This window comes from Paenarthrobacter sp. E2MeOHC11 (assembly GCF_058744955.1).
This window is the reverse complement of record NZ_CP196673.1, coordinates 57672-288357: the sequence shown is the minus strand read 5'-3', so window position 1 is coordinate 288357 and position 230686 is coordinate 57672. Positions and strand designations below refer to the sequence as shown.

General features: G+C 62.3%; 202 protein-coding genes, 9 tRNA genes, 1 pseudogene and 1 riboswitch (1 of these 213 running past the window's edge). Of the genes and pseudogenes, 132 read left to right on the top strand and 80 right to left on the bottom strand.

Features of this window, described 5'->3' with window-relative positions; translation table 11 throughout:
* Nucleotides 1-6 precede the first annotated feature (6 nt).
* Entirely contained in the window at nt 7-777 is a 771-nt protein-coding gene (locus ACSSVG_RS01325; protein WP_231343188.1) for a hypothetical protein, read from the bottom strand.
* A gap of 56 nt (nt 778-833) precedes the next feature.
* Here ACSSVG_RS01325 and ACSSVG_RS01320 point away from each other — a divergent pair, with 56 nt between their 5' ends.
* Nucleotides 834-1331, top strand: coding sequence for an 8-oxo-dGTP diphosphatase (locus ACSSVG_RS01320; RefSeq protein WP_492416893.1), 498 nt, complete (start codon nt 834-836; stop codon nt 1329-1331).
* A 94-nt stretch (nt 1332-1425) separates the two neighbouring features.
* Here the strand turns inward: ACSSVG_RS01320 and ACSSVG_RS01315 are convergent, their stop codons facing one another.
* The 6 genes from ACSSVG_RS01315 to ACSSVG_RS01290 form a co-directional block, all read right to left on the bottom strand.
* Nucleotides 1426-2565, bottom strand: coding sequence for a bifunctional 2-methylcitrate synthase/citrate synthase (locus ACSSVG_RS01315; protein WP_231339119.1), 1140 nt, complete (start codon nt 2563-2565; stop codon nt 1426-1428).
* 77 nt (nt 2566-2642) lie between these two features.
* Complete coding sequence (gene prpB, locus ACSSVG_RS01310; RefSeq protein WP_492416891.1) at nt 2643-3548, bottom strand: methylisocitrate lyase; 906 nt, start codon at nt 3546-3548, stop codon at nt 2643-2645.
* A complete protein-coding gene (locus ACSSVG_RS01305; protein ID WP_492416889.1) occupies nt 3549-5069 on the bottom strand; it encodes an MmgE/PrpD family protein in 1521 nt (506 codons plus the stop codon).
* Nucleotides 5070-5092: 23 nt separating this feature from the next.
* The gene (locus ACSSVG_RS01300; protein ID WP_231339113.1) at nt 5093-5734 is read right to left on the bottom strand and encodes a GntR family transcriptional regulator; all 642 of its coding nucleotides are present in this window, start codon (nt 5732-5734) and stop codon (nt 5093-5095) included.
* A 75-nt stretch (nt 5735-5809) separates the two neighbouring features.
* A complete protein-coding gene (locus ACSSVG_RS01295; protein ID WP_492416887.1) occupies nt 5810-6523 on the bottom strand; it encodes a response regulator in 714 nt (237 codons plus the stop codon).
* Entirely contained in the window at nt 6520-8166 is a 1647-nt protein-coding gene (locus ACSSVG_RS01290; protein WP_492419106.1) for a sensor histidine kinase, read from the bottom strand. Before ACSSVG_RS01290 ends, ACSSVG_RS01295 begins: the two co-directional genes overlap by 4 nt.
* A 138-nt stretch (nt 8167-8304) precedes the next feature.
* On the opposite strand from ACSSVG_RS01290, the gene ACSSVG_RS01285 reads away from it, so the two are divergent.
* From ACSSVG_RS01285 to ACSSVG_RS01240, 10 genes are all read left to right on the top strand, one after another.
* A complete protein-coding gene (locus ACSSVG_RS01285) occupies nt 8305-9651 on the top strand; it encodes a cation:dicarboxylate symporter family transporter (protein ID WP_231339109.1) in 1347 nt (448 codons plus the stop codon).
* A gap of 252 nt (nt 9652-9903) precedes the next feature.
* Entirely contained in the window at nt 9904-10803 is a 900-nt protein-coding gene (locus tag ACSSVG_RS01280; protein ID WP_231339107.1) for a ParA family protein, read from the top strand.
* Nucleotides 10804-10809: 6 nt separating this feature from the next.
* On the top strand, nt 10810-11724 hold the full coding sequence (locus ACSSVG_RS01275) for a segregation and condensation protein A (protein WP_492416885.1): 915 nt from the start codon (nt 10810-10812) through the stop codon (nt 11722-11724).
* A 37-nt stretch (nt 11725-11761) separates the two neighbouring features.
* Nucleotides 11762-12373 (top strand): SMC-Scp complex subunit ScpB, encoded by a 612-nt coding sequence (gene scpB / locus ACSSVG_RS01270; protein WP_492419104.1) that lies wholly within the window; start codon nt 11762-11764, stop codon nt 12371-12373.
* A gap of 153 nt (nt 12374-12526) precedes the next feature.
* On the top strand, nt 12527-13738 hold the full coding sequence (locus tag ACSSVG_RS01265; RefSeq protein ID WP_231339102.1) for a pseudouridine synthase: 1212 nt from the start codon (nt 12527-12529) through the stop codon (nt 13736-13738).
* A gap of 3 nt (nt 13739-13741) precedes the next feature.
* Complete coding sequence (locus tag ACSSVG_RS01260) at nt 13742-14848, top strand: prephenate dehydrogenase (protein ID WP_492416883.1); 1107 nt, start codon at nt 13742-13744, stop codon at nt 14846-14848.
* Nucleotides 14848-15561, top strand: a complete 714-nt coding sequence (gene cmk / locus ACSSVG_RS01255) for a (d)CMP kinase (RefSeq protein ID WP_492416881.1) — start codon at nt 14848-14850, stop codon at nt 15559-15561. The genes ACSSVG_RS01260 and cmk overlap by 1 nt, the downstream gene beginning before the upstream one ends.
* The gene (locus ACSSVG_RS01250) at nt 15551-16285 is read left to right on the top strand and encodes a lysophospholipid acyltransferase family protein (RefSeq protein WP_231339096.1); all 735 of its coding nucleotides are present in this window, start codon (nt 15551-15553) and stop codon (nt 16283-16285) included. Before cmk ends, ACSSVG_RS01250 begins: the two co-directional genes overlap by 11 nt.
* Before the next feature lie 10 nt (nt 16286-16295).
* Nucleotides 16296-17846 carry a ribosome biogenesis GTPase Der gene (gene der / locus ACSSVG_RS01245; RefSeq protein WP_026542475.1) on the top strand — a complete coding sequence of 517 codons (1551 nt, stop codon included), beginning with the start codon at nt 16296-16298 and terminating at the stop codon, nt 17844-17846.
* Nucleotides 17847-17987: 141 nt separating this feature from the next.
* Nucleotides 17988-18064, top strand: a tRNA-Pro gene (locus ACSSVG_RS01240).
* A gap of 126 nt (nt 18065-18190) precedes the next feature.
* On the opposite strand, the gene ACSSVG_RS01235 is transcribed toward ACSSVG_RS01240, so the two are convergent.
* A complete protein-coding gene (locus ACSSVG_RS01235; protein ID WP_231339094.1) occupies nt 18191-18637 on the bottom strand; it encodes a MarR family winged helix-turn-helix transcriptional regulator in 447 nt (148 codons plus the stop codon).
* A 173-nt stretch (nt 18638-18810) separates the two neighbouring features.
* Between ACSSVG_RS01235 and ACSSVG_RS01230 the strand changes: the two genes are divergently transcribed.
* On the top strand, nt 18811-20019 hold the full coding sequence (locus ACSSVG_RS01230) for an MFS transporter (RefSeq protein ID WP_231339093.1): 1209 nt from the start codon (nt 18811-18813) through the stop codon (nt 20017-20019).
* Nucleotides 20020-20082: 63 nt separating this feature from the next.
* Here ACSSVG_RS01230 and ACSSVG_RS01225 read toward each other — a convergent pair whose 3' ends face one another.
* A complete protein-coding gene (locus ACSSVG_RS01225) occupies nt 20083-20685 on the bottom strand; it encodes a hypothetical protein (protein ID WP_492416878.1) in 603 nt (200 codons plus the stop codon).
* 117 nt (nt 20686-20802) lie between these two features.
* On the opposite strand from ACSSVG_RS01225, the gene gcvH reads away from it, so the two are divergent.
* From gcvH to ACSSVG_RS01200, 5 genes are all read left to right on the top strand, one after another.
* On the top strand, nt 20803-21189 hold the full coding sequence (gcvH, locus tag ACSSVG_RS01220) for a glycine cleavage system protein GcvH (protein WP_172322041.1): 387 nt from the start codon (nt 20803-20805) through the stop codon (nt 21187-21189).
* Between the two features lie 137 nt (nt 21190-21326).
* Nucleotides 21327-21803 carry an FHA domain-containing protein gene (locus tag ACSSVG_RS01215; protein WP_144652821.1) on the top strand — a complete coding sequence of 159 codons (477 nt, stop codon included), beginning with the start codon at nt 21327-21329 and terminating at the stop codon, nt 21801-21803.
* 20 nt (nt 21804-21823) lie between these two features.
* Nucleotides 21824-22540 carry a transcriptional regulator FtsR gene (gene ftsR / locus ACSSVG_RS01210; RefSeq protein WP_231339125.1) on the top strand — a complete coding sequence of 239 codons (717 nt, stop codon included), beginning with the start codon at nt 21824-21826 and terminating at the stop codon, nt 22538-22540.
* The gene (locus ACSSVG_RS01205; RefSeq protein WP_231339091.1) at nt 22540-23043 is read left to right on the top strand and encodes a bifunctional nuclease family protein; all 504 of its coding nucleotides are present in this window, start codon (nt 22540-22542) and stop codon (nt 23041-23043) included. Before ftsR ends, ACSSVG_RS01205 begins: the two co-directional genes overlap by 1 nt.
* A 235-nt stretch (nt 23044-23278) precedes the next feature.
* Complete coding sequence (locus ACSSVG_RS01200) at nt 23279-23872, top strand: MerR family transcriptional regulator (RefSeq protein WP_308102698.1); 594 nt, start codon at nt 23279-23281, stop codon at nt 23870-23872.
* A gap of 110 nt (nt 23873-23982) precedes the next feature.
* Here the strand turns inward: ACSSVG_RS01200 and ACSSVG_RS01195 are convergent, their stop codons facing one another.
* Complete coding sequence (locus ACSSVG_RS01195) at nt 23983-24792, bottom strand: ParA family protein (RefSeq protein ID WP_492416874.1); 810 nt, start codon at nt 24790-24792, stop codon at nt 23983-23985.
* A gap of 302 nt (nt 24793-25094) precedes the next feature.
* On the opposite strand from ACSSVG_RS01195, the gene ACSSVG_RS01190 reads away from it, so the two are divergent.
* A complete protein-coding gene (locus ACSSVG_RS01190) occupies nt 25095-28490 on the top strand; it encodes a pyruvate carboxylase (RefSeq protein WP_231339085.1) in 3396 nt (1131 codons plus the stop codon).
* A gap of 70 nt (nt 28491-28560) precedes the next feature.
* Here the strand turns inward: ACSSVG_RS01190 and ACSSVG_RS01185 are convergent, their stop codons facing one another.
* Nucleotides 28561-30372 (bottom strand): AMP-dependent synthetase/ligase, encoded by a 1812-nt coding sequence (locus ACSSVG_RS01185; protein ID WP_231339083.1) that lies wholly within the window; start codon nt 30370-30372, stop codon nt 28561-28563.
* 187 nt (nt 30373-30559) lie between these two features.
* Here ACSSVG_RS01185 and ACSSVG_RS01180 point away from each other — a divergent pair, with 187 nt between their 5' ends.
* Complete coding sequence (locus ACSSVG_RS01180; protein WP_492416871.1) at nt 30560-31618, top strand: ROK family protein; 1059 nt, start codon at nt 30560-30562, stop codon at nt 31616-31618.
* A gap of 29 nt (nt 31619-31647) precedes the next feature.
* On the opposite strand, the gene ACSSVG_RS01175 is transcribed toward ACSSVG_RS01180, so the two are convergent.
* From ACSSVG_RS01175 to ACSSVG_RS01165, 3 genes are read right to left on the bottom strand one after another with little or no spacing between them, the layout of a single operon-like run.
* Nucleotides 31648-32202, bottom strand: coding sequence for a hypothetical protein (locus tag ACSSVG_RS01175; protein ID WP_231339080.1), 555 nt, complete (start codon nt 32200-32202; stop codon nt 31648-31650).
* The gene (locus tag ACSSVG_RS01170; RefSeq protein ID WP_231339078.1) at nt 32189-32992 is read right to left on the bottom strand and encodes an alpha/beta hydrolase; all 804 of its coding nucleotides are present in this window, start codon (nt 32990-32992) and stop codon (nt 32189-32191) included. The genes ACSSVG_RS01175 and ACSSVG_RS01170 overlap by 14 nt, the downstream gene beginning before the upstream one ends.
* Nucleotides 32989-33777 (bottom strand): alpha/beta hydrolase, encoded by a 789-nt coding sequence (locus ACSSVG_RS01165; protein WP_231339076.1) that lies wholly within the window; start codon nt 33775-33777, stop codon nt 32989-32991. Before ACSSVG_RS01165 ends, ACSSVG_RS01170 begins: the two co-directional genes overlap by 4 nt.
* Before the next feature lie 109 nt (nt 33778-33886).
* Between ACSSVG_RS01165 and ACSSVG_RS01160 the strand changes: the two genes are divergently transcribed.
* Both ACSSVG_RS01160 and ACSSVG_RS01155 read left to right on the top strand, forming a co-directional pair.
* Nucleotides 33887-34678, top strand: a complete 792-nt coding sequence (locus tag ACSSVG_RS01160; protein WP_231339123.1) for a lysophospholipid acyltransferase family protein — start codon at nt 33887-33889, stop codon at nt 34676-34678.
* A gap of 66 nt (nt 34679-34744) precedes the next feature.
* Nucleotides 34745-36148, top strand: a complete 1404-nt coding sequence (locus ACSSVG_RS01155; protein WP_231339074.1) for a class II 3-deoxy-7-phosphoheptulonate synthase — start codon at nt 34745-34747, stop codon at nt 36146-36148.
* Nucleotides 36149-36208: 60 nt separating this feature from the next.
* On the opposite strand, the gene pknB is transcribed toward ACSSVG_RS01155, so the two are convergent.
* On the bottom strand, nt 36209-38275 hold the full coding sequence (gene pknB / locus ACSSVG_RS01150; protein ID WP_492416868.1) for a Stk1 family PASTA domain-containing Ser/Thr kinase: 2067 nt from the start codon (nt 38273-38275) through the stop codon (nt 36209-36211).
* Between the two features lie 74 nt (nt 38276-38349).
* On the bottom strand, nt 38350-39690 hold the full coding sequence (locus ACSSVG_RS01145; RefSeq protein ID WP_231339070.1) for a LysM peptidoglycan-binding domain-containing protein: 1341 nt from the start codon (nt 39688-39690) through the stop codon (nt 38350-38352).
* A 259-nt stretch (nt 39691-39949) separates the two neighbouring features.
* Here ACSSVG_RS01145 and ACSSVG_RS01140 point away from each other — a divergent pair, with 259 nt between their 5' ends.
* Nucleotides 39950-40303 (top strand): Rv2175c family DNA-binding protein, encoded by a 354-nt coding sequence (locus ACSSVG_RS01140; RefSeq protein ID WP_231339069.1) that lies wholly within the window; start codon nt 39950-39952, stop codon nt 40301-40303.
* 123 nt (nt 40304-40426) lie between these two features.
* On the opposite strand, the gene ACSSVG_RS01135 is transcribed toward ACSSVG_RS01140, so the two are convergent.
* Complete coding sequence (locus tag ACSSVG_RS01135) at nt 40427-41521, bottom strand: polyprenyl synthetase family protein (RefSeq protein WP_231339067.1); 1095 nt, start codon at nt 41519-41521, stop codon at nt 40427-40429.
* Nucleotides 41518-42084, bottom strand: a complete 567-nt coding sequence (locus tag ACSSVG_RS01130; RefSeq protein WP_492416866.1) for a hypothetical protein — start codon at nt 42082-42084, stop codon at nt 41518-41520. Before ACSSVG_RS01130 ends, ACSSVG_RS01135 begins: the two co-directional genes overlap by 4 nt.
* Before the next feature lie 72 nt (nt 42085-42156).
* Between ACSSVG_RS01130 and dinB the strand changes: the two genes are divergently transcribed.
* The 23 genes from dinB (at nt 42157) to dnaE (ending at nt 69254) form a co-directional block, all read left to right on the top strand.
* Nucleotides 42157-43419 carry a DNA polymerase IV gene (dinB, locus tag ACSSVG_RS01125; RefSeq protein ID WP_492416864.1) on the top strand — a complete coding sequence of 421 codons (1263 nt, stop codon included), beginning with the start codon at nt 42157-42159 and terminating at the stop codon, nt 43417-43419.
* A 238-nt stretch (nt 43420-43657) separates the two neighbouring features.
* Nucleotides 43658-44026, top strand: a complete 369-nt coding sequence (locus ACSSVG_RS01120) for an SCO2097 family morphological protein (RefSeq protein ID WP_492416862.1) — start codon at nt 43658-43660, stop codon at nt 44024-44026.
* A 452-nt stretch (nt 44027-44478) separates the two neighbouring features.
* Entirely contained in the window at nt 44479-44910 is a 432-nt protein-coding gene (gene mraZ / locus ACSSVG_RS01115) for a division/cell wall cluster transcriptional repressor MraZ (RefSeq protein WP_231339059.1), read from the top strand.
* 167 nt (nt 44911-45077) lie between these two features.
* The gene (gene rsmH, locus ACSSVG_RS01110) at nt 45078-46076 is read left to right on the top strand and encodes a 16S rRNA (cytosine(1402)-N(4))-methyltransferase RsmH (RefSeq protein ID WP_231339057.1); all 999 of its coding nucleotides are present in this window, start codon (nt 45078-45080) and stop codon (nt 46074-46076) included.
* On the top strand, nt 46073-46738 hold the full coding sequence (ftsL, locus tag ACSSVG_RS01105; protein ID WP_492416860.1) for a cell division protein FtsL: 666 nt from the start codon (nt 46073-46075) through the stop codon (nt 46736-46738). The genes rsmH and ftsL overlap by 4 nt, the downstream gene beginning before the upstream one ends.
* A 42-nt stretch (nt 46739-46780) precedes the next feature.
* The gene (locus ACSSVG_RS01100) at nt 46781-48577 is read left to right on the top strand and encodes a peptidoglycan D,D-transpeptidase FtsI family protein (protein WP_231339054.1); all 1797 of its coding nucleotides are present in this window, start codon (nt 46781-46783) and stop codon (nt 48575-48577) included.
* Between the two features lie 103 nt (nt 48578-48680).
* Complete coding sequence (locus ACSSVG_RS01095; protein WP_492416858.1) at nt 48681-50318, top strand: UDP-N-acetylmuramoyl-L-alanyl-D-glutamate--2,6-diaminopimelate ligase; 1638 nt, start codon at nt 48681-48683, stop codon at nt 50316-50318.
* A gap of 6 nt (nt 50319-50324) precedes the next feature.
* Entirely contained in the window at nt 50325-51815 is a 1491-nt protein-coding gene (locus tag ACSSVG_RS01090; RefSeq protein ID WP_492416856.1) for a UDP-N-acetylmuramoyl-tripeptide--D-alanyl-D-alanine ligase, read from the top strand.
* The gene (gene mraY, locus ACSSVG_RS01085) at nt 51812-52921 is read left to right on the top strand and encodes a phospho-N-acetylmuramoyl-pentapeptide-transferase (RefSeq protein ID WP_159707681.1); all 1110 of its coding nucleotides are present in this window, start codon (nt 51812-51814) and stop codon (nt 52919-52921) included. Before ACSSVG_RS01090 ends, mraY begins: the two co-directional genes overlap by 4 nt.
* The gene (gene murD, locus ACSSVG_RS01080) at nt 52903-54492 is read left to right on the top strand and encodes a UDP-N-acetylmuramoyl-L-alanine--D-glutamate ligase (RefSeq protein ID WP_231339050.1); all 1590 of its coding nucleotides are present in this window, start codon (nt 52903-52905) and stop codon (nt 54490-54492) included. Before mraY ends, murD begins: the two co-directional genes overlap by 19 nt.
* A gap of 2 nt (nt 54493-54494) precedes the next feature.
* Nucleotides 54495-55796: a putative lipid II flippase FtsW gene (gene ftsW, locus ACSSVG_RS01075; protein WP_492416854.1), complete on the top strand. Its 1302-nt coding sequence runs from the start codon at nt 54495-54497 to the stop codon at nt 55794-55796.
* A 6-nt stretch (nt 55797-55802) separates the two neighbouring features.
* Nucleotides 55803-56921, top strand: a complete 1119-nt coding sequence (murG, locus tag ACSSVG_RS01070; protein ID WP_492416852.1) for an undecaprenyldiphospho-muramoylpentapeptide beta-N-acetylglucosaminyltransferase — start codon at nt 55803-55805, stop codon at nt 56919-56921.
* Complete coding sequence (gene murC, locus ACSSVG_RS01065) at nt 56918-58288, top strand: UDP-N-acetylmuramate--L-alanine ligase (protein WP_231339045.1); 1371 nt, start codon at nt 56918-56920, stop codon at nt 58286-58288. The genes murG and murC overlap by 4 nt, the downstream gene beginning before the upstream one ends.
* Nucleotides 58281-59219 carry a cell division protein FtsQ/DivIB gene (locus tag ACSSVG_RS01060; protein WP_492416850.1) on the top strand — a complete coding sequence of 313 codons (939 nt, stop codon included), beginning with the start codon at nt 58281-58283 and terminating at the stop codon, nt 59217-59219. Before murC ends, ACSSVG_RS01060 begins: the two co-directional genes overlap by 8 nt.
* Before the next feature lie 216 nt (nt 59220-59435).
* The gene (gene ftsZ, locus ACSSVG_RS01055) at nt 59436-60656 is read left to right on the top strand and encodes a cell division protein FtsZ (RefSeq protein WP_026542512.1); all 1221 of its coding nucleotides are present in this window, start codon (nt 59436-59438) and stop codon (nt 60654-60656) included.
* A gap of 25 nt (nt 60657-60681) precedes the next feature.
* Complete coding sequence (locus ACSSVG_RS01050) at nt 60682-61392, top strand: purine nucleoside phosphorylase YfiH/LACC1 family protein (protein WP_492416848.1); 711 nt, start codon at nt 60682-60684, stop codon at nt 61390-61392.
* A complete protein-coding gene (locus ACSSVG_RS01045; protein WP_492416846.1) occupies nt 61385-62143 on the top strand; it encodes a YggS family pyridoxal phosphate-dependent enzyme in 759 nt (252 codons plus the stop codon). Before ACSSVG_RS01050 ends, ACSSVG_RS01045 begins: the two co-directional genes overlap by 8 nt.
* A gap of 85 nt (nt 62144-62228) precedes the next feature.
* Nucleotides 62229-62765 carry a cell division protein SepF gene (locus ACSSVG_RS01040; RefSeq protein ID WP_026542515.1) on the top strand — a complete coding sequence of 179 codons (537 nt, stop codon included), beginning with the start codon at nt 62229-62231 and terminating at the stop codon, nt 62763-62765.
* Between the two features lie 105 nt (nt 62766-62870).
* A complete protein-coding gene (locus tag ACSSVG_RS01035) occupies nt 62871-63158 on the top strand; it encodes a YggT family protein (RefSeq protein WP_017200850.1) in 288 nt (95 codons plus the stop codon).
* 156 nt (nt 63159-63314) lie between these two features.
* Nucleotides 63315-64013 (top strand): DivIVA domain-containing protein, encoded by a 699-nt coding sequence (locus tag ACSSVG_RS01030; RefSeq protein WP_159707661.1) that lies wholly within the window; start codon nt 63315-63317, stop codon nt 64011-64013.
* 99 nt (nt 64014-64112) lie between these two features.
* On the top strand, nt 64113-64721 hold the full coding sequence (gene lspA, locus ACSSVG_RS01025; protein ID WP_231339038.1) for a signal peptidase II: 609 nt from the start codon (nt 64113-64115) through the stop codon (nt 64719-64721).
* Entirely contained in the window at nt 64714-65640 is a 927-nt protein-coding gene (locus ACSSVG_RS01020) for an RluA family pseudouridine synthase (RefSeq protein ID WP_231339037.1), read from the top strand. Before lspA ends, ACSSVG_RS01020 begins: the two co-directional genes overlap by 8 nt.
* Nucleotides 65641-65696: 56 nt before the next feature.
* Complete coding sequence (dnaE, locus tag ACSSVG_RS01015; RefSeq protein ID WP_492416842.1) at nt 65697-69254, top strand: DNA polymerase III subunit alpha; 3558 nt, start codon at nt 65697-65699, stop codon at nt 69252-69254.
* Nucleotides 69255-69273: 19 nt separating this feature from the next.
* Here dnaE and ACSSVG_RS01010 read toward each other — a convergent pair whose 3' ends face one another.
* Nucleotides 69274-69774 carry a flavin reductase family protein gene (locus ACSSVG_RS01010; protein ID WP_308292026.1) on the bottom strand — a complete coding sequence of 167 codons (501 nt, stop codon included), beginning with the start codon at nt 69772-69774 and terminating at the stop codon, nt 69274-69276.
* A 111-nt stretch (nt 69775-69885) separates the two neighbouring features.
* On the opposite strand from ACSSVG_RS01010, the gene ACSSVG_RS01005 reads away from it, so the two are divergent.
* The 3 genes from ACSSVG_RS01005 to nrdR all read left to right on the top strand — a co-directional run bounded on the left by ACSSVG_RS01005 (nt 69886) and on the right by nrdR (nt 72467).
* The gene (locus tag ACSSVG_RS01005) at nt 69886-70419 is read left to right on the top strand and encodes a hypothetical protein (RefSeq protein WP_492416840.1); all 534 of its coding nucleotides are present in this window, start codon (nt 69886-69888) and stop codon (nt 70417-70419) included.
* Between the two features lie 4 nt (nt 70420-70423).
* Nucleotides 70424-71788 carry a histidinol dehydrogenase gene (hisD, locus tag ACSSVG_RS01000; RefSeq protein ID WP_231339034.1) on the top strand — a complete coding sequence of 455 codons (1365 nt, stop codon included), beginning with the start codon at nt 70424-70426 and terminating at the stop codon, nt 71786-71788.
* Nucleotides 71789-71963: 175 nt separating this feature from the next.
* Nucleotides 71964-72467, top strand: coding sequence for a transcriptional regulator NrdR (gene nrdR, locus ACSSVG_RS00995; protein ID WP_231339026.1), 504 nt, complete (start codon nt 71964-71966; stop codon nt 72465-72467).
* A gap of 64 nt (nt 72468-72531) precedes the next feature.
* On the opposite strand, the gene ACSSVG_RS00990 is transcribed toward nrdR, so the two are convergent.
* The 3 genes from ACSSVG_RS00990 to map form a co-directional block, all read right to left on the bottom strand.
* Nucleotides 72532-73299, bottom strand: a complete 768-nt coding sequence (locus ACSSVG_RS00990) for an SDR family oxidoreductase (protein WP_492416838.1) — start codon at nt 73297-73299, stop codon at nt 72532-72534.
* A gap of 6 nt (nt 73300-73305) precedes the next feature.
* Entirely contained in the window at nt 73306-74109 is an 804-nt protein-coding gene (ppgK, locus tag ACSSVG_RS00985) for a polyphosphate--glucose phosphotransferase (protein WP_269215586.1), read from the bottom strand.
* Between the two features lie 72 nt (nt 74110-74181).
* Nucleotides 74182-75060 (bottom strand): type I methionyl aminopeptidase, encoded by an 879-nt coding sequence (gene map / locus ACSSVG_RS00980; protein WP_492416836.1) that lies wholly within the window; start codon nt 75058-75060, stop codon nt 74182-74184.
* 108 nt (nt 75061-75168) lie between these two features.
* On the opposite strand from map, the gene ACSSVG_RS00975 reads away from it, so the two are divergent.
* Nucleotides 75169-75333, top strand: coding sequence for an SPOR domain-containing protein (locus ACSSVG_RS00975; protein WP_011774435.1), 165 nt, complete (start codon nt 75169-75171; stop codon nt 75331-75333).
* On the opposite strand, the gene panB is transcribed toward ACSSVG_RS00975, so the two are convergent.
* Entirely contained in the window at nt 75330-76235 is a 906-nt protein-coding gene (gene panB, locus ACSSVG_RS00970; RefSeq protein WP_231339021.1) for a 3-methyl-2-oxobutanoate hydroxymethyltransferase, read from the bottom strand. The genes ACSSVG_RS00975 and panB overlap by 4 nt on opposite strands.
* Before the next feature lie 190 nt (nt 76236-76425).
* On the opposite strand from panB, the gene glnA (ACSSVG_RS00965) reads away from it, so the two are divergent.
* Complete coding sequence (gene glnA / locus ACSSVG_RS00965) at nt 76426-77766, top strand: type I glutamate--ammonia ligase (RefSeq protein WP_231339020.1); 1341 nt, start codon at nt 76426-76428, stop codon at nt 77764-77766.
* A 9-nt stretch (nt 77767-77775) separates the two neighbouring features.
* A complete protein-coding gene (locus ACSSVG_RS00960; protein WP_492416833.1) occupies nt 77776-80787 on the top strand; it encodes a bifunctional [glutamine synthetase] adenylyltransferase/[glutamine synthetase]-adenylyl-L-tyrosine phosphorylase in 3012 nt (1003 codons plus the stop codon).
* On the opposite strand, the gene ACSSVG_RS00955 is transcribed toward ACSSVG_RS00960, so the two are convergent.
* Nucleotides 80784-82271 carry an arylsulfatase gene (locus ACSSVG_RS00955; RefSeq protein ID WP_492416831.1) on the bottom strand — a complete coding sequence of 496 codons (1488 nt, stop codon included), beginning with the start codon at nt 82269-82271 and terminating at the stop codon, nt 80784-80786. The genes ACSSVG_RS00960 and ACSSVG_RS00955 overlap by 4 nt on opposite strands.
* Nucleotides 82272-82333: 62 nt before the next feature.
* Between ACSSVG_RS00955 and ACSSVG_RS00950 the strand changes: the two genes are divergently transcribed.
* Nucleotides 82334-82903: a GNAT family N-acetyltransferase gene (locus ACSSVG_RS00950; protein ID WP_492416829.1), complete on the top strand. Its 570-nt coding sequence runs from the start codon at nt 82334-82336 to the stop codon at nt 82901-82903.
* A 791-nt stretch (nt 82904-83694) separates the two neighbouring features.
* On the opposite strand, the gene glnA (ACSSVG_RS00945) is transcribed toward ACSSVG_RS00950, so the two are convergent.
* Nucleotides 83695-85119, bottom strand: coding sequence for a type I glutamate--ammonia ligase (glnA, locus tag ACSSVG_RS00945; protein WP_024820496.1), 1425 nt, complete (start codon nt 85117-85119; stop codon nt 83695-83697).
* Between the two features lie 322 nt (nt 85120-85441).
* On the opposite strand from glnA (ACSSVG_RS00945), the gene ACSSVG_RS00940 reads away from it, so the two are divergent.
* The gene (locus ACSSVG_RS00940) at nt 85442-85879 is read left to right on the top strand and encodes an RDD family protein (RefSeq protein WP_159707631.1); all 438 of its coding nucleotides are present in this window, start codon (nt 85442-85444) and stop codon (nt 85877-85879) included.
* Between the two features lie 83 nt (nt 85880-85962).
* Here the strand turns inward: ACSSVG_RS00940 and ACSSVG_RS00935 are convergent, their stop codons facing one another.
* Nucleotides 85963-86724: a DUF4191 domain-containing protein gene (locus ACSSVG_RS00935; protein ID WP_231339000.1), complete on the bottom strand. Its 762-nt coding sequence runs from the start codon at nt 86722-86724 to the stop codon at nt 85963-85965.
* Between the two features lie 301 nt (nt 86725-87025).
* Here ACSSVG_RS00935 and ACSSVG_RS00930 point away from each other — a divergent pair, with 301 nt between their 5' ends.
* The 3 genes from ACSSVG_RS00930 to ACSSVG_RS00920 are packed head-to-tail and all read left to right on the top strand — an operon-like array spanning nt 87026 to nt 91771.
* Nucleotides 87026-89050 (top strand): CDP-glycerol glycerophosphotransferase family protein, encoded by a 2025-nt coding sequence (locus ACSSVG_RS00930; protein WP_492416826.1) that lies wholly within the window; start codon nt 87026-87028, stop codon nt 89048-89050.
* On the top strand, nt 89050-90930 hold the full coding sequence (locus tag ACSSVG_RS00925) for a hypothetical protein (protein WP_231338997.1): 1881 nt from the start codon (nt 89050-89052) through the stop codon (nt 90928-90930). The genes ACSSVG_RS00930 and ACSSVG_RS00925 overlap by 1 nt, the downstream gene beginning before the upstream one ends.
* Before the next feature lie 16 nt (nt 90931-90946).
* Complete coding sequence (locus tag ACSSVG_RS00920) at nt 90947-91771, top strand: acyltransferase (RefSeq protein ID WP_231338996.1); 825 nt, start codon at nt 90947-90949, stop codon at nt 91769-91771.
* A gap of 64 nt (nt 91772-91835) precedes the next feature.
* On the opposite strand, the gene lipA is transcribed toward ACSSVG_RS00920, so the two are convergent.
* Together lipA and lipB are read right to left on the bottom strand one after the other, a co-directional pair.
* Nucleotides 91836-92843 (bottom strand): lipoyl synthase, encoded by a 1008-nt coding sequence (lipA, locus tag ACSSVG_RS00915; RefSeq protein ID WP_492416823.1) that lies wholly within the window; start codon nt 92841-92843, stop codon nt 91836-91838.
* The gene (gene lipB, locus ACSSVG_RS00910) at nt 92840-93508 is read right to left on the bottom strand and encodes a lipoyl(octanoyl) transferase LipB (protein ID WP_231343438.1); all 669 of its coding nucleotides are present in this window, start codon (nt 93506-93508) and stop codon (nt 92840-92842) included. The genes lipA and lipB overlap by 4 nt, the downstream gene beginning before the upstream one ends.
* Before the next feature lie 248 nt (nt 93509-93756).
* Between lipB and ACSSVG_RS00905 the strand changes: the two genes are divergently transcribed.
* A complete protein-coding gene (locus tag ACSSVG_RS00905) occupies nt 93757-95298 on the top strand; it encodes a serine/threonine-protein kinase (RefSeq protein WP_492416821.1) in 1542 nt (513 codons plus the stop codon).
* Nucleotides 95299-95314: 16 nt separating this feature from the next.
* On the opposite strand, the gene ACSSVG_RS00900 is transcribed toward ACSSVG_RS00905, so the two are convergent.
* Nucleotides 95315-96214 carry a TIGR01777 family oxidoreductase gene (locus tag ACSSVG_RS00900; protein ID WP_231343440.1) on the bottom strand — a complete coding sequence of 300 codons (900 nt, stop codon included), beginning with the start codon at nt 96212-96214 and terminating at the stop codon, nt 95315-95317.
* An 85-nt stretch (nt 96215-96299) separates the two neighbouring features.
* Between ACSSVG_RS00900 and ACSSVG_RS00895 the strand changes: the two genes are divergently transcribed.
* Nucleotides 96300-99830 carry a S41 family peptidase gene (locus ACSSVG_RS00895; protein WP_492416819.1) on the top strand — a complete coding sequence of 1177 codons (3531 nt, stop codon included), beginning with the start codon at nt 96300-96302 and terminating at the stop codon, nt 99828-99830.
* An 85-nt stretch (nt 99831-99915) separates the two neighbouring features.
* Here ACSSVG_RS00895 and ACSSVG_RS00890 read toward each other — a convergent pair whose 3' ends face one another.
* Nucleotides 99916-100344, bottom strand: coding sequence for an OsmC family protein (locus ACSSVG_RS00890; RefSeq protein WP_159709070.1), 429 nt, complete (start codon nt 100342-100344; stop codon nt 99916-99918).
* A gap of 133 nt (nt 100345-100477) precedes the next feature.
* Between ACSSVG_RS00890 and ACSSVG_RS00885 the strand changes: the two genes are divergently transcribed.
* Nucleotides 100478-100861, top strand: coding sequence for a VOC family protein (locus tag ACSSVG_RS00885; protein ID WP_492416817.1), 384 nt, complete (start codon nt 100478-100480; stop codon nt 100859-100861).
* Nucleotides 100862-100954: 93 nt separating this feature from the next.
* Here the strand turns inward: ACSSVG_RS00885 and ACSSVG_RS00880 are convergent, their stop codons facing one another.
* From ACSSVG_RS00880 to ACSSVG_RS00865, 4 genes are all read right to left on the bottom strand, one after another.
* Nucleotides 100955-101308, bottom strand: coding sequence for a hypothetical protein (locus ACSSVG_RS00880; protein WP_090825484.1), 354 nt, complete (start codon nt 101306-101308; stop codon nt 100955-100957).
* 136 nt (nt 101309-101444) lie between these two features.
* The gene (gene sucB, locus ACSSVG_RS00875; RefSeq protein WP_492416815.1) at nt 101445-103187 is read right to left on the bottom strand and encodes a 2-oxoglutarate dehydrogenase, E2 component, dihydrolipoamide succinyltransferase; all 1743 of its coding nucleotides are present in this window, start codon (nt 103185-103187) and stop codon (nt 101445-101447) included.
* A 113-nt stretch (nt 103188-103300) separates the two neighbouring features.
* Nucleotides 103301-104683: a dihydrolipoyl dehydrogenase gene (lpdA, locus tag ACSSVG_RS00870; RefSeq protein ID WP_253467719.1), complete on the bottom strand. Its 1383-nt coding sequence runs from the start codon at nt 104681-104683 to the stop codon at nt 103301-103303.
* A 297-nt stretch (nt 104684-104980) separates the two neighbouring features.
* Nucleotides 104981-106504 (bottom strand): leucyl aminopeptidase, encoded by a 1524-nt coding sequence (locus ACSSVG_RS00865; RefSeq protein ID WP_231338990.1) that lies wholly within the window; start codon nt 106502-106504, stop codon nt 104981-104983.
* A 336-nt stretch (nt 106505-106840) separates the two neighbouring features.
* Here ACSSVG_RS00865 and ACSSVG_RS00860 point away from each other — a divergent pair, with 336 nt between their 5' ends.
* The 4 genes from ACSSVG_RS00860 (at nt 106841) to ACSSVG_RS00845 (ending at nt 112097) form a co-directional block, all read left to right on the top strand.
* Entirely contained in the window at nt 106841-107779 is a 939-nt protein-coding gene (locus ACSSVG_RS00860) for a proteasome assembly chaperone family protein (protein WP_231338989.1), read from the top strand.
* 35 nt (nt 107780-107814) lie between these two features.
* A complete protein-coding gene (locus tag ACSSVG_RS00855) occupies nt 107815-109182 on the top strand; it encodes an MFS transporter (protein ID WP_492416812.1) in 1368 nt (455 codons plus the stop codon).
* A gap of 98 nt (nt 109183-109280) precedes the next feature.
* Nucleotides 109281-110540 (top strand): DUF4192 domain-containing protein, encoded by a 1260-nt coding sequence (locus tag ACSSVG_RS00850; protein WP_492416810.1) that lies wholly within the window; start codon nt 109281-109283, stop codon nt 110538-110540.
* 243 nt (nt 110541-110783) lie between these two features.
* A complete protein-coding gene (locus ACSSVG_RS00845) occupies nt 110784-112097 on the top strand; it encodes an RNA polymerase sigma factor (protein ID WP_231338986.1) in 1314 nt (437 codons plus the stop codon).
* 168 nt (nt 112098-112265) lie between these two features.
* Here ACSSVG_RS00845 and ACSSVG_RS00840 read toward each other — a convergent pair whose 3' ends face one another.
* Complete coding sequence (locus ACSSVG_RS00840; protein ID WP_231338985.1) at nt 112266-112487, bottom strand: DUF7455 domain-containing protein; 222 nt, start codon at nt 112485-112487, stop codon at nt 112266-112268.
* A 256-nt stretch (nt 112488-112743) separates the two neighbouring features.
* Here ACSSVG_RS00840 and ACSSVG_RS00835 point away from each other — a divergent pair, with 256 nt between their 5' ends.
* Nucleotides 112744-114852: a DNA gyrase/topoisomerase IV subunit B gene (locus ACSSVG_RS00835; protein ID WP_231338984.1), complete on the top strand. Its 2109-nt coding sequence runs from the start codon at nt 112744-112746 to the stop codon at nt 114850-114852.
* A 400-nt stretch (nt 114853-115252) separates the two neighbouring features.
* Here the strand turns inward: ACSSVG_RS00835 and ACSSVG_RS00830 are convergent, their stop codons facing one another.
* Both ACSSVG_RS00830 and ACSSVG_RS00825 read right to left on the bottom strand, forming a co-directional pair.
* Complete coding sequence (locus tag ACSSVG_RS00830) at nt 115253-116239, bottom strand: M56 family metallopeptidase (protein WP_492416807.1); 987 nt, start codon at nt 116237-116239, stop codon at nt 115253-115255.
* Nucleotides 116240-116244: 5 nt separating this feature from the next.
* Entirely contained in the window at nt 116245-116631 is a 387-nt protein-coding gene (locus ACSSVG_RS00825) for a BlaI/MecI/CopY family transcriptional regulator (protein WP_011774471.1), read from the bottom strand.
* Between the two features lie 279 nt (nt 116632-116910).
* Between ACSSVG_RS00825 and ACSSVG_RS00820 the strand changes: the two genes are divergently transcribed.
* Genes ACSSVG_RS00820 through ACSSVG_RS00805 form a run of 4 tightly spaced genes read left to right on the top strand, consistent with a single transcriptional unit; the run spans nt 116911 to nt 124027 of the window.
* Nucleotides 116911-118509, top strand: coding sequence for a cytochrome ubiquinol oxidase subunit I (locus tag ACSSVG_RS00820; protein ID WP_231338982.1), 1599 nt, complete (start codon nt 116911-116913; stop codon nt 118507-118509).
* Nucleotides 118510-118527: 18 nt separating this feature from the next.
* Nucleotides 118528-119607, top strand: coding sequence for a cytochrome d ubiquinol oxidase subunit II (gene cydB, locus ACSSVG_RS00815; protein ID WP_492416804.1), 1080 nt, complete (start codon nt 118528-118530; stop codon nt 119605-119607).
* 7 nt (nt 119608-119614) lie between these two features.
* Nucleotides 119615-123007 carry a thiol reductant ABC exporter subunit CydD gene (cydD, locus tag ACSSVG_RS00810; RefSeq protein WP_492416802.1) on the top strand — a complete coding sequence of 1131 codons (3393 nt, stop codon included), beginning with the start codon at nt 119615-119617 and terminating at the stop codon, nt 123005-123007.
* Between the two features lie 9 nt (nt 123008-123016).
* A complete protein-coding gene (locus ACSSVG_RS00805; protein WP_492416800.1) occupies nt 123017-124027 on the top strand; it encodes a GNAT family N-acetyltransferase in 1011 nt (336 codons plus the stop codon).
* A 9-nt stretch (nt 124028-124036) separates the two neighbouring features.
* Here ACSSVG_RS00805 and ACSSVG_RS00800 read toward each other — a convergent pair whose 3' ends face one another.
* On the bottom strand, nt 124037-124555 hold the full coding sequence (locus ACSSVG_RS00800; RefSeq protein WP_231338978.1) for a DinB family protein: 519 nt from the start codon (nt 124553-124555) through the stop codon (nt 124037-124039).
* Nucleotides 124556-124685: 130 nt separating this feature from the next.
* Between ACSSVG_RS00800 and ACSSVG_RS00795 the strand changes: the two genes are divergently transcribed.
* Nucleotides 124686-125069, top strand: a complete 384-nt coding sequence (locus tag ACSSVG_RS00795; RefSeq protein WP_231338977.1) for a VOC family protein — start codon at nt 124686-124688, stop codon at nt 125067-125069.
* A 77-nt stretch (nt 125070-125146) separates the two neighbouring features.
* On the opposite strand, the gene ACSSVG_RS00790 is transcribed toward ACSSVG_RS00795, so the two are convergent.
* The gene (locus tag ACSSVG_RS00790; RefSeq protein ID WP_492416797.1) at nt 125147-127663 is read right to left on the bottom strand and encodes a DNA gyrase/topoisomerase IV subunit A; all 2517 of its coding nucleotides are present in this window, start codon (nt 127661-127663) and stop codon (nt 125147-125149) included.
* A gap of 55 nt (nt 127664-127718) precedes the next feature.
* Here ACSSVG_RS00790 and ACSSVG_RS00785 point away from each other — a divergent pair, with 55 nt between their 5' ends.
* The 4 genes from ACSSVG_RS00785 to ACSSVG_RS00770 are packed head-to-tail and all read left to right on the top strand — an operon-like array spanning nt 127719 to nt 133159.
* Nucleotides 127719-130406, top strand: coding sequence for a bifunctional acetate--CoA ligase family protein/GNAT family N-acetyltransferase (locus ACSSVG_RS00785; protein ID WP_492416795.1), 2688 nt, complete (start codon nt 127719-127721; stop codon nt 130404-130406).
* A gap of 56 nt (nt 130407-130462) precedes the next feature.
* A complete protein-coding gene (locus ACSSVG_RS00780; RefSeq protein ID WP_492416793.1) occupies nt 130463-131188 on the top strand; it encodes a DUF5998 family protein in 726 nt (241 codons plus the stop codon).
* Complete coding sequence (locus tag ACSSVG_RS00775; RefSeq protein ID WP_492416791.1) at nt 131185-132414, top strand: alkaline phosphatase family protein; 1230 nt, start codon at nt 131185-131187, stop codon at nt 132412-132414. Before ACSSVG_RS00780 ends, ACSSVG_RS00775 begins: the two co-directional genes overlap by 4 nt.
* Nucleotides 132407-133159, top strand: coding sequence for a thymidine kinase (locus ACSSVG_RS00770; RefSeq protein WP_231338972.1), 753 nt, complete (start codon nt 132407-132409; stop codon nt 133157-133159). Before ACSSVG_RS00775 ends, ACSSVG_RS00770 begins: the two co-directional genes overlap by 8 nt.
* Here the strand turns inward: ACSSVG_RS00770 and sepH are convergent.
* On the bottom strand, nt 133156-134508 hold the full coding sequence (gene sepH, locus ACSSVG_RS00765) for a septation protein SepH (RefSeq protein ID WP_231338971.1): 1353 nt from the start codon (nt 134506-134508) through the stop codon (nt 133156-133158). The two genes, ACSSVG_RS00770 and sepH, sit on opposite strands and share 4 nt — an antisense overlap.
* A 299-nt stretch (nt 134509-134807) precedes the next feature.
* Between sepH and ACSSVG_RS00760 the strand changes: the two genes are divergently transcribed.
* Nucleotides 134808-135107, top strand: coding sequence for a DUF4193 domain-containing protein (locus ACSSVG_RS00760; protein WP_159706744.1), 300 nt, complete (start codon nt 134808-134810; stop codon nt 135105-135107).
* Between the two features lie 20 nt (nt 135108-135127).
* Here ACSSVG_RS00760 and ACSSVG_RS00755 read toward each other — a convergent pair whose 3' ends face one another.
* Nucleotides 135128-135625: a DUF3093 domain-containing protein gene (locus ACSSVG_RS00755; RefSeq protein WP_231338970.1), complete on the bottom strand. Its 498-nt coding sequence runs from the start codon at nt 135623-135625 to the stop codon at nt 135128-135130.
* A 103-nt stretch (nt 135626-135728) separates the two neighbouring features.
* On the opposite strand from ACSSVG_RS00755, the gene dut reads away from it, so the two are divergent.
* The 4 genes from dut to ACSSVG_RS00735 all read left to right on the top strand — a co-directional run bounded on the left by dut (nt 135729) and on the right by ACSSVG_RS00735 (nt 138274).
* A complete protein-coding gene (dut, locus tag ACSSVG_RS00750; protein WP_492416788.1) occupies nt 135729-136268 on the top strand; it encodes a dUTP diphosphatase in 540 nt (179 codons plus the stop codon).
* Between the two features lie 119 nt (nt 136269-136387).
* Nucleotides 136388-137131, top strand: coding sequence for a DUF3710 domain-containing protein (locus ACSSVG_RS00745; RefSeq protein ID WP_231338968.1), 744 nt, complete (start codon nt 136388-136390; stop codon nt 137129-137131).
* A 49-nt stretch (nt 137132-137180) separates the two neighbouring features.
* Complete coding sequence (locus ACSSVG_RS00740) at nt 137181-137495, top strand: hypothetical protein (RefSeq protein WP_492416786.1); 315 nt, start codon at nt 137181-137183, stop codon at nt 137493-137495.
* Nucleotides 137492-138274, top strand: coding sequence for a DUF3159 domain-containing protein (locus ACSSVG_RS00735; RefSeq protein WP_231338966.1), 783 nt, complete (start codon nt 137492-137494; stop codon nt 138272-138274). The genes ACSSVG_RS00740 and ACSSVG_RS00735 overlap by 4 nt, the downstream gene beginning before the upstream one ends.
* Here the strand turns inward: ACSSVG_RS00735 and ACSSVG_RS00730 are convergent.
* Both ACSSVG_RS00730 and ACSSVG_RS00725 read right to left on the bottom strand, forming a co-directional pair.
* Nucleotides 138241-138978: a potassium channel family protein gene (locus ACSSVG_RS00730; RefSeq protein WP_231338965.1), complete on the bottom strand. Its 738-nt coding sequence runs from the start codon at nt 138976-138978 to the stop codon at nt 138241-138243. The genes ACSSVG_RS00735 and ACSSVG_RS00730 overlap by 34 nt on opposite strands.
* The gene (locus tag ACSSVG_RS00725) at nt 138978-139649 is read right to left on the bottom strand and encodes a potassium channel family protein (protein WP_492419101.1); all 672 of its coding nucleotides are present in this window, start codon (nt 139647-139649) and stop codon (nt 138978-138980) included. Before ACSSVG_RS00725 ends, ACSSVG_RS00730 begins: the two co-directional genes overlap by 1 nt.
* A gap of 114 nt (nt 139650-139763) precedes the next feature.
* Between ACSSVG_RS00725 and ACSSVG_RS00720 the strand changes: the two genes are divergently transcribed.
* The 8 genes from ACSSVG_RS00720 to ACSSVG_RS00685 all read left to right on the top strand — a co-directional run bounded on the left by ACSSVG_RS00720 (nt 139764) and on the right by ACSSVG_RS00685 (nt 150658).
* Nucleotides 139764-141737 (top strand): APC family permease, encoded by a 1974-nt coding sequence (locus tag ACSSVG_RS00720; protein ID WP_231338964.1) that lies wholly within the window; start codon nt 139764-139766, stop codon nt 141735-141737.
* Nucleotides 141738-143111 carry a class I SAM-dependent RNA methyltransferase gene (locus tag ACSSVG_RS00715; RefSeq protein WP_492416783.1) on the top strand — a complete coding sequence of 458 codons (1374 nt, stop codon included), beginning with the start codon at nt 141738-141740 and terminating at the stop codon, nt 143109-143111.
* Between the two features lie 230 nt (nt 143112-143341).
* Entirely contained in the window at nt 143342-146149 is a 2808-nt protein-coding gene (gene acnA / locus ACSSVG_RS00710; protein WP_231338962.1) for an aconitate hydratase AcnA, read from the top strand.
* A gap of 175 nt (nt 146150-146324) precedes the next feature.
* Nucleotides 146325-148298, top strand: a complete 1974-nt coding sequence (gene dxs / locus ACSSVG_RS00705) for a 1-deoxy-D-xylulose-5-phosphate synthase (protein WP_231338961.1) — start codon at nt 146325-146327, stop codon at nt 148296-148298.
* The gene (locus ACSSVG_RS00700) at nt 148295-148864 is read left to right on the top strand and encodes a DUF402 domain-containing protein (protein WP_492416780.1); all 570 of its coding nucleotides are present in this window, start codon (nt 148295-148297) and stop codon (nt 148862-148864) included. Before dxs ends, ACSSVG_RS00700 begins: the two co-directional genes overlap by 4 nt.
* Nucleotides 148861-149421: a hypothetical protein gene (locus tag ACSSVG_RS00695; protein ID WP_231338959.1), complete on the top strand. Its 561-nt coding sequence runs from the start codon at nt 148861-148863 to the stop codon at nt 149419-149421. The genes ACSSVG_RS00700 and ACSSVG_RS00695 overlap by 4 nt, the downstream gene beginning before the upstream one ends.
* Nucleotides 149422-149452: 31 nt before the next feature.
* On the top strand, nt 149453-149671 hold the full coding sequence (locus ACSSVG_RS00690) for a helix-hairpin-helix domain-containing protein (RefSeq protein WP_231338958.1): 219 nt from the start codon (nt 149453-149455) through the stop codon (nt 149669-149671).
* 9 nt (nt 149672-149680) lie between these two features.
* Complete coding sequence (locus ACSSVG_RS00685; RefSeq protein WP_492416778.1) at nt 149681-150658, top strand: aldo/keto reductase; 978 nt, start codon at nt 149681-149683, stop codon at nt 150656-150658.
* Nucleotides 150659-150730: 72 nt separating this feature from the next.
* On the opposite strand, the gene ACSSVG_RS00680 is transcribed toward ACSSVG_RS00685, so the two are convergent.
* From ACSSVG_RS00680 to ACSSVG_RS00640, 9 genes are all read right to left on the bottom strand, one after another.
* A complete protein-coding gene (locus ACSSVG_RS00680; protein ID WP_492416776.1) occupies nt 150731-152872 on the bottom strand; it encodes a 3-hydroxyacyl-CoA dehydrogenase NAD-binding domain-containing protein in 2142 nt (713 codons plus the stop codon).
* The gene (locus ACSSVG_RS00675) at nt 152869-154137 is read right to left on the bottom strand and encodes a thiolase family protein (RefSeq protein ID WP_492416774.1); all 1269 of its coding nucleotides are present in this window, start codon (nt 154135-154137) and stop codon (nt 152869-152871) included. The genes ACSSVG_RS00680 and ACSSVG_RS00675 overlap by 4 nt, the downstream gene beginning before the upstream one ends.
* A gap of 191 nt (nt 154138-154328) precedes the next feature.
* Entirely contained in the window at nt 154329-155690 is a 1362-nt protein-coding gene (locus tag ACSSVG_RS00670; RefSeq protein ID WP_492416772.1) for an HRDC domain-containing protein, read from the bottom strand.
* A gap of 80 nt (nt 155691-155770) precedes the next feature.
* Nucleotides 155771-156427, bottom strand: coding sequence for a DUF3000 domain-containing protein (locus ACSSVG_RS00665; protein WP_231338953.1), 657 nt, complete (start codon nt 156425-156427; stop codon nt 155771-155773).
* Nucleotides 156428-156491: 64 nt separating this feature from the next.
* Nucleotides 156492-157592 carry a threonine aldolase family protein gene (locus ACSSVG_RS00660; protein ID WP_492416770.1) on the bottom strand — a complete coding sequence of 367 codons (1101 nt, stop codon included), beginning with the start codon at nt 157590-157592 and terminating at the stop codon, nt 156492-156494.
* Nucleotides 157593-157602: 10 nt separating this feature from the next.
* The gene (locus ACSSVG_RS00655; protein ID WP_492416768.1) at nt 157603-158331 is read right to left on the bottom strand and encodes an SDR family NAD(P)-dependent oxidoreductase; all 729 of its coding nucleotides are present in this window, start codon (nt 158329-158331) and stop codon (nt 157603-157605) included.
* Complete coding sequence (locus ACSSVG_RS00650; protein WP_492416767.1) at nt 158331-159698, bottom strand: DUF6421 family protein; 1368 nt, start codon at nt 159696-159698, stop codon at nt 158331-158333. The genes ACSSVG_RS00655 and ACSSVG_RS00650 overlap by 1 nt, the downstream gene beginning before the upstream one ends.
* Nucleotides 159699-159900: 202 nt before the next feature.
* On the bottom strand, nt 159901-160341 hold the full coding sequence (msrB, locus tag ACSSVG_RS00645) for a peptide-methionine (R)-S-oxide reductase MsrB (protein WP_231338994.1): 441 nt from the start codon (nt 160339-160341) through the stop codon (nt 159901-159903).
* 14 nt (nt 160342-160355) lie between these two features.
* The gene (locus ACSSVG_RS00640; RefSeq protein ID WP_492416765.1) at nt 160356-160847 is read right to left on the bottom strand and encodes a hypothetical protein; all 492 of its coding nucleotides are present in this window, start codon (nt 160845-160847) and stop codon (nt 160356-160358) included.
* 120 nt (nt 160848-160967) lie between these two features.
* Between ACSSVG_RS00640 and ACSSVG_RS00635 the strand changes: the two genes are divergently transcribed.
* Complete coding sequence (locus ACSSVG_RS00635; protein ID WP_231338948.1) at nt 160968-162254, top strand: alpha/beta hydrolase family protein; 1287 nt, start codon at nt 160968-160970, stop codon at nt 162252-162254.
* Nucleotides 162255-162268: 14 nt separating this feature from the next.
* Here ACSSVG_RS00635 and ybaK read toward each other — a convergent pair whose 3' ends face one another.
* The 3 genes from ybaK to ACSSVG_RS00620 form a co-directional block, all read right to left on the bottom strand.
* Nucleotides 162269-162775: a Cys-tRNA(Pro) deacylase gene (ybaK, locus tag ACSSVG_RS00630; RefSeq protein ID WP_492416763.1), complete on the bottom strand. Its 507-nt coding sequence runs from the start codon at nt 162773-162775 to the stop codon at nt 162269-162271.
* A 35-nt stretch (nt 162776-162810) separates the two neighbouring features.
* Nucleotides 162811-163269 carry a SufE family protein gene (locus ACSSVG_RS00625; protein ID WP_231338946.1) on the bottom strand — a complete coding sequence of 153 codons (459 nt, stop codon included), beginning with the start codon at nt 163267-163269 and terminating at the stop codon, nt 162811-162813.
* A 72-nt stretch (nt 163270-163341) separates the two neighbouring features.
* The gene (locus tag ACSSVG_RS00620) at nt 163342-164268 is read right to left on the bottom strand and encodes a sulfurtransferase (RefSeq protein WP_231338945.1); all 927 of its coding nucleotides are present in this window, start codon (nt 164266-164268) and stop codon (nt 163342-163344) included.
* Nucleotides 164269-164477: 209 nt separating this feature from the next.
* Here ACSSVG_RS00620 and zapE point away from each other — a divergent pair, with 209 nt between their 5' ends.
* Nucleotides 164478-165518 (top strand): cell division protein ZapE, encoded by a 1041-nt coding sequence (zapE, locus tag ACSSVG_RS00615; RefSeq protein WP_492416760.1) that lies wholly within the window; start codon nt 164478-164480, stop codon nt 165516-165518.
* A 1-nt stretch (nt 165519) separates the two neighbouring features.
* Here zapE and ACSSVG_RS00610 read toward each other — a convergent pair whose 3' ends face one another.
* The 9 genes from ACSSVG_RS00610 to ACSSVG_RS00570 form a co-directional block, all read right to left on the bottom strand.
* The gene (locus tag ACSSVG_RS00610; protein WP_492416758.1) at nt 165520-166737 is read right to left on the bottom strand and encodes a benzoate/H(+) symporter BenE family transporter; all 1218 of its coding nucleotides are present in this window, start codon (nt 166735-166737) and stop codon (nt 165520-165522) included.
* Between the two features lie 127 nt (nt 166738-166864).
* Complete coding sequence (locus tag ACSSVG_RS00605) at nt 166865-167098, bottom strand: antitoxin (protein WP_231338942.1); 234 nt, start codon at nt 167096-167098, stop codon at nt 166865-166867.
* Nucleotides 167099-167193: 95 nt separating this feature from the next.
* Nucleotides 167194-168648 carry an amino acid permease gene (locus ACSSVG_RS00600; protein ID WP_231338941.1) on the bottom strand — a complete coding sequence of 485 codons (1455 nt, stop codon included), beginning with the start codon at nt 168646-168648 and terminating at the stop codon, nt 167194-167196.
* Nucleotides 168649-168826: 178 nt separating this feature from the next.
* Nucleotides 168827-168902 (bottom strand) — tRNA-Gly (locus ACSSVG_RS00595).
* Nucleotides 168903-168959: 57 nt separating this feature from the next.
* Nucleotides 168960-169034: transfer RNA gene (locus ACSSVG_RS00590), tRNA-Val, on the bottom strand.
* A 34-nt stretch (nt 169035-169068) separates the two neighbouring features.
* Nucleotides 169069-169141: transfer RNA gene (locus ACSSVG_RS00585), tRNA-Gly, on the bottom strand.
* 57 nt (nt 169142-169198) lie between these two features.
* A tRNA-Val gene (locus ACSSVG_RS00580) sits at nt 169199-169273 on the bottom strand.
* A gap of 39 nt (nt 169274-169312) precedes the next feature.
* A tRNA-Cys gene (locus ACSSVG_RS00575) sits at nt 169313-169383 on the bottom strand.
* 46 nt (nt 169384-169429) lie between these two features.
* Nucleotides 169430-169502, bottom strand: a tRNA-Gly gene (locus tag ACSSVG_RS00570).
* A gap of 249 nt (nt 169503-169751) precedes the next feature.
* Here ACSSVG_RS00570 and ACSSVG_RS00565 point away from each other — a divergent pair.
* From ACSSVG_RS00565 to hisF, 16 genes are all read left to right on the top strand, one after another.
* A tRNA-Val gene (locus ACSSVG_RS00565) sits at nt 169752-169826 on the top strand.
* A gap of 123 nt (nt 169827-169949) precedes the next feature.
* The gene (locus tag ACSSVG_RS00560; RefSeq protein WP_492416755.1) at nt 169950-170117 is read left to right on the top strand and encodes a hypothetical protein; all 168 of its coding nucleotides are present in this window, start codon (nt 169950-169952) and stop codon (nt 170115-170117) included.
* A 12-nt stretch (nt 170118-170129) separates the two neighbouring features.
* Nucleotides 170130-171014: a cytochrome gene (locus ACSSVG_RS00555; protein WP_492416754.1), complete on the top strand. Its 885-nt coding sequence runs from the start codon at nt 170130-170132 to the stop codon at nt 171012-171014.
* A 70-nt stretch (nt 171015-171084) separates the two neighbouring features.
* Nucleotides 171085-171657, top strand: coding sequence for a peptide deformylase (gene def, locus ACSSVG_RS00550; protein WP_231338938.1), 573 nt, complete (start codon nt 171085-171087; stop codon nt 171655-171657).
* Nucleotides 171654-172574: a methionyl-tRNA formyltransferase gene (gene fmt / locus ACSSVG_RS00545; protein WP_492416752.1), complete on the top strand. Its 921-nt coding sequence runs from the start codon at nt 171654-171656 to the stop codon at nt 172572-172574. The genes def and fmt overlap by 4 nt, the downstream gene beginning before the upstream one ends.
* Entirely contained in the window at nt 172571-174118 is a 1548-nt protein-coding gene (locus ACSSVG_RS00540; RefSeq protein ID WP_492416750.1) for an RsmB/NOP family class I SAM-dependent RNA methyltransferase, read from the top strand. Before fmt ends, ACSSVG_RS00540 begins: the two co-directional genes overlap by 4 nt.
* A gap of 46 nt (nt 174119-174164) precedes the next feature.
* Entirely contained in the window at nt 174165-174839 is a 675-nt protein-coding gene (gene rpe, locus ACSSVG_RS00535; RefSeq protein WP_492416748.1) for a ribulose-phosphate 3-epimerase, read from the top strand.
* A gap of 77 nt (nt 174840-174916) precedes the next feature.
* A riboswitch (FMN riboswitch) is annotated at nt 174917-175072 on the top strand.
* Nucleotides 175073-175161: 89 nt separating this feature from the next.
* Nucleotides 175162-175866, top strand: a complete 705-nt coding sequence (gene pnuC, locus ACSSVG_RS00530; RefSeq protein ID WP_492416746.1) for a nicotinamide riboside transporter PnuC — start codon at nt 175162-175164, stop codon at nt 175864-175866.
* Nucleotides 175863-177014 (top strand): bifunctional diaminohydroxyphosphoribosylaminopyrimidine deaminase/5-amino-6-(5-phosphoribosylamino)uracil reductase RibD, encoded by a 1152-nt coding sequence (ribD, locus tag ACSSVG_RS00525; protein ID WP_492416744.1) that lies wholly within the window; start codon nt 175863-175865, stop codon nt 177012-177014. Before pnuC ends, ribD begins: the two co-directional genes overlap by 4 nt.
* Nucleotides 177014-177643: a riboflavin synthase gene (locus tag ACSSVG_RS00520; RefSeq protein WP_492416742.1), complete on the top strand. Its 630-nt coding sequence runs from the start codon at nt 177014-177016 to the stop codon at nt 177641-177643. Before ribD ends, ACSSVG_RS00520 begins: the two co-directional genes overlap by 1 nt.
* Nucleotides 177640-178335: a 3,4-dihydroxy-2-butanone-4-phosphate synthase gene (gene ribB / locus ACSSVG_RS00515; RefSeq protein ID WP_253467731.1), complete on the top strand. Its 696-nt coding sequence runs from the start codon at nt 177640-177642 to the stop codon at nt 178333-178335. Before ACSSVG_RS00520 ends, ribB begins: the two co-directional genes overlap by 4 nt.
* On the top strand, nt 178332-179036 hold the full coding sequence (ribA, locus tag ACSSVG_RS00510; RefSeq protein WP_492416739.1) for a GTP cyclohydrolase II: 705 nt from the start codon (nt 178332-178334) through the stop codon (nt 179034-179036). Before ribB ends, ribA begins: the two co-directional genes overlap by 4 nt.
* A 17-nt stretch (nt 179037-179053) precedes the next feature.
* The gene (ribH, locus tag ACSSVG_RS00505) at nt 179054-179539 is read left to right on the top strand and encodes a 6,7-dimethyl-8-ribityllumazine synthase (protein WP_231338929.1); all 486 of its coding nucleotides are present in this window, start codon (nt 179054-179056) and stop codon (nt 179537-179539) included.
* A 114-nt stretch (nt 179540-179653) separates the two neighbouring features.
* The gene (locus tag ACSSVG_RS00500; RefSeq protein WP_018778638.1) at nt 179654-179917 is read left to right on the top strand and encodes a phosphoribosyl-ATP diphosphatase; all 264 of its coding nucleotides are present in this window, start codon (nt 179654-179656) and stop codon (nt 179915-179917) included.
* Between the two features lie 84 nt (nt 179918-180001).
* The gene (hisG, locus tag ACSSVG_RS00495; protein WP_231338928.1) at nt 180002-180862 is read left to right on the top strand and encodes an ATP phosphoribosyltransferase; all 861 of its coding nucleotides are present in this window, start codon (nt 180002-180004) and stop codon (nt 180860-180862) included.
* Between the two features lie 31 nt (nt 180863-180893).
* Nucleotides 180894-181670: an imidazole glycerol phosphate synthase subunit HisF gene (gene hisF, locus ACSSVG_RS00490; protein ID WP_231338927.1), complete on the top strand. Its 777-nt coding sequence runs from the start codon at nt 180894-180896 to the stop codon at nt 181668-181670.
* Between the two features lie 58 nt (nt 181671-181728).
* Here the strand turns inward: hisF and ACSSVG_RS00485 are convergent, their stop codons facing one another.
* The gene (locus tag ACSSVG_RS00485) at nt 181729-182373 is read right to left on the bottom strand and encodes a TIGR03085 family metal-binding protein (RefSeq protein WP_172323894.1); all 645 of its coding nucleotides are present in this window, start codon (nt 182371-182373) and stop codon (nt 181729-181731) included.
* Nucleotides 182374-182462: 89 nt separating this feature from the next.
* On the opposite strand from ACSSVG_RS00485, the gene hisI reads away from it, so the two are divergent.
* From hisI to pyk, 11 genes are all read left to right on the top strand, one after another.
* Nucleotides 182463-182879, top strand: coding sequence for a phosphoribosyl-AMP cyclohydrolase (hisI, locus tag ACSSVG_RS00480; RefSeq protein ID WP_492416736.1), 417 nt, complete (start codon nt 182463-182465; stop codon nt 182877-182879).
* A 57-nt stretch (nt 182880-182936) separates the two neighbouring features.
* A complete protein-coding gene (locus tag ACSSVG_RS00475) occupies nt 182937-184520 on the top strand; it encodes an anthranilate synthase component I (RefSeq protein WP_492416734.1) in 1584 nt (527 codons plus the stop codon).
* Entirely contained in the window at nt 184517-185122 is a 606-nt protein-coding gene (locus tag ACSSVG_RS00470; protein ID WP_231338924.1) for a Trp biosynthesis-associated membrane protein, read from the top strand. The genes ACSSVG_RS00475 and ACSSVG_RS00470 overlap by 4 nt, the downstream gene beginning before the upstream one ends.
* A 132-nt stretch (nt 185123-185254) precedes the next feature.
* A complete protein-coding gene (locus tag ACSSVG_RS00465; RefSeq protein WP_159706651.1) occupies nt 185255-185527 on the top strand; it encodes an HGxxPAAW family protein in 273 nt (90 codons plus the stop codon).
* A 2-nt stretch (nt 185528-185529) separates the two neighbouring features.
* On the top strand, nt 185530-186348 hold the full coding sequence (gene trpC, locus ACSSVG_RS00460) for an indole-3-glycerol phosphate synthase TrpC (RefSeq protein WP_492416732.1): 819 nt from the start codon (nt 185530-185532) through the stop codon (nt 186346-186348).
* Between the two features lie 114 nt (nt 186349-186462).
* A complete protein-coding gene (gene trpB / locus ACSSVG_RS00455; RefSeq protein WP_492416730.1) occupies nt 186463-187836 on the top strand; it encodes a tryptophan synthase subunit beta in 1374 nt (457 codons plus the stop codon).
* Nucleotides 187836-188648 (top strand): tryptophan synthase subunit alpha, encoded by an 813-nt coding sequence (gene trpA, locus ACSSVG_RS00450; RefSeq protein ID WP_492416728.1) that lies wholly within the window; start codon nt 187836-187838, stop codon nt 188646-188648. The genes trpB and trpA overlap by 1 nt, the downstream gene beginning before the upstream one ends.
* A gap of 21 nt (nt 188649-188669) precedes the next feature.
* The gene (lgt, locus tag ACSSVG_RS00445) at nt 188670-189824 is read left to right on the top strand and encodes a prolipoprotein diacylglyceryl transferase (protein WP_231338920.1); all 1155 of its coding nucleotides are present in this window, start codon (nt 188670-188672) and stop codon (nt 189822-189824) included.
* 259 nt (nt 189825-190083) lie between these two features.
* Nucleotides 190084-194697: a glutamate synthase large subunit gene (gene gltB, locus ACSSVG_RS00440; protein WP_231338919.1), complete on the top strand. Its 4614-nt coding sequence runs from the start codon at nt 190084-190086 to the stop codon at nt 194695-194697.
* A complete protein-coding gene (locus ACSSVG_RS00435; RefSeq protein WP_231338918.1) occupies nt 194690-196147 on the top strand; it encodes a glutamate synthase subunit beta in 1458 nt (485 codons plus the stop codon). Before gltB ends, ACSSVG_RS00435 begins: the two co-directional genes overlap by 8 nt.
* Nucleotides 196148-196201: 54 nt before the next feature.
* The gene (gene pyk, locus ACSSVG_RS00430) at nt 196202-197692 is read left to right on the top strand and encodes a pyruvate kinase (RefSeq protein ID WP_231338917.1); all 1491 of its coding nucleotides are present in this window, start codon (nt 196202-196204) and stop codon (nt 197690-197692) included.
* A gap of 139 nt (nt 197693-197831) precedes the next feature.
* On the opposite strand, the gene ACSSVG_RS00425 is transcribed toward pyk, so the two are convergent.
* The gene (locus ACSSVG_RS00425; protein WP_011774540.1) at nt 197832-198437 is read right to left on the bottom strand and encodes an ANTAR domain-containing response regulator; all 606 of its coding nucleotides are present in this window, start codon (nt 198435-198437) and stop codon (nt 197832-197834) included.
* A gap of 198 nt (nt 198438-198635) precedes the next feature.
* Between ACSSVG_RS00425 and ACSSVG_RS00420 the strand changes: the two genes are divergently transcribed.
* Nucleotides 198636-198717 (top strand) — tRNA-Leu (locus ACSSVG_RS00420).
* Between the two features lie 960 nt (nt 198718-199677).
* Here ACSSVG_RS00420 and ACSSVG_RS00415 read toward each other — a convergent pair.
* The 4 genes from ACSSVG_RS00415 to ACSSVG_RS00400 all read right to left on the bottom strand — a co-directional run bounded on the left by ACSSVG_RS00415 (nt 199678) and on the right by ACSSVG_RS00400 (nt 203255).
* Nucleotides 199678-200514 (bottom strand): carbohydrate ABC transporter permease, encoded by an 837-nt coding sequence (locus tag ACSSVG_RS00415; protein ID WP_231341088.1) that lies wholly within the window; start codon nt 200512-200514, stop codon nt 199678-199680.
* A complete protein-coding gene (locus tag ACSSVG_RS00410) occupies nt 200511-201482 on the bottom strand; it encodes a carbohydrate ABC transporter permease (RefSeq protein ID WP_231341087.1) in 972 nt (323 codons plus the stop codon). The genes ACSSVG_RS00415 and ACSSVG_RS00410 overlap by 4 nt, the downstream gene beginning before the upstream one ends.
* 6 nt (nt 201483-201488) lie before the next feature.
* On the bottom strand, nt 201489-202784 hold the full coding sequence (locus ACSSVG_RS00405) for an ABC transporter substrate-binding protein (protein WP_231341086.1): 1296 nt from the start codon (nt 202782-202784) through the stop codon (nt 201489-201491).
* A 75-nt stretch (nt 202785-202859) separates the two neighbouring features.
* Nucleotides 202860-203255, bottom strand: a complete 396-nt coding sequence (locus tag ACSSVG_RS00400) for a hypothetical protein (protein ID WP_231341085.1) — start codon at nt 203253-203255, stop codon at nt 202860-202862.
* A gap of 249 nt (nt 203256-203504) precedes the next feature.
* Here ACSSVG_RS00400 and ACSSVG_RS00395 point away from each other — a divergent pair, with 249 nt between their 5' ends.
* Nucleotides 203505-204197: a FadR/GntR family transcriptional regulator gene (locus ACSSVG_RS00395; protein ID WP_492416723.1), complete on the top strand. Its 693-nt coding sequence runs from the start codon at nt 203505-203507 to the stop codon at nt 204195-204197.
* Between the two features lie 498 nt (nt 204198-204695).
* On the top strand, nt 204696-206972 hold the full coding sequence (locus tag ACSSVG_RS00390) for an alpha-galactosidase (protein ID WP_492416721.1): 2277 nt from the start codon (nt 204696-204698) through the stop codon (nt 206970-206972).
* 90 nt (nt 206973-207062) lie between these two features.
* Here the strand turns inward: ACSSVG_RS00390 and ACSSVG_RS00385 are convergent, their stop codons facing one another.
* A complete protein-coding gene (locus ACSSVG_RS00385) occupies nt 207063-207455 on the bottom strand; it encodes a hypothetical protein (RefSeq protein ID WP_492416719.1) in 393 nt (130 codons plus the stop codon).
* A 762-nt stretch (nt 207456-208217) separates the two neighbouring features.
* Here ACSSVG_RS00385 and ACSSVG_RS00380 point away from each other — a divergent pair.
* Both ACSSVG_RS00380 and ACSSVG_RS00375 read left to right on the top strand, forming a co-directional pair.
* Complete coding sequence (locus ACSSVG_RS00380; RefSeq protein WP_231341081.1) at nt 208218-208379, top strand: hypothetical protein; 162 nt, start codon at nt 208218-208220, stop codon at nt 208377-208379.
* Nucleotides 208380-208454: 75 nt separating this feature from the next.
* Complete coding sequence (locus tag ACSSVG_RS00375; RefSeq protein ID WP_231341080.1) at nt 208455-209219, top strand: FadR/GntR family transcriptional regulator; 765 nt, start codon at nt 208455-208457, stop codon at nt 209217-209219.
* A gap of 169 nt (nt 209220-209388) precedes the next feature.
* On the opposite strand, the gene ACSSVG_RS00370 is transcribed toward ACSSVG_RS00375, so the two are convergent.
* The 3 genes from ACSSVG_RS00370 to ACSSVG_RS00360 form a co-directional block, all read right to left on the bottom strand.
* Complete coding sequence (locus ACSSVG_RS00370; protein WP_231341079.1) at nt 209389-210864, bottom strand: purine-cytosine permease family protein; 1476 nt, start codon at nt 210862-210864, stop codon at nt 209389-209391.
* A 1052-nt stretch (nt 210865-211916) separates the two neighbouring features.
* On the bottom strand, nt 211917-212651 hold the full coding sequence (locus ACSSVG_RS00365) for a 2-oxo acid dehydrogenase subunit E2 (RefSeq protein ID WP_492416717.1): 735 nt from the start codon (nt 212649-212651) through the stop codon (nt 211917-211919).
* 98 nt (nt 212652-212749) lie between these two features.
* Entirely contained in the window at nt 212750-214201 is a 1452-nt protein-coding gene (locus ACSSVG_RS00360) for an amidohydrolase family protein (protein WP_231341100.1), read from the bottom strand.
* A gap of 158 nt (nt 214202-214359) precedes the next feature.
* Between ACSSVG_RS00360 and ACSSVG_RS00355 the strand changes: the two genes are divergently transcribed.
* Both ACSSVG_RS00355 and ACSSVG_RS00350 read left to right on the top strand, forming a co-directional pair.
* The gene (locus ACSSVG_RS00355; protein ID WP_231341077.1) at nt 214360-215445 is read left to right on the top strand and encodes a M24 family metallopeptidase; all 1086 of its coding nucleotides are present in this window, start codon (nt 214360-214362) and stop codon (nt 215443-215445) included.
* Nucleotides 215442-215927, top strand: coding sequence for a VOC family protein (locus tag ACSSVG_RS00350; RefSeq protein WP_374110801.1), 486 nt, complete (start codon nt 215442-215444; stop codon nt 215925-215927). Before ACSSVG_RS00355 ends, ACSSVG_RS00350 begins: the two co-directional genes overlap by 4 nt.
* A 226-nt stretch (nt 215928-216153) precedes the next feature.
* Here ACSSVG_RS00350 and ACSSVG_RS00345 read toward each other — a convergent pair whose 3' ends face one another.
* From ACSSVG_RS00345 to ACSSVG_RS00325, 5 genes are all read right to left on the bottom strand, one after another.
* Nucleotides 216154-217482 carry an aldehyde dehydrogenase family protein gene (locus ACSSVG_RS00345; protein WP_231341075.1) on the bottom strand — a complete coding sequence of 443 codons (1329 nt, stop codon included), beginning with the start codon at nt 217480-217482 and terminating at the stop codon, nt 216154-216156.
* Between the two features lie 245 nt (nt 217483-217727).
* Complete coding sequence (locus ACSSVG_RS00340) at nt 217728-218705, bottom strand: ABC transporter substrate-binding protein (RefSeq protein WP_231341074.1); 978 nt, start codon at nt 218703-218705, stop codon at nt 217728-217730.
* 46 nt (nt 218706-218751) lie between these two features.
* Complete coding sequence (locus ACSSVG_RS00335) at nt 218752-219618, bottom strand: ABC transporter permease (RefSeq protein ID WP_492416714.1); 867 nt, start codon at nt 219616-219618, stop codon at nt 218752-218754.
* On the bottom strand, nt 219615-220364 hold the full coding sequence (locus ACSSVG_RS00330; RefSeq protein ID WP_492416712.1) for an ABC transporter ATP-binding protein: 750 nt from the start codon (nt 220362-220364) through the stop codon (nt 219615-219617). Before ACSSVG_RS00330 ends, ACSSVG_RS00335 begins: the two co-directional genes overlap by 4 nt.
* A 182-nt stretch (nt 220365-220546) precedes the next feature.
* Nucleotides 220547-221401 carry an ABC transporter substrate-binding protein gene (locus ACSSVG_RS00325; RefSeq protein WP_231341071.1) on the bottom strand — a complete coding sequence of 285 codons (855 nt, stop codon included), beginning with the start codon at nt 221399-221401 and terminating at the stop codon, nt 220547-220549.
* Nucleotides 221402-221850: 449 nt separating this feature from the next.
* Here ACSSVG_RS00325 and thmT point away from each other — a divergent pair, with 449 nt between their 5' ends.
* The 10 genes and pseudogenes from thmT to ACSSVG_RS00275 all read left to right on the top strand — a co-directional run bounded on the left by thmT (nt 221851) and on the right by ACSSVG_RS00275 (nt 229533).
* Nucleotides 221851-222045, top strand: coding sequence for a 2-hydroxymuconate tautomerase (gene thmT / locus ACSSVG_RS00320; protein WP_231341070.1), 195 nt, complete (start codon nt 221851-221853; stop codon nt 222043-222045).
* The gene (locus tag ACSSVG_RS00315) at nt 222045-223064 is read left to right on the top strand and encodes an isochorismatase family protein (protein WP_231341069.1); all 1020 of its coding nucleotides are present in this window, start codon (nt 222045-222047) and stop codon (nt 223062-223064) included. Before thmT ends, ACSSVG_RS00315 begins: the two co-directional genes overlap by 1 nt.
* A gap of 35 nt (nt 223065-223099) precedes the next feature.
* The gene (locus ACSSVG_RS00310) at nt 223100-224254 is read left to right on the top strand and encodes a mandelate racemase/muconate lactonizing enzyme family protein (protein ID WP_231341068.1); all 1155 of its coding nucleotides are present in this window, start codon (nt 223100-223102) and stop codon (nt 224252-224254) included.
* Nucleotides 224251-224466: pseudogene (locus ACSSVG_RS00305) on the top strand (2-dehydropantoate 2-reductase N-terminal domain-containing protein); the annotation flags it as partial. The gene ACSSVG_RS00310 and the pseudogene ACSSVG_RS00305, both read left to right, overlap by 4 nt.
* Nucleotides 224467-224538: 72 nt before the next feature.
* A complete protein-coding gene (locus ACSSVG_RS00300; RefSeq protein ID WP_492419285.1) occupies nt 224539-225327 on the top strand; it encodes an NAD/NADP octopine/nopaline dehydrogenase family protein in 789 nt (262 codons plus the stop codon).
* Nucleotides 225328-225368: 41 nt separating this feature from the next.
* Nucleotides 225369-226271, top strand: a complete 903-nt coding sequence (locus ACSSVG_RS00295) for a dipicolinate synthase subunit DpsA (RefSeq protein WP_231341066.1) — start codon at nt 225369-225371, stop codon at nt 226269-226271.
* Nucleotides 226268-227632 (top strand): dihydroorotase, encoded by a 1365-nt coding sequence (locus ACSSVG_RS00290; RefSeq protein ID WP_231341065.1) that lies wholly within the window; start codon nt 226268-226270, stop codon nt 227630-227632. Before ACSSVG_RS00295 ends, ACSSVG_RS00290 begins: the two co-directional genes overlap by 4 nt.
* A 71-nt stretch (nt 227633-227703) precedes the next feature.
* Nucleotides 227704-228471, top strand: a complete 768-nt coding sequence (locus tag ACSSVG_RS00285) for a TIM barrel protein (protein ID WP_253468017.1) — start codon at nt 227704-227706, stop codon at nt 228469-228471.
* Between the two features lie 26 nt (nt 228472-228497).
* Complete coding sequence (locus tag ACSSVG_RS00280) at nt 228498-229217, top strand: SDR family NAD(P)-dependent oxidoreductase (protein ID WP_231341063.1); 720 nt, start codon at nt 228498-228500, stop codon at nt 229215-229217.
* Between the two features lie 61 nt (nt 229218-229278).
* Nucleotides 229279-229533, top strand: a complete 255-nt coding sequence (locus ACSSVG_RS00275) for a YciI family protein (protein ID WP_231341062.1) — start codon at nt 229279-229281, stop codon at nt 229531-229533.
* A 1140-nt stretch (nt 229534-230673) separates the two neighbouring features.
* On the opposite strand, the gene ACSSVG_RS00270 is transcribed toward ACSSVG_RS00275, so the two are convergent.
* Nucleotides 230674-230686, bottom strand: partial view of a FadR/GntR family transcriptional regulator gene (locus ACSSVG_RS00270; protein WP_231343039.1) — the final stretch only. Its footprint extends 725 nt past the window's final position; 13 of the gene's 738 nt are visible here — the last part of the coding sequence; the start codon falls outside the window, past its right edge; it ends in the stop codon at nt 230674-230676.

Sequence of the window (230686 nt, the reverse complement as noted above, 5' to 3'; positions counted from 1 at the left end):
GCCCAGTTACCCGAGTACGTCCAGCGTCACTTCCAGGGCGTCGACGAACAGTGCCAACAACGAGGTCACCAGGCCTGCCACCAGCAAGAGTCCCGGGTGGGCGAGCCCCACCACCACCCGCTTGAGCTCGGGGCGTCCTTTGAGGAACTTCTTGGGAACCCTCGTCTTCACCGGTACTTGCCGCCAGCCCCGCAACCGCCGCAGGAACCAGGCACAGCGCACGATGAACGCCATCCAAAGGATCGAAAGCACCAGTGGAACCGCGGCCAGCATGATATTGAAGCCGAGGGCCGTGACTTCCTTTTCGGAGTCGCCTATCAAGGACTGGACCGTTGTGGAGATGGAGGCGCTCATCACCACGGAGGCGGCCCACACCATGAACGCAGCAACGAGCGCCAGGAACCGCACGAAGAAATGACCCAGTACCGTTGCGTCCACAGCCCTGAGGTGGCTCCGGGGCGTGGCATGCAGGACCACCAGCGTCGAGACCAAGGTAGGCAAGGCAGCCAGAAGGACCAACAGGTACCAGCTCCATCCGGCGAGGTCCACCACTTCGTCCAACACGATGAGTCCGGACCATACGACCGTCCAGGCCCAGCCTGCGTAGAGCGGGTGCGCCACCAGCCATCGGGGCAGCCACGTGTCCCGCTCCGGCCTCGCTTTGCGAACAGTTTCAGAAGCAGCTTCGTCGCCGGCACCACCCACGGTGGACTGCAGCTCAGCGGCGTCGTCGACGGCGGCCACTGTGGCGCGCACGTCACCCCCACCTTCAGTCATGGGCTCACTGTAGCAATGGCGGCCGCGGCAGGGGAGATCAGGTTAAGGTAGGCAGCATGACTGCAGCCCATGTGACCTTGTGCTTCCTCCTCCGCGACGGCGCGGACGGCGAACATGTTCTGCTGGGGACCAAGAAGACTGGTTTTGGCCGGGGCAAAATTGTGGGTGTCGGCGGACACGTGGAGTTGGGGGAGACCGCCTCGCAGGCGGCGTGCCGGGAGGTCATGGAGGAGATCAACGTAGTGGTCCGTGCCCCGGATCTGATTCCGGCGGGCACTGTCGACTTTGTGTTTCCGGCCAGGCCGGATTGGAACATGGCCACAACGGTGTTCCTCACTCGATCATGGGAGGGAGATCCGTCCGAAAGCGACGAGATCGCCCCTGAGTGGTTCCCCGTTACCCGGCTTCCGGTGGAACGCATGTGGGCCGATGCCGAGCATTGGCTGCCGGCCATGATCTCGGGTCAGCGGATCGCCGTGCGTGTTGCGTTGGCCGAGGACAACGAGAGTGTGGCCGACGTGAGCACCGTTGAGTGGGTGGACCAGGAGCCTTAAGGGTGGACCGGGAGCCTTAGGAACAGCGACGGCGGGCCGGTCACCATGTCGGTGACCGGCCCGCCGTCGTAAGTCTCCTGAAGTACCAGAAGCGTTACGGCACGTGCCGCTCTTCCGGGCCGTTGTATTCGCTCAAAGGACGTATCAGCGAGTTGGCGGCTACCTGCTCCATGATGTGTGCGGTCCATCCCGTGATGCGGCTGGCGACGAACAGGGGCGTGAAAGTCTGGGTGTCGAAGCCCATGAGGTGGTACGTGGGGCCGGCCGGGTAGTCGAGGTTGGGCTTGATGGCCTTTGCCTCGTCCATGGCCTGCTCCAAGCCGTTGTAGAGCCCCAGGAGCTCAGGCCGGCCGTAGTGGGCGATCATCTTGTCCAGTGCGGCCTTCATAGTGGGAACGCGGGAATCACCGTGCTTGTAGACGCGGTGTCCGAAGCCCATGACCTTCTTCTTCTGCGCCAGGGCGTCCTCCATCCAGGCGCGGGCCCGTGTGGCCGCTTCCTCGAGGGATTCTTCGCTGCGGATACCGATCTCATCGAACGTGTGCATCACGGCCTCGTTGGCACCGCCATGCAGCGGACCCTTGAGGGCGCCGATTGCTGCGGTGACCGCTGAGTGCAGGTCTGACAATGTGGACGTGACCACGCGGGCAGTGAAGGTGGAGGCGTTGAAGGAGTGCTCGGCGTACAGGATCATCGAGACGTTGAACGCCTCAACCACTTCGGGAACCTGCTCTTCGCCGAACGTCATCCACAGGAAGTTCGCCGAATAGTCCAGGTCCTGACGCGGTTCGATCGCGTCCTGGCCGCGGCGGCGGCGCTGGTCATAGGCCACGACAGCAGGCATGGCCGCCCAGAGGTCGATGGCCTTCTTCATGTTTGCCTCGGGGGAGGAATCCTCGGCCAGTTCGTGCCGGGCACCGAGCACCGATGCGGCAGTGCGGCAGACGTCCATGGGGTGCGCCGTAGTGGGCAAAGTATCCACCACCGACTTGACCACGGGGTCCAGGGCGCGGCCTGCACGCTCCCGGGCAGTGAATTCTGCCAGCTGGGCTTCGTCAGGCAGTTCGCCGTTCCACAGCAGGTAGGCAACCTCTTCGAAGCTGCATTTGGCGGCCAATTCCTGGACCGGGTACCCGCGATACAGCAGCGAGTTGGTGTCCGGGTTGACCTTCGAGACGGCGGTGTAATCCACCACGACGCCGGCAAGGCCTTTTTTGATGTCAACAGCTGCCATGCTGCTCTCCTTCGTTCATAATGCAAGCGGCCCGGAAGCCCCGGACTGCCTGCTTTCCCCTGTATGAATCCCGGGTCCTAGCGAGTGCCAGGAACCTGGAAGTTGAAAACGCCGGTATCGAATTGGTTGTATGCCTCGTAGTCGACGAGTTCGTAGAGGCGCGCACGCGTGAGCATGTTTTCCACTTGCGCTTCCTGGGTCCCCGCAGCCTTAATCGATTCCAGAGTACGCTCTGCAGCGCCCATGGCAATGCGGAGCAGGGTGACCGGGTAGATGACCATGTTCACGCCGACGCCCTGAAGCTGCTCCACGGTGAAGAGGTCGCTTTTGCCGAACTCGGTCATGTTGGCCAGGATGGGCACGTCAACTGCGTCGCGGATGGCCTGGAACTCGCTCAAATCACGCATGGCTTCGGGGAAGATGGCGTCGGCGCCGGCATCCACCAGTGCTTTGGCGCGGCCCTGTGCGGCCTGGATTCCTTCGACGGCGCGGATGTCTGTGCGGGCCATGATGAGGAAGTTCGGGTCGCGGCGTGCGTCTGCTGCGGCGCGGATGCGTTTGGTGGCGGTGTCGATGTCGACGACGTTCTTGCCGTCCAGGTGCCCGCAGCGCTTGGGGTTGAACTGGTCCTCAATGTGGCAGCCGGCCAGGCCCGCGTTTTCGAGTTCCTGGATGGTGCGGGCTACGTTCATGGGTTCGCCGAAGCCTGTGTCGGCGTCCACCAAGGAGGGCAGGTCCGTCATGCGGGCGATCTGTCCGGCCCGGGTGGCTACCTCGGTCAGGGTGGTCAGGCCGATGTCCGGCAGCCCGAGGTCGTTGGCCAGGACGGCGCCGGAGATGTACACGCCGGCGAAGCCCTTTTCCTCGATCAGCCGTGCTGAGAGCGGGTTGAACGCACCAGGGAACTGCTGCAGGGTCCCGGAGGCCAGCAGTTCCCGCAGCTTGAGCCGTTTCTGTTCGGGCGTGACTTTGGAGTACAGCATTTAGAACAGTCCCTTGGGTGCGTTGCTGAGGTCGATCACGCCGGGTGCTGCTGTGATGTTCAGTTGGTCCAGTTCGCCTTCGCCCAGTTCGGTGACGCGCTCGACGGCGGCCAGGAACCTTTCGATTTCGGCTTCCTCCACCAACCCGGCGGCGAGGGTGCGGAACTTGTTCACGTACTGCTCGCGGGCGAACGGCCGGGCACCGAGCGGGTGCGCGTCGGCGACGGCGATCTCGTCCGTGACAACCGACCCATCCGTGAGCGTGATGACAACAGTGCCGCCGAAGGCTTTCTCTGCGATGTCCAACGAGTGGTAGCGGCGGGTCCATTCCGGGTCTTCCACGGTGGTGACTTTGTGCCAGAGTTCCACGGTGTCCGGGCGTGCGGCGCGTTCGGGAGCGTAGGAGTCCACGTGGTGCCAGGCGCCGTCCTGCAGGGCGACGGTGAAGATGTACGGGATGGAGTGGTCCAGGGTTTCGCGGGATGCGGTGGGGGAGTACTTCTGGGGGTCGTTCGCGCCGGAACCGATCACGTAGTGCGTGTGGTGGCTGGTCTTGATCAGCACGGATTTCACCTTGGCCGGGTCGGTGGTTTCGGGGTGCTCGCGGTGGAGTTTGCGGGCGAGGTCGATCCACGCCTGGGCCTGGTATTCGGCAGAGTGTTCCTTGGTGTACGTGTCCAGGATGGCGCGCTTGGCTTCACCGGGCAGCGGCAGGGGAACCTCGTAGGAGGCGTCCGGGCCGTCCAGCATCCAGGCGATCACGCCGTCTTCGCCTTCGTAGATCGGCACCGGTGAGGTCTGGCCGCGCATGGAGCGGTCTACGGCTTCGACGGCCATTTTGCCTGCGAAGGCCGGGGCGTGGGCTTTCCAGGTGGAGATTTCGCCCTTGCGGGATTGCCGGGTGGCGGTGGTGGTGTGCAGGGCCTGGCCCACGGACTGGAAGATCGTCTCAACATCGAGGCCCAACAACGTGCCGATACCGGCTGCGGCGGACGGGCCGAGATGGGCCACATGGTCGATCTTGTGCTTGTGCAGGCAGATGGCCTTGACCAGGTTCACCTGGATCTCGTAGCCGGTAGCGATGGCACGGACCAGGTCCGCGCCGTTGGAACCGACGTGCTGGGCGACGGCGAGGATCGGCGGGATGTTATCGCCCGGGTGGGAGTAATCCGCGGCCAGGAACGTGTCGTGGTAATCGAGTTCGCGCACGGCAACACCGTTGGCCCAGGCAGCCCACTCCGGGGAGACCTGCTCGCTGATGCCGAAAACGTGGGCGCCCTTGCCGTTGGTACTGGGCGCGTGCGTGAGGGCCTGCGCGCGGGCGGCGACGATGGGTGCCCGGTTCAGCGAGGCGATGGCCACCGAAGCGTTGTCGATGATCCGGTTGATCACCATGTCGGTGACCTCCGGGGTGACCTCGACGGGGTCGGCGGCGACCACGGCGATCTTGTGCGCCAACTGCTCCTCGCGGGGGAGGTTCTCTTCGCTCTTGTAGACGCGGACGTGGTTGATCTTGACCATGGTGCTCCTTCTAGTGAGTCGTTCTAGCGGGCCGGATGAGCGGCCTTGACGTGGGTGAGACTGCGGTGGAGGTGAAGTGTGGTTGCGGCCTCTGCCAGCCGCGGGTTGCCGGCGGCGATGGCCTCGGCGATGGCGGCGTGCTCGGCGGCGGCCGCGTGGAGCCTGGCTGCGTCGTCGGCTGCCAGCCGGCGGACCCTGACCAAGTGGACTCGGAGGCTGCGCATGGCCTGGGCCAAATAGCTGTTTGAAATTGCAGAGTCGATGGCGTCGTCCAAGCGGCTAACCAACGCGTAGTACTCGTGCCGCGCGGGGTCCTCGTCGCTGAGCAATTCAGGCGCCAGCAGCAGTTGGGCATGCAGCTCGGCGAACACCCCCGGCTCGCCACGTTGGGCGGCCAGGGCCGCGGCCCTCACCTCAAGGGTTTCGCGCAGTTCGAACAGTTCGTCAATGCTGTCCAGCGAGATATCGGTAACGACGACGCCGCGGCCTCCTGCCGCCGTCGTGAGTCCTTCTGCGGTGAGCCGGCTCAGCGCTTCCCGGACCGGGGTGCGGGACACGCCAAGACGTTCGGACTGCTCGACTTCCGCGAGGACCGTGCCTGGCCGAAGGCGCCATTCAATGATGTCTTCACGGAGGGCGTTGTAAGCCCTATCACTGGCGCGCATGCCATCAGTGTATACACAGGGCCCTCAAATAGTCATTAAGGCGACCATAAATCGCATCTCTGTATACATACGAGTTTATGCGCGGTTCCATCCGTACTCGTTTTCCGGCCGGCCAGGGGTGCCGTACCGCGGCGCCCTGGTGACGGTGCCGGCGTCTGCCAAGTACTCCAGGTAGCGGCGGGCGGTGACGCGGGACATGCCAAGCGCGTCCATCACCTCACTTGCTGACACCGGCTGATGTCCGGCCCGCACCAGGTCTTTCACTGCCTCCAACGTGGACCCGGATAGGCCCTTGGGTAGTGGAAGCTCTGTTGGTGCCCGAAGACTGGCAAACGCTTGGTCGACGTCACTCTGCGATGCTCCGGCTTTGGAGATCCCGGACATCGAACCAGCCAACTGTTCGCGGAAGGTCCGGTAGCTGCCGAGTTTGTCCGCAAACGTAGCGTAAGTGAAGGGCTTGATGAGGTACTGCACGACGCCGATGGAGACGGCGCTGCGCACGATGTTCAGTTCCCGGACGGCAGTGATGGCAATGATGTCGGCAAACACTCCTGCAGACCTCATGCGCCGGGCGACATCCAGGCCGTGCAGGTCCGGCAAATTCATGTCCAGGAGCACCAGGTCCACCGGCGTGGCGGATGCGGCGAATTCGCCAAGGATGCGAAGGGCTGACTGGCCGTCGGGCGCCGTCCCCACCAAGGTGAAACCGTCCAAGCGGCCTATGTAGACGGAGTGGGCGTCCGAGGCTATCGGCTCGTCCTCCACCACAAGGACGCGGATCTCTGTCATGCCTTCTCTTCCTCGGGAACCGGAGCGGGCAGCACAACGTGGAACTGTGCCCCGCCGGGATTGCTGATGGTCATCGTACCTTTGAGCCGATCCACTGCTTGACGAACAAGGGCGAGGCCGACGCCGCGGCCATGGGAACCCCGCGGATTTTCAGTCGAGGACTTGGTGCTGAATCCGTACTGCAGGATGTCATCAATGGAGTCCGGGTTGATTCCGCTGCCCGAGTCCCGCACCGTGAATTCGACGACGGCGGGCCACGCTTCGACTTCCAGCTCCACCTTCCTGGGCAACCCGCCGGCGGCTGCAGCATCAATAGCGTTGTCCAGCAGGTTTCCCAGGATGGTCACCAGGTCCTGGACCTCCAGGCCCCGGACACCGGAATCCCCGGACGTCCTGACAACCAGGTCCACCCCACGTTCATGGGCTTCGGCTGCCTTGCCCATTACCAGGGCGCTCATGACGGGCTCGTCCACAGAGGCCACCATGTCATCGGTCAGCTGCTGGCTGAGTTGAAGATCCTTGGTGGCAAAGTCCAGGGCCTGCGGAGTGCGGCCCAGTTCCAGCAGGGACACGATCATGTGCAGCCGGTTGGCGTGCTCATGGGTTTGGGCCCGCAAGGCATCAGAGAGAGTCTTCATCGTTTGGAGTTCCGTGCCCAGGGACTCGATTTCCGTGCGGTCCCGGATAGTCGCCACTGTGCCGTAGACGGCAGGTTTTTGCCTGCTGCGCTCAGGCACCGGCCCCACCGCAGGAGCCTGGTTGACCACTAGTATCCGTGAACCCGTCAGATGGATTTCGTCGTGTGCTGGCCGGCCGGATTCGAACAGCGCCCGCAGGCTGCCATCGAAGGGGAGCTCGGACAGTTTCGGGGCAGCGTCAGGTGACCGGTCGGCGTCGGAGGGTTGGAGTCCCAACAGCTCCGCTGCCTGGTCGTTGTACATCACGGCTTTCCCCTGTGTGTCGATCAGGATCACGCCCTCGCGGACCGAATGGAGGACGGACTCGTAGTAGGCGAAGAGCTGCGCCAGCTGTTCGGGTCCCCATCCGCGCGTGACGGAGCGGAGGTAGCGTCCCAGCAGCCAAGAAGCGAAAGACCCAAAGGTCAACACCACCAGCGCAATCCCACCAATCACCCCCAACCGCTCGGCGACATCGGTGTCCACCGTGCGGACCGTGACGCCGGCAGCTACCAGGGCCTTGATGTTTCCATCGCTGTCCTTGACGGGCGCAATGGTGCGGACCGATGGGCCCAAGGTGCCCGCGGTGACTTCGGTGAATGTTTCGCCGCGCAGCGCGGGTTCAATGGTGCCGATGTACGGCTTGCCCAGCTCCTCTGTCCGGGGATGGGTCCAGCGTGTCCGGTCCGGAGCCATGATCGTGATGAAGTCGGCCTCGGCGTCGTCCATGACGTCCCGGGCGTAAGGCTGCAGGACCGCAGAGGGATCTGCCGTTCCGGCCGCCTCCAGGACAAGGGGGTTGTTCGCGATCGAGGCTGCGAGGGCAAGCATCCGTCCACCGGCATTGTCATAGGCCCTGTCCCTGGCCTCCACAACGGAGAACGCCCCGAAGACCGCAGTCAGCACAAGGACGAACAGCAGGTTCGCCACGAACAAGCGGCGGGCGATGCTCCAGCTGTGAAACACATGGACCTCCATGACCAATATGACCGCAACGGTGATGTGTGTCACCAACGGCTCAATGATGGATATCACACAAGGGCAGCGGAGTGGACATCAGTGCAGGACCGCAGCGCCTTTACACAGTATCCAAAGGAGAATCCCATGACCTCTCAACGAGGAGAGTCGGCAGTAGCTGCCAAAGCTGGACGCAAGGGGCTCGACAAGTCGCATTACTTGTACATCGCTGTCATCCTGGCCGTAGTGCTGGGTGCAGTGGTCGGCCTGGTGTTCCCGGAGGTCGGCAAGTCACTCAAGCCGCTCGGCGATGGCTTCATCAAGCTCATCAAAATGATGATCGCTCCGGTCATTTTCTGCACCATCGTCCTGGGCATCGGCTCCATCGCCAAGGCGGCCACCGTTGGCAAGGTCGGCGGCCTGGCCCTCGGCTACTTCGTGGCCATGTCAACCTTCGCCCTGGCTATCGGCCTTGTGGTCGGCAACCTGATCCACCCGGGTGAGGGGCTCAAGCTGACCCCGTACGATCCCACCAAGAAGGCCGACACGAACAGCACCGTCGACTTCCTCCTGGGAATCATCCCCGGTGACATCCCCGTGCTGCCTACCCTGCTTGCTGCCATCCTGGTCGGTTTCGCCCTGCAGAAGATGGGCAAGCAAGGCGCCCCCATCCTCGGCGCCATCGGACACGGACAACGGCTTGTCTTCCGCATCCTCATCATGATCATGTGGCTGGCTCCGGTTGGCGCTTTTGGCGCCATCGCCGCCGTCGTCGGTGCCACCGGTGCCCAGGCGATCCTCAGCATGTTCACCCTGATGCTGGCCTTCTACGTCACCTGCGCCCTGTTCATCGTGGTCATCCTGGGCACCCTGCTTCGTGCAGTTGCCGGCGTGAACATCTTCCGGCTCATGAAGTACCTGGCCCGCGAGTACCTCCTGATCTTCTCCACCTCTTCCTCCGAGGCCGCACTGCCCCGCCTCATCGCCAAGATGGAGCACCTGGGTGTCTCCAAGCCGGTGGTCGGCGTCACGGTTCCCACGGGCTACTCCTTCAACCTTGACGGCACTGCGATCTACCTGACCATGGCTTCGCTGTTCGTCGCCAACGCCATGGGCACGCCGCTGGACCTCGGTGCGCAGATCTCCCTGCTGGTCTTCATGATCATCGCCTCCAAGGGCGCGGCAGGCGTTACCGGTGCCGGACTTGCGACCCTGGCGGCCGGCCTCCAGGCACACAAGCCGGAACTCCTGGGCGGCGTGGGCATGATCGTGGGAATCGACCGCTTCATGTCCGAGGCCCGCGCGCTGACCAACTTCACAGGCAATGCCGTGGCAACCGTCCTGATCGGTACCTGGGTCAAGGAAATCGACAACGGACAGGTGGAACGCGTCCTCTCCGGGAGCGAGCCCTTCGATGAGCAGACCATGATCGCCCACGGTGTCGAAGAAGAGGCTGCCCCTGAAGCCGACAACCGCGAGAAGGCAACCGTCTAGCAAGGACGAGTTCCTGCAGGACGGATGAGTCGAAGGCCGGCATCCCACGGGGTGCCGGCCTTCGGCATTTAACGCCCCACCGCCGGACCAATTGCCGAACCTTCGACCTCAACTAGAGGGTCAAGGCTCAACGGTGGGACAAAGTCAAGTTCCCCAAATAACCGTGTCGGGCGCTGTAGCCTAGGTGGGTAGTAGCGCTGTAGCTGGGGGCCAGCGGCAGGGAAGATCGTCGTCGAAAGAGTGGTTAGATACGTGAGCATCGAACGGGGTTCAGCAACGCTGGAAGGCACCGAGCTCGATCTGGAAGACGCCATCATGGGGCCCACGGGCCGCCCTCACCGCGAATTTCCGGAACCGGCTCCACTTGCCTCCCACGGCCCGGCGAGAGTCATCGCCATGGTCAACCAAAAAGGTGGCGTGGGCAAGACCACGTCCACCATCAACCTCGCTGCTGCGCTCGCCGAATACGGCCGGCGCGTGCTGTTGGTGGACTTCGATCCCCAGGGCGCACTGTCCGCGGGTCTTGGTGCCAATCCGCACGAACTGGACCTCACCGTCTACAACGTCCTGATGGACCGCAAAGTAGACATCCGTGATGCCATCCAGCAGACCGGCGTCGAGGGCGTTGACCTTCTTCCTGCCAACATCGACCTCTCTGCCGCGGAAGTCCAGCTCGTTAACGAGGTGGCCCGCGAGCAAGTCCTGGATCGCGCGCTCAAGAGCGTCGAGGACGATTACGACGTCGTCCTGATTGACTGCCAGCCGTCCTTGGGACTCCTGACCGTCAATGCGCTGACGGCGGCCCATGGAGTGATCATCCCGCTGATTTGCGAGTTCTTCGCCTTGCGGGCCGTTGCGCTCCTGGTGGAGACCATTGAAAAAGTACAGGACCGGCTTAACCCGCGACTTCAGGTGGACGGTGTCCTGGCCACCATGTACGACGCCCGCACCCTGCACAGCCGCGAAGTGATCTCACGCCTCGTGGAGGCCTTCGGCGACAAGGTCTTCGAGACTGTCATCAAGCGTTCCATCAAGTTTGCGGATGCCACCGTGGCGGCCGAACCGATCACCAGTTACGCGGGCAACCACATCGGTGCCGACGCCTACCGCCGCCTTGCCAAGGAACTGATCTCGCGCGGCGGCGCGCCGTAGCGGACGGTGGGACCCTCACTCGCCCCGACCGCGGACGCGGGTTCCGCCGTCACCGCAGAAGCGCCCGACGCCGGTACGTCCGAAGGCCGTAAGGCGGGCTTCGAGGTACGGCTGGCCAACTTCACCGGCCCGTTCGATCTCTTGCTTGGCCTTATTTCCAAGCACAAGCTGGATATCACCGAGGTGGCCTTGGCCACCGTTACCGATGAATTCATCAAATACATCCGCCGTCTCCAGGAACTGGGGGAGGACTGGGCCCTGGATGAAGCCAGCGAGTTCCTGGTGATCGCGGCGACGCTGCTTGACCTGAAGGCAGCCCGGCTTCTGCCTGCGGGCGAGGTGGAGGACGCTGAGGATATCGCGCTCCTGGAGGCAAGGGACCTTCTCTTCGCCCGGCTCCTGCAGTACAAGGCCTTCAAGCAGATTGCCGGAATCATGGGCGAAACCCTGGAACAGGAAGCCCGCCGATACCCACGGCAAGTGGCACTGGAAGGTCATTTCGCCGCCCTGTTGCCCGAGCTCGTGTGGCGGCACACGCCCGGGCAGTTCGCGGAACTCGCCGCCAAAGCACTGAAGCCCAAGGACGTAGCCCCGGCCGAGGTGGGATTGGACCACCTCCATGCCCCTCCGGTCAGCGTCAAGGAGCAGGCCGAGATCATGGGTTACCGCCTGAAGTTGGGTGCGCCACTGTCCTTTCAAACGCTGATAGCCGATGCCGAAACAACCTTGGTGGTGGTGGCACGTTTCCTGGCTTTGCTGGAGATGTTCCGCGACCGTGTGGTTGCCTTCGAACAGCCCGGCCCCCTGGCCGAGCTGACGGTTCGCTGGACGGGCGATGACGCCGGCTGGGACAGTTCCAGCTTGAATGAGGAATACGAAGCAGGGCCCGATGCGGGAAGCGGAGAGAACACCAGTGAGTGAGCAGGAAACGGCCCTTGACGGTCTGTCTGAACTGGAAATGCTGCCCGGCGGTGCGCGGTCGGCTTTGGAGGCAGTCCTCATGGTCATTGACGAACCGGCCACCTCCGAGGAGTTGGCCGTGGGACTCAACGTAACGGTCGCCGTCGTCGAGGATTTGCTGCATGACCTGCAGCGGGAGTATAGCGGCTATACTGTTAAAGCCCCGGACGTGGATGCTGTCGGCTTTGCCGATGCCAGCACTGCACCCCGGGGTTTTGAATTGCGGAACGTCGCCGGCGGGTGGCGGATCTACTCACGGTCGGATTTTGCCGACATCGTGGGCAGGTTCGTTCTCGAAGGGCAGACCACCAGGCTCACTCAGGCAGCGCTTGAAACCCTGGCGGTCATCGCTTATCGGCAACCGGTCTCCAGGGCCCGGGTGTCTGCCATTCGCGGCGTCAACGTCGATTCTGTAGTCCGGACTCTGACCCAACGGGGTTTGATCGAGGATTCCGGAAACGATCCCGAATCCGGAGCTGTCCTTTACCGGACAACCTCCTACTTCCTGGAACGGATGGGCATCGGCTCGGTGGCGGAATTGCCCCAGCTTTCGCCGCACCTTCCAGGTTTGGAAGGGATCGACGAGCACTACGACGCCAGCCGGATGTAGCCACGGCTGCATCGGCACAGCACGAGAACTTAATACGGACAAAGCGGCACCATACGAACGGTGCCACAGCAACAAGGGGCAGACGATGTCTGCCCGGCTGGCTAGTGTTGATTTCAGCACTGAATGCCGGCCATTACTACACAAGGACGGGTCATGACACAGGCGGGACGCCAGAGTTCACCACGTAACGGTTCGGGACGCAACAGTTCTGGACGCAATGAGGCCAAGGGCGGCGCAGGCCGCTCCAACGCCGGCGGCTTCTCCGGCCGCGGCGGAAGCGCCGGCGCGGGAAAGCGCAACTTCACCCAGGGCGAGGGCCGCCCGTTTAAGGCTTCCAAGCCACGGGAAGCGGCCCCCTTCGATCCCGATAACCCCACATCGGCTGCCGACTTCGATCGGCGCGAGGCCGCCAGGCCCGCCAAGCCCTTCCGCAAGCCAGGCTCCAACAAGCCCGGCTTCGGCAAGGCACCGGGAACTCCGGGCGCAATAAAGCCGAAGGCGAAGCCTGCCAAGCAGTTTGGCTCCAAGGCCTTCGGCAGCGAACGCTTCGGCCAGAACCTCGGTCCCATCCGCAAGCCGGGCCGCAACCGTGGTCCGCGCCAGGAAGTCCCGCAGTCGGACCTCCACGACGTTGACGGCGTACGCCTGCAGAAGGTCATGGCCCAGGCCGGCGTGGCTTCCCGCCGCGTGTGCGAGGAAATGATCCTTGAAGGCCGTGTCGAGGTTGATGGCGTTGTCACCACGGAGCTCGGAATGCGCGTGGACCCCACGTCCGCCGTGATCCACGTTGATGGCATCCGGATCCAGCTCGACGAAACCCTCGTGTACATGGTCTTCAACAAGCCCAAGGGCGTCGTTTCCACCATGGAGGACCCCGAGGGCCGCCCCTGCATCAGCGACTTCCTCAAGAACAACAAGAACAAGGGCGAACGCCTGTTCCACGTAGGCCGCCTCGACGTCGCCACTGAGGGCCTGCTGCTGTTGACCAACGACGGCGAACTCGCCAACCGCTTGACGCACCCTTCCTATGAGGTACCCAAGACGTACCTCGTCCAGGTGCGCGGACCGTTCCCGCAGGGCGTCGGTGCGAAGCTGAAGAACGGCGTCGAGCTTGAAGACGGCGTGGCTGCAGTGGACTCCTTCCGCCTGGTTGACTCCACACCTGGCCACGTCCTGATTGAGGTTGTTCTCCACTCGGGAAAGAACCGTATTGTGCGCCGCATGTTCGACGCCGTCGGCTTCCCCGTTGAGCGGCTTGTCCGCGTCAAGGTCGGTCCCATCGGCTTGGGCGATCAGCGCCAGGGGAGCATCCGCAACCTCGGCAGGCAGGAAGTCGGTCACCTCCTGGCATCCGTAGGGCTCTAGGGCATGTCGGCATTCGGTACGCACGGCCGGGGCCATCTTGATGGTCCGGTCGTCGTTCTTGGTACTGGCTTGTTGGGGGCCAGCATTGGCCTCGGCCTGCGCGGACGTGGAGTTCCGGTCTTCCTTTCCGACCCCTCGCCCACCAACCAGGCTGTGGCGGTGGACATCGGGGCGGGACGGCCGGTGGCAGAACTGGAAGAAGAACCCCAGCTCGTCGTTGTTGCTGCACCGCCGGATGTTACTGCCGACGTTGTCCAACAGGCACTGACGGACTACCCGTCCGCCGTCGTGGTCGATATCGCCAGCGTGAAGGCCACTATCCAAGCGCAGCTGCGCGAACGCGGCGTGGACCTTTCCCGTTATGTGGGTACGCACCCAATGGCGGGCCGGGAAAAGTCCGGTCCCGTGGCTGCGCGGGGTGAGCTTTTCACCTCCATGCCGTGGGTTGTCTGCCCGTCGGATGAAACCGGAGCCAATGCCCTGCAAACGGCGCGTTCGCTCGCTGGTGACCTGGGCGGTATCGTCTCCCAGTTCACGGCCGATGAGCACGATGAAGCCGTGGCCTTGGTGTCGCATCTGCCGCAGGTCATGTCTTCCCTGCTGGCCAGCCGGCTGCAAGGTACGCCCCTGCACGCCCTGTCGCTGGCAGGCAACGGGCTCCGTGACACCACCCGCATCGCAGCCAGCGATCCCACCCTCTGGGTTCAGATCCTGGGCGGCAATGCCGAAAAGGTTGTGTCCATCCTGCACGGTGTCCGCGAGGACCTGAACCGCTTGATCGGAACACTGGAAGAACCGGCGGCGCCGGGTGCCCGGCTCGATCTGGCTCAGCTGATCAGCGAGGGCAACGCAGGACAGGCACGGATTCCGGGCAAGCACGGTGGACCTCCGCAGGCGTACTCGTGGCTCACTATCCTGGTGGACGACAAGCCAGGCCAGATTGCGCACCTCCTTACGGAGATCGGCGAGATCGGCGTGAACCTTGAGGATCTTCGACTCGACCATTCGTCGGGACAAAACGTGGGCATGGTGGAGCTCTCCGTGCTTCCCAGCAAGCACGACCTCCTTGTTGAAGCTTTGACTGACCGTGGATGGCGGGTACTCCAGTAATGACGCGTGAATTCTTCGGCCCGGAAACGGTCGCCCGCCCGGGCAAGCCGTTGGTGATTGCCATCGACGGCCCTTCGGGATCGGGCAAGTCCAGTGTCAGCAAGGAAGTTGCCCGGCGCTTGAAGCTGGCGTACCTCGATACCGGTGCGATGTATCGTGCCTTGACGTGGTACTGCCTCAAGACCGGCGTTGACCTCCAAGACGGCGCGGCAGTGGAGCAGGCTTCCAAGGCCATGCCTTTGGAAATCAGCACCACCACCGTCACGGAGTACGTGGCCGTTGACGGCACGGACATCACGGATGAGATTCGGGATCCCCTGATCTCGTCGTCGGTGAGCGCCGTTGCCACAACCCTGGGTGCCCGCACCGAGCTCATCCGTCGCCAGCGCGAGCTGATCGATCAGCACCATCACCGCATGGTGGTGGAGGGACGCGACATCACCACAGTCGTGGCTCCCAATGCCGAGGTCCGCATGCTCCTGACCGCCAGTGAGGAAGCCCGGCTCCGGCGTCGCGGCATCCAACTGGGTGGTACTCAGAGCAGGGACCAACTCGCCGCCCAGGTCATACAGCGCGACGCCAAGGACTCCACAGTGGTGAACTTCACCCAAGCAGCAGATGGTGTTGTGACGCTGGATTCCTCGGATCTGAACTTTGAGGAAACTGTAGAGACCGCTCTGGCGATCGTCAGCAAGGTGATCTATGGCGACTAGGAACCAGCTTCCCTCCGCGTGGACCAGGGCGTGGAGCCGACCCGTTGGTTGGTTCCTTGACCACGTCATCTACCGGACCATCGTGGCGGGCAAGGGCAACGTTCCCGCTGCCGGACCGGTTATTTTCGCCGCGAACCACATCAGTTTCCTGGACGGGCCGGTGATGTTCGGCGCGTCCCCGCGTCCCATGCACATCCTCGTCAAGAAAGAGATGTTTAAGGGAATCCTGGGGTCAGTCCTGCGGGGATCCGGACAAATTCCGGTTGACCGCGCGGGTGACCGCACGGCCCTGCATATCGGAAAGCAACTGCTCGACGACGGCCGCTGCGTCGGGATTCTTCCGGAAGGGACCCGGGGGAGCGGTGCAGCCGAAAGCATCAGCAACGGGGTTGCGTGGCTCGCCATCAACTCAGGAGCAACTGTCATTCCGGTCGCCATCCTCGGAACCCGCCAGGGCGACGAGCACCGCGACCATATCCCCAAACCACGCCGGAAGCTCCATGTCAGCTTCGGCGAACCCATCACGGTGAAGCGCCGGAAGGGTGAACCGGGGCGTGTTTCAATGGACAGGGCAGCTGCGGAAATCCGTGAAGCCCTGGCCGGACACGTCCAGGACGCCATCCGGGCAACAGGCCAGGGCCTTCCCCAGGATCCTGCGCCCGGAGAACCAACTCCGCAGCACCGCCACACAGCAGTAGCCGGGACGCCGGCAGACCACCACTAAGGAAAGTGCAATGAGCGATACGACTCAAAAATCCGGCCTCCACGGAGCCGGCGACGACGAATACACGCCCACCGGCACCGACCAGGTGGCTGAAAACCTGGCTGCCCTGGACGATGACGAGGCCGAGCTCCGCGCGGCTACCCTCCGGGCCGGCCTGGACGACTACGAACTCGACGAAGAAGACGCCGCGCTGCTCAGCGGTGAGTACGGCGATGAGGGCGACGAAGGTCCCCTCAAGCTGGATCCGGTCCTGGCCATCATCGGACGCCCGAACGTGGGCAAGTCCACGCTGGTCAACCGCATCCTGGGCCGCCGCGAAGCCGTTGTTGAAGACACCCCGGGCGTTACGCGCGACCGCGTCATGTACTCGGCCCGCTGGAATGGCCGCAACTTCACGTTGGTCGATACCGGTGGATGGGAGCACGATGCCAAGGGCATCCATGCCCGCGTAGCCGAGCAGGCTGAGATGGCCGTTGAGCTTGCCGACGCCGTTCTCTTCGTCGTGGACTCCGCCGTCGGCGCGACCGCCACGGATGAGGGCGTCATGAAGATGCTCCGCAAGAGCAAGAAGCCGGTCATCATGGTGGCCAACAAGGTGGATGACTTCGCGCAGGAAGCCGACTCGGCAACATTGTGGGGCCTCGGCTTCGGCGAGCCGTACCCGGTGTCGGCGCTGCACGGCCGTGGCGTGGCCGACCTCCTTGACCACGTCATGGACACCCTGCCCGAGTACTCCTTGGTGGAAGGCGTGGAACGCTCAGGTGGCCCCCGCAGGATCGCCCTGATCGGCCGCCCGAATGTGGGCAAGTCTTCCTTGCTGAACAAGCTCGCAGGCTCTGAACGAGTTGTGGTTGATCCGCTGGCCGGCACCACGCGTGACCCGGTTGATGAGTTCATCGAACTCGGTGACCGCACATGGCGCTTCGTGGATACCGCGGGTATCCGCCGGCGCCAGCACATGGCCCAGGGCGCCGACTTCTACGCGTCCCTGCGTACGCAGGCTGCGCTCGAAAAGGCGGAGGTCGCCGTCGTGCTTCTTGCCGTTGACGAAGTCCTCAGCGAGCAGGACGTCCGTATCCTCCAGCTGGCTATCGAATCCGGCCGTGCACTGGTTCTCGCCTTCAACAAGTGGGACCTGCTGGACGACGAACGCCGCCGGTACCTCGAACGCGAAATCGAACAGGACCTTGCCCACGTTGAATGGGCTCCGCGCGTTAACATCTCAGCCAAGACCGGCTGGCACAAGGACCGCCTGGTCCCGGCGCTGGACATCGCCCTGGAGAGCTGGGACCGCCGTATCCCCACGGGACGCTTGAACGCGTTCCTGGGCGAACTGGTTGCAGCGCACCCGCACCCGGTCCGCGGCGGCAAGCAGCCCCGCATCCTCTTCGGCACCCAGGCCTCCAGCCGCCCGCCGAAGTTCGTTCTCTTCACCACTGGGTTCCTGGATCCCGGATACCGACGTTTCATCACGCGTCGCCTGCGCGAAACGTTCGGCTTCGAGGGTACGCCCATCGAGGTCAACATGCGCGTACGCGAGAAGCGTGGCAAGAAGCGCTAAGTGAGACGGGCATCACAGCCAACATTGGCTGTGATGGCGTCTCCGACCTCCAACTTCGTGTAAGCTTTTGGAGGTGGTTCGGCCGGACTGCTTAGGTGGGACTCTTCGGAGGAAAACTTAGGCGGAGAACGGTGGAACCAGCGGGCTGTAGCGCAGCTTGGTAGCGCACTTGACTGGGGGTCAAGGGGTCGCAGGTTCAAATCCTGTCAGCCCGACCAAAAAGGCCGGAATCACGCGGAAACGCGGGATTCCGGCCTTTGGTCGTTAAGCTGGCACGATCTCCCGGCCCCGCTTGTCGGTCCTCGCGTTCAACGCCAGGGAGAACGAGCAAGGCCGGAAGCCGGCTACACCCTTTCCAGCGCCCCGAGGGCCCTCACCAGTGGCTCAAGCTCGGGAACTGACTCGGCTGCCTCCAAGGCGGAAGCCAACGTTTCATCATGCACCGGTTTTGCCGCCTCATGGAGCTTCTGGCCGGACAGCGTCAGCTCTGTGTAGATGCCGCGGCGATCATCGGCGCACAGGATGCGGGTGAGCAGCCCCCGGTCCTCAAGCCGGTTAACCAGCCGGGTGGTGGCGCTGCTGGAGAGGGCCGTGGCCCGGGCGAGCTGCTGCATCCGCATATGCCAGCCGTCCTGGCGGCTCAGTGCATCCAGGACCGTGTACTCCACCACGGACAGCTCGCTCGAAGCCTGGAGGGACTTCTCCAGTTCCGCCTCGATGCTTCCGTGCAGGGCGGCAAGGGTCCGCCAGCCCTGCGCCCGTACTTCTACGGCGTCATCCTTGATGCCCATGTCTGCTGTGCTCCTGCCTGGTTTTCGTGTCGATCGCGACGCATCCCAAAGTAGTTGCTTGCGCAAGTACCTAGCGTGTGCAACTATATATAAAGCGTCTGCAACTATTATTCTACGGTTCCCGGCGGCGCACTTCCACTTCCCGAGGGAACCAAGCATCTAAGGAGCTCCACATGCCCGCAGGGTTGATTGCCCTTGCCCTCGGCGGATTCGGTATTGGCCTGACCGAGTTCGTGATCATGGGCCTTTTGCCCGAGGTTGCCGCCGATTTCCAGGTCAGCGAGGCTTCGGCCGGCTGGTTCATCTCCGGTTACGCCCTCAGTGTCACAGTTGGCGCCCTCCTGGTGACGGCTGCAGTCACCAGGCTGCCTCGCAAGCCCGTACTCATTGGCTTGCTGGTTCTCTTCATCGCCGGCAACTTCCTGTCCGCGATCGCGGACAGCTACACAGCTATGCTGATCGGCCGGATTGTCGCAGCCCTGTGCCACGGAGCATTCTTCGGTATTGGTTCGGTGGTGGCTGCCAGCCTTGTGCCGGCACACAAGAAGGCTGCTGCAATTGCCATCATGTTTACGGGCCTTACTGCCGCCAATGTCCTCGGTGTTCCGTTCGGAACCCTGCTGGGCCAGAACTTCGGATGGCGCTCAACGTTCTGGGCCATTACGGTCATCGGCGTCGTTGCACTTCTTGGCATCGCACTGATGGTCCCCAAGGCCAGCACAGAACCTACCAACGGTCTCCGCAGCGAACTGGGGGCGTTCAAGTCCGGCCAGGTGTGGCTCTCCATCATCGTGACCATCCTCGGCTTCGGCGGTATGTTTGGCGCCTTTACCTACATCGCGTTCACGCTGACGGAGGTCTCCGGGTTCCAGTCCAGCGCCGTGCCGTGGCTGCTGGTGCTCTTTGGCGGCGGCCTGTTCGTGGGTAACTTCCTGGGCGGCAAGGCGGCCGACAAAGCACTCGACAAGTCACTCGTCGTCATCCTCGCCGGGCTCGTCGTGGTGTTGGTCTTCTTCGCCCTCACGGCGTCCAACAGCATTGCCACGCTGATCTCGCTGGCACTGATGGGCGGGTTCGGCTTCGCTACGGTCCCAGGCCTGCAGATGCGGGTCATGCACTTCGCTTCCGCTGCCCCAACCTTGGCGTCAGGGGCCAACATCGGTGCTTTCAACCTGGGCAACGCGCTGGGAGCCTGGCTTGGCGGCGTGACCATCACCGCCGGCCTCGGCTACACGTCTCCCATCTGGGCAGGCGCGGGCATTACGGTCGCTGCGTTGCTGGTCATGGTCTTTGCCGCTGCAGCAGCCAAGCGCGGGGGAGCAGTGGCACCCGCCGGAACGCCCGACGTCGAACGCGAACCGCGTGAGGCGCCTGTCGCCTGACGCTGGACATCGGTTAAGAAAGGAAGCCCGCCACGGATCGTTCCGTGGCGGGCTTTCCGCGTCCTACGTGTTGGGCGATGCACCGTGTGTATTGGGTGAGGCGTCGCGCGATTCCTGGTCTGCGGTTTTGGCGGCTCTCAGGCGTTCATTTTCTGCCTGCTTCAGCACCTTCATTTGTTTGCCCCGCCGCCGCCAAAGGGCCCACAGGATGGTGACGGCAATGAAGATGAGCAGTGCGGCAATGGCCGAAACTGCCGTCCACGTTGTGAAGAAACCCGCATCCACGCTCAGGGTACGCTGACCGGCGTGGGCCGACTCCGTGCTGCCGAAGACGATGCCGGCGGTGAGCAGGTTGGGGGTGGCAATGGCGACGGCCACCAGCACAATAGCGATTTTCCAGGGCCAGGTAATCGACTTGCGGGTGGCCTGCCATGCGACAAGGAGCGGAATGAAGGTAAAGACGAAGCCGTAGAACATGCCCACCAGGACGCTGGCGCCAAGATCACGCCTGATCTGCCCGGCGATGACGTCGGACCACCAGCGCGGCAGGATGGCCCCGAGGATAAAATAGGCGGCCACAGCGACAAGCAATGCCACCAGGATCAGGATTATTTTTACGCCCCAATTACGCTTTTTCTGAGCCGGTACTTGTGCTTGTTCAGTCATGGGTCAATCATGGCAGAGACCCCATCAGGTGCAGGGGAAATGTGCCTATACTTTCAGCGGTGGCCACCAGCACAGGCCGCCGTCGAGGTTCGTCATTGTCCCGATGAAAGGCCACCCGTGAGCAATATTCCAGAAGAACTTTCCTATACCGCGGAACACGAATGGGTTACCGCTCCTGATGCCGACGGCGTTGTGCGGATTGGCATTACCGACTTTGCGCAGGACGCGTTGGGCGACGTCGTGTATGCCCAGATGCCTGAACCGGGGACCAAGGTCACCGGCAACGAGGTAGTTGGCGAAGTCGAATCCACTAAGAGCGTCAGTGATATCTACGCCCCGGTGAGCGGCGAAGTCATCAATCGCAATGATGCCCTTGACACAGATCCTGCCCTGATTAACTCGGACCCTTACGGCGAAGGCTGGCTCATCGAGGTAAAGCTCGCAGAAGCAGATGCAGTGGATTCCCTGCTCAGTGCATCGGAGTACGAACAACAGGTAGGCTAAAGTTATCTGGCCCGCCAGGCTGATTTTCCCTAGCGGAAAAGCGCGACGGCGGGCCAGCAACCGATTTGCCCGGCGGTACCGGGATGCGGAAGTGCCTGGCAGGTTTTGGAACTGCCGGCGGATGAGGAGGAAATTCCATGGTTGGCGGCGAACAGAATCAAGCCAATGTCGGGAACGGCGCGGAGGAACAGCCGACGTCGGAGACCACCTCGATCAGCATCACGCCAACGTGGGACGAGCCAAGCGTTGCCCCCAAGTTGGCCCCGGAAGAGCGTGCATCAGTGGAAGCACTTCCGCCGAACTCGGCTTTGCTCATCGCGCATAGCGGTCCCAATGCCGGAGCCCGGTTCTTGTTGGACGCGGACACCACCACGGCGGGGCGGCACCCGGATGCGGATATCTTCCTCGACGACGTCACGGTGTCGCGTAAGCACGTCCAGTTCCTCCGCTCGGCATCGGGCTTCGAGCTCGTGGACATGGGCAGCCTCAACGGAACGTATGTCAACCACGACCGCGTTGACCGGGTGCAGCTGAAAAGCGGCAACGAGGTTCAGATCGGCAAGTTCCGGTTGACCTACTACCTGAGCCCTGTCCGCGCAGCAGGCCAAGTCTGACGGGGTATCTGCCTGTGGCTATTGCCCAGTCGGACCGCCGCGGACCGCAGGTCCTGAACATCGGGGAAGTCCTGGCGCAGCTGAGCGACGACTTTCCGGGGATGACTGCGTCCAAGATTCGTTTCCTGGAGGAAAAGGGGCTCATCAACCCGAAGAGGACCCCTGCCGGCTATAGGCAATATGCCGATAGTGACGTTGAGCGCCTTCGTTTTGTCCTCGCACTGCAGCGCGACCAGTATCTGCCGCTGAAGGTCATCAAGGATTACCTTGATGCCATCGACCGCGGAGAGCGGCCGGAGAACCTTCCGCCTGGCGTTACTGTGGCGCCCAAAGCCGTGTCGGATGGGATGGCTGCGGAGTTGCAGGGAAGGGCCCGCGCGCTGACCGAGGAACAGTTGCGCGTCGAGTCAGGTGCCAGTGTTCCTTTGCTGGAGTCCCTCTTGAGCTTTGGGCTGATCAGCCATAGTGGCGGACGGTTCGACGAACATGCACTTCAGGTGGCCCGGGCATGCGTGCAGTTGGAAAGCCACGGCCTTGAGCCCCGGCACCTTCGTCCCTTCCAGGCTGCGGCGGATCGGGAGTTCGGCTTGGTCGAAAGGGCGGTTGCCCCCCTGACATCCCGGCGCGACGCAGCCTCACAGGCTCGCGCCGCAGAGGCTGCCCGGGAAATCAGCGACCTCTGCCTCACCCTCCACAGGGCGCTCGTCCACGATCGCATCTCCCGGATGGATAGCTGATGATCGAAGTCGAAATCGTTGGCGTCAGGATTGAATTGCCGTCAAACCAGCCTTTGGTCCTCCTCCGTGAACTCAACGGCGAGCGGCACGTTCCTATTTGGATCGGGACGCCGGAGGCCAGTGCCATCGCCCTGGCCCAACAGGGTGTGGTGCCGCCCCGGCCCATGACCCACGATCTCTTGGTGGACGTCGTGGAATCCCTGGGGCATTCCATCATCAGCGTCAACATCGTCGCCGTTGAGGACAATATCTTCTACGGACAATTGCAGTTCGACGACGGCACGGTCGTCAGTTCGCGCGCTTCAGATGCGTTGGCTCTGGCGCTTCGGGCCAAGTGCCGCATTTGGTGCGCCGATGCCGTGATGGAAGAAGCCGGCGTCCGCATCACGGAACACGATGAAGGAGAGGACTCCGAACCTGATCCAACAGTGGACGAAGAACGCGAAATGCGGCGCTTCCGTGAGTTCCTGGACGACGTGGAACCCGAGGACTTTGAGGGCTGAGCCAGCCTAAGCCTAAAGTTGAGGGTGAAAGTTTCGACACGACTGGAAATTGGGGCCAAGGTCTTTGACCTCGGCCCTCGACGGGCCTAACGTCGAAGGTATCAAGTTCCCGTTGCATACACTGCCTGCGCAAGTCACACTGGAAGGTGCGGACTTGCGGGAATTACACTGCTGCATTTCAGTGTTGTGCCAGCGTATGCACCGTCCCCAAGGGAACTGAGAACAAGGAGGTCACGTGAGTCCGAAAGGCGAAGCAGGCGAGCTGAAGAAGTCCTCTGCCGGCATTGCTGCGCCCGCATCCGGCGCCCAAGGTTTGCTCTTCACAGAGGACCTTCCCGTGCTGGACGAGGACGCGGGCTACCGCGGTCCCACAGCATGCAAGGCCGCAGGTATTACGTACCGCCAACTCGACTACTGGGCACGTACTGGACTTGTTGAGCCCGCCGTTCGTGGCGCAGCCGGATCCGGCTCGCAGCGCCTCTACGGCTTCCGCGACATCCTGGTTCTCAAGGTTGTCAAGCGCCTCCTGGATACGGGTGTCTCCCTGCAACAGATCCGCACCGCGGTGGAACACCTCCGCGAGCGGGGTGTTGAGGACCTTGCGCAGATAACGCTGATGAGCGACGGCGCCAGTGTCTATGAATGTACCTCTGCCGACGAAGTCATTGACCTTGTTCAAGGCGGCCAGGGTGTCTTCGGCATTGCGGTTGGACGCGTATGGCGGGAAGTTGAGGGAAGCCTCGCCGCCCTTCCGAGCGAGCACGCCGCGGAGCAGTCCTTTCCCGACGACGAACTGAGCAAGCGGCGTGTGGCCCGCCGCATCGGCTAAATGCCAATCCGATAGACCGTGAGCTTTTACAAAGAAAGCCTCTTCCCTGAGGGAGGGGGCTTTCTTGCGTGCGGCCGGGATTCCAAGGCTTGTCGACCCCCCGGGCTTGCCTAGCGTTGGCGGCGGTCCCGCAAAGACGGCTGCCCCGCCAGGAGGCTTTGCAGGAGCGCATCAAAGAGCTTGGCGGAGTTCTTGGCCGAATCCCCGGGCCAATGGTGGACCGAATGGGCGGCACCCTGGATCTGCTGCCAGTTGGCTTGTTCCGGAATATGGGGAGTCAGCAGTAAGTCGCCGAACATGGACTCCATCTCGGCAAGGCGGAACGTGTGCTCGGCCGACCCTGTCCGTACACGGTTGGCAACGATGCCGGCCGGAGCCAGGTTGGGAGCGAATTCCTGCCGGAAGAGCTGGATGGCCCGCATGGTGCGTTCAGTACCGGCGACGGAGAACAGCCCGGGCTCGGCCACGAGGACGACGCGGTCGCTGGCATTCCACGCCATCCGCGTCAAACCGTTGAGGGAGGGCGGGCAGTCCACGAGGACCAGTTCATAGTTAGTGGTGCCTGCCAGCACGGCTGAGAGCCTGCGAAGGTCGCGGCGGCCCAGGTCCGGGCGGTCGTAGATTCCAGTGAAGGCCGAGCCCACTGCGACATCCAAAGTCCCGTCGCTGGAACCATTGGAGACCCAGCTGCTGCCGGCCACATTGTCCTGGAGCCGGGCCTTGCGGGGGCTTTTGAGCATTCGCCCGATGTCGAGCTGTCCGCCGGGCTGAACGCCAAGCGCCGTCGTGGCGTCGGCGTGGGGATCGAGATCCACCACCAAGGTAGGAATGCCGGCTGCGAGGGCCGCGGACGCCAGACCAGTGGTCACGGACGTCTTTCCCACTCCACCTTTGAGGCTGCTGATGCTGACTACTTGCACTTGAAAACCCAAAACCTAACGCCGGTTGCCGTATCGCGCTGATTCGGCTCCGGAAGCGCCGGAGCCGGGGCTTGCCGAAGCCCCTTCAACATCATATGGTGCATCGCGGCCGAATCCCGCTTTCTACGCGCCCGGCCGTGGGGGAGAAGGGTGGCAATAGCATGCTGTCGGATCGCGCGCACGCATATACAGCCCACATGACGATTCCTTTGTGATGGTTGCCACAAAGATTTGTGTTTGATGCTGGCGGCACTACACACTGTGACCACCGACCGATCCACCCGCAATGATGCAGGAGAAGTATGTTTTCGAAAATTCTGGTGGCCAATCGCGGCGAAATCGCGATCAGGGCGTTTCGCGCTGGTTATGAACTTGGCGCCAAGACCGTAGCCGTCTTTCCGCACGAGGACCGTAACTCGATCCACCGGCAGAAGGCCGACGAAGCCTACCTTATCGGCGAGGTGGGCCACCCCGTCCGCGCCTACTTGGACGTAGAGGAGGTTGTCCGCGTCGCCAAGGAAGCCGGCGCAGACGCCATCTACCCCGGCTATGGCTTCCTTTCCGAGAATCCGGACCTCGCCCGCGCAGCACAGGCGGCGGGAATCACGTTTGTGGGTCCGCCTGCGGAGGTACTGGAGCTCGCAGGGAACAAGGTTGCCGCACTCGAAGCCGCCCGCAAGGCCGGTGTTCCGGTCCTGAAGTCGAGCAAGCCGTCCAAGGACCTTGACGAGCTCATTGCGGCCGCGGACGAGATTGGGTTCCCCATCTTCGCCAAGGCCGTCGCCGGCGGTGGTGGCCGTGGCATGCGGCGCGTCGAGACGCGCGAAGCCCTGCCCGAGGCACTGCAGTCCGCCATGCGCGAGGCTGATGCGGCTTTTGGCGACCCCACCATGTTCCTCGAGCAGGCCGTGCTGCGTCCCCGCCACATTGAAGTGCAGATCCTGGCGGATGCTGAAGGTAATGTCATGCACCTCTTCGAGCGTGACTGTTCACTGCAGCGCCGCCACCAGAAAGTTGTGGAGATCGCACCGGCGCCGAACCTGGATGAGAACATCCGCCAGGCTCTTTACCGCGATGCCGTGGCCTTCGCGAAGGCCTTGAACTACGTGAACGCAGGAACTGTTGAGTTCCTGGTGGACACTGAGGGTGAGCGCGCCGGCCAGCACGTCTTCATTGAAATGAACCCCCGCATCCAGGTCGAGCACACCGTGACAGAGGAAATCACGGATGTGGACCTCGTGCAGGCGCAGATGCGTATCGCCTCGGGGGAGACCCTCGCGGATCTCGGCCTCAGCCAGGAGACAGTCTCCATCAAGGGCGCCGCTCTTCAGTGCCGCATCACCACCGAAGATCCCGCCAACGGTTTCCGTCCGGACGTCGGAAAGATCACCGGTTACCGCTCTGCCGGCGGCGCCGGTGTAAGGCTCGACGGCGGCACGGTCTACTCGGGTGCCGAGATCAGCCCGCACTTCGACTCCATGCTGGTGAAGCTGACGTGCCGTGGCCGTGACTACCCGGCAGCGGTGGCCCGTGCCCGCCGCGGCCTTGCTGAGTTCCGCATCCGCGGCGTGTCCACCAACATCCCCTTCCTGCAGGCCGTCCTCGCGGATCCGGACTTCAATGCGGGCAACGTGGCCACGGACTTCATTGACAAGCGCCCCGAGCTGCTGAAGTCCCACATCTCGGCCGACCGCGGCACCAAGCTGCTGACATGGCTGGCTGAGGTCACCGTGAACAAGCCGAACGGCGAGCTGACTGTCCACTCGGACCCGGCCAGGAAACTGCCCGTGATCGAAGGGCCGGTTCCCACGTCGGGCTCGCGCCAGAAGCTGAAGGAACTCGGGCCTGAGGGCTTCGCCAAGGCATTGAGGGAGCAGCAGGCCCTGGCAGTCACGGACACCACGTTCCGTGACGCCCACCAGTCGTTGCTGGCAACCCGCGTCCGCACCCGCGACCTCGTAGCGGCCGGTCCGGCCGTCACCGCACTCATGCCGGAACTTCTGTCCGTCGAAGCCTGGGGCGGTGCGACCTACGATGTCGCCCTGCGCTTCCTTGGTGAGGATCCCTGGGACCGCTTGGCGGCGCTGAGGCAGGCACTTCCCAACACTTGCCTCCAGATGCTCCTCCGTGGACGCAATACCGTTGGCTACACGCCATACCCCGAAGAAGTCACTGAAGCTTTCGTCAACGAGGCTGCGGCCACGGGCATCGACATCTTCCGCATCTTCGACGCCCTTAACGACGTGAACCAGATGGCTCCGGCGATCCGGGCAGTGCGTGCGACCGGGACCGCCGTTGCAGAAGTTGCCCTCTGCTACACGGGCAACCTCCTTGACCCCAACGAGGACCTGTACACCCTCGACTACTACCTTGACCTCGCACAGAAGATCGTCGACGCCGGTGCGCACATCCTGGCCATCAAGGACATGGCAGGCCTGCTCCGTCCTGCCGCGGCCGCGAAGCTTGTGGCTGCCTTGCGTGAGCGCTTCGACCTGCCCGTGCACCTCCACACCCATGACACCGCCGGTGGCCAGCTCGCCACCCTCTTGGCGGCCGTGGATGCTGGAGTGGACGCTGTGGACGTCGCTGCTGCCTCCTTGGCGGGTACTACGAGCCAGCCTGCCGCCTCGGCGCTGGTGGCGGCTTTGGCCAACACTCCCCGTGACACAGGCCTCAGCCTTAAGAATGTCGGCGCCATGGAACCTTATTGGGAAGCTGTTCGCCGTGTCTACGCGCCCTTCGAGTCAGGCCTGCCGGGCCCGACAGGACGTGTCTACCAGCACGAAATTCCTGGCGGCCAGTTGTCGAACCTTCGCCAGCAGGCCATCGCGCTTGGCTTGGGTGAGCAGTTCGAAGCAATCGAGGACATGTACACCGCTGCGGACCGCATCCTGGGCCGGCTGGTCAAGGTGACGCCGTCCTCCAAGGTGGTGGGTGATCTTGCACTGCACCTTGTTGGCCTGAATGCCGATCCTGCGGACTTCAACGAGAACCCGCAGAATTACGACATCCCCGACTCCGTCATTGGTTTCCTTTCCGGCGAGCTGGGAGATCCTCCCGGTGGCTGGCCCGAGCCGTTCCGCACCAAGGCCCTCCAAGGCCGCAGCATCAAGGTGCGCGATGTGGACATCAGTGCCGAAGACAGTGCTGCGCTCAAGGGTGACTCCAAGACCCGCCAGCACACGCTGAACCGGTTGCTCTTCGCAGGTCCCACCAAGGACTACTTGAAGAGTGTGGACACCTACGGCAACATTTCCGTGCTGGACACCCGTGACTACCTGTACGGATTCCAGCAAGGCTCAGAGCATGTGATCGAACTGGAGAAGGGCGTCCGGCTCATTGCCCAGCTCGAGGCCGTATCCGAAGCCGATGAAAAGGGCATGCGCACGGTGATGTGTACGCTCAACGGCCAGTCCCGTCCCGTGGTTGTCCGTGACCGTTCGGTGGTCAGCAACGTCAAGGCAGCCGAGAAGGCCGATCCTGCCCAGCCCGGCCAGGTGGCTGCCCCGTTCGCGGGTGCCGTGACCGTCACGGTCAAGGCAGGCGATGTGGTCAATGCCGGAGACACCGTTGCGACCATCGAGGCAATGAAGATGGAAGCCTCCATCACGACGCCGGTAGCCGGCACGGTGTCGCGCCTTGCGATCTCGTCGGTGGAGCAGGTCCAGGGCGGCGACTTGCTGTTGGTGATCGGCTAGCTATCCGCTAAAAAAGTACCCCGTCCGGCATGGTCCGGACGGGGTACTTTTTTGTTGTGGTTGCGATTCGCTAGGACGCGCGGGGCGCCGAGTACATTTCCTCGATCACGGCGTCGAAGTCCTTCATGACCTGTGCACGCTTGACCTTCAGGGAAGGGGTGAGATGGCCGGACGCTTCAGTGAAGTCCGCGGGGACAATCCGGAAGGACTTGATGGCTTCAGCCTGGGACACAGACTGGTTGGCCTTGCTGATGAGCTCCTGTACCGCAGCCTTCACCACAGCGTGGTCAGCCGCTTCGGCCAGCGTGGTGCCTGACGTCAGTCCGTGGCGCTCCAGCCAGCCAGGGAGGGCTTCTTCGTCCAAGGTAACCAGCGCGCCGATGAAGGGGCGGTTGTCTCCCACCACCAGTACCTGGGAAACCAAGGCGTCGGCCCGGATCTGGTCCTCCAACAACGCTGGAACCACGTTCTTTCCGCCGGCGGTGACGATGATTTCCTTCTTGCGGCCGGTGATCTTCAGGAAGCCGTTGCTGTCCAGCTCGCCAATGTCGCCGGTACGGAACCAGCCGTCAGCGAAGGTCTCTTCCGTGAGGTCTTCGCGCTTGTAGTAGCCGCGCATGACGCAGACGCCCTTGGCGAGGATCTCGCCGTCGTCGGCAATCTTCACGGAGTTGCCCGGCAGGGGAGCGCCTACTGTGCCGATCCTGATCATGGAGGGGGTATTGACGGAAATGGGCGCTGTGGTTTCGGTCAACCCGTAACCCTCCAGGATTTGGAGGCCGATGCCTTGGAAGAAGTGGCCGAGGCGCTCACCCAAAGGGCCGCCGCCTGAGACGGCGTGCGCCACGTGGCCGCCCATGGCAGCGCGGAGCTTGCCGTAGACCAGTTTGTCGAAGACAGCGTGCTTGATCTTCAGGCCCAGGCCGAGTGAACCGGACTCACGGGCCTTGGAATAGGCGATCGCCGTGTCCACTGCGCGGTGGAAGATGGCACCCTTGCCGCCGTCCTCGGCCTTGGTCAGCGCGGAGTTGTACACCTTCTCGAAAACGCGGGGTACGGCGAGGATGAAGGTTGGTTGGAAACTCTGGAGGTCGGGTAGCAGATGCTTGATGTCCGGCGTATGGGCAACCTGCACGCCGCCGGCCACAGCCAGGACCGAGATGAAGCGCGCAAAGACGTGGGCCAGGGGGAGGAACATGATCGTTTTGGCCGACTCATTGACGACTTCGGGAAGTGCCACCCGGGCATTCTCGGAAAGTTCCACGAAGTTGCCATGGGTCAGTTCACACCCCTTCGGCCTGCCCGTGGTACCCGAGGTGTAAATGATGGTGGCGAGGTCGGCAAGGCCGGCCGAGGAACGACGGGACTCCAGTTCGTCGTCGGGGACTCCGGCGCCGGCGGCGCGCAAGGCATCAAGTCCGGCGCCTTCAAGTTGCCAGACGTTGGCCACCGAGGTGATGTCCTCCGCGGCCACGGCCTGGCGAATGACGTCCTCATGGTGCGATGCTTCGCCGAAGGCGGCCACGGCGCCTGAGTCACCCAGGTTCCATGCCACTTGCGAAGGGGAGGACGTTTCGTAGATCGGCACCGAGACGGCGCCGGCAAACCAGATGGCGAAGTCCACCAAAGACCATTCGTACCGGGTACGGGACATAATGCCCACGCGGTCGCCTACGCCGACGCCACTGGCAATAAGGCCTTTTGCCAGAGCCCTCACGTCCTCGAGGAAGTCCGTGGCGCGGATGTCCTGCCATTGTCCGCCGTCGTCCAGTTTGGCAAACAGTGCAGGGTTGGAGGCCTTTTTCGCCTCCCGGATCACGAGGTCCGTGATGTTGGTTTCCGGGGCGATGTTCACGAGGGGAGGAACACTGATTTCACGCACGGTAGCTCCTTTGATATCCACGGGCCACGAGAGGGCTGCTTTCACTCTAGTATGCCCGCTCGCGGAGGTGTGTTCTATTTCACCTACTGGCGAGTAACTTTACGGATGCCCCCTCATTTCAAGCAACTTGGGACCATTCGGGGGGGCTCTTGCCCGTTGGGCAGCATGCGCGCAATAAGATGATGGGATGCCCGCACTACGGTCCACTTTCCGCGCCAGAACCAAGCCAACCGCCACGGCATCGAAGGACGTGCCGTGGGCTGCCCGCCGCAGGCATCTGGGCCGTCGGGGCCTGGCGATCGGCATCGATATCGGCGGCACCAAGGTGGCTGCCGGCGTGGTGGATGCCGGGGGCAGGGTCCTCGCTGAGGCCCGCAGGTCCACTCCCGGTGCTGATCCCCGGGCTGTGGAACAGACCATCGTGGAACTCGTGGATGAGCTCAGCGCCGAACACCGTGTGGCCTCCGTAGGGATCGGCGCCGCAGGGTGGATGGACCTCGACGGCGGCACGGTGCTGTTCAGCCCGCATCTCGCCTGGCGCAACGAACCGCTCCGGGCGAGCCTGCAGAAGCTGCTGAGGCGTCCGGTCCTCCTGACGAACGACGCTGATGCCGCAGCCTGGGCAGAATGGCGCTTCGGTGCCGGCCAGGGCGAGAGCCGCCTGGTGTGCGTCACCTTGGGCACGGGCATTGGCGGTGCCATGGTGATGGATGGCCGGGTGGAACGCGGACGCTACGGGGTGGCGGGCGAATTCGGGCACCAGATCATCTTTCCTGGCGGCCACCGTTGCGAGTGCGGCAACCGAGGGTGCTGGGAGCAGTACGCCTCCGGTAATGCGCTGGGCCGTGAAGCCCGGCAGCTCGTGCGGACCAACTCCCCGGAGGGCCGTGCCCTTCTGAAGAAGGCGGGCGGGACCGCAGACAACCTCACCGGAGCCGCTGTGACGGCCTTGGCCCTTGAAGGTGATGCCACGTCGCGGGAACTTCTGGCAGATCAAGGCGAATGGCTGGGACTGGGATTAGCCAACCTGGCCGCTGCCCTTGACCCCGGGGTGTTCGTGATCGGCGGGGGACTCTGTGATGCCGGGGAATTGCTGGCCGGCCCGGCCCGGGAATCGTTTGCGAAGAACCTCACTGGCAGGGGGTTCCGGCCCATGGCGGGGATTGAGCTCGCGGCGCTCGGTCCACGTGCCGGCATGATCGGCGCTGCGGACCTTTCACGTGTCAGCGGACGCGCCCACAGCTAAACCGTTCGCCGCAGAGGGGGCGTCGGCACTTAGATACGGGCGCCGTCGTCGTCCTCATTCTTTTCCTGCGGAAGCCGCATGATGAGGAAGACCACGGACGCCACGAAGGCGGCCACAATTCCCAGGATCGCAGCGAGCGGCGCTGAGCGCCAGAACATCGCCGTGAAGAGCAACGCAACGGGTCCTCCCACTGCACCGACCCAGGCCAGCATGGTCAGTGGCTCGGTGCCGGCAAGGCTCGGGGGTTCCTCGGGAACGAATGCGTCGTCGTCCTCGACCTCAAAGTCACGTGGGCCTTGCGGCCGACCCGCCGCTTCAGCAGTGGCGGGAACTGCTGCCGGTTCAGGCGCGGTTTCGGAGGGCGGCGTGGACAATCCCAGGGGATCGAAATCCCTGAAGGTTTTGCTGGATTCACGCAGTGCCGGCCCGGCCTCGCCGGGCGATGGCTCCCCATGATCGGACGACGCCGGTTCCTCCACCGTGGAGGACTGCGTCGCTTCCAGCCGGGCCACCAGGTCCAGCCATACAGCGTCGTCGTCCTTATTGGCGCTTTGATCGGCAGAATTCGGATCAGGCCTGTTCATGGGCTGTGTCCTTTTCGGAGGAAGGCCCGTGTCCGGCCAGGGCTGCAACGGTCTTTTGGATGAATTCCACGGTACCCGCGAAGATCTCCGGGGCATCGTTGTCGAGCGTGGCCACGTGGTAGCTGTTGCGCAGGTAGCTGATGTCCACGGGTGCGCTCACCCGGGACCGCAGGAACTCCAGGCTCGCATTCGAGATGACGTTGTCCACGGTTGACTTGTACACCCGGACGGGGGAGCTGATGCGGGGAAGGATCGAGGCAGTGTCCTTATACATCTTTTTCAGTTCGTGTGCTGCCGCTACAGGCGTGCGCGCGTAGGCGCCCTCATCCTGGTCCGGCTTGAGGATGTCGTTGGCAATCGCCGGAGTTGTTTTGACCACATACTTGAGCGCTGCGACGATGACGGCACGCGGATCATCAAGGACCAGCCCAGGGTTGACGACGATAGTGCCTGCCACAGGACGCGTTGCTGCGATCCGCAACGCCAGCGTGCCTCCCATGGACAGTCCCGTGGTGAAGACGTAGTCGCACTCGGCGGCCAACTCAAGGTAGGCCTCATCCACTGCTCTGTGCCATTCCCGCCACGAACGGGTGGCCATGTCCTGCCAGGTGGTACCGTGGCCGGGCAGCAATGGCAGCCTGACGGCATATCCGGCCGCTGCCAAGTGCTCGGCCCAGGGCCTGACGCTGTGCGGGCTTCCTGTAAACCCGTGGGACATGACGACGCCAACGCGCGGCCCTGACCCGTTCCAGCTGCTGAGGAACGGTGAGAAATCCGGAAGCATGTTCATGATGACTCCGAGGCTACTCTGTCGCTGGCGTGCTGACGGAAAAACTCTGCTGATTGTTCGAAAATGGTGGGCGCGTCAACATCAAGCGTGGCAACGTGGCCGCTGTGGGGAAGCGTGACAATTTTCAACCGGGACGATGCGATGTGCCTGCTGATGGTGGCCACGGAGCTTGGCGGTATGACACCGTCCACTGACGACTTGAACACCAACGCCGGAGCGTCCACCCGGGGCAACCCGCGGGTCGCCGCCCGGAAAAGCTTCTTGAGTTCATGCACCGATTTCAGGGGTGTCTTGGAATAATCGCCGGTCTCGGCGGTCGCCGGGGCTGGTGTGTCCTCCACTATGGGTGTGGTGGTGCGCATGACGTACTTGAGGGCGCCAACATACTTCACCCTGCGGTCATAGAAGCTGAGGCCAGGGTTGACCAGAACCAGCCCGGGAACATCGTGCAGTGAGGCTACCCGAAGGGCCAGTGCACCTCCCATAGACAGTCCCGCGACAAAGCAGCTCTCAGTCCGAGCGGCGAGGTCCAGGTAGCTCTGTTCAAAGGTCCGGTACCAGTCCTGCCACCGCGTAGTTGCGAGATCCTGCCAACTGGTGCCGTGGCCGGGAAGGAGAGGCACGGAAACAGCGAATCCCTGGGAAGCCAAGTACTCGGCCCAAGGGATCATGCTCAGCGGGCTGCCTGTGAACCCATGGCAGATTGCCACGCCCGTGGAGGCATTGGGTCCATGCCCGGCGTGGTGGAATGCGAGCGGCGCAGCAGGTGAAGGGCGTTCCGTCATGTGTCCCATCGTGTCACTCTTCCGGACATTTCTCACTGGAGTAGGGTTGCTGTTGAATGCCGGCCGGGTTGCCGGAAGCACGTCAGCCGTCGGCCGTGAGAGGACAAACGTGTTCTATTGGGTCATGAAGAGGATCTTTCTGGGTCCCATCCTTAAACTCCTGTTCCGGCCCTGGGTCAAGGGCTTGGACAATGTTCCTGAAAGTGGCGCTGCGATCCTCGCGTCCAACCATTTGTCCTTTTCGGACTCCATTTTCCTGCCCCTCATGGTGCACCGGCCGGTGATCTTCCTGGCCAAGTCCGAATACTTCACTGGAAAGGGGCTCAAGGGGCGGCTGACAGCACTGTTCTTCAGGCTGAGCAACCAACTCCCCATGGACCGCTCCGGAGGGGCAGCGTCGGAGATGTCACTGCAGGCAGGCAAGGACGTCCTGACCGCGGGGGGCCTGCTGGGCATCTATCCGGAAGGTACCCGCAGTCCCGATGCCAGGCTCTACCGCGGCAAAGTGGGAGTCGCCAGGCTTGCCCTGCAAACACGTGTGCCCGTAGTGCCGGTGGCCATGATCGGGACTGAGAAGGTCCAGCCCATCGGCAAACGGCTGCCGAGCATCCGTCGGGTCGGCATCATTTTCGGACAACCACTGGACTTCAGCCGCTACTACGGCATGGAGGATGACCGACTGATCCAGCGGGCCGTGACGGATGAAATCATGTATGAACTGATGCGCCTCTCCGGCCAGGAATACGTCGATGAATATGCCGCGGTGGTCAAGGCCCAACTGGCCGGCAAGGGCCCGGAACCTGTCCACAAAGTTGAAGTCGCCGAGGACGCCACCGAAGACATTGCCGACGACAGGGATGAGCCCAGGAGCGGCGGGGACGAATCCCCACGGAAACTGTGACGTCAACGGCAGCATCGGTTACGCCACCGGTCCCGAAACCCTGCCGGAGGCTACTACTCTTGAAGGGTGACTGAGCTAACCGCGAACACCGCATCCTCCGCAACAGATCCCCTCGCCAGCACCGCCCAGAGTGGGGCAGCGAACTATCCCGGGCTCGATGCCTGGCGGGACCTGCCGATTTCCCAGCAGCCCACGTGGTCTGACGCCGACGTGTTCAAGGCTTCCGTCAAGGAGCTTTCGGTGGTGCCGCCCCTGGTTTTCGCCGGGGAAGTCGACGTTCTTCGCGAGCGACTTGCTGCTGCGGCCCAAGGTAAAGCCTTCCTCCTGCAGGGTGGCGACTGCGCCGAGACTTTTGAGGCCGCCACCGCGGACAAGATCAGTGCCCGCGTGAAGACAATCCTCCAGATGGCGGTGGTGCTCACCTACGGCGCGGCTATGCCGGTCATCAAGATGGGCCGCATGGCAGGGCAGTTTGCCAAGCCGCGATCGTCCAATGATGAGACCCGCGACGGCGTGACGCTTCCCGCCTACCGCGGCGACATCGTCAATGGTTACGACTTCACTCCCGAGTCCCGCGCGCATGACGCCGGCCGGATGCTGCAGGCTTACCACACGTCCGCTTCCACGCTGAACCTTATCCGCGCCTTCACCCAGGGCGGCTTTGCCGATCTTCGCCTCGTTCACCAGTGGAACAAGGGCTTCACTGAGAACCCGGCGCACGCGCGCTACGAATCGCTGGCACGCGACATTGACCGTGCCATCAGTTTCATGGAGTCATGCGGCGCCGACTTCGAGGCACTCAAGCGGGTGGAGTTCTTCGCCAGCCACGAGGCACTGCTGCTCGACTACGAACGCGCCCTCACACGCATCGATTCACGCACCGGACTGCCTTACGACACTTCCTCGCATTTCCTGTGGATCGGCGAGCGGACCCGTGAACTGGACCACGCTCACGTGGACTTCCTGTCGCGCGTACGCAATCCGATCGGTGTAAAGCTCGGGCCCACAACCAGCGGCGACGACGCCCTGCGCCTGATCGACAAGCTGGATCCCAACCGGGAACCGGGCCGACTGACGTTCATCACCCGTATGGGTGCCAAGAACATCCGCGAGAAGCTGCCGGCCGTCGTCGAGCGCGTCACTGCCTCGGGCGCGCAGGTTCTGTGGGTGACTGATCCCATGCACGGTAACACCGTCACGTCGCCGAACGGCTACAAGACCCGGAACTTCGACGACGTCATTGATGAGGTCCGTGGCTTCTTCGAGGTCCACCACTCGCTGGGTACCGTTCCGGGTGGCCTCCACGTCGAGATGACCGGTGACGACGTCGCTGAGTGCTTGGGCGGTGCCGACCCGATCGACCAGGACGCCTTCCTGGACCGTTATGAGTCAGTGTGCGATCCCCGCCTGAACCACATGCAGTCCCTTGAGATGGCGTTCCTGGTGGCCGGAGCCCTCTCCAAGCGCTAGAGACACAACAAAGGCGCGGTCCGGATTCCCGGGCCGCGCCTTTCGTCTTCCTGTGTAGGACTAAACGACCGTCAGCGTCACTACAGATCCCTCAGGCACGTCCTTGTCCACCGGATTCTGGTCCCGAACGGTACCAAAGAAACCGCCCAGGATCTCATTCACCTTGACCTCGAACCCCAGCGCTTCCAGTTGCTGCCGGGCCTCCTTGGCTTGCTTTCCGATGAAGCTGGGCACCTTGACCATCTTGGGTCCCTTGGAAACGGTCAGGGTCACGGAATCGCCCTTGACGAGCGTGCCGTTCGCCGGGGCCTGGGCGACAATGGCGCCCTTCGGGACTGTCTTGTCGTTGACAGTCTCCGGAGCGATCACGGCTTTCAGTCCAACGCCCTGAAGGGCTTTGGCGGCAGCGTCCTGGGACAAACCCCGGACGTCGGGAACGGGGATTGGCTGCGGACCCTTGGAAACCGCCAGCGCCACAGGTGTGCCGTGCCGCACCTCGGTGCCCTTGGCAGGGTCCTGGGAAATCACGACGCCGGCAGGTACCTTTTCGTCGAAAGCCTCCGTGACGTTGCCCAGCGCCATTTCGGCGGCGTTAAGGGCCGTTTTGGCCTCGTCCAAGGTGCCACCGGTCAGTCCCGGCAGCGCGAAAAGCTGGGCCCCCTTGGAGACCAAGACAGTGATGGGCTGGAACTTCCGTACTTCGGCGCCGGACTCCGGTTCGGTTCCGACGGCCAGCCCGGCCAGGATGTCGTCGTCGAAAACGTCCCGCGGCTCCGACTGGAATCCGGCAGTGCGGAGGAGCTGCTGGGCCTCCGCAACTGTCTTGTTCTTGACGTCGGGTACGGTTCCTGGCGATCCGGGCCCCATGCCGAAGAACCAACCCGCGGAAGCCGCGAGCATTGCCAGGATAACGATCACGATGGTCCAGATCACGCCACGGCGGCGGGGATTGCCCTCCCTGAGCGGGCGAACGGGCGTCGCTGCAGCACGTGCACGGTCTTTGGTCTGTTGCCGTTCGAGGCGCTTCAGTTCCCGTTTGCCGGGTTGGCGAAGGTCCTGATCGGCATCCGGACCGGTCGTAGCTGCCTTCGACTGCTGAAGGGCTGCCGAACCGGCCGCCATGACGGTGGTGGGGTTGCTCTGGTGGGAGATGAACTCGGTGGGCGACGCCGTTGTTGCCAGCGCCTCCGTTGGATTCCCCGCCGTGCCGGCCATGGGAGTGGTTGGGGACATGGCCGCGGGGGAGAACGGTGCTGGGCTTTGACGATGGTCCAACTGCTCGTCGGTGAGGGTGGTGCGGATGTGGCGGAGTTCGGCCAGCAAGGCAGTTCCATCCACGGGCCGGTTCTCGGCATCTGCTGCCGTGCACCACTGGACCAATTCATCCAGGTCTTCGGCCAGTCCGGGGGCTTCGTCCGAGGGTCGCCCGACCGTTGCATTGACGTGTTGGTATGCCACTTGAATGGGGGAGTCGCCTGCGTAGGGCTGCTTGCCCGTCAACATTTCGTAAAGCATGATGCCGGCCGAGTAGATATCGCTGCGGGCATCTGCGGGTTGTCCCAGGACCAGCTCCGGCGCCAGGTACGCCACAGTTCCAATCAGGGCCCCGGTACTGGTGTTGGCCGAGACAGCCCTGGCCAAGCCGAAGTCGCCCACTTTGATCCGTCCGTCATCGGCAATGAGGACGTTTTCCGGCTTGATGTCGCGGTGGATCAACCCGGAGCCGTGGGCAGCGGCCAGGCCTTCGACCACAGGATCTATGAGTGCCAACGCCAGGCGCGGCGGCAGGGCACCTTGCTCGGTGAGGATGTCACGAAGCGTATGCCCCTTGACGTACTCCATGACCAGATACGCGATGTGGCCGTCTTCGCCTTGGTCCAGAACTCCGACAATATGCGGGTGGGACAGGCTTGCGGCGGCTTTGGCTTCGCGGCTCAGCCTTTCCAGGAACGTGGGATCGTTGGCCAGGTGTGGGTGCAGGACTTTGAGGGCCACGTCGCGCTCCAGGCGCTGGTCCGTGGCCAGATAAACAGTGGACATTCCACCCCTCGCGAGGCGGGAGCGGACCAGGTAGCGCCCGTCCACAATGGTCCCGATGAGGTGGTCCTGCGTTGGTTCTTGCACCATACGATCCTAAACGAGGCAGGGAAAGGGCCCGAATCCATAAGGGATCCGAGCCCCTTCCGAGGTGCTGTAGAGACCTAGCCGAAGGTGCGCTGGCGGGCCTTGATCGATTCGACGTACCGCTTGGTGTCGTCGTACATGCCGTACTTGCTCACCGAGTACTGGCCTTGGTAGTAACCGGCAATCGCGGTGTCCAGGTCCTTGCTCGTGGCAATCAGGGCGCGGATGATTGCCACGCCCGCGGTGGCGTTGTCGTAGGGGTCCAGCAGGTTGAGCTTGCGGCCCACCAGGTCCGAAGCCCATTGGCCGGAGGACGGGATGACCTGCATGGTGCCGATCGCGTTTGCGGGAGACACAGCCCGCTGGTCGAAGCCGGATTCCTGCTCGGCGAATGCCATGGCCAGGGAAGGGCTGACGCCCATGCGCCGGGCCGTATCGGCCACGATGCTCTTCATTTCGGCGCGGCTGGGAACCGGGGAAGCGTTGAGCAACGCCTTGTTTTCGTTGGCGGAGCTGACAACCGCAGGCGGGTAGGTGAAACCCAGGAACGTGCTGGGGACCAGCGGCTTGGTGTCCCCGGCAGGCTGCAGGCCTGCACCGGGAATGGTCAGCTTCTGGCCCGGGTAGATGACCGTTGTTGCCGTGACATTGTTGGCCGTCATCAGGGCACTGAGGGAAACGCCGTGCCGCGAAGCAATGGAACTGAGGGTGTCACCGGCCTTAATGGTGTACGAGCCTGTGTTTGCCAGCGGAGCGGGTGCAGGAGCGGGTGCTGGAGCCGGAGTAGCTGGCGTCGAGGGCGCGGATCCGCCGCTGACCTTGATCTTCTGCCCCGGATAGATGATGGAGCTCCCGTTGAGGTTGTTCCAACTGAAGATGCTGGACAGTGGTACGCCGTGCTTGGCTGCAATGGCGCCAAGGGTGTCGCCGGATACAACCGTGTAAACCGTTGCGTTGCTGGGGGCGCTTGGGGCTGCCGGGGCGGACGGCTGCGCAGGTGTGGCCGTTGCAGTGCCCGTAAGTTTTATGCTCTGCCCCGGGTAGATCAGGGTGGTGGCAGAGAGCTTGTTCAGCTGGAGCACCGCATTGGTATCAAGGTTGAAGCGGCGGGCGATGGCGCTGATGGTATCGCCGCGGACAATCGTGTACGTGTCCGGGACCGAGGGTGCCATGGGGCGCAAGGCGGAGGGCAGGGTGGCGGCAACGGCCTGTGCAGGAATGACGGTGCCCGTGGTGACGGCCTGGGCTTTCATGGCGGCAGCCAGTGTGGCGGGCACTTTACGGGGTTGCGGTGCCTGTGAAGCCATGGACGGTTGGGCCAGGGCAAGCGAGGACAAAACCACGGCAGGAAGCGCAGCCGTGGTTGCCGCGATGACCGGCATGCTCATGGTTCGTTTCGGCGAGCGGGGCGTCGTCATGAAAATGTCCTCATCTCAACAGCGGGGTTGTTTGATGGCGCTGTTGTCAGTGTTACCAATGTTACTGATGTTATCAATGGTGCAAGTGTGATCAGTGTGAATCTCTCACACTTAATGAATCGGCACAACAATTCCTGCCGTTCGGGATTCTTGGAAATCAAATTGTTGGCAATGAAAACGGCGACTTAACGACGGACTCCAAGGTCCGCCGTCGGACTCCGGCTAGGCGCCGGGCAGGGCGGCGTGGCAACCTTGATTCGTGAGTAATGTAGAAAGCCTTGTTTCCGAATGGCTCCCGCTGCCGGATGTCGCCGAGCTGCTGGAAGTTTCCATCACCAAAGTCCACGGACTGTTGGATGAGCGTGCGCTGGTAGCCATCAGGCGGGGAGAACGGAATATCCGCTCAATCCCCGCCCTGTTTATCCAGGATGGGCATGTTGTGGACAGCTTGAAGGGAACCATTGCGGTTCTCAGCGACGCTGGTTACAACGACGAAGAGTTGATCATCTGGCTTTTCACGCCCGACGAATCACTGCGGGGACGTCCCATTGATGCCCTGCGCGAGGGGCGGAAGACAGAGATCAGGCGCCGCGCCCAGTCTTTGGCCTGGTAGCAGGGCCTTCCTGCCTCAGGGATGTACCAAGAACTGAATTAACACGATGACGACGGCGGTTCCCACCGCCGTCGTCTGCTTATGTCCTGCCCGCCCCGGTCCAGGGCGGCGTTGCGGCTTTCGTCAGGCTGCGCGGCTAACGGCAGCCTCGGCAAGCTGGCTCAGTGCCTTCAGCGGGACCTCTTCGAGCGGCAAGCGTTCCAAGGCCTCAAAGGCCTGGTTGCTCAGCGCCGCGATCAGGGATTCCGTGGCGTCCAAAGCGCCGCATTGCACGATGATGCGGCGGATTTCGGCGACATCGGATTCGCCGAGATCGGGATTGCCCAGCATTCGGTCGAGGTAATCTGCCTCGGTTGCAGTTGCCTGGTTGATGGCAAAGCCAACAAGAACCGTGCGTTTGCCTTCACGCAGGTCATCACCAGCGGGCTTGCCGGTGGTTTCGGGGTCGCCGAAAACGCCAAGCACGTCGTCCCGCATTTGGAACGCCTCGCCAAGGGGCAACGAGAATTGCGAGTAGCTCTCCAAAAGCCTGTCCGGTGCTCCCGCGAGAGCTCCACCCAAGGCCAGCGGGTGCTCAGTGGAGTATTTCGCCGATTTGTACCGGATGATCGATTTTGCGCGGTCCACCGAACCAGCACGGTCACGTACGGGGCCGGCCACCTCTTCAAGGATGTCGAGGTACTGACCTGCCATGACCTCTGCCCTCATCACGTTGAAGATGCGCCGGGCAGGGCTTCCCGATGCAGCCCGGGGCCCTATCTCGGTGAAGGACTCCTCGCTGAAGGACAAACAAAGGTCACCGGTCAGGATGGCGGCAGCGTCCCCGAACCTGCCGCTGTCCAGAGCCCAACCGTTCATCTCGTGGAGTTGGCCGAAACGCTTGTGCACGCTGGGGCCACCCCGGCGGGTATCGGAGCGGTCGATGATGTCGTCATGGATCAGCGCTGCTGCCTGGAAAAGTTCGAGCGCACACCCGGCCGTGACTATATCGGGGTCCTCTGCACGGCCGCCGGCGCCTCTCCAGCCCCAGTAGCACATCAGTGCCCGGAGGCGTTTGCCGCCGGTGACCAGGCTCGAAATTGATCCGATCAGCGGCGAGACGTCCGGAGACACCGTTGCCATGAGGTCCTCTTGCTCCGACAGGAAGCCCTTCAATTTGCCGGCAACGCCGTCGATGAAGTGCGTCTGCTCGGTGGTCACCTGGGCCAAAGCCGTCACTTGATGGACCCGGACGCCACGTTGGCGCCGATGGTGAAGGTGGACACGCCTTCCTTCTGCCGTATGGACACGTTCACGGTCTCGCCGTCGCCACGAATGAAGTCCAGGGAAGTGACGTTGCCTACAGCTTCCGGCCCGGGGACCAGTTTGAAGCCCTGCGCCTCCAATGAAGCCTTGTAGTAGTCCACAACACCCTCCGGCGGAGCTTTGATGGTTCCCACCAGCGCCACAGTTGCCAGGGATGCGCTCTTGTCGAAGCTGCTGGAACGTACCGATGTCTTGGGCATGACCGGAATCAGCTGCTCAGGGAAGCCCGGAACCAGTGCATTCACCGTGGCCGTGGCCCCTGGTGCTGGCGTGGCCGACTCGGTTGAAGCCGTTGTCTCGGGCGCGGACGTGGAGTTGGAGGCGGCCGGGGTTGACGTTGCCGAGGTCGTGGAAGCATCCGTGGGGGAGGGCGCAGCCGAACTGCCAGGGGACGGCGTGCAGGCCGAGGCCGCCACAGCGACACTTACTGCGAGCAGGGCAAACCCTCGCGATCGAGGAGTTCCAAAGAGCTTCACAGGGTATCCTTCCGGGGGCTGAGCCTGACTGTGCCTCCAGTTTAGTCAGTGGCCGGGCATAGTATTGCCGATGTGAGGCAGGAAGCATTCGGCGGCGCCCAAAGGGCCGGCAACGAGCCCGCCCGCAGTGCTGCTGAGGCCCTGCGGGAACTGAGGCGAACCAGCATACTTCACGTAGACATGGATGCCTTCTTCGTTTCCGTCGAACTCCGCAGTCGTCCGGACCTTCGGGGAAAACCGGTGATAGTCGGCTTCCCGGCGGAACGGTCGGTGGTGCTTTCAGCTTCCTACGAGGCCCGGGCCACCGGCGTGAAGTCCGCCATGCCCATGTCCATTGCCATGAGGCGGTGCCCTGCCGCGGTGGTCATCGAACCCCGGCACACACTGTATTACCAGGTCTCCGCCCAGCTGATGGAGGTCTTCGCCTCCATTACGGACCTGGTGGAGCCGCTCAGCGTGGACGAAGCCTTTTTGGATGTGGGTGGTGCGATTCGACGGCTCGGCTCACCGCTGGACATCGGCCACCTCATCCGCCGGAGGGTCCAGTCCGAACTGGGCATCACGGCATCAGTAGGAATCGCAGGCACCAAGTTCGTGGCGAAGATCGCATCTACCCGGTGCAAACCCGACGGCATCCTGCAGATCGATGCCGAAGACACCGTCCCCTATCTGCACAGCCTGCCTGTCAACGCACTGTGGGGAGTAGGCGGGAAGACCGCGGAAGTTCTGGCGCGCCTTGGCATTCGAACCGTGGCGGACGTGGCGGCTACGCCCTTGGCTTCCTTGAAGAAGGTCCTCGGCGCCAGCGGAGAGCATGTCCACCGGCTGTCCATGGGGGTCGATCCGCGGCCAGTCACACCCACCAGGCTTGAGAAAAGCATCGGGGCGGAGGAAACATTCTCAGTCGACACCGGGGATGAAGCCCTGTTGCACAGGGAGTTGCTGCGCTTATCGCACCGAACGGCCGGCCGCCTGCGCAGCTCCGGCATGTTGGCCAGGACGGTGGCGTTGAAATTGAGGTACTCGGACTTCTCCACTGTTACGCGAAGCCGGACCGTCCATGCTCCGGTGGACAGTGCGCAGATGATCTACCAAGTGGCAGTGCAGCTGCTGGAGTCGTTGGGCCCCCGGTCCATGAGCGTCCGCCTCGTGGGAGTGCGGGCAGAGCAACTGGAGCCCGTCGGCCAGACCTCCCTGCAGCTGAGCCTGGATCGACGGGACGATAATTGGCGGGCCGCGGAGCAGGCATTGGACCGGGTTTCCGAACGCTTCGGGTCCAAAACGTTGCTTCCTGCCCGGCTTTTGGAACCGGGTAAGCCTCCAGCAGGCACTTAAGGCATGTGAGGTTGGTCCCGCAAGGCCCCGGGCGTCTTTCAGAACGGCGTCCGACAAACTATCCTATTTATTACAGAGACTTAGATCGTCTGGACAAACTGTTTCCTGAACAGTCGGCCCTAAGATGCCCGCTGAACCAAGAGGGAATTTTGGGAACGATTTTCTTGGTCCGATCGTTTTGGTAACAGACGCACAGGACGCGTTATGTCCAGACGCTGGCTGACTAAAGGAGGTCGTGATGCCCCTCTCGGAGCATGAACAGAAGCTGCTTGAGCAACTCGAAAAGCAACTTCATGAGGACGATCCGAAGTTCGCCAACACCATGGGTTCGGATCCCATCCGCAGTTGGTCTACCCGGCATGTGATTATCGGCGTCCTGGGCGCCATTGCCGGCATACTCCTCCTGCTCGTAGGGGTTTCGATGCAGGCGATACCAGTGGGTGTCCTCGGCTTCGTCGTCATGGGTGCTGGCGTCTACTTCGCCACGTTGCGTGGTGCGGCCTTTGGCAAAGCCAGCAAGGGCAAGCCGGGAAAGGGTAAGCCCAAGAGCTCGTTCATGCGCAGTCTGGAAGAGCGCTGGGACGAACGGCGCCGCGACGACTCCTGACTGACACCTTTCGCCGTCGGCCGGCGGCATTGCTTCAAACACGCCCCTTGACTCCCGGGTAGGGATAACGGAAGACCCGCATTGCGGGTCTTTTCGCGTTTAAGTGGGATACGAGGCATTCGTGGGAGCCCTCCACTTTCCGCCCGTTCCTCCACCCTCCTCCCTTTGCTCCACTTCGCACCACCCGGATCCGATTCCTGGCCCGGACCGGCCATCGGCAGCCGGACTTGCTGCTGCACGCCTGCCCGCACGCTGCCGGATGGCTTTTGCCCTCCACTTCCAGCCGTGGCCCCTAAAACCGCGCCAATTCGGGGCTCGCAAATCTCAAAGTGGTGGAGAAACACCCTGTGTTGCGTTGACTGTGGGGCATTGTGGAGTAAAGTGGAGCGCATAAGAGGGTAGTGGCAGTGTTGGGAATGAGCGGGCACCTTGACTGAGGGGCGGTGGGGCCAGTGTTTCTGGGCACTCACTCGCCGCGTCTCGATGAAAAGGGCCGGATCATCCTCCCCGCCAAGTTCCGTGAGGAACTTGCCGAAGGGTTGGTCCTCACAAGAGGCCAGGAACGCTGCATCTACGTCTTCAGCCAGAAAGAATTCGAACGCATTCACGAATCCATGCGGGAGGCCCCACTGTCCTCCAAGCAGGCTCGTGACTACATTCGGGTTTTCCTGTCCGGAGCCTCTGACGAGGTACCTGACAAGCAGGGGCGTGTGACGATTCCGCCGGCGCTCCGGGCGTATGCGGGACTCGGTCGGGAACTGGCAGTTATTGGTGCCGGTACCAGGGCTGAGATCTGGGATGCCGAAGCTTGGAACGAGTACCTCAACGAGAAGGAATCAGCCTTCTCGGAAACCGATGACGACAATCTGCCCGGGTTCATCTAACCGGTCGGAGAAAGCAGCACAACCGCTTCTTGAATGGGATCTCCAGCCGCCCATCGAACAGTCTTCCTGGCTCAACTTCCCCTGAGCCAGGCCGGCGGGACGATAGGCGCGGATGGGGATCCGATTCAAGAAACAGCAGGCAAGCGATTGAAGAAAGAGGAGGCAGCGTGGAAGAGCAGGACGCGGCAAAGCCCACATCGGAGCGCCACGTACCCGTCCTCAAAGACCGCTGCATCAATCTGCTGGCTCCCGGGTTTGAGGCTGCCAGGAAGCGCGGCCAGACACCTGTGGCCATCGACGCAACCCTTGGCATGGGAGGGCACTCCGAGGCGATGTTGCAACGCTTTCCGGACCTGCACCTCGTCGGCATCGACCGCGACGAGGAAGCCCTTGCCCTGGCCGGTGCCCGCCTTGAGCCCTTTTCGAACCGGACGGATCTGGTACATGCCGTATACGACGAAATTGACGACGTGCTGGCGGACCTTGGAATCCCTGAGGTGCACGGCATCCTGATGGATCTTGGCGTGTCATCCCTGCAGCTGGACGAGCGTGAACGTGGGTTCGCCTACTCCTACGACGCCCCGCTGGATATGCGGATGGACACCAGCCGCGGCCAGACCGCCGCCGATGTGGTCAACAACTACAGTGAAGACGAACTGGTTCGCATTATCCGCAAGTGGGGCGAAGAAAAGTTCGCTGGACGTATTGCCAATAGGATCGTCAACGCCCGCGCCGACAAACCGTTCGCTACTACCGGCGAACTTGTGGAGCAGATCCGCAGTGTAGTTCCTGCCGCAGCCGCGAAGAGCGGTGGGCATCCCGCCAAGCGCACCTTCCAGGCTTTGCGGATTGAGGTCAATGAGGAACTCGATGTCCTGGAACGCGCAGTCCCGGCAGCCGTTGCCGCGACGGCCATGGGAGGCCGGATCGTGGTGATGTCCTATCACTCGCTGGAGGACAAGATCGTGAAGTCAGTCTTCCAGGCCGGCTCCAAATCCTCGGCCCCGCTCGGTTTCCCCGTGGAACTCGAAGAACATAAACCCGAACTGAAGACCATCACCAAAGGCACCGAAGTGCCTACGGCTGCAGAAATCGCTGAAAACCCCCGTGCGGCGTCCGCCCGTCTGAGGGCCGTGGAGCGCATCAAACCAAGGAGAGACGCATGAGCAACGCCGCAGCGAAGACACTGCCCTCCGTGGTGGGCAATACGGCCCGTGCGCTGCCGGCTCCCGCAGGCAAGCCCGATACCGGCCGCAAGGCCCGCACTCCGCTTTCACTCGTGCGCAGCGCGCCGGGCAAACGACGGACGCCCTTTGTGGTGCTCTGCTTCGTGGCTATGGCGGCGGCGCTGCTGACGGTCCTCGTCTTGAACATCTCGGTTTCCACTGCCCAGTATCAGTTGGTGCAGCTCAAGGCCGAAGCGGCCACCTTGAACAAGGAAAACCAGGACCTGACACAGAGGAAGCAGAATTTCGAGGCTCCCCAGAATCTGGCAGCGAAGGCTGCAGAATTGGGAATGGTCCCGTCCACTGTTAAGGGACAGATCGATCTGAAGACAATGGCCGTCACCGGAAAGGCGACGCCTGCAGTTAAGGGAGACAATCCCGGAGCGCAGCTTGCCCCGCCTGCCGTGGCGGGCATGCTGGATGTGGTTCCGTCGGTGACTACCAAGGATCCGCTGGAAAACTTGAAGCCGGTTACTCCGGCGGCGCCGGCAGCAACACCGGCGACTCCGTCAGCAGCACCGACGACTCCGGCAGCTGCACCGCCGGTCGAACTCAATGGGGGATCGGTCCCGGCCCCCCAGCAAAAGGCACCCGGACAGTAGTCCACCAGTCCACTGACGCAAGGCCAGCAGCAAGGAATCAACGTGGCTCAGAACCCCGGCACATCGAAAAAACCGAAGACGCCGGCGGCAAGAAAGCGGTTGCGGGTTGGTCTTGGCATCATGCTGACGCTGCTGCTGGTGGTGGGCGGCAAGCTCTTCATGGTCCAGGGCCTGGATATGGGCGGGATGGCCGAGGCGGCCTTGGCTAAACGCCTGACGCCCCAGGTTCTGCCTGCAGAACGCGGGCAGATTGTCGATGCCAACGGCACCGTCCTGGCCAGCAGCGTCATCCGCTACAACCTCGTGGTGGACCAAACCGTCAACACGGGAACCGCGACTTTCCATCGCTTCAACGACAAAACGGAAAAGCTCGACGAGATCACCCGTGACCAAGGGATTTCCGACTTGGCTGCGCTTTTGGGTACTGACGAAGCCAAAGTACGTGAGGCGCTGACCGGTGAGAAGCAGTATTTCGTTGTGGCCAAGGACATCAAGCCGGAACTCGAGGATCGAATCTCCAAGCTGTACATCCCTGGCCTACGCGCCGAAGGTGTCAGCAAGCGCGTCTACCCCAATGGCAGCGTTGCCGGCGGCGTGGTGGGCTTCCTCCAGGACGGAACCACAGGCCAAGCGGGCATCGAACAAACCCAGGATGAGGTCCTCCGTGGTGTTGAAGGCAAGCGGGTCTTTGAGATCGGCGCTGACGGCCTGCGCATTCCAGTGGCCACTGACGAGCTGACTCCCGCCGTGGACGGCAGCGACGTCAAGCTGACCATCAACACGGACATCCAGTACTTCGCGCAGCAGGCCATCCAAAGCCAGGTGGACAAGATGAATGCCGAGTGGGGGTCCATCATCGTGATGGACGCCAAGACCGGCAACCTGGTCGCTTTGGCTGACACCAATGCCCCGGATCCCAACGATCCCGGAAAGGTCGATGCCAAAGACCGTGGCGTGCGATCCGTAACGGCCGCGTATGAGCCCGGTTCAGTGCAGAAGATGATCACCGCTGCGGCAGTCATTGAAGAAGGCAAGTCCTTCCCGTTGGATCACTACACGATTCCCCCTTCCTACACGATCGACGGCCAGACCTTTACTGATGCCTTCGAACACGGCACTGAGGAACGCACGCTCGCTGGGATCCTGGGGTGGTCCATGAACACCGGTACCGTGATGGCCGGTAGCCGGCTGACCAAGGAGCAACGGTACGACTGGCTGAAGAAATTCGGTATCGGTGAACAGACCGATATCGGCCTGCCCGCAGAAGCCACCGGCATCCTGGCCAAACCCGAGCAGTGGGACGACCGCCAGCAGTACACGGTTCTCTTTGGGCAGGGCGTTTCCCAGTCGACCTTGCAGACAGTGCGTGCCTTCCAAAGCATCGCCAATAACGGTGTCATGCTTCAGCCCCGGCTCATCGACAGCTACATCACTCCCGAGGGCGAGGAACAGAAGGTTGCCGCCAAGGATTCCCGCCAAGTGGTGTCCAAGGATACTGCCCAGCAGGTCCGGGACATCCTGGAGAGCGCTGTGACCGAGGGGCAGATCAAGGACGCGGCAATCGACGGCTACCGTGTCGGCGCGAAGACAGGAACGTCGCAAGCGCCCCGTGAGGACGGGCTTCCAGGATTCGACGGCTACACGGCCTCCATGGTGGGTATGGCACCCATGGACGACCCCCGCTTCATTGTCGAGGTAGTGCTTCAACGACCCAAGGGAAACATCTACGGACTCACCAACGGGCCCGTGTTCCGTTCGGTCATGGCACAAGTGCTGCGGACCTACAACGTGGCGCCGTCCACGGGAACACCCGCGCGCCTGCCCCAGTTCGTCAAGTAAGCTTCTTGGGCGTCTGTTTCGGCCAAAAACTCGATCAACCACTAACGGCCCGGGCGCCGCTGGCCCCAGGCCGGTCGTTCCACGAGCACCAACGGAGAACCACGTGTCAGAGCACAATGAGGCAGCTAACAGCGCCACGACGCCGGATACCGGCAGGTCCGTCTTCCGCCCCGAATCCGTGGCCGCGGTGCCGTTGGCCACGATTGCGGAGGCACTTGGAATAGCCGCACCGGAGGGCAACCACGACAGGGGAGTGACAGGCATAACCCTCAACTCCAGGGCCGTGGAATCCGGCGACCTCTATATGGCCTTGCCGGGCGCTTCGCGCCATGGTGCCGACTTTGTTCCCCAAGCCGTCGCCGCCGGTGCCGTGGCCGTGGTCACGGACGACGCCGGGGCACGCCAACTGGCGCTGGCCGGCGAGCAGCCGGTTCCGGTGCTTATCGTGCAAGAGGCGCGTACCGCCGTCGGACCTTTGGCTGCGCTGATCTACCGCAGCCAGCCGGCGGAAGGCGGGTTCCCGTCCCTCTACGGTGTCACCGGTACCAACGGAAAGACCACCACGACCTACTTCATCAACTCGCTGCTGCGTGCTTTGGGCAAGACTCCGGGACTCATTGGGACCATAGAGATCGTGGCTGGCGGTCAGCCTATCCCGAGCCTCCTGACCACCCCGGAGTCCACGGATGTCCATGCCCTGCTGGCTCTGATGCGCGAACGGGGCCTGGAAGCCGCGTCCATGGAAGTCTCGTCCCACGCGATCTCCTACCACCGTGTGGACGGTGTGATGTTCGACGTCGCGGGTTTCACCAACCTCACCCAGGACCATCTGGACCTGCACGGCAGCATGGAAGAGTATTTCCGCACCAAGGCGGAACTCTTCACCGCCAGGCGGGCCCGCCACGCTGTTGTCACAGTGGACGATGACTGGGGGCGCAAGCTCGCGGAGCTGGCCGATATCCCCGTCACTACCCTCTCGGCCAACGAGGCCACCGCCGGGTCCGACTGGCACGTCGCGGAAATCACTGCCCGCGGGCTCGGCTCCGCATTCGAACTCAGGCACGCCGACGGACGCGTGCTGCGCGTCCACACGGGCCTGCCTGGAGCCTTCAACGTGGCCAACGCTGCCTTGGCCACCCTCATGGTCCTGGCGTCGGGCGTTGACGAACAGACACTCCAGTCGGCCTTGGACACCCACGATCCTTTCACGGTGGCCGTTCCCGGGCGCATGCAGTTGGTCTCAACTGAGCCAGCCGCAGTTGTTGATTTTGCCCACAATCCTGATGCTTTGGCGCGTGCGCTCGAAGCCGTACGCTCGCCACAGGAGGGGTCCCGCGTCATCGTGGTCTTTGGTGCAACCGGCCAGCGCGACCAGGGCAAGCGGCCCACCATGGGTGCCATCGCTGCGCGCCTTGCCGATGTGGTGATCGTCAGTGATGACGATCCCCACGACGAAGACGCGGCATCAATCCGCGCCGAAGTCCTGCAGGGTGCCAGGGCAGCCCGGGATGCCGAAAAGCTGGGCAGCGACATCATCGAGTCCCACCCGAGGGACGCCGCGATCCGGCTGGCCGTTGAGATGGCCACTGCCAACGACACCATCCTTATCGCCGGACGTGGCCACGAAGTGTGGCAAGAGGTCAAAGGCGTGAACCTGGCACTGGACGACAGGGTCGAGTTGCGCGCCGCCTTGACATCCAAGGGATTCAGCGTTTCATCGGACCAGCGGATAGAGTCCTAAACCGAGATGATTGCACTTACTGCGGCGGAGATCGCCGACATCACCCATGGCCGATTGACCGGAGCTACGGACATCGCGCCCACCTCCGTCGTCACTGATTCACGGGAAGCGACGCCCGGTTCGCTCTACGTTGCCAAGCCCGGCGAGCACGCCGATGGCCACGACTTCGTCGAGGCTGCCTTCGAACGCGGCGCCGTACTGGTCCTCGCCGAACGTGAAGTGACCGACGCTGGCGGAAGCCCCTTTCCCGCCGTCGTAGTCGATGATGCCGTCCTGGCAATGGGTGCCCTCGCAGCGGAATGCGTCCGTCGCATCCGTGCTGAACGCGCACAGCGCGGCGAAGACTTTACGGTCATTGGCATCACCGGATCGGCCGGTAAGACGACCACCAAGGATCTCTTGGCCGGTGTGCTTTCCGTGGCCGGTAAGACGGTGGCGCCGCAGGGTTCCTACAACGGTGAAGTGGGCGTGCCCTTGACGGTTTTCGCCGCCGACGCCGATACCCGCTACTTGGTCATCGAGATGGGTGCCACAGGCCTTGGCCACATCAAATACCTCGCAGACATGGTGAAGCCGGACATTGGCGTTGTCCTGGTGGTTGGTACGGCACATGCCGGAGAATTCGGCGGGGTTGAGAATATCGCCACTACGAAGGGCGAACTCGTTGAAGCCCTTGGCGAGCACGGCACGGCTGTGATCAACCTCGATGATGGCCGCGTAGCGGCCATGCGCTCCCGGACCAAGGCAAAGATCCTGGGGTTCACGGCAGCGCCCGCCACCACCGAAGAGGTCGAAGCGCGCAACGTAGTGGTCAATGCCCAGGGTTTCCCGGACTTTGATCTCGTGTTGCCCGACGGCGGCCCTGCCGTTGAGGTGCGAAGCCGCCTGATCGGTGGGCACCATGTAACCAACCTGCTGGCCGCGGCCGCAGGTGCGTTCGCCGCCGGCATCCCGGCCGCCGACATTGCGTCCTCCCTCAGCTCACAGTCGGCGGCAAGCCGCTGGCGCATGGAGCGGACTGAACGCGAAGACGGCGTCACCATCATCAACGACGCCTACAACGCCAACCCGGAATCAATGCGGGCAGCGCTGCGCACACTGGCAGATCTTGGACAAGGCCGACGGACCTGGGCTGTACTTGGAGCCATGCTCGAGCTCGGGGAGGACTCCATCCGCGAGCACACCGCAGTGGGCACGCAGGTAGTCCGGTTGAACATCTCCAGGCTTGTGGTGGTGGGACGCGAAGCCAGGGCCCTCTACGTCTCGGCCATCCAGGAAGGATCCTGGGGCGATGAATGTTCGTTCACCGAGACTGTCGAAGAAGCCTACGAGCTCCTGCAGAACGAGCTCGAACCCGGTGACCTGGTGTTGTTCAAGTCCTCCAACGGGGTAGGGCTGCGGCATTTGGGTGATCGGATAGCATTACCTCCACGGGCCGAGCCCACCGGAGACAACGCGGCTGAAGCTGCCGCAAGCGAAGGGAACGAGCTGCTGTGATTGCACTTTTGATCGGCGCCGGCGTCGCCCTTCTGGTGGCCCTCATCGGGACGCCCCTGTTCATCAAGTTCCTCGTGGCCAAGAGCTACGGGCAATTCATCCGCGACGACGGTCCTACATCGCACCACACCAAGCGTGGAACGCCGACCATGGGCGGGACCGTTGTAGTTGCGGCCGTGCTCATCAGCTACTTCGTGACGCACCTGATCATGTGGATGATGAACCCGCGGTCCCCTGGACCGTCCGCGTCAGGACTCCTGCTGCTGTTCCTCATGGTGGGCATGGGTTTTGTGGGCTTCCTGGACGACTACATCAAGATTTCCAACAAGCGCAGCCTGGGCCTGAACGCCCGGGCAAAGCTGATCCTCCAGGCTGCCGTCGGAATCATCTTCGCGGTGCTGGTACTGCAGTTTCCCAACGAGGACGGACTTCGGCCGGCATCCACCCAGATCTCGTTGGTGCGGGACATCCCTTGGCTGGACCTGGCTTTTGGCGGGACAGTGCTCGGCGCGATCCTCTTCGTCGTATGGTCCAACCTGATCATCACTGCTGCCACCAACGGCGTGAACCTGACCGATGGCCTGGATGGCCTTGCTGCGGGCGCGTCCATCATGGTCTTTGGCGCCTACACCATCATGGGAATCTGGCAGAACAACCAGGCCTGCGGATCACCCAGGGAAGCAGGAAGCGGTTGTTACCAGGTTCGTGACCCCATGGATCTTGCCCTGTTGGCAGCGATCCTCAGTGCAGCCTTGGTGGGCTTCCTCTGGTGGAATACCTCGCCGGCCAAGATCTTCATGGGGGACACGGGATCCCTGGCGATCGGCGGTGCCGTGGCAGCCTTCGCGATTCTGTCACGCACGGAACTCCTGCTGGCTTTCATCGGCGGCCTTTTCGTCCTGATCACCCTTTCGGTCATCATCCAGGTGGGCTTCTTCAAACTCAGTGGCGGCAAACGGGTCTTCAAGATGGCGCCACTTCAACATCACTTTGAACTGAAGGGCTGGGCGGAAGTGACAGTGGTTGTCCGCTTCTGGATCCTCGCCGGCCTGTTCGTGGCCGCCGGCCTCGGAATTTTCTACGCTGAATGGGTGGTACTGCTGTGAACGGAAGCCCGGAGACAACGCCGTCGGCCGCCGACAGGCTCAGCGAACTCACCAGCTGGGACGCTGACTGGAGCGGCCTGCGCGTGGTGGTGACGGGAATCGGCATGTCCGGCTTCTCGGCAGCTGACACCCTCATCGAACTCGGTGCCAAAGTGGTGGTGGTGGACGCAGCCACCACGCCAAAGGCCAAGGCGCAAGCTGACACCCTGAAAATCGTGGGCGCCGTTGAGGTGCTGTTGGGGGAGGACGCGGTCAATGCCCTTCCCCTGATCGACGACGCTTTGCCCGAGCTGGTTGTCACGTCGCCGGGATGGCGGCCGGACCAGGCCCTGTTGGCCGCCGCCAAGCGGAAGCACATCCCCGTGTGGGGCGACGTTGAGCTTGCTTGGCGCCTCCGCGTCCGCGCAGGACGCAAGACAGCTGACTGGCTCACCATTACGGGGACGAACGGCAAGACCACCACGGTGGGCATGACCGAATCCATGCTGCAGGCAGCCGGACTCAAGGCAATCGCGGTCGGCAACGTTGGAACGCCGATCCTTGACGCACTCCGGGATCCGGTGGACTACGACGCGTTCGCTGTTGAACTCTCCAGCTTCCAGCTGCATTGGAGCCATTCCCTGTCACCAGTGGCAAGTGTGTGCCTCAACGTTGCTGAAGACCACGTGGACTGGCACGGGTCCTATGCCTCGTACCTGGCGGACAAGGCCAAGGTGTATGAGAACACCCAAAAGGCGGCCATCTACAACGCCGAACAGATCGAAACCGAACGCATGGTGGAGAACGCGGACGTCGTTGAGGGTTGCCGCGCCATTGGGTTCACCACGAATACTCCAGCCATCAGCATGCTGGGTGTGGTGGACGGACTGCTGGTTGACCGCGCGTTCATTGCCGAGCGCAAAGACTCCGCCGCGGAGCTCGCCGCTATGGCCGACCTCGGGCCTGTGGCGCCGCGCCACATGGTGGCCAACGCGTTGGCGGCCGCGGCCTTGGTACGTGCATACGGCATAGAGCCAACGGCGGTAAAGCAGGGTTTGGCCAACTACCTGCCGGGCGCCCATCGCATCCAGGTGGTCGCCAAACGGAACGACATCCTGTGGATCAACGACTCCAAAGCCACCAATCCACACGCTGCATCCGCGGCGCTCTCTGCCTTCCAACACGTCGTGTGGATTGCGGGTGGGCTCTCCAAGGGTGTCAACTATGACGACCTCGTCAAAGAACACGCCCGCCGTCTGAAGGCCGTTGTCCTTATTGGGACCGATACCGAAGCGCTGGAAGGCTCCCTCCAGCGACACGCACCGGATGTCCCCGTGATAGCGCAAGCCAAGGGCGACACTGGGATGGTGCAGACCGTAGCCGGCAACGCCGCCTCGCCCATCTACGGCGAGGCCATCATGGGCCAGGCCGTGGTGTCGGCGGCCGAACTGGCCACGCCAGGGGACACCGTCCTGATGGCACCCGCGGCTGCATCCATGGATCAGTTCTCTTCCTACGCTCACCGCGGCGATGCTTTCATCCAGGCAGTTCGCGAGCTTGTGGAAGGGCAGGCAACGACCACCGAGGAGTAACAATGGTCAGCACGCCCACCCGCACCCGCGGCAAAAACCCGCGGGACGGGAAGCCCAAGGCTTCGGTGCGGGCGCCCAAAAAGCCTTCCGGGCTCCGCCGACACCTGCGAGGCTTCTGGGAAAGCCTTGAAGGCAAGAGCAAAGCCCCCAACAGCTCCACTTACTACCTCATCCTGGGCTGTGCCCTGGCCTTGACTGCCATTGGCATCATGATGGTGTTGTCGGCCTCGAGTGTCGAGGCGATCTCCGAAGGGAAGTCGCCCTACGCGGACGCCCTGAAGCAGGCGATGTTCGGGGTGCTCGGAGCAGCAGCCATGTACGTGATCTCGCGAACCAACGTGAACTGGATGAAGAGGTTGTCCTGGTGGGCGCTGGGTGGCGTCGTGGTACTCCTGGTCCTGGTCCAGGTCATGGGCAACACCGTCAACGGCAACAAGAACTGGATCGACGTCGGCGGAATAACGCTCCAGCCCTCGGAGATGGCCAAGCTGGTCCTGTGCGTATGGATTGCTGCCGTACTGGCCCGCAAGCAAAAGCTCCTGCACCGTTGGTGGCATGTCATCATTCCCGTGGTGCCCGGAGCCGGCCTGGTGATTGCGCTGGTGATGCTCGGGAACGACCTCGGGACAGTGATCGTCATTGCGGCCATCACGGCGGCAGGCCTCTACTTCGCCGGGGTTCCGGGCAAGATGCTGGCCATAGCAGGGGCCGTTGGGGCAGTGGGTGCCGTGCTGGGAACCATCAGCAGTGCGAACCGCATCTGCCGCATCACGTCCTGGTTGGGCACAGCGTCGGCCTCCTGCACCGATAACTTCGACTTCGACTTCCAGTCCACCAACGGCATGTACGGCCTGGCGCAGGGAAGTTGGACCGGGCTGGGCCTTGGCCAAAGCCGGCAGAAGTACAACTGGCTTCCCGAAGCCCACAATGACTTCATCTTCGCCATCATCGGAGAAGAGCTTGGACTCGTGGGAACCCTGGTGGTGTTGGTGCTCTTCGCAATCCTGGGCATCGCCATTTTCCGGGTAGTGGTCAGGCAAACAGACCCGTTCCAGCGAACACTGGCCGGTGGCATCATGGTGTGGCTCCTGGGACAGGCCAGCATGAACATGGCTGTGGTCACCCAGCTCCTTCCGGTGGTCGGTGTGCCGCTCCCATTCATCTCCTACGGAGGCTCAGCCCTCGTGATGTCCCTCTGTGGCGTGGGCGTAGTGTTGTCCTTGGCCCGAGGCCAATTGCCGCCCCAGCAACGCCCCCGGTTCCTGCCGCGCCGTTCTCCGAAAACCGCACGAAAGCGTACATAGCACTTCATGACTTCTGACTCCCGCAACGCGTCCAAGCCCTTGTCCGTTGTCCTTGCCGGCGGCGGTACTGCCGGGCACGTGAGCCCGCTGCTCGCAATCGCCGATGCCATCAAGGACAAGCATCCGGAAGCTGCAATCCTGGCTGTTGGCACGCCGTCGGGCATGGAAACGCGGCTCATACCGGCTGCCGGCTACCAGCTCGCCACCATAGACCGTGTCCCTTTCCCGCGGCGTCCTTCCGTTGACCTGGTCAAACTTCCCGGCCGTATGATGGGAGCAGTCCGTCAGGCCCGCCGCATCCTTGAGGATGCGCACGCTGATGTCCTGGTAGGCGTGGGCGGTTACGTCTGTACGCCGATGTACCTCGCCGCACGGAAACTCGGTATCCCCATTGTGATCCACGAGGCCAACATGAAGGCCGGCCTGGCCAACCGCGTCGGTGCCCGTTTCAGCAATCATGTTGCGGTGGCATTCGCCGGTACCCGGCTGCGGGGTGCACGCCATGTTGGCATGCCCATGCGGCGAGCCATCTCGGGACTTCACCGGACAACGGCGGCTCCTGCTGCCAAGGCTTCCTTGGGCCTGGTTCCAGAACGCCCCGTGTTGATCGTCACCGGTGGTTCCTCGGGCGCACTCAGCATCAACCGTTCCATCAGTGCAGCCTTGCCTGCGCTGGCGGCCGCCGGGATACAGACCCTGCACATCACGGGCAATGGGAAGGCCGTTCTCAACGACGACGGCGGCCTGCTCACCGCCGAAGGGTATCGCCAGGTTGAGTATGTGGATGGGATGGAGAACGTCTATGCAGCCGCGGACGTCCTCCTTGCCCGTGCCGGCGCCGGAACTGTCAGCGAAGTGGCAGCCGTGGGAGTCCCGGCCGTGTTTGTGCCCTTGCCCATCGGCAACGGAGAGCAGGCACTGAATGCTGCGCCGTTGGTGGATGCAGGTGGCGCACTCCTGGTTGATGACAAGGACCTCAGCCCTGAATGGCTGGAGCGGGAGCTCATTCCGCTCCTGACTGACCACGACAGGCTCCTCCAAATGGCCAGAAAAACCGAAGCCCTTGGTATCAGAAACGCCGATCAGCGCATGGCTGATCTTGTCCTGGAAGCGGTATCCGCATGACCATCAGCATCGCCCCCCTCGAATCCCTGGGCCGGGTCCACTTCATTGGCATTGGCGGCGTGGGAATGTCCGCAGTCGCCCGGATCATGGTGGCGCGGGGTGTCCCCGTCAGCGGAACCGACGCCAAGGACCTGCCGGTCATGCACGACCTCTCCTTGGCTGGAGCCCGCATCGCGGTGGGATACGACCAAAACAACCTTGCCGACGCCCAGACGATCGTGGCCGGCTCTGCCATCCGGGCCGACAATCCCGAGCTCACTGCGGCACGTGCCGCCGGGCTGCCCGTGCTGCACCGGTCCGAAGCTTTGGCTGCCACCATGGCGGGCCACCGTGTAGTTACAGTGGCGGGTACCCATGGGAAGTCCACCACCACCTCCATGATTGCCGTCCTGCTCAAGGAAGCCGGCGTTGACCCCTCTTTTGCCATTGGCGCCAACGTCCCGGCGTTGGGTGTGAATGCTGCCCATGGGGAGTCGGACATCTTCGTGGCCGAGGCCGATGAATCGGACGGATCCTTCCTCAATTACCGTCCGCTGATTGCCGTGGTGACCAACGTCGAAGCCGACCACCTTGACCACTACGGGACGCCGGAAGCGGTCTTTGCCTCCTTCGACAACTTTGCGGCGCTCCTGCCGGCGGACGGCGTTCTCCTGGCCTGCGCCGACGACGCCGGTGCCCTCGCCCTGGCCGAGCGGACGGCGTCCCTGGGAACCACGCGCGTCCTGACGTACGGGACATCGGACGACGCCGACATCCGCCTGTTCGACGGCGGTCCCGGAGACGTTTCGGTAGCCGTTGGTCCTGACGTCCACAGGGTGGAACTGCAGGTCCCGGGGCGCCACAATGCCCTGAACGCGGCAGCCGCGTTCGCGGTCGCCGTCGAACTTGGTGTGAATCCCGAAGATGCGGCGGCGGCGCTGGGCCAGTTCACTGGCGCGTCACGGCGCTTTGAGCTCAAGGGCCAGGGGAGGGGTGTGCGGGTCTACGACGACTATGCCCACCACCCCACGGAGGTTCGCGCCGCCCTGTCTGCCGCCCGCTCGGTAGCCGGGGGCAACAAGGTCCATGTCCTGTTCCAGCCGCACTTGTTTTCGCGCACACGCGAGTTCGCCGGGGAATTTGCTGCTGCGCTGGACGCGGCGGATACGGCCCTGATCCTGGATATCTATCCTGCTCGCGAGGACCCCATCCCCGGTGTCACCAGCGCTTTGATCGCCGATCAGCTTGCCACTGGCAGGCTGGTGGGGGCAGGGGAGGCAGTGGACGCCCTGATGGCGGTCGCCAGCGACGGAGATGTAGTCCTCACCGTCGGTGCCGGCGACGTTACTGCTTACGGGCCAGTGATCGTGGAGGCGTTGGGTGGCTAGCACCCGCAAGCCGACGTACAGGCCGGGAGCGGAGTCGCGCCCGCCGGATGCGGCCCGTTCGGGAGGATCCAAGGCGGTGCCGGACAAAGGCCGGGCTGAGGGATCAGGCGAAGTCATCAGCGCGCAACGTCCCATCGAGCCGGACAGTAAGCGGGAGACCCGTTCCCAGCCAGCCACGGCGACCACGTCAACAAAGGCCCCGGCGTCGGATAACGTCATTGTCTTTCCGGAGCCCAAGGGCCGGCGGCAACGCAGGATTATTGGGTGGACGCTTTCCATCGTGGCCGCTGTTGTGGCGGCCCTGATCGCCGGTGCGGTCTTCTCGCCGGTATTGGCAGTCAGGACAGTGACAGTGGACGGCACCACACTGCTGACGCCCGACGCCGTTCAGCAGGCTTTGTCCGGCCTGGAGGGCAAACCGCTGCCGCAGGTCACCGAACAGGAGATCAACGAGCTCTTGAAGCCGCTGGTCCAGGTCCGCTCCGCAACCATGGAGGCGAGGCCGCCGTCGGAGTTGCTTGTGCATGTGAACGAACGCGTTCCGGTGGCGCTGCTCAAGCAGGGTGACTCGTTCGTGATGGTGGATGTGGACGGGGTGCAACTCGGGGCTACGAAGGACCAGTCGGCGGTGGCACTGCCCTTGATTGATGCGGGAGCCGGGGCGACGAACACAGAGTTGTTCAAGGCGATTGCCGCCGTCCTGGATACGTTGCCGGCCGATGTCCGCGCCCGGATGTCGACAGCTTCGGCGGCCTCCGCGGATGCCGTCGAACTGAAATTGGTGGACGGAAAGACGGTAGTGTGGGGCAATGCCGAGGACAGGGAACTGAAGGCGAAGGCACTTGAAGCGCTGCTCAAGATGCCGGCTGACCCGAAGGTTCCCGTCAGCGTGTACGACGTCAGCGTCCCGCGGCATCCATTCACAAAATAAGCAGCTTTGAGAACGTAACCTACGGCCGGCGGTGGCCTTATTTCAGGACAATCACACGACACGCGCAAGCGGAGATTGCATGTGCGAACCATAGGAAATACCGTCGCAGTAGAGTTACTTGACATAACTATAACCTTCAACTAGAGGGTTAAGGTCCAAGGATTCAAGTTGGACTCGATCAGTTTCGCTATAGGACACAAGCAAGGGGCACGAAACGTGGCAGCACCGCAGAATTACTTGGCCGTCATCAAGGTCGTCGGCATCGGCGGCGGTGGCGTGAACGCAGTCAACCGTATGATCGAGGTCGGCCTTCGGGGCGTCGAGTTCATCGCCATCAACACTGACGCGCAGGCGCTGCTCATGAGCGACGCCGACGTCAAGCTCGACGTTGGACGTGAACTCACGCGCGGCCTTGGCGCCGGCGCAAACCCCGAGGTCGGAAAGCAGGCCGCGGAAGACCATGCCGACGAGATCGAAGAAGTTCTCCGGGGTGCTGACATGGTCTTCGTTACCGCTGGTGAAGGCGGTGGCACCGGTACTGGTGGGGCCCCTGTGGTCGCGCGCATCGCCCGCTCCCTGGGTGCGCTGACCATCGGTGTTGTGACCCGGCCGTTCACTTTCGAGGGCCGTCGCCGTGCAGGCTCAGCCGAAGCCGGCATCGACGCCCTTCGCGATGAAGTCGATACCCTGATCGTCATCCCCAACGATCGCCTCTTGTCCATCAGTGATCGCAACGTCTCCGTCCTGGACGCTTTCCGTTCTGCGGACCAGGTCCTCCTTTCGGGCGTCCAGGGCATCACCGACCTGATCACCACTCCCGGCCTGATCAACCTTGACTTTGCCGACGTCAAGTCCGTCATGCAGGGTGCTGGCTCGGCCCTGATGGGCATCGGGTCGGCCCGTGGTGAGGACCGTGCGGTCAAGGCAGCCGAACTGGCCATTGCTTCCCCGCTCCTGGAGGCCTCCATCGACGGCGCCCACGGCGTCCTGCTCTCAATCCAGGGTGGGTCGGATCTGGGTCTGTTCGAAATCAATGAGGCTGCACGCCTGGTGCAGGAAGTAGCCCACCCCGAGGCCAACATCATCTTCGGCGCCGTCATTGATGACGCCTTGGGTGATGAAGCCCGCGTGACAGTCATTGCCGCAGGCTTTGACGATGTCAAGGCAACCTCGCCTTCGATGGACCAGTCCCGTCCCGCCCAGAACCCGGTGCCCTCGGAGCGTCCCGCCGCGCCCAGCAGTGCACCGTCCAGCGCTGCTGCCCCGCAGCACGCCACGGCAGGCATCGGTGCCGCGGGCTTGAGCAACTGGGGCCAGCAGCGTCCCTCTGCACTGCCTGCAGACTCAGGCTTCGACGTGGACCTCCCCGCCGTCGTCGAGCCTGATCTCTCGGGCAGCCGCTCCGACGACCTCGACGTCCCCGACTTCCTGAAGTAAGCCACGTTCGGAGAGTCAGTACCAGGTGTTTTGGTGGCGCAATGAAGTTCGTCCCGGCGTTTCCGTAGCCTTCACGGATACGGACGCCGGGAACCTGGCTCTCCATGTGGGGGACAACCCCGCTGAGGTAATGGCCCGCCGCGATGAGTTGAACCGGGCCGCGGGGCTGGGGGCCGATCAATTCCAATATATGGATCAGGTCCATGGCAACACCGTGGAGTTCATCGAAGTCAACGGGCCCGGGCCCACTGCTGACGCAATGGTGTCAGCCGCAGCCCCCCGCGGTGCACCGCAGCCATTGGCGGTCATGGTCGCGGACTGTGTGCCGGTGGTGTTCGTGGGGAGCGGCGCAGGAAACGGGCACGTGCTCGCCGTAGCCCATGCCGGACGCCCTGGCGTCGCATCAGCTGTTGTTGCGGCCACCGTGGAGGAAATGCGGAGCCGGGGAGCCGTAGGGATCAGCGCTTGGCTCGGTCCATCTATCTGCGGGTCCTGCTATGAGGTGCCGGAACAACTGCAGGCCGAGGTAGCTGCGCGTGTCCCGGCCACCCGGTCCACCACATCCTGGGGAACTCCGGCCCTGGACCTTCCGGCCGGTGTGCGGGCACAACTGGCAGCGTTGGATGTTCCCGTGGAGTACTCGGGGGAGTGCACGCTGGAGAACGATTCCCTTTTCTCATACCGCCGGAATTCCCGGACCGGCCGATTTGCAGGTTTGGTGTGGACGCATGACTAGCCTTGGACACGACGACAAACAGCAGGAAAGCCTGTCAGGCGATGCCCGCACGGCCGTTCTCGCCCAACGGCTGGGTACGGTTGGGCGCCGGATCGGGACAGCGGTTGCTGCAGCCGGACGCAGTGACCCGCCACGGCTGATCGTGGTGACTAAATTCCATCCGGCAGAGGATGTGCGCCGCCTCGCCGCACTTGGTGTTACCGACATCGGCGAGAACCGGGACCAGGAAGCAGCCACCAAGAGCGCCGGGCTTACCGACGTTGATATCCGTTGGCATTTCATTGGGCAGCTCCAAAGCAACAAAGCAAAATCCGTCGCAAAGTATGCTGCCTCCGTCCAGTCGATAGACCGGCCTCAAGTCGTTGACGCCTTGGCGAAGGCCATCATGCGGGAACAAGGTGCCACCGGCCGTGCCGACCTCGACTGCTTCATTCAAGTCAGCTTGGAGGACGACGCCGGCGCGCACCGCGGCGGCGCACGCCCGGCCGACGTCGAGGTTCTTGCCGCACAGATCGAATCCGCTGCCGGGCTGAAGCTCTCGGGCCTGATGGCCGTGGCGCCCTTGGGGGCCGATCCGGAAGCGGCGTTCGAGAAGCTTGCCGGTATTTCCGAGGCTCTCCGTGCCATTCATCCGGCCGCGGTGGCAATTTCCGCCGGGATGAGCCAGGACCTGGAAGCCGCCGTGAAGTTCGGGGCGACACACCTGAGAATTGGCTCCGATATTCTCGGATCCCGTCCGGCCGTGGGGTAGCGTCAAAGTATTGGAATGACGGGCCGGGGTTCCAATATGTCAAGTCATGGCGGCCCGCCTACTGCAGAAACGATAGGAGTGCACCATGGCTGGCGCTCTGCGCAAGACAATGATCTATCTTGGGCTCGCCGACGGCGATGAACACTACGAATCTGAGCAGGCCGTCGCCTCGCACCACGACGAAGAACGCCCCCAGGCACAGGAACGGGAAGAGCGCCGGGCGCCCGCTCCCGTCCGGGAAGTTGTCCGCGAAATGCCCACTGTAGACGCCGAAGAGGAATACCGCGCACCCGTGACACCCATCAAGCGTGCGGCCTCCAGCCGCGAAGATGCCTCGGGCCTGAGGCAGATCACCACCGTTCATCCCCGTTCCTACAACGATGCCAAGGTCATCGGTGAGAGTTTCCGGGATGGCATTCCGGTCATCATGAACGTCACCGACATGGGCGAAGCCGACGCCAAGCGCCTCGTGGATTTCTCCGCCGGCCTGGTCTTCGGCCTCCATGGCAGCATCGAGAGGGTGACCAACAAGGTCTTCCTGTTGTCGCCGTCGTACGTAGAGGTCATTGGCGACGACAAAAAGGCCAGCGAAACGCAGGCCAGCTTCTTCAACCAGAGCTGACACCGATCTTTGCAGATGCCAGGCGGGTCAACCCGCCTGGCATCTGTGTTGCAATAGTAGGGACCGATCGGCATTCCGGAACAAGTGGGAGATCTGAGCTAACTCGTGGGCATTGTTTTCGGCCTTATCTATATTGTGTTGTTGCTGTTCTTCATTGCCCTGATCATCAGGCTCATCTTTGAATGGGTTCAGATGTTTGCCCGCCAGTGGCGGCCCCGGGGTGTGGCATTGGTAACAGCGCATGTGGTCTACTCCGTCACGGACCCTCCGCTTGGCAGGCTCCGCAGGCTGATACCGCCACTCCAACTGGGTGGTATCTCCTTGGATTTAGGCTTTCTGATCCTGATAATTGCGGTCAGTATTGCCATGGCAGTAACCAGCAGCTTGGCCTAGCTGCTGAGCGGAACCCGGACCACCGATGGTTCAAAGGCCGCAAATTCTCCAAATCAACACGATGGTGTTGAATTGGAGGAACCAGATGATATTTAGGTACCGTAGTTTTGAACGGCCGGAAGGCCTACTGACTAACTAGACCAACGAGGTGACCAGATGGCTTTGACGCCAGAAGACGTTGTCAACAAGCGCTTTCAGCCGACCAAGTTCCGCGAAGGCTACGACCAGGACGAGGTAGACGACTTCCTCGATGAGATCGTGGTGGAACTTCGCCGCTTGAACCAGGAGAACGACGAACTTCGCAAGAAGCTCGGAGAAGCCGGTTCGGCTGTGCCTGCTGCAACTGCTGCGGCTCCGGTCGTCGAGAAGGTTCCTGCCCCCGTCAAGGTCGACAAGGAAGCCGAAGCCAAGGCGGAAGCCGAAGCCAAGGCCGCCGACGCTGCCAAGAAGAAGGAAGCCGAGCAGGCCGCAGCAGCTGCCGCCGCTGCCAAGGCTCCGGCCGCCAGCAACAGCGTTACCCCTTCCGCTGAGTCCGCTGCAGGCCTGCTGGCCATGGCGCAGCAGATGCACGACAAGCACGTCTCTGACGGTGCGCAGCAGAAGGAAAAGATCATCGCCGAGGCTCAGATCGAGGCTTCCAGCCTCGTCAACGATGCCCAGGAGAAGTCCCGCAAGATCCTTGGTGCACTCGAGCAGCAGCGTTCCGTTCTTGAGCGCAAGGTTGAGCAGCTCCGTGGCTTCGAACGCGATTACCGTTCACGCCTGAAGGCCTACATCGAAGGCCAGCTGCGCGACCTGGATGCCCGTGGTTCCGTCGCTGCCCCTGAGGTCGGCGAAGCAACCGCAGACGTTTAGCAAGTATTCTGAAAGCCGGTGGCTGAGGACTCCTCGGCCACCGGCTTTTGCTGTTAAAACCCTGACAGCGCCCCACCACGCTTCCCGAATGAAAGCACTATGACCGACGACTTCACCGATGACGCCTCGCAGCCGGCGCCCACCGCCCGCCGTAAGTGGCGTCCGGCCATGCTCTGGCTCTTTGCCGGCTTCGCCGTGTTTGCCTACGCCTTTGACCAGCTCACCAAACTTTGGGTCACCAGCACCATGACCGAGGGTGAGCGGATCCCCGTTCTTCCTCCGCTGCTGCACTGGTACTACATCCGGAACTCCGGGGCGGCCTTTTCCATTGGCGAGAATGTGACATGGATCTTCACGATTGTCATGGCGGCCGTTTCCGTGGCAATCCTGTTCCAGTTGCGCCGGCTCGGGTCTGCGTGGTGGGCCCTGTCCCTGGGACTCTTGCTCGGGGGAGCTTTGGGCAACCTGACCGACCGCTTGTTCAGGGAACCGTCGTTCGCCATGGGGCACGTGGTGGATTTTATCCAGTTGCCCAACTTCGCCATCTTCAACATCGCAGACTCCGCGGTGGTATCCGGCGTCGTCATCATCTGCCTGCTGACGCTGCGCGGTATCGGCATGGACGGCCAGCGGCAGCCTGCTGGTCCAAAGGCGTCCGATGAGGCCAAGCCTGCGGGCGGCTCCATGGGGGAGACAGCCGGTGAGTGATCCCGTAGTGGTACCTGAGGAACTGGCAGGCAAGCGGGCGGACGCCGGGCTTGCACAACTGATGGACATTTCCCGGTCAGCAGCGGCGCTGTTGATCGCAGAAGGAAACGTCACGATTGCCGGTGTGCCACTTGGCAAGTCGGCAAAGCTTGCCGCAGGCGCGGTGCTGGACGTTACCGTTCCCGAGCGGCGGGACCCCTTGGAAGTCGTGGAGGAAATTGTGGAAGGCCTGAAGATCCTGCTGGATGACGAGGATTTCGTTGTCATCGACAAACCGGTGGGAGTCGCTGCCCATCCGTCTCCGGGGTGGGTAGGACCCACCGTAGTGGGCGGTCTCGCCGGCGCCGGCTACCGGATCTCGACGTCAGGTGCTCCTGAACGGGCAGGGATCGTCCACCGCCTCGATGTCGGCACGTCCGGGGTCATGGTGGTGGCCAAGACCGAACACGCGTACACGGTGCTGAAGCGCGCTTTCAAGGAACGCACCGTGGAGAAGGTGTACCACGCAGTGGTGCAGGGACTGCCTGATCCTTTGGAGGGCACCATCGATGCCCCGATTGGCCGCCATCCCGGGCACGATTGGCGTTTCGCGGTGATCGAGGACGGCCGTCCGTCCGTGACGCACTACGAGGTCCTGGAAGCGTTCGGCAAGGCAACGCTGGTGGAAGTCCATCTGGAGACCGGCCGTACCCACCAGATCCGAGTTCACTTTTCAGCGCTCCGGCACCCCTGCGCCGGAGACCTCACCTATGGCGCCGACCCGCGGCTCGCGGCCAACCTGGGGCTCACCCGGCAGTGGCTGCATGCCCGCCAGCTGGGCTTCACCCATCCCAGCACCGGCGAATGGGTGGAAGTGAGCAGCGACTACCCGGCGGACCTCCAGTACGCCCTGGATCTGCTCGCCACCGGCACCGCCTAGAGAGCCGCCCCGTCTGCGACCGGGTTCTGTCGGACCCGGGACGGTAGACTGTCGTGGTGACTTCCAGCAATGATTCGTTCGTCCACCTGCACACCCACACCGAGTACTCCATGCTGGATGGAGCGGCCCGCTTGGGCGAGCTGTTCGACGAAACCGAACGGCTGGGCATGCCGGCACTGGCCACCACGGACCACGGCTACCTGTTCGGTGCGTTCGACTTCTGGCGCAAGGCCACGGACAAGGGCATCAAGCCGATCATCGGTGTCGAAGCCTATGTCACCCCGGGAACGGCCCGGGGCGACAAGGAACGCGTACGCTGGGGCGACGAAAGCCAGCGTAAAGATGACGTCTCCGGCGGTGGCTCCTATACCCACATGACGCTGCTGAGCTACAACAACGTAGGAATGCGCAACCTGTTCCGCGCGTCTTCCATCGCCTCCCTCGATTCTGTTTTTGGAAAGTGGCCGCGACTGGACCGTGAGCTGCTGAACACATACTCCGAAGGCTTGATTGCCACCACGGGGTGTCCGTCCGGAGAGGTCCAGACAAAACTGAGGCTCGGGCAGTACCGCGAAGCCGTGGAGGCTGCTGCTGAGTTCCGCGATATTTTCGGCGCAGAGAATTACTTCTGTGAGCTGATGGATCACGGCCTCGACATTGAACGGCGTGTCATTGGCGACCTCCTGCGACTTGCCAAGGAGCTCAACCTCCCGTTGGTGGCCACCAACGACCTCCACTACACGCATGAACACGATGCCAAGGCCCACGAGGCATTGCTGGCGATCCAGTCGGGCTCCACCCTCCTGGAGCCGACGTACGACAACGGTGGTTCCCGTTTCGCGTTCTCGGGCAGCGGTTACTACCTCAAGTCGCCGCAGGAAATGCGGGAACTGTTCCGCGATCACCCGGATGCCTGCGACAACACGCTGCTCATTGCCGAGCGCTGCGAAGTCTCGTTCAATACCGGCGCCAACTACATGCCACGCTTCCCCTGCCCGCCCGGAGAAGACGAGACCTCCTGGCTCGTCAAGGAAGTAGACACCGGCCTCAAGTACCGCTATCCCCAAGGGATCCCGGACAAGGTCCGCAAGCAAGCGGACTATGAATTGGGCGTCATCACGTCCATGGGGTTCCCCGGCTACTTCCTGGTGGTCGCGGACTTCATCAACTGGGCCAAGAACAACGGAATCCGTGTTGGCCCCGGCCGTGGTTCCGGTGCAGGCTCCATGGTGGCCTACGCCATGCGTATTACCGACCTCGACCCCCTGCAGCACGGCCTGATCTTCGAACGCTTCCTCAACCCGGACCGCGTCTCCATGCCCGACTTCGACGTCGACTTCGATGATCGCCGCCGCTCCGAGGTCATCGACTACGTCACGAAGAAGTACGGTGACGAGCGCGTGGCGATGATTGTCACGTACGGCACCATTAAGACCAAACAGGCGCTCAAGGACTCATCGCGTGTGCTGGGCTATCCGTTCAGCATGGGCGAGACTCTGACCAAAGCCCTTCCTCCGGCCGTCATGGCCAAGGACATCCCGCTGGCGGACATCCAGAACCCGGAATCCAAGCGCTACAGCGAAGCGGGGGACTTCCGCCAGCTCATTGCCACCGACCCCGAGGCTGCCAAGGTCTTCGAGACAGCTCTGGGTATCGAAGGACTGAAGCGGCAGTGGGGTGTGCACGCGGCCGGTGTCATCATGTCCTCGGACCCCATCATCGATGTCATTCCCATCATGCGCCGTTTCCAGGACGGCCAGGTCATCACCCAGTTCGATTACCCGACGTCCGAAGGCCTCGGCCTCATCAAGATGGACTTCCTGGGTCTCCGAAACCTGACGATCATTTCGGACGCCCTGGAGAACATCCAGATGAACCGTGGCGTCGACCTGGACCTGGAAAACCTGGAACTCGACGACGCCGCGTCCTACGAGCTCCTGGCCCGCGGCGACACCTTGGGCGTGTTCCAGCTGGACGGCGGACCCATGCGGTCCCTGCTCAAGCTCATGAAGCCCGACAACTTCGAAGACATTTCCGCAGTCCTGGCTCTTTACCGTCCCGGCCCCATGGGCGCCAACGCCCACACCGACTACGCCTTGCGTAAAAACGGGATCCAAGAGGTCATTCCCATCCACCCGGAGCTGGAAGAACCCCTCAAGGAAATCCTTGGCGGCACCTTCGGCCTGATCGTGTACCAAGAGCAGGTCATGGCCGTGGCACAGAAGCTGGCCGGCTACTCGCTCGGACAAGCAGACATCCTTCGCCGGGCCATGGGCAAGAAGAAGAAATCGGAGCTGGATAAACAGTTCGCCGGGTTCTCCCAGGGCATGCAGGACAACGGCTACTCCATGGCTGCCGTCAAAACACTGTGGGACATCCTGCTCCCGTTCTCCGACTACGCCTTCAACAAGGCCCACTCGGCCGCGTACGGCGTCATTTCCTACTGGACCGCATATTTGAAGGCGCACTATGCGCCGGAGTACATGGCTGCCTTGCTCACGTCAGTGGGTGATGACAAGGACAAATCCGCCATCTACCTCAATGAGTGCCGCCGCATGGGCATCACGGTGCTCCCGCCGGATGTCAACGAATCGTCCTTGAACTTCACCCCTGTGGGAACGGACATCCGTTTCGGCATGGGCGCCATCCGCAATGTCGGCGTCAACGTCGTGGATGCCATGGTTTCCACCCGCAGCACTGAGGGAAGCTACACGTCGTTCAAGGACTTCCTCCTGAAGGTACCCGCGGTGGTGTGCAACAAGCGCACCATCGAATCGCTGATCAAGGCCGGGGCGTTCGACTCCCTGGGCCACCACCGGCGTGCATTGGCGATGATCCACGAAGAAGCCATCGATTCGGTGATCACCCTGAAGCGCAACGAGGCGATCGGCCAGTTCGATCTCTTTGCCGGCTTTGAGGACCAGGAGCCGGAAGCCTCGCTGACCACAGAAATCCCTGACCTTCCCGAATGGGAGAAAAAGGACAAGCTGTCCTTTGAACGGGACATGCTGGGCCTCTACGTTTCGGACCATCCGCTGCAAGGGCTGGAAGGCGTTCTCAGCCAACATGCTGAGCAATCCATTACCTCGATCATCGCTGAAGATGGACCGCACGACGGCGCAATTGTCACCATTGCGGGCATGATCACCTCGTTGAGCCGCAGGATCGCGAAGGCCAGCGGAAACGCCTATGCCCGCGCGGAGATCGAAGACCTTGGCGCCTCCATGGAGGTCATGTTCTTCGGCCAGGTCTATGGGCCCATCGCCTCGGTCCTGGCGGAGGACCTGATCGTGGTGGTCAAGGGCAGGCTGCAGCGCAGGGATGACGGGGCAGTGACACTGAACTGCATGGAGCTCTCGGTTCCGGACCTTAGCGAGAGCGTGAACGGACCGGTGGTCATCACGATTCCCACGTTCAAGGCAACGGAGGCGGTGGTGACGGACCTGCGTGATGTCCTCCGGACGCACCGCGGGAACTCGGAGGTCCGGCTGAAGCTGATGGGTGATACCAAAGTGGAGGTCATGGGCCTGCCCGTGCATATGCGGGTGAACCCCAGTCCCTCACTGTTTGGTGATCTGAAGGTCCTGTTGGGTCCGGCCTGCCTGGATAACTAGCCGGATCGATGCCGCTCGGTTAGATTTCGTAGTCGAGCGGCGCCGGCTTGCTGTAACCACCGCTGTGGTAGAGCAGGGGAGTGCCGTCCTCGCCGACTTGGCCGTCGATGACCTCGACCACCACCACGGCGTTGTTTTCGAACGACAGGCGCATCTGGATCTTTCCCACGAGCCAGCCGCTGACATCCTTGAGGATCGGCACCTCGTGGGGGCCCGGCTCCCAGTGGTCGCCCTCAAACCGGTCGCGTGTCCGTGCGAACCGATTGGCGAGTGCTTGGTTCTCGAGCCCCAGCATGTGGACTCCGATGTACTCGGCGTTGGCCACGGCAGGCCATGAGCTGGAACTTCTGGCCATGTTGAACGTAAAGCGGGGCGGTTCGGCGGACAGCGAGGCCACGGAGGTCGCGGTGAAGCCGAAGGGCTGTCCATTGAGGTTTGCCGTAATGATGGCTACTCCGGCGGCATGCCGGCGGAACATTTCCCGGAAAGTCTGTTCAAAGCCGGCTGGTTCGCTTGCCACGTGGGTCTATCTCCTGGACTGGGGGTCTGCGTCTCACCTCAGGGTATTCCTCAAGGACTGTGGGGTCCTCATTTTGTTGAGCGTGCGTGAACCTTTGTTAATGTGAGTTGTATGACCGAGCCAACCGTGCACGTCCCAGCTGTTGCCGAACCGGCTCCGGCTCCCCGCCCCCGCCGTTTCCGGGAGGCTCGCTGGCTTGTCCTTCCGGCGGCTTCCGGTGTCCTTCTCGGCGCGCTCTGGTGGCTGCTCGCGCCTGGCGGGCTGAACCTGGTCTCCGGCAATCCCGAGCTCGCCGATGCGGCCAATCCCGGATCCTGGCTCCCACGGGACCTGGTCCTCGCTGGGCTGATGCTGGTGGCAGGATGCTTCACCGGCGTCATGCTTGACGGAAAACTACAGGGACCCAGCGTGGGGCGGCGGCTGGCGTTCGCACTTGTTGGTGGCGCGGTGGGCGGGGTCATTGCCTGGCTGGTTGGCCTGCTGGCAGCGCAACTTTTTGGCCCGGCGCCGGACCCGGCTCTTGGCCCGGGGTTTGGTTTCACGCTCCGCTCCTACGCTGTCCTGGTTCTGTGGCCCGCTGCCACATCGTTCATCACGTTCGTCCTGGCGCTGTTCGGGGTTCTTTCGAAGAAGCCCGTAAAATAGTCGGGTGACCACTTCTTCGGATACCTCCGCCCGCGCCGCCGCTTCCCTCGACTTCCGCACCATCGATTTCCGGGGCCGCCATCTTTCCTTGGCGGAGCTGCGTGCTGCCGTGCCCAGGGCGCGCCATCAGACGATGGCCGACGCCGAGCAGAAGGTCCAGGACATCATTTCGGCCGTTCGGAGCCAGGGCTTTGCTGCACTGGCGGAGTTGGCAAAGAAGTTCGACGGCGTGGATCAGTCGCACCCGCGCGTTCCGGCCGAGGCACTCACCCAGGCTTTGGCCGGGTTGGATCCGATGGTTCGTGCCGCGTTGGAAGAGTCGATCAGCCGAGCCAGGCAATTTGCCGATCAGCAGCGCCCGGTCAACGTTGACGTCGCCTTGGCCGACGGCGCCGTTGTCAGCCAGAACTGGATTCCGGTGGGCCGCGTCGGTCTCTATGTTCCGGGTGGACTCGCCCCGTTGGCGTCCTCGGTCATCATGAACGTCGTACCCGCAGTCGCGGCCGGCGTCGAGTCCATTGCGCTGGCTTCTCCTCCGCAGAAGGACTTTGGCGGGCTGCCGCACCCCACCATCCTGGCCGCCGCAGAACTGCTGGGCATCGATGAGGTGTACGCCATCGGTGGCGCGCAGGCCATCGTCTCCTTTGCCTATGGCATTCCGGGTTCGGGAGGGGAGTTGCCGATCGAGCCCGTGGATGTGGTCACAGGACCTGGAAACATCTTCGTCGCCACGGCCAAACGGCTCGTCAAGGGCGTGGTGGGCATTGACTCGGAGGCCGGCACGACCGAGATCGCCATCCTTGCCGATGCCACCGCTCAAGCGCCGCTTGTGGCGGCCGACCTCATCAGCCAGGCAGAGCACGATCCCAAAGCAGCATCGGTCCTGGTGACGGACTCGGCCGACCTGGCTGACGCCGTCGTGCTTGAACTGGCATTGCAAGCGGCCGGAACCAAGCACAGCGCCCGCGTCCTGGAGGCGTTGTCCGGGCCGCAGTCGGGCGTGGTTCTGGTGGATGATCTTGAGCAGGGAATCGCAGTCTGTAATGCCTACGCTGCAGAACACCTCGAAATCATGACGGCGGATGCGGCTGTTGTTGCATCACGGATCCGCAACGCCGGCGCGATCTTTGTCGGTGACTACAGTCCTGTCAGCCTGGGTGACTACTGTGCCGGCTCCAACCACGTCCTGCCCACCAGCGGGACGGCGGCTTTCTCTTCCGGCCTGAATGTCACCACGTTTCTCCGTGCCGTGCAGGTCATCAACTACGACCGTGCTGCGCTGGAGCAGGTCAGTGGCCACATCGTGAGCTTGTCCGGTGCCGAGGACCTTCCAGGGCACGGAGATGCGGTACGGATCCGCTTCGCATAAGGGGGTCAACCACTACATATACGGGTGCCCACCACTACATGTAGTAATTACACGCTTGTCATTACGGTGTAGACGAACGTAAACTGGTGCCGGAAGTGAAAACTTCCGGCACCCTTTGCGTCTCCGGCAACCTGCCGGGCACGGATTGTGCCGGAACAGTCAGGGGAGGCCCAGCGTGTATTGTCCGTTCTGCCGGAATCCCGACTCCCGCGTCGTTGACAGCCGCATGGCCGATGACGGTTCTTCCATTCGCCGCCGTCGCCAGTGCCCCGAATGTGGCCGTCGTTTCACCACGATTGAGACCACCAGCTTGTCCGTCATCAAACGGTCCGGTGTCGGTGAACCCTTCAGCCGGATCAAGGTCATCAGTGGCGTCCGCAAAGCGTGCCAGGGGCGCCCGGTCACCGAGGACGACCTCGCAATGCTGGCCCAGGAAGTCGAAGAAAACATCCGTTCGTCCGGCGCGGCGGAAATTGATGCACACGAGGTAGGCCTGGCTATTCTTGGCCCACTGCGAAAACTGGACGAGGTGGCGTACCTCCGCTTCGCCAGCGTTTACCAGGCTTTCGAATCCCTGGAAGACTTCGAATCGGCTATCTCGTTGCTTCGCCACGAGCATGAAGAGCACGCGAAAACAGCCGCCAAAGAAGCCACGGGCTCTCAGAAGAGTCAACTCTAGCTCCGGTGGCGGTGCGGAGGGGAAGCCGCAACCGCCACCGGCACCGTACAGGGCCTTGACCCGGTCAGCGTCCTCCGGACACGGGAAGCACCGCGCCGGTGACGTACCCGGCATCGGTGGACATCAGCCACATGACGGCCGCTGCCACTTCCTCGGGCTCAGCCCCACGCCCCATGGGAATGGTGGGGTTCAGTCGTTCGACCCGGTCCGGCATTCCGGCCGCTGCATGCAGGCCGGTGTTGGTGCTGCCGGGGGCCACTGCGTTGACCCGTATGCCCTGCTTGGCCACTTCGGCCGCTAGGCCCACAGTCAACACATCCACGGCCCCTTTGGTTGCGGCGTAGTGGACCCACGTCCCGGGGGAGCCTGCCTTTGTGGCTGTGGAGGAAATGTTGACGATGGATCCGCCGCTCCCGCCGTTGTCCGCTGAGAGCCTGCGCACTGCTTCCTGGCACATGAAAATCATTCCGGCCACGTTGACGTCAACAACCCGCTGCACTGTCTCTGCAGGCACCTCGACCAGCGTGCCGATCAGGTTGCCGGTGATGGCGGCGTTGTTGACCACCGCTGTCAGCGACCCAAGAGCGAGAGCTTCGTCGAACAAACGCACGACGTCGGCGGGGCGGCTGACGTCCGCCTGGACAGCCAGAGCCATGCCGCCCCTATCGATGATTTCCTCGACAACGGTTTTGGCGCCCGCACTGTCCTCGGAGTAGTTGACCACCACTGCGTACCCAGCGCGTGCCGCAGCGTAGGCCACGGCAGCGCCGATACCGCGGCTGGCCCCGGTGACGATTGCGACTCCGATGTCCGGGGCCCCGCCGTGAGCCATCCGTGCCTACTTTGCGAGTTTGTGGTGCAGGGCGACCTCAAGCGCGGCGCCAACTATGCCGGCGTCGTTCTTCAATTTTGCGGTGACGATCTTGGTCCGCAGCTCAAGGTGCGGGAAGTACTCGTCGGACCGCTTGGAGATGCCGCCGCCCACAATGAAGAGTTCGGGTGAGAACAGGAACTCGACGTGCTGGAGGTATCGGTTGAGCAGGACGCCGTACTCGTCCCAGCTCAGGCCGTCGCGTTCGCGGGCCACGGCGGAGGCCTTGGTTTCGGCGTCGTGTCCGTCCACCTCAAGGTGGCCGAGCTCGGCGTTGGGGACCAACTGGCCGTTGAAGATGAAGGCCGAACCAATGCCGGTACCCAACGTGATCACCAGGACCGTTCCGTCCACGCCTTCGCCGGCGCCATAGCGGGCTTCCGCCAGGCCGGCGGCGTCGGCGTCGTTGATGACCTCCACAGGACGACCAAGGCGTTTGGTGAACGTCGAGTCGATGTCGGTGCCCAGCCAGGTCTTGTCCACGTTGGCTGCTGAGTTGACCACGCCGTGCTGGATGATTCCAGGGAAGGTCACGCCCACCGGAGAATCTGCAGCCGGGGCATCCGGCCTGCTGGAGAGTTCTTCGACGATCTGGGCGACAACCTCGGCCACTGCCTCCGGAGTTGCGGGCTGGGGTGTGGGAACGCGGAAGCGATCCCCGATCAGCTTGCCCTTCTTCAGGTCGACGATGCCGCCCTTGATGCCGGTGCCACCGATGTCGATTCCGATCAACGGTGCGTTCTTGTGGGTCTTCTCATCCTTCTTGGACAATGCAATTCCGATCATGGCAGGAGGGGATGGGCATGGCGCAGCCGCCCGGGCTGCAAAGACCTTCCGGAGAGCTTAGGGAAGGGTCAGGATTTCCGCGCCGGTCTCTGTGACCAGCAGGGTGTGTTCGAATTGGGCCGTGCGTTTGTGGTCCCTGGTGACGACCGTCCAGTCGTCGGCCCACATGTCCCATTCGATGGTGCCGAGGGTCAGCATGGGTTCGATGGTGAAGACCATGCCTGCCTCGATCACGGTGTTGTACGCCGGGGCTGCGTCGTAATGCGGAATGATGAGGCCCGTATGGAAGGCCTCACCCACGCCGTGGCCCGTGAAGTCCCGCACCACGCCATAGCCGAAGCGTTTGGCGTAGGACTGGATGGCACGGCCGATTACGTTGATTTCGCGGCCCGGGGCCACGGCCTTGATGGCCCGGTTGAGCGACTCCTGCGTACGCTCAACCAGCAGACGGGATTCTTCATCCACGTCGCCAACCAGGAAAGTGTAGTTGGTATCCCCATGTACGCCGCCGATGAAAGCGGTGATGTCGATGTTAAGGATGTCGCCGTCCTGGACCACCGTGGAGTCGGGGATGCCGTGGCAAATGACCTCGTTCAGTGACGAGCACAGGGACTTGGGGAAGCCCCGGTAGCCCAGAGTGGACGGATAAGCGTTGTGGTCCAGCAGGAACTCGTGGCCGACCTTGTCCAGCTGGTCGGTGGTGACGCCGGGCTGGATGTGCTTGCCGACCTCGACGATCGCTTGTGCGGCGATTTTGCCTGCGACCCGGATCTTCTCGATGGTCTCGGCTGATTTCACTTCGGAGCCGGTGAACTTGGCGGGTGCCTTCTTGCCGACGTACTCGGGCCGGGCAATGGAGGCCGGGACGGGCCTTTCGGGGCTGATGGTTCCCGGGGTGAGGGCGCCGATGGGTGCAGTCGAAGCTAGAGAAGGCATAGATTGATCATATAAGGCACACAAGAGACGTAAGTAACAAAGTGTGGCCCGGTTCCTGTGACCCCGCCAACGTTACGCGTCCACGGCACGAATGATCGAGGAGGAGACGTGACGGAGTACTGGTACAACGTCAAGACGCACGAGATCGAAGAAGACGCCATGTCCGATTGGACCCAGCTGATTGGCCCTTACAAAACCAGGGAAGAAGCCGAGCACGCGTTGGAAAAGGTCAAAGCGCGCAACGACGCCTGGGATGCCCAGGACGACGACTAGAAGGAATGCTCGGGTCCGGGGAACTGCCCGGACCTGACGTCCTCACCGTAGGCGGCGGCAGCATCGCTCAAGGTGGTGCGAAGGTCGGCATACTGCTTGACGAACTTGGCCATCTTGCCGCCCCGCAATCCTGCCATGTCCTGCCATACAAGGACCTGTCCCGTAGTGCTGTTGCCGGCACCAATCCCTACCGTGGGGACCCGCAAGGCGGCATCGACGGCGGCAGCAGTTTCCGCTGGAACCATCTCCATGAGCACGCTGAAGGCGCCGGCATCCTGCAAGGCAACTGCGTCGTCGACGAGGCGTTGCGCATCGTCTCCGCGACCCTGGACCCGGTAGCCGCCGAGGGAGTGTTCGCTTTGCGGGGTGAAGCCGATGTGGGCCATGACCGGGATGCCGGCCTGGACCATGGCTTTGACAGTGTCCGCGTAGTAAGCGGTGCCCTCAATCTTGACAGCGTGCGCCAGCCCTTCCTTGAGGAACCGGACACCGGTGGCCACCGCCTGTCCGGGCGAAACCTCATAGCTGCCGAACGGAAGGTCGGCTACGACCAGGGCCCGCTTGGCTGCCCGGCTCACGGCCCGCGTCAGGGGCAGGAGCTCGTCCACAGTGACGGGAAGGCTCGTCTCGTTGCCGAAGACGTTGTTGGACGCGGAGTCGCCAACCAGGAGGACTTCGATTCCGGCTTGGTCAAAGATTTCGGCGGTGTACTGCTCATAGGCAGTCAGCATGGCGAAGCGCCCGCCGTTATCCTTGGCCTGCTGGAGGTGATGAATCCTGACCCGGCTGATCGGCTTCCTGCCGTCCGCCGGGGGCGTCGCGGCCGTGGCAGCAGGACCTGTTCCGTAGGGTGCGGGAACTTCGGCGGGCGTGGTGGACTCAGGAAGGTTGCTCGGGGCCATGGGTAGAGCCTAAGCGGTGCCGACGACGCCTGCCACCAGTGTGCCCGGCGTCACGGAATGTAAACGCTGTGTTACGCGCAAGTACTGCTGCGGCATTAGCACCGAACTCTTAGTAGAGTGAAGGCTGAGTTGTCGTGGCTTCATACCATTGGAACCAGCGGCATGGACACTGAATCGGAAAAGAGGCCCTATGGACCGCCAGCAAGAGTTCGTTCTGCGGACGATCGAAGAGCGTGACGTGCGCTTCGTACGCTTGTGGTTCACCGACGTCGTTGGTTCGCTCAAATCGGTGGCACTTGCTCCCGCCGAGGTTGAAGGCGCCTTTGAAGAGGGCCTGGGGTTCGATGGTTCGGCCATCGAGGGCCTTGCCCGCGTATTCGAGTCCGACATGCTCGCCCAGCCGGACCCGTCCACCTTCCAGATCCTGCCGTGGCGCGGCGAGACGGAACAGACGTCGAGGATGTTCTGCGACGTCCTGACTCCCGATGGTGAGCCCTCCGCGGCAGACCCCCGCAACGTTCTTAAGAGGACGCTGGCCAAGGCTGCGGACATGGGCTTCACCTGCTACACCCACCCGGAAATCGAGTTCTACCTGCTCAAGTCCAAGGACCTCGGCCCGGACGGCTCGCCTGTTCCCGTGGATGAAGGCGGCTACTTCGATCACGTTCCGGGCGGCGTGGCCCAGGACTTCCGCCGCACGGCCGTCACCATGCTTGAATCCGTAGGCATCTCCGTGGAGTTCAGCCACCACGAAGCCGGCCCTGGCCAGAACGAGATCGACCTCCGTTACGCGGATGCCCTGCAAACCGCGGACAACATCATGACGTTCCGGACGGTCATCAAGGAGGTCGCCCTTCAGCAGGGCACGTACGCCACCTTCATGCCGAAGCCGTTCACGGACCACCCCGGTTCCGGCATGCATACCCACTTCTCCCTGTTCGAGGGCGACACCAACGCGTTCTTCGAAGCCGGAGCCGAATTCCAGCTGTCCAAGACGGCACGCCAGTTCATCGCGGGAATCCTGAAGCACGCACCGGAATTCACGGCAGTCACCAACCAGTTCGTGAACTCCTACAAGCGGCTGTGGGGTGGCGGCGAAGCACCTAGCTACCTGAGCTGGGGCCACAACAACCGTTCTGCACTTGTCCGCGTCCCGCTCTACAAGCCCGGCAAGGGCCAGTCGGCCCGCATCGAGTACCGCGGCATCGATTCCGCCACCAACCCGTACCTCGCGTACGCCGTCCTGTTGGGCGCCGGGTTGAAGGGCATCGAAGAGGGCTACGAACTTCCCGCTGCCGCCGAGGACGACATCTGGTCGCTGACTACCGCGGAGCGCAAGGCCATGGGACACGCACCCTTGCCGGCCAGCCTTCACGACGCCATCCGTGCCATGGAGGAATCGGAGCTCGTAGCTGAAATCCTTGGTGAGCAGGTGTTCGAGCACTTCCTGCGCAACAAGCGGGCGGAATGGCAGGACTACCGCCTCCAGGTCACTCCGTATGAGTTGCAACGCAACCTCGGCATTCTCTAGGCCGGGCCAGTGAGCCTTGCACGTCGGCTCATCTCAGCCGGATTCAGTGACCTCGAAAAAGGCGAACGCTTCCTTGCTGCCCCCGAACTTGAGGGCATAGACGAGGACGCACTGTTTGCCGGTCTGTCCATGTCGGCCAGTCCGGATACCGCGCTCCAATCCTTGGTTCGGCTCATTGAGAAGAATCCAGGGCTGAAGACGCTGGCAGCGGCCGATCAGGACTCCTGCGAGCCCATGTACCGCCTGCTGGGGGCCTCCGAGGCGCTGGGGGAGTTCCTCATGCGTCGGCCGGAACATCTGGATGTCTTCGATGTCCGCGTCAGTCCGGAGCCTCTTCAGGCCTCCAACGAAGAACTCCGGGCCATGCTTCTCCGCTCCGTCAAAGCCGAGCCGGGCGCCCAGCGACCGGTTGCCGGAATCACCGGAATGCCGGCTTACGCGGCCTTGAGGACTGCCTACCGCCGGGGACTGACTGAGCTTGCCATCAAGGACCTTTGCGCTGCCTCGCCCCAGGATTTCATGCCGGCCGTCGGAGCCGAGCTGGCCGATCTCGCTGGAGCAGCCATCGAGGCCGCCCTTGCGGTATCCCGGGCCGAAGCGGCAGGTCAGTTTCCGGCGGAGGAAATCGCCGACGTCGGGCTCGCCGTCATCGGCATGGGCAAGTGCGGTGCCCGCGAACTGAACTACATTTCCGACGTCGATGTCATCTACGTCATTGAAGCGGGGGAGCTGGAGGACGCACGCGCATCAACCATCGGCACGGCGCTGGCTTCAGGGATTTCGCGGGCAATTTCTTCCTCTGCACCGGAACCCGGTCTATGGGAGGTGGACGCAAATCTGCGTCCTGAAGGTAAGTCGGGGCCGTTGGTCCGCACGCTGCCTTCGCACTTGAGCTATTACGCACGCTGGGCCGAAAGCTGGGAATTCCAGGCGCTGCTGAAGGCCCGGACCATAGCTGGCGACCGGGAGCTGGGGCAGCGTTACGAGAAGGCAGTGGAGCCGCTCGTTTGGGCTTCGGCAGGACGTGAGGGCTTCGTTGAGTCCGTGCAGGCGATGCGCCGCAGGGTGACAGATTACATTCCTGCCGCCGAGGAGCAGCGCCAGATCAAGTTGGGCCGCGGCGGCCTCCGCGACGTCGAATTCACGGTGCAGTTGCTGCAGCTTGTCCATGGCAAATCCGACGAGTCCCTTCGGTGCAGGGACACTACCTCAGCCATTGCAGCGCTTTCCGCGGGAGGGTACATCGGCCGAGCGGACGCTGCCGCCTTCGACAACGCCTACCGCTATCTGCGCCTGCTGGAACATCGGATCCAGCTGTTCCAGCTTCGGCGTACGCACCTCATGCCCTCGACCGAAGACGCGCAGCGATTCCTCGCCAAAGCCGTGCTGGGGCCCTTTTCGCTGGAAAGGCCCCACCCGGACCAGCTCATGGGGACCTGGCAGAAGACCAAGAAAGCCGTGCGGGAACTGCACGAGCGGATCTTCTACAGGCCGCTGCTCAATACAGCGGCCAAGCTCAGCAGCGAGGATGCCAAACTCAGCCCGGAGGCAGCGCAGGGGCGCCTCGCTGCGCTTGGTTACCAGGATCCGCAAGGCGCGATGCGGCATATCGAGGCGCTGACAGCGGGCGTCAGCCGCCGTGCGGCGCTGCAGCGCCAACTGCTCCCCATTCTGCTGGGCTGGCTCGCCGAAGGCGTCGATCCCGACGCCGGATTGCTCGCCTTCCGCAGGGTCAGCGAGGCTCTCGGCACCACTCACTGGTACCTGGGGTTGCTTCGGGATTCCCAGGCCGCCGCGGAACGCCTGTGCCAGGTGCTGTCCAACTCGCGGCTCATTTCGGACCTGCTGGAGGTGTCTCCGGAGTCCGTGGCGTGGTTGGGCAGCGATAAAGAGCTGGTACCCATCCGCTTTGAGGCCCAGTGGCAGGAAATCCAGTCCAAGCTGTCCCGCCATCCGGATCCTGAAAGTGCCATGAGGCTTATCCGGCTGATCCGGCGACGCGAGATCCTGCGGACCGCAATTGCGGACAGTTCAGGTTTGCTCGACCAGGATGCCGTGGGACTTGCCCTGGCCGAGACCGACCGGGCAGCAGTCCTGGGAGCATTACATGTGGCGGAAGCCGTCATTGCCTCCGACGGTCCGCTGAAGACGGACGTCCTGGTGGTTGCCATGGGCCGGCAGGGCGGACGCGAGATAGGGTACGGCTCGGACGCGGACGTCATCTACGTGCACCGCTCGCGGCCCGGATTCACCGACGCCGAGGCCCAGGAACAGGCGACGGCGATCGTTTCGAAAGTCTCCAGCTTCCTGACCCAGCCCCTCAAGCCCGCGATCATGGCCGAACGGGTCCTTACGGTCGACGCTGACCTACGACCCGAGGGCAAGAACGGCGCCATGGTCCGGTCCTTGGAGTCATACGCGGAGTACTACCGCAGGTGGTCCCTGATCTGGGAGGCCCAGGCACTTCTGCGGGCCCGCCCCATGGCCGGTTCGGATGAGTTGGCCGCCGATTTCGTGAAGCTCATTGATCCCATCCGATACCCGAAAGAGTTGGCAGAGCAGGATGTACGGGAGGTCCGTCGCATCAAGGCCCGGGTGGAGTCCGAACGATTGCCGCGCGGGGCCGACCCTGCCCGGCATGTCAAGCTTGGGCGCGGTGGACTGAGCGATGTTGAATGGCTGGTCCAGTTGATTCAACTGCAACACGCAGGGAAGTATCCGGAGCTTCGGACCAGTTCAACTCTTGAGGCGTTGGCCGCCGCGGTGGAGCTGAACTTCATCGACGAAGACGACGCCGCGCTCCTGCGGGAGGCGTGGCGGCTCGCCAGCCGTATCCGTTCCGCGAACGTGATCGTGACGGGGCGGGCATCCGACCTTCTCCCGTCGTCACGTAAGGACCTTGAGGCCGCGGCACGGTGGTGCGGTTACGCTCCGGGACATGCGGGCCAGTTCGAAGAGGACTACTTGCGGCTAAGTCGACGCGCCAGGGGAGTCTTCGAGAAGATCTTCTACGGAAACTAGGCGTCGGACATGGCGATGGCGGCCTTTTCCCGGGCATGCTGCAACATGGCGACCACGGGCACCCCTGGTACCAGCGAGCCGTCAACGACGTAGCCTTCCTCGCGGCCCGTTAGCACTTCCACCATGCGTTGCCGCCACTTCTGGAGTTCGCCCTTGTACCTTGCGTCGTCGGCAAGGTTATTGCACTCCTTCGGATCGGCGTCGAGGTTGAAGAGTTCTTCGGTCCCCTTGCCGGACCCCCAGATGTATTTGTGGTGGCCGTCGGTCAACCAATGCAGGTTCTGTCCCCAGTACACATGTTCGCCGTGCAGGACCTCCCGGACGGCTTCGGTGCTCTGCCCCCGCACCAGCGGTGCAAGGGTCTTTCCATCCACGGAGTCAGGGATGGGCAGCCCGGCGAGGTCCAGCAGCGTGGGCATGATGTCCCGGAGTTCCACTACGTGGTCCACGACGCTTCCATGGGCCGAGTCCTTGGCTGCGGGTGCATTGGCGATGATGAATGGTACGCGGGCAGATCCCTCGTAAGGCACGGCCTTGCGGAACATGTGGTGGTCGCCCATCATTTCGCCGTGGTCGCTGGTAAAGGCGATGACAGTGTTGTCGGCAAGCCCGAAGTCGGCCAACGACTCTTTGATCCGGTTGATCTGCAGGTCGATCTGTGCCATCAGGCCGTAGTATCCGGCCCTGGCCCGGTGGACCACATGATCCGGCATCCTCCCGTAGCTGGCCTGGTAATCACCGTCCTGCCGGTGGTCGTCCCAATGATGTTCCCAGTTGCCTTCCACGGCTTCATAGGCGGGAATGTTGAGGTACTGTTCAAAAGCCCACGACGGCGGATCGTACGGCGGGTGGGGGCGGTGGAAGGAAAGGTAGAGGAAGAATGGCTTCACGGGGTCGCGCCGGTGCATCCATTCGATGGCCTGGGTGCCTATCCAGTGTGTCGGATGAAGGTTTTCTGCCTTGTCCCACGGGCGGGCGACAATCGAATTGCAGTTGACGCCGTGGTCGAAGTATTCCGCGTCCGGACCCATGCCCGGTTGCCTCCGAAGCCACGGGACATAGTCGTCGAACATGGCAAAATGCTGCTGGTGTTCCCGACGGGCGTGGTGCAGGTAGCCATCGTGCAGGATGACATCGTCGAAGCCGAGACGGGAGCGCTCCGGCCACACATGCATCTTTCCGATGGCCTGGGTGTGGTAGCCGCCTTTTCTGAATTGGTCCTGTACTGTCACCGGGTGGACTGCGTGAAACGGCACGCCGTCGTTGTAGCCGACCCGCCCGTGCCGTTCCTGCGATTGGCCGGTGAACAAGGCAGCACGGGCAGGAACACAGGACGGCGTAGCAGAATAGCCCTTGGAAAACCGGACACCGTTCCGGGCCAATTCGTCCAGGTGGGGCGTCTCCAGATGGCGATGGCCGTCCGAGGAAAGGCAGTCACCCCTCCATTCATCGACACAGATCAGGATGACGTTCGGCTGGCTCATCGTCAGGGGTTCCTTCGACGTAGGGAACTATTGTGACAACCCTAGTAGGAAGACGCCCTCTAATGCTTGAATATGACTCGGGTGAAGAGATTGCAATCATCATTGATCAAACTGATGTGGGTGATGTGTGGCTCATCCCGCTCAAACTCCTGGACGACGACTCGCGGGCCATTCACCTTGGGGAGGTGGCCATGCTGTCCGTCGGGGAGGGGCAGCGTGAGTTCGTCGGCGACCCGCTCCGCATGATGCTGATCGGTCTGGAGGAAGAATCCCGGTTGCCGTATGTCATCGAGTCCGGCGGGGAGGCCGTAGGCGTGCTGACCCTCCAGACCGGCGCTGCGCGACTGGCGGGGTGGCCCGACGACGAGTCCGCGTGGCTCCTGAGGGGGCTTCTCATCGACACCGGAAACCAGGGGCGGGGCCTCGGTTCCAGGGCGGCGCGTGCGGCAGTGGAGGAAGCGCGCAAGCTGACTGGCCGGCTGGGTGGCGGCCAGGCCGGCGTCGTGCTCTCCGTCAACGAACATAATCCGGCGGGCCAGGCCGCCTATCGCAACGCCGGATTCCTGGATGCGGGCCGGTATCAGGGTGGGAGTTCCGGTCCGCAGCGAATCATGCACAAGGCTTTCGCCTAACGATGACCTTGTCAATGGCGGCGGGAGGCTTCCTTGGTGCGGGCGGCGCGCCAGTCAGGCCTGTCCTGGGAGGCCATAGCCGTTTGCCTCGGCGTCAGCAAGCAGGCCGTGCACAGAAGTATGGAAAGCAGTAGAGGGGTCTGTTCCGGGGCGGGCAGTGTCGATTACGATTCTCCCGTGACAATCATGGTGGATTCGGAGGGTGCCGCTTTCTCCAACGTGTGCTGTTTCCGTTGTGAGCAGGCAGGTCCCCATTGGTCCTCGCGGCATGGCCGCGCCGGCACTTTTGCTTGCCGCCGGTGCTTTGCCACCTTCTCCGACCACGAACCTGCTGTAGGAGCTGGGGGAGTCGAAGGCCACGGTTCGGCCTTTGTCGAGGGGCTGCGCTTCCTCGAATCCAAGTAGTCGCCGCGTCCGGCAGCCGAAAAAACGAGTACACGCTACTCGTGCCCCCTCCAGTGCTGCGAGGGCAGCATGGTCGGTATGACAACGTATGTGATTGAACCAGCGGCCCTGCTCCATCGCTGCCAGTGCTGCGGTGAAGAAACAGACCGGGTGTTCTGTGCTGACTGCGCAGCGCCGGAAGAAACCGGTCAAGCGCCAAGAACCAAGCACTGACCGCTCGAGGCTCGCCCTTCCGGCGGGGCAGTGAGCACCAACGGTGCAGGGGGCTGGTCCATTGTGCTGCGCAAAAAGGATCTGCACAAATAAAAAGGCTCTGCACAAAAAGGCCATCCCCCCGGTCCATGTGGACCCGGGGGATGGCCTTTTGTTATCGCAGGCGTTGGTGCCTAGACGCCGTAGTAGAGCTCGAACTCGTACGGGTTCGGGCGCAGTGACAGCGGGCGGATCTCATTCTCGTACTTGTAGTCGATCCAAGTGTCGATGAGGTCCTGGGTGAAGACGCCGCCGGCCTGCAGGAATTCGTTGTCCTCGCGGAGAGCTTCGAGTGCTTCTTCCAGGGAGCCCGGAGCCTTGGGGATGTCCTTGGCTTCTTCGGCAGGGAGCTCGTAGAGGTCCTTGTCGATGGGGGCCGGGGGTTCGATGCGGTTGCGGATGCCGTCGATGCCGGCCATCAGCTGGGCTGCGAACGCCAGGTACGGGTTGGAGGAGGGGTCCGGAGCGCGGAATTCAATGCGCTTGGCCTTCGGGTTGGTGCCCGTGATCGGGATGCGGATACCGGCGGAGCGGTTGCCCTGCGAGTAGACCATGTTCACGGGAGCTTCGAAGCCCTTGACCAGGCGGCGGTAGGAGTTGACCGTCGGGTTGGTGAAAGCAAGGACGGCGGAGGAGTGCTTCAGCAGGCCGCCGATGTACCAGCGAGCCATGTCGGAGAGGCCCGCGTAGCCCTTCTCGTCATAGAACAGCGGGTCGCCGTTGCTCCAGAGCGACTGGTGGCAGTGCATGCCCGAGCCGTTGTCACCGAAGACAGGCTTCGGCATGAACGTGACGGACTTGCCCCAAGCATCCGCAGTGTTCTTGATGATGTACTTGAACTTCTGCAGGTCATCAGCAGCCGCGGTCAGCGTGGTGAACTTGTAGTTGATCTCGGCCTGGCCAGCGGATCCAACTTCGTGGTGGGAGCGCTCGACCTCAAGGCCGGCCTTGTCCAGTTCGATGCACATGGCGTCGCGAAGGTCGGCCTGCTTGTCGGTGGGGGAGACCGGGAAGTAACCGCCCTTGACGGGGGTCTTGTAACCGAGGTTTCCGCCCTCTTCCTTGCGGCCGGTGTTCCAGTGTGCTTCTTCAGAGTCGATCTTGTAGAAGCTGCCCTGCGGGGAGGACTCGTACTGGATGTTGTCGAAGACGAAGAACTCGGCTTCGGGAGCGAAGAAGGCGGTGTCGGCGATGCCTGTGGATGCCAGGTACGCTTCAGCCTTTTCGGCTACACCACGCGGGTCGCGGTGGTAGGGGTCGCCCGTGCGGGGGTTCACGATGGAGAAGTTCAGCGCGAGCGTCTTCTCGATGCGGAAGGTGTCGATGAAGGCCGAGGTCACATCCGGGATGAGCTGCATGTCGGACTCAGCGATGCCCTGGAAGCCGCGGATGGAAGATCCGTCAAAGAGCTGGCCGTGGACGAAGAAATCGAGGTCCACGCTCTTGGCCGGCACGTTGAAGTGCTGCTGGACACCAGGAAGGTCGGTGAAGCGGATATCGACGAATTTGACGTCTTCGTCTTTGATGAACTTGAGGACTTCGTCCGCAGTCTTGAACATCTATGCTCCTTATGCATATCAAGTAACAGGCCCGGAAGGCCGCGTGGTGCAGCCCATACCAAAGCTCCGGAGACACAAAAGATCCCCTTGCCATGGTGGCTGGCAACTCCTACCACCTTAGGGAGATGGGATTTCCCGGGGGTGTCGGTATTGTTTCCGGCAGGTTACAGAATCATCTGTCGTGTAAACGGTAGTCGGCTTTCCTGTGTCTGGTCCAAGCCGGTCCGATGGGCGAACACCGCACGCGTCCCAAGGACCTTGGATCCCGGCGTCTGTTAGCGGTGAGTCGGACAGCAGGCAGGCCAGCCGTTAGGCTTGAGGTGTGGTAGATCGAAAAGACATTGGCTCCTGGTTGAGCGGCCCGGACACGTCCGGAATCTCCAAGTATCCCGGCGAACGACTTGGTCTGCCCGAGTCCGGCCCGGGCTCCATTGCGCGTGCTGGTCGCCGCATCCTGGGCATCATGGTGGATTGGACGATCGCACTGGTGATCAGCAACTTTGCCTTCGGCGGAAACCAGTGGGCTACGCTCGCCATCTTCGCTGCGGAACAGATTCTCTTGATTGGCACGCTGGGCTACAGCATCGGCCACAGGATCGCCGGTATCCATGTGGTCCGCTTGGGCGGCGGTCCCGCAGGTCCGGTGGCTGCCGTAGTGCGGACACTGCTCTTGTGCTTGGTCATTCCGGCTGTCGTGTTCGATCCCGATCAACGAGGCCTGCACGACAAAGCCATGAACACGATTCTCATCCGGATGTAGCATCCGTTCCCCATAACGAAGCGCGGCAAACAGAAACCGCCCCTCCTCTGTATGAGAGGAGGGGCGGTTTTTCGTTATGGTCGTCAGCGTCCGCGCGCGGCCTTGCGGTCCGGGCGTGCCTTGTAGGGGTCAATGCCCTTGGGGATCGGGAGACGGTTACCCAGGGAGTTAATGCGCTTGCTGACAGCGTTGACTTCGATCTTGGTGAGCTCCTTCTTGAGCTTGCCCATGGTCTTGGCCAGTTTGTTCAGCGGCACCTGTCCCTCTCCGCGTCCGGATTCGAGGACGTGGATGGTGACGTTCGGGAGAATCCGGGCCAACCGCTTGCGCTCGGCATCCACGAGGGGCTTGACGCGGTGCGAGGGTCCTTCGCTCACCAGGACTACACCGGCCCGGCCAATGGCCATGAACACCGCATCCTGGGTACGTGGATTGACTGCCACGGGCTGGTCCTGTGTGACCCATCCGCGACGAAGCGTTCCCAACGCTGCACCTGATGCGCCCGGCTGGTTCTCGATTTGCGCGAAAGCTGCCTTTTCCGCACGGCGGGAAAGAATGAACACCGCAGCCAACAGGCCAAGGGGAATGCCGATGATCAGGCCGGTGACCCAGTTTTCCAGGAGGAAGCCGATGAGGAAGGCCACAGCCACGACGGCAAGGAAGGCGAGCACCATGATCCACACGACCTGGGGATCGTTCCGCCGCGTCATCTTGAAGACTTCAGCGATCTGCTTCAGCTGGCTAGGCTTCTTTGCCTTGGCTTCCTTGGGCTTGCGCTGGAACAGCCCACGCTTGGGTGCGTCGGCCGAGGGGGTCGATTTGTTGGAATCAGGGGAGTTCGCCATAGTGCGTTAATTCTACGTGATGTACGCCCAGACGCTGGACGCGTTGCCGAAGGCGACACCGGGTGCGGGGTACGGCGCGACGGCACCAGCTGGTGGCCGGCCTCCCACACATGGGGATTCCTTTTTGATTTTTCCGTCATGATTCAACGCGAAGCGGCACTTGTCCATAGTGAGTCCCAGCTGCGGAGTGCCTCGACGTTAATGCCACGGAGTGCTCTTGCGATGCGTACTGATCAACGAGGAACCCCTGGGGTCCTCGACATCAGTGCGCCCTCTACACGTTCGACCCCATAGGAACCAAATGCCCGATCTGCCGCCACTACTAACCATCGTCCTTGAGGAAACGGGACAGCTTGACCGCGAGTCAGCCATGTACCGACGACTGCTGGCCGCGCGCCTGCGCCTGGAGTCGCAATTCGCCATCCTCCACGTGGAGAAGCCATTGACGACGGCCGGCATCTCACAGCTCTGCGAGGAGATCGAGAGCAAGTACGTCATCTTCATGCGTACCTCCCATCTCCTGTCCGCGAACTATGTGAGTACCATTTTCGAGTATTTGCGGACACGCACTGTCTATCTCGCCGAGCCGGTTGTCTACACCGGAGCCATTGCCAAGAACGTGGCCGGCACCAAGATTGACGAGGCATACCACTACTCCCGCGACACTGACGTCTTTGGCGTTGCGTTCAATACCAGGCGGCTGGCCGACGCGCTGGAGGCGCTGGGCGATGTGGATCGATCCGCCATCTACATCAGCTACCGGATGTACTGGTCCATTGCGAAGGTTAAGCCGCTGAACACGGGCTTCTCGATGGCCTCGGACACGAAGGCAGCCATAGGGCTTCACATAACGGGAGAAGCAAGCCGCTTGGCTCCGATAATCCCGACTTCAGCCAAGGAAGTCAGGCTGCACCTCTTGCGCTATGTTGCGCTGTTCCTGCGGGGAATGCGGGGACAAAAGGCAACATCGATCAGCTTGAGCCATCTACGTGAGCTGATTCGCGGCTTCGATCTGATCGACCTGCTGGCGTTGGTTGAACCGCTGCAGCCTTTCGAGGCGGCCTGGATCCGATGGCTGGACGATCCGGCCGCCAACAAGCAGTTCTATAAGCAACTGAGCGATAAGGACGCGTATTTGGTCTTCCGCGATAAGGCGGACAGTGAAGAAAACGCGTTGCCGCTGTATGAGTTGCTCTTCAACGAAGAGATTCTGACCATCGAGAGGTGTTATCTGGCGCGAAACCTCAGGTCCGGCCACGCCAGGCCCGGGAGCTACAACTTCTACAACCGGCCTATCGGTCCGTCCTCCACAATTTTGTTTTTCGACCGGCCGCTGCAGGCAGACGACAACGCAGAGCACCTCTACGAGTACTTCACAAAGAATCATCCGGAGTTCAACCAGGCATACTTCGCGCTCAACCCTAAGTCTCCTGACTGGGAGCGTCTGGAGAGTAAGGGCTTCAAGCTGATCCCCATCTTTACGAAGGAGTTCTACGAGAAATTCCTGGTGTCCGATCTCGTGGTCTCATCGCAGATTTACAGCATCAGGTACAGAGGCAAGTCGTTCGCGAACTCCCGTTTTGTTTATCTCCAGCACGGTATCCAGCTCAATGACATGTCCGATTGGGTGCTCTCGAAGTACTTTGACGTTTTCGTTGCCACAGGCCGGGTTGAAGCGGACTACATGAGCAGGCTCGCCCCGGTCGAGACCCTCAACTCCGGACTGCCCCGATACCAGTCCTTGGCGCGCAACGCCCACGGGCAGCAGCATCTCCTCTTTATGCCTACGTGGCGTTTCAACCTGCATCAGTCGTCATCGGAGCACTTCGCCCAGTCGACGTACTTCCGCGCCATCGACAAGCTGCTGTCTGACCCCGCGCTGCTGGAGTTCCTTGAGGACACGGACCGCGTGATGCACGTAAAACTGCACCCCAATGTGGAAAAACGCGCCGGGCAGTTCAGGTTCTCTGAACGCGTCGTGCAGTCGGATTTGAGCTACCGCGAGGCTATCCGTTCGGCCGAAATGGTGCTGACTGACTACAGCTCCGCCGCCCTTGACGCCGCCTTCATTGGCACTCCCATTGTGTATTACCACTGGGACGCTGCGGATTTCTTCCGGGATCAGCCGTATGAAAGTCGCTTGGACTACGTCGACGACGGGCTGGGACCGGTGTTCAGTGAGCACGCCGAGGTTGTGGAGCACATCATCCAGGAAGGCTTCGCGGACACGGATCCCAAGTTCATCCAGCGTCGCGAACGTTTCTTCGAAGGCGTGGATCCGGCACGCATCAACGAGAAAATAGTGGAAAGGATGTTGAGTCTCTGATGACGTTGATTCATGGCTTCAAACGGAGCATCACCAAGGTCGGCAGGGCGGCTGCATACTCGCCGGCAGGCTTGGAGTTAGCCCGGGCACTCCTGGCATCCCGCGCTGATTCACCGGTGCGGCGGATCATCAAGGCCAAAGGCCTGGAGGGCAGAATCCGCCGCATTGCCTCTGAAAGCCTTCCCCAAGGCATCTACTTCGCCAAGCTGACGATCGGCGGCTGGGAGTCCTGGAAGGGCAAACCATTCCGACTCTTTCAGGACGGGAAAGTGGTTTATGGAAACAAGGTTGAGCCACCAGCCCGCGGCTTTCCGCTCGAGTACCGGAACATCATGGTCACCTCGGACGATATCTCGCACTTCACCCTTGATATCGACGCTCCCTATGAGTTGAAGATTGGGCGTGGAGCCTTCACTACGCCGCAGCAACTCAAATACGATGACCAGTACGGTGTGGAACAGCATGGTGATGTTTTCTACTCCCTTCGGGGCAACACAACTAATCCGAAGAAGATGCTGATCACGTTTCCGGGTTTCGGTCCCTCAACTACCCGGATTTCCTACGCCGTGAGTTACCTCAAGGACCTCACGGATGCCGATCTGAAAGACACCCTCATGGTGTGCTTTCAAGACCGCTACCTGGTGGCAGGCTCCTACATGATGGTCGATAACGCCGGCAGGCCGCTTGACCACCGTGTTCGACATGCGATTGACGGGCTGCGTAGCCGGTTTCACATTGATCAAGCGGCAATGCTGTTCTTCGGCGCTTCCAAAGGCGGCACTATCGCCATCCAGTATGCCAAGTACTTTCCCAATGCCAGCCTGCTGCTTGCAGTCCCGCAGATGAACCTTCCGTACTACTTCAGCAAGCCCTTCTTCAAGGACAACCTCTTCCGAAACCCTGCCTTGCGTGACACCGATCAACCGGAAGACCGCCTCCGGCGATACTTCGCAGAGGGCCGCAAAATAGACTACTTCTACACGAATTCGGATGAGTTGAGCAATCACTCGCTGATCGAGCTGATATCCGATGTTCCGAACCTTGCCAAGTACCGCATCGACGGCCAACACTCCGACGTTGCCCGCGCCGCGTTGCCTGCCATGTTGGGCATCATCCGGAGGTTCCTGAAGGGCCCCGTTGACCAACAGTTCGGCTGCGAAGAGTTGCGTACCTTCCGCCATGGACACACCGTCCAGGTTCAAGTACGTGTTGACCCCGCAGCCTCTGAGGTAACTGGGGCAAACTGGTTCATTGAGGGATGGAACGGCAGGACGCGTTTCCTGCAGCTGATGACGGAACATTCCTACAACTTCGTAAAGTACACATCCATGGAGCAAAGCCTCTTCCCGGCTTACGACTCGATCGATCAACTCAGCTCGGTGGTCGCCATGGAAGCCACTGGAACCACATGGACAGGATCGTTGCCTGGCCCAGTGAAGCCTGGAACGAGAATCCCAAAGCTCAAGATGAGTTCCCAACCGCTGACTCTTCACGCCGAATCAGCCAGTGAGTACGTCATCCTCGACGGCGATGCATTTGCCCGCTACCGCTATCGGTGCCATCGCCTCGCGTCTGACGGCGACACGATGGAAATTCATTTCGTTCCCGATGCCGAAGCAGAGGTTGCTGAAGCCCTCTCCGGAGATATCAGCAGGCGGATCGCCTACAAAGCAGTCATCCAACCGCTGGATGGGTGGTCCATGGCAGACCTCGTAGCTTTGAGATTCGTCATTGCCGCCGGAGTTCAGCGCTTGCTCATCGTGGTCCACGGAGACGAGTACGTCCAGGCGTCGGAGGTCCTGTCCGCGGTTGATTGGGATGACGTTTGCCTTCTGAACCGTGAGTCCGAGGCGGTGCTGGCCGGTGCCGGGCAGCAGTGATTCGGGCGGCAATGGCATGGCTCGAAAAAACCAGGTGATCCACTCCTACGCGGACGTTTCCAAGGTCAGGGATAACGTAGTCCATCTCAAGGACACCCCCGGCTCCGAATTCACCGCATCAACAGTTGAATTTGCCGGGACTGGAAATGTCCTGTTCGTCGAGGACGGTGCCCGCCTACGAAATACGAGACTCCGCTTCCTGGGAAACGACTCAGTCATTCATCTGCGAAAGTCCCATGGCTTCCTCAAAGTGATTGCCACCGTATTTGAAGAGTCCGTGTTCTATCTGGGACCCGGGGCAACCTTCACGGCAGAAGCCCGCGTACTTCCCACCGAGCGCAAGCACGTCATCGTTGGCAGGGACGCAATGTTCTCGTCGCGTGTTGCGTTCAGGACGGCTGATCCTCACCTGATCTATTCCGTGGAACACCACCAACGAGTCAACCCCAGCGAATCCATCTGGGTAGGGGATCACGTGTGGTTGGGGGAGGACACCCTGCTCCTCAAAGGTGCCAAAGTTGGTTCGGGCAGCATTCTTGCGGCCAGGGCCCTGATTACCAAGAAGATCCCGTCCAACTCGACAGCGGCCGGGGTGCCTGCCCGGATTGTTGGCAACGGGATTTTCTGGACGAGACCTTCTGTGCATGGTTACACCGCCGCCCAAACCGAGCTGAGCCATGACCATGCGGGAGACGAGTTTATCTTCTCTGCCGACGAAGAGCCCGCGGACATCCAGAGTCTTGAGCGCGAACTGGATGCAGCCACTTCCGGCATAGGAAGGGCAGCTTGGTGCTTCCAGCTGGATCAGATGGACGGCAAAAACCGCTTCTATATCGGGTGAGTCAACTCAGCCGCGCCATCTGAGTGTTCACGGCGCGGCTGAGGACGGGGTGGTGGAGCAGTGCCTAGCTGTGGGCGGCGAGGATGGTGGAGGCTTCCTGGCGGGTGGTGCCGGAGGACTCGATGTGGGCCAGGGCGGCCGGGATTTCCCAGCCCTTCTTCCGCATCGCGGTGGCCCAGAGGCGCCCGGCCCGGTACGAGGACCGCACCAACGGACCCGACATCACACCAAGGAAACCGATCTCCTGGGCTTCTTCCTGGAGGTCCACGAACTCCTGCGGCTTGACCCACCGGTCCACCGGCAAGTGCCGCTCGGACGGGCGCAGGTACTGGGTGATCGTGATCAAATCACACCCGGCCTCGTGCAGGTCCCGCAGCGCCTCGGAGATTTCCTCCCGGGTCTCGCCCATGCCCAGGATCAGGTTGGACTTGGTCACCATGCCCAAATCACGGCCCTGCGTGATGACATCCAGGGACCGCTCGTACCGGAATGCCGGACGGATCCGCTTGAAAATCCTCGGCACCGTCTCGACGTTATGCGCGAACACCTCAGGCTTGGAATCACAGATCGACGCGATGTGCTCAGGCTTGCCGGAAAAATCAGGGATCAACAACTCCACCCCCGTGCCCGGGTTCAGTTCGTGGATCTTCCTCACCGTTTCGGCGTACAACCAGACACCCTCATCGGCCAGGTCATCACGGGCCACTCCGGTCACCGTGGCGTACCGCAACTGCATCGCCTGGACGCTCCGGGCCACCTTGGTGGGTTCGAACATGTCCACCGGGGACGGTTTACCGGTATCGATCTGGCAGAAATCACAGCGCCGGGTGCACTCGGAACCGCCGATCAGGAACGTCGCTTCCTTGTCTTCCCAGCACTCGAAAATGTTCGGGCAACCGGCCTCTTCACAGACCGTGTGCAGGCCTTCCTTCTTCACCAGGTTCTTGAGCTGGACAAATTCAGGACCCATCTGGACCTTGGCCTTGATCCACTCGGGCTTGCGTTCAACCGGGACCGCCGCGTTACGCGCCTCAACGCGCAGCAACTTACGGCCTTCAGGTGCCAAGGTCACTGGAGTGCTCCTTCGGGGGTGGAAACGAGTGCTTCTTCATGCTTGCGGAACTCTTCCACGAAGCGGTCAACGATGTCGGCAGGATTGATGGTCCGGCCTGCTTCCAGCGACATGGTGGTGACGCTGGCGTCAGTGATTCCACAGGCGATGATCTGTGCGTAAGGCGCCAGGTCATTGCTGCAGTTGATGGCGACACCGTGCATGGTGACACCGTCCAGGACGCGTATGCCGATGGCGGCAATTTTGCGGTCCGGACCCTTTTCATCGGCAAGAATCCAAACCCCTGCCCGGCCCTTCACAGTGACTGCGTTAATGCCGTAGTCACTCATGACCGCGATCATGGTGGCCTCAAGCCGTTCCACATAGTCGCGGATACCGGCGCGGTTCTTGAGTTTGAGAATGGGGTAGGCAATCAGCTGGCCGGGGCCGTGCCACGTTAGTTTGCCGCCACGGTCCACGGGAACAACGGGTGTCCCGTCAAAGGGACGCTCGTGATCTTCCGTGAGTTTGCCGGCCGTATAGACGGCAGCGTGCTCCAGGAGCAAGACGGTGCTGTTCTGCTCGCCCGCAACAACTTTGTTGTGGATCTCGCGCTGCAGGTCCCAGCCCTGCATGTAATCAACGAATTCCGGGGCAAGACCCAGTTCTGAAAACTCAAGAGTCATGGGTTCAAGCTTAGACCCAGCAGGACAGTGGCCATGATTTTGTGGTGAACCTCTCAGTCGCATCCTGCGCTGTCGTTGGCAAGCTGCCGGAAGCGGGCGCCCTGTGGATAACTTCTGCGGAAAATCCCCTGGTCCGGTAGACCTTGTCTATGGAAAAACTGGATATTCCCGCCGGTGTCGTGCCCCTTGTTCCGGGTTACCAGATATCCCGCCAATTGGGCCAAGGCAGCAGCTCCACAGTTTGGCTCGTGACAAGGAACAGTGACGGGGTGCGTCTTGCGATCAAGTGCGGCGGAGGAGCAAGCGGAGAAAGCAGCAGCGGCGGCGTCATCACAGAAGGTGTTGCGCGGGAGGTCAGGCTCCTCGCGGGCTTCAAGCATCAGCACCTCGTTCGAATTCATGAAGTCCTGCCTGTGACTGGAGGCGCCGGGGACACTGCCGGGATTGTCATGGACTACGCCGCCGGTGGCTCACTGGCCAACCTGATGGCCGGGCGGGGCATTCTTCGCGTGGGCGAAGCGGTGACCATGCTGACCCCTCTCGCCCAGGCCCTGGACTACCTGCATGTCAACGGTGCGGTACACGGAGACGTGTCGCCGGGGAATGTGTTGTTCACGGCAGAGGGGATGCCACTGCTTGCAGACTTCGGTGTGGCCGCCATGGTGGGGGGCGCCCAGCAGGTCATGGATGCAGGGACTCCGGGCTTCAGGGATCCATCAGCCGTCGCTGCAGGCGGTCATGCCCGGCGCGAACTGCAGCCACAGCGTGATGTCTATTCGCTGGCCGCCGTTGGATGGTATTGCTTGACCGGATCTGCCCCGGCGGACACCCGGCACCGCCCACCTTTGTCCCTGCTGGTTCCCGATGTTCCCAAGTCCCTCATGGCTGCTTTGGAGGCTGCGCTTGACGCCGATCCCCATGTACGTCCGACTGCCCGGGAACTCGGCACAGCGATTTTCAGAAGCGCTGCTCCCGAGCCGCTGGACTTGTCCGGAGCCGTGCATCCCTCCGTCATTCCAGAGCTGCTCACCCGACGCGAGGCGTTGGGGCGCTCACCCCGCCGCGCACCACGGTGGATACGCCGGTTCCATCAATTTCCGTCGGTCGGACCAGAGGCCACAATCCGAGCGGAAGGCCGCCGACGTCGAAGCACGGGCGCCTGGATCAAGAACCTTGCGTTGGTCCTGGCGGCCGGCATGCTTATTGGCGCCGGTGGGTGGACCGTTTCCCAGCAGGGCCCCCTGCCGTGGCAGCAGAACCAGGCGTCTTCCACTCAGCCGGCAGGATCCATCGAAAGCAGCGCACCCAGCCTTGTGCCAGCACCCGGCCCAGCATCCTCAACCGCTGCCGCGCACGCCGCGGACCTGCCCGAAGCCCTTGCCGAAGGCCTTCGGGCTGAGGATCCGGCAGTGGCAGTAAAGGCATTGTCATCCGTTCGTGATGTCGCCTTGGGACAGGGACGCCTTGACCTGTTGGCCTTGGTCAACGTGCCGGGATCACCCGCTGAAGTTGCCGACAACCAGGTGGCGGATCACCTCAAAGAGGCAGGAACTGTTTTCGCCGGGTTTTCGACGACGTTGTCCGGAGTGAAAGTTGAAGGATCCCCGGACTCCAATGACGTAATGGTGGGGGCTACTGTTGCCACGTCGACCTTTGAGGAACGCGATTCGTCGGGGGCAGTGGCACACACCTGGCTCGCCGGTTCGCCGCAAGACCTCCGTTTGCACGTGGTTCGCGCAAACGGCCGGTGGCGGATATCCGGGATCCTGGCCCCAAGTGTGGCCGGGTGATGAGTTGAGGAGCTGGTCAGCGCGGGGTGTCTTGAGTCAGCCAGGTCATGGCATCAGAGAGCGATGGGTGCTGCCAGTGGAAACCAGCCTCCGCCAGGCGGGAGGGCTCCATTCGCTGGTTGGCCAGAACGAGTTCATCTGCCAGTCGTCCGAGAACCAAACGCAAGGCAGGCCGGGGGACACGGCAGACGGCAGGCCGGTGGAACGCCTTCGCGAGGCTTGCGACGATCGCGTTGACATCCGCGCTCTCCGGCGCGCAAACATTCACGGGTCCATCGATGTCGGATGTGAGGAGATATGCCAGCGCCCGTGCTTCGTCGGTCAGTGTTATCCAAGGCCAGTACTGGCGCCCGTTCCCAAACGGTCCACCGAGTCCGAGTTTTAGCAAGGGGAGCAGCGGCCCAAGTGCGCCTCCGGAGGTGCTGAGCACCACGCCGGTCCTCGGAGTCACTACCCGCACGCCCGATGGCGCTGTCCTTGCGGTGCGCTCCCACTCAACACACAAACTGCCCAGCACGCCTGCGCCGGGGCCCGAATCCTCGCGCAGAACGCCTTCGCGCGAGGCGCCGTAGTAACCGGACGCGGATTGGCTGACGAAGGTAGCCGGCGGACTGGCAAGACGTCGCATGGCGGCCGTCAGGGTCCCTGTGGCCTGGAGACGGGAATCCCGGAGGACCCTTATCCGCCGTTTGGTCCACGGACGGTCCCCGATGCCGGCACCGGAGAGGTTGACTACGGCATCGGTGTTGTCCAGGACGGCCTCATCGAGTTCTCCCGCCGCCGGGTCCCACGTCCATTCACCAGTGTCCCTGGCAGGTCGCCGTACCAGGCGGATGACGTCATGGCCCTGACCCCGCAGGTGCCCTGACAGTGCAGTTCCAATCATTCCCGACGCTCCGGACATCACGATTCTCATGACCCATCTCACCATGGGCAGCGTGTGTGGCGGAAACGCCTGTCGGTGCGGCTGAGGGTGGGCACCTCTTGACTATGATCGAACAATGACCTCCTCCAGCTACCTCCGTTTCCCGCATGTGCACGGCGATCTGGTCACTTTCGTGGCAGAAGATGACATCTGGATCGCGCCCCTCTCCGGCGGCCGTGCCTGGCGTGTTTCATCGCAGCAACTGCCAGCCAGGAACCCCCGTTTCACTCCCGACGGGAAGCGGCTTGTATGGACGGTGATTGTTGGGACGTCACCGGAGGTCGTGACGGCAGAGGTCGACGGCGGTGGATACAGGCAGTTGACCTACTTCGGACACAGCACCACAAAAGTCAAAGGCTTCACCCCTGCCGGAAACGTGGTGGTCACCAGCGCTTTCCAGCAGGCCGAAAGCCGGCACACGCATGCCTACAGCCTCCCGCTTGACGGCGGTGCCGCCGTCGAACTTCCTTTCGGTCCCGTTGAGGCAGTTGCTTTCGGTCCCGAAATCGGTGATGAGAAGCCCGTGGTCCTGGCCAGCGTCCTTTCCCGCGAGCCGGCATGGTGGAAGCGATACCGTGGCGGCACCGCCGGCAAGCTGTGGATCGACGCCGACGGTAACGGTGAGTTCGACCGATTGGTACCCGAGGTGGATGGCAACGTTACCGACCCGCTGTGGGTCAATGGGCGCATCGCTTTCCTGTCAGACCATGAGGGGTACGGAAACCTCTACTCCGTGCTGCCCGATGGGTCGGGGCTGCGCCGGCACACCGACCATGAGGACTTCTACGTCCGGCACGCCAGCACTGACGGCAGCCGGGTGATTTTCGAATCCGCCGGAGAACTGTGGATGATCCCATCGCTTGACGGTGACGCCGAGGCTGCCAAACTGAACATCACCCTGGGTTCAGCGTCCCCGGCCCGCCGTCCGGCACCGCTCAAGGCCTCTGCGCACCTTGGCGATGTGGTTCCCAACGCCGCTGGCACTGCCAGTGCCGTCGAAGCGCACGGAACCCTCCATTGGCTTCGCCACAAGGACGGTCCTTCACGGGTGGTGGAAGCGACGCCCGGAGTCCGCGCCCGCTTGCCACGTCCGCTCACTGACGGCCGGATCGCTTACGTCGCTGACCACGGCTCCGTTGAAGCCGTGTACATCAAGCGCATCGCTTCGCGTCTTTCCGCAGCTGTTGAGGTGCCTGCAAAGGTTGATCCAGAGCCCGCTCCGGCCGGCGACTCAGATCCCTTGCCCAAGCCTGTCTCCGCCTCGAATGTGCTCGGGCAGGGGAGCACGTCGGTGCCGACGACCACCCCCATAAAGCCAGCGGACGGGGGCGCAGCTCCGGAAGGGGACCCAGCCCGCGAAAAATCCGGCGAGGCGGTCGAACCGTCGGCGGACACTGTGAGCGGATCGGCGACACCCACAGGCCTTGTACCAGCGGAAGACACGGGTGACGTCCGCATTGATTTCCCGTCGCCTACGCGTACGAGTGCCCTGGAAGCCAGCCCGGACGGCCGCTGGCTGGCCATTGGCACCGCGTTCGGTGACGTCTTCGTGGCCGATACTGCGGCGGGCACCCTGACCCTGCTGGTCAGCGTTGGTGAGGGCAGCATCGATCAACTGGCGTGGTCCGGTGACTCGCAGTGGCTCGCATGGTCCGAGCCCGTCACTTCCTTTGGCTCGCGGAGCAAACTCCGGATCGCCCGCCCAGGCGAGGCTGAGGCCGGCATCATTGATGTCACGGATGGGCGTTTCTGCGATGAATCGCCGCGGTTCACCCCTGATGGTAAGTTCCTTGCTTTCCTGTCCAACCGAAGCTTCGACCCCGTATATGACGGCCACTCCTTCGACTTGTCCTTCCCGAGCCCGATCAAGCCGTACCTGGTTGCCTTGGCCGCGGACACCCCTTCACCGTTCGGCCCGTCCGTTGACATGCTCGAGGATGTCCCGCCCACCTCGACCAAGTCCGACGACGGCGGCGCACCTGCCGTGCGGGTCGATCCGGACGGCCTTGCGCACCGAGTCATCGCAGTCCCTGTGCCCCAAGGAAATTACACGGAGTTGGCTGTCGGAGTCGGCGCACTCTTGTGGCTCGATACTGAGCTCGCGGGCGTCACCGGTGAAGGCAAAGGCACGCTGCAGGATAAGAAGAGCTCACCATCGTTGGTGCGCTATGACCTGGCAAAGCGTAAGCAAACCACCCTGGTTTCTGCTGTGGACAGATACCGTTTGTCGGGCGACCTGACACGGGTTGTCTACATCCTCGACCAACAGGTCACGTCCGTGCCTGCTGACGCCAAGGTGGATGAAGACTCCGGAGACCTTGTGAAGGTGGAACTTAACAGGGTCCGCGTCACCCTTGACCCCGTGGCTGCGTGGGGACAGGCATTTGATGAGGCGTGGCGCCTCCAGCGGGACTTCTTCTGGACTGCCGACATGGCTGGCCAGGATTGGGACTCCGTGTACAAGCGGTACCGCCCTGTGGTGGATCGCCTCGGTTCCCATGACGACCTGGTGGACCTGCTGTGGGAGATCCATGGCGAGCTGGGGACCTCCCACGCCTACGTTAAGCCGGCCGCAGTGACGGAGCCCGGACGTAACGGCCAGGGCCGGCTTGGCGCTGAGTTGCAACTCGGTAAGCAAGGCTGGGAGATTACACGGATTCTGGCGGGGGAGTCGTCCGACCCCTTGGCTACTTCACCCTTGACGCGTCCCGGAGCGGACGCGAAGGTGGGCGACGTCCTTCTGGCGATTGACGGCGTCGAACTTTCCGCGGCCTTGACACCGGCCATGCAACTGGCGGGCGCTGCAGGCAGGACTGTCGAGCTGACGCTTCTGAACGGTGAAGGACATGGCGAAGCCGCCGGTGACCAGCGTCGAGTGGCCGTGGTACCTGTCCGTGACGAGGAGAGGTTGCGGTACCAGGATTGGGTCAGGGCCAACCGTCGTACGGTACGTGAGGCCTCGGACGGCAAGTTTGGCTACCTCCACGTCCCGGACATGATGGCCAACGGCTGGGCGCAGCTCCACCGCGATCTGGACACCGAAACTGCGCTGGATGGCCTGATCGTGGATGTGCGGCGCAACCGTGGCGGGCATACGTCCCAACTGGTAGCCGAACTGATCGGACGGAAGGTCACCGGATGGAGCATGCCGCGCGGAGAGAAGCCGCGTACCTACCCGCACCATGCGCCGCGGGGCCCTGTGATCATCCTGGCCGACGAATTTGCCGGATCGGACGGTGACATCATCACGCAGGTTTCCAAGCTCAGGGGCATCGGCCCGGTCATCGGTACGCGGACCTGGGGCGGCGTGGTGGGCATCGACAACCGCTTCGCCTTGGCCGACGGTACAGGTGTGACGCAGCCCCGCTACGCCACCTGGTTCAGTGGCGGGATCGGATGGGACGTTGAAAACCGCGGGGTGGAGCCGGACATCGAGGTGCTTTTCCCACCCCACGCCTACGCTGCAGGAACAGATCCGCAGCTGGAGTACGGGATCGGCGCGCTCAAGGAAATGATCCAGGAACTGCCGACTGATCGTCCGCCCCTGCGTGAGGGCTACCGGAAGGTGCGGCCGGCACCACTGCCCTCGCGTCCGCAAAAGGGCTAGCAGGCGGGTCGGGCACAGAAGAGCCCCGGCATCTTCCCGTGAGGGAAAGTGCCGGGGCTCTTCTGCTGATCAGGCCTTGGTGGTGCTACGCCGCCAGCGTGGCATCCAACGTGATCTCGATGCTGGCCAGTGCGCCGGAAACGGGGCAGCCGGTCTTGGCGTCCTCGGAGATACGACGGAAATCCTCTTCTGAAAGACCCGGAACCTTGGCAGTCATCGTCAGGTGGCTACCGGTGATGCCGGTGCCGGGAACGAACGTCACATCAGCCTTGGTGTGCACTTCTTCAGCAGTGAAACCTTCACCAGCAAGGGCGTGGCTGAAAGCCATGGAGAAGCATGCGGAGTGGGCAGCTGCAATCAGTTCCTCGGGGCTGGTCTTGCCGCCGGACTGCTCGGTACGGGCCTTCCACGTGACATCGAACGTGCCCAGGCCTGAGCTGTCCAGCGTTGTGTTGCCGGCGCCTTCAATCAGGTTGCCGTTCCAAACCGTGTGTGCGGTGCGTGTTGCTGCCATGTCCACTCCTTGGGGTCGTTGTGAGTCGGCAACCAGCCTTCGGCGGGTGCCACCGGGATCAATCCTATGGACTATGCTGCCGGACCGCACGGCCATTCCGCTGTCAGTGGATTGTGACCCCTAGACTGGCCGAATGGATACCGAAGAACAGGTAATTGGCACGCACGGCCGGGGGCCCAGAATCGCGTCGATCATGATCAACGCGGTCGATGCCGCCCACTTGGCGGCCTTCTGGTCGAAACTGCTGAACATGCCCGTTGCCGCAGAACATGAAGGTTTCATCTGGCTGCGGCCCTCGGAACCCGGCTACCCCCAACTGGCGTTTCAACAGGTCGCCGCGCCCACCGAGGGGCGACGCCGGCTTCACTTGGACCTCCACGACGGCGATGCCACGGCTCTGAGACGAAGGGCTGAGTCGTTGGGAGCTACTTTCGTCGGGGGACATGACATCGCGGATTTCCACTGGGACGTCATGCAGGACCCCGAGGGCAACGAGTTCTGCATCGCCCAGGAGTAGCAATTCCATAAACAGCAGCCGCCCCGCTGTGCATGGATGCACTGTGGGACGGCTGCCGTGGTTCAGGGCAATGTCGAGGGGAAGATACCCGGACTAGTTCCAGAGGGTGGCGATTGCGATGTTCACCAACGCCAGGCCGCCGACACCGTGGGCCAAGCCAGTCGATACTGGTTCGCCGTTCTTTACCTTGCGTGAGCCGATGACGGCAAGGACTGCAACGGCCACGCCGATGGCGAACTTAACGCCAAGCTTGAAGTAGTTGGGGTCGGCGTCCGGCAACAACGGGAACAGCCCCATCATTGCGATGCCCGTCAGGAGCTGAAGGAAAGCGCCGTCGCGCTGGCGCGGGTGGACGGTTGGCTCCCTGAGGGTGGCGATCCAGTAGCCCACAATCATGGCTGCGCCGACGATGTGCAAGAACACCAGAATGTTGAAGAGAATACTCATGCCCCCAGCTTATCCAGTTGGTTCTACGTCACGTAGCAAAGCCACGCGCGAGTGGGTACAGCAAAGGGGCAGGCCACCGGTTTTCCCGGTAGCCTGCCCCTTTTGTCCTGTAGGCGCCGCCTACTGGAGCCGAGTCCTAGAGACCAAGGTCAGCTTCGAAAGCACCTTCCTCAAGGCGGGCCTTGAGGGTCTGCAGGAACCGGCCGGCGTCCGCGCCGTCCACCAGGCGGTGGTCATACGTCAGGGACAGGTACATCATGGAGCGGATGGCGATCGAGTCATCGCCATTTTCGTCGGCAACCACGACAGCGCGCTTGACGATCGCGCCGGTCCCGAGGATACCCACCTGCGGCTGGTTGATGATCGGGGTGTCGAACAGTGCGCCAACAGAACCGATGTTGGTGATGCTGAACGTACCGCCGGACAGCTCGTCCGGACCGATCTTGCCGTCGCGGGTACGGCCTGCGACGTCGGCGATCTTGCCGGCGAGGCCCGCAAGGTTCAGGTTACCGGCGTCGGAGATGACGGGAACCAGGAGGCCCTTGTCGGTGTCGACGGCGATCGCCAGGTGTTCGGCGTTGTGGTAGGTGATTTCCTGCTTGGACTCGTCGTAAGCAGCGTTCAGCTTGGGGTGCTGCTTCAGGGCCTCGGCCACAGCCTTGGCGATGAACGGCAGGAAGGTCAGCTTGACACCGTTCTGGGCCTGGAACGAGTTCTTGGCCTTGAGGCGCAGCTTGGCGATCTTGGTCATGTCGACCTCGTGCACCTGCGTCAGCTGGGTGGAGACCTCAAGGGACTCGCGCATGCGGCGGGCGATGACCTGGCGGATACGCGGGGCCTTCTCCGTGGTCCCGCGCAGCGACGATGCGACGACCGGGGCAGCAGCCTTGGCAGCGGGCGCTGCCGCAGGAGCCGATGCAGCGGGGGCTGCGGCGGCCTGCTTGGCTTCGGCAGCGGCCAGGACATCCTGCTTGCGGATGCGGCCACCGACACCGGTGCCGGAGACTGACGCGATGTCCACGCCATGCTGGTTGGCAAGCTTGCGGACCAGGGGAGTGACGTAACCGGATTCCGAAGAACCTTCAGTCGCGGGAGCAGCCGGAGCAGCGGCAGGGGCCGGAGTGGCTGCCGGTGCGGGTGCAGCAGCGGGTGCGGCCGCGGGAGCCGGAGTGGCCGCCGGAGCAGGTGCTGCTGCCGGTGCGGGTGCTGCTGCCGGTGCGGCCGGAGCTTGGGCAGGAGCTGCGGCGGCAGCCGGAGCAGCTGCGCCGGATCCGATCACGGCCAGGACGGAACCAACCTCGGCAGTCTCGTCCTCGTTGACGCGGATTTCCTGCAGGGTCCCGGCAACGGGCGAGGGAATCTCGGTGTCGACTTTGTCCGTGGAGACCTCAAGGAGCGGTTCGTCGACCTCTACGGTGTCGCCAACGGCCTTGAGCCATCGGGTGACGGTTCCTTCGGTAACGCTCTCGCCCAGCGCGGGGAGGGTTACTTCGTGGCCTTCGCCGCCCGAAGCTGCGGGAGCTTCGGGTGCCTGGTTCTCTTCAGCGGCCGGAGCCTCTTCCGCCGGTGCAGCCTGCTCGGCCGGAGCAGCGGGTGCTTCCTCAGCCGGCGCAGCTTCTGCAGCAGGAGCGCCAGAGCCGGAGCCGTCGCCAATGCGGACCAAGGGGGCGCCAACTTCAGCCGTCTCGTCTTCAGCGACGAGGATTTCTTCGATGACGCCTGAGATCGGAGAAGGGATTTCGGTGTCTACTTTGTCGGTTGAAACCTCGAGCAGCGGCTCGTCGATCTCTACCCGGTCACCAACCTGCTTGAGCCAGCGGGTGACGGTTCCTTCGGTGACACTCTCACCGAGGGCGGGCAAGTTAACGGATTCAGACATGTCGTCCCCGTTCTCCTTATTGATCTTTGTGCGGATGAATTCTGCTGGTCCGGGCCGGGTGCATCCGGCAGATTCCGCTGCATGCACCCGACCCGTTTGTCTTGGGTAAAGACTTAGCCGTGGAGCGGCTTGCCCGCGAGGGCGAGGTGGGCTTCGCCCAAAGCTTCGTTCTGGGTGGGGTGGGCGTGGACCAGCTGGGCCACGTCCTCCGGGTATGCTTCCCAGTTCACGATCAGCTGGGCTTCGCCGATCTGCTCGCCGATGCGGGAGCCGATCATGTGGATGCCAACTACGGGGCCATCCTTCTGGCGAACGAGCTTGACGATGCCACCGGTGCCGAGAATGGAGCTCTTGCCGTTACCGGCAAGGTTGTATTCCTGGGTCTGTACCTGGTCGTCGCCAAACTTTTCCTTGGCGGCCTTTTCGGTATAGCCGACCGTGGCGATTTCAGGCTCGCAGTACGTGACCTTGGGGATGTTGATGTCTTCGACGATGGCCGGGTTGAGGCCGGCGATTTCCTCGGCGACGAAGATACCCTGCTGGTAGCCGCGGTGCGCGAGCTGGACGCCCGGGACGATGTCGCCCACTGCGTAGATGTTGCCTACGCCGGTGTGGAGACGCTCGTTGGTGATGACGAAGCCACGGTCGATGGTGATACCGGCTTCTTCGTAGCCCAGGTTGGCAGTCACGGGGCCGCGGCCAACTGCGACGAGGAGGAGGTCGGCTTCGAACGTCTGGCCGTCAACCAAGGTGACCTTGACGCCGTCGTCGTTCTGCTCGACACCCTGGAAGAAGATGCCGGTGGTGAACTTGATGCCGCGCTTCTTGAACGCACGCTCAAGGTTCTTGACGATCGATGCGTCCTCGTTGGGAACCAAGGAGGGGAGGCCTTCGATGATGGTGACGTCCACGCCGAACGACTTCCAGACGGAAGCAAATTCGACGCCGATGACGCCGCCGCCAAGGACGATCGCGCTCTTGGGGATGTAGTCCATGGTCAGGGCCTGGTCGGAGGTGATGACCTTGCCGCCGATTTCCAGGCCGGGCAGGGAGCGCGAGTAGGAACCCGTAGCAAGGACAATGTTCTTGCCCGTGTAGGGGGTGCCGTTGACGACTACCGTGTTGTTGCCCTGAAGCTTGCCTTCACCCTCGATGACGGTGATGCCCTTGGACTTGATAAGTCCCTGAAGGCCCTTGAACTTACCGGCAATGATGCCGTCCTTGTAAGCGTTCACTGCCGGCATGTCGATGCTGTCGAGCGTGACGTTGACGCCGTACTTGGCGGAATCGCGTGCGTGGTCGGCCAGTTCGGCCGAGTGCAGGAGTGCCTTGGTGGGGATACAACCGTTGTGCAGGCAGGTTCCGCCGAGCTTTGCCTTTTCCACAAGGCCAACGGTGAACCCAAGCTGTACGGCCCGCAGGGCGGTGGCGTAGCCGCCGCTGCCGCCACCGAGTACCAGGATGTCGAATTCTTGCGCAGTTGCCTGATCGGCCACTAAAACGCTCCCTCGCGTGAATGATGACACGGGACTGGTGTCATCTGGTCTTTGGAACTTGTTCTGCCGTGATTATGCCAGCACCTAAGTTCTCTTGCATTTGTGACTATCGAGTTCACCTTAGCGAACCACCTACCCATGCTCCACCCTCTGCGGGCGTTTGTGGAGCGCTTGTGTCGAGACTCACGTTCACTTGTGACATAGCGCTACACGCCGCATAATTCCGGGGTTGTGCGGGCTCCTGCAGGGGTGTCCCGCGGGTGTCCGCACTACCCCGGAAGGGCGTGGGAGTGCCGCTTAGGCAGAAACTGCCAGGAGATCCTCGGCGTAGGCAACCAAGGTACGCACGGTGCATCCGGTTCCCTGCTTGGGGGTGTAGCCGTAGGGGCTCCCGTTATTGAAGGACGGACCCGCAATATCGACATGGGCCCAAGGGATCTGCTGGCCGTCGCCGTTCTTGCCGACGAATTCGCGCAGGAATACGGCGGCGGTCATCATGCCGCCGTTGCGCTCACCGATGTTGGCGAGGTCGGCCACCTGGGAGTCCAGGCTTGGACGCAGTTCCTCAGGCAGCGGCATCGGCCAGACCAGCTCGCCGGCCCTGTCTGCCGCGGATTTCAGGGCTGATGTGACTGAGTCGGAACCCATGACGCCAGCCGTGCGCAGTCCCAGCGCAATCAACTGCGCGCCGGTCAGCGTGGCGACGTCGATGATCACATCGGGCTTCTCGAGGCCTGCAGCGACAATACCGTCAGCCATCACCAGGCGGCCTTCGGCGTCCGTGTTCAGGACCTCCACTGTCTTGCCCCCGTAGACGGTCAGGACGTCCGCGGGCCGCTGTGCGGCTCCTGAAGGCATGTTCTCCGCGATGCAGAGCCATGCGGTTGCCTTGACGGGCAAACCCAGCGAAGCGATGGCCAGGACAGCGTTAAGTACGACGGCGGCACCGGCCATGTCGCTCTTCATGTCGCCCATGCCGAGGGCCGGCTTGATGGAAATACCGCCGGTGTCGAACGTGATGCCTTTGCCCACGAGTGCGATCTTCTTCGTGGCCTTTACCGGGGTGTATTCGACCTTGACCAAGCGGGGCTGGCGGGTGGAACCCTTGCCTACGCCGAGGATTCCGCCAAAGCCTTCCTTTTCCAGCCGTTTCTCATCCCATACGGTCACTTTGACCGGCAGGCCCTTGGCGAGTTCCTTGGCGGACTCTGCGAAGGACTCCGGGTAGAGGTGGCTTGGCGGCTGGTTGACCAGGGTGCGGGTGGAGTTCACGGCACGGGCCAAGACTGTTGCCCGGTCAAGCGCGGGTTGGGCTGCTTTGGGGTCGACATCCGAGAAAATCAGGGCTTTGGCCACAGGGGCCTTCAGCCCATCCTTGCTGGAACGGTGCTCCGTGTAGGAGTAGGCGCCCATGGCGGCACCTTCAGCAACGGCCGCGACGTCGGCGACTGTCGTCGTCGGGAACGCAAGAGTCACTGAGGAGACGCCGGCCAGTTGCCGGACCGCTGATCCAGCGGCGCGACGCAGGGCCTCTTCGGTGAGGCTGCCGGCGTCGGACAATTTACCCACGCCCGCCAGGACCAGAATGCCCGAGCCCGTCTCGGGCAGGCCTGGAAGCCGGTGTGCCTGATCTGGGGCGCCGGTGATCCCCAACAGCTTCAGGGAGCCAGCGACTGACTCGGCCGCTTTAGCGCTCAAGGGGTTCGTGAGCAGCACAGGCCCATCCGCGCCTTGCGCAACTCCAATCACAAGTGCGTCGCTGGGGGACTTTTTCAGGTCCTTGGCGATAATGCCCAGGATGATGTCAGTAGTCTTGACCACGAGGATGTTTCCTCACTTCTCTCTGCTTTTGCATGGCGGGGCCGCATGTTCGGCGGCCTGCCCCGGTACGTGCCCGACGTCCTCTTGCGACGGCGGCCTTGGTCTTCTGGGCCAGCTTCGCACGAGGATGCCGGCCCGTTTCGATCGTAGTCTCTCGAGCGCCGCGGACAGCAATTAAATGAGAGCTGCGGCACATCCGGGGCAGGAATGCCCGTTGGAGGTGCAGCGTTGTACGAATTAGTAGAATCCCGCAGCCAGGACTTTGTGCCCTCATGGTGCTCTTTGCCCGGCTGCCCGGGATCTTCCCTTACTTTGTCATTGCGAAAGGAACACGCCGTGTTTGAACGGATATCCGGCTCCCTCCTGGACCCCGAATCGCTATACGCACGTAATATCGAGACCTTCCACAGCCCGGAGTTGCGCGGGCTGGACATGGTGATGGGCTTCACGGGCTTTGCCGATGCGGGCCATGTTGTCCGGCAGATCAACGCGGAACTGTTGGAAGAACTTGATGCCGAGGTGGTGGCCATGTTCGATGCCGACCAACTCATTGACTACCGTTCTCGCAGGCCCCACATCAGCTTTGTCGAAGACCATCTGCAGGACTACCAGGCTCCCAAGCTCGGCCTGTACAAGTTGAACGATGGGCTGGGCCAACCGTTTCTGCTGTTGGCCGGGTTCGAACCGGACCTTCAGTGGGAACGTTTCTCGCGTGCCGTCGTCGGAATCGTGGAACATCTCGACGTGAACCTGGTGACGTGGATCCATTCCATCCCGATGCCCGTGCCGCACACGCGGCCCGTCGGAGTCACGGTGCATGGCAACCGGCCCGATCTCATCGAGGGCATTTCCAGCTGGAAGCCCACGGTGGATGTTCCCGCGGCTATTGGCCACATCCTCGAACTCCGGCTCACGGAAGCCGAACGCAATGTTGCTGGCTACGTCATCCACGTGCCCCACTACCTGTCAGAAGCTGAGTACCCTCCGGCAGCCGTAGCCGGCCTGGAGTACCTGGGGGCGGCCACATCGCTGATGCTGCCCACGGACCGACTCCGCGAAGCGGGTAGGGAAGTGGGCCGCCAGATAGCCGAGCAAATCGAGGCGTCGGAAGAAGTGCAGGCGGTGGTCACCAATCTGGAGACGCGCTACGACGAGAAATCCGAAGGCGTTGTCCGCCGCTCCCTGCTGGCAGATGAGAACGATGAACTGCCCAATGCAGAAGACCTTGGCGCCGCCGTTGAGGCCTATCTGGCGCGTAAAGACTCGCCTCAATAAATCATCTTTGATCCGGCGCGGGGCATAATTGGGGGGTGAATGCTCCCCGCGCCTGGCTGATCTGGACGATCGGCGTGCTCGCTTACCTGGTGGCCGTGGCGCAACGGACTTCATTTGGCGTGGCCGGTTTGGAAGCCACTGAACGCTTCCATGCGAGTGCGGCCGCCATCTCCTTTTTCACGGTGCTGCAGCTCTTGGTTTACGCGGGCCTGCAAATTCCGGTGGGCGTTTTGGTGGACAGGTTCGGCTCCCGCGCGATGATAGCCGGGGGCGCCGTGTTGATGGGGCTTGGTCAGCTACAGCTTGCTTTCGCGGACAGTGTTCCCGGGGGCGTGTTGGGCCGGGTGCTTGTTGGGGCCGGGGACGCGATGACCTTCATCTCTGTGATCCGGCTGGTTCCTTTATGGTTCGCCCCGGCCAAAGTGCCCTTGGTGACGCAGCTCACCGGAATGTGCGGCCAACTGGGACAACTCTTCAGCGTGGTTCCGTTTGCCCTGCTTCTCCACACCGCCGGCTGGACTCCGGCATTCCTGACGCTGGCGTCCATGTCCGTGGTGGCCGTGGTGTTGGTCCTGGCACTGCTGCGGGATGCGCCTCCAGGGCACCCGCCAAAGGAAACCGGCCAGGGCCTGAGGGCCACGGGTGTCTCGCTGTCACGTGCTTGGAAACAACCGGGAACCCGGCTGGGCTTATGGAGCCATTTCACAGTGCAGTTCAGCGGGAACCTCTTCGCGATGACCTGGGGCTACCCGTTCCTCCTGTCAGCGCAGGGCCTGGATGCCGGGACAGTCTCAGCCCTGATGGCACTGTTCGTGGCCACCGCCATCATTGCCGGCCCTGGCTTTGGCCGCTTTGTATCAAAGCATCCGATGCGACGGTCTGCGATGGTCCTCCTCATCACTTTGGCCACGGCATTGGCGTGGGCGGCTGTGCTCCTCCTCCCGGACCGCGCCCCGCTGTGGATGCTGGTGATCCTGGTGGTGGTGCTGGCTGTAGGCGGGCCCGGGTCCATGATCGGTTTCGATTTCGCCCGGACGTTCAATCCGTCGCACAGAATCGGGACAGCAACCGGCATCGTCAACGTGGGTGGCTTCATTGCGGCCCTTGTTGCGATCTATCTCATCGGCTTGGTTCTGGATCTCTTGAACGCCAGCGGTTTCTCCGGTGGCGATTTGTATGGACTTGCGCCTTTCCGCATAGCCCTCAGCGTGCAGTTCATCCTCCTCGGCCTCGGTACCGTACTTATCCTCGTGACCCGGCGCCAGGTCCGGCGGCAGATGGCTGCGCAGGGAATCCATGTTCCTCCCTTGGCGGCGACCCTCGCCAAGCAACGCCGCGACCGGATAGAGCGGCGCCGCTCTGCGCGTGCAGATGCCATCGAAGACCGGCGCGGCGGCCGTTAGCCTGCACGACACCACGTCCAGGGACTTTCTCCCGGTGCTTTTCCACATAGGCAGGATGGTCCCTGTTTGGCCCGGCCGCACCTACGCAGGCTGGAAGCATGACCACCAACGAAACACTCAGCATCCACCAACCCGAAGACATCCTTGGCTACATCCCGTACACGCTGGGCTATTGGCCGGAAGACAGCTTGGTCGCCATCACCATGCAGGGAAATGTTCTGGGCGCGACGCTTCGCGTTGATCTCCCGTCCCGAACAACGGCTCAGGCCCTGGCCTGCTTTGCCGTACAGATCCGCAGGTACCTGGAGGCGGATGAGGAGGCCGACGGCGTAGTGCTTGCGGTCTACACCGATGCCGGCTGGGAGGACGGCGATGTGGTCCACCGCATGATGCCCATGCTCAAAGCATTGCAAGAGGACTTGGAGCGGGTTGGCATGCCCATGCGGGATGCGTGGCTTGTCGGGACCGAGTACTGGCGCAGCGCTTACTGTTCGGATGAAGGGTGCTGTCCGCTGCCAGGACTTCCGGTGGCCCGCATTAAGGACAGCCGGTTGAGTGCTGAGTTGGTGTACCGGGGAAGCGCTCTTGGGCCGTCGCCAAAGGGCAAGCCCGGAATACCCAAGCTCACCAGGGCCGGAGCGCTTGATCCCCTGGTGCTTGAGGCGGAGTCCCGATACGGAGAGCGAATTCTCGGCATGTGGCGCAGTGAAGGCTGCCTGGAGGCCGTCCTTGCCGTCTGGAAGCATGTTCTGGACGTGGCCGGCCCAAACGGGCCGTTGCATCCTGGACCGGATGCTGAGCTCATGGGGTTCCTCAGGACAACCCTGAAGGTCCCTGCCTGGCGGGACGCAGTGGTGGTCATGGCGGCCGCCGGTATTGAATCGGCAAAATCCGGTGCACACGCCTTCGGACTGTTCACTGCTGATGACACCGATGCGACGGTGTTCGATCCCCGCGAACTGGGCGTGGCGACCCATGGAGTCGCCCCTCCAGTTCCAGGGCCTGAGGATTCCAACGCGCCGGGAAATGTGTTCACCTATGGAGACATCTTATTGGGGATGCAGCCGGACAAGCCGTCCTGGAACCATCTTGATCAACTGCAGCAGGTCCTCGCCGGGCTGTGCGTGGAAGGGGAATCAGGGGAGGTGGCGGCAGCGGCCTTCACCCTTCAGGGCTGGATTTCCTGGTGTAAGGGAAGCGGTTCCATGGCCCATGCCTCCCTTATCCAGGCGGAGGCTGCCCAACCGGGTTACCGCCTGGCCGGACTCCTCATGGAAGTCCTGGGCCGGGGCGCGGTCTGTCCCTGGGCCCGACAGCCCGGCTCTGCATGGCGGGGCTACAAGGACGCCAACGCATAGCCGTTCCGCAGTAATCAGGCGTGGGTTTCGCAAAACCGTGAGACAATGGATGCCGAGACCCGGTTGGGTCCGCGTTCGAATGCCTGCATTGGCCCGGAAACGGGAACAATACAGTGTCGTCGGGAGTTCTACATAGTGGCTCTGCAGACGGCGATCGCATTTGAAATTGATCGCGGACTTGACAGGGTCATAGTGGTGTTGCCCGTATGGTGATTCCACAGACCGCCGCTAGAAAGGTTTTCTGTGACCCCGTCTTCCGTCGAGAAGGAACCCGCCGCCCAGGCCGAATTGTCCGCTGAGGAAAAGAAGGCGGCCACAACGGCAAAGCGCGCAGCGACACGTGCTGCCAACAAGGCCTCAGAGGGCGACTCTGACAAGCCGGCACCCAAGAAGCGTGGACCCAAGCCCGGCGCGAAGGCCGCTGCTGAAGCCGCGAACACGTCCTCTGGCTCCGACGCCGAGGATGCCAATGCCGAGGACGAAGACTTTGATCCCGCAGCAGCGGAGGAAGTCGAAGTCGGTGAAGACGACGCCGAGGAAGGTGCCGCTGCCGCCAAGGATAAGCCGGCTCCTTCCGGATCGGGATTCGTCTACTCCGATGCCGACGACGACGACGCCCCGGTCCAGCAGGTCATGTCTGCGGGCGCCACGGCCGATCCCGTCAAGGACTACTTGAAGCAGATCGGTAAGGTTGCCCTGCTGAATGCCGAGCAGGAAGTCGACCTCGCGCTCCGTATTGAAGCCGGCCTCTTTGCAGAGGAAAAGATCAACGCTGATGACGGATCCATGGATCCCAAGCTCAAGCGTGAACTTGAATTCGTCATCCACGACGGTAAGCGTGCCAAGAACCACCTGCTCGAAGCCAACCTTCGCCTTGTGGTATCTCTGGCCAAGCGCTACACGGGCCGTGGCATGCTCTTCCTGGACCTGATCCAGGAAGGCAATCTGGGCCTTATCCGTGCGGTGGAGAAATTCGACTACACCAAGGGATTCAAGTTCTCCACGTATGCAACGTGGTGGATCCGCCAGGCCATTACCCGTGCCATGGCTGACCAGGCCCGTACCATCCGTATTCCGGTCCACATGGTGGAAGTCATCAACAAGCTGGCGCGTGTCCAGCGGCAGATGCTTCAGGACCTCGGCCGCGAACCAACGCCGGAAGAGCTGGCGTTGGAGCTGGACATGACGCCTGAGAAGGTTGTTGAGGTCCAGAAGTACGGCCGTGAGCCGATTTCCCTCCACACCCCGCTTGGCGAGGATGGGGACTCGGAGTTCGGCGATCTTATCGAGGACTCGGAAGCTGTTGTTCCCGCTGACGCAGTCAGCTTCACGCTGCTCCAGGAGCAGCTGCACTCCGTTCTGGACACGCTGTCCGAGCGCGAAGCTGGAGTTGTTGCGATGCGCTTCGGCCTGACCGATGGACAGCCGAAGACTTTAGACGAAATCGGCAAGGTCTACGGAGTGACGCGTGAGCGCATCCGCCAGATCGAATCCAAGACCATGTCCAAGCTGCGGCACCCGTCCCGCTCGCAGGTCCTCAGGGACTACCTGGACTAGAATTCCAGCATGTACATGCGGCCCAGTCGGACTTCCGGCTGGGCCGTTTTGTTGTGCCAGGTTCGCGCGCCGGGTAGGCCTGTTTAACGCGATGAGGCTCCTCCCGGTTGGGAGGAGCCTCATCACCTGCTCAAAGTGGTTTTCCGGACAGTGCCCGGATTGCCCTGCCTAGTCGGCGGGGACGGTAGCCTTCTCGTTGAGGCGCTCGGTCTCATCGTGCCAGTCGGAAGTCATGGGCCGAAGCGTGGCTTCAACTGCACGTGCGTGGTGGCCGCAGAAGAGCAGCTCACCGCCGGAGGACTCGAGTACAACGCGGACGTACGCCTGGGCTCCGCAACGATCACAGCGGTCAGCTGCGTTCAGCGTGCGGTCTGCAACTGCTGTTGTCATGTCGGCCTCCTTAGTAGTTCTGTACATCCATATAACCAGCATTCGATGCAGATCCATGGCAAGGATGGGTCACTTTCGCTGTCCGCGTATCACATGTGCGTAACGTAACCATGCAGGTTGCGCTCCTGCGGGAGTGGCAACCAGTGCCGGGCGGCCTTCGCGGCTAGCCTAGTATGGGCAGTGTTTGCCTTGAATTACCAGCAAGATCACGGCTGGGAAACACCCCTGAGATATACCCCGAAGGAGCACACCGCGAGTGGCACCGAGTTCTGAATACAACGCCCGGCACCTGTCTGTCCTTGAAGGCCTGGAAGCCGTCCGCAAGCGCCCGGGCATGTACATCGGCTCCACCGACTCCCGCGGCCTCATGCACTGCCTATGGGAAATTATCGATAATGCCGTTGATGAAGCCTTGGCGGGCTTCGGTCACGACATCAAGGTGATCCTGCATGCAGACAATTCCGTGGAAATCCATGACGACGGCCGTGGCATTCCCGTGGACGTTGAACCCAAAACGGGCCTCTCCGGCGTCGAAGTTGTCTTCACCAAGCTTCACGCCGGCGGCAAGTTCGGCGGCGGCTCCTATACGGCGTCGGGCGGCCTGCACGGCGTTGGCGCCTCAGTGGTGAACGCGCTCTCGAGCCGTCTGGATGTCCAGGTGGATCGCGGAAGCAAGACCTACCAAATGTCATTCCGTCGGGGTGAGCCCGGCCGGTTCGTGGATTCAGGGTCCAAGCCGGGACCTGAGGCAAAGTTTGAGCCGTTCGTTGAAAACTCGGTGCTTGACGTTGTGGGCAAGGCCAAGCGTGGTGTGACGGGAACCCGCGTTCGCTATTGGGCTGACCGGCAAATCTTCACGCCTGACGCGAAATTCTCGTACGACGACCTGGCGGCACGTGCCCGCCAGACCTCCTTCCTGGTGCCCGGGCTGAAGATCACGGTCCGTGACGAACGCAAGCTTGCTGGAACGCCGGGGGAGCACGGCGCGCATGAAGAAGTGTTCCACCACGACGGCGGCATCAGCGAGTTCGTTGAATTCCTGGCCGCCGACGCGGGAGTGACGGACGTTTGGCGTCTTCACGGCTCGGGAAAGTTCAAGGAAACCGTTCCGGTCCTGGACGAAAACGGGCACAGCAAGATCGCCGAAGTCGAACGCGACTGCGAGGTGGACATCGCCCTGCGTTGGGGTATTGGCTACGAAACCACCATGCGAAGCTTCGTCAACATCATCGCCACACCCAAGGGCGGCACCCACCAGTCCGGCTTTGAGGCCGCCCTGCTCAAGACGTTCCGTAAGGCCGTGGAGACGAATGCCCGCAAGCTGAAGGCCGGCAACGACAAAATCGAGAAGGACGACATCCTTGCAGGCCTGACGACCGTTCTGACAGTCCGTCTTGCGGAACCCCAGTTCGAGGGGCAGACCAAGGAGATCCTGGGCACGTCGGCGGTTCGTGCCATTGTGGCCAAGGTGGTTGAAAAGGAGATCACTGCACGCCTGAATTCGGCCAACCGCAACGACAAAGCCCAGTCCGCGCTCCTGCTGGAGAAGATGGTCAGCGAGATGAAATCGCGCATCTCGGCCCGTGTGCACAAGGAAACCCAGCGACGCAAGAACGCGTTGGAAACCTCCTCGATGCCCACTAAGCTAGCCGACTGCCGAACCGACGATGTTGCCCGCTCCGAGCTGTTCATCGTTGAGGGTGACTCCGCGCTGGGTACGGCCAAGCTTGCGCGCTCCTCCGACTTCCAGGCACTGCTTCCCATCCGTGGCAAGATCCTCAATGTCCAGAAGGCCTCCGTGGGAGACATGCTCTCCAACGCAGAGTGTGCCGCGCTCATTCAGGTGGTTGGTGCGGGTTCGGGACGCAGCTTCGATATTGACGCGGCAAGGTATGGCAAGGTCATCCTCATGACAGACGCCGACGTCGACGGCGCGCACATCCGTACTTTGCTGCTGACCCTGTTCTTCCGCTACATGCGGCCGATGGTTGAGGCTGGCCGCGTCTTTGCGGCTGTGCCGCCCCTGCATCGGGTGGAAGTGATCAACCCGGGCCAGAAGGCCAACGAGATGATTTACACCTACTCCGAGGCCGAGCTCCACGTCCTTCTTGCCAACCTTGCCAAGGAAGGCAAGCGTTACAAGGAGCCCATCCAGCGCTATAAGGGCCTAGGGGAAATGGATGCCCAGCAATTGGCTGAGACAACCATGGATCCGCGGCATCGGACCCTGCGGAAGGTGGGGATTGAAAGCGCGCAGCGGGCGGAGGAAGTCTTCGACCTTCTGATGGGTTCGGACGTGGCGCCCCGCAAGGAGTTCATCATCGCCGGTGCTGCCACCTTGGACCGGGAGCGTATCGACGCCTAATGCCGGGGCGGCTCGGGAGCGGCCTGACGGGGGTTGGGGCGGGTCCGGGAGGAGGGGCGGCAGACGCCGCCGCTCCGACCACCAACGCCAAAGCGCCGGGTCCCCAGGGCAGTCCCGCGGCAACGGCAACTCCGCCCACCAGAAGCGGGCCGCCGGCGTCGCCGAGTTCACGTCGCAGTTCGGCGGAGCCCATGGTCCTCCCGAGCCGTTCCGTTGGTGTTGAATCCGCCAGGCGGGCAAACGCAAGGGGTGTTGCCACGCCGATGCCCAAGCCGATGAGGACGGCGGCACAGTAGATCCACCCGGCTCCCGGCAGGATGCCGGCCGTCAGTGTTCCGACTGCAATGGCAAGCAGGCCGGGGAAGCAGCTTCCCGTGTGGCTCGCTGCGCGGTCACTTGGCTAGCCCAACAATCCCGGCACGATCAACAATGCCGTTGGTACTGCCAGCAGGAGCGCCGAAGCCGCCAGGACCAGCACGCGGAGGCCCTTGGTGAGTGGAGGCTGCGGCGAGAGTAGTCGGCTGACGCGTGACGCCGTCGTTCGTGGCGAGTCGGCACCGCCGGTGGCGCTGACTGTATTGCCTTCGACGACGGCACCCCCGGCGTTGAGCCCCGGGGCTCCGATGGCCGGCTGCGAGTTTCCGCTGGCGACGATCGCGATGGCCTTGATCAGTGTGCCCTTGCTTTCGGTGCGGAGCGCGACGTCATCGGCCAGCATCTCGATCAGCGAGTTCACGGCCGTCTGGGCCAGCCTCGTGGTGGGGAACCAGGGCAGGGCCTGCCGCCATGCGGCGAAAGCCCAGAGCAGGAGGTCGTGGCGCTGGGAAAGATGGGCGTTCTCATGAATGAGCACAGCCCTGAGTTCTGCGGGTTCGAGGGCGGCCATGAGGCCGTCGGACAATACCGTTACGGATCGGGCGCCTCCGGGCAGGCAGTAGGCCACGGGGGAGTCGTGGTTGATCACCACGGTCCCTGGGCCGTCGTCGGAGGGTGAGGCAAGCAGGGCAAGAAGTTCACGGTGCCGCCGCCGTTGGCGCTCAATTTTGTAGTAGGTCAGCAGCAGGGTGAAGACCAGATGCGCGGTGAGCAGGGCCGCCGCGGACAATGCGAACAGGTGCCAGAATCCCAGCGCCGTAGTGGGTTCGTTGTTGAAAACCATCCCGGCCAGGCTCTTGAGTCCTGCAATGAGGTTCTCGCCGATGGGTTCGAGGCCATAGACGAGCATGGCGCCAATCATGGACAAGCCACCGGCAAGGGCTATCGCCTGCCACAGGACCATGGCCGTGAAGGGGGATCGTGCCGGCCACTGCGCGCGCGAAAGCAAAACAGGTACCGGCCACGCCAGAATCAATGCCAGGACCGCAAGCAGGTATGAGGTCCAGAACATAGTGGCTAATTGTAGCCGAGCAGTTTGCGCAGGGTAGCGGCTTCACTTTCGGTGACGGAACCAATGAAACGGGCCAGTACGGCCTCGCGGTCCGGGGCGGAGCCCAGGACTTCGTGCATCAGCTCGGCGGTGTGGTCTGCGCGGCTGGAAACTGCCTGGTAGCGGTGCGGACGCGTTCCACGTTCGCGCTCCACCAGGCCCTTCTTCTCCAGGCGTGAAAGTACAGTCAGGACCGTGGTCACGGCCAGATCCTTGCCTTGATGACCCGCGGTGCCGTCGCCGGCTTCGGAATCCTGCGCCAGAAGATCACGCAGTGTATTGGCGGTTGCAGCCTCCTGGCCTGCCCAGAGCAGATCCATCACTGCCCGTTCCAGTTCCCCAAGACTTGCCATTTATACGTCCCTACCTTCCGCTTCCCGGTGCAGGGTGGCTGCTGCCGGGAGCGATGATCCAACATTCCACAATAAATCTACCGCTTTTCAGACCTTCATTCTACGTGAGGTAGAACTATCGGCGCGCCGCGCCCGGATGTGAACCCTTGCGCGTGGGTGACGCCACTTGAAGAATGGGATTCGTCGCCCGCCATTTGTTCTACACTGTGTAGAAGAGAAGTTTTCTACGTGACGTAGAAGTAAGTCATCGTACTTCGGTCCACCGCACAAAGGACAGCCATGGACGCCTTGGAAATCGCACGCTGGCAATTCGGTATCACTACCGTCTACCACTTCATGATGGTTCCCCTCACCATCGGCCTCGGTCTGGTGGTGGCCATCATGCAAACCATCTGGTACCGCACGGGCAAGCCCGAATATCTGCGGATGACCAAGTTCTGGGGAAAGTTGTTCCTCATCAACTTCATCATGGGTGTGGCTACGGGCATCGTGCAGGAGTTCCAGTTCGGTATGGCCTGGAGTGAGTACAGCCGGTTCGTCGGCGACGTGTTCGGCGCGCCTCTGGCCCTCGAAGCACTGCTCGCATTCTTCGTTGAATCGACATTCCTTGGACTATGGATCTTCGGCTGGAAGCAACTCAAACGCGGTGTTCACCTGGCCTGCCTGTGGATCGCCGTCATCGGCTCGGTCTTCTCCGCCTACTTCATCATCGTGGCCAACTCATGGATGCAGCACCCCGTTGGCGTGGAGATGGTGGACGGCCGGCCCGTGATGACCGACGCATGGGCGGTGTTCACCAACAACACAGCCCTGGTAGCCGTACCTCACACGCTCTTTGGCGCACTCGCCGTTGCCGGTGCGTTCCTCCTGGGCATCGCCTGGTACCACCTGTGGCGCCGCCGGCACGACGGCATCGACGTCGTGGGCAAGGACGGCAGGCTGGTTCCCGGCGAAGCCGCGATCCCCGGTCGGGACAAGTCCGATTACACGGTGTGGATGAAGAGCCTCAGGATCGGTGCAGTCGTTGCCATGATCTCCTTCGCAGGCACCGCCATCACCGGTGACCTGCAGGGCAAGCTGATGTTCGAACAGCAGCCCATGAAGATGGCCGCAGCCGAAGCTGCCTGCCACGACGGCACCGGATTCTCGGTCCTGAGCGTCGGCAACCTCGGCGCCACCAACTGCGATGACATTGTGGCCGTCATCGAAGTACCCGGCATCCTTTCCTTCCTCGCCAAGGGCGACTTCACGACCGAAGTAAAGGGCGTCAACAGCCTGCTGGGAGAGTACAAGGAAAAGTACGGAACCCACCTCCCGGACAACCCGCTGTACGGCGACCGCGCCGGACAGGAAATCCAGTATGTGCCAGTCATGGAAGTTACCTATTGGGGTTTCCGCATGATGATCGGTTTCGGCGGAATCGCTGCCTTTGCGGCCCTCCTGGCACTCTGGGTGACCCGCAAAGGCGTGGTACCCCGGTCGAAATGGCTCATGCGACTCGCTGTATTCGGCATCCTTGCACCGTTCGGAGCCAACGCAGCGGGCTGGATCTTCACCGAAATGGGCCGGCAGCCATTCGTCGTGGCCCCCAATCCGGACATGAACGGCATCGACCAGGTGTTCATGTTCACTGCGGCCGCCGTTTCCCCGGGAGTCAGTGCCGGTGAAATCATGACCTCGCTGGTGGTCCTCACCGCCATCTACGCCGTGCTGCTGGTGGTCGAGGTGAAGCTGCTGGTCAAATACATCCGTGGTGGCGTGGCATCGGCCATGCCGGAGTTGGCCCACGCCGACGAAGGCAAGGACACCGACCACAGTGACAAGAACGATGCGGGGCCGGATAAGACCGGCGACGACGTCCTGGCATTCGCCTACTAGAAGCAGAGGAAACTGACAATGGAACTGTTGCCAACCATCTGGTTCGTGGCCATCGCGGTGCTGTGGACGGGGTATCTCTTCCTGGAGGGCTTTGACCTCGGCGTCGGCATGCTGATGAAACTGTTCGCCCGTAACAACACCGACCGCCGGGTATTGCTGAACACCATCGGTCCTGTGTGGGACGGCAACGAGGTGTGGCTGCTCACCGCAGCCGGAGCCACCTTCGCGGCCTTCCCCCTCTGGTACGCCTCACTGTTCTCGGCGCTGTACCTGCCGCTCCTCTGCGTCCTGGCAGCACTGATCTTCCGCGCTGTCGCGTTTGAATACCGCGGCAAGGTGGACTCGGAACGGTGGCGTAACCGCTGGGACTGGGCCATCGCCGTCGGGTCCTTCGGTGCAGCCTTCGGCATCGGCGCCGCCCTGGCCCTGACCACCACGGGCCTTCCCCTGAATGCCAATGGTGACCGCATCGGCGGCCCGATGTCCTGGTTCAGCGGTTACGCGCTCCTGGGCGGCTTCGGTGTGGTGGCGTTCGCGCTGGTTCACGCCCTGGCCTTCCTTGCCCTCAAGACCGACGGCGAGGTGCGGCACCGTGCCCGCCGATGGTTCGTGCGACTGGCGCCCGTTGCCGTCCTGCCCATGTTCGGATGGATGGTTTCAGTACAGTTCCTCAGTGGCAAGCCGTGGACCTGGGCCCTGGTGGCGGCCGCAGCAGTGGCCGTCGTCCTGGCATGGACGTTGGCCCGGGCCGGGTCCGAAGGGCGGGCGTTCGGTGCGTTCGGTGCCTTCATTGTCTGCGCTACGGCGTCGATCTTCGGGGCAGCATTCCCGGTCGTCATTCCTTCCACCCTTGATCCAGCCTTCAACCTGACCATCTCCAACGCCTCGTCGTCGGATTACACACTGGGCCTTATGAGCATCGTTGCAGCCATTGGCCTGCCCTTGGTGATTGCGTACCAGTCATGGACGTACTGGGTGTTCCGCCGACGTGTCAGCGCGGCCCATATTCCAGAGGCCCACGGGTTCCTTCCCGCGATTGCTGCCAAGGTCCTGATCGCAAAGGACAGCCCGTCCGCCAGCAACACAACGGGAGACTAGCCGCCCCATGAAGCCCGTGTTCCCGTCCGGCCCCGCCACGCGATCAGCGCTCTACGCCCTAGGCCTGCTCTCTGCCCTCAAGGCCTTGTCCCTTGTCCTTATGGCCCAGGCCGTGGCGGGGATGCTGGCAGGATTCGCTGCCGGAACCGGAGACTGGGACTGTGGACTCATCTGGGGGGCTGTGGGAGCTGTCCTGAGGTCACTCACGGTGTGGGGCCAGGGCATCGCCTCCCGTCATGCAGCCCTGGGCGTCAAGGAGGAGCTGCGGGCGCAGCTGTTGAGGCGCTCGCTGGCCGACGGAGGCCCGTCGCCGGTAGCGGGAATGAACGACGGCGGCCTGGCGATCCTCGCGACGCGGGGCTTGGACGCACTGGACGACTACTACACCCAATACCTGCCCGCCCTGGTGAACTGCGCCACGGTGCCGCTGCTGATCGGGGCCAGGATCCTGTTTGCCGACTGGGTCAGCGCCGTGGTGATCGTCCTGACCGTTCCTTTGGTGCCACTGTTCATGGTCCTGATCGGCCGGCACACCGAGGACAGCGTCCGCGACGCCCAGACCACCCTCCGCAAGCTCTCCGGCCACATCCTTGAGCTGGCCAAGGGCCTGCCGGTGCTGGTGGGCCTGGGGCGCGCCAGTGAACAGCGCGCAGCATTGGAAGATATCTCGGAGCAGTACCGAAGCAAGACCATGGGCACCCTCCGGACCGCTTTCCTCTCTGCGCTTGCCCTCGAACTTATTGCGACGATTTCCGTAGCCGTGGTTGCCGTGTTCATCGGTGTCAGGCTGGTGGCAGGCGACATGGCCCTCGAAGCCGGCCTGCTGGCGCTCATCCTCGCCCCCGACTGCTACCTGCCACTGCGGGAGCTGGGCACAGCCCACCACGCCAGCGACGACGGCCGGGCAGCCTTGGAAACCACCAACGCCGTGTTGGAGGCACCGGCCCACCAACCACTGCATGCAAGTGGCCCCTCGAGCACAGCCTCAGCCGACCTTGTGGTGAGCGGACTGTCGGTGACCTATCGAGGAAGGTCCGCGGCCGCCGTCGGGCCCCTCAGCTTTACTGCCCCACGGGGCAGCATTACAGCCCTCGACGGCGACAGCGGCGCCGGGAAGAGCACCGTCTTGGGCGTCCTCGCCGGACTCATCGGACCAGGGCCGGACGCTGCCGTCACGGGAACCGTGACAGGATCCGGGGCTGTGGCATGGGTGCCGCAACACCCCGTCATCGCAGCAGAAACGGTCCAGGAAGAGATGGAGCTGTACCTCGACGGGTACCAAGGCGACGTCACCGAGGCAGTCACACGTGTCCTTCAGAAGGCAAAAGCTGAACACCTGGCAGCCAGGAATCCCGCCGAATTGAGTCCCGGCGAACTGCGCCGGGTTGCCCTTGCCCGGGGCCTGGCAAGGGTGGAAGCCGGGGCCACGGTCCTGCTGCTGGACGAACCCACGGCACACCTGGACCACTACTCAGCGGGGGCGGTCCGCAACGCCATCGAAACGCTGCGGGGCACCGTCACCGTGATCCTTGTGGCCCATGATGCCGACACCCGTGCGCTCGCCGAGCACCTGGTGCCCATTGGAAGCAAGCGCCATGAGGCCGGGCCTGAGGTTCCACTGGTGCGCGCCAGGAACACCACGGACTCAGCCGCAGCCCGTGATGCAGCTGCTGTGGTCCACCCCGTCATGAACCCCGCCGCAAAGACCAGCAGCCTGAAGGGCCTGCTGGTGATACTGAAGCCCGTGCAGTGGAAGTTCGCAGCAGCTGGCACAGTTGCAGTCCTGGCCGCCCTGTTCGCCGTGGCGTTGTCCGGTTTGTCCGGCTGGCTGATCATCAGGGCAAGCGAACAACCTCCCATCCTTTACCTGCTCGGCGCAATCGTGGGCGTCAGGTTCTTTGGCATCGGCAGGGCCGTGCTGCGCTATTGCGAGCGGCTCCTCACCCATGACGCCGTGTTCGCCGCCATGACCCATCTCCGCGGAGCACTGTGGGCAACCCTGAGCCGCAGGGCACTGTCCCTGAGGCGCCTCCTCCACGGCGGCAACGTGCTGGGCTCGGTCGTCGATGACGTCGACACCCTCCGGGACCTCCTACCGCGGGTAGTGCTTCCCCCAGTGACCGCAGTGGGCGTCGGCGGAGCAGCGATCGCAGCCACCGCCATCATTCTGCCCGCAGCGCTTCCCGCCGTGGTGGTGGCGTCAGTGGCGGGCCTTGCCCTTGCCCCGCTCCTTGCCGTCCTGGCTGACAGGAACGCGGCCAGGGCCGAACAGCAAATGCGCTCCGCGGTACTTCGTGGCGTTGCTGCAGCATTGGATGCCCGGGCCGAACTGACGGCCAACAGTGTGGCCGGGCCGCTCCTCAAGGACCTGCGCACCAAGGATCGGGCAGCCACACTCTCCGCCCAACGCTCGGCATGGGCTGAAGGCCTCGGCCAATCGGTGATCGTCCTGGCTTGCTCATTGGGAGCCCTGTGGGCAGGTGCCCTCAGCGCTCCCTCGGTTGCCAACGGTTCGGTTGCCACCGAACTCGTGGCAGTGGTCGTCCTGATGCAGCTCGCCTTGGTGGACGCCTTCGGCGGTATTGTCTCGGCCGTACGACAAGCCCCGGCGCTCGCAGCTGTCCTCGGGAGGGTGGCAGAATCAGGTGCGCTGGACGCTCCTGCCGCAGTTGACCGTGCCGAAACGCCCGACGGCGGCCCGCAGCCGCTCCCGGATCGCGATGGCAAAGTGGGACTTGAGTTGAACGACGCGGCGGCCGCCTGGCCCGGGGGTCCGAACGCCTTCGCCGGCCTCACGGCCGAAGCCGGGCCGGGCCGCTGGCTTGCAGTGACCGGACCCTCGGGCGCGGGAAAGACCACGCTACTGTCCGTACTGCTGGGCTTCCTGCCCCTTGCGCAAGGAAGTGCCAAGTTGACAGGCGCGGCGGCATGGTGCCCCCAGGAGGCGTACCTTTTCGACTCCACTATCCGGGGAAACCTCTTGCTGAGCCGCCCGGCCGGAGCGAAACCCAGTGAGGACGACATGCGCAAGGCCTTGGCCGACGTCGGACTCGACGGGGTGGTGGCCGCATTGCCAGGTGGGCTGGACGCCCGCATCGGCCCTGGCGGCTCCTTCCTCAGCGGCGGCGAACGGCAGCGGCTGGCGATGGCCAGGACGCTCTTGACCGGAGCCTCAGTCTTGTTGCTCGATGAGCCCACCGCGCACCTGGATGCCGGTTCGGCACGGGAAATGATGGCCATCCTCCGCAAAGGGCTCAAGGACGTCACTGTAGTCCTGGTGACGCATAACCCCGAAGACATCGATCCGGCAGACGCGCGACTTGAGCTGCCTGCAGCGCGGCCCGCTGCTTACCCAGCCGTGGGCGCGCCGGAGCTGGTGGGAAGGCCTACCCCTCAGTAGCCTGTTGGCATGTCTTTCGAAGCCCCAAGCCAAGCCTTGCCTGACGCCGACGCCACCGGACTGCAGTGGCGGCCAGCCACCATGGAAGACCTCGACAACTGGGCCGGACTGATTGCCCGGACTGCCGCCGTCGAACATCCTGCGTGGTACGAAAAGCGCGGCGACCTGATCCACATCCTGGAGTCCAGTAAGAATCCGCCCCGGACGAGCACGCTGCTGGGCCTGGACTCCGGGGGAACTGCTCGTGCTTACGGGCGGATCTCCAAAAACCCCAGGGGCGACAAAGCCACGGGCATGGCGTGTGTCGATCCCGAATGGCAACAACGCGGAATCGGCTCCGCTGTCCTGGTGTGGCAGGAAGAGCAGGTCCGCAGGCGGTTCCAGGCCGACCAGGCAGCCGGGCACACCACCGCCCCACCCCGGCTCCGCGTCCAAACTGAAGAGCAGCACGATCACCAGGCCACGCTCTTGTTGGGTCACGGCTACGGTACGGTGCGCTGGTTCAATGAGATGCACCGACCCTTGTCGGCAGGTCTGCCGGAAGTCCCGCTGGGTGCAGGGCTGGAACTGAGGACCTTGGATCCCACGCTCTTCGAGCCGGTACGCCAAGCGCACAACGATGCTTTCCGGGACCACTGGGGGAGCGAGCCCAGGGACGAAGAATCGTGGCGCTTCACCATCGAGGAGCCCACAGCGCGGCACGATCTCAGCGCGGTGGTTCTCGACTCCGCTACGGGGGAGGTGGCCGGGTACCAGCTGACCAGCTTCGACCCCCATTCGGCATCCGATCGCGGATTCAAGGAGGGCTACACCGAACTCCTGGGTGTGCGGCGCGCCCTCCGCGGCCGTCGCATAGCCCAAGCACTGCTGGCCGACGCCATGCGAAGGTACATCGACGCCGGAATGGACGTAGCGTCACTGGATGTGGACTCCGCCAACCCCACCGGGGCACAGGAACTCTACCTCGGCATGGGCTATACGCCGGTGAACCGCAGCATGACGTGGGAGAAGATGCTCTAGCCGGGATTCCTAGCCATCCACGTCATGAAGATGGTGGACAACATCGTGAAGGAAGTACTGCGAGAACGTCAGCACAGTGAACGAGGACCCGTTGCTCCGCGTTCCGGAGCGCTGCCAATCATCCTCCACCACGCGGGCGAACGACTCGGCGATTTCCTGGCCCTCGGCCTCCAGCTGGTCGGCCACGGTCCGGGGATCTGCCGAACCGTATTCTCCGTCGATGGCGGCCTGGTCCTGGTCCCAATTGGCAAACCGGGCGTCGTCCTCGGTCAGCATCAGGTTCAAACGTTGGTCAAACAAGCTGAAGACATCACGGACGTGGCAGGCGTACTCCAGGTTGGACCACGTGTGGTCATTGGGCCGCACAGCTGCATCCTCGCGGCGGAGGACAGCCCTCCACCGTGGAAGCATGTTCAAGACCGTGCCCGGCACCGTGGAAGGAGTCACCGTGGCAGGGTCGAACCCGCACTCGGGGCAGGGTTCGGACAGTACCCAGGTCCAGTCTTTTTCATCAGGGATGATCGGCATGCGGCCAGTCTAAGCCGATCCGCCCCGGACCCCTTTGCAGACGATGAAATATGGTGTCGTTTTCCAATTACTTACCTGCCCGCCCAAGAGTAAAGTTCGTTCCGGGGGGAGAGCCGGAAAAGAGAAGAACATGCTCAAGGATCAGCAGGTTGGTGCCGTCCTACCGGCACAGGACATCGCCCGGGCCCGCGCGTACTACAGCGAGAAACTCGGACTCGAACCCGAAAATCCGGACGCCGACGACAACCTCCAATACAGGTGCGGCGATGGAACGGGATTCTTCGTGTACCAGACCCCCAACGCCGGGTCGGCGAAGAACACCCAGATGGGTTGGATGGTCAGCGATGTCAAGGCCGCAGTGGAGGAGCTCCGCGGCAAGGGAGTCACGTTTGAAGACTACGACTTCCCTGGATTGAAGACCGAGGACGGGGTCGCCACGATGCCTGACGGCAGCGCTGCAGCATGGTTCCTGGACAGCGAGGGAAACATTCTGAGCCTCAACCACAACGGCTAGCCCATGCGGTGGCCCGCAGGCCACGGCAACAGCAAAGGCCGGAGTGTCCAGCCCCGGCCTTTGCCGTGCACTGCTGATTACCCGGCGGTCTCTGTCCACGCCATGCTCGGGCCAATCGCCTCTACCGGCTGTGACAACGGCACGCCCGAGCCATCCCGACGGCCGTGCTCGTGCGGAAGCGCCCTGGCAACCCCGGCCGCGGATGATGCTTTGGCGGGTCCGTGCCCGGCCCATGCCATCAGCAATGTGTCCTCGCCCTTCAGGAAGCGGTGCACCCTCACTCCACCGGTGGCCCGCCCCTTGGCTGGGTACTCGTCGAAGGCTGTGACCTTTGCGGTTCCTGGTGCCGTGCCGGGCAGGGCGCCATTGGTGCCGGCAATGGTCACCACGACGGCGGCAGGATCGTTGGCGCGCACGGTACCGAAGTGGATCACATCATCGCCGGCGGCCAGCTTGATGCCGGCCATGCCACCCGCCGTGCGGCCCTGCGGCCGGACGTTGGAGGCGCTGAACCGGAGCAATTGCGCCTGCCTTGTCACGAAGACGAGATCGACGTCGTCCTCTTGTGCCGGTTCAACGGCGAGGACTGAATCCTTGTCCTTCAGGGCGATGATTTCCCAGTCCTCGCGGTTCAGCGGGTAGTCCGGCTGCACACGTTTCACGACGCCCTGGACCGTGCCAATGGCCAGGATTGCATCCAGGGGAACGAACGCCACCAGGGTTTCACCCTTGACCAGCGTGATGAAGTCCTTCGCCGGCACGCCCCCGGCGAGGTTCGGCAGGCCGGAGACCGGCGGGAGGGTGGGCATGTCCATCACCTGCAGGCGCAGCATGCGGCCCTGGGAAGTGACGGCACCGATCTCGCCGCGGGCAGTGGTTTTAACGACCGACCGGAAGACATCATGCTTGGCCCGCGGCCCTGCTTCGGCCAAGGGTTCCTGGTTGGACGTCCTGGCGATCTGGCCGGAAACGCTGAGCAGTGCCCAGCAGGGGTCGTCCGGAATTTCAAGGGGCAGCGCGGCGGCCTTGCCCTTGGGACCAGGGGTGGCTGCCGCGAGGGCCGCAGCCACCGTGGGGGAGACCGCTTCGGATTCGAGGAGCACAGTGCGGCGGGGCGTGCCGTACTTCTCGGCGATAACGGCCAGCTCACCGGATACAAGATCGCGAAGCAGCTCATCCGAAGCAAGGATGGCTTCGAGCGCTTCGATTTCACGGCGAAGCTCGTCCTGCTCCTTCTCCAGTTCAAGGCGGGAGTATTTGGTCAGCTGCCGCAGCCGCAGTTCCAGGATGTAGTTGGCCTGGATCTCGGTGAGGTCGTAAATGGACATCAGCCGCTCACGCGCTGCCGAGGCTTCATCGGAGGACCGGATGACCTGGATGACCTCGTCGATGTCCACGATCGCGATCAGCAGGCCCTCCACCAGGTGGAGGCGGTCCTTTTTCTTGCCCAGGCGGAAGGAGGTACGCCGGCGCACAACGTTCAGGCGGTGTTCGACGTACACCTGCAGCAACTGCAGGAGGCCCAGCGTCTGCGGCTGGCCGTCCACCAACGTCACGTTGTTGATCCCGAAGGAGTCTTCCATGGGCGAGTACCGGTACAGCTGCTGGAGGACGGCGTTGGGGTTGAAGCCGTTCTTGAGCTCAATGACCAAGCGAAGGCCGTGGTTGCGGTCCGTCAGGTCAACCACATCGCTGATGCCGGTCAGCTTCTTGGCGTTGACGGCGTCCTTGATCTTCTCGATGACCTTTTCCGGGCCCACCATGTAGGGGAGCTCGGTGACAACCAGGCCCGTGCGTCGTGCGGAAAGCTGTTCCACCTCCACCTTGGCGCGGGTCTTGAAGGAACCGCGGCCGGTGGCATAGGCGTCGCGGATTCCGTCCAGGCCCACTATGCGGCCGCCAGTGGGGAGGTCGGGCCCCGGGACGAACCTCATGATGTCTTCAAGGGTGGCGTCAGGGTTGGCAATCAAATGGCGGGCGGCGGCGATGACCTCAACGAGGTTGTGCGGCGCCATGTTGGTGGCCATGCCCACCGCGATGCCGGTGGTGCCGTTCACCAGCAAGTTGGGGAATGCGGCCGGGAGGACGTCAGGCTGGGTCAGCTGGTTGTCGTAGTTGGGGACGAAGTCCACTACGTCTTCGTCGAGATGATCCGTCATTGTCAGCGCAGCGGCCGCCAGGCGCGCCTCGGTATAACGCGGTGCTGCCGGGCCGTCGTCGAGCGAGCCGAAGTTGCCGTGTCCGTCGATCAGCGGCAGGCGCAGGGAGAAGTCCTGTGCCATACGCACCATGGCGTCATAGATCGCGGCGTCTCCGTGCGGGTGGAGCTTACCCATGACCTCGCCCACGACGCGGGCACTCTTGACGTGTCCACGGTCAGGGCGCAGCCCCATGTCGGCCATCATGTACAGGATGCGCCGTTGGACAGGCTTCAGGCCGTCGCGTGCGTCCGGGAGGGCACGCGAATAGATCACTGAGTAGGCGTACTCCAGGAAGGAGCCTTCCATCTCGGAAGTGACGTCAATATCGACGATGTTCTCGGTGAAATCGCCGAGGGGCTCGGCTTTGCGTGCGGAAGATTGGCTGCGGGCCATGGGGTCGGTGAATCCTTGAAAGTCGTACTGCGGATGTTTTAGCTAGGCTAAGCCTATGGTGGATCAGCCCGGCGTTGGCATTTATCCGGAATATTGGGAGGCCGATGTCGTGCTGCGCGATGGCGGGACAGCCCACCTTCGCCCCATCCGGCCCGAGGACGGCGACGCCTTGCAGGCGTTCCACGCGGGCCAATCGCAGGCTTCGATCTACATGCGGTTCTTTTCTTTCAAACCCCGGCTCTCGGGCAAGGAAGTGCGGCGCTTCACCGAAGTTGACCACATCAACCGCGTGGCTTTCGTGATCACCATCGGCGGCGAAATCATGGGTATTGGCCGCTACGACCGGTTGGATGATCCGGACGAGGCTGAAGTCGCCTTCAACATTTCGGACGCCCACCAGGGCCGCGGGATCGGCTCCATCCTGCTTGAGCACCTTGCCGTTGCTGCCCGCGAGAACGGCATCCGGCGGTTCACCGCCGAGGTCCTTCCCGATAACCGGAAGATGCTGATGGTCTTTGCCGACGCCGGTTATGACCTCACCCGGCAATTCGACGATGGCGTGGTGAGCGTCGAGTTCAACATCGACCCCACGGAGAAATCCAGGGCCGTGATGGAGTCCCGTGAGCACCGCGCGGAGGCGCGCAGCGTGCGCGACTTGTTGTCGCCGTCGTCGGTGGCCGTTATTGGGGCCAGCCGCAAGTGGGGAACTGTCGGGTATCAATTGCTCGAGCACATCATCGAAGGTGGCTTCACGGGTCCGGTCTACGCCGTCAACCCTGAGGCGTTCGAACTTGCCGGCATGGTCTCCTTCGGAAAATTGTCGGAAATTCCAGGTCCGGTCCAGCTGGCCATCATCGCGGTGCCCTACGAGGAAGTACCCAAGGTGGTGGACGACTGCGCTGCCGCAGGCGTCAAGGGCATAGTGGTGGCCACTGCCGGTTTTGCCGACGACGGCGAGCGGGGCCTCGCGCGCCAGCACGAGTTGGTGCGCCGCGCGAGGGCGAACGGCATGAGGGTGATCGGCCCGGAGTCCCTCGGAATACTCAACACCCACCCGTCCGTATCCCTCAATGCATCCATGGCGCCCACCATGCCGCCGAGGGGGAGCCTGGGCCTGTTCAGCCAATCGGCCGCTGTGGGCATTGCCGTGTATGCGGCAGCCAGCCGCCGACGACTCGGATTGTCCTCGTTCCTCTCGGCCGGAAACCGCGCCGACGTTTCCGGCAACGACGCCATGCAGTACTGGGAGGACGACGCCGATACCTCCGCCGTGGGCCTGTACCTGGAGTCCATCGGTAACCCCCGTAAGTTTTCCCGCCTGGCGCGTCGGTTGTCCCGGAGCAAGCCGGTGATCGTTGCCAAGTCGGACGTGACGGGCCTGAGCCTGCCCCCCGGACATGAAGTGCGCACCACCCAGGCGCCTGCCGCCGCAGTGGATGCCATGATGCGCCAGGCCGGCGTCATCCGGGTTGAGACCATTGAACAGCTCATGGACATCGCCCAGATCGTTTCATCCCAGGCGCTGCCGCAGGGCCCCGGCGTCGCCGTCTATTCCAACTCGGTAGCCCTCGGAAAAGTGGTGGCAGACAGCGCAGGACCCCTTGGACTGGACGTCAGCCGCTTGGTGACGGAGGTTGACCTCGACGCCGGCATGTCGCTTGCGCTCCCGGCACTTCGGAACAGCCTCATGGAAAGCCTCGCCGACGACTCCGTCCACGCGGTGATTGCCGCCCTTCTCCCTGCCCGCGGGCTCACGGTGGAAGCGTTGGCAGGTGTCCTGGCGGAATGTGCAGCGGAGGCTGGAAAGCCGGTTGTTGCGGCCTTCACCGGAATTCTTGACCCCTCCATGCATGTGGAAGGGATGCTAGGTGCTGCGGGCAGCCCCGTGCTTCCGTGCTACTCGAACGCCGGCGCCGCAGTGGCAGCGTTGGCCGCGATTGTTGGCTATGCCCAGTGGCGTGACAGGGACCAGGGCTTGTTCGTCGAACCGGACGGCTGCGACGTGGATGGCACCCGGGAAGCGCTGACGGCAATGCTGGCCGGTGTCACCGGCGAAAAGATCAGGAAGCTCGACGCCGGTGCTGCCGCGGCACTGCTTGCGGGTTACGGAATCAAGGTGGTGCCAACGCTTGGATTCGGCACCCCGGATGAAGCGGTGCAAGCGGCGGACTCAGTGGGCTGGCCCGTGGTCCTGAAGACCACCGATCCTGCGCTCCGGCACCGACTGGACCTGGGCGGTGTGCGGCTGGACATCCAGGACGCTGAGTCGCTGCGCCAGAACGTTGCCCAGATGCGGCGCGCGCTGGAACCCTACGGATCACCGTCGCTTGAGGTTCAGGCCATGGCTCCGGTGGGACAGGCCTGCACCTTCCGCGCCATGGAGGATCCGTTGTTGGGACCTGTGCTTTCCTTTGGATTGGCAGGCGATGCAGTAAACCTGCTGGACGACTGGGCCCACCGGGTCCCGCCGCTCTCGGCTGCGGACCTGCATGACGTCATCCGTTCGCCGAGGGCCTCCCGGAAGCTGTTCGGTTACCAAGGGCTGCCTGCCGTGGATGTGGCCGCCTTGGAGGACATCGCCTCCAGGCTCGCCAAGTTGAAGGATGACCACCCGGGAATTGCACTCGTGGAATTCAATCCCGTCCTGGCCGGTCCCTCAGGCGCCACAATCCTCGGCGCCGAGGTCTGGATCGGCAATGCCGCGCAGCGTACCGACAGCGCTCGCCGTGCCATGCGAAGTTAGCCACAGGGCGGAGCAGGCGGTTAGGAAGTCATCAAGCGATCTGTGAAAATGGGGGAATGAGCACCCAGTCTCCGACGCCTCAATCACGCCCGTCCAACACCGGGCACCACACAGCGCACAACCACAGCTCGCAGGGGCAGAGCCTGGACCAGGCGCTGCAGCAGGCAGGGTTTTACCCGCGGTTGGTGGCCGACGTCGTCGACGACGCCCTGGACGGCCGGGAGTGCCTTTCCCACCTGGTCCATCTGGAGACACACTTCGACCGCGCCGAGGTCCGCAGGCATATCACCGTGTTGGTGCTCACCGAAGACATGTTGGTGATCACCCATGTTGACGACCAGCAGCTGGATGAAGCCGGCGAGCAGATCGTCGCGCAGATTTCCACGGAGTCCGTACCGGTGGCACAGATCCGCTCGGTGGTCCTGAGCTACATGTACTCCCAACCCCAGGACTACAAGCCCTCCGATCCTGTCCGGGAGCTCACGGTCTCCATCGCGTGGTCCGGCGGGCAGCGCCTGGACATGGGGCCGGCAAGTTGCGGAGACCCCCAATGCGAGGCCGACCACGGTTACAGCGGAACCATCGCGCAGGAAGACATTGTGCTGCGCATCAGCGCTGAAGCAGATGGACTGCAGGCGGTCCAGGATGCCAAGCTCTTTGCCCGCGCCCTACGCGCCGTCAATACGGGTAATCCCACTCCTGTCCAGCACCCCAGCATCCCCGCTCCACGGCCGCGTTCGGGCGTCTTCAGCAACCGCCTGAGCCGCGGACACCAGCGTTGAGGGAAACCGCACAGGGGCACGGAGACGCCTCGTCCGGGAGTGCGTCGGCGACCGATGTTCCCTCGGCACCGCTGTTCGGGAGCAAATCCATCGCGGAAGTTTTCACAAGTTCCGCAGCAGCGCTTGGCGTGCCCGGCTTCACCAACCACCTCCAGTTGCCGTCATCGAAGCGCGTCTGTGTTGTCCTGGCCGATGGTTTGGGCCGGAACCTTCTCAAGTCGAAGGTCTCCCACACGCCATTCCTCCGCTCAGTTCTCGCTGACGGGCAACGCAACACCCCGCAGTGGATCGACTCGGCATTCCCCAGCACAACGGCCGCGTCCCTCGCGAGCCTGGGCACCGGTTTGCCGGCCGGGCAACATGGCATGGTGGGCTATGACGTCCTTGATCCGGCGCAGGACAAGGTAGTCAACCTCCTGGGAAACTGGGACTCACAGGTGGACCCGGTGAAATGGCAGCCCCATGCGACCATCTTTGAACGCCTCGCGGCAGAACTGGACGTCGTGACAGTCAGCCTGCCGCAGTTCGGCAACTCACCCATGACGCAAGCCGCGCTCCGGGGGAGCCGCTTTGTTGGCGGCACCACGCTGCATGCACGTACGGCCGCGGCCGCGGAAGCAATGTCCGGTGGCGGCCGCTCCTTGATGTATTTCTACGTCAATGAGCTGGACAAAGCCGGCCACCGCTACGGCTGCCAGTCGGATCGGTGGGAACACCAGCTCGAAGAACTCGACTCCACTGTGAAAAGGCTCTCCGCAACGCTGCCGACAGGCACCACCATCCTGCTCACCGGTGACCACGGCATGCTGGATGTTCCCGAATCCCAGCGGATCGACTACTCCGCTGACGAATCGCTGGTGGCCGGAGTCCGGCACACTGCCGGCGAGCCACGCATGGTGCATCTTTACCTTGAGCCTGACGCCACGGAGGCACACCGGGCCGCCCTCATCGCTGCCTGGCGCAGTCGTTTTGGCGAACGGATCTGGGCCTTCACCCGGGACCAGGCCGTGGACGCCGGGTTGTTCGGTGCGGTCCGCCCGGAAGTGGCACCCCGCATCGGCGACGTCATGATCGCCGCCCGCGACACCTTGGCGCTCTATGACACCCGCCGTGCCCGGCCCACATCGCTGGAGGTAGTGGGCCAACACGGCTCGTTGACCAAAGCCGAGCGCGAAGTTCCCTTGCTGTGCTTCCCCGCCGCAGGAAAGAAGGGCAAACGTGGCTGAGCTGGTTTTCTTCTCAGGCACCATGGACTGCGGTAAGTCCACCCTGGCCCTGCAGATGGACCACAACCACCGCGCAAGGGGCCGTGGAGGGGTCCGCTTCAGCTGCAACGACCGTGCCGGGGACTCGACGATCTCCAGCAGGCTTGGCCTGCAAACCGACGCCGTTGAGGTTGAGCGCTGCACTGACTTTTGGGACGAAGTGGTGGTCCGTCGCACCAGCGGACTCCGTGTGGACTACCTCATTTGCGATGAAGCGCAGTTCTATTCGCCCGCCCAAGTGGAGCAGCTGGCCCGCGTGGTGGATGAGATGGAAGTGGACGTCTTCGCATTCGGCATCACGTCCGACTTCCGCACCAGGCTGTTCCCTGGCTCGCAGCGGCTGATTGAGCTGGCCGACAAAGTCCAGGTGCTGCAGGTGGAAGCATTGTGCTGGTGTGGCCGCCGGGCAACGCAGAACGCCCGTACGTTGAACGGCATCATGGTGGTGGAAGGCGAGCAGGTAATGGTGGGCGACGTAGCTCCCACTGCCGACGACGACGAAGCCTCCGGGATCCCGGATACGGGTGCCGTGGGAGATGAAACCGTCGTGGGCTATGAGACATTGTGCCGGCGCCACTACATGCGTCGCGTCACGGCGCATGGCGCCAACCTGATGGCCGGAGCAGACCAGCCGCTGCCGTTCGACATTGATGCCTGTCTATGGCCGGGTGCGGGGGAGCTTCACCGCAGCCAAGCCTCCAGCTAGTCTCCGCGGGCTCCGAAAACGATCTCGTCCCAGCTGGGGATGCTGGACCTCTTTGGCCTTGAAGGCTGACGTTCCGCAGGTGCGTCAATGTCCTTGGAAACGTCGGAGTCCTTGGACTCATCCGCCGGTGTGCCGTCCTTGTGGTCTTCCGGCAAGGATTCCCCGCGTAGGGATTCTCCGCGCACGGGTTCACCCTCGGCGCGGGGCGCGCTGCCGCCACCCAGGAGTTCGTCAAGCCCAGCGGGCTTGCGGCCCGACAGGGACGTAACCGGACGAAGCGGGCTGGCTACTACGGTGATTTCGCGGGTCTCCGTGCTGACGCCGTCGTGGAGCTTCAGCGAATCGTCGTCGTCAGTGTCGTGTGACTCGAAGTGCCGGGGCGCCAGGCTCAGCCGGGACAACATGGACGGCCGCCCGTCCTTGCGAGGAGCTTCTTCTGCAACAGGCGTGGCTGGTTCGGGGTCTGCGGCGGCGGGTTCCTCGTGGATTTCATCCAGTTCCTCACCCGGCCGCGGGTGGGCGGCGGGAACATTGCTCAGCAGGACAGCGAGGGCGTCGTCCGCATCCTCGTCCACGCCCAGGCGCTGGCCGCGACGCGAACGGAGCATTTCCAGGAGGCTGTCCGATTCTTTCGCCGAGGCGCGGGCGGCCGTTTCGGCGTCCGATTCAAAGTCGAAAGGCCGGTCCGAGACGGCCGCAAGCCTGCGGGCTGGGACAGGTCCATCCAACGGTTCGAGTTCACTGAGCTGCTGGGCCCAGCGGTTGGCGTTCTGCAATGACTTGCGCTGCGGGCTGAAGGTCCACATGGCGGGAGGTTCCTCGCCGATGCTCCCGTGGGTGCCAGGAACGGTTTCGAAACGTGCGACGACGGTCCAGGAACCGTCGGGGCGGCGCCACGAGTCCCATTCGACCGTGGAGGAATCGATACCGTGGGCAGCGAGCCTGTGGTCCACCATTTCGCCCAGGGTGGCCGGGTTGTCGCCAAACGCCGAGCGATAGATGTCGTGGCCGGGGGCAGGGGAGGCAACCTCGATGTTCCGTGCTTGGCGGGCCACGTACTCACGCTCCGCGAGGACCGGGCCTTCGTAACGCTGGACGTTGGCAAGGGGGAGACCTGACAGTTCCGCGACTTCCGCAGCCGTAGCTCCGCTGCGGATCCTGGACTGGATATCCCTGGGAGACATGGCGATGGGTGTGTTTGACGCACGGGCCGCCACTTGGGCAGGGGTCCGGCTCGCCGCGGCCCTCAAAGCCTCGTCGATCGGAAGCTGGAACATCGCACCGCCGGGGCCGCTCAATAGCAGATGCCCGCCGTCGTCGTGGACGCCTACCAGTCGTAGATCCTGCATAACACCCTCCACCACATGGCATAACTGACATTCGAAACTCTGCCACCCGTCGGGGTGTTTTCCTACTAGGAACGAGGGCGTGCCGTGATATTCCGGTGAAAGCGGCGTGATCCGGAGTACTTTCGGGCCAAGGCAGGGACTATGGACTTTTCCAAACCGTGGGAGGACAATCTGGCCGATATCGGGCACAAATCCGGGGCGTCCGGCGTTGCGCACTTACACCGGCGGCGGACGTACCGCCGGGATCCACCCGAAACAGGTATCCCACCCACAGCGTGTATGGAGGATGAGGAAGGACCATGGCCACCGATTACGATGCTCCGCGAAAGACCGAGGAAGACGTCAGTGAGGATTCCCTTGAGGAACTTAAGACGCGCCAGTCGGGGAAGCAATCCTCCGCGGTGGACGTCGATGAGACCGAACTGGCTGACGGCTTCGAACTGCCGGGAGCGGATCTCTCCGGAGAAGAGCTCCTTATCCAGGTCATGCCACCGCAGGCGGACGAATTCACCTGCTTCAACTGTTTCCTCGTCAAGCACAGGTCCCAGATCGCTACAGAGCGGGGCGGCCACCTGTATTGCAAGGAGTGTGAGAGCTAGGTGTACTGTCCCGGCCGGTGTTAGTCCCGCGGGGCGCTCAGGGCGGTGACAAGCTCATCGGGCCGGCGGGACGACGCGAGCCAGTACGGAGTGCGGTCAGCTGGATCGGTGATCTCAATCTTGACCACAGGGTCAATCCAGCCACGGAAGCACATGTAGGCCAGTCCATTGAGGCGCGGGCCCCGCTCGGCTGTAGCTTCCGCCTTCTTGAAGGCCTGGACAGAGCCTACGAACTTGCGGTCGATGCTTGCCCTGCCAACCCGGACCGTGTCGGCAGTGACGGTGATGGTGGGCGTGGAGAGCACCAACATGATGGTCATGATGGCCAGCAGGACCAGGGCGGCAATAATGCCCGTGGCTGCGCTGATGGGGCCAAACATCAGGACGCCCGCGCCCGACAGGCCAACCACCACAACCCAGATCCACACTGACGGCCACAGCTTTTCGGTGTACAGGACCTCGGAGGCTGAGGGGGTGTTCCGGGCAGGCACAGGGGAGGACTGGTCAGGCGTAGGCATGCCTCCAGCTTATCGGGCCGTGGACTGCCGCGGCGCCCAGGGTCACGCCTGCCGCTGACATGGGCGGTCCTGCTGGTGGCCGCTCCCCGTAGAATGGACCACTGTGAGCAATGAGACCGCAGTATTCAGTTCAGACGCCGCCCCTTCAGCCGTGGAGGCAGGTGATGCCCGCGCAGCCTACGGCGCACCTACTTTGGACGTGCAGCTGAAAATGCTCGACAGCGGTTTGGAAGCCCCGTCCTACGCGCACCCAGGCGACGCAGGCGCGGACCTCCGGGCCCGTGAGGATGTGCACCTCGCCCCCGGTGAACGCAAACTCGTTCCCACCGGCGTCTCCATCGCACTGCCGGACGGATTCGTGGCGCTCATCCACCCCCGTTCAGGCCTGGCCACCAAGCATGGACTCACCGTGGTGAACGCTCCAGGCACTGTGGACGCAGGCTACCGTGGCGAAATCGCAGTCACGCTGCTGAACACCGACCAAAACCATGCCATTGACCTCAAACGCGGCGATAGAATTGCACAAATGGTGATTCAGCGCGTCGAATACGCGCGTTTCGTGACCGTTGACCAACTGTCCGAATCTGTTCGGGGATCCGGCGGCTTCGGGTCCACTGGCGGCTTTAGCGCCCCGAAAGCCTAAGCAAACTGCTGAACCCGCCGCGTGTCGCAGGCTACCGCTTGCCTCAATGGCGTGGGTTATCGCGGTTTATCGTGGTTGCGGTTTACTTGGGGATAGACCACTACTAAGGAGAAAACCCAATGCTTTTTGGGCGCGGCAAGAAGTCCAAGGACGATCGGTCGGAATCGGCCGGCACCGTCGGGGAACCGGGGGTCGAGGCACAAGGCCCGGAATCAGGCCAGGCAGGCACGCCTGGTGATTTCCGGCTCGCCAAAGGCCCCTTGGACATAGACGAGATCGAGGACCATGACGGCTACGTCGACCTCGGTGCGCTCCTGATCGCACCGGCCGAAGGTCTCCAGCTGAGGCTTGAAGTGGAAGAAGCCACCCAACGCGTGGTGGCAGTGACCATGGACCTCAACGGTTCCAGCCTGCAGCTCCAGGCGTTTGCGGCCCCCCGTTCCGAAGGCCTGTGGGACGAGATCCGGGAACAGATCACTCAGTCCGTGACGAGCCAGGGCGGGGAAACGGAAGAAATCTCCGGGACCTTCGGTACTGAGCTCGTCGCGAAGCTGCCAGCCGAAGCCGCCGATGGCAGCCGCGGCTTCCGGGCAGCCCGCTTTATGGGCGTGGACGGGCCGCGCTGGTTCCTCCGTGGTGTCCTTGGAGGACCGGCTGCCTTGGAACGTGAGGCCGCTACGGGTCTGGAAGAGCTTTTCCGCCGTGTGGTCGTTGTCCGTGGCGACAACCCGATGCCGCCCCGGGAACTTCTCCAGCTCCGCCTGCCCAAGGACGCTGCCGTGCCCGGGCAAGCCGGCGCCCCGCAAGGTGCCCCCGTGATGGAGCAGCCGGAGCGAGGGCCGGAGATCACCCAGATTGGCTGACACGCCAGGTCACAACGGGGCAGCCGACCGGTGGCCCCAAGCCGACGGAGTGCGTGATCTTCCAGCACGGGGCCGGGCGGTATGCACCGGATTCATCGAATCGGTGACGCACCAGCCGCCCAGTGAACAGCCGTTCTTCTCGGCTGTGGTTGTCGATGCCTTGCGGCCCGGAACCCAACCGCCAGCCGGGGGAGCCAGGAGGCCATATGACCGCCTTCGCGTTATCTGGCTGGGCAGGTTGCGGGTTCCAGGCATCGAAGCCGGTGTGCAGCTTCGCCTGAACGGCATGGTGACACAAGTCGACGGACTGCCGGCCATGTTCAATCCACGCTACGAAATACTTTCCCGTCAGGAGCACCTATGACCGTGGCCAACGGATCAGAACCGCAGAACACCGGGGATGCTGTTCCCGAAGACCAAACAGCACCCGGGCGTGACGCCGCAAAACCCGCCGTGGAAGGTCCCAGTGTGTCCGATATCGCCGCCGGGTACGCTGAAAAGGCCGGCCTCCACAGGAACAGCGCGGGCCACGTGGACATGCTGAAGTCAGCTGGCGGATGGCAAGGCATTGCCGAGAGCATCCTTCCGGGCTTGGTTTTCCTGGTAGCTTTCACCGTCACCCGGGACCTGACCCCTGCCTTGGTTGCAGCGTTGGCTGCTGCCGCGGTCTTCACGGTGGTCCGGCTGATCCAGCGGCGCCCCCTGACCCAAGCACTTGCCGGCGTGGTGGGGGTTGGAATTTCTGCCTGGCTGGCCAACACCACGGGCAAGGCCGAAGACTTCTATGTCCTCGGATTCTTCACGAACATTGCCTACATAGCCGCCATGGTGCTGTCCATCGTGCTGAAGTGGCCCATAGCCGGTCTGCTCTTCGGCTTCGTGCGCAACGAAGGACTCGAGTGGCGCAAAGACCAGGAAAGACTACGGGCCTACAAACTGGGCACGTGGATCGTCGTGGCGGTGCTGGCGTTGCGCCTAGTGGTGCAGGTGCCGTTGTACTTCATGGGTGAGGCTGGCCTGACAGCGTTGGCGACCACCAGGCTCCTGATGGGCGCCCCGCTGTACATCCTGGGACTATGGGTTGCCTGGCTGGTAACCAAGCCGGCACCTCAACCGTCGAAGCCGTCGTCCTCAGCGGACTGATCGGCAGCTTCGGGGGCGCCCTCACGAGGTTCCCCGCCGTCGTCGGAAGCCGGTGACAAAAGTGCCCGCAAGCCGTCCTCAGCTGCGATGGTGGTGACGAAGAAGAGCTCGTCACCACCGTCAAGCACATCATCCCGGGTAGGCGTGATCGGCGCCTGGTCGCGCAGAATCGCAACCAACGTGGCGTCCTCGGGCCAGTCGATCCCACCCACCGTGCTGCCGATGACGTGGGAATCATGCGGAACGGTGAATTCCACGATCGATGCCACGCCTGTCTGGAGTGTCAGCAGGCGGACGATGTCGCCGATTTCAACGGCCTCTTCCACGAGCGCCGTCATGAGCTGCGGGGTGTTAACGGCCACGTCGACGCCCCAGGAATCGTTGAACATCCAGTCGTTTTTGGGGTTGTTCACGCGCCCTACAGTGCGTCCCACGCCGAATTCCGTCTTGGCAAGCAGGGAGACCACCAGATTGACTTTGTCGTCGCCAGTGGCGGAAACCACGACGTCGGCGTCCTCGAGTTTTGCGTCCTGCAGGGTGCTGAGTTCGCAAGCGTCGCCCACCAACCAGCGTGCGCCCCGCAGCCCGCTGCGGCCAATCACCTCGGGCTTCAGGTCGATGAGGAGAATCTGGTGCTTGTGGGCGAGCAGCTCACGCGCAATGGACGAGCCGACGCTTCCTGCGCCAACGATGACAACTTTCACTAAGACTCCTTGGCGGGTGCTTTGACGAGGATCCGGCTGATCTCGGACGTTCGGTCCAGGCTCAGCATCGCGTGGACCGTGTCGCCCTCCTGGTATGCCGTCCCGGATTGGGGCAGCAGGCCTTCACCGAACCGGGTGAGGAAGGCGATGCGGATTCCGGAGGCAGCTTCGATGGAACTGAGGCTGTGCCCGATCCAGTCTTCGTGCAGGTCCACTTCGGCCAACACGAGGCGGCCTGATGGCTCGCGGTAGTCGCCGGCCAAATGCTGCTCGGGAAGTATGCGGCGGAGGACCTGGTCGGCGCTCCAACGGACGGCTGCGACTGTGGGGATACCAAGGCGCTGATAGATCTCGGCGCGTCCGGGATCGTAGATTCGTGCCACAACATGGGCAACATGAAATGTCTCGCGGGCCACGCGCGTGGCCAAAATGTTTGAGTTGTCGCCACTGGAGACGGCAGCGAAGGCGTAGGCCTCTTCCACGCCCGCCTGCTTGAGGGTGTCCCGGTCGAAGCCGACGCCGGTGACCTTGCGCCCGGTAAAGGTGTTGCGCAGCCGGCGGAAGGCCCGCTCGTCCTGGTCGATGATGGCGACCGAGTGGCCCGCATCCTCCAAGGTGTGCGCCAGGGTTGCGCCAACACGGCCGCAGCCCATGATCACGAAGTGAGCCACCATGTCTCCTTTATGTGTGTTGTCAGTCCCGCTCGGTATGACTTTACCGTTGCGGCGTGGGTTGCCTGCGACAACCGTCATGACATCGCTGGGGATTCAGAGTAGCTTTGCGGAGTGCTGACAATTCTGAATGCCGCGAAGCGGGTGTTGGTGGGCCGGCCAGTCAGGAATGACCGCCTGTCCCACACCTTGTTGCCCAAACGCATCGCATTGCCGATCTTCGCCTCGGATGCCTTGTCCTCGGTAGCTTATGCTCCTGACGAAATCCTGCTGACACTGGCCCTTGCCGGAGTCAGTGCTGTGGCATTCTCACCGCTTGTTGGCCTCGCCGTCATGGTGGTTTTGCTCACAGTGGTGGCGTCCTACCGCCAGAACGTCCACGCGTATCCGTCCGGCGGCGGCGACTACGAGATCGCGAACGTCAACCTGGGCAAGTACGCCGGGCTCACGGTGGCTTCGGCGCTCCTGGTGGACTACGTGCTGACGGTTGCCGTGTCCATGTCCTCAGCCGCCACGTACCTCACCACTGCCATCCCGGCTCTGCATGGCCAGCAGGCACTGATCGCCACGGTCGGCGTCATCATCCTGGCGCTGGTCAATCTGCGTGGCGTCAAGGAAGCCGGGACAGTCTTCGCCATTCCCACGTATATCTTCATGGCCTCGATCCTCGGCATGACTGGCGTCGGCATCTTCCAGGCCCTCACCGGCACCTTGGGCGAGGCGCCCTCCGCCGACTTCACCATCGTCCCCGAGCCTGGCTTCGATGAAGGCCTGGTGGGGCTCGCAGGGGCCTTCCTGCTTCTGCGTGCCTTTTCTTCGGGCGCTGCTGCCCTGACCGGTGTTGAGGCCATCAGTAATGGCGTCCCCAATTTTCAGAAGCCGAAGAGTAAGAACGCGGCCACCACGTTGTTGTTGCTTGGGGTTATTGCTGCTTCCATGCTGGCGGGAATCCTCTACTTGGCGAACGCCACCAAAGTGCACATCGTCCTGGATCCGGCCCGGGAATTCCTGGTGGACGGCAAGCCTCTTCCAGAGGGGTACATCCAGACTCCAGCCATCAGCCAGATCGCGGACACCATCTTCGGTTCGGGCTCCATACTTTTCTATGTCGTGGTTGCTGCCACGGGCGTCATCCTGGTTTTCGCCTCCAACACCGCCTTCAACGGATTCCCGGTACTTGGCTCGATACTTGCCCAGGACGGCTACCTCCCGCGTCAACTCAGAACCCGTGGCGACAGGCTCGCGTTCAGCAACGGCGTCCTGGCCTTGGCCGCAGGCGCGCTGGTCCTGATCCTCGCGTTCAACGCAGATGTGACCAAGCTGATCCAGCTCTACATCGTGGGCGTCTTTATTTCGTTCACGGCCAGTCAGCTCGGCATGGTCCGGCACTGGGGCCGCGAATTGAAACTGGCCAGGGACAAGGCCGTGCGCCGGAGGATTTTCAAGTCGCGCACCATCAACATGGTCGGCTTTGGCATGACTGCACTGGTCCTGGTGATCGTCCTGATCACCAAATTCGAGCAGGGCGCCTGGATCGCTTTGCTCGCCATGTTTATTCTGTTCCTCATCATGTGGAGCATCCGTGCCCACTATGACAACGTGGCCAGGGAACTGGCGGTGGACGAGGACTCGTCGCCGCGTGCGTTGCCTACGCGTGTCCACGCGGTCTTGCTTGTTTCACACGTCCGCAAGCCGGTCCTCAGGGCGTTGGCTTACGCCAGGGCGTCACGGCCCTCGCGCCTTGACGCGATAACAGTCGACATCAATACCGAGGAGACGGAGCACACCGTCCGGGACTGGGAGAAACTGGAGATTCCGGTTCCCCTGACCGTCCTGGCCAGCCCTTACCGCGAGACCGTGACCCCCATCATGGATTACGTCAAGAACATGCGCCGCGACTCACCGCGGGACTTGATCGTGGTCTACATCCCCGAATATGTCGTGGGCAAGTGGTGGGAACAACTGGTCCACAACCAAACAGCACTCAGAATCAAGACGAGGCTCCACTTTGAACCCGGAGTCATGGTTGCCAGCGTTCCGTGGCAGCTGAAGTCGTCCGAAGAAGCAAAGGCACTGCAGGATACCTAAATGACCTCCCATCGCATTTCCCCCCACGCCGGAACGCCCGCCAACGAAAACCACAGTGGGCCAGGTACTGAACTTGTCGTCGACATTGGTCCCATTGCACACGGCGGGCACTTCGTCGCACGCCACGAAGGGCGCGTCATCTTCGTCCGGCACGCCATCCCGGGGGAGAAGGTCCGCATCCGCTTGACCGACTCCGGCGACTCATCAAGCTTCTGGCGCGCCGACGTCGTCGAGGTCCTTGAGCCTTCACCGGACCGGGTCCCGCATTTCTGGAAGCCCGCGGACTCACTGGCCGCGTGGAACCGGGGCGCGCCGCCGGTTGGCGGTGCCGAGCTTGGGCACATTTCGCTGCAGCGGCAACGGGCGCTGAAGGCGGAAGTTTTGGCCGAACAGCTCAAGCGGCTCGCCGGTTTGGACCTCGCCACCGAGGTGGAAGCCGTGGGGGACAATCACGACGGCGGCCTCGGCTGGCGTACGCGGGCCAGCTTTGCTGTCACTCCCAAGGGCCGGTTGGGCATGCACGCGCACCGCTCGGACGTTGTGCTTCCCATCAAGGAGATGCCCTTGGCACTCCCGGGACTCAACGGACTGAAGCTGTGGGATCTTGACCTGTCAGGCATCGCCCGCATTGAGGTTGCTGTCCCTGCCAATGGTTCGCGGCCCCTGATTCTGCTGGCGCCGGAGGAGGGCACAAGCCCCAAGAGGATTCACAGCATTTTGTCGCAGCTGCCGCATGACGTGTCGGTGGCAAGCTTCGACCCCAGCAAGGGGGAAGTCCTGCAGTTGCGCGGGAGGACCTGGGTGCAGGAGACCGCAGCCGGCCACGAATACCGTGTCACGGGGGAAGGGTTCTGGCAGATCCACAAGGATGCGCCGGATACGCTGGTGGGCGCTGTGACGGACTATCTTTCCAGCGGTGGGTACTTGCAGCCCGGCGCAGCAGTAGCGGACCTCTATGCCGGTGCCGGGCTGTTTACGGCACCGCTGGCGGACGCCGTCGGTGTCACCGGCTCGGTGCTTTCGGTGGAGGGTGCCCCGGGCACCAGCAGGGACGCCCGCAAAAACCTGCACGGTGAACCACAGGTGGAAATCGTTCAAGGACGCGTGGAGCGTGTCCTCCACCAGCGCGCCCGGAGCTTCGACTCCCTGGTGCTTGATCCACCGCGGGCCGGAGCCGGCAAAGCCGTGGTCAAGCAATTGATGGCAACCGGCCCCCGGGCAATCGCCTATGTGTCCTGTGATCCTGCATCCTTTGCGCGTGATCTGGGTTACTTCCACCAGGGCGGTTGGAGGCTGGAGGCCCTGCGCGCGTTCGATCTCTATCCGAACACCCACCACCTTGAAACCGTGGCGCTGATCGTTCCCTCCTCGTAGCCCGGGTGTCGCCCGCCCGCGGAGTGCGGCGGGCGGCACCGGCTTTGGCGGCTGCATGCCACTCTTTGGATGGATGCCACTACGATGGGCGTAGTAGTCCCGCTCCGCAGGAATCAACGCCGCGGGCCGGGGTGACCAAGAGAGATGCCGCCCGGCTAAGTAAGGTGCGCCTAACTGGCTAGCGGCCAACCACGCGACAAAGATGAAACTGTTGCGAGAGGAGTCCTGCCATGAGCACTGTGGACAGCTTCGGTTCCAAAGGCGTACTGAATGTAGCCGGCACCGATTATGAAATTTTCCGGTTGAACTCCGTAGAGGGCGCAGACAGCCTTCCGTTCAGCCTTAAGGTATTGCTTGAAAACCTCCTGCGGACTGAGGATGGCGCCAATATTACGGCGGACCATGTCCGCGCCCTGGCCGGTTGGGATCCCAATGCGGAGCCCGACACGGAAATCCAGTTCACCCCCGCCCGCGTCATCATGCAGGACTTCACCGGCGTTCCCTGCGTTGTTGACCTTGCCACCATGCGTGAAGCAGTCAAGGAGCTCGGCGGCGATCCCAAGCGCGTCAATCCCTTGGCACCTGCAGAAATGGTCATCGACCACTCCGTCCAGATTGACGCCTTCGGTAACTCCGGCGCACTGGAGCGCAACATGGAGATCGAATACCAGCGCAATGGTGAGCGCTACCAGTTCCTTCGTTGGGGCCAGACCGCATTTGACGACTTCAAGGTTGTCCCCCCGGGAACCGGCATCGTCCACCAGGTCAACATCGAGTACCTGGCACGCACTGTCATGACCCGCGAGGTAGACGGTGTAGTCCGCGCCTACCCCGACACCTGCGTTGGTACCGACTCGCACACCACCATGGTCAACGGCCTGGGCATCCTGGGCTGGGGCGTCGGCGGCATCGAAGCCGAGGCAGCAATGCTTGGCCAGCCCGTCTCCATGCTGATTCCCCGCGTTGTTGGCTTCAAGCTCAACGGCAGCATCCCTGCCGGCGCCACCGCTACCGACGTCGTGCTCACCATCACCGAAATGTTGCGCAAGCACGGTGTCGTTGGCAAGTTCGTCGAGTTCTACGGTGAGGGCGTTGCGGCTGTGCCGCTGGCCAACCGCGCCACCATCGGCAACATGAGCCCGGAATTCGGTTCCACGGCAGCCATGTTCCCGATCGACGACGTCACCCTGGACTACCTGCGCCTCACCGGCCGCTCACAGGAGAACGTCGCGCTGGTCGAGGCGTACAGCAAGGAACAGGGCCTCTGGCACGATCCTTCCCGCGAACTGCGCTTCTCCGAGTTCCTCGAGTTGGACCTGTCCACTGTTGTTCCGTCCATCTCCGGCCCGAAGCGTCCCCAGGACCGCATCGAGCTCACCGATGCCAAGGAGCAGTTCCGCAAGGACATCCACAACTACGTCTCCATCGAAGACGGCAGCGTGGACGAGTCCCTGGACGAGTCCTTCCCCGCATCCGATTCGCCGTCCTTCACGCACGCCGACTCGCACACCACGGAGACCGCACGCGTTGCGTCGGCTGCCAACGGTGCGCACGGACGGCCGTCCTCGCCGGTGCACGTCAAGACCGCCGATGGCCGCGAATTTGAGTTGGACCACGGCGCAGTGTCGATCGCCTCGATCACGTCCTGCACCAACACATCCAACCCGTCCGTCATGCTCGCTGCTGCCCTCCTGGCACGTAACGCCGTGGACAAGGGCCTGACGTCCAAGCCGTGGGTCAAGACGTCCGTAGCCCCCGGCTCCAAGGTCGTCACCGACTACTACGAGAAGTCCGGCCTGACCCCGTACCTGGAGAAGCTCGGTTTCTACATCGTGGGTTACGGTTGCGCCACCTGCATCGGCAACTCCGGCCCGCTTGAACCGGAAATCTCCGAGGCAATCCAGGCCAACGACCTCTCCGTGACGGCAGTCCTCTCGGGCAACCGCAACTTCGAAGGCCGTATCAACCCGGACGTGAAGATGAACTACCTGGCGTCGCCGCCGCTGGTCATCGCCTACGCCCTGGCCGGTTCCATGGACTTCGACTTCGACACCGATGCCCTGGGCACCGACTCCGAAGGCAACGAGGTCTTCCTGAAGGACATCTGGCCGAACCCCATCGAGGTGCAGGAAGTCATCGACTCCTCCATCGACGAGGCCATGTTCGCCAAGGGCTACGAGGGCGTCTTCGACGGCGACGACCGCTGGAAGGCACTCGACACGCCCGCCGGTGACACCTTCGCCTGGGCTGAGGACTCCACCTACGTGCGGAAGCCCCCATACTTCGAGGGCATGAAGGCGCAGCCGGATCCCGTCAAGGACATTTCAGGTGCCCGCGTGCTCCTGAAGCTTGGCGACTCCGTCACCACGGACCACATCTCCCCGGCAGGCTCGTTCAAGTCGGACACCCCGGCCGGCCAGTACCTGTTGGCCAACGGCGTGGAGCGCAAAGACTTCAACTCCTACGGTTCACGCCGTGGAAACCACGAAGTCATGATCCGCGGTACCTTTGCCAACATCCGCATCAAGAACCAGCTCCTGGACGGCGTCGAAGGTGGCTTCACCCGCGACTTCAGCCAGGAAGGTGCACCGCAGGCCTACGTTTACGACGCCGCGCAGAACTACCAGGCAGCGGGAACGCCGCTGGTGGTCCTGGCAGGCAAGGAATACGGTTCCGGTTCATCCCGTGACTGGGCAGCAAAGGGAACTGCACTTCTGGGTGTCAAGGCCGTCGTCGCCGAAAGCTACGAGCGCATCCACCGCTCCAACCTGATCGGCATGGGCGTCCTTCCGCTGCAGTACCCCGCCGGCGAGTCGGCAGCAACACTGGGCCTGACCGGTACGGAAACGTTCGCAGTTGAGGGAGTGACCGAGCTGAACAACGGCACTACGCCGAAGACGCTCAAGGTCACGGCTACGGCTGAGGACGGCACCGTCAAGTCCTTCGACGCCGTTCTGCGCATCGATACCCCGGGCGAAGCGGACTACTACCGCAACGGTGGCATCCTGCAGTACGTACTGCGCCAGATCTCCGCATAGTGGACCAGCTGGTTTCCAGCTGATTCCTGTGCCAGACAGCCCCGGCCGGTCATCTGACCAGCCGGGGCTGTTGGCGTCCACTGAACGCCACACCCCGGATCACGTGTGTGCGGAAACGCGGGCGCCGGGCACGCGCTAAAGTTAACAAGCACGTCATTCACCCTAAGGAGGGCCGTTGGGACTTTTGGAAACCGTCAAGGATCCACAGGACCTGGCCAAACTGTCCGGCACGGAGCTGGAACAACTGGCCGGCGAAATCAGGGAATTCCTGATCACCAACGTAGCCGCCACGGGTGGACACCTTGGCCCGAACCTGGGCGTCGTCGAACTCACACTGGCTGTCCACCGGATCTTCGAGTCGCCGCGGGACAGTATCGTCTTCGATACCGGGCACCAGTCCTATGTGCACAAGCTGCTCACTGGCCGCCAGGACTTCAGCACCCTTCGCCAGCAAGGCGGACTTTCCGGCTATCCGGACCGTGCCGAATCCGAGCACGACATAGTGGAGAGCTCGCACGCGTCATCATCTTTGTCCTGGGCAGACGGTATTTCACGCGCCCGCCAGTTGACTGGCGAAGGCGACCGTTTCGTCGTCGCTGTTGTTGGCGATGGCGCCCTGACCGGCGGTATGACGTGGGAAGCGATCAACAACATCGCAGCCGACAAGCGTCGTCGCGTGGTCATCGTTGTCAATGACAACGGACGATCATACGCACCCACCGTCGGCGGATTTGCCGATTACCTCGCTTCGCTGCGCCCCACCATCGACTCCCTGCGCACTACTCCGGCCTATGAGCGCATGCTGGACTGGTGGAAGAAGAAACTGCAGAACGGCGGCCCCGCCGGGCAGTTCACCTACAAGAGCCTGCACGCCATGAAGAAGGGCATCAAGGACTGGTGGGCACCTCAAGGTATGTTCGAGGACCTTGGAATGAAGTACATCGGTCCGGTGGACGGGCACAGCCTCCAGGCCATGGAAAACGCCTTGAATACCGCCAAGGCCTACGGCGGACCTGTGATCGTCCACGCCATGACCGAGAAGGGCCACGGTTACGCCCCGGCCCTGGCGAACGAGGCAGACCAATTCCATGCCGTGGGAATTATCGACCCCGAAACCGGTGAGTCCACGGAAATGCCGGGTGCCAGATCGTGGACCTCGGTGTTTGCCGAGGAGATCGCGGACATCGCCGATGAGCGCCAGGATATCGTTGGCATCACCGGCGCCATGCTCATCCCGGTCGGCCTTCACAAGTTTGCCGAGCGCCACCCTGAGCGCGTTATCGACGTCGGGATTGCCGAGCAGCACGCCCTCACATCCGCTGCCGGTATGGCCTTCGGCGGCCTCCACCCCGTGGTGGCGGTCTACGCAACTTTCCTGAACCGCGCCTTCGACCAGCTCCTCATGGATGTGGCGCTGCACAAGGCCGGCGTCACGATCGTCCTGGACAGGGCAGGCGTGACCGGCCCGGATGGCCCCAGCCACCACGGCATGTGGGACATGGCCATGGTTCAGATCGTGCCGGGACTCCATTTGGCAGCTCCCCGCGATGCCACAAGGCTCCGTGAGGAACTGAGGGAGGCCGTCGCCGTCGATGACGCCCCCACAGTGGTGCGGTTCTCCAAGGGCAGTGTCGGTTCGGAGGTTGAAGCCATCGACAGGCTTCACGACGGCGTGGACATCCTCGCGCGGCGACCTGAGGGTTCCACTGAAAACGATGTCCTCATTGTCAGCGTCGGCGCCATGTCCGAACTCGCCCTCGATGTTGCCAGCCGCCTCGGCGCGCAAGGCATCAGCTCCACGGTGGTGGATCCGCGCTGGGTCCTTCCTGTGCGGAAGTCGATTATCGCCCTTGCTGCCCGCCATCGCCTGGTCATCTGCATTGAAGACGGCGTGCGTGCAGGCGGCGTCGGATCGCGCATCCGGCAGGAAATGCGTGCTGCGGGCGTGGATACAGCCCTCAACGAAGTCGGTTTGCCGGTCGAGTTCCTGGTACATGGTTCCCGAAGCCAGGTGCTGGAGCGCGTGGGACTGACCGCCCAAAAGATAGCCCACGACGTCGTAGCGCAGGTTCTGGGGACAAAAGTCCCCTTTGCAAGGCCCCTCCCGGGCCAGGAGCACCCCACCACCGGAAGCCTGCCCACGTTGTGATGGACCACCGTAGTCCGGGCTCGCTGCAGCCCGGTGACCTCGTTGTGTCGAGGAACAGGAAATGGAATGGCAAGGCCCACTGGGTGGTGCCCGGCCGCTACCTCGGCGAAGACATCCACGGCTGGTGGATTTTTCAGGGTGCGGGGGAGTTCTGTTCACGTCCCGGGGCAGCCTTCTACGCGGCGTCGGACGCAGTACTGTTGGTCCCACGTACCGGAGAGTTCGTGGCCACGTTCTACGACGATACGTACCCAGGCGACTTCCGGATCTACGTTGACGTTGCCACCGCCCACAGTTGGAACCCCATCAAGCCGGGCGTCACGGAGTTCCATATGATCGACATGGACCTGGACGTGATCCGCTCCACCAAGCACGGCGTGTTCGTGGACGACGAGGACGAATTTGAGCAGCACCGGGCAGCCATGGGCTATCCGGACGACACAGTGGACGCTATGCGCGCAGAATGCGCAGCCCTTTTTGAGGCAGTAGTGGCCATGAAAGCACCATTCGACGTCACCGGAGCCAACAGCACCAGTGCCGAGTGGTTCAGGAAAGGACGAGCATGAGCGGCATTATTCGCACGTACAAGCGGGACGACGAGGGAGTCCTTCACTTCCGGGAAGCCTGGTACGACGACGAGGACCAGCAGTTCGTGATCAATCACGGCGTTGTGGGCCACCAGAGCAAGACGGATGAGACAGACGTCGACGACGACTCCTCGGTGGAAGGCCTAATGGCGGCTTTTGCCGCGCAATGCGAAGAAGACGGATACGCTGAAATTCCCGAGTCCGATCAGTTTTGGGTGGTTGCCCAGATTGCGTTGAAGACCAAGGACGGCACCGAACGCGACCGGCACCTTGAACGGAAAGCGAAGGCAGCACTTACCGGTGAACTTGCCTGGCGTGGGCTCGGCATAGTGGACCGATCGGAAATCGGCAACGGCCACCTGAACATTTTCTGCCTCTGCCCTGATGTGAATAAGGCAGTGAACGCGATCAAGATCTGTGTTCGTGGTGAGGATCTGGACTTCACCAAACTCACCATTGCCGCGGCACCCCACAGCGAGCCCGGTGCCTTCCGGGTGAAGCACTCGCCCAAGCAAGGCGTGGGCTTTACTCTCTAAGTAGCACCCAACGCACCAGGAGGGACCACCCATGTCGTCCAAGAGCAACTGGCCCGGACATACACCGCTGCCCAAGGGCCTCGCTGCCCCTGCGAGACGGGCCTTGGCGCACGAGGGAATTGAGACATTGGAGCAGCTGGCGGAGTTTGGCGAGGCGAAAATCGCCAAGCTCCACGGCATGGGACCTGTGGCCATTGCACAACTTGAGGACGCCATGGAGGAATCGGGAATCTCCTACAGCGGCGGCTAGGCTGAATTCATGACTGAATACCGACGCCTTGGCCATTCCGGATTGACCGTCTCAGCTGTTGGGCTGGGCTGCAATAATCTGGGGCGCGCCAATACACCCACCGAGTCCCAGGACGGCACGGACGCCGTTGTCCACGCCGCACTTGATGCCGGAGTAACGTTCTTCGACGTTGCGGATGTCTATGGACGCGAGCCGGGCCTGAGCGAGTCCATGTTGGGCAAGGCCCTGAAAGGTCGCCGTGATGACGTGGTCATCGGTACCAAATTCGGCATGGACATGGGCGGCGTCAACGGCAACGATTTCGGTGCCCGGGGTTCACGCCGCTACGTCGTGAAAGCCGTAGAGGCGTCGCTCCGCCGCTTGGATACTGAGTGGATCGACCTCTACCAGTTCCATACCCCGGATCCTCTGACGCCCATCGAAGAGACCTTGGCGGCCTTGGATGACTTGGTGACCAGTGGCAAGGTCCGCTATGTCGGGCACTCCAACTTTGCCGGTTGGCAGATCGCCGAGGCTGAGTATGTCGGCCGCCAGGCAGGGGGTGTCCGCTTCATCTCGACGCAGAACCACTACAACCTGCTGGACCGCCGTGCCGAGCTCGAAGTCCTGCCCGCGGCGGGGGCCTTCTCCTTGGGAGTGCTCCCGTATTTCCCGCTCGCCAACGGACTGCTGACGGGCAAGTATTCTGCCGGCAAGGCACCGGAAGGGACTCGGCTGAGCCACACGCGCACCAACCTGGTGCACGACGCCGATTGGGAACAGCTGGGCCGCTTCGGCCAGTTCGCCAAAGAACGGGACATCACCGAGCTGCAACTGGCCTTCTCCTGGTTGGCCGCGCAGCCCGGCGTCAGCAGCGTCATCGCCGGTGCCACCCGTCCGGAGCAGATCCGCGAGAACGCTCAAGCAGTGTGCTGGGTCCCGACGCAGGAAGACCGGGACGAAATGGACGAGATCTTCCCGCGCGCGCCCAAGGTGGCGCTTTTCTAGACGAAGGGGAAGAGGGCCGTGGCCGGAGCAGGTGCTCCAGTCACGGCCCTCTTCCGTCATGTGTCCGGTGGCTTAGGCCGGTGCGGATGCGATTCCGGGTGCCAGGAACCTCTTGCCGTTGACGCGCTCCGATGCGCCCACGCGATCAAGGTACGGTGTAATGCCACCGAGGAACATCGGCCAGCCGGCGCCCATGATGACGCAAAGGTCGATGTCCTCAGGTCCGGCTACGACGCCCTCTTCAAGCATGAGCCCGATTTCCTCTGCCAAGGCATCCTGTGTGCGGCGAAGGACTTCCGCGCCCGTGGATGGGGTGTCGCCGAAGGACAGGATGGCCATGGTTTCAGCCGGTATCACAGGTGCTCCATCGGGGCCCGGGACCCATAGGGACTTCACTCCGTTGTCGATGAGTTTTTGCAGGTTCTGCGATACGGGGAACCGGTCCCCGAACGCTGCGTGGAGCGATTCCTGGACATGCTGCGCAACCGGCAAGCCAACCATGGCGCTGAGCGTGAAAGGCGACATGGGCAGGCCCATGGGGCGTAGCGCACTGTCAGCGACGTCCGCCGGTGTTCCTTCGTCGAAGGCTGCGATGACCTCGCCCATGAGGCGGAGCAGGATACGGTTCACCACAAAGGCGGCGGCATCCTTCACCAGCACGGCCGTCTTCTTGAGGCCCTTGGCGAGTTCGAAAGCGGTAGCCAGGACGGCGTCGTCGGTCTTGGGCGCCCTGACGATCTCCAGGAGGGGCATGACGGCCACCGGGTTGAAGAAGTGGAAGCCCACCAGGCGTTCAGGGTGTTTCAAGTCTTCGGCCATGGCCGTGACGGACAGTGAGGACGTGTTGGTGGCCAGGATGCACTCGGGGGAGACGATCGCCTCAACTTCGGCAAAAACCTGCTTCTTGATGTGGAGCTCTTCGAAGACGGCCTCGATGACGAAGTCGGCATCGGCAAATGCTTCCTTGGAGACGGAACCTGTGATGAGCGCCTTTGTCCTGTTGGCGGCGTCGGGCTTGATCCGCCTCTTCCCCAGCATCTTGTCCACCTCGGCATGGACGTAGGCCACGCCCTTGTCCACCCGGGCCTGGTCGATGTCCGTCATGACGACGGGGACCTTGAGTTGCCTTGCAAAAAGCAATGCGAGCTGGCTTGCCATGAGTCCTGCACCCACGACGCCGATTTTGGTCACCGGGCGGGCCAGCTTGCGGTCAGGGGCGCCTGCGGGACGCTTGGAGCGTTTCTGGACGAGGTCCAGGAACGCGTACACAGTCGAACGGAATTCGTCAGTCTGCATCAGGCCGGCGAGGGTCTCGCATTCAAGTTCGGCTGATTCCGCTTGTGTCATGGTGCGGTTGGCTTCCATGACATCCAGGACCTTGGCCGGGGCGGGGGAGGCGTTCGACGTCTTCGCCTCAACCACTCCGCGACCTGCTGACACGGCGGCCGCCCATCGCGTGGCAACAGCGTCGTCCGAGGCATCCACTGCGTTCTTGCGTTCTGGCGTTACGTCGCCGGTGATGACGCGGGCCGCCCATGCCAGCGACTGCTCAACGAAGTCAGCGGGTTCAAAGATGGCGTCGGCAACGCCGAGCTCAAAGGCCTGCGGTCCGGTAAGGGTTCGGTTGTTGCTCAGCGGGTTCTCGATCATGACCTTGACCGCATTCTCGGGACCGATCAGGCGAGGAAGGATGTAGACGCCGCCCCATCCCGGAACGAGGCCGATGAAAGCCTCCGGCAGGGCCAGCGCACCGGCGCCGGTGGAAACGGTCCGGTAGGTGGACTGCAGGGCGATCTCAAGGCCGCCGCCCAGGGCAAGGCCGTTGATGAAGGCGAAGCTTGGAACTCCCAGATCTGCCAGTGTGCTGTAAACGGCATGGCCAAGCTGTGCCATCCAGAGGCCGTGCTCACGTTCCTTGAGCGTTTTCACGGCTGAAAGGTCGGCGCCTGCCACCAGGAAGTACGGCTTGCCGGTGACGCCGACGCCCACGATTTCACCACGTGACGCGCGTCCCTTGAGGTTCTCCAGGACGCCGCCCAGTTCAACCAGGGTGTTGGGGCCCAGGGTCGTGGGTTTGGAGTGGTCCAGCCCGTTGTCCAGGGTGATCAGAGCGAAAGTGCCTGCCCCGGGAAGCTGGATGTCCTGGACGTAGGAATGGGTAACGACTTCGTCGGGGAAGAGGGCGGCGAGCTTGTGGAATTCGGCGGCGCTCATGCTGCGGCTCCTTCGGTGGTGGCGGTGGTGGTATCAGCGGTGGAGGATGCGTAGTCGGCGTGGTGTGGGTTCTCCCAAATCACAGTGGCACCCATGCCCAGGCCAATGCACATGGTCGTGATGCCGTACCGCACTGAAGGATCTTCCTCGAATTGTCGCGCGAGTTGATTCATGAGGCGAACGCCGGAGGAAGCGAGCGGATGCCCGACGGCGATCGCCCCGCCGTAGCGGTTGACCCGGGAGTCGTCGTCGGCGATGCCGAAGTGGTCCAGGAAGCTGAGGACCTGGACCGCAAAGGCCTCGTTGATCTCGAAGAGCCCGATGTCCTCTATTCCCAGGCCGGCGGACTTGAGGGCCTTCTCGGTTGCCGGAACGGGTCCGATGCCCATGACCTCCGGCTCGACACCGGCGAAGGCATAGGAGACGAGGCGCATTTTGACCGACAGGCCCAGTTCTTGGGCGGCTTCAGCCGAAGCCAGGACGGCGGCGGTGGCTCCATCGTTGAGACCTGCTGCGTTGCCTGCGGTGACCCGGCCGTGGGCCCGGAAAGGCGTGCGCAGTTCGGCGAGGTCGGCCACGGTGGTTCCAGGGCGAGGGGGCTCGTCCGTGGTGTGGAGGGCCCAGCCCTGGCCGGGCTTCATGGTGGCTACGGGCACCAGGTCATGTTGGATTTGCTGGTTGCTGTAGGCGGCGGCCAGTTTTGCCTGGGAAGCGGCAGCGTAGGCGTCCGTGCGGTCCTTGGTGATCGCAGGGAAACGGTCGTGCAGGTTCTCGGCCGTGTTGCCCATGTTCAAGGCTGCCGGGTCAACGAGGCGCTCTGACATGAAACGCGGGTTCGGGTCTGCCCCAGCTCCCATGGGATGGTTTCCCATGTGTTCAACGCCGCCTGCAATGACCACATCGTAGGCGCCGAAGCCGATGCCGCTCGCCGTCGTTGTCACTGCCGTCATGGCGCCTGCGCACATGCGGTCGATCGCGAATCCGGGAACCGTACGGGGGAGTCCGGCAAGCAATGCGGCCGTCCGGCCGATGGTGAGGCCTTGGTCGCCGGTCTGGGTGGTAGCGGCGATAGCCACCTCGTCGACGCGGTCCGCAGGCAGTGACGGGTTCCGCCGCATGAGTTCGCGGATGCACTTCACAACGAGGTCATCGGCCCTGGTGCCCGCATAGATACCCTTTTCCCCGGCCTTGCCGAAGGGGGTACGTACACCGTCCACGAAGACGACATCGCGAACGTTCCTCTGAGCACTGCGTGATGGACTCATGTTTAACTCCTCGTTGAGACATGGTGCCGGATCCCGCATCGCGGGTACTCCGGCTGGCATTGATGCAATGTTACTCGTGGGTAACTTAGCTTGCAAGGCGCATGCTGTCCCTGTTGGCCCGGTTACGGGGACGCAAAAGGCCCGCCACCGCGAACCGTGGTTCGGGTGACGGGCCAGGAGTCGACACTTGCTCAGCCGGCTTCCTTGGGTTGCTGTGGTTCCTTTGCCTGGTGGCTGTCCTTCGCCTTGGCCTCTTTGGTCGGAAGTGGCTTCGGGTTCAAGCATGCTTCGGTGAGGATGGGAGCAGCGAAGGAGACCTGCCACTCGCGCGCACCGAGGGTCCGCAATTCAGCGGCCACGGAGTCCAGTGAAATGTCAGCCGGTGGCCGCCACGTAACGCGTCGCAGGTAGTCCGGGGTCAGCAGGTTCTCCACGGGCAGATTGAGTTCGTCGGCCTTTGCCTGCAGGGCAGGCCGTGCAGTCGCCAATCGTGCCGCGGCCTCGGGGTCCCGGTCCACCCAGACCCGTGGCGGCGGCGGGGCGTTGGTGGGCAAATGCAGGGGTGGCAAGTCGGTCAACGTGCGGGCGTTGGTGATGCAACGCAGCCAGCGCGGGGCCTCACGTTGGGCTGAGCGGCCGTGGAATCCCTTCGTCGCCAGGAGTTGGGGGACGGTGGTGGGCATGGCTTTGGCGGCGGCAACGAGGGCGGAGTCGGGAATGAGCCTGCCCGGTGCCACATCCCGTTTGCGTGCCAACTGATCGCGTTCATTCCACAGTTCGCGGACAGCGGCCAATTGGCGCCGATCACGGATTTGGTGCAGCCCTGATGTCTTCCGCCACGGATCGACGCGGGGCGGGGAAATTCCTGCGGCGAGGATCCCGGCAAATTCCTGGTCGGCATACTCCAGCTTGCCGTCCGCCTCGAGCAGTTCGATGAGTTCTTCGCGTAGTTCTGCCAGGACCTCGACGTCGAGGGCCGCGTAACGGAGCCACGGTTCGGGCAGTGGGCGGGTGGACCAGTCTGCCGCGGAGTGTTCTTTGGCGAGTCCGAATCCGAGGAGTTGCTCGATGACGGCAGCCAGGCCGACCCGGGGGAGTCCGGCGAGGCGTGCGGCAAGTTCCGTGTCAAACAGTTTGTCCGGCCACATGCCAAGCTCGGACAGGCAAGGCAGGTCCTGCGTGGCCGCGTGCAGGATCCATTCGACGCCGCGCAGGGCGTCGTTGACGATGTCCAGGTTGTCGAACGGTTCGGGATCGATCAGCCAGGTACCGGCACCCTCACGGCGGATCTGCACCAGGAAGGCGCGCTGGCCGTAGCGGAAACCCGAAGCGCGCTCTGCGTCCACTCCGGCCGGTCCTGTTCCTGCCGCTATGGCAGCAGCACACCGCTCAAGTCCGGCGGGACTATCGATGACAAGTGGCACGCCTTCGCGGGGAGTGTCGAGGTCGATGACTTCAGGGACGTGGCTGTCGAAGCCGTCAACCTTGATGTGGGTGGTGGGATCAGCAACCGGATCGCCGGCTGTGGTTTTATCCAGATTTTCAGGGGTCATGGTGGCTTAAGCTTACCGATTCACGCCGAGGCAGGTTGCTGGCGGCAGTTTGGATGCGGTTGACGGCATGTGGCGGACGGTCAATTCAGCCTCCTGTTGGGAAGTCCCGTGACGCCCGGCGGAAGCGGCGGCAGCCCGGCAAATGTACAGACCATGTCGGACCAGGCCTCCAGGTGGGCCTGGACGTCCGCACTGGCAGGAGTCCAGGAAGCGCGAAGTTCAATGTCTATGGTGTCCGGGCGTTCGGCCAGGGTGCCGAAGCTCTCCGAGAGGATTCTCGTTGCCGTGCCACCAGCAGCGCGGTAGGGGGCTGCGTGGTTCTCGAGGGCGTCCACCAGCCACGTCCAGGCAACAGAGCCCAGCATGCTGTCGTTGCCCATTTCGGCGTCCATCTGGGCGCGGATATAGGTGACAATCCGGAACTCACCCTCCCACACTGCCGATCCGTCGGGATCATAGAGGAGGATGAAGCGGCCGGTGGCGAGTTCGTCGTCTTCTTCGCTTGCCGGTGTGGTGGCCTGGCTCGCTGCGAAGGCCTTGGCGGCCGGTCCATGCACTGGAACCTGGCGGGTGGCTGCGGTGGGACTGAAAACTTCCGCGCCCAAGGCCACTGCGTACGGGGCGAGCCTCGCAGGTGCAGGAATTTCATCAAGGCGCAGTTCACTGCGGCATTGAGCTTTTCGTAGCGTTCCCAGGGCGACGAGAAAGTCCGAGGGAACCTGTGCGAGGGCGTTCACCCTCGCAGATTATGCGGCCGGGGCGGCGAATCCGTGCAGGCTCGCCGCCCCGGATTGCATGGGGTTATGCGGATCCGAGCTCCTGCTTAATCCCTGCGACAAAGGCGTCGATGTCGTCCTCGGTGGTATCGAAGGAGCACATCCAACGGACCTCGCCGCGGGCAGCGTCCCAGTCGTAGAAAGCGAAGCTCTGGCGCAGGCGGTCGGCAACGCCCGTCGGAAGGATGGCAAAGACGCCGTTGGACTGCGTTGCCTGGGTGGGCTCCACGCCGTCGATCGCCTCAACGGCGGCGCGAAGGCGGGCTGCCATGGCGTTGGCGTGGGCGGCCGATCGCAACCACAGGCCGTCCTCCAGTAATGCGATGAATTGGGCCGAAATGAAGCGCATCTTTGAAGCGAGCTGCATGTTCATCTTGCGTAGGAACTTCAGCCCATCGGCGGCTGCCGGGTTCAGTGCGACCACGACTTCGCCGAAGAGCAGCCCATTCTTGGTCCCGCCCAAGGACAGGATGTCCACGCCGGCGTCGCGGGTAAAGGCACGCAGGGGAACGCCTAGGTAGGCGGCGGCATTAGCCAGGCGGGCACCATCCATGTGCAGCTTCATGCCCTTGGCGTGGGCGTGGTCGGCAATGGCGCGTACTTCTTCTGGCGTGTAGCACGTGCCCAGTTCGGTGGTCTGGGTAATGGAGACTGCGAGGGGCTGGGCGCGGTGTTCATCGCCCCATCCCCAGGCTTCCCGGTCGATCAGCCCAGGAGTCAGCTTGCCGTCCTCGGTAGGTACCTGGAGGAGCTTGATCCCGCCGATGCGCTCAGGAGCGCCGTTCTCATCCATGTTGATATGCGCGGTGGATGCGCAGATGACAGCTCCCCAACGCGGCAGGAGTGACTGCAGGGACAGGACGTTGGCGCCCGTTCCGTTGAAGACCGGGAAGCACTCGATGCCAGGGCCGAACTGCTGCTCCATGACGTCCTGGAGGCGTGCCGTGTAAACGTCCTCGCCGTAGGAAACCTGGTGGCCACCGTTGGCTGTGGCCAGTGCTGAAAGAATTTCCGGGTGCACGCCGGAGTAGTTGTCCGAGGCAAAGCCACGAACCGAAGGGTCATGGAGTTGGCCTGGTACGGCGCTGTGGATTGCCTCTGCTGTGCTCGTCACTTGTTCATTCACGCTTTCAAGTCTATTTGGCCAGCAGGATGCGCTGGCCATTCAAATGTTCTGCCGGTTCTTCGAACAGCCCGACGGCGGCAGCCGCGAGTTCTTCGACATCTGTGTAACCGGGGAATCGCCTTTCGGGGTGGGCTTCCCGCAGTGCTGGATCCACGAGGGCTTTGACCACAAAAATAACTGCGGCGCTGTGCTGCACGCTGGGAGCGATCGTGCCGGCCGACTGCGTCCGCCGGAAACCGTCGGCCACCGCCAGCGTCCACGCTTCAGCAGCAGCCTTTGCCGCCGCATAGCTTGCGGCCGCGGCCGTAGGAGCGGATGCAGTGGTTGAGGACACCATGGCCAGCCGGCCGTAGGGAGATGCTTCAAGCTGGCTGTAGAAAACCCGGGAGACGTTCCGCAGGGTAGTGACCGCGCTCCGTTCCATGGAGTCCCAGTCTTCATCAGACTGGTCCTCGATGCCCTTGGCGCCGCGCCACCCACCTACCAGATGGACGATGCCGTCGATGCCTTGAACCCCTCGGCCGCCAAGCTCGTCCGCCAGTTCACGCACGGACCCAAGGTCAGCGAGATCGCACACCAGTGGCGTCACTCCGTTGCCGGCTTCCACAGCCGCCGCCGTGATGCGAAGCTCGTCCGAACCCACGGTAAACACCTTGTGACCGGCTGCCCCCAATGCGCGCGCCGCAGCGATGCCGGACGCGCTGCTACCGCCGGTCACAAGGATGGTCAGTGTGCTCATCAGGCTACTGTCGCGCCGGTGATGCCGGTGGTGGACTCGATGATGGGGCGCATCTTCTTCTCCAGTGCTTCGTAGAACATGGACAGCGGGAATTCGTCGTCGAGGACTTGGTCGGTCAGTCCACGGGGCGGGCCGTCCAAGGGCAGGGCCTCTGGCCCCTTGGCCCAAACCGATGCAGGGTGGGGAGTTACCGTACTTGAAATAAGCTCGTAGGCAGCCAACCAGTGGGCGGCCTTGGGGCGGTCGATGGAGCGCCAGTAGAGCTCTTCGATTTTGGCGCCGAGTTCCACCACAACCGATGCGGCTTCGTCCCAGTCGATGGAGAGCTTGCTGTCCGTCCAGTGAAGCACATGGTGCTGGTGCATCCACGCAAACAGGAGTTGGCCGCCGAGGCCGTCGTAGTTGCGGACCCGGTTGCCTGTGATGGCGAAACGGAAAATCCGGTCGAAGATCACTGCGTACTGGACGAGCTTGGCGTGCTTTCGGGCATCGGGATCCGCTTCTTCGTCCTTTTCAATGCGGACGGATTCACGGAACGCCGTCAGGTCACAGCGCAGTTCCTCCAGTGAGTACAGGAAGAAGGGCATCCGCTGCTTGATCATGAAGGGATCGAAGGGAAGGTCGCCCCGCATGTGCGTGCGGTCGTGGATGAGGTCCCACATGACGAACGTGCGCTGGGTAAGTTCCTGGTCCTCGATCAGCTGGGCTGCGTCCATGGGAAGTTGAAGGGACGTCGTTGCTGCGGCTGCCTTCAGGACTCGCCTGAAACGGGCGGCCTCGCGGTCGGCGAAGATGGCTCCCCACGTGAAAGTGGGGGTCTCACGGACGGCGACGGTCTCCGGGAACAACACCGCAGAGTTGGTGTTGTATCCGGGGGTGAAATCGACAAAACGGATGGGGACGAAGAGCTTGTTGGAGTACTCGCCGGCCTCCAGGCCGCCGATGAACTCCGGCCAGATGACTTCGATCAGCACGGCTTCAACCAGCCTGTTGTTGCTGCCATTCTGTGTGTACATCGGAAAGACCACCAAGTGTTGGAGGCCGTCGATGCGCTGTTCCTGGGGCTGGAATGCCTGCAGTGAATCCAGGAAGTCCGGGACTCCGAACCCCCCCTGTGCCCAGTGGCCAAAGTCTTCCACCAGCAGTTCCAGATACCGGGCGTCGTGGGGGAAGAGCGGGGCCAATGCGGTGATGGCATCTGTGATTGTCGCAACGAGGCTGGCTGCCTCGCCGTGGGCGCCGGAATCGGCGATGGAGCCGTCCTGCTCCTGGTATGCCTGCAGGGCCGTGGCCGCAGCCTTAAGCGAAGCCCACTCGGCGTTGTCGGCGGTGACACGCGGGAGGCTGGAGGTGGCGGTGATTGTCATGGAGCTCGGCCCTTTCCAAGTTGGTGATTTCTTCTGGGCCGAGCGTAGCAAGCAAAAAGCATCGCTAATCCAAGAATGGCTTGAGCATAAGAAACTCTCGTTCAAATGAGGTTTCTACGTGGTTCGAGATCCAGCGCCGCACCTGTTTTACCGCTGGAGATGCTCCCGGACGGACCGCATCTGGGCGATCCGTCCGGAAGTGCTAACTCTCTTCGGGGTTGACCAGTCGGAGTGAAACGGAGTTGATGCAGAATCGCTGGTCCGTAGGGGTGCCGTAGCCCTCGCCCTCGAACACATGCCCTAGATGGGAATCACAGTTGGCGCAGCGGACTTCAACACGATCCATCCCCATAGTGCGGTCATGAAGGTACCGGACGGTGCCTTCAGCCAACGGCGCCCAGAAGGAAGGCCAGCCACAATGGGAATCAAATTTCTCCCTGCTCGTGAACAACTGGCTGCCACACGCACGGCACTGATACACACCTTCAGTGTGGGTGTCCCAGTATTCGCCGGTGTATGGCCTCTCGGTGCCCGCCTGCCGCAGGACCCGGTATTCTTCCGGGGTCAACTCCTCGCGCCACTGGGCATCGCTCTTCTCCACAGGAGCAGAAGGTGTCTTGCTGGTGTTCTCAGGAGTGTTCATGCCTTCTGCAACGCTCACGAGTCGCCGATAAATCCCGAACCCGCGTACAGGTGCAGGACAGGAAGGCCCAGTTGATCCTGCGCCTTGTTGGCCCAGTCGGTGTGGAAAGTATCGGCGATGGCATGGGGACGCGTCACCACGACAGCCTGGGCAGCATCGAGCGCCCGAACCTTCGCAACCAAGCCGGCCACGGCACCGCCGTCGAAAACCTCTCCCGTGACGCCGCCACCCAAGCCGGCCAAGGCCGACAGCGAAGCCGCCAACGTCTCGGAAGCTTCTGCACGCTCGGCCTCGGGGTCCGGCGACTGCGCAGTGAGTTCGCGGAACGCCTTGGCAATTTCAAGCAAAGAAAGATTCTCCAGGAAGTCCACCAAGAGGTGTCGCTCGGTATTGGAAGGCACCAGGACAACAAGGGGTGCGTCGCCACCATCCACAAGTTTGGCGATGTTAACGCGGTCGTCGGGGCCAAGGGGCTCTTCAGTCAGGATGACTATGGGATCACTCATGGCTACAGCGTAGTCCCGGGGAACCGGTGTCCGCAGGCTTTTGGTCCCGAATCCGCGGGCCGCTGCGCCGCGCGGTCCGTAAGTGCACCGGGCGGCGTCAGGAACGGCAACAATGGAACCATGGCATCGACTAACCGGTCAGCGAGCGACGCTGCAGAGAACACACTGTCCCTCCGCACCAAATGGGCCATTGCCGGCTTCATCGCGGGTGGCACCCTCGCCGGACTGGTGGGAGCCGGGTCCTCGGCGCTCGCAGTCTACTTTGCCCGCCGGGTCATCACCCCGGCCGCCCGCCACGAGGACCAGGAAGTCCTGGCAGTCATCCGAAGTGACCAAGGGCTGCAGGTCATCCTCGCCGCCACCCCTGATACGACCATCGACGGCGTGTTCAGCCTCTTTTTCTCTGGCGGCCAGGGCCACGCCAGGATTGGCCGGATCGTGTCGTATTCTCCTGCGGAACAGACGGTCCTTCGAGAGGTCGAGGAAGTCTACAGCGGCAACCTGCAGGAGGCCCGCCGCGGGTGGTGGAGCGGTGCTACCTACCCGGACCCGGCCGCGATCGGCCTTGCGGCTGAAGACGTGGACATCGAGGTCGACGGCGGGAAGGCACCGGCGTGGCTGATCCGCGCCGACGCTTCGGCGCCCGCCCCTGTGTGGGCAATCATGGTCCACGGCCGAGGCGCCACCCGGCTCGAAGGGCTCCGGGCAGTACGTACCGCGCACGACCTGGGCTTGGACAGCCTGCTGATCTCCTACCGCAACGACGGATTGGCTCCGTCGGCACTCGACGGTCGCTATGGACTGGGATCCACTGAATGGCGCGATGTTGAGGCTGCGATCGAATACGCGCTGGAGCATGGGGCACGGGAGATCGTCCTTTTTGGGTGGTCCATGGGCGGGGCCATCAGCCTGCAGACGGCCGATCTCTCCAAATACAGGCACCTGATCCGCGCCCTTGTGCTGGACGCCCCTGTTATCAACTGGGTCAACGTCATGGCGCACCACGCCGAAATGAACAGGATTCCCTACACTGTGGGGCGCTATGGACAGCTGATGCTGGGACACCCGCTGGGGCGCAGGCTCACCGGCCTCGCGGCGCCCGTCGACTTGAAGGCGATGGACTGGGAAGCCCGCGCCATTGAGCTGCGCACTCCTACGCTGTTGATCCACAGCGTAGATGACGATTACGTTCCCTTCGGGCCATCTGCAAGCCTCGCTGAAAAGAACCCGGAAATGGTCACCTTTGAGCCGTTCAACGGCGCCCGGCACACCAAGGAATGGAACGTCGATCCGGAACGGTGGCAGCGCGTGGTTCACGCCTGGCTGCAACGCCAGTTGGCTCCGAGGAGCAATCCGGGACAGGGCGGCAGTGCGGGCCCAGCAGCTGTGTCAGGACCTGTCGGATAGGGCCGTGCCTGGCTTCAGCCCTTCGCCGTCGGAGAGGTACCGATGGGTGCAACGGCGGCCTTGGTCAGCTTGATAAGGTCCCTCGGAGCAAGTTCGATGTCCAGCCCCCGGCGTCCGCCGGATACCAGGATGGTGGCAAAGGTCAGCGCTGATTCGTCCAGAACCGTTGGAGAGGACTGGCGCTGTCCCAGCGGCGATATGCCGCCAAGCACATAGCCGGAGCGACGTTCAGCGGCTTTGGGATCTGCCATGGCAGCTTTCTTTGCCCCCAGGGCGGCGGCCACGGACTTGAGGTCGAGGTTGCCGGACACTGGGACAATGGCCACCGCCAGCCGGCCTTCAACTTCCACCATCAGCGTCTTGAATACCCGCGCGGTCTCGACGCCCAGGACTTCGGCGGCTTCCAGGCCGTAACTGGCAGCCGCCGGATCATGGGCATAGGGGTGCAGCACAAAGGGAACGCCGGCCGCAGCAAGCGCTGCAGTGGCCGGCGTTCCCTGTGAAGCCATCTTCTTGGCCATACCGTGTGGGCGTGCCTTTCAGTGTTCCAGCCGGTTCAGTGTTCCAGCCGGCCCGCGGCTGCAACCTTGCGCTTGATACGGCCGAGCATGGCGGTCATTCCCCGCATGCGCAGGGGGGTGATGGCCCGGGTCAGGCCCAGCAGTTCGGGCATGTCGTCCGGAACAGCCAGGATTTCTTCGGCTGTCAGTCCGTCCAGGCCCTCGTGCAGGACACCTGCGAAGCCACGGGTGGTCGGCGCCTCCTGCGGAGCCTTGAAGAAGAGCCGGTACTTACGGGCACCGTCTGGATTCTTCTCGGATTCGATGGTGAGGAACAAAGGCGACTGGCATTCCACGACCTGCTCCAGCAGCTCGGGGTGGTCCTTCAAACGCTCAGGAAGCTCCGGCAGGCCCCTGGAGAACTCAAGCAGAAGCTGCAGGCGGTCAGGCTCCGTCAGTGCCTGGAAGTCATCGACGATCTCCGCCAATGCGGCGGGCAAAGTGTACGTACTCATCTCTTCCAGCTTACGCACTACAGCGGCGAATGCACTTTGTGTGCCGCAACACTACGGGCCCCCGCTGCTTTGCTAGTTGCTTGCGAAAGCGGCAGGGACAGCACCCCGGTCGGCGCCCTTGACGATGGGAACCCGAACCGCGTTGCCCCACTCCGTCCAGGAGCCGTCGTAGTTGCGTACGGTATCGAAGCCGAGGAGGTATTTCAGGGCGAACCACGTGTGGCTTGAACGTTCGCCGATGCGGCAGTACGCCACCACGTCGTCGCCCGCCTTGAGCCCGGCCTCGCCGAGGTACAGGGCTTCGAGTTCTTCACGGCTGCGGTAGGTGCCGTCTTCCGCAGCGGCGCGGGCCCACGGAATCGATGCGGCCGTGGGGATGTGGCCGCCACGGAGGGCGCCTTCCTCGGGGTAGGCCGGCATGTGGGTGCGCTGGCCGGTGTATTCCTCGGGGGAGCGGACATCGATCAGGGGGTTGCCCAGGTGCGCCAGGACGTCTTCCTTGAACGCGCGGATGGGAGCGTCATTGCGCTCTACCTCCGGGTATTCGCCGACGGCGGGCTGAGAAGCTTCGGTGGTCAGCTCGCGGCCTTCAGCGATCCACTTGTCCCGGCCGCCGTCCAGGAGACGGACATCCTGGTGGCCGAAAAGGGTGAAAACCCAGAGGGCGTAGGCGGCCCACCAGTTGGACTTGTCGCCGTAGATGACCACGGTGCTGTCACGGGAGATGCCCTTGGACGCGGCGAGGGCGGCGAATGCGGCACCATCCACGTAGTCACGGGTGACTTCGTCATTCAGGTCGGTGTGCCAGTCGATCTTGACGGCGCCCGGGATGTGGCCGGTCTCGTACAGGAGGACGTCTTCATCGGACTCCACGACAACCAGCTTGCCGTCGGCAATAGCGCCGTCTGCAAGTGCTGCGGCGAGCCATTCGGTGGAGACAAGGCGTTCAGGGTTCGCGTACGACGCGAACTTTTCGTTCTGTTCAACGGGGTAGGACATGGTGATGGCCTTTCACTGACAACGGACGGAGCCAGGCCGGGGAGGATGGTGCAAGCGCCAGCCCGGCGTGCTCCCAACACTAACCACGGGTCGCCAGGAATGCTTCCCTGTGGTCATACGGTGAAACATGGGCTTGGTCACGTGTCCGTTCCGAGCGCTCCGAAGCCGGTATTCTTGCTGGGGACCTAATACCGAAGGAACGGACCACCGTGGTACAGATCGAACAACTGGCTGCCCGCACGCCGGCAGTCTCCGTGGAGGAACTCCTCAAGGGTTTCTACCCCTCTCCGCGATTCGGAGAGGTGTCGTTCGACAGCTACCGGCCCGACCCGTCGCAACCGAGTCAAGCAAACGCTGTAAAGCTCCTCTCGGCCTTTGCAGATGGTGTGGGCTCCGACGAAGGCAGCGGGCTCTTCAAGAAACTGTTCGCCAAAAAGGCGCCGGCCACCAGGGCGGGAATCTACCTGGACGGTGGCTTCGGTGTCGGTAAGACCCACCTCTTGGCGTCTCTGTGGCACAGGTCTCCGGGTCCGAAGGCCTTCGGTACCTTCGTGGAATACACCAACCTCGTGGGGGCACTCTCCTTCCGAAAGACTGTTGAAGCCCTCAGCAGCTACAAGCTGGTCTGCATCGACGAATTCGAACTCGACGATCCAGGGGACACCGTGCTGATGTCCCGCCTCATGCGTGAACTGGCCGACGCCGGCGTCAAGCTCGCTGCCACGTCCAACACCCTGCCCGGTTCGCTGGGCGAAGGGCGCTTTGCCGCCGTCGACTTCCAGCGTGAGATCCAGGTCCTCGCCGACCAATTCGACGTCGTCAGGATCGACGGCGAGGACTTCCGCCATCGCGGCTTGCCGGCTGCTCCTGCGCCGCTCAAGACAGAAGAACTCAAGCACCGCATGAAAGCCGAATTCGACGGCAAGACTGTGGCCGTGGACGACTTCCGCACCCTCGTCAACCACCTGGCCGCCGTCCACCCCAGCCGTTACCGGCAGCTCATCTCGGGTGTGGAGGCAGTGGTGTGGAGTGACGTCGAAACCATTACCGAACAGGCGGTCGCCCTGCGCTTTGTGGTGCTGGCCGACCGGCTGTACGACAAAGATGTTCCCATCCTTGCCAGCGGCGTCCCCTTCGATAAGCTCTTTACCGAAGAAATGATGACCGGCGGCTACACGAAGAAGTACTTCCGCGCTGTTTCCAGGCTGACCGCACTTGCCCGTGAGGCCCAAAACCACGAGCCTGCCTGATTCAGGCCTTCTGAAGAGGCTCCCTGCTCTTCAGCATCCAGCGGACCAGGATACCTCCAGCCAGAGCCCAGAAAGCAGCGCCCACACCGGCGAAGCTGAGGCCCGATGCTGCCAGCAGGAAAGTGATGCACGCCGGAATGCGTTCCTCGGTGACGGCCAGGGCGGAGGATATTGACGCGGCCAAGGTCCCCAGGAGTGCGAGACCGGCCACGGCCTCAAGAAGTCCTGGCGGGGCAGCAGCCACCAAGGTAACCAGTGCTGCGGATGCGGCTGCGAGGACCAGATAGGCGAAGCCGGAGACGAACGCGGCGATCCAGCGCCTGCCATGGTCTTTGCCCGCCTCCTCACCCGCGGCCAGTGCCGCGCTGAGAGCAGCCAGGTTGATGGCATGGCCTCCGAAGGGTGCACCGACCATGGTTCCAGCTCCAGTGACCAGCATGGATGAACGCCATGGCGTGGCGTACCCAAATGACTTCAGCACCGCGACACCGGGAATGTTCTGCGACGCCATCGTGACGATGAACAAAGGCAACGCCAGCCCCACAGCAGCCTCCAGGGAAAAAGCAGGGGTGGTCCATTCCAGCCTGGGCAGGAGACTGTCCACGGGTACCTGGACACCATTGGAAGCGATGTGGATTCCGATGACGGCAAGGGCAACCAGCAACGACGCCGGGACCGACCACCGCGGTGCGAATTTCATCAGGACAACCCAGCACAGGACCACTGGAGCAATGAAGAGCGGCGCCGAGCCCAACGACTTGAAAGGCGCCAGGCACAGGGGGAGTAAGACTCCGGCGAGCATGGCTTGCGCCAATGCCGTGGGGATTTTAGCCATGAGCCGGCCCAGGACGGGAAGCAAACCTGTGAGGACGATCAGTACCCCGACGATCAAAAAGGCACCAACGGCGGCCGGCCAACCGCCGTCGACCATTCCAGCAGAGGCGAGCAGCGCCGCGCCAGGCGTGGACCATGCGAGCGTCACCGGCATCCGGGATCGCCAGGACAGCCAGAGAATGCCCAGGCCAAAAGTAAGGGTCAGAACCAGCAAGCCGCTGGATGCCTGGGACTGATTGGCCCCGACAGACTGCAAACCCGCAAGGACAACAGCGAATGACGAGGTGAAACCGACAAGCGCCGTGACGATGCCGGCAGTGATCGGTGGGCCCAGTGGCTCCCGGTTGGTCCGGGGTTGCGTGGTTGACGGGGAGACTGAAGGCATAGAGACCAAAGTACCTGACCGGCCAAAGGCGACCGTAAGATTTGGCCGTTAAACGCCAAGGGCACCGGTGGCGCCTCTCGGCGGGACCGGTGCCCCCTTGACGTATCTGGTACGGCGGCTCAGGCAGCTATGGCTGCTTCGGCTCATCCGCGACGGGAGCCTGCTGAGGCTCTCCGTCATTCTTGGCCACGAAGTCGGAAGCGGCATTCTGGACCTTGTCGACGTGACCGGCGTACTTGCCGCCCGTCTTCTCGTCCACAAAATCCCCGGCCTTTTCGATGCCATTCTTGATGGCTTCTTCGTTGCCTTGAATGAGACCCTGAGCCTTACCCTTCAGGTCGTCAATTAAACCCACGGGCACCTCCCTTCCATCGCGGAGCCAGTTCGCTCCTCCGCGTCCGACCCTAACACCAGATGGTATGGGTGCCAAGGGTTCGGGGCGGTGCTGTGGTCAAACTATGCCGACGGCGTACTGGACACCTTATGGCGGGGACTATCCGGGTTCATCAGCGAGTGCCTTCGGCCGTAGGCGAAGTAGATCACCAGCCCGATGACCAGCCACACTCCGAAACGCAACCAGGTTTCCCAGTGCAGTTGGAACATGAGGAATGCCGAAGCAAGGACGCCGAAGGCGGGAACCACCGGCATGAGCGGCAGGCGGAAGGTACGCGGAGCGTTGGGCTTGGTGTAGCGGAAGACAATCACGGAAACACAAACCACCACGAAAGCGGCCAGGATACCGATGTTGGTCAGGTCGGCCACTTCCTTGATGGGGAAGACGCCGGCAAGGAACGCCGAGGCGACGCCGGCGATCCATGTGACGCGCTGTGGCGTGCCGTGCCGGTCCGTTTTGGCGAACCAGCCTGGCAGCAGGCCGTCGCGGCTCATGGAGAACCACACGCGGGTGACGCCCAACAGGAACGTGAGCATGACGGTCAGGATGGACAGGACAGCGAAGACCGAGATGATGGTGGCAATGACCGGGAGTCCGACCCCTTGGAACGCCGATGCGAAGCCTGCGGTGGGATTGATGTCCTTGTAGTTCTGCATCCCCGTGAGGACCAGCGTGGCAGCGACGTACAACAGCATGGCAATGATCAAGGACAGGATGATGGCCTTGGGCATGTGCTTCTTGCCGTCCTTTGCCTCTTCCGCCGCTGTACTCATGGCGTCATAACCGAAGACTGCGAAGAAGACGGTCGCGGCGCCGGCAATGACCGGACCGAAGCCACTGGGCATGAACGGGTTGTAGTTCTCAGCGTTCACGTAGAAAATGCCAAGGCCGATGATGAAGAGGATCAGGATGACCTTGATGGCTACCGCGACAAGTTCGAACCGGCCGAACGCCTTGGTTCCACGGCTCAGGATCCACGTTACCAAGAGGCAGACGAGGATCGCGGGGAGGTTGATGATGCCGCCCTTGCCCTCGTCGGCAGTGGACGTCATCCAGGTTGGCATGTGGATTCCGATGCCGGAGAGGAACGCGTCAAAGTAGCCGGAGATGCCGATGGCCACCACTGCCACGATCGCGATGTATTCCAGCAGGAGGTCCCAACCGATGAACCAGCCAATGATCTCGCCAAGGGCCACATAGCCGTAGGTGTAAGCCGAGCCGGCACGGGGGATCATCCCAGCGAATTCGGCGTAGGAAAGCGCGGCTGCGCCGGACGCCAGGCCGGCGATCAGGAAGGAAAACAGCACGGCAGGGCCAACGCCCGGAGTTCCCTCGCTGCCATGGGCTACAAGTCCGGCAAGGGAGAAAATCCCGACGCCGATAATTCCGCCGACGCCGATGGCCGTCAGTTGCCAGAGGCCAAGACTCTTGAATAGTCCGCTGTGCTTGTTTTCTTCCTCAATGTCGTCGATCGGCTTGCGTCTCAGGACGGACTTGGAAGTCGTCTGTTGATTCATGGGGGTACTCCTGCCAGTTGGCCTGGAACGGTGATGAGCTCGCAGTACATTATGCGAGCCGAATCACATTAGATAAAGCGAATTCTTCTGAGGGGTATCAGTTACTTCACGTAATGAGTCGGCGATAAGCCAAAATTGGGCACAAAAAAAGCAGCTCCGGGGAGCTGCTTTTCTTTTCTGGAGCGGACGACGAGATTCGAACTCGCGACATCCACCTTGGCAAGGTGGTGCTCTACCAGCTGAGCTACGTCCGCACATGTTGTCTTCCGGGCTGATGCCTGGCCGTCAACAACAAACAAGTTGCCTTGTTCTGGTGGGCGATACTGGGATCGAACCAGTGACCTCTTCCGTGTCAGGGAAGCGCGCTACCGCTGCGCCAATCGCCCGTTACCGGGTCCTTCAATGTCCTTCAAAAAGGAGAGCGGACGACGAGATTCGAACTCGCGACATCCACCTTGGCAAGGTGGTGCTCTACCAGCTGAGCTACGTCCGCACATGTTGTCTTCCGGGCTGATGCCTGGACGTCAACAACAAACAAGTTGCCTTGTTCTGGTGGGCGATACTGGGATCGAACCAGTGACCTCTTCCGTGTCAGGGAAGCGCGCTACCGCTGCGCCAATCGCCCATGCATCCAGCCAACTGCTGGAAGACATGGTTTTCACCGAGGTGGGTACGGGATTCGAACCCGTGTATACGGCTTTGCAGGCCGCTGCCTCGCCTCTCGGCCAACCCACCGTGTAAGCCGAATTCCGGGGAATTCCTGCTTTGACAGTGCCTTGCGAGCGGACGACGAGATTCGAACTCGCGACATCCACCTTGGCAAGGTGGTGCTCTACCAGCTGAGCTACGTCCGCAGTGTCGTTTCGGCGGGCAGCCCTGCAGGCTTTCCGTCGCTTTCCGACGAGTAAAAACTCTATAGGAGGTTCCTGCAATCTCCAAATCGGTAGCTTGCATTGGTGCGCGATGGCCCCTGGATCCTTGATTTTCCGGGAAACGCACGGAGTTTCATGGCTGTAATTCCATGGTTGTAGTTCGACTGCAAATGCAGCGCTCAGATGGGTTTTGCATTCCAGCGATGGTCCGTTAGTGTTTTCTATGCACCCGGGCGATTGGCGCAGTGGTAGCGCGCTTCGTTCACACCGAAGAGGTCACTGGTTCGAACCCAGTATCGCCCACCACCGGGAAGCCCCGTTTGGACTGATTGTTTCGGTCCGAACGGGGTTTCTTTTTGCTTGCGCCTTGTTTGTCTGGGGATTGTGCGTTTCTGCGTCACGAACCTGGTGGACGCGATACCCATCAACATGCGCGAACAAAAAGAACCAGAATTGGCCCCGGCTGCCGCGGAACCCGCCCTGCTGTTCGAGGATCTTGCCTTGACTGCCCCTATCCTCGCTGGAAAGCTCGCCCGGCTGCCCCCGGAGCAGCTCGCAATGGTCTTCCCGCCGGAGAATTCTGTCGGCCCTGTATGACACAGTCTTTACATGACTGCTCCACTGCTTGCCCACGCTACTGACTACGGCCGGATGTATGCCCGCTCCACCACGGAGCAATTTTCGGTGCCCTCGATCACCACGGTAATCGGACAACAGGCGCACTCATTGGATGGCTGGTTCAGTTACATGGGTGCGAGCAGTCTCGCTGCGGATCCGGAGCTTCCCGCGATCCTGGGGAGTCCAGCCAAGACCCGCCAGGCCATCAACAAAGCCGCCAAAGCGGCGGAGGTGTACCGGGATGCAGCGGCAGCACGCGGCGACCGCGTGCACACCTACTGCGAGCAGGTTGCCTTGCGTGCTCTGGGGCGCCCGCACCGCATGCAGGAATGCCGGGACGACCTCGCAGCCCATGGTGAGGAGGCGTTTGCCGCCCGTTTTGATGAATGGTGGGAGCTGTACCGGGTGGAGCCGTTGGCCCCCGAGATCACCGTGTGGAACAAGACTGTGGGCTACGCCGGGACACTTGACCTTGTGGCCCGGATCAACGGACGTATCTGCCTGATCGACTACAAGACCAAAGGCACTACCCGGGACGGAACGGTCAAGGCGCTGGATGACAAAGTGGTCATGCAGCTTGCCGCTGGAATGAAGGCTGAGGAGAGCCTGGTTGATCCCGTTGCCGGGGAATGGGAGCCATGGAAATACGGCGACAATCCCATGCTGCTCGCTGTAGCCATCGGAGAGACCGAAGTCAGGCCGATGCGGGCCAACCCGGAAATCCTCAAGCACCACTGGTGGAAATTCTGCGCCCTTCGGCGCGTCTGGGAAATGTCGGCAGACGTCTCTGCAGCGGGACAAGCACTGTTGCCCATTGCTCCACCTGTGTTTGCATCGGTTGGGGCCGGGGCGGCAAACAACGGCAGCGGCGAATGACCTCAACTAAACTGGCTTAGGCTCCGCAACACCCGGAGCCGGGTTTGACGATAGTGAGGACTGACAGCACATGGCAATTTTGAGTATCCGAATCATCGGGGATCCGGTGTTGCGCACCGTAGCGGACCCCGTCACCGATTTCGGTCCGGAGCTCGCCAAGCTGGTAGCTGACATGACCGAAACCATGGAAGACGTAGAGGGTGCAGGACTCGCCGCTCCTCAGATCGGTGTCAGCCAGCGCGTTTTTACCTACCGCATTGGGGGAGTGGAAGGCCACATCATCAACCCGGTCCTGGAGAACAGCGATGACTTCCAGCCGGACGAAGTAGAGGGTTGCCTCTCGATCCCCGGCCTGGGCTTCCCGGTCCGTCGTTTCCGGACAACCAGGGCCACCGGTGTTGATATCAACGGCAACCCGGTCTCGGTGGAAGCCGAGGGCATGCTTGCCCGGTGTTTCCAGCACGAGACGGACCACCTTGACGGCATTTTGTACACGGACAGGTTGGAAGGGGAAGACCGCAAGGCAGCTCTCCGTGCCATCCGGAACGCCAATTACCACGCCATTACCGAGCAGACCACGTCCAAGCGTGCCAACACCGTGGGATCAAGCTTCGGTGGCGGCAGCTTCGGAGCGCCGGAGTGAGGGTCCTCTTCGCCGGAACTCCCGCCGTCGCTGTCCCTTCGTTGGATGCTTTGGTCAAAGCCGGTTTCGACGTCGTTGCTGTCCTGACGCGCCCGGACGCACCTGTTGGGCGGAAACGCATCCTGACTCCATCGCCTGTGGCTGCACGGGCGATGGAACTGGGTATCGAGGTCATTCGTGCTGCAAAGGTCGATGCCGGTACCACGGCCAGAATCGCGGAGTTCACTCCCGACGTCGCCGCCATTGTTGCCTATGGAGGCATCGTTCCCAAAGCTGCCTTGGGTGTCCCAAAGCACGGCTGGGTCAATCTGCACTTCTCCCTCCTCCCTGCGTGGCGCGGCGCAGCGCCGGTCCAGCGATCCATCATCGCTGGAGACGATGTCACCGGCGCCGTGACATTCCAGCTCGAAGAAGGCCTTGACACCGGGCCTGTGTTCGGGACTCTTACTGAGACAGTTGGTCCCGAGGATACTGCCGGTGAGCTGCTGGAGCGGCTCTCCATCAGCGGTGCAGTACTGCTCAGCCAGACCCTCTCCGCGATCGACGCCGGTCAAGCGTCACCTCAGCCTCAAATCGGGGACGTGTCCTTGGCTCCCAAGCTGACGCTCGACGACGGGCGTCTGGACTGGCAACAGCCCGCACTGGCCTTGAACCGCCGGGCACGCGGGGTTACTCCCGAGCCCGGGGCATGGACCACCTTGGACGGCCAGAGAGTCAAGCTGGAATCTGTCGAGTTGAGGCCCGAAGTCAAGGACCTGGCGCCTGGGTCCATCCGTGCGGATGGCAAATCCGTCCTGGTGGGAACCGGTTCCCATGCACTAGCGTTGGGCCGGATCCAGCCGGCAGGCAAGAAAATGATGTCGTCGGCTGATTGGGCCCGCGGCTTGGCAGCACCCGAGAGAGTGGTATTCGAATGAGCGAGTCCGGCCGCCGAGGCCCCAACAACAGCGGGAGCCGGGATGGCGGCGGGCAAGGAAATCGCGGACCACGCGGCGAGAGCAAACGCAATGCCCAGGGCAGGGAGCGGAACAGGGGACCCCAGCGGGGCTTCACCAACAACGCGCCCTCCCAACGGACGCGCCGCGCTGATCCGGCCCGCCTTGTGGCCTTCGAAGTCCTCCGTGCCGTTGCTTCCGAGGATGCCTACGCCAACCTCGTGCTTCCAGCCCGCATCCGCGAACACCGCTTGGATCGCCGGGACGCCGGCTTCGCCACAGAGCTGAGCTATGGCGCCTTGCGCGGTCAAGGCACCTATGACGCCATTCTTGCCCGCTGTGTGGACCGCCCCCTTGATCAGTTGGATCCGGCAATCCTGGATGCCCTCCGGATTGGCGCCCATCAGTTGCTTTCAATGCGAGTTCCTGCGCATGCGGCGTTGGACCAGACTGTTGGCCTGGCACGAGCCGTCATCGGCGCAGGTCCGTCGGCCTTGATCAATGCAGTCCTTCGCAAGGTCACTGCCCACAGCATGGGCGAGTGGCTGGACATCCTGCTGGCCAATGAAAACGATGAGACCCGGATCGCCTCGCTCCGGCATGCCCACCCCGAATGGATCGTGCGCGCACTGCGCCAGTCACTGGTCAACCATGGCCGTCCGAAGTCGGAGATTGATGACCTGCTGGAGGCGGACAACGCTGCGCCGGTGGTCAATCTTGTGGCGCTGCCGGGCTTGGGAAGCCTGGACGAGGCTTTCGAAAATGGGGCCACGGCAGGGGAACTGGTGGAAGATTCGGCATTGTCCGCCGGTGGAGACCTCGGTCGCCTGGAGACGGTCCGTCGCGGAACCACCCGTGTCCAGGATGTCGGATCCCAGCTGGTTGCCCGTGCTTTGGCCGGCGTGGACCTTGGTGCCCCTTCCGGAAGCGAACGCTGGCTGGACTTGTGCGCCGGTCCGGGAGGCAAGGCCGCTCTTCTGGCTGCCCTGGCGCACCGGGACGGCGCTACCTTGTTGGCCAATGAGCCCGCGCCACACAGGGCGAAGCTCGTACAGCAGGCCCTTTCAGCTGTTCCGGAGGACACCTGGTCGGTACGGACCGGTGATGGACGCGACGTGGGTTCGGAACAGGCAGAAGCTTTCGACCGCGTGCTGGTTGATGTTCCCTGCAGTGGGCTGGGAGCGTTGCGCAGGCGACCCGAATCGCGGTGGCGACGCTCACCCAAGGACATTGGTGACCTCGGCCCGTTGCAGCGTGATCTCCTGAAGTCTGCAATTGATGCCGTGAAGCCCGGCGGCGTGGTTGCTTACGTGACATGCTCGCCGCACCCGGCCGAGACCACCGCGGTTGTCAGCGACGTCATGTCCAAACGTGAGGACCTGGAACTGCTCGACGCCGGTCAGGCGCTTGACGATGTCAGCCTCACCGGGAACTTGGGCGCCGGTCACGAACAAACAGCCCAGTTGTGGCCGCACGTCCACCAGACCGATGCCATGTTCATGGCCATCATCCGTAAGAAGCCGTAAGTGCCGGAACCCGGCTTGCCATTCCCACCGACCCGAAGGGGCTGCCTTGTCTCAGTGCTGTATCAACCCGAGCATCCTGTCTGCGGATTTCGTCAACCTTGAGGCGGAACTTCAACGGATCAGCAATGCCGACGCCGTCCACGTTGATGTCATGGACAACCACTTTGTGCCCAACCTGACGCTCGGCCTGCCGGTGGTTCAGAGGATTCAAGCAGTCAGTCCGGTTCCATTGGACGCGCATTTGATGATTTCCGACGCCGACCGCTGGGCACCTGCCTACGCGGATGCAGGCGTGGCGTCAGTGACATTCCACGCGGAAGCCGCCATGGCCCCCGTCAAGCTGGCACGCGAACTGCGTGCGCGGGGATCCAAAGCGGGAATGGCCCTTCGTCCGGCTACACCGGTTGAGCCCTACCTGGACATGCTCAGCGAGTTGGACATGCTGTTGATCATGACGGTGGAGCCCGGATTCGGTGGACAGTCCTTCCTGGACATCACCCTGCCCAAGATCCGACGTGCGCGGGCGGCAATCGAAGGTTCCGGCATTGGCGTGGCCATCCAAGTGGACGGGGGCATCACTGAGGAGACGATCATCAGGGCAGCCGAAGCCGGTGCCAATGTGTTCGTGGCAGGCTCGGCGGTCTACGGGCACCAGGACCCCGCAGCGGCGATCGAGCGGCTCCGTGCGGCGGGTCAGGCTGTGACGGCGACGTTCGCCTGACGATCGTCACCACATGTTACGAAGATGGCCGGGAATAGCCCGGCCATCTTGGTAGTTGTGGCAGAATAACAACACACATACGTGCTCCGGGGTCGGTGTAAGTCCGAACCGGCGGTTATAGTCCGCGACCCGCGAGCCATCGGATTCCAAGTGATTGGATCTTCGATGGCAGACGGTTGAACTGGTGAAATTCCGGTACCGACAGTTAAAGTCTGGATGGGAGAAGCACGTACAGTCATGCCGTGGGCGTTCCTTTAGCGACGTCCGGCATTGCGCTGTCGTACACCCCCGGAGTCATCGCGGCTTACTGGGAAGGAACGGCATGGACTTTCTGCGATGGCTCTTCGAAGCACAGATCCCCGTTGGAGGATCTGCTCTTGTCTTACGCGAAGTGCTTGGAAACATCTTTGGGCTCCTCAGCGCCCTCGGCGGTATGCGCCGCAAAGTCTGGGCTTGGCCGATCGGCATAGTCGGCAACATCCTCCTGCTTACGGTCCTCCTGGGCAACGTCTTTGGTGCAGCAGCGCCGGCTACCCTGTGGGGGCAAGCAGCACGGCAGGTGATGTTCATCGCCGTCGCCGTTTACGGCTGGTATCGGTGGCAGCAAGGCCGGCAATCGAGCACACAAGGGCGCGCCATTGTGCCCGGCTGGGCCAGCAACAAGGTCCGCATCGCTCTGATTGGTGCCATGGTGGCGGGCACAGCGGCACTGACGCCCTTGTTTGACGCCCTGGGCTCCTACCCGCCGGTCTGGGCCGATGCCTGGACCTTCATGGGATCCCTGCTGGCAACGTACGGGATGGCCCGCGGCTGGACAGAGTTTTGGCTGATCTGGGTGGCCGTGGACATCGTGGGTGTACCTCTGCTGTTCAGCGCAGGCTACTACGCCAGCGCGGTGATGTATCTCTTCTACGGTTTCTTCACCCTCACTGGCTTCTTCGTTTGGTGGCGGGCCGAAAAGCGCGAGCGGGAAAGCCGTGATGGCGGCAGCCCGGCCGTTGCAGTTTCCACGGGAGCTGCCCAATGACCACCGACTCGACTCTTTACACTCCGGCTTACACTCCGGCGGAAAGTACGGCCATGGATGCCGCGCTGACCGCAGCCCTTGCAGGACCGCGCGGGGCCAATCCGTTGGTTGGTGCAGTGATCCTCAGCCCCGACGGCGAACAACTGGCAACGGGGTTCCACCGGGGCGCAGGCACGGCCCACGCCGAGGCCGACGCGATTTCCGTAGCCCGCCGGCAGGGAACGGACATCACCGGGACCACCATGGTTGTCACGCTCGAGCCCTGTAACCACGAGGGGCGTACCGGACCCTGCGCACAAGCGATCATTGCCGCTGGAATCGCGAAGGTGATTTACGCCGTCGACGATCCGCACGACCCCGCCGCGGGCGGTGCGCGGACGCTCCGTGCGGCTGGTGTTGAGGTGCGGTCCGGCCTGGCCCTCGGGAGGGCCCTGGACCTCAACCGCGAATGGTTTGACGCCGTTGCCGCCAAGCGTCCGTTTGTCACCTTGCATATCGCCCAGACACTGGACAGCCGTATCGCTGCCGCGGATGGCACCAGCCAGTGGATTTCCAGCCCGGAGTCGCTCGCCGACAACCACGGGCTGAGGGAACTCATCGACGCCATTCTGGTGGGAACCGGGACGGTCCTGATCGACAACCCGCGGCTCACGGCCAGGACGGCGGACGGTGAACTTTCCAGCCGGCAGCCAATCCGCGCTGTGATGGGGTTGCGTGACGTCCCGGATGATGCCGCTGTCCGCGGAACCGACGGGCGTTTCGTGCACTTGCCAACCCGGGATCCGGCAGAGGCTTTGGGGACGCTGTTCGATCAAGGAATCCGGCACGTCATGGTGGAAGGGGGCTCGTCCATATTGAGTACCTTTCTTGCCGCCGACCTGGTGGATGAACTGATTGTCTACCTGGCTCCGACGCTGCTGGGCTCCGGTACCCCGGCACTGAACGACCTTGGGATCACTACGCTGGCCGACGCGCAGCATTGGTCCTGGGACGAAGCCGGGGGCGGAGCGGTCCGGACGCTGGGCAACGACCTTAGGCTGCACCTGCGGTCCCCACGGGGCGCCGCCACCACGATCAAGAATTCGATTCCGCAGAAGAATGTGGTTTCACGCAGTGAAGCTGCGGAATATGTCACAGGAGGACACTGATGTTTACGGGAATAGTCGCTGAGCAGGGCACCGTGCTGGGCATTGAGCATGACGGCGACGTCAGCGCCACACTGAGGTTGAAAGCGCCCACGACGACCGATGGCCTGGCTTTGGGTGGATCCATCGCCGTCAACGGGGTGTGCCTGACAGCTACGCAGATCGAGGGTCAGGACTTCAGCGTCGATGTGATGGGGGAGACCTTGGTCCGAACAACCATCGGCGGACTGGCCCCAGGGGACACCGTGAACCTCGAACGCTGTGTTCCTGCGGGCGGGCGCCTGGACGGCCATGTGGTGCAAGGGCACGTCGACGGCGTGGGTGAGCTGCTGGAGCGCGAGTCCTTGGGCAACTGGGACCGCCTGCGCTTCGGTGTGCCGGCCCCGCTGGCACGATACATCGCCGAGAAGGGTTCGATCGCCGTCGACGGTGTCTCGTTGACGGTCACAGCCGTCAGTGCGGCGGCCGAAACGGCTCCGTGGTTTGAGGTGGGACTGATCCCCACCACGTTGGAAGAAACCGGCCTGGGAGCCAAGCCCGTAGGTGGCCGCGTCAACCTCGAAGTTGATGTTCTGGCCAAGTACACCGAACGCCTTTTGTCCTTCGCGCCGCAGCAAGGGAGCACACGATGAGCGCCCCCGCCAAGACATCGCCTACGGGCTCGGCCCGAACCGGGCTGGATCCCGTCGAAGCAGCCATCGCGGCAATCGCCGCGGGCCAGGCGGTGATCGTGGTGGACAACGAGGACCGCGAGAACGAAGGCGACATCATCTTCGCCGCCGAGCACGCCACGCCGGCCCTCATGGGATGGACCATCCGGTACTCATCCGGCGTCATCTGCGTACCCCTGGATGGCGAACGCGCGGATGCACTGGTTCTTCCTCCCATGGTGGAGATCAACGAAGACGCCAAGGGAACTGCGTACACCGTTTCCTGCGACGCGGCGATTGGGGTCAGCACGGGCATCTCGGCCACGGACCGGGCCCTGACGGCCCGGATCCTGGCAGATCCGAGCAGTTCTCCGGCATCGATTACCCGTCCCGGGCATATTTTCCCGTTGCGCGCGGTTAACGGGGGAGTGCGTGAACGACCAGGTCACACGGAGGCTGCCGTGGACTTGTGCCGACTTGCCGGGCTCGCTCCGGTGGGTGTGATCGCAGAGTTGGTACATGACGATGGTGAAATGATGCGCTTGGACAGTTTGCGCGACTTCGCCGCCGACCACGGATGCCCCCTCATCTCCATTGAGGACCTGGTGTCGTATGTGGAGGCGGTAGAGTCCCAGGCGGCACATGTTTCACGGGGAGACGAGGAGAAGCGATGACCGCATCGACCACACGCAGCAGTGACCACACGGGCCCCGCGCCCCACCCCGTCAGTGGTGGGCCGATCGTGCAGTTGCCCACGGCTTTCGGCGACTTTGTGGCACAGGCGTGGACGGACCATGTTACGGGCGTTGAACACCTCGCCGTGAGCTCGCCCAATCCGCCCAAGGACGGCCGTGCCCCGCTGGTCAGGCTGCACTCCGAGTGCCTCACCGGCGATGTGTTCGGTTCGTACCGCTGCGATTGCGGAGAGCAGCTCGCCTTTGCGTTGGAACTCATCCATGCGGAAGGTGGAACGTTGCTCTACCTGCGTGGACAGGAGGGCCGCGGGATCGGGCTGGCCAACAAGATCAAGGCCTATGCCTTACAGGAAGCCGGCTTCGACACCGTTGAGGCCAACGAACAGTTGGGCCTGCCTGTCGATGCGCGCTCCTACACTGCGGCCGGACAGATCCTGGCTGAAATGGGGCTGCACGAGGTCCGCTTGCTGAGCAACAACCCCGACAAGCAGCACCGCCTGGACAAGGCCGGAGTAACAGTAGTGGAAATGGTGCCCACCGAGGTGCCATCACGCGAACAGAACCTGCGCTACCTGCAGACCAAGAAGGACCGGATGGACCACCGGCTGACGCTCGATGTCGAGCCCGTCAGCAATGGCAAGACGCCTTCAAACCACACCTTTGACAACATTCAAGACTGAACGGACCCACAGCAAATATGAGCGGACACGGCGCGCCCAGCATCGACCTCACTACCCTCAACCCTGAGGAAACCTCGCAGCTCAAGCTCGCCATTGTGGCGGCAAGCTGGCACACGCAGATCATGGACGGCCTGGTGGACGGTGCGCTTCGTGCCGCCAAGGAAGCCGGCATCGCCGAGCCTACGCTCCTGCGAGTTCCGGGCAGCTTTGAGCTTCCCGTTGCCGCAGCCAGGCTCGCACCGCACTTCGACGCCGTCGTGGCACTCGGCGTGGTCATCCGCGGCGGGACGCCGCACTTCGACTACGTTTGCCAGGCTGCGACGTCGGGACTCACCGACGTCAGCGTCAACACCGGCGTGCCGGTGGGCTTCGGCGTCCTCACCTGCGATACCGAACAGCAGGGCCTGGACCGGGCCGGCCTTCCCGGCTCACAGGAAGACAAGGGCCACGAAGCGGTTACTGCCGCCCTGGCCACGGCAGTGACGCTGAAGCAGTTCAGCTAACGCCCTTTGCCCGCAGACGACGAAGGGGATGTGAGTGTGTCTTCACTCACATCCCCTTCGTCATGCAACGCCCCAACAAGCGTTGGCCGCCCCGGAGCAAGTAGTCTGGAGGGCGTGAAGAATTTCGAGACGCTGTTCGCAGAACTGAGTGAGAAAGCAGCGACCCGCCCGGCAGGTTCGCGCACGGTTGCCGAACTGGACTCTGGAATCCACGGTATCGGCAAGAAGGTGGTCGAAGAGGCCGCCGAAGTCTGGATGGCCGCGGAGTACGAATCGGACGAAGCCGCTGCTGAGGAAATCTCCCAGTTGCTGTACCACTTGCAGGTCCTCATGCTCGCCAAGGGCCTCAGCCTGGAAGACGTTTACAAGCATCTCTAGCCACGCCACTCCGCTTGCTTGCTGCGGAGCCCCCTGCGTGGCCAAGGTGCCTGAAAACCTCCATTCCAAAAAGAAAGTCTCCCAATGCTCCGTGTAGCAGTCCCCAATAAGGGATCCCTGTCCGAAGCCGCCTCGGCAATGCTGTCCGAGGCGGGTTACCGCCAGCGCCGCGACACCCGCGAGCTGGTCATGGTTGATCCCGACAATGACATTGAATTCTTCTTCCTCCGTCCCCGCGACATTGCTGTCTACGTAGGCCAGGGAACCCTGGATGTCGGCATCACGGGCAGGGATCTCCTGCTCGATGCGAAGGTCGAAGCCGAGGAAATTCTTCCCCTGGGCTTCGCCCCGTCAACCTTCCGTTTCGCTGGTCCGGTCGGTGACTTCGCCGGCGTCGAACAACTTGAAGGCAAGCGCCTGGCCACCAGCTACGACGGCCTGCTGCGCGACTACCTCGCCGAGCGGGGCGTTAACGCCAAGGTGGTCCGTCTGGATGGCGCCGTGGAATCGTCGGTGCGTCTCGGCGTCGCGGACGCCATTGCCGACGTCGTTGAAACCGGAAACACCCTCAAGGCCGCCGGCATGGAAATCTTTGGCGACCCCATCCTGAAGTCCGAGGCCGTGCTCATCCGCCGTTCCGGCTCTGGTGGGGCCGCAAATGGAACTGCCAAGGAAATCGACATCCTCATCCGGCGCCTCCAGGGCGTCCTCGTGGCCCGCCAGTACGTCCTCATGGACTACGACATCCGCAAGGACCTGGTGGAGGACGCCGCTGCGCTGACCCCGGGCCTTGAGTCGCCCACGGTTTCGCCCCTGCGTGACTCCGAGTGGGTTGCGGTGCGGTCCATGGTTCCGAAGAAGGAAACCAACCGCATCATGGACGAGCTCTACGACCTCGGAGCACGCGCCATCCTGGTCAGCAGCATTCACGCCTGCCGTATCTGACCCGCGCCACAACAGAATCTAGGAGCAGCACATGGCTGTAGCCGTACGCGTCATCCCCTGCCTGGATGTCGACGCTGGCCGCGTCGTCAAAGGCGTCAACTTTGAAGGCCTCCGCGACGCTGGTGATCCCGTGGAACTTGCGCACCGTTACGACAACGGCGGGGCCGATGAACTGACGTTCCTGGACGTCACTGCCTCCTCCGGGAATCGCGAAACCACGTTCGACGTCGTCCGCCGCACGGCTGAGGAAGTGTTCATTCCCCTGACCGTGGGTGGTGGTGTTCGTGGTGTGGCGGAGGTGGACAAGCTCCTGCGCTTCGGTGCGGACAAGGCGTCCATCAACACTGCAGCCGTGGCCAGGCCCGAGGTCATCGACGAGATCACGCGCCACTTCGGCTCACAGGTCCTGGTGCTCTCGGTCGATGCGCGCCGTACCCGCGCAGGCGACATCCCGACGTCGTCCGGTTTTGAAGTGACCACCCACGGCGGCCGTACCGGAACCGGGATCGACGCCATTGCCTGGGCCAAAGAAGCGGCAGACCGGGGTGTGGGGGAAATCCTGCTCAACTCGATCGACGCCGACGGCACCAAGGACGGCTTCGATCTCGAATTGATCCGCCTGGTCCGCGCTGCGGTGAACATTCCGATCATTGCCTCGGGCGGCGCCGGGGAACCGGCACACTTCCCGCCCGCCGTAGAAGCGGGAGCTGATGCCGTACTGGCCGCTTCGGTGTTCCATTTTGGGCCGGACGACATGATCGCCCAGGTCAAGACCGCTATCCGCGAGGCCGGCTTCGAGGTCCGCTAGCTTTCATGGCTTAAAAAGCAATGGAGGGTCACCGTGCAGGTGACCCTCCATTGGTGGCTTAAAGGCCGATGTCTGCGGACTGCAGAAGCGCGACGGCATCCGGCTGGCCTTCGAAGGTGACCAAGGCCTGGCTGGTGCGACCGTGCGCATGCATCAGCAGCTCGCCCGGTTCGCCAACGATCGCAACGGAAACGGGAGCCCGCTTGGCGACATGCCGCGGCCCGGTGGGGCGTACCAGTACGATGCCGAGATCCACGCCGCGGTACAAGAAGGCAGCCCGTTTGATGAGGTCGTCCCAGAGGGCGTCCGAATATGCTTCATCGAGTGCCCGGGGCGCCCAACGGTCGCCGGCACGGCGAATGTCCTCGGTGTGAACAAAGTACTCAATGAGGTTGGACGTCTCATCCAGGGCTTTGATCTTCAAGGGGGAGAGGGCCGGAGGGCCGGCGCGGAACGTCTTGATGAGGTCCGCGTAGGCGTCAGGGCTCTTGAGCTTGGCGGCAAGCTTGGAGGTGGCTTTTTCGGAGGCCTTGCCCAGGCTCGGGATCAGGAGCCCAAGGCCCACTGCGATCTTCCGTTCGCGCAGATACAAATGCGCAGCAAGATCCCGGGTTTGCCACCCTTCGCAGAGCGTGGGGGAGTCAGGTCCGGCCGCCAGCAGGGTTTCGGCCAGGACTTCTCGGGAAGGATCGACGAAATGCATCACTTGTGAAACTAGCACGATCGGAGCGCACTTGCGCAGTGGAACCGCCGCAGAATCCAGCTCCCTGCAAAGGCACTAGACTTGATCTGATGTCAGAGCAGTCCGCCCCCAGCCCCTCTCCCGCCACGGAGCTTTCCAGCGACCCCGCGAGCCCGTTGCCGCAGGAGATCGCCAGCGCCCTCAAACGTGATTCGTCCGGGCTCGTAGCCGCCATTGTGCAGCAGTACGACACCAACGAGGTCCTCATGCTTGGCTGGATGGATGACGAGGCTCTCCACCGCACCATGACCACGGGTCGCGTGACGTTCTACTCGCGCTCCCGCCAAGAGTACTGGCGCAAGGGCGACACCTCCGGACACGTACAGTTCGTGAAGTCTGTCGCCCTTGACTGCGACGGCGACGCCCTCCTGATCCGCGTGGACCAGATCGGCGCAGCCTGCCACACCGGTACCCGGACCTGCTTTGATGGTCGCGACTTCACCGTCGTAACGGGCCACCGCGACTAAGGCACCCACTAACTTTCCACTGACGCACCACCTCAGACAAAAGGCGGAGAAATAGCCATGCAGGACCTTGGAATCATCAGCCCGGGCCTGGAAGAGTTCCGCGAACTCGCCGTCCACAGCCGTGTTATTCCTGTTCGACTCAAGGTCCTGGCTGACGCCGAGACCCCCATCGGCCTGTATCGGAAGCTGGCCAAGGGCCAACCCGGAACGTTCCTCCTGGAATCCGCGGCAGTTGGCGGCGCGTGGTCGCGCTACTCCTTCATTGGGTCAAAATCCAGGGCCACCCTGACCACGAAAGACGGCCAGGCCCATTGGATCGGTGAGCCGCCCGTGGGGGTTCCCGTCTCAGGTAATCCCGTTGACGCGGTGCGGGACACCATTGCTGCCTTGCAGACAGACCGTTTTGAGGGACTGCCGCCCTTCACCTCCGGTTTGGTCGGCTTTCTCGGATGGGAAGCCGTCCGTCACTGGGAGCGGCTGACATCCCCGCCTGAGGACGACTTGCAGCTGCCGGAAATGGCGCTGAACCTGGTCACTGACATGGCTGTGCATGACAACATGGACGGTACCGTCCTCCTGATCGCCAACGCCATCAACTTCGATGACAGCTCCGAGCGTGTCGATGACGCCTGGCATGACGCCGTGGCCCGCGTGAAGGGCCTGCTGGAGCAGATCAGCACTCCTGTTGCCCAGCCGGTCTCTGTCCTGGAAACTGCCGCCCTGGACTTCGCCTCCAGCGTGCAGGAACGATGGGATGAAGCCAAATACCTTGAGGCGATTGACCGCGGCAAGGAAGCCATTGTTGACGGCGAGGTGTTCCAGGTGGTGATCTCCCGCCGCTTCGAGATGGAGTGCGCCGCGGACCCGCTGGATGTCTACCGCGTCCTACGCAATACGAACCCCAGCCCTTATATGTACCTCTTCAGCCTGGAGGATGCGGACGGCCGCGAGTACTCGATTGTGGGCTCATCGCCGGAGGCTTTGGTCACGGTGACCGGTGAAGAAGTCATCACCCACCCCATCGCCGGCTCACGTCCCCGTGGAAAGACAGTGGAGGCCGATAAAGCCCTCGCCACGGAGTTGCTGGCCGATCAGAAGGAGCGGGCCGAGCACCTGATGTTGGTGGACCTCTCGCGCAACGATCTCTCCAAGGTCTGCGTCGCCGGTACCGTGGACGTCACGCAGTTCATGGAAGTGGAGCGGTTCAGCCACATCATGCACCTCGTCTCCACAGTGGTGGGTGAGCTGGCCCCCAACGCCAAGGCCTACGACGTCCTGAAGGCAACCTTCCCGGCAGGCACCCTGTCCGGGGCTCCAAAGCCGCGTGCACTCCGCCTGCTTGACGAGCTCGAACCCCACCGGCGCGGTATCTACGGTGGCGTGGTTGGCTACCTGGATTTTGCGGGCGATATGGATATGGCGATTGCCATCCGGTCTGCACTGCTCCGGGAAGGCCGCGCCTATGTGCAGGCCGGTGGTGGAATTGTTGCCGATTCACACAAGCCGTCTGAAGCGCTGGAGACGGTGAACAAGGCAGCTGCGCCGCTGCGCGCCGTCCACACCGCGGGATCGCTGCAGAACATTTCCGCCGAAACGGTGGGGAACACCGACGCCCTCGATGACGGGACTTCCACACCATGAGCACGGCATCTTCAGCGGCTCCGGTCAGGCAGCCGCCGCGCTGGGCTCGCAAATCAACGCTGGTCCTTGCCACCACAATTCTGGCCTTGGCAGTGTTTGGGGCCACGACGCAGACCTGGATCGAGGTGCGACTCGACCCCACGGGAGCGTCCAACAGTGACCTCCACGTCCAAGGTAGCAAGGCCGCCACTGCGGTCACGGCGCTGGCCGTTGTTGCCTTGGCGGGCGGGCTCGCCGCTTCCATCGCCGGAAAGATTGCCCGCTGGATCATCGCAGTCCTCATCGTCTTGTCGGCGGCCGGAATCATTCTGGCCGCTGTGACCGTACTTCTTGATCCGCTGGGTGCCGCACAAGGGGCCATTGCGGCCGCCACGGGTGTCTCGGGCGGACAGGCCGACGCGGCAGCCACTGCGTTCCCGATCGTGGCCATCGTTGCCGGATCCCTCCTGGCCGTCTGCGCCATTGTCCTGCCGCTGGCCGGGCGCCATTGGACCACTCGGACCAAATACGACGCCGGCACCGGGGGGCGGAAGAGCAACAACGGGCCGGTGGACGAGATTGACAGCTGGGACAGCCTGTCGCGCGGTGAAGATCCCACGTAGGCAGCCAAAACTGGCTTTCGGGCAGGAGTGGCGCAACAAAAGCCCACACGCCTGTCCTGACGTCGGACGATGTCCCGGACGCCGTCAATAAATGGCAGAATGTAAGCAGTATTCATCCTGAGGAGATTTCACATGAGCAAAACCACAGTGTCCGCAAACCAAGCTGAATCCACCATGGCCAGCCACGCTGACGCCATCGGCCACGGAAACAGCCCGGCTGCCTGGACCTGCGTACTTGTGATGCTGGTCGGTGCGCTGATTTCCTCCATCGCTTTCGTTATCGCCAGCACCCCGATCTTCGTGGGGGGCCTGGTTGTCATGGTCATTGGCCTCATTGTGGGCGGCGTCATGCGCAAGGCGGGCTACGGAGTTGGTGGCAGCAAGCTGCAGAACAACGGCCACTAATCGTGACCGTTCTTGATGACATCATTGTTGGCGTCAAGGAGGAGATGGAGGCGCGCAGCCGCCTCGTATCCCTCGCGGAGCTGAAGGACAGGGCCGCAAGTGCCGCCCCGGCCCGCGATGCGTGGGCAGCTTTGGGCGGTCCCTCATCCGTCCGCAACGACCTCAAAGTCATCGCCGAAATCAAGCGTCGCAGCCCTTCCAAAGGCGACCTGGCGCCGATCGCTGATCCTGCGTCCCTCGCGGTACAGTACGCCGACGGTGGAGCTTCCGTTATCAGTGTCCTGACCGAACAGCGCCGCTTCGGCGGTTCGTTGGCGGACCTCGATGCTGTACGCGCCGCCGTCGAGACGCCGTTGCTGCGCAAGGACTTCACGGTTGATGAGTACCAGATCTGGGAAGCCCGGGCCCATGGCGCCGACCTCATCCTGCTCATCGTCGCGGCACTATCCGACGCGGAACTTGCGGAGTTCAGCGCCCTCAGCCACGAACTCGGCATGAACGTGCTGGTGGAAACCCACACGGAAGAAGAGATTGAGCGCGCCGTCGCGGCGCAGGCCAAGATCATTGGCATCAATGTCCGCAACCTCAAGACGCTCGACGTCGACCGCTCGGTTTTCGGGTCCCTGGCAGGATTGATTCCGGCCGAGGCCGTCATCGTTGCCGAATCGGGCGTCCGGGGCGCCGACGACGTATCGCACTACGCCGCGGGTGGCGCCAACGCCATCCTGGTTGGGGAGGCGCTGGTCAGCGACTCCACACCGCGCGAACGCATCACCGAATTCAAGGCAGCTGGAGCTGCCGCCATCGCCGTCAGGAACTGAGGAAGTCACTGAATCACGGCGAACAGCCGCAAGGCAGCCCGGGCTTGAGCCTGCGGCTGCCTTGTGGCACGTGGAACTACCCAATGAACTAACTGGAACAGGACGGTGAGACTGATGGTCGACGCGCCAACAGCCGGCTCAGAAGAGAATGCGGCCGACGCATTCCTGCAAGGTGGCCCTTCGCTGCGCAACGCCTCCGGGCCCTACTTCGGCAACTACGGCGGTCGTTGGATGCCCGAGTCTCTGATCGCCGCCCTCGACGAAGTCCAGGACACGTTTGAGAAGGCCAAAGCCGACCCCGAGTTCCTCGCGCAGCTGAAGGACCTCAACAAGAACTACTCCGGCCGGCCTTCTTTGCTCACCGAAGCGAAGCGCTTCTCCGAGCACGCCGGCGGAGCACGCATCTTCCTCAAGCGCGAAGACTTGAACCACACCGGGTCCCACAAGATCAACAACGTCCTTGGCCAGGCCCTCCTCGCCAAGCGCATGGGCAAGACCCGCGTGATCGCAGAAACCGGAGCCGGACAGCACGGCGTTGCCAGTGCCACGGCCGCAGCCCTGTTGGGACTCGAGTGCGTGGTGTACATGGGCGCAGAGGATTGCCGGCGCCAGGCGTTGAACGTGGCCCGCATGCAGCTGCTCGGTGCCACTGTGGTACCCGTGACCAACGGATCCCAGACACTCAAGGACGCCATCAATGATGCCCTTCGCGACTGGGTGTCGAACGTGGAGCACACCCACTACCTCCTGGGAACCGCAGCAGGAGCACACCCGTTCCCCGCGATGGTGCGCTACTTCCACGAAGTCATCGGCGAAGAAGCCCGCAGCCAGATCCTGGAGCAGACCGGCAAACTCCCCGACGCCATTGCTGCATGCATCGGTGGTGGCTCGAACGCCATCGGTTTGTTCCACGCCTTCCTCGATGATGCCTCCGTGAAGATCTATGGTTTCGAGGCCGGCGGAGACGGTGTCGAAACCGGCCGCCACGCTGCAGCGATCTCCCTGGGCCGTCCGGGCGTGCTGCATGGTGCCCGGTCCTACCTCATGCAGGACGAAGACGGCCAGACCGTCGAGTCCCACTCCATTTCGGCTGGCCTGGACTACCCCAGCGTTGGTCCGGAGCACTCGTATCTGGCCGACATCGGGCGCGTCACGTACGAGGCCGTCACCGATACCGAAGCGATGGACGCCTTCAGCCTGTTGTGCCGGACAGAAGGCATCATCCCCGCCATCGAGTCCTCGCACGCCTTGGCGGGTGCCATCAAGATCGGTAAGCGGCTCACCGAAGGCAAGGAAAACCCTTCCGACGTCACCGTGATCGTCAACCTTTCCGGTCGTGGAGACAAGGACGTGGAGACTGCCGCGGCCTGGTTCAACATGTTGGACGAGGAAGGGCACGTCAAGGGCACAACGCTGTCCACGCGAAAGCCCAAGGGGCCAGAGCGCACTGCCGAAGCCGCCGTGGATGTCAACGAGGACCAGAACTGATGACTGAAGAATTCGCCAGCAAATCCGCTGCCGCCATTGACCGTGCCAAGGCAGAAGGCCGTTCCGCCTTGGTGGGCTACCTTCCTGCGGGCTACCCCACGGTCAAGGAGAGCATCGACGCGGGAATCGCCTTGGCCCGCAACGGGGCGGACCTCATCGAAATTGGAATCCCGTACTCCGATCCCGTGATGGACGGCCCGGTCATCCAGGCCGCTACTACCGAAGCGATCGCCAATGGATTCCGTGTCGCCGATGTTTTCGATGTCGTTGCCGGCATCACCGCAGCCACGGACGCGGCTGTCTTGGTCATGACGTACTGGAACCCGGTAATGCGTATGGGCGTCGACGATTTTTCCCGTCGCCTCGCTGAAGCCGGGGGAGCAGGCCTCATTACTCCGGACCTCATCCCCGACGAGGCATCCGAGTGGTTCGAAGCCTCGGACAAGTACGGATTGGACCGGGTGTTCCTCGTGGCGCCGTCGTCCACGCCCGAACGCCTCGACATGACGGTGAAAGCCAGCCGAGGGTTTGTGTACGCCGTCTCGATTATGGGTGTCACAGGGACCCGCACCTCAGTCAGCAGCAGCGCCGAAGACGTGGTCGCCCGTGCACATGCTGCCGGTGCCGAGCGCGTGTGCGTGGGCCTGGGTGTCTCCAACCCGGATCATGTGCGCGAAATTGCCGCCTACGCTGACGGCGTGATCGTCGGAACCGCCCTGGTGGCGGCCCTCCGCGATGGCGGCGTGGACGCCGTCGGGCAACTCACCAAGAACCTCAGCGCCGGCCTGGGCCGCGCCGCTGCAGAAGCCTAGGAAAAGGAAACAGCGAAGCGAATGCAGACCGTCCTCCACGCAGCGGCAATGGTCCCCATGAGTATCCCGAGCCCTTCGTGGTCCGGTTTCGACATTCCGCTCCCGTGGGGGACGTTGCGTATCCACGCCTACGCCCTCTGCATCCTGGCGGGCATCATCGTTGGCCTGTGGCTGACATCGGCCAGGTGGAAGCGCCGCGGCGCTCCCGAAGGAAGCCTGTGGGATATCGCCATCTGGGCTATTCCCTTCGGCATCATCGGTGGTCGCCTCTACCACGTGTTCTCCTCGCCTGACGCGTACTTTGGTCCTGGCTTTGATGGCACTGGCGACCTCTCGCTGATTCCACAGATCCAACGCGGCGGTCTGGGCATTTGGGGTGCCGTTGTCCTCGGTGCGGTAGGTGCCTGGATTGGTTGCCGGCGTGCCGGCGTCAAGCTGACGGCCTTCCTGGATGCAGCAGCGCCGGGGCTCCTGCTGGCCCAGGCAATCGGACGCCTGGGGAACTGGTTCAACCAGGAACTCTTCGGGGCGCCGACCACCCTGCCGTGGGGACTTGAAATTGATCCCGCCAACGCGAATTTCCCGGCGGACATGGCTGCGGATACGCTCTTCCACCCGACGTTCCTTTACGAGATGTTGTGGAACCTCGCAGGCGTGGCCATTCTGCTGTTGCTGGACAAGAAGTTCCACTTCCGCTGGGGACGGCTCTTCTGGCTGTACGCCGTGTACTACACCCTGGGCCGCGTATGGATTGAGGCCCTGCGCATCGACGATGCCGAACAGATCAACCTGCTTGGCATTACCACCCGGCTCAATGTGTGGACAAGCATCTTTGTCTTCATTGCGGCCCTGGCCATCTTCTTTATCCTGGGTCGGCGAGGCCGGCCTGTCCCCGATACCCCTTATTTGGCGGGGCGGGAGCCGGAAGAGAAGAAGGAAAATGAGCCTGTTCCGGTGACGAGCGTCACCAGTCATGATGTGGACGCATCTGTCTCAGATACTGGTTCGCGTGGTAATCTCCCTGATAACCAAAGCGATTCGGGCCACGTTGACGAGCCGCAGGAAACAGCAGGGAAACCGGAGAAGGACACTGCGTCCACCACGGATTCCACACCTGCTGCAACTGCCGCGAGGAAGGCCCCCGGATCCACACCGGATGAAGGCGACACCAAGTAGCCGCATCCGGTAAAGGGGCAACAGAGTCACCGCTCGTAGGGCCCAGTCCACAGCGTCGTGGCACCCCGGAAACCGGACCGCAGCATACCGATGTTCACTGGTCAAGCCGGGGCCAGAGGTCTGCGTAACTGTTCGTTGCGCTGGATCGGCTGGCCTACAATTCCAATTACTAGCGCTTTGTTGTGCCCGTCACAGGGCAGGCAAGGTGGGGCCAACGTTGTCCCTTCCATACGCACGATCTCGAGGAAGGACGTCTCCCATGACCCATCTTCATAACCCCGGTTGGTCCGAAAATATCGAACCTCAGGGTGCCATGTCTCCGTTCAAGCGCTTTGCTGCGCTCCCGGAGGCCCAGGGTCTTTACAACCCTGATAAGGAGAAGGACGCCTGCGGCCTGGCTATTATTGCCACGCTCCGCGGGGAACCGGGATACGACATCGTGGAAGCGGCACTGACCGCCCTCCGCAATCTCGAACACCGCGGCGCCGTGGGCGCCGATGAAGGTACTGGCGACGGTGCGGGCCTGCTGATGCAGGTTCCGGACGAGTTCTTTAGGGCCGTCACAGAATTCGAACTGCCTGCTCCCGGCCAGTACGTGGTGGGCACCGCCTTCCTTCCTGCCGAGTCCCGCGAAGCAGAAAACGCCAAGGCCGGCATTGAAGCCCTTGCAGCTGACGAGGGACTGACTGTCCTTGGCTGGCGTGAGGTTCCCGTGGTCGCTGACCTCGTGGGTGCCATGGCCCGGGCGTGTATGCCCTACTTCTCCCAGCCGTTCTTTGCCTCCGCCACCGGCGAGCAGCTCGAACACAACGAGCTGGACTCCCGTGCCTGGCGAATCCGCAAGCGTGCCCAGAACAAATTCGGCGTCTACTTCCCGTCGCTGTCCTCCCGCACCATCGTGTACAAGGGCATGCTGACCACCGCTCAGTTGGAGCCGTTCTACCCGGACCTCTCGGACAAGCGCTTCAAGACCAAGCTCGCGATCGTCCACTCGCGCTTTTCCACCAACACGTTCCCGTCGTGGCCTTTGGCGCAGCCTTTCCGCACCATCGCCCACAACGGTGAGATCAACACGGTCAAGGGAAACCGGAACTGGATGCGTGCCCGCCAGTCGCAGCTGGCCAGCCCTCTGCTGGGCTCTGTTCCCGAAGAGCTGTACCCGATCTGCACCCCCGGCGCCTCTGACTCCGCGTCCTTCGACGAGGTAGCGGAACTGCTCTGGCTCTCCGGGCGTCCGATCACGCACTCGATCATGATGATGATCCCCGAAGCGTGGGAGAACCACGCCACCATGGATCCTGCCCGCCGTGCGTTCTACGAATACCACTCGCTGCTCATGGAGCCCTGGGACGGTCCCGCTGCAGTCTCGTTCACTGACGGCAACCTCGTGGGCGCAACGCTGGACCGCAATGGCCTGCGCCCGGGACGCTACTGGATCACCGAAGACGGACTGATCATCTTCGCATCCGAAGTTGGCGTGATCGAAGTTGAGCCTTCCAACGTGGTCAAGAAGGGCCGCGTCGCCCCGGGCAAGATGTTCCTGGTGGACACCGAGGCCGGCCGCATCATCGACGACGCCGAGGTCAAGGCCGAGGTAGCTGCTGCGAACCCGTGGGCCGAATGGCTCAAGGACAACCTGATCGATATCAACGAGCTGCCTGAGCGCGAGCACGTTGTCCACACCGCTGCGTCGGTCAACATCCGCCAGCGCACGTTCGGCTACACCACCGAAGAACTGAAGATCCTGCTCGGACCGATGTCCCGCACAGGTGCCGAGCCCCTGGGCGCCATGGGTTCCGATACGCCGGTTGCGGTTCTCTCCAAGCGTCCGCGCTTGTTGTTCGACTACTTTGTGCAGTCCTTCGCGCAGGTCACCAACCCGCCGTTGGATGCCATCCGCGAAGAGCTGGTCACCTCCCTGAAGTGCGCCATTGGTCCCAATGGCAACCTCTTGGACGGCAAGCAGGTCCGCCAGCCGCAGATCTCGCTGCCGTTCCCCGTGATCAACAACGATCAGCTGGCCAAGATCGCGAACATTGAAACCCCCGACGGCGACCGCATCGCCATGAAGGTCCGTGGCCTGTACCGCCCCGAGGGTGGTGAAGCAGCACTCCGTGCGCGTTTGACGGAGATCTGCGAGCAGGTTTCGGGCGCTATCAACCGTGGCGTGCAGTATGTTGTGCTGTCCGACCGTGACTCGAACGCCCAGTGGGCGCCGATTCCTTCGCTTCTCCTTGTCAGCGCAGTCCACCACCACCTGCTCCGCAGCGCAAACCGCACCAAGACCGCGCTGGTGGTTGAGGCCGGCGACGTCCGCGAGACGCACCACGTGGCGGTACTCATTGGCTACGGCGCTTCCGCCGTGAACCCGTACCTGGCCATGGAATCGGTGGAACAGCTGATCTCCAACGGCGATGTCACGGGCGTTACTGCCGAAGACGGCGTCTACAACCTCATCAAGGGCCTCGGCAAGGGTGTCCTGAAGATCATGTCCAAAATGGGCATCTCCACCGTGGCTTCCTACACCGGCGCCCAGACCTTCGAGGCACTGGGCCTGTCCCAGGAACTCGTGGACGAATTCTTCTCCGGCACGCACTCCCAGCTGGGTGGCGTTGGCCTGGACGTCATTGCTGCCGAAGTCTCGGCGCGCCACCAGATGGCGTATCCGGAGGGCGGCATCGAGCACCCGCACCAGCCGCTTCTCGGCGGCGGTGAGTACCAGTGGCGCCGCGACGGCGAACCCCACCTCTTCAACCCGGAGACGGTGTTCCGCCTGCAGCACGCCACCCGCGAACGCCGCTATGACATCTTCAAGTCCTACACCAAGGGCATTGACGACCAGTCCGAGAACCTGATGACCCTCCGCGGGCTCCTGAAGTTCAAAGACGGAGTACGTCCGGCAGTTCCGCTTGAGGAAGTGGAGCCCGTCTCCAGCATCGTCAAGCGGTTCTCCACCGGCGCCATGAGTTACGGCTCCATCTCCAAGGAAGCCCACGAAACCCTGGCTATCGCCATGAACCGTTTGGGCGCCAAGTCCAACACGGGTGAAGGTGGCGAGGACGTTGACCGCCTGCTGGACCCGGAGCGTCGCTCTGCCATCAAGCAGATCGCATCCGGCCGCTTTGGTGTGACCAGCCTGTACCTGACCAACGCCGATGACATCCAGATCAAAATGGCACAAGGCGCCAAGCCCGGTGAAGGCGGCCAGTTGATGGCCCAGAAGGTCTACCCGTGGGTAGCCCGGACGCGCCACTCGACTCCCGGCGTCGGGCTCATTTCCCCGCCCCCTCACCACGACATCTATTCGATCGAGGACCTCGCGCAGCTCATCTACGATGCCAAGCGCGCCAACCCTTCGGCCCGTGTCCACGTGAAGCTGGTTTCGGAAGTCGGGATCGGCACGGTGGCCTCCGGCGTCACCAAGGCGAAGGCCGACGTCGTACTCGTTTCAGGTCACGACGGCGGTACCGGCGCCTCGCCGCTGAACTCGCTCAAGCACGCGGGTGTGCCGTGGGAACTCGGCCTCGCCGAGACCCAGCAGACCCTGATGCTCAACGGTCTCCGTGACCGCGTGGTGGTTCAGGTTGATGGCCAGCTCAAGACCGGCCGCGACGTCGTCATCGCTGCCCTGCTGGGTGGCGAGGAATACGGTTTCGCAACCGCTCCGTTGGTGGTGTCCGGCTGCATCATGATGCGCGTCTGCCACCTGGATACCTGCCCCGTCGGCGTTGCCACCCAGAACCCTGAGCTTCGTTCGCGGTTCAACGGCAAGCCCGAGTTCGTGGTCAACTTCTTCGAGTTCCTCGCTGAAGAGGTCCGTGAGATCCTCGCCGAGCTTGGCTTCCGCACCTTGGAAGAGGCCATCGGCCACGCTGAGGTTCTGGACACCCGTGAAGCGATCGATCACTGGAAGGCCGAAGGGCTGGACCTGGACCCCATCCTGCACGGTCTGGAGTTCGACGACGACGTGCCGCTGCGTAACATGACCGGCCAGAACCACGAGCTGGACAAGCACTTTGACCAGCGACTGATCACCATGGCGCAGGAAGCACTCAGCGACCGGATGCCGGTCAAGATCACCCTGGACGTCATCAACACCGACCGTTCCGTGGGGACGATGCTCGGCCACGTGGTGACCAAGACCTTCGGTATCGATGTTCTGGCGACGGACACCATCGACGTCACGCTCCACGGCACCGCGGGCCAGTCCCTCGGGGCGTTCCTGCCCGCCGGCATCACGCTGCGCATGTTCGGCGACTCAAACGACTACGTCGGCAAGGGCCTCTCCGGTGGCCGCATCATCGTCCGTCCGGACCGCACCAATGTGTTCCAGGCTGAGCGCAATGTCATTGCCGGCAACGTCATCGGCTACGGTGCCACCAGCGGCGAAATGTTCCTGCGTGGCCAGGTTGGCGAGCGGTTCCTGGTCCGTAACTCCGGTGCGACCGCCGTCGTCGAAGGTATTGGCGATCACGGTTGCGAGTACATGACCGGTGGCCAGACGCTCATCATCGGGCGCACAGGCCGCAACTTCGGTGCCGGCATGTCCGGTGGAACCGCCTATGTGCTGGACCTCCAGCCCGAGCGGGTCAACAAGATGGCCCTCGATACCGGTGAACTCCAACTCCTGGAGCTCGACGCCGAGGACCGCGACATCGTTCACGGCCTGCTCACCAAGCACGTTGAGGAAACCGAATCCGTCCTGGCCGGCCGTCTGCTCGAGAACTTCGACGACACCGCCGCCCGCATCACCAAAGTACTGCCGCGCGACTACGCCGCAGTCCTGCAAACCCGTCTCGACGCCATCGAAGAGGGCCTTGACCCCGATGGCGAAGAAGTATGGTCTCGAATCCTGGAGGTAACCGGTGGCTGATCCACGCGGATTTCTGAAAGTCCGGCAGCGCGAGACGCAGCCACGCCGTCCTGTTCCCGTCCGCATCATGGACTGGAAAGAAGTATACGAAGCCCAGGAAAAGGGCGTCCTGAAGAGCCAAGCCGGCCGGTGCATGGACTGCGGCGTTCCGTTCTGCCACCAGGGCTGCCCGCTGGGCAACCTGATTCCCGAGTGGAACGACCTCGTGTGGCGGGATAAGGGTGAAGAAGCCATTGAGCGGCTCCACGCTACGAACAACTTCCCGGAGTTCACTGGACGCTTGTGCCCTGCCCCCTGTGAAGCGTCCTGCGTGCTGGGTATCAACCAGCCCGCCGTGACCATCAAGCAGGTTGAGGTCTCCATCATCGACCAGGCCTTCGATAACGACTGGGTCCAGCCCCTGCCGCCGACGCGCCTCACGGGCAAGACCGTGGCGGTCGTAGGATCCGGTCCCGCCGGCCTTGCCGTGGCACAGCAGCTGACCCGTGTGGGCCACACCGTTGCTGTCTACGAACGCGACGACAAGATCGGCGGCCTGCTCCGCTACGGCATCCCCGACTTCAAAATGGAGAAGGAACAGGTTGACCGTCGCCTCGAGCAGATGAAGGCCGAGGGTACCCGCTTCCGCACTGGCGTCGCAGTTGGTACGGACGTGACCTGGGAACAGCTGCGCCGCCGTTACGACGCCGTGGTTGTAGCCACCGGTGCTACCGTGCCGCGCGACCTGCCCATCCCGGGCCGTGACCTTGAGGGTGTCCACTTCGCCATGGACTACCTGGTTCCTTCGAACCGCGTAGTGGCGGGGGAGAACCCCGAGAACCACATCGATGCCCGTGGCAAGCACGTTGTGATCCTCGGCGGCGGCGACACTGGTGCGGACTGCATCGGTACCGCCCACCGCCACCAGGCTGCGTCGGTGACCACGCTGGCGATCGGCAAGCAGCCGCCCGCCGAGCGTGCCGCCCACCAGCCGTGGCCGACGTTCCCCACCCTGTTCGAGGTCGCCAGCGCCCACGAAGAAGGCGGCGAACGGACGTACCTTGCTTCAACCGTTGAGTTCGTTGGAGAAAACGGCAAACTCACCGGCGTCAAAGTTGCTGAAACCGAGTTCGTGGATGGCCGACGCCTTCCCAAGGCCGGTACAGAACGGATCATCCCAGCTGACCTTGTCTTCCTGAGCCTTGGCTTTACCGGTGCTGAACCGGCAGGAATCACGGAGCAGGTCAGTGCAGAGTTCGACGGTCGGGGCAACGTTGCCCGCGACGGCTACTACATGACAAACACCGAGGGCGTGTTTGTTGCCGGCGATGCCGGACGTGGCCAGTCACTGATTGTGTGGGCCATTGCGGAAGGCCGTGCGTGCGCGGCCGCAGTGGACAAGTTCCTGATGGGAAGCACCATTCTCCCGGCACCGGTCGCCCCCACCGACCGGGCGATAGCGGTCTTATAGCGCCGGCAGGAACAATCTTTTACTCAATCAGCATGAACTACTTAGGGTAGGTATATGAGACGCGCGAAAATTGTGGCAACTTTCGGCCCGGCTATCTCCAGCTTCGACAACACCCTCGCGGTGCTGGAGGCCGGCGTCGACGTTGCTCGCATGAACATGAGCCACGGCGACTACTCCGTGCATGACATCACGTACGAAAACGTCCGCAAGGCTGCGGCGCAGTTGGGCAAGCCTGTTGCGATCATGGCCGACCTCCAGGGACCCAAGATCCGTCTTGGCCGTTTTGTTGACGGACCGCACGAGCTGGCCGTAGGCGATACCTTCACCATCACCACCGAAGACGTTCCCGGCACCAAGGACATCTGCTCCACGACGCTCAAGAGCCTCACCGAGGACGTCAACGTAGGCGACGCCCTGTTGATCGACGACGGAAAGGTGGCGCTGCGCGCCATCGAGGTTGACGACGTTAAAGTTGTCACCACCGTGACGGTTGGCGGCAAGGTGTCCAACAACAAGGGCATCAACCTGCCCGGTGTTGCCGTCAACGTCCCCGCCCTGAGCGAAAAGGACGAGGACGACCTCCGTTGGGCCCTCAAGCGCGGCGCCGACCTCATTGCACTCTCGTTCGTGCGCGATGCCTCAGACATCACGCGCGTCCACGAGATCATGGATGAAGAAGGCCGCCGCGTGCCGGTGATTGCCAAGATCGAAAAGCCGCAGGCAGTGGAGCAGCTCCACGAGATCATCGACGCCTTCGACGCCATCATGGTTGCCCGTGGTGACCTCGGCGTCGAACTGCCGCTCGAAGAGGTACCGATCGTCCAGAAGCGCGCCATTGAACTGGCACGCCGCTGGGCCAAGCCCGTCATCGTGGCAACCCAGGTCCTGGAATCCATGATCGATAACCCGCGCCCGACGCGCGCCGAGGCTTCCGACTGCGCCAACGCAGTTCTCGACGGCGCCGACGCAGTCATGCTCTCCGGTGAAACCTCCGTGGGCCAGTACCCCATCGAAACCGTCAAGGTCATGGCCCGGATCATCGAGTCCACCGAAGTACACGGCCTTGAGCGCGTCCCCCCGCTGGGAACCAAGCCCAAGACCCGTGGTGGCGCCATCACGCGTGCCGCCGTCGAAATCGCCGACCAGCTGGACGCAAAGTACATCTGTACTTTCACCCAGTCCGGTGACTCCGCACGACGCCTCTCGCGCCTGCGCCCGGTCAAGCCTGTCTTCGCTTTCACCCCGGTGGAGCACGTCTGGAACCAGCTCGCCCTCACCTGGGGCATCCAGCCGGTACTGGTCCCCACCGTGGGCCACACCGACGAGATGACCGCACAGGTTGACCGCAGCCTCCTGGACATGAAGCTCGTGGACGAAGGCGACCTCGTGGTCATCGCCGCCGGTTCCCCTCCAGGACAGGCCGGTTCCACGAACTCGCTGAAGGTCCACAAGGTAGGCGACCTCGCCGATACGTCCACTGTTGACGCATCGCGCAAGGAACCCGTTGGCCCGTGGCCTGAAAAGAAGTCCAAGGCCAAGGCATAGTCCTCCGGTCTTAAGAGAATGCGGGCCCCGCCATGTGGTGGGGCCCGCATTTCTTTTGCTTTCTGGCATGTACGACGGCGGCCACGCACCTCGTGTGAGGTGCGCGGCCGCCGTCGTGCGCTGCTTTTTTGGTCCGGTGCTAGTTGACCTGGTTGATGATGGTTTCGGCAACCTCACGCATGCTGAGGCGACGGTCCATGGAGGTCTTCTGGATCCAACGGAACGCTTCCGGCTCTGTCAGGCCCATCTTGGTGGTCAGGAGGCTCTTGGCGCGCTCTACAAGCTTGCGCGTGGCGAACTGCTCCTGGAGGTCGGACACCTCGTTCTCAAGCGCCTTGATTTCCTCATGGCGGGAAAGGGCGATCTCGATGGCCGGGATGAGGTCCGCGGGGGAGAACGGCTTGACGACGTAAGCCATGGCACCGGCGTCGCGTGCGCGCTCCACCAATTCCTTCTGGCTGAAAGCAGTCAGCAGCACAACAGGTGCAATGCGCGCCTTGACGATCTTCTCAGCCGCCGAGATGCCGTCCATAACGGGCATCTTCACATCCATGAGGACAAGGTCAGGCTTGAGTTCCTCGGCCAGCTGCACAGCTTTCTCGCCGTTGTCTGCCTCGCCGACGACGTCGTACCCCTCGCCCTTCAGAATCTCGATAATGTCCAGGCGGATGAGGGTCTCATCCTCGGCTACGACAACGCGTCGGGCCGGCTGGGCTGTGGACGTGGACTCCGTCTGTTCGGTCACGGGATCTCCTTGAAAAGGTTCGGCGGGTTCATGTCCATCTTAGTGTGGACCGTTGCGGAGCATGATTTTGTTGCACTCGCGCGCCCGGTTCTTTGAATCAGCCTATCTGCATGTAGAGTAGTTTCGCGTGCTGGGAAAGGATCGCGTTGCTCACAGAAATGAGAGCAGTCAGCGAGATTTAACTTCCCGGTAATCCGCGCCCGAGTGGCGGAATTGGCAGACGCGCTGCACTCAAAATGCAGTATCGAAAGGTGTGTGGGTTCGAGTCCCACCTCGGGCACGGCATACCCCCTTGTCAGAGGGGGTTTTTGCTTTAACGTGTGTACATTCTGGGTGGTCAGGTCCCTCTGACACTGGCCGCGGGGTGTGCCTGGCGCCGCGGGTCGCCTGTGAACTTGTGGGGGAGCGGGTTCAGGGCGATGGCTGGCGGGCCCTCCGCTGGCTGTGATCTGGGGTTATGCGTTCCTCTCCTGGTTCGTCAGGTAGGTCGTGGTTGTCCTACACCTCTTCATGGGTAGGTGCTTTGTGCGCAACATGACTTTGGGAACTTGCGTCAAAGATCCTGGTTTCGGCTCGTTCCTGAGGTGAAGAGGCTTAGCTGGGGAAGGCTTTGTCAGGCCAAAGGGGGTGTGGACATTGTCCACACTTAAATCTCCTTTGTTGAGCCTGATTCCGGCCATTGGCTTCTCCCTTATTCCGCCTACACCTATTCATGCATGGGAGTGGCCGTAGCGACATGACGCGGATCCTGAAGCGCTGCGTGTGCAGAGTCATTGCGCGAGGAGAGTTCAGTAATAACGGTCGCCCGAGTGGGTTTCAATGTGGTCTTGGCCGTGTCATCGACGCGCACGGCGTAATCAACTGGGACACGGGCCCGCTGCAGATGACCGTTCCCAGCGGTGCCAGCAGAACATTGCAGAGACGACGTTTCTCGGCTGATTCCGTGGTCTCTCCCATGGATCGATTCGGATCCTCCGTCGGCTGCCCGCCACACCGCTCAGTGCCCGTTCCGTAAGGGTCTTTCTTGCGTCTGAGGTATGCGCTTCGCTGCTTGGCCGGGGAAGCGCCTTCTTCCTGCTGGCCCGACACCCAGTCAGCTTCAGGGGTGGAGAGAGCTAATAGGTTCGCTAGCGACAAGGGCAAAGACCAGGACGAATCCTGGCCTTTGCCCTTGTCTCTCGCTATTGATGGGTTCGCGCCGTCAATTTGGGTGGAAGGTTTTGGAAGGAAGGATGATTAGCTAGCCCTTGACTGAGCCCGCCGTGAGTCCTTGGACGATGAACTTGCTGGCGAAGGCGAAGATGACCAAGGTCGGCACCACCGTCAGCACTGCGGCAGCTGACATGGAACCCCAATCGATGTTGAAGCTGGAGATGAACCCGGCCAGTGCCGTCGGGATTGTCTTGTTGGCGTCGCTGTTCATCAAGGTCACCGACAGGAAGAGCTCGTTCCAGCAATTCACAAAGTTGAACACGAAGCTCGCGGCCACGCCTGGCAGCATCACGGGGACCAGCACCCTGAACAGTGCACCTACGCGGGAACAGCCATCGATCATGGCCGCCTCCTCCAGTGCATCGGGGACGTTCTCGAAGAACCCGCGCAGCATGATGGTGCAGAAAGGGATGCAGATCGCGATGTAAATCAGAATCAGCCCCGTCTTGGAATCCACGAGGCCAAAGTCGCTCATCATCAGGTACAGCGGGCCCAGCGCTATGAAGCCGGGGATCATCTGGGTCACCAGGAACGCGCCCATGACCGCGCCGCGGCCGGAGAACTCGAAGCGGGCCAACACGTAGGCGGACAGCAGCGAGATCAAGGTGGCCGCGGTGGACGCAACGGTGGCCACGATCAGGCTGTTGATCATGTACTGGCCGAAGTCCGACTTGGTGAAGAGGCCGATGTAGTTCTCCAGGGATAGCTGGCGCGGCCAGTAGTCCAGCGGTAGCGAGTAGATCGCCCCCGGTTCCTTCAATGATGTGATGATGATCCAGTACAACGGAAACACGGTGACCAGCAGGCACAGTGAAAGGAAGACGACCTTGCCGATGCGCCCGGCGATGCTTGCTCGGTTGATCATTTCTGCGCCTTTCGGGGTCGGACCGTCATGAGGTAGAAGGCGGCGAAGAGCATGAGGGTGACGACGACGATCAGGCCCAGGGCCGATGCCTTGCCGTAGTCGCCCTCCTGCGTAATTTTGATCATGTAGGTGGTAATGATGTGCGTCTGGTCGGCCGGTCCGCCGCCTGTCATCGCGAAGATGATGTCGGGAAAGTTGAAGATCCAGATGACCCGCAGCAGGATCGTTAGGGCCAGCGTGGTGGCGATGCTGGGAAGAGTGATGTTGAAGAAGGTCCGCACCTTACCTGCACCGTCGATCGCCGCTGCCTCGTACATCTCGTCAGAGACGGACTGCAGGGCGGCGAGGATCATGATGGCGAAGAAGGTCACGCCGTACCAGATGTTGGCGATGACGATGGCCGTCATGGCAAAGCCTGGTTCCGCCAGCCACGGGATGGGGGATTCGATCAGCCCGGCCTTCATGAGCAGATCGTTGACCACGCCGAACTCGGCGTTGAACATCCAACGGAACAGCATGCCGATCAGGAACCCGGACACGGCCCAGGGGAAGAAGAGGAAGGCCTGGTAGGTGCCGCGCATCCGGAAGCGCCGCTTCAGGAAGAGCGCGACGGCGAAGCCTATCACCACCTGCGGCGCAAGAGAACCAACCACCCAGACAACTGTGTTGCGCACGATGCCCCAGAACTCCGGGGCATCGAACAGGCTTTGGAAATTCCCGAACCCCACCCAAGAGGTGTCGGAGAGGTCGTTAAGGTTCCAATGTCGGAACGCCATTTGGCTTCCGGCGATCATCGGATAGTAGGTGAAGATGCCGACGAAGACCGCTGCAGGCCCCAGGAAGGCCAACAGCGTCAGCGCAGTCTTGGAATTGAAAGGCCGCTTGTTTAGATTCTTGTTGCTCGCCCCGGGTGGCGCGTCCCGACGTGGGGAGGGACGCGCCGCCGCGTGCTCAATTTCGAGAGTCATTGTTGGCTAGCCTGCCGTCTTTTCAGTCCAGTAGGTGTCCCAGCTGGCGAGCAGCTCAGCGGTGGACAGCTTCCCTGACAAGACGCCCTGAATGTCGCTGTCGGCCTTCTTGATCCACTCGGCCCACCAGGACACCCCGCGGGGCTGGACGACGGGGATGTATGTCTGCGGGTTTTGGGTCATGGTGAGGTATGCGGCCCAAGGTCCGGTGCTGTAGAAGCTGTCCTGTGCCGCGGACTTCAGAATCGGCACCAGGCTGTTCTCCTTGGTGAAGGTGGTGGCAGCGTCGCCCTCGGTGAGGTATTTGACCAGCTTCACGGCCTCGGGCTTGAGATTGGAAGTGGCGGCGACGCCCCAGCCTGCGGTACCTACGGGCTGGAGGGCTTTGCCGCCGGGGCCGACGGGCATAGGTGCTACGTTCCACTGCCCGGTGGTGATGGCCTTGGACTCTCGGACGGTGGCGATGACTTCGGGATCCTGCAGCAGGAACGACGTCGAGCCGTTGCTGAAACCCTGCACCATTTCGGGGTAGCCCCAGGCCGCGGAGGACGGGGGGGAACCCTTCTTGAACAGTTCGAGGTAGAGGTCCATGGCCTCCTGTGCCTTGGGCGAGGAGAAGATTGTCTTGCCGCTGCTCAGCCTGAACGCGTTTTCCTTGTCGACTTCATCGGCTACGTACGCCCCGATGATGGTGATGGCGGTGGAATTGGCGTTGGGGCCGCCCCGGAAGGCGTAGCCAAACTTGCCGTCGTCGGGCTGGTTAAGCGCGGTGGCCTGGGTTAGCAGGTCGGGCCAACTGGCCGGTGGACCGGAGAATCCGGCATCCTTTGCCAAGTCGGTGCGGTGGAACAGGGACAGGCCGTAGAAGCCGTAGGGAATGTAGTAGGTCTTGCCGTCCTGCTTGGAATAGTGGACTGCGTTGTCTGTCAGGTCCTTCCAACCGTCCCAGTCTTTGAGGTCTGCGGTCATGTCGTACAGCCATTTGTTGGCGCCGAATGATCCGACCGTGGTGTCGCGGGTCTCGACGACGTCGACCCCTTTGCCGGACTGAAGCATTTGCTGGATCTTCTGGTCGGCCTGTTCTGTGGGCGGCGAGATCAGGTCCACATTGATGTTGGGATTTTCTTTTTCGAAGCCGGAGATCATTTTTTTGATGGTCTCTGTGCGGGTTGGGTTGGTGAGGCTTTCGACCATCTTCAGGGTGACCTGGCCATTGCTTGCCGGTTGCTCGCCGCTACAGCCGGCAAGTGCCAGGACGGCCGCTAGGCCCACTGCGGCGGATGTGATGAATCTGGATTTCACGGGGATCCTCCATTGACTGACTTGTTCGTGGAAAGTGGTCGCCGCGCCGGCTTGGCGGAGCGGCGATGGTGGTGCTCAGTTGGTGCGGTCTAGCCGTACCAACTCGGGGACAGCCTGCTCGGCGAAAATTCCGTAGCCCGCGGGTGAGCCGTACGGCAGAACGGAAATTCGCGGGACACCCTGCCCGCCGAGGGTGGGAAGAACAGTTTCTATGTCCCGTTCCTCCCACATGTACGCCGGGACCGCGTGTGAGTCCTCGTGAATGGCGACCATCGCGAACTGCCCTAGGAACCATTCGCGCGGGTTTTCATACAGGCGTGTCGTGAGCCGGTGCTGGGCCGCGTGCTGAACCGAACCGTAGGGGCCGCGGGTGAGATGAACCTTCGACGACATGAGGGTCCAGTTGGATATCGAGGGCGGACCGTCGACTGTCATCATCGGCTGCGGTGCCGTGAGGGGCGAGGGCAACATGAGCGTTTCCTTGCTCGGGAGTAACGGGAACATCAGTAACGTACATCACGGCCCATCCAAAGACAACAGACAACTAAGGCAAGTCATAGGATCACTTTCGCGATAAGTCGTTGAATAGCGCTCTTTGGAGAGCACTTTCTTGGATAGTGATATGATGACTTTGTTATGAAGTATGACAAGAGGCTCATTTGGCGCTCTTGTCGCGGTGGGAGCGTGTAGTCTCCCATTAGAAGCGAAGGAGGCGGCGAATTGAATGCAGTCGAGACGGCCATGGAGGGCCTGCGGAACAAGATTGCCTCGGGCGAGCTTGCAGCCGGGCAGAAGTGCCCGCCGGAGGCGGAACTGTCCGCCCAACTAGGCGTGTCACGCAGTTCTCTGCGGGAGGCGGTGCGTGCGATGTCGGCTCTGGGCGTGATGGAATCCCGGCATGGCTCGGGAACTTACGTCTCCTCCCTGGACCCGACCGTGGTCCTGCAAAACTTTGCGTTATTGGTGGACCTGCTCCCGCTGGACAGGCTGCTGGAACTTTTTGAGATCCGCCGACTGCTTGAATCCCACGCAGCAGCAACAACGGCCGCCAATGCCACACCCGAGGATTTGACCGAGCTCATGGCGCTGGTGGCCAGCATGGAGGCCGCGGTCGATCCCACCGAATATGCCGAGCTCGATTTCCGGTTCCACGAGGCAGTCTGCCGTGCTAAGGGCAATTCCACGCTCTCAACGCTGGTCAGGGTCTTCCGATCCCGCGGCGATCATTTCCACATCTACGATGGTGAAGAAGGCGAAATCGTGCGGGCCAACAGCACTGCCGGGCACCGGGCCATCGCCAGCGCGATAGTAGATCGTGATCCAACATCGGCCGCCACCGCCATGGCTGCGCACATTGCCCAGACGGAATCCCTGCTGAAGAAGCGTCGAGCGAGCCCGCGGAGCCAGAACTAACTGGGTGACAACTGAGCCCCTCCGGCACACCTAGGACGGTACGTGGATCCGGCGTCGAGCAGTTCCAACGGCAGCTCGAGCTCAAGGTACACGGTGGTTCGCCCTTGGGCACACGTCCCGATCCGGCATGCCATGCCCAGCCGGCCCGATGGTGGACGACGAGGACGGCGTTTCACCATCGAACACGGCCATGTGAGCCGCCATCCAGCGAACACTTGAACATCTGCCGACGCCAAAACCAAGGCGCGGCTCCCAGCCTCCCTGCCCATCGCCCGTAAACGGGCACCTTAACTGCAGGTACCGGAACGACAGGAACGATATGTCCCCTCATCGTCAACGACAGAACGTCAACGGCCCCATTCTGATCCCTGGAAGTAGTAAACCCGGACGGTGCAGGGCCCCGCACCAGGCTAGCGACAAGCTCCCCGGTCGAGGTCCGGCGGGCTCGACGAGCCATCCGGGGGCATCCGGGGTCAAGACGTTGGCGGTGGCTGCCAAGTGAGCGCCACGACGGTGACGGGTACCCTTCCCGAAGCGATCCATTTCAGGGCCAAGGGATGCTCCCTCCTGATCGACCTCACCGAACCGGGTATACCTGTGATCCTGCACTGGGGAGCCGATCTTGGCGTCCTCGGCGAGGACGGCGTGGCCGCCGCCCGGATAGCAGGCTCTGCACACATCCCGTACTCGTGTTCGCCCAACGTGCGAGAACCTTCGCTTCTGCCGGATGCCCGCAATGGCTGGCTCGGTCGTCCCGGCCTGTTGGCGTCCCGGCAAGGACGCCAGTGGGCACATCATTTCAGCGTGACGTCAGTAGATATCAACAGTGTGCCCTGCACGACCCCCGGTGCGATCGAAACCGGTCCGGGTCGGCTGAGAGTCCACAGCACCGACCATGAGAGCGCGCTCGAACTCGACCTCGACGTCGAACTTCATTCCTCAGGGCTGCTGCGAACCAGAGCAAAACTCACAAACAGGGGCGATCCCCTGGAGGTCCAACAGCTGCACCTCAGCCTTCCCGTACCAAGGCAGGCCAGCGAACTCCTGGACTTCGCAGGACGCTGGGGAATGGAACGTATCGTGCAGCGTCAGCCCTTCGCCGTCGGTCAGCACCTACGGGAAAACCGGCGGGGCAACACCGGCGTCGATGCCGCCCATGTCCTTCACGCCATCGAACCAGGAACAGATTTTGAGCAGGGTGAGGCATGGGGGGTACACACGGGTTGGAGCGGTAACCACGTCCACGTTGCCGAACAAGCAAATACCGGCGAACGCCTACTGGGCGGCGGGGAACTGCTCATGCCCGGGGAGATACTCCTTCAGGACGGCGAGGAGTACCTCACTCCGTGGATATACGGCTCCTACGGTGTCGGGCTGGACCAAGTAGCCCACCGCTTCCACGACTACCTCCGCGCCAGGCCACAGCATGTGTCCACGCCACGACCTGTCACACTCAATGTTTGGGAAGCAGTCTATTTCGACCATGACGAGCCGCGGCTGCTCGAACTCGTTGATCTCGCCGCAGATATCGGCATCGAGCGATTCGTTCTCGATGACGGATGGTTCGGTGGCCGCCGGCACGCACGCACCGGACTGGGAGACTGGAACGTATCCGAGCAAGCCTGGCCCCAGGGCCTGCATCCGCTTGTCGACGCCGTCAAAGGCCACGGAATGCAATTCGGGCTATGGGTTGAGCCGGAGATGGTTAACCTCGACTCCGACCTGGCCCGAGCCAACCCCGAGTGGATTGCCAGCGCAAGGGCTGATCCGCCCATTGAGCAGCGACACCAACACCTGCTGGACCTGACGAATCCCCGATGCTACAAGAACATCAAATCCCAACTCGAAGCCCTACTGACCGAATACCCCATTGATTACCTCAAATGGGACCACAACCGGGACGCCGTGGAGGCAGGCTCCCAAATCCGGGGCGGAACCCCTATCGGACACGATCAGACCCTGGCCGTCTACCGCATGATCGACGAACTGAAATCCATGTTTCCAGGCCTGGAAATCGAATCCTGCGCCGGCGGCGGCGGCCGCATCGACCTTGGCATCCTCGAGCGGACAGACCGTGTCTGGGTCTCTGATTGCATCGACCCACTCGAACGGCAACGCCTGATGCGTTGGACAGGCCAGCTCATTCCCCCCGAACTCATGGGCGCCCATGTTGGGTCCCCCCGATCTCACACAACGGGCCGAACACATGACCTTTCCTTCCGGGGGGCCGCAGCCTTGCTGGGACACTACGGCGTCGAATGGGACCTCAGTTCAGCCACCATGAATGAACGGAAAAGCCTCGCCGGATGGATCGCAACCTACAAACAGCATCGTGCCCTCATCGCCTCCGGACGGGCACTGCGGGGCCCTGACCCAGCCGAGGACACCTGGCTGAGCGGTGTCACAGCAGCCGACGGAAGCGAAGGACTCTTTGTCATCTCAAGCATGGCATGGTCGGCAACCAGACCCAGTGCCCGGGCGAGACTGCGTGGACTCGATCCCGCCAGAAGCTACAACGTAACACCGGTAGTCCCCGCCGACCTCCCGTCGGGACTTGTCGAAACCGCTTGGTGGTCCCACCAAGGCCTCGCGATTCCAGGCTCGGTCTTGCAGATCTCCGGCCTGCAAATACCCACCACCCATCCAGAACAAAGCATCGTCATTCACGTAAAGGCAACAACCGGACCCGACCGGCCAAGGAAAGGGGCCGATGGGAAACAGGACGAAGACAGCACTGACCCGGAAAGTCCACTAAGCCGCGGATCCAAACGCTGAACGGACACCTCCCGCCCGGCAGGAGCTCCGCCGGCGCGACTCCCGCTGGGCGGATGGCCCTGAAACAGAAACAAATGAGGGCCGGACGGACTAAGCCCGGCGCATAGCCATCATGGAACGGCCTACTGACAGATTTGCCCTCGCCAGGGAAAACATGACCTGCCGCGGTTTCACCTGGGCCATCACTGCAGCGCGGGGCCCGCATTGCGGTTGTACGCTCGGCCCGCAGAACCCGCAGGGATTCCACTGCTCCGTTCCGGGAGATTTCGGGGTGACGCCTGCCCTGCCGGAGAGCAACGATTCTGCGGCTTGATAGGCATCGAGTGGATCGGATTTTCCCCGCAGCCGGCGTGCCTGCCGGTTCGGGCGCATCACTTCCACCACGCGGATGCCCTTTCGGGTGAGCACACGTGAGAGTTCGGCGCCGTAGCTGCCGGTTCCTTCCACACCGGCGGCGAGAACGGAACCGAAGCCGGTGTACATTCCGTGTGGTCAGGTCCCTCTGACACTGGCCGCGGGGTGTGCCTGGCGCCGCGGGTCACCTGTTTGGTTGTGGGGGAGCAGGGCCAGGGTCGTGGCTGGTGGGCCCTTCGCGTGCTCTGGACTGGGGCTATAGGCTCCTCTCTTGGTTCGTCCGGTAGGTCATGTTTGGCCTACACCTCTTCATGGGTAGGAGGACTGAGCGCAACATGACTTCGAGATCTTGCGTCAAAGATCCTGGGTTTGCCTCGTTCTGGCGTGAGGAGGCCGGGCCGGCCGATATTTTGTCAGGCCAAAGGGGGTGGGACATTCTCCACACCTAAGTCTTCTTTATAGTGACCGATTGCAGCCATTGGCTTGTCTGTTCTTCGGGCTACATCTACTCATGCATGTGAGTTGCCTTGGCGTCACTACGCACTCCAGCTGGTGTGGCACTCCGACGTAAGAGTTCAGTCCCTAATACCGAGTGTTTTCGGGCTGGCTATGTCTGTGTAGTCGTCGAGGCTCTACGAAGTAGTAGTAGAGCGGTCCCGGCGCAGATTTTAGGGAGCTAGTGGAGCCTGCGGAGCATTGTCATCCCACTCGATTGTCGGCTGAGAATGCCTGTCGTGAACTTGCGCATCGAGCTGGCGTTGCCCGTTTAGATCTAAGGTGCTTACCCTCGCGTACCGGAATCGCTGGCGAGTGATGGCCAACTGCTGACTGTGGTCCTGGGGGTAGGGCTAGGCGAAAGGCTCTAGTTAGCCGTCGACGATCACTTTGGCGTTGGCAAAAAGGCCCGCGGACGTCCAGCAGCTCGGCCTAAACAACCCCAACGACCACCGGCTCGCAGCCGCCTCGACGGCAAGCCATCCATCAGCGGCAATTGCAGCCAGCATCCAGGGTGAGGACGCCGTGGGGCGCGCCGAGTGGGAACATTTGGTCTGATATCAGAGGAGTAGTAGGCTGGCCGCACGGCAGAGGCGGTATCCGCTTGCGGCATGGCGAAAGGAACAGTCGGACGTGACAGCGAAGTCCACGGGACGGTCAGTCAAGGCTCTGACATCGGTCAAGCGCGTCAGCCCGACCCAGCAGATCCGGGAGCAGTTGCTGGGGGCGATCGAGCGTGGTGAATACCCACCTGGATCCGCACTACCCTCGGAGCGCGAGCTGTGCGAGACTTTTGGCGTCAGTAGGGTCAGCGTGCGCGAAGCAATCGCCGGGCTTGAAGCGATGAAGGTAATCACCGTTCAGCATGGACGCGGCGCGTTCGTCCAGGAGAGCATCAGCGAGCGATATGCTGGGTCATTTGCCAAATACCTTGAACTGCACCGAGAGCAGTTAATTGAACTGACCAAGGTGCGTGGCGCCCTTGAATCCCTTGCGGCCGAGGAGGCCGCGCGACACGGCGATCGAGATGACCTTCGGGCAATCGAGGAGGCCGAACGCGAGTTCGAGCATGCTGCCAGCGCTGGTGACGGCCTCGACGCCGCCGAACGAGACCGTGCATTCCACCTCGCCATCGCTGATGCGTCGAAGGGTGAGTTGCTACCTCGGCTTATTCACGAACTCAACGATCTTCTGAGTGAGTCTCGCGGAGCCACTTTCGCCCAGAAGGGCCAATTGCAAAAGTCGGTTCAGGATCATCGCGATATCAGCCGGGCGATTGCCGAGGGCGATCCCGCTGCTGCCCGACATGCCGTGGACGTGCACATGACCAGGATTGGCGACTGGCTGTCCACGCTTCCCCACGCTCTCAGTGAGAATGGGCAGCGTTCGCCGGAGTAAGAAGGCCCTAGGCGATACGAGCAGAAGGCAATACAGCGCCCGAGGGGCCAGCTCGTCCTTCGGAAGTCAATGGTCGCGGGGCAGATCTTGGCCGGCCGGACCGGCCCGTGCCTGAAAGGCCTCGGGCCGAGAGCCCCTAACCCGGCCAGGTTCCTCCTTCTCAAATCATCTAGTGGTGGTCCGGGACTCGGAAGCTGGCCGGTCCCGGTGACGGCACAAGCTCCTCGCGAGGTGCGAGGGAGTCCAACGCTGCGGCCAGCACGGGCACCCGACGCCTCAGGAGGGCAACGGCAGCGAGGTACAAGAGGCCGGATGTCAGCGCCGAAATGATGATGTTTGCGTACACCTGGGGCACCATGGCGTTCACAGGCACCCCGACTGCGACGCTGGCTAGCGCTAGCCAGTTGACGCCGTTCCAGTACCAGTAACGGCTGCCCTCCCCTCGGAATAGTGCGGGGACGTCGATTCGCCATCTGGAGGCGATGACGTAGTGCGCGATGAAGACGCCAGCCATCGGCGCAAACAGGTTCCCGAGTTGTCCCATGGCGCCGTCAAACCCGCTGATCAAATGCTGGCTGGTGGAAAGGGCGGTGCCCAGAATCCCCACGATGAGAGTCCCCCAGAACCTGCCCAGATTCTTGAACATGCTGGTCAGTGCGAGGCCTGCAGTGTAGAGATTCTGCACGTTGATGATCCAGGCGTCGAGCACTATGTAGGCCAGGACGAGGGCCAGCAGCCACCCGACGCCGCGGGTCGACTCGACAATTACGCCCAGGGGGCCCTCTGGGGCTTCGCCGCGGACTGCGGCGACGGCATAGCCGCCTATGAAGGAACAAATGAGCTGGCCCACGATCGCGGCGGAGATGGTTCCGATCCACATCTCTGACCGCCTCCGCGTGTAGCGGCAAAAGTCAGCGGCATCCGTGAAATTGGAGAACCACGAGGTGCCCCAAGCGATCATCCAGAAGATGATCAGTGACGTCTTGTCGACGTTCGCGCCGCCGAACGTGAGTGCCTGGTGCGGTGCGAAGCCATCATGAGGGAAGGTCATAAGCAGGTAGACGATGACGGCCGAGAACACGATCTTAAAGATGAATGCGAAGCGGGAGAGTTTCATCAGCGCGTTGTAACCATAGATTGAGACGGTCAGCTGCAAAATTGCACAGCCGACACTGATCCAAAGCACGTCGACCTTGCTGTGGAGCAGCGCTTCCAGCACAACTGCGATACCCGTCGCGGCCGCGACAGTCTGGAAGGCGAACCAATAGACGCTGGAAACGGCCCGCAATGCCGATGTTACGGTCGCCCCACGCACGCCAAAAACGGACCGCATGCTGACCAGTCCGGGAATCGCATAGTCGCTGCCCACGGTAGCGGCCACAAGGTAGGCAGAAAATCCCACGAGAACGCTCAAGATCCCAGCAAGTGTCGCCTCCCACAGGGACATGCCAGATGAGATAAGTAACCCACTGATAGTGATGGTCCCTGGATTTACAAGAAAGTTGAGGACGATGGTGAAGATGTCCCACCACCGAACGGTGCGTAACTCGTCGGGGATCACCTCCACGCCAAACTGCTCCACAGCTTTGGGCTGGCGATACTTCTGGGCAAGCCGTGCTTCCAGTTCAGCTGGTGTTTCGGCCATACGGAACCACCTCATACCTTCGGGATAAACTGGTAAGTTGTATCATATGTGAGCACAATCATATTCGTGAGATATCCAGCTGACAAGAGGGAAAAGGCTAGAGGGCTTGAAACTCGGAGTTCGAATGGTCATTAGAACCCGCGACTTCGGACAGGCTGATTCCGCCTTGGGGGCAGGCTCTTTTCTGCGGCCCGATCAGTATGCAGGCGTGCTCAGCGGACCCGCATCCGTGGACCCGGTGTAACCACGTGCTTCCGACCTGATCGTTTCCAAGAAGCTTCCGAGCCGGGCCCCGCTTGCTCGGCGATATGGATTAGATGCCGCCGTGTTTGCAAGGCGCTGCACCTCCAGCCGGTCCCGTCCCTCACCGGGTTAACTATCCGGGTATTCCCGGCGGCGCCCAAGCACACGGTTCTTTCGCCCTCCACGTGCCGGGTTTCAGCGGGTGCTTGGCAGGCTGGCTCGCCAGGCCGCCGGCTTCAGCGCCGGACGTCTGGGGGATAGTCATTTCGGAGATCTCGGTGGTTCCGCAAGTGCGCTCGGGACCAAGGGGTTAGGTGCCGGTGAGGGGGGATCGTTTTGTCTTGGCTCTGGTTCGACCTTGTGTGGAACAAACCCAAACTTCGTAGCCCTCTGATTTTTCGAATAGGCGCCGTGAATGGTCCTGGCTTAGCCTTAGCCAAAGCACACTTCCGTCATCGGTCGTCATCTCGACACGGCCGCGCCTGGGGGGATTGGATGCATGCCGGATCTCGATGTCAGCGCCTGGAAGGATCCTCCAATCATCGACCCTAACTGTCGGGCCAAATTCTGAGGCTGTTCTTGGGCGATCGTAGGTTGGTGCGGTTGGGTTTTTGAACATCCAGTGGTTCCGTTTCGGTCGGTGCTGCCTGCTGTGGCAGCGACTATCTAAATTGAATTCCCTACTGCCGGCCAAGGGGCGTCACATCACTCTGTGGCACGGTGGGGAAGTCGAAGTTGCTGGCTGCATGGATGGTGCTAGGCCACTCAGGTCCGTCACGGCACGCTAGTGTGTGCATGACCCGGCCAGGTTAGATGGTCGGTTCCGGGCTCTCAGTTTTGAGCCCGGAGAGACCCCTAACATTTTGTATGGCCTCCGCGATGCCAGCAAGGGCGCGGGCTGCGGCCATGCCATCCAGGGCCTGGTGGTCAAATGTGAGCGATAGTGGAAGTAGCGCAGGTCCGTCCGGAGTGACGTGATGTGTAGCCCCGATTCCCAGGATGGCGACTTGGGGAGTATTGAGTACTGGCGTGAACCAGTGAATCCCCAGGCTGCCCAAATTCGAAACAGTAAAAGTCCCACCGGAAAGTTCCGGCAAGGTTATCTGTCCCTCCCGGCATCGTCGGATAAGTTCCCGGCTACATCTGGCCACGTCGAAGATAGACAGCTCGTGGCAGCTGCGTATAACTGGGACCAGTAGGCTCTTTCCGTTGTCGACGGCGAATCCCAAGTCGACGCTTGGATACTGCCTAATTTCGTCTTCAGTTATGGTCGCGTTAACTTCCGGGTACCTCCCCAACGCGCGGGCCACTGCATAGAGGAGCAAATCGTTCATGGATACCGGTGGGGCGCCGGACTCGGCTGCGGACTTCATATCTGCAGCCAGAGCGAGCAGATCCGCAGCGTCAGCATAGCGGGTGAGGGTGACTTGAGCGGTCTCTTGAAGTGAGGATCGCATGCGCTGCCCCGTGATCTTGCGGGCTCCGCGAATTTTCACGACTTTGACAGTCGGATTGCTTATTTCAGGAGGTACAACAGTGGTCATGGCAAATCTACCTTCGAGATGGGTGGGATTTGAAGGGCTTCGAGTCGTTGTCTCGAAGCCCTTCAAGGAACGCAACTACCACTCAGGGGTGGTGATGCTTAGTCGTACAGGGTTGTAGTGACGGGAACGTGGTCGCCGAGCCCTGCCCGGGAGACGATTCCTGCCGCCCGGTCCCGGGCTTCTTCGCGAAGTTCTTTTTCGTTCAGATTTTCAACCTGGCCGTCCCTGAAGACGGGTTTGCCGGCCACCCAGGTCTGAGTGATGCTGGCCGGGCTGGCGGAGTAAACCAAGGCCTGAATCGGATCGGCATAAGGCGTCCATTCGTGGTGGTCAAGGTCAAAGAGGACCATGTCCGCTTGCTTACCGACTTCAAGGGAGCCGATTTCGTCGTCCCACCCCAAGGCCTTCGCGCCGTCAATAGTGGCCATCCGGATCGCTTTCTGGGCTCCGACGAGGTTCGCATCCCGCCGCGCATCCTTGAATAACCCCGCCACGATGTGGATCTGGCGATGAAGATTGAGGTTTCCAGCCGCCGAGACACCATCGGTCCCGAGGCCCACCGTAACGCCGGCCCGCATCATCTCGGGATACTTTCCTATGTCGGCCGCACCCTTGGCGAGCTTGAGCGAGCTTGATGGGCAGAAAGCAACCGAGGTTTGGTGGTCAGCCAACCTTTTAACCTCCTCGTCGCTGACAGCGACTGCATGAGCCAATACCAAATTTGAGCCTAGGCCGCCGTGATTGGCGATTCGCGTGATCGGCCATTCGCCGTGCATTCTGTGACTGACCTGGGCTTCCTCCAAGCTGGTGGCAATATGGTATGTCGTTCCCACGCCCATTTCCGCTGCCAGCTCACGGGCTCCGATATGGAGATCAAGGCTGCAGGGTTCCTTGCCTTCGATGTTGACCCAGCAACGAATGCGGCCATCCGCATAACCGTTCCACTCTTCGACGCTTCGTTTTAGGGTATCGAGCGCAATGTGATGGTTTTCGAAGAAGTGGTGATCCATCATCTCTTCCGACCAGCCATGCGGTGCCTCCTTCGGACGTCGGTCGGCCGCATGGCGACCAACGATGCCGCGGATTCCAATTTCACCGGCAGCACGAGCCGTCAGGCCAGCATCATTCTGTGCCCCCATGTCAAGGAAGCAGGTCGTTCCGCTTCGGAGCATCTCCGCCGCGCCGAGCAGGACGCTCACGCGTTCATCCGCTTCGTCGACATGGGCATAGAAGGGTTTAGCCCAATGGAAGACCCATGCCCGCGTGGCTAGAACATCGGGAAATACGGCACGACTTAGGGTCTCCGATAGATGGACATGGGCATCGATGAAGCCAGGTGTGATGCCGGTTTTTGAACCATCGATAGTCCGGTCGGGGGAGCGACCCTGAAGTCGGGCGCGGACTTCCCGCGTGGTGCCAATATCGGCAATCTTTTTGCCACGTACCAGCACAGCGGCGTCGCGGATGACTTCATCATGACTGTTGGCGGTAATTGCGAACTGCAAGTGTTCGATGAGCGTCGTGATGTCGCCTTCTCTGCTCAAGTTCATTTTCAAGAGGTTTCCTCACCTTGCGATTTTTGGGATTGAGTCTCGCCACAACTATGCGGATACTTATAGGATATCTGTTGTAATACCAGTTTGGAAGATCTACATCCCAAGACCCTGGAGGATTTATGAGGCACGAAGTCGAGGACCGTCTGAGGTCCATGATGGCTGAGCGCGGCATGGATGCACTTCTGTGCCTCTCGCCGGAGAACAACGCATACGCGGCCGGGTTCGTCATACCGTCCCAGCCACTAATGAGGTGGCGTGTTGCCGCCACCCTTCTGCATGTCGACGGGAGAAATGCCATCGTGTGCGTCGATATGGAAGAGACGACCGTACGGGCGGCGGAGCAGAAAGCCGAAATCCGGGTCTGGCGAGAGTTCGTCGATCGACCCATGGAGACTGTCGCCACATTGCTGAAGGACTGGGGCCTCGACAGCGGGCGAGTTGCTGCCGAACTCTCTTATCTCTCTGTTGCCGAACATGCCGAACTATCCCAATTACTGCCCTCGATCCAGTTTTTGCCCGCTGAGGAGCTGTTGGTGCGTGCACGGCAAATCAAGACGCCCTCGGAGATGGCGCTGCTCGAGCGCCTATCTAGAATTTCGGATGAGGCCATCAGGTCTTCCCTTGATTCCGTGAGGGCTGGCAGTTCCGAGATGGATTTGGCAAGCGCTCTCACCCGAAGCGTCTATGAGCAAGGCGCACAGCAGTTCAAGCTCATGATTGTAGCTACGGGAGAGCGTAGCCAGTTGCCGAACGTTGGTCCAAGTAACCGCGTCCTCAAGTCCGGAGACGTCTGTCGTGTCGAGATCTTCTCTGTCATTGATGGGTACCAGGCCGGTGTCTGTCGAACTGCAGTCGTCGGCGATCCGCCGCCAGAGGCAGAACGGATCTATCAGAACCTGGTGGACTGCAAGCAACTGATTCTGGAGGAAATGATTCCGGGCGCGAGCTCAAACAGGGTCTACGAAAAATATCGAGCCAAGTTTGATGAACTCGGTCTGCCTGCCATCTCCTTCGTGGCGCACTCCATTGGCGTTAATCTTCATGAGGCACCGTACTTCGGCCCTTATTCAAACCAGCCGATCGAGGAAGGCATGGTGCTGGGAATGGAGCCTTTGGTGTACAGAAGCGGCTACGGCTTCGGCATGCAGATCAAGGACATGGTCTCGATAGGTGCTACGGGTCCCCGGGTTCTCTCTGACGTCATCGACACGGAAAAGCTGTTCAGGATCGAAGCATGAGCAGCCCCTCAGCTTCCCAGGTCCGCATCGACCACTATGGCCTGAACGTACCAAATTTGGAGCAGGCAGTTTCGTTTTTTCAAGAGGCATTCAACGCGCAGGTTGTTTTCCGGCTCGCTCGGATGCGCGACCCTGATGGCGGGAGCATGCAGCGCATCGGTGCCGATCCTCGGGATGAATTCGAGGTGGTGATGCTGGATCTGGCCGGGCAGCGGCTGGAACTTCTGCAATGGTGGAGCCCGCAGGGGACGAGAAGGCCGCTTGGCGCCACCGGTCACGGTGCCAGCCATCTGGGGATGACTTGCCCTGACCTTGCCGCGACGCTCAACCAACTGCGGCGAATGCCGGGGGTTACCGTGCTTGGTGAGCCGCAGACTTTCACAGAAGGTCCCACTCCAGGCTTGACCAACGCTTTCGTTCTCACGCCGTGGGGGAGCTCCATTGAACTGGTGAACTGGGGTGTCCAGGCGGCTAGGCCTTAATCAGGCAACTACGCCTTCTGGCCCCAACGGGCCCCGCCGATGTGGCCCGGAGGATCCTCCTTCGGGCCACATCGGGAACTCACTCCCCGAGATTCGTTGCACCAGCTCAGAATGCTTGATCGATGGGATCGATCAAGCATTCTGAGCTGTGGTGCTGCCCACCGTGGGCAGTCGAGGGTGTTACCAAGCGGAGCTTGGCCGACTCAAGCGGTAACCGTCGTGGCTCTCACCAGAGGGTCGGAGATGAATCGAAGTTCAAATGCTTCGATTCCGTGAACTCCAGCAGTCCGTCCACACCCTGTTGACGGCCAATGCCGGATTTTTTGAACCCCCCCACTTCCATTTCGCCATAGAAATGGTGGTAGGTATTGATCCAAACAGTTCCTGCTTCGACGCCTCTTCCGACGCGCCAAGCACGGTCAAGGTTGTTCGTCCATAGGCCGCAGGCCAGCCCGAACTCAGTGCTGTTGGCGACATTTATGGCTTCCTCTTCCGTGCTGAACTTCTGGACTGCCAAGACGGGGCCGAAGACTTCTTCCTTGATAAGCCTCGACGTTGAGGGAAGATCGGTGACGATTGTTGGAGCTACGAAGTTCCCCTTGTCATAAGGCTGCTCATCCAGCGGGACACCCCCGGCGACTACTGTTCCGTCCTTATGACCAATCTCGACATACTCCCACACTGTCTTCTTGTGATCTGCGGAAACCAAAGGCCCCATGTCCGTGGCCGGATCCAGACCGTCGCCCACGCGCATCTGTTTCACGCGACCAACGAGTCGCTCCACGAACTCATCGTGAATGCTTTCCTCCAGCAGCAATCGGCTGCCAGCGGTGCAAATTTGACCGGCAGATGAGAATACTGCGTTTTCGGCTCCAGCCAGAGCCTTCTCCATGTTGGCGTCCGCGAAAACGATGTTAGGCGATTTTCCTCCCAGCTCAAGGGAGACCTTTTTCAGGCCGTCGGCAGCACGTTTCATAACGTTGATTCCGGTTACGGAATCGCCGGTGAATGCAACCATCCCGATGCCCTCGTGAGTTACCAGCCGATCACCAACAGTTGCTCCTGGACCCACGACGGCGGCAAGAATGCCATCTGGCAGGTCGTGGTCTTTCGCCAAGAGGCTTAGAGCTTGGACGACGACCGCCGGCGTCAAGCTAGCGGGCTTGACCAAGACGGCGTTTCCTGCGGCCAGCGCGGGTGCCACTGCCCGGATGGTCAAATTGAGAGGATAGTTCCATGGCGTTATGGCTGCGATGACACCTATAGGCTCTCTGAGAACAACGCCATGAACACCGTCTTTAAGTGCACTGGAACGGCCAAAGAGCGATCGGGCACACCCCGCGTTAAATTCAATCATGCTGATGCTACTGAGGACTTCACCCCTAGCCTGGCTGATTGTTTTGCCTTGCTCCCTCGTCAGCAACTCGGCAAGCGCCTCAAGGTTCTGGCGCATCCGCTCTGCCCAGCGGAAAAGGACCCTCGCCCGCAGTGCTCCGTCGTTGCGCCACACGGATTTCCTGAAGGCATGTTCGGCCCTTTCGACCGCTTCGTCCACTTGACCGACTGTGGACGTGGAAACTCGAGCAACAAGCTCACCGGTTGCTGGATCGAAACTGCCCAGAGGATCTGCACCAGCGAACAGGCAAGGATTTGTGCTCGGACCAAGATCCAATGGAGTCCAGGGTCCGCGCTTGGTGAATGATGACACGATTACACACGCTTTCATTAGTGATTGAGGTCCAGGCCGGCCCGTTAGAGGCACGGTTCTCCCGCGCTCAAACAGGGCTTTAGCCTGAACACCTAGTTCGGGAGGAAGTCGTTTGTGAACGACTTGGTGACGTCAAAGTCAGAGGGAAGCTGCCCGATGGAGGCCAGTTGGTCCCGCAGCGTGCTCCAGCGCTCTTCAGTCATCTTGCCGATCTGGCTGCCCAGGTAATCCCCTTGTTGAATGATCCGAGCCGAACCGTCAAAGGTGGCCTCATCGGTATCTTTATTGGATTTCATGATCGACGACTTTGCGTCGGCGGGATTCTTGACGAAATTCTTCCAGCCCTCGATGGATGCGGACACAACCCGGCGGACAACTTCCGGCTGTTCCTTCACCACTTTGTCCGTTGTGAACAGCAATAGACCGTAGGGGTTGTACCCGGCATCCTTAGCTACGCTGAGGATATTGACGTCGATACCCTCCTGCTTCGCGTTGAATACATCTGATGTGACGAAGCATTGCTGGACCAGATTTTCATTGCGTTTGAAGTCAGCAAGGGAGCCCGTGTAATTGATATCCTGGATCTTTTGCAAGTCAAAGTGAGACTTGATGTAGTCGAAGTACGGACTGGGAACCCTTGAGACCTGGTGCCCGTCGATGTCTTTGAAACCATTGATGCCTTGCGATTGATGCGACATCATGCACTGGAGATTCGTGTCATATGCAGCAGCTACGGCCACAATAGGCAATCCATTCTTGCGGGCAAGAAGGACTTCGTCAGCATTGGCGACACCGAAGTCAGCCTGGCCGGCGGCGACTTGGGGGATAGTTTGAATCCCTGGCCCGCCCTGTTTTACATCCAGGGTGACACCGGCATCTTTTCCATACTGGTTTGTCATCGTGTCCCAGTAGCCCCCCTGTTCGGCTTGGGCAAACCAGTTCATGAGGACGGAAACAGTTTGAGGCTTGTCTTGGCTGGGGGAGTCACCGGCGCTGTTTGCGCACGATGTTGTAAAGAATGCGACGACGGCCGCGGTGGCCGCGATCCGAGCCATACCTGAGAATTTCATAATTTCCTTCGGGAGTAACAGATGCTTCCAGTGAAGCTGGAGGGGTCTAGGCGTCATCCTTGAGCGCTGATTCATGCCAGTGTTTGATCAGACGGTTGCCAAGGAGGGTGACGACGATGAAGAACGCGAACCCGAGGAGCGTTGCTGCGAGGACCTCTGCGAAGAGCAGTCCAGTGGCGAGCCGGGATTGTGCGAAAAGTACTTTTACCCCCAAGCCGCCCTCTTCTCCACCGCTGCCGATAATGAATTCGCCCACAATGGCACCCACGACGGCCAAACCCGCCGAAACCCGCAGCCCGGCGAAGATATTCGGGAGAGCGCTCGGCAGCCGCAGCTGGAGGAACTCTGTGGTCCGACTGGCATGGTGCATCCTGAAGAGGTCACGGTGATTCCTGTCCGTCGAGAGGAGTCCCAGCAAAGTGTTGTTCAAGATTGGGAAGACGGAAATCATGAACGCGATCACAATGACTGCCGTCTGGTTGTAGCCGAACCAGAGGACGATGATGGGTGCGACTGCTACCACCGGGACCGTCTGTAGAAGAACAGCGTAGGGATAGAGGCTGCGTTCGAGCATCTTCGATTGGCTCATGATGATCGCTGCCGCAAATCCTACGATGATAGCGAGAGCGAAGCCGGCCGCAGCCTCAAGGAAAGTGATCCGAAGTCCCTGTAGAAGAGTCTCTGGATTCTCGACGATGGCCTGAAGAACCTGTTCAGGTCTGGGAAGCAGATAGTTTCGGTCTCCATAAACGGTGCCAGCGAGAACTGACCATCCGGTGAGGACCAACACTAGGACAATTGCAGGTGGCAGGACGGAGACCAGGACTGATTTGGGTTTAGGTGTCTTGTTTAATTTTTGTCCTGCAGTTCCGTTGGCTGTAACGGGGGCGGACTTTGATAGCTGCGTGGTCATGCGTTTGCCCTTTCACGGAGGCATTCTGATATTTCAACGCTCAGGGCAGTGAACTCAGGAGTTCGACGGAGCTCTGGCGTGCGGGGATACGCAAACGGGACATCGAAGATACGTTCAACGCGGCCAGGACGTGCAGACATGACCACCACTCGGTTGGAAAGGTAAATGGCTTCATAGAGATTGTGGGTGACGAAAACAGAGGTGAACCCTTTTGAAAGCCAGATGTGCAGGAGTTCGTCCTGCAGGATCTCGCGGGTGAGTTCGTCCAAGGCAGAGAACGGTTCGTCCATGAGGAATAGTTCGGGCTGTAGTGCCAGTGCCCTCGCAAGAGACAGACGCATCTTCATTCCGCCTGACAGATTCCTCGGATAGGAGCGTTCAAACCCTTCCAACCCGACCATCTTCAGGGCTGCCGCTACACGCTTGCGCCTTTCGGTCTTGTCGATGCTTTCCAGCTCGCAGATAAGACTCGCGTTTCCCTCGACCGTTCTCCACGGAAGCAGCGTCGCATCCTGGAAAACAAAGGCGCGGCGGTCGTCTTTCGGTATCGCAACCTCACCGGAAGAGGGCGCGGACAGTCCTGCAATAATGCGCAGGAGTGTCGACTTCCCGCAGCCGGAAGGACCGAGAAGGGAGACAAATTCTCCTTTGGCTACCTGCAGCTCAACTGGCTGCAAGGCGATCGTCCCGTTGGGGTACGTTTTCGATGCGCCGGCGACGTCGATGTGTGGATCGTGCGTCATCATGTAGGACTCCTTTGAAGTGGAACTCGTGCAAAGTGCTGGGGAGGCCAGGCGTTTACCGCCAAGCGTTGATTGTCAGTTCTACAACTGGACTGACGTGTTACCTGTGATCTCCATTACTCATGGTTGCCCCGACTTGGACGGTTGTCAAGACAGGTCTGCGTTCTTTGTTTTCTCGTTGTTCGTCAGTCCTTGGGGAGAAATTCCGTTGTGTAAGCGGCGCCAGAGTCGAAGTCCTTTGGGATCAAGCCGACGGACACGAGCTGGTCGCGCAGGACGTTCCAACGCTCGGGCTTCATGGCGCCAACCTTGCTACCTAGGTAACCGCCCTGGGCTATCGTGGTTGCGGAGAAATCAAAAGTTGCTTCATCGGCGTCCGGATTGGCTGCCATGACGGCTGCCTTGGCGTCGGAGGGGTCCTTCAGGAAGTTCTCCCACCCCTGGATGCTCGCCCGTACTACGGCCGCCACGAAGTCTGGCTTTTCCTGCACGGTCTTCTCGGTTGTGAAGAGGACCAGGCCGTAGGGGTTGTAACCACCGTCCTTTGCGACGCTGAGCACATTAATATCGATCCCCTCCTTCTTGGCCTTGAACACATCGCCTGTAACGAAGCCCTGCTGAATCAGCCCATGGTTCCGCTGAAAATCAGCGAACGATCCGGTGAAATTGATTTCCTCAATTTTGTCGAGGGCGAACGTCGCCTTGAGGTAGTCGAAGTACGGCGCCGGCCGTCGGGAAACCTGATGACCGTTGAGATCGTGGAATGAGCTGATGTCAAGATCCTTGTGTGACAGCATGGCGAAGAGGTTCGTGTCATACGCCGCGGCAACTGCGACCACTGGAAGGCCGTTCTTCCTAGCAAGCAGAATTTCATCGGCATTGCCGATGCCGAAGTCCGCTTGGCCAGCCGCCACTTGGGGGATGGTTTGTATTCCGGGTCCGCCCTGTCTCACGTCCAGCATTACGCCGTCGCGCTCTGCGGCTTTCTTTTGCATGGCGTCCCAGTAGCCGCCCTGTTCTGCCTGGGCGAAGTAATTCATTAGTATCGTGGCTGTCTGTTGGGGCGGCGCCTGTGCGGGTTGACCGTTCTGGGAACCGGACCCGGACTGAGTTGTGCTCGCACATCCCGTAGCACTGAGAGCCAGTACGGCCATTGAGGCCAAAAGTCCTGATACGCGTTTGGATCGCATGGTGTCCTTCATAGGAGGGAGCCAGTCGGAGGTGCGCGGCTGAAGCCGCATGTCCCTTCCGCTAGCGGAATCAGTGAGCGCCGATGTCACCGGCGGGAGAAAAACACCCTTCAACAACTGGCATGACATGTGATATGTTTCACCGTGTTCCCAATATTTGATTCATCCCTCACGAAAGTCAAGGGGGCCAGCGTGCTTGATTTCGCCGTCGCGAACACGAGCCGGGCACCCGGCTTCGCCGTCAAAATATCCCTAAGTGGCGCGGGCATGCGCCGCAAACATCGCGAGTAAGGGCAAAGATGCCGTTTATTGAAATCCATATGTTCGAAGGGCGAACTGCAGAGCAGAAGCGCGCCCTGACCAAAGCAGTAACAGAGGCAATGGTCGAGCACGCAGGCGCCAAGGCGGAAGGCCTGCACGTTGCCATTTCCGAGTACTCACTAGACAATTGGGCGCGCGCCGGCGTCCTCGGCATCGATAGGACGGACATCTGATGCAAGAATCACCGCTGGGTGGACTGCCCCGGGAATCTGCTGCCCTTCTTGTTATCGATCCACAGAATGCCTTTGTTCATCCCGAGGGCACGCTGGGCTTGTCCGGGGTAAATATTGCCCCTGCCCAACATGCGATGAAGTCCATCCGACGTCTTGCAGAGCAGTTCAAAGCGGCAGGTCTTCCCGTCATTTGGACCCAACAAATACATCTGGAAAAGGACGTCTCACGGGATGCCAAAGTGCTCGCTTCCCACACTCAGAAAAGGGCCCGCGTCTCCGCGCTCTCGGGTACGTGGGACGCAGATTTCGTGGACGAAGTAGCGGACCTCGTCGATGACCCCACGTATGTCGTAACCAAACATCGCTTTGGTGCCTTCTACGAAACGCGTCTGGATTCCTTGTTGCGGATGCTCGGCGTCCGGACGCTGTTCGTCACCGGCGTGACGGCCAACGCCTGCGTGGAAACTACCCTGCGCGAGGCGTATCTGCGGGATTACGATGTCGTAGCCGTGAAGGACGGAATCGCCGCTGTCAGGCCCGAATGGATTGACACTGCCGAAGCCGTGTGGCGTCAGTACCTTGGGGTGGTGGCAAACGAGGAGGAAGTCCTCGGCTGGCTTGCCCGAGGCAGCCGCCCCCAAGCTTTGGGGCTGCATCACCTGCTCTTAGAGACGAAGGACCTGGAAGCTGCTGAAAGCTTCTACTTTGAAGTTCTTGGATTCAACGAACGAAAACGTGAAGACTTCCGGGACGGGCGAAAGTTCGTTGCAACGCACCAAGGGCTGGCTCTTGTTGAGCGAGCTTCCGAAGCCACTGGCACAGGTGGGACTCTGGAGCACCTTTGCTTCCGGGCCCGTGGGATAGATGCCATTGCCAATCGCGCCATGGCCGCAGGACACCGGATCGTTAGGGGCCCTGGCCCCGGGCCCTATGGCCACACCGTCTACATCGAGGACCCGGACGGAAATGAAATCGAGCTGTTTGACATACCTACGACGACTTCCGGCTCTGGCTCCTAACAACCCAAAACTTCTGCAGCAGCAAAGGCGAAGACATGAAAATCACTGACATCAAAGTTCACCTGGTCCGTCTCCCGGCCCGGCGGGACCACAACTGGGCTTCCAAAATGTCCACTCCCATCGGTCACACGGCGATTATCGAGATTGAGACCGACGCCGATGTTACCGGCTGGGGTGAGGCACCTGCAGGCGCAACCTGGGGCGGAGCGCACATGAGGTACTACGGCGAGTCGCCCGAAACGGTGCGCCTCATTATTGAGAACTACCTCCTGCCGGCTGTCAAGGGCCTGGACCCAGTCGAGATTTCACTGATCCACACGGCAATGGACAAAGTCATCAAGGGCCATCCTTACGCGAAGGCAGCCATTGACATTGCTTGTTATGACATCGCAGGCAAGTTCTTGGGCGTCCCCGTCAGCACCCTGTTGGGGGGTGCGCACAAGAACTCGATCGAAGTAGCGCATTCCTTGGGCATCATGGAGTTGGAGAAGTGCTATGCGGAGGCAGAGGCTGCGGTTTCCGAAGGGGCATTGACTATCAAATGCAAAACTGGGCTCGATGCCGAGCGAGATGTGACTCTGGTCCGCGAACTTCGTAAGCGCCTCGGTGACGACATCAAGATCCGGGTAGACGGCAATGAAGGCTATGCCTCGGTCTCTGAGGCTGTCGCTGTCACCTTGCGGCAGGAAGAGTACGACATCCTCCTGTGCGAGCAGCCGGTTATTGGCGCGGCGGGACTGGCAAAGGTCGCTGAGCGGATCAGTTCACCCGTTATGGCAGATGAATCAGCGTGGAACGTCCAAGACATCCTCGAATTGAATTCGTTGAACGCCGCTGCCTGCATTTCCCTGTACGTGACCAAACCAGGAGGACTTTTCAAGGCCCGTCAGGTTGCAGATCTTGCAGAGCAGCTGGGCATGTACAGCGATATCGGTGGTTCCATCGAAACCGGCATCGGGAACGCGGCCAACCTCCACCTGGCCAGCGCCACAAAGATCGCTACCTTACCCAGTGTTTGCCCCGTATCCACACCCGAAGGAGCGGGCGGCCCATCAACGGCCGGCATCTACTACTTGGACGATGTCATCATTACGCCATTCAAATTCGAAAACGGTCGGGTCTTCGCTCCTGAGGGTCCAGGCCTCGGAATCGAGGTTGACCGGGAGAAACTGGCCAGGTACTCGGTATGACCATTGCAGTCCTTGGTGCTGGAGGTGGCGGACTGTCTGCGGCCGTCGAGTTAACCGCGGCGGGCCACGATGTAGTCCTGTGGAATCGCAACCCTGACAGACTCGCCCCTCATGTCGATCAACACGTTCGTTACCGGGGAGTTTTCGGTGAAGGCGCCGCCAAAATCAGCGCCATGACCTCGGACCTCCATGCCGCAATAGACGGTGCCGCGGCAGTGGCTGTTTGCCTGCCGAGCGTTGTCCATGCACGTCTCTTTCAGGAATTGGCGACCGAAAAGTGTTCGGTGCCAATCATCCTGAATCCTGGACACACGGGAGGAGCGCTGCATCTTCGTGCAGTGTTCGCCAGTGCCGGCGTCTCGGTCCCCCCAGTAGCAGAGTTCTCGACTTTGACCTACGTTGCCCGGGTAGATACAACGGGAGCCGTCAACATCAGCGGGCGGGCAAACCAAGTCCGTGTTGCGGCTCTGCCAGGTGGCGCCGACGCAGTCTTGAAGGCAAAATCACTGTTCCCGGGATGCGCCGAAGTCTCCGACGTACTGGCCTCCAGTCTGTCCAATGTCAATCTGGTCCTCCACCCGCCAGGGGCGGTACTAGGGGCATCCTGGGTGGAGGCCACGGGCGGAGACTTCACCTTTTATGTTGAAGGAATGACTGCGGGAGTAGGGCGCGTCCTGAATCAGCTGGACATGGAGAGATTGGAAGTGGCTAGAGCCTTTGGCCACGAACTTCCACCGCTGTCGACGGAGATGGCAGCCATTGGCACAGTGGACGAAACTGCCGCTCAAGCGGGCAACACTGTCGAGGCAATCAGGGGTGGCGCTGCCAATGCTGCCATCGCAGCGCCGGACTCTTTCTCCCACCGTTATTACCAAGAAGATCTGGCGTTCGGTTTACTGCCTTTCGTTGAACTGGCTCGAATAGCGCAGACGCCTGTTCCTGTAGCCGAAGCATTGTTGAAGCTTGGTGCTACTGCTGTCGGAGGGGACCTGCTGGCGGCCGGTTTGGATGCTGGACGTCTCGGTTTGAAGGGTATGACGCGGGACGGGCTCATTGAGTCCGTACGGGTATAGGAGCAAGGTCTGACTCAACTTGGCGACAGCCAAGGAAGGAAGTGAACTACGTGAAGCTGGACAACCGAAAAATCGCAGTGATCGGCGGTGACGAGCGTGAGCAAGAAATTGCCAGGCTTGCCGCGCTTACAGGAGCCAGGGTCAGCGGCTATGGCTTTCCTTGGCCTGAGGGCGGAGTAGACGGGGTTACGTTGGAAGACTCGGCGCGGGAGGCCTTGGAGGGGGCGGACTACGCACTGTTCCCCATCCCGGGCCAAGCTCTGGACGGCACCTTGTTCGCCCCCTTGTCGCCGGAACCGATTCGACCTGACAAAGATTTGCTGTCCGTGATGAATCCCGGGTCATGGATTATCTTGGGATGGCCTAATGAAGAATTGAAAGCGGCCGCAACGGCCCACGGTGTCCGCTTCAGTGAATATGAGCATGACGTTGAACTGATGTTGTTGAGAGCTCCGGCAATCGTTGAAGGTGCCTTGGGCCAGGTCATCGCCAATACGGACATCACCATCCACAACTCAGACGTCCTGGTCATCGGTCACGGGAACATAGGGCGCATGCTCGCGCGGACTCTCGTTCTGTTGGGTGCCCGTGTGCATGTGGCGGCACGGAACCCCGTCCAGCGTGCAGACGCCCTGGCGGCAGGGTGCGTTCCTCACGACCTGGATGAAATTTCGAACGTCGCCCCCACCGTGTGCATGGTCTTTTCCACGGTCCCTTCCTCCGTCATGGACCGTGAAAAACTCGCCCTATTGCCACCCAAATCCTTAGTCATGGATCTTTCAGCCCCGCCAGGGGGGCTGGATCTTAACGCTGCCCGCGGACTTGGACATACTGCAGTGTGGGCACGGGGCCTTGGCCGGAGGGCTCCCATAACTGTGGGTGCAAGCCAATGGAGTGGTATCGCCAAACGCATTGAGGCCATAGAAGGAGACAAGAACTCATGAAGGTGGACCTGGTCCTGAAGAACGCCCGTCTCGTTGATCATGCTGGCGAACAGCGTGGAGCCCTGGCAATCTCCGGCGGACGGATCGTAGCTATCGGCGATGACGCATTGTTCACAGATGCCGACCGAATCATCGACGTTGGCGGCAAAGTAGTCATGCCAGGGGTAGTGGACCCTCATTGTCACTTGGGCGTGAACTACGGCTATGACGACGACATGCGCACTGAAACGGCCGCCGCAGCCCGAGGCGGTGTTACAACCATCCTGCTGTTCATTCGGAATATGGAAGGTTCGTACGTTCCGTTCTACAAAGACAGGAGGGAACGGGGCGAAGCCAACGCCGTCATCGACTTCGGCTTCCACTTCGGGATTCAGCGTGAAGAGCATGTGGCAGAGATTCCCGAAATTGCCAGACTGACCGGTGTTCAGTCGTTCAAGTGCCATATGGGCTATGAACCGGGAAATCCCATCGGTATTGTTTCTTCGACAGACGCTTGGGTGTTCGGGGCAATGCAGGAAGCCGCCAAACTTCCCAACGGAATCGTCTCTGTACATTGCGAAAACACCGAACTCGTCCAGCTTCTGAAGAAGGACATGATCGCGACCGGGCGACAGGATCTGGCCGCATACACCGAGTCGCGTCCCGTCTTCGTCGAGGAAGAGGCGATCGCGAGGATGATTAAGTTCTCGGAAATCACGGGCTGTCCTTTGTATATTGTCCATACAACTGCTGCTAAAGGGCCGGTCATGGCGAGCGAAGCCCGTACCCGGGGGATCGATGTCACTGTTGAAACCTGCCCGCATTACCTGACTCGGACTGCCTATGACAACGATCTGAGTGCAACCGCCAAAATTTCTCCCCCCTTGAGGGATCAGGTGCAACTGGAGGGTCTCTGGGAGGGAGTCCTTGGAGGCGGAGTGGGAACCTTGGGAACCGACCATGTTCCCTTCAAGAAGAATGGCGGAGACCTATGGACGGAGAAGCCCGGCGTAGTCACGTTTCCGTGGGAGCTTTCACTGATGCTTCATTTCGGGGTTCATCAGCGGGGAATGTCACTCTCACGGTTGGTGGAGCTCAATTCCTACAACCCTGCCCGTCGTTTCGGACTGTATCCACAGAAGGGTGCCTTGGCCGTAGGCTCGGATGCTGATCTGGTAGTCGTGGATTTGGAAGAAGAACGGGTTGTTGAGCATGACGGGAAGGGCACGTGCCTTTACGAAGGCTGGAATCTGAGAGGCTGGCCTGTCATGACAATCTCCCGTGGGGACATCGTCTACGACCGCGACCAGGAGGCTGAAGCAGCCTTTGGTCGCGGGCTCTGCGTCAGCGTTCCCGACTCAGAGCGTGGGAACGACGCATGATTACGGAGGTAGGAACGGGGCGGCGCGTCCTCAGGTCGGTGTCAATCCACTTCATGTGGGACCAACTGCCCATGCCCGAGCGGGTCTGGGCGGCAGCTCGTGCCGGTTTCGACCTGGTGGATCTCTGGGACTGGCGGAACGTCGATATCGACTCCATCGCGAGAGCCGCTCACGAATCCGGTGTAGGAATCAACGGTTTCTTCGGTAACAGAGAGTTTTCAGCCTGCGACCCTGCGCAGCGAGAATCCTTTGTACAGGAAGTCAGGGAATCGCTGGAATGCGCAGTGCGAGTCGGCGCACGCCAACTTCATCTGTTCTCCAATGCCATTCGTCCGGGTGGAGTCGTGGTTCCTGGACCGCCTGTTCCAGCGAGCTCCTTGCAACAAGCCTGCGTGGACGCTCTGCGCGAAGTCGCTCCGCTGGCTGAGGCCGCCGGCGTTACGCTCATCTTGGAACACTTGAATGAGGTGTTTTTGCCGGGCTACCTCTGGATCGGCGCAGGGTCAGTTGTTGACATCGCACGTGAAGTAGACCACCCGAACGTGATGGTTGTCTTTGATGCGTACCACCAGCAACTCGGGCAGGGCCGGCTCGGAGAGCACCTGCTGGCCGCCATGCCGTATTTGGGACGCGTGGACATAGCCGGGGTCCCCGGCCGGCATGAACCGGGGGTAGGAGAAATCGACTTTAGTTACCTTCGTGAGCTGCTCGATCAAGAAAAATGGCACGGCACGGTCACCTTCGAGGTGATGCCCAGTAACGGAAATCCGGCCAAGGCCGTGGAGATGATCGACCAGATGTTCCCTCTGTCTTGGTGCCGGCGAGGTGAGGCCGAGTGATGCCCACCGGACTTTTGTCAGACTGCGTGGCCGTCGTCACCGGAGCCGGATCAAGGGGAGGCCAGGGAGAAGCTGAGGCCAGACTTCTTGCACTCAATGGCTCGAAGGTCATACTCGTGGACCTGGAGACATCAGAGGGGGCGTCCATAGCAACTGAGATCGGGCCGGAAAAGGCCCAGTTCTTTGCTATGGACGTTACAGACGCGACAGCGTGGAACCGGCTAGCTACCCTGATCCGTGAGAACTTTCCAACGATCGATATTCTCGTCTACAACGCCGGGATCTGGCTCGATAAGGGTGTTTTTGATACCTCGCCTGAGGAGTACCGCCGCGTCGTCGAGGTCAACCAGACAGGTGTATATCTGGGAATGCACACGCTCGGTCCCCTGATGCAGGAGAGCGGAGGCGGATCCATAATCAACACGTGCTCGACGTCCGGCTTGAAGGGAGCAGGCATGCCGCACGCCTACGCTGCCAGCAAGTGGGCTGTGCGCGGAATGTCCCGAGCGGCAGCCTACGAACTGGCGGCCTTTGGCATCAGAGTTAACGCCATTTGCCCAGGTGTGATTGATACTCCAATGATCGAAGGGGGCCCTGGTGTTCTGAGCGTGATTGCTGAAACGATCCCCTCGGGAAGGGTCGGTAAGCCAGAAGATGTGGCGCAACTTGTCCTTTTCCTGGCCTCCCACGCAAGCAGCCACATTTCCGGAGCAGAAATTGCAATCGATGCAGCCGTCTCCGCCTAGGATCCAGTACGCCATATATTGCTTGGACGGGCCCAATCGGCAGGAGCTAAGGGCGCGAAACTTGAAGTCGCATAAGTGCCACATTGAGCATTGGGCGCCGCACATCATTATGAGTGGGCCGCTTTTGGCCGCCGACGGAAAAAGCCGTGAAGGGCAACTCTACGTCATTGAAGTCGAGAGCGCCGACGAAGCTCGTCGATTTGTTCATGACGACCCGTTCACAATCGCCAAGATCTTCACCCAGATTTCCATCCAGCGATTCTCCCCTAGAATTCACATGGGTCGCAGAACAAAAGACGCGCAGCTAATTGTTTGACGGATCTTCAGAATGCTTCTTCCTTTCCGCCGGGACCGCATTCCAAGGTGGAGTCGGTGACGGAGAACCCGCGGGTGCCGGCGACGGTACTGGGGGAGGGTGTGGGCTGGTTCCCGGTCGTTGGCCTGGTTCGGGGAGAACATGACCTGGGCTCGGTCGGCCGGATAAGGCACTTGCTGATCCAGCGGACAGGGTCAATTGCGAACCCGGGGAGCATGCCCAATGCGACCTGTGGTTCCTGGAGGTGCGGATATCCGTCGGGACCGGAAAGCCCGGGTTTTGTCGGTGCTGGTGATGGTGTGCTCGCATTCGTGGTTCACTATGGCCCGGATGCTCCCGACCCGGATGTTCATTGGACCCGCTGGCTCTGATGTTGGACCTGATCGGTTCCCTTGGCGGGTTGCCGCGGCGGCAGATCTTGGATAGCAAAACGGCCATCGGCCGTGGAACAGCTATGGCGCCGGAGTCGCTGCCTTCGCGGGGTCCTCGCGACCAGGATAGACAGACGGTTGGTCCGGCGAACCGGGGGCCGGCCACGGAACTGCTCGCCCAGGACAGGCCGCGATGTTGCCGCTGCCTCCGGTTCCGCCGTGACAGGGTTCGCTGCGAGAGTCAGGATCCATCGGGACAACTACGGCCGGATGGGGTCCAGAGACTACTCCGTGAAACCGCAGGCGATCGGCAGGTCCGTCGATGACACCGCGAACCTCTGCTGTCAGTTCGTCTCCTCCTGCTACGAGCACGCCTCTCTTATCCTGGCCTCGAACTTTCCTTTCGCCCCGTCTCCAGCCACCGGCTCAACACACGTAAACGGTCTCGTTGCCCTCGACAGGATCGAAGAATACGGCAGTGCAAGCAACGTCAACATGGGCCACTTTTCAATCCGCGAGATGGCTCACCTTCTACCGGCGTTGACATCGCGTCACGATCCGGTTCCAAGGTTATGTGGTGTTGGCGGCCTCACAAGTGAACCATCGATAATTGGTGGCACCAAACAACAGCTCGAACCTTTGAATACGTAGAGGGCCTCGGCGCGGAACTGCACCGCGCCGAGGCCCTCCTGAATGGGTGAACAAGCGCTCCGGCGCCGTCATGCCGAACCGGAAACCGGGCACAAACAGTCACGCCGGCTCCTTGCGATCAGCTCATTCCC

Coding starts and splice junctions, on each gene's coding strand:
- ACSSVG_RS01325 (WP_231343188.1), bottom strand. CDS start 777: ATGACTGAAGGTGGGGGTGACGTGCGCGCCACAGTGGCCGCCGTCGAC.
- ACSSVG_RS01320 (WP_492416893.1), top strand. CDS start 834: ATGACTGCAGCCCATGTGACCTTGTGCTTCCTCCTCCGCGACGGCGCG.
- ACSSVG_RS01315 (WP_231339119.1), bottom strand. CDS start 2,565: ATGGCAGCTGTTGACATCAAAAAAGGCCTTGCCGGCGTCGTGGTGGAT.
- prpB (WP_492416891.1), bottom strand. CDS start 3,548: ATGCTGTACTCCAAAGTCACGCCCGAACAGAAACGGCTCAAGCTGCGG.
- ACSSVG_RS01305 (WP_492416889.1), bottom strand. CDS start 5,069: ATGGTCAAGATCAACCACGTCCGCGTCTACAAGAGCGAAGAGAACCTC.
- ACSSVG_RS01300 (WP_231339113.1), bottom strand. CDS start 5,734: ATGCGCGCCAGTGATAGGGCTTACAACGCCCTCCGTGAAGACATCATT.
- ACSSVG_RS01295 (WP_492416887.1), bottom strand. CDS start 6,523: ATGACAGAGATCCGCGTCCTTGTGGTGGAGGACGAGCCGATAGCCTCG.
- ACSSVG_RS01285 (WP_231339109.1), top strand. CDS start 8,305: ATGACCTCTCAACGAGGAGAGTCGGCAGTAGCTGCCAAAGCTGGACGC.
- scpB (WP_492419104.1), top strand. CDS start 11,762: ATGCTGCCCGGCGGTGCGCGGTCGGCTTTGGAGGCAGTCCTCATGGTC.
- ACSSVG_RS01265 (WP_231339102.1), top strand. CDS start 12,527: ATGACACAGGCGGGACGCCAGAGTTCACCACGTAACGGTTCGGGACGC.
- ACSSVG_RS01260 (WP_492416883.1), top strand. CDS start 13,742: ATGTCGGCATTCGGTACGCACGGCCGGGGCCATCTTGATGGTCCGGTC.
- cmk (WP_492416881.1), top strand. CDS start 14,848: ATGACGCGTGAATTCTTCGGCCCGGAAACGGTCGCCCGCCCGGGCAAG.
- ACSSVG_RS01250 (WP_231339096.1), top strand. CDS start 15,551: ATGGCGACTAGGAACCAGCTTCCCTCCGCGTGGACCAGGGCGTGGAGC.
- der (WP_026542475.1), top strand. CDS start 16,296: ATGAGCGATACGACTCAAAAATCCGGCCTCCACGGAGCCGGCGACGAC.
- ACSSVG_RS01235 (WP_231339094.1), bottom strand. CDS start 18,637: ATGGGCATCAAGGATGACGCCGTAGAAGTACGGGCGCAGGGCTGGCGG.
- ACSSVG_RS01230 (WP_231339093.1), top strand. CDS start 18,811: ATGCCCGCAGGGTTGATTGCCCTTGCCCTCGGCGGATTCGGTATTGGC.
- ACSSVG_RS01225 (WP_492416878.1), bottom strand. CDS start 20,685: ATGACTGAACAAGCACAAGTACCGGCTCAGAAAAAGCGTAATTGGGGC.
- ACSSVG_RS01215 (WP_144652821.1), top strand. CDS start 21,327: ATGGTTGGCGGCGAACAGAATCAAGCCAATGTCGGGAACGGCGCGGAG.
- ACSSVG_RS01205 (WP_231339091.1), top strand. CDS start 22,540: ATGATCGAAGTCGAAATCGTTGGCGTCAGGATTGAATTGCCGTCAAAC.
- ACSSVG_RS01190 (WP_231339085.1), top strand. CDS start 25,095: ATGTTTTCGAAAATTCTGGTGGCCAATCGCGGCGAAATCGCGATCAGG.
- ACSSVG_RS01180 (WP_492416871.1), top strand. CDS start 30,560: ATGCCCGCACTACGGTCCACTTTCCGCGCCAGAACCAAGCCAACCGCC.
- ACSSVG_RS01175 (WP_231339080.1), bottom strand. CDS start 32,202: ATGAACAGGCCTGATCCGAATTCTGCCGATCAAAGCGCCAATAAGGAC.
- ACSSVG_RS01170 (WP_231339078.1), bottom strand. CDS start 32,992: ATGAACATGCTTCCGGATTTCTCACCGTTCCTCAGCAGCTGGAACGGG.
- ACSSVG_RS01165 (WP_231339076.1), bottom strand. CDS start 33,777: ATGACGGAACGCCCTTCACCTGCTGCGCCGCTCGCATTCCACCACGCC.
- pknB (WP_492416868.1), bottom strand. CDS start 38,275: ATGGTGCAAGAACCAACGCAGGACCACCTCATCGGGACCATTGTGGAC.
- ACSSVG_RS01145 (WP_231339070.1), bottom strand. CDS start 39,690: ATGACGACGCCCCGCTCGCCGAAACGAACCATGAGCATGCCGGTCATC.
- ACSSVG_RS01120 (WP_492416862.1), top strand. CDS start 43,658: ATGCCCCTCTCGGAGCATGAACAGAAGCTGCTTGAGCAACTCGAAAAG.
- ftsL (WP_492416860.1), top strand. CDS start 46,073: ATGAGCAACGCCGCAGCGAAGACACTGCCCTCCGTGGTGGGCAATACG.
- ACSSVG_RS01090 (WP_492416856.1), top strand. CDS start 50,325: ATGATTGCACTTACTGCGGCGGAGATCGCCGACATCACCCATGGCCGA.
- murD (WP_231339050.1), top strand. CDS start 52,903: ATGGGTGGTACTGCTGTGAACGGAAGCCCGGAGACAACGCCGTCGGCC.
- ftsW (WP_492416854.1), top strand. CDS start 54,495: ATGGTCAGCACGCCCACCCGCACCCGCGGCAAAAACCCGCGGGACGGG.
- murG (WP_492416852.1), top strand. CDS start 55,803: ATGACTTCTGACTCCCGCAACGCGTCCAAGCCCTTGTCCGTTGTCCTT.
- murC (WP_231339045.1), top strand. CDS start 56,918: ATGACCATCAGCATCGCCCCCCTCGAATCCCTGGGCCGGGTCCACTTC.
- ACSSVG_RS01045 (WP_492416846.1), top strand. CDS start 61,385: ATGACTAGCCTTGGACACGACGACAAACAGCAGGAAAGCCTGTCAGGC.
- ACSSVG_RS01040 (WP_026542515.1), top strand. CDS start 62,229: ATGGCTGGCGCTCTGCGCAAGACAATGATCTATCTTGGGCTCGCCGAC.
- ACSSVG_RS01030 (WP_159707661.1), top strand. CDS start 63,315: ATGGCTTTGACGCCAGAAGACGTTGTCAACAAGCGCTTTCAGCCGACC.
- lspA (WP_231339038.1), top strand. CDS start 64,113: ATGACCGACGACTTCACCGATGACGCCTCGCAGCCGGCGCCCACCGCC.
- ACSSVG_RS01005 (WP_492416840.1), top strand. CDS start 69,886: ATGACCGAGCCAACCGTGCACGTCCCAGCTGTTGCCGAACCGGCTCCG.
- ACSSVG_RS00990 (WP_492416838.1), bottom strand. CDS start 73,299: ATGGCTCACGGCGGGGCCCCGGACATCGGAGTCGCAATCGTCACCGGG.
- map (WP_492416836.1), bottom strand. CDS start 75,060: ATGCCTTCTCTAGCTTCGACTGCACCCATCGGCGCCCTCACCCCGGGA.
- panB (WP_231339021.1), bottom strand. CDS start 76,235: ATGGCCCCGAGCAACCTTCCTGAGTCCACCACGCCCGCCGAAGTTCCC.
- glnA (WP_231339020.1), top strand. CDS start 76,426: ATGGACCGCCAGCAAGAGTTCGTTCTGCGGACGATCGAAGAGCGTGAC.
- ACSSVG_RS00955 (WP_492416831.1), bottom strand. CDS start 82,271: ATGAGCCAGCCGAACGTCATCCTGATCTGTGTCGATGAATGGAGGGGT.
- ACSSVG_RS00950 (WP_492416829.1), top strand. CDS start 82,334: ATGCTTGAATATGACTCGGGTGAAGAGATTGCAATCATCATTGATCAA.
- glnA (WP_024820496.1), bottom strand. CDS start 85,119: ATGTTCAAGACTGCGGACGAAGTCCTCAAGTTCATCAAAGACGAAGAC.
- ACSSVG_RS00935 (WP_231339000.1), bottom strand. CDS start 86,724: ATGGCGAACTCCCCTGATTCCAACAAATCGACCCCCTCGGCCGACGCA.
- ACSSVG_RS00930 (WP_492416826.1), top strand. CDS start 87,026: ATGCCCGATCTGCCGCCACTACTAACCATCGTCCTTGAGGAAACGGGA.
- ACSSVG_RS00925 (WP_231338997.1), top strand. CDS start 89,050: ATGACGTTGATTCATGGCTTCAAACGGAGCATCACCAAGGTCGGCAGG.
- ACSSVG_RS00920 (WP_231338996.1), top strand. CDS start 90,947: ATGGCTCGAAAAAACCAGGTGATCCACTCCTACGCGGACGTTTCCAAG.
- lipB (WP_231343438.1), bottom strand. CDS start 93,508: ATGACTCTTGAGTTTTCAGAACTGGGTCTTGCCCCGGAATTCGTTGAT.
- ACSSVG_RS00900 (WP_231343440.1), bottom strand. CDS start 96,214: ATGAGAATCGTGATGTCCGGAGCGTCGGGAATGATTGGAACTGCACTG.
- ACSSVG_RS00895 (WP_492416819.1), top strand. CDS start 96,300: ATGACCTCCTCCAGCTACCTCCGTTTCCCGCATGTGCACGGCGATCTG.
- ACSSVG_RS00890 (WP_159709070.1), bottom strand. CDS start 100,344: ATGGCAGCAACACGCACCGCACACACGGTTTGGAACGGCAACCTGATT.
- ACSSVG_RS00885 (WP_492416817.1), top strand. CDS start 100,478: ATGGATACCGAAGAACAGGTAATTGGCACGCACGGCCGGGGGCCCAGA.
- ACSSVG_RS00880 (WP_090825484.1), bottom strand. CDS start 101,308: ATGAGTATTCTCTTCAACATTCTGGTGTTCTTGCACATCGTCGGCGCA.
- sucB (WP_492416815.1), bottom strand. CDS start 103,187: ATGTCTGAATCCGTTAACTTGCCCGCCCTCGGTGAGAGTGTCACCGAA.
- ACSSVG_RS00850 (WP_492416810.1), top strand. CDS start 109,281: ATGACCACCAACGAAACACTCAGCATCCACCAACCCGAAGACATCCTT.
- ACSSVG_RS00840 (WP_231338985.1), bottom strand. CDS start 112,487: ATGACAACAGCAGTTGCAGACCGCACGCTGAACGCAGCTGACCGCTGT.
- ACSSVG_RS00830 (WP_492416807.1), bottom strand. CDS start 116,239: ATGTTCTGGACCTCATACCTGCTTGCGGTCCTGGCATTGATTCTGGCG.
- ACSSVG_RS00825 (WP_011774471.1), bottom strand. CDS start 116,631: ATGGCAAGTCTTGGGGAACTGGAACGGGCAGTGATGGATCTGCTCTGG.
- ACSSVG_RS00820 (WP_231338982.1), top strand. CDS start 116,911: ATGGACGCCTTGGAAATCGCACGCTGGCAATTCGGTATCACTACCGTC.
- cydB (WP_492416804.1), top strand. CDS start 118,528: ATGGAACTGTTGCCAACCATCTGGTTCGTGGCCATCGCGGTGCTGTGG.
- cydD (WP_492416802.1), top strand. CDS start 119,615: ATGAAGCCCGTGTTCCCGTCCGGCCCCGCCACGCGATCAGCGCTCTAC.
- ACSSVG_RS00805 (WP_492416800.1), top strand. CDS start 123,017: ATGTCTTTCGAAGCCCCAAGCCAAGCCTTGCCTGACGCCGACGCCACC.
- ACSSVG_RS00800 (WP_231338978.1), bottom strand. CDS start 124,555: ATGCCGATCATCCCTGATGAAAAAGACTGGACCTGGGTACTGTCCGAA.
- ACSSVG_RS00795 (WP_231338977.1), top strand. CDS start 124,686: ATGCTCAAGGATCAGCAGGTTGGTGCCGTCCTACCGGCACAGGACATC.
- ACSSVG_RS00790 (WP_492416797.1), bottom strand. CDS start 127,663: ATGGCCCGCAGCCAATCTTCCGCACGCAAAGCCGAGCCCCTCGGCGAT.
- ACSSVG_RS00785 (WP_492416795.1), top strand. CDS start 127,719: ATGGTGGATCAGCCCGGCGTTGGCATTTATCCGGAATATTGGGAGGCC.
- ACSSVG_RS00780 (WP_492416793.1), top strand. CDS start 130,463: ATGAGCACCCAGTCTCCGACGCCTCAATCACGCCCGTCCAACACCGGG.
- sepH (WP_231338971.1), bottom strand. CDS start 134,508: ATGCAGGATCTACGACTGGTAGGCGTCCACGACGACGGCGGGCATCTG.
- ACSSVG_RS00760 (WP_159706744.1), top strand. CDS start 134,808: ATGGCCACCGATTACGATGCTCCGCGAAAGACCGAGGAAGACGTCAGT.
- ACSSVG_RS00755 (WP_231338970.1), bottom strand. CDS start 135,625: ATGCCTACGCCTGACCAGTCCTCCCCTGTGCCTGCCCGGAACACCCCC.
- ACSSVG_RS00745 (WP_231338968.1), top strand. CDS start 136,388: ATGCTTTTTGGGCGCGGCAAGAAGTCCAAGGACGATCGGTCGGAATCG.
- ACSSVG_RS00735 (WP_231338966.1), top strand. CDS start 137,492: ATGACCGTGGCCAACGGATCAGAACCGCAGAACACCGGGGATGCTGTT.
- ACSSVG_RS00715 (WP_492416783.1), top strand. CDS start 141,738: ATGACCTCCCATCGCATTTCCCCCCACGCCGGAACGCCCGCCAACGAA.
- acnA (WP_231338962.1), top strand. CDS start 143,342: ATGAGCACTGTGGACAGCTTCGGTTCCAAAGGCGTACTGAATGTAGCC.
- ACSSVG_RS00695 (WP_231338959.1), top strand. CDS start 148,861: ATGAGCGGCATTATTCGCACGTACAAGCGGGACGACGAGGGAGTCCTT.
- ACSSVG_RS00690 (WP_231338958.1), top strand. CDS start 149,453: ATGTCGTCCAAGAGCAACTGGCCCGGACATACACCGCTGCCCAAGGGC.
- ACSSVG_RS00685 (WP_492416778.1), top strand. CDS start 149,681: ATGACTGAATACCGACGCCTTGGCCATTCCGGATTGACCGTCTCAGCT.
- ACSSVG_RS00680 (WP_492416776.1), bottom strand. CDS start 152,872: ATGAGCGCCGCCGAATTCCACAAGCTCGCCGCCCTCTTCCCCGACGAA.
- ACSSVG_RS00675 (WP_492416774.1), bottom strand. CDS start 154,137: ATGAGTCCATCACGCAGTGCTCAGAGGAACGTTCGCGATGTCGTCTTC.
- ACSSVG_RS00670 (WP_492416772.1), bottom strand. CDS start 155,690: ATGACCCCTGAAAATCTGGATAAAACCACAGCCGGCGATCCGGTTGCT.
- ACSSVG_RS00655 (WP_492416768.1), bottom strand. CDS start 158,331: ATGAGCACACTGACCATCCTTGTGACCGGCGGTAGCAGCGCGTCCGGC.
- ACSSVG_RS00650 (WP_492416767.1), bottom strand. CDS start 159,698: ATGACAATCACCGCCACCTCCAGCCTCCCGCGTGTCACCGCCGACAAC.
- msrB (WP_231338994.1), bottom strand. CDS start 160,341: ATGAACACTCCTGAGAACACCAGCAAGACACCTTCTGCTCCTGTGGAG.
- ACSSVG_RS00640 (WP_492416765.1), bottom strand. CDS start 160,847: ATGAGTGATCCCATAGTCATCCTGACTGAAGAGCCCCTTGGCCCCGAC.
- ACSSVG_RS00635 (WP_231338948.1), top strand. CDS start 160,968: ATGGCATCGACTAACCGGTCAGCGAGCGACGCTGCAGAGAACACACTG.
- ybaK (WP_492416763.1), bottom strand. CDS start 162,775: ATGGCCAAGAAGATGGCTTCACAGGGAACGCCGGCCACTGCAGCGCTT.
- ACSSVG_RS00625 (WP_231338946.1), bottom strand. CDS start 163,269: ATGAGTACGTACACTTTGCCCGCCGCATTGGCGGAGATCGTCGATGAC.
- ACSSVG_RS00620 (WP_231338945.1), bottom strand. CDS start 164,268: ATGTCCTACCCCGTTGAACAGAACGAAAAGTTCGCGTCGTACGCGAAC.
- ACSSVG_RS00610 (WP_492416758.1), bottom strand. CDS start 166,737: ATGCCTTCAGTCTCCCCGTCAACCACGCAACCCCGGACCAACCGGGAG.
- ACSSVG_RS00600 (WP_231338941.1), bottom strand. CDS start 168,648: ATGAATCAACAGACGACTTCCAAGTCCGTCCTGAGACGCAAGCCGATC.
- ACSSVG_RS00560 (WP_492416755.1), top strand. CDS start 169,950: ATGCGCGAACAAAAAGAACCAGAATTGGCCCCGGCTGCCGCGGAACCC.
- ACSSVG_RS00555 (WP_492416754.1), top strand. CDS start 170,130: ATGACTGCTCCACTGCTTGCCCACGCTACTGACTACGGCCGGATGTAT.
- def (WP_231338938.1), top strand. CDS start 171,085: ATGGCAATTTTGAGTATCCGAATCATCGGGGATCCGGTGTTGCGCACC.
- ACSSVG_RS00540 (WP_492416750.1), top strand. CDS start 172,571: ATGAGCGAGTCCGGCCGCCGAGGCCCCAACAACAGCGGGAGCCGGGAT.
- pnuC (WP_492416746.1), top strand. CDS start 175,162: ATGGACTTTCTGCGATGGCTCTTCGAAGCACAGATCCCCGTTGGAGGA.
- ribD (WP_492416744.1), top strand. CDS start 175,863: ATGACCACCGACTCGACTCTTTACACTCCGGCTTACACTCCGGCGGAA.
- ACSSVG_RS00520 (WP_492416742.1), top strand. CDS start 177,014: ATGTTTACGGGAATAGTCGCTGAGCAGGGCACCGTGCTGGGCATTGAG.
- ribB (WP_253467731.1), top strand. CDS start 177,640: ATGAGCGCCCCCGCCAAGACATCGCCTACGGGCTCGGCCCGAACCGGG.
- ribA (WP_492416739.1), top strand. CDS start 178,332: ATGACCGCATCGACCACACGCAGCAGTGACCACACGGGCCCCGCGCCC.
- ribH (WP_231338929.1), top strand. CDS start 179,054: ATGAGCGGACACGGCGCGCCCAGCATCGACCTCACTACCCTCAACCCT.
- hisG (WP_231338928.1), top strand. CDS start 180,002: ATGCTCCGTGTAGCAGTCCCCAATAAGGGATCCCTGTCCGAAGCCGCC.
- hisF (WP_231338927.1), top strand. CDS start 180,894: ATGGCTGTAGCCGTACGCGTCATCCCCTGCCTGGATGTCGACGCTGGC.
- ACSSVG_RS00485 (WP_172323894.1), bottom strand. CDS start 182,373: ATGCATTTCGTCGATCCTTCCCGAGAAGTCCTGGCCGAAACCCTGCTG.
- hisI (WP_492416736.1), top strand. CDS start 182,463: ATGTCAGAGCAGTCCGCCCCCAGCCCCTCTCCCGCCACGGAGCTTTCC.
- ACSSVG_RS00475 (WP_492416734.1), top strand. CDS start 182,937: ATGCAGGACCTTGGAATCATCAGCCCGGGCCTGGAAGAGTTCCGCGAA.
- ACSSVG_RS00470 (WP_231338924.1), top strand. CDS start 184,517: ATGAGCACGGCATCTTCAGCGGCTCCGGTCAGGCAGCCGCCGCGCTGG.
- ACSSVG_RS00465 (WP_159706651.1), top strand. CDS start 185,255: ATGAGCAAAACCACAGTGTCCGCAAACCAAGCTGAATCCACCATGGCC.
- trpB (WP_492416730.1), top strand. CDS start 186,463: ATGGTCGACGCGCCAACAGCCGGCTCAGAAGAGAATGCGGCCGACGCA.
- trpA (WP_492416728.1), top strand. CDS start 187,836: ATGACTGAAGAATTCGCCAGCAAATCCGCTGCCGCCATTGACCGTGCC.
- lgt (WP_231338920.1), top strand. CDS start 188,670: ATGCAGACCGTCCTCCACGCAGCGGCAATGGTCCCCATGAGTATCCCG.
- gltB (WP_231338919.1), top strand. CDS start 190,084: ATGACCCATCTTCATAACCCCGGTTGGTCCGAAAATATCGAACCTCAG.
- pyk (WP_231338917.1), top strand. CDS start 196,202: ATGAGACGCGCGAAAATTGTGGCAACTTTCGGCCCGGCTATCTCCAGC.
- ACSSVG_RS00415 (WP_231341088.1), bottom strand. CDS start 200,514: ATGATCAACCGAGCAAGCATCGCCGGGCGCATCGGCAAGGTCGTCTTC.
- ACSSVG_RS00410 (WP_231341087.1), bottom strand. CDS start 201,482: ATGACTCTCGAAATTGAGCACGCGGCGGCGCGTCCCTCCCCACGTCGG.
- ACSSVG_RS00400 (WP_231341085.1), bottom strand. CDS start 203,255: ATGTTGCCCTCGCCCCTCACGGCACCGCAGCCGATGATGACAGTCGAC.
- ACSSVG_RS00385 (WP_492416719.1), bottom strand. CDS start 207,455: ATGTACACCGGCTTCGGTTCCGTTCTCGCCGCCGGTGTGGAAGGAACC.
- ACSSVG_RS00370 (WP_231341079.1), bottom strand. CDS start 210,864: ATGGCCGAAACACCAGCTGAACTGGAAGCACGGCTTGCCCAGAAGTAT.
- ACSSVG_RS00365 (WP_492416717.1), bottom strand. CDS start 212,651: ATGACCACTGTTGTACCTCCTGAAATAAGCAATCCGACTGTCAAAGTC.
- ACSSVG_RS00360 (WP_231341100.1), bottom strand. CDS start 214,201: ATGAACTTGAGCAGAGAAGGCGACATCACGACGCTCATCGAACACTTG.
- ACSSVG_RS00355 (WP_231341077.1), top strand. CDS start 214,360: ATGATGGCTGAGCGCGGCATGGATGCACTTCTGTGCCTCTCGCCGGAG.
- ACSSVG_RS00350 (WP_374110801.1), top strand. CDS start 215,442: ATGAGCAGCCCCTCAGCTTCCCAGGTCCGCATCGACCACTATGGCCTG.
- ACSSVG_RS00340 (WP_231341074.1), bottom strand. CDS start 218,705: ATGAAATTCTCAGGTATGGCTCGGATCGCGGCCACCGCGGCCGTCGTC.
- ACSSVG_RS00335 (WP_492416714.1), bottom strand. CDS start 219,618: ATGACCACGCAGCTATCAAAGTCCGCCCCCGTTACAGCCAACGGAACT.
- ACSSVG_RS00330 (WP_492416712.1), bottom strand. CDS start 220,364: ATGATGACGCACGATCCACACATCGACGTCGCCGGCGCATCGAAAACG.
- ACSSVG_RS00325 (WP_231341071.1), bottom strand. CDS start 221,401: ATGAATTACTTCGCCCAGGCAGAACAGGGCGGCTACTGGGACGCCATG.
- thmT (WP_231341070.1), top strand. CDS start 221,851: ATGCCGTTTATTGAAATCCATATGTTCGAAGGGCGAACTGCAGAGCAG.
- ACSSVG_RS00315 (WP_231341069.1), top strand. CDS start 222,045: ATGCAAGAATCACCGCTGGGTGGACTGCCCCGGGAATCTGCTGCCCTT.
- ACSSVG_RS00310 (WP_231341068.1), top strand. CDS start 223,100: ATGAAAATCACTGACATCAAAGTTCACCTGGTCCGTCTCCCGGCCCGG.
- ACSSVG_RS00290 (WP_231341065.1), top strand. CDS start 226,268: ATGAAGGTGGACCTGGTCCTGAAGAACGCCCGTCTCGTTGATCATGCT.
- ACSSVG_RS00285 (WP_253468017.1), top strand. CDS start 227,704: ATGCCCGAGCGGGTCTGGGCGGCAGCTCGTGCCGGTTTCGACCTGGTG.